The organism is Akkermansiaceae bacterium (genome assembly GCA_019634595.1).
In the GTDB taxonomy this organism is placed as follows: domain Bacteria; phylum Verrucomicrobiota; class Verrucomicrobiia; order Verrucomicrobiales; family Akkermansiaceae; genus Luteolibacter.
On the sequence record JAHCBC010000004.1, the window covers coordinates 1 to 230,686 of the forward strand.

182 protein-coding genes, 3 tRNA genes and 1 riboswitch (1 of these 186 cut by a window edge) are annotated in these 230,686 nt (G+C 60.6%); of the genes, 97 read left to right on the forward strand and 88 right to left on the reverse strand.

All coding sequences use genetic code 11. The features are described 5' to 3' along the window. The 7 genes from KF712_15220 to KF712_15250 all read left to right on the forward strand — a co-directional run. Positions 1-1,844, forward strand: a 1,844-nt coding sequence (locus tag KF712_15220; protein ID MBX3742337.1) for a glutamate synthase subunit alpha, incomplete at its 5' end; no start/stop codon positions are given. Positions 1,845-1,913: 69 nt separating this feature from the next. Continuing rightward, positions 1,914-3,635, forward strand: coding sequence for a 4-alpha-glucanotransferase (locus KF712_15225; protein ID MBX3742338.1), 1,722 nt, complete (start codon positions 1,914-1,916; stop codon positions 3,633-3,635). Positions 3,636-3,656: 21 nt separating this feature from the next. Then, positions 3,657-4,856, forward strand: coding sequence for a peptidylprolyl isomerase (locus tag KF712_15230; protein MBX3742339.1), 1,200 nt, complete (start codon positions 3,657-3,659; stop codon positions 4,854-4,856). A gap of 90 nt (positions 4,857-4,946) precedes the next feature. Next, entirely contained in the window at positions 4,947-5,261 is a 315-nt protein-coding gene (locus tag KF712_15235) for a twin-arginine translocase TatA/TatE family subunit (GenBank protein ID MBX3742340.1), read from the forward strand. A gap of 13 nt (positions 5,262-5,274) precedes the next feature. Then, positions 5,275-6,303, forward strand: a complete 1,029-nt coding sequence (locus tag KF712_15240; protein MBX3742341.1) for an endonuclease/exonuclease/phosphatase family protein — start codon at positions 5,275-5,277, stop codon at positions 6,301-6,303. A 236-nt stretch (positions 6,304-6,539) separates the two neighbouring features. Beyond that, positions 6,540-7,424, forward strand: coding sequence for a zinc ABC transporter substrate-binding protein (locus KF712_15245; protein MBX3742342.1), 885 nt, complete (start codon positions 6,540-6,542; stop codon positions 7,422-7,424). Between the two features lie 36 nt (positions 7,425-7,460). Beyond that, positions 7,461-8,339, forward strand: coding sequence for an EamA family transporter (locus KF712_15250; protein ID MBX3742343.1), 879 nt, complete (start codon positions 7,461-7,463; stop codon positions 8,337-8,339). Positions 8,340-8,346: 7 nt separating this feature from the next. On the opposite strand, the gene KF712_15255 is transcribed toward KF712_15250, so the two are convergent. From KF712_15255 to KF712_15270, 4 genes are all read right to left on the reverse strand, one after another. Next, positions 8,347-9,501, reverse strand: a complete 1,155-nt coding sequence (locus tag KF712_15255; GenBank protein ID MBX3742344.1) for a Gfo/Idh/MocA family oxidoreductase — start codon at positions 9,499-9,501, stop codon at positions 8,347-8,349. A 123-nt stretch (positions 9,502-9,624) separates the two neighbouring features. Beyond that, positions 9,625-10,707, reverse strand: coding sequence for a Gfo/Idh/MocA family oxidoreductase (locus KF712_15260; protein MBX3742345.1), 1,083 nt, complete (start codon positions 10,705-10,707; stop codon positions 9,625-9,627). A gap of 117 nt (positions 10,708-10,824) precedes the next feature. Further along, on the reverse strand, positions 10,825-11,865 hold the full coding sequence (locus tag KF712_15265; protein MBX3742346.1) for a sugar phosphate isomerase/epimerase: 1,041 nt from the start codon (positions 11,863-11,865) through the stop codon (positions 10,825-10,827). Between the two features lie 72 nt (positions 11,866-11,937). After that, positions 11,938-12,801, reverse strand: a complete 864-nt coding sequence (locus tag KF712_15270; protein MBX3742347.1) for an aminotransferase class IV — start codon at positions 12,799-12,801, stop codon at positions 11,938-11,940. A 58-nt stretch (positions 12,802-12,859) separates the two neighbouring features. On the opposite strand from KF712_15270, the gene KF712_15275 reads away from it, so the two are divergent. From KF712_15275 to KF712_15285, 3 genes are read left to right on the forward strand one after another with little or no spacing between them, the layout of a single operon-like run. Beyond that, complete coding sequence (locus KF712_15275) at positions 12,860-14,146, forward strand: hypothetical protein (GenBank protein ID MBX3742348.1); 1,287 nt, start codon at positions 12,860-12,862, stop codon at positions 14,144-14,146. Positions 14,147-14,158: 12 nt separating this feature from the next. Next, complete coding sequence (locus tag KF712_15280; GenBank protein ID MBX3742349.1) at positions 14,159-15,973, forward strand: NPCBM/NEW2 domain-containing protein; 1,815 nt, start codon at positions 14,159-14,161, stop codon at positions 15,971-15,973. Between the two features lie 46 nt (positions 15,974-16,019). After that, entirely contained in the window at positions 16,020-16,397 is a 378-nt protein-coding gene (locus KF712_15285; GenBank protein MBX3742350.1) for a hypothetical protein, read from the forward strand. Between the two features lie 378 nt (positions 16,398-16,775). On the opposite strand, the gene KF712_15290 is transcribed toward KF712_15285, so the two are convergent. After that, positions 16,776-18,305 (reverse strand): hypothetical protein, encoded by a 1,530-nt coding sequence (locus KF712_15290; protein MBX3742351.1) that lies wholly within the window; start codon positions 18,303-18,305, stop codon positions 16,776-16,778. 105 nt (positions 18,306-18,410) lie between these two features. On the opposite strand from KF712_15290, the gene dnaX reads away from it, so the two are divergent. Genes dnaX through polX form a run of 4 tightly spaced genes read left to right on the forward strand, consistent with a single transcriptional unit; the run spans position 18,411 to position 23,070 of the window. After that, on the forward strand, positions 18,411-19,931 hold the full coding sequence (gene dnaX, locus KF712_15295) for a DNA polymerase III subunit gamma/tau (protein MBX3742352.1): 1,521 nt from the start codon (positions 18,411-18,413) through the stop codon (positions 19,929-19,931). An 18-nt stretch (positions 19,932-19,949) separates the two neighbouring features. Beyond that, entirely contained in the window at positions 19,950-20,339 is a 390-nt protein-coding gene (locus KF712_15300; GenBank protein MBX3742353.1) for a YbaB/EbfC family nucleoid-associated protein, read from the forward strand. Then, positions 20,315-21,310 carry an endonuclease/exonuclease/phosphatase family protein gene (locus KF712_15305; protein ID MBX3742354.1) on the forward strand — a complete coding sequence of 332 codons (996 nt, stop codon included), beginning with the start codon at positions 20,315-20,317 and terminating at the stop codon, positions 21,308-21,310. Before KF712_15300 ends, KF712_15305 begins: the two co-directional genes overlap by 25 nt. Positions 21,311-21,324: 14 nt before the next feature. Beyond that, complete coding sequence (polX, locus tag KF712_15310; protein MBX3742355.1) at positions 21,325-23,070, forward strand: DNA polymerase/3'-5' exonuclease PolX; 1,746 nt, start codon at positions 21,325-21,327, stop codon at positions 23,068-23,070. Here the strand turns inward: polX and KF712_15315 are convergent, their stop codons facing one another. After that, positions 23,071-23,952 carry a hypothetical protein gene (locus KF712_15315; GenBank protein MBX3742356.1) on the reverse strand — a complete coding sequence of 294 codons (882 nt, stop codon included), beginning with the start codon at positions 23,950-23,952 and terminating at the stop codon, positions 23,071-23,073. It abuts the gene before it with no gap. A 239-nt stretch (positions 23,953-24,191) separates the two neighbouring features. Here KF712_15315 and ribH point away from each other — a divergent pair, with 239 nt between their 5' ends. The 3 genes from ribH to KF712_15330 all read left to right on the forward strand — a co-directional run bounded on the left by ribH (position 24,192) and on the right by KF712_15330 (position 27,004). Further along, positions 24,192-24,713 carry a 6,7-dimethyl-8-ribityllumazine synthase gene (gene ribH / locus KF712_15320; GenBank protein MBX3742357.1) on the forward strand — a complete coding sequence of 174 codons (522 nt, stop codon included), beginning with the start codon at positions 24,192-24,194 and terminating at the stop codon, positions 24,711-24,713. Next, entirely contained in the window at positions 24,706-25,599 is an 894-nt protein-coding gene (gene nusB, locus KF712_15325) for a transcription antitermination factor NusB (protein ID MBX3742358.1), read from the forward strand. The genes ribH and nusB overlap by 8 nt, the downstream gene beginning before the upstream one ends. A 70-nt stretch (positions 25,600-25,669) precedes the next feature. Then, positions 25,670-27,004, forward strand: coding sequence for an AI-2E family transporter (locus KF712_15330; GenBank protein ID MBX3742359.1), 1,335 nt, complete (start codon positions 25,670-25,672; stop codon positions 27,002-27,004). A 13-nt stretch (positions 27,005-27,017) separates the two neighbouring features. Here the strand turns inward: KF712_15330 and KF712_15335 are convergent, their stop codons facing one another. Continuing rightward, complete coding sequence (locus KF712_15335; protein MBX3742360.1) at positions 27,018-28,583, reverse strand: hypothetical protein; 1,566 nt, start codon at positions 28,581-28,583, stop codon at positions 27,018-27,020. Between the two features lie 181 nt (positions 28,584-28,764). On the opposite strand from KF712_15335, the gene KF712_15340 reads away from it, so the two are divergent. The 3 genes from KF712_15340 to KF712_15350 all read left to right on the forward strand — a co-directional run bounded on the left by KF712_15340 (position 28,765) and on the right by KF712_15350 (position 31,111). Continuing rightward, complete coding sequence (locus tag KF712_15340; protein MBX3742361.1) at positions 28,765-29,256, forward strand: hypothetical protein; 492 nt, start codon at positions 28,765-28,767, stop codon at positions 29,254-29,256. Positions 29,257-29,306: 50 nt separating this feature from the next. After that, positions 29,307-30,167: a formyltetrahydrofolate deformylase gene (gene purU / locus KF712_15345; GenBank protein ID MBX3742362.1), complete on the forward strand. Its 861-nt coding sequence runs from the start codon at positions 29,307-29,309 to the stop codon at positions 30,165-30,167. Between the two features lie 335 nt (positions 30,168-30,502). Then, positions 30,503-31,111 carry a hypothetical protein gene (locus KF712_15350; protein ID MBX3742363.1) on the forward strand — a complete coding sequence of 203 codons (609 nt, stop codon included), beginning with the start codon at positions 30,503-30,505 and terminating at the stop codon, positions 31,109-31,111. A 238-nt stretch (positions 31,112-31,349) separates the two neighbouring features. Here KF712_15350 and KF712_15355 read toward each other — a convergent pair whose 3' ends face one another. Both KF712_15355 and KF712_15360 read right to left on the reverse strand, forming a co-directional pair. Then, positions 31,350-31,697 (reverse strand): recombinase family protein, encoded by a 348-nt coding sequence (locus KF712_15355; protein MBX3742364.1) that lies wholly within the window; start codon positions 31,695-31,697, stop codon positions 31,350-31,352. A gap of 184 nt (positions 31,698-31,881) precedes the next feature. After that, positions 31,882-31,969, reverse strand: a tRNA-Ser gene (locus KF712_15360). A gap of 170 nt (positions 31,970-32,139) precedes the next feature. Between KF712_15360 and KF712_15365 the strand changes: the two genes are divergently transcribed. The 5 genes from KF712_15365 to KF712_15385 all read left to right on the forward strand — a co-directional run bounded on the left by KF712_15365 (position 32,140) and on the right by KF712_15385 (position 36,040). Beyond that, a complete protein-coding gene (locus tag KF712_15365) occupies positions 32,140-33,447 on the forward strand; it encodes an MFS transporter (protein ID MBX3742365.1) in 1,308 nt (435 codons plus the stop codon). A gap of 43 nt (positions 33,448-33,490) precedes the next feature. Next, complete coding sequence (gene rpiB / locus KF712_15370; GenBank protein ID MBX3742366.1) at positions 33,491-33,919, forward strand: ribose 5-phosphate isomerase B; 429 nt, start codon at positions 33,491-33,493, stop codon at positions 33,917-33,919. Further along, positions 33,912-34,352: a YiiD C-terminal domain-containing protein gene (locus tag KF712_15375; protein ID MBX3742367.1), complete on the forward strand. Its 441-nt coding sequence runs from the start codon at positions 33,912-33,914 to the stop codon at positions 34,350-34,352. The genes rpiB and KF712_15375 overlap by 8 nt, the downstream gene beginning before the upstream one ends. A 51-nt stretch (positions 34,353-34,403) precedes the next feature. Next, complete coding sequence (locus KF712_15380) at positions 34,404-35,186, forward strand: MBL fold metallo-hydrolase (GenBank protein ID MBX3742368.1); 783 nt, start codon at positions 34,404-34,406, stop codon at positions 35,184-35,186. Positions 35,187-35,269: 83 nt separating this feature from the next. Continuing rightward, a complete protein-coding gene (locus KF712_15385; GenBank protein MBX3742369.1) occupies positions 35,270-36,040 on the forward strand; it encodes a class I SAM-dependent methyltransferase in 771 nt (256 codons plus the stop codon). Between the two features lie 3 nt (positions 36,041-36,043). On the opposite strand, the gene KF712_15390 is transcribed toward KF712_15385, so the two are convergent. After that, the gene (locus KF712_15390; protein MBX3742370.1) at positions 36,044-36,781 is read right to left on the reverse strand and encodes a hypothetical protein; all 738 of its coding nucleotides are present in this window, start codon (positions 36,779-36,781) and stop codon (positions 36,044-36,046) included. Positions 36,782-36,795: 14 nt separating this feature from the next. Next, positions 36,796-37,176 carry an iron-sulfur cluster assembly accessory protein gene (locus tag KF712_15395; GenBank protein MBX3742371.1) on the reverse strand — a complete coding sequence of 127 codons (381 nt, stop codon included), beginning with the start codon at positions 37,174-37,176 and terminating at the stop codon, positions 36,796-36,798. Between the two features lie 260 nt (positions 37,177-37,436). On the opposite strand from KF712_15395, the gene rpoD reads away from it, so the two are divergent. The 5 genes from rpoD to KF712_15420 all read left to right on the forward strand — a co-directional run bounded on the left by rpoD (position 37,437) and on the right by KF712_15420 (position 48,088). Next, complete coding sequence (gene rpoD / locus KF712_15400) at positions 37,437-39,341, forward strand: RNA polymerase sigma factor RpoD (protein MBX3742372.1); 1,905 nt, start codon at positions 37,437-37,439, stop codon at positions 39,339-39,341. A 68-nt stretch (positions 39,342-39,409) separates the two neighbouring features. Beyond that, positions 39,410-40,171 carry a disulfide bond chaperone gene (locus KF712_15405; protein MBX3742373.1) on the forward strand — a complete coding sequence of 254 codons (762 nt, stop codon included), beginning with the start codon at positions 39,410-39,412 and terminating at the stop codon, positions 40,169-40,171. A gap of 3 nt (positions 40,172-40,174) precedes the next feature. Beyond that, positions 40,175-41,092, forward strand: coding sequence for a glucosyl-3-phosphoglycerate synthase (locus tag KF712_15410; GenBank protein ID MBX3742374.1), 918 nt, complete (start codon positions 40,175-40,177; stop codon positions 41,090-41,092). 166 nt (positions 41,093-41,258) lie between these two features. Continuing rightward, a complete protein-coding gene (locus tag KF712_15415; GenBank protein MBX3742375.1) occupies positions 41,259-44,939 on the forward strand; it encodes a hypothetical protein in 3,681 nt (1,226 codons plus the stop codon). Next, positions 44,936-48,088, forward strand: coding sequence for a hypothetical protein (locus KF712_15420; protein MBX3742376.1), 3,153 nt, complete (start codon positions 44,936-44,938; stop codon positions 48,086-48,088). The genes KF712_15415 and KF712_15420 overlap by 4 nt, the downstream gene beginning before the upstream one ends. A gap of 147 nt (positions 48,089-48,235) precedes the next feature. Here the strand turns inward: KF712_15420 and KF712_15425 are convergent, their stop codons facing one another. The 3 genes from KF712_15425 to KF712_15435 form a co-directional block, all read right to left on the reverse strand. Continuing rightward, a complete protein-coding gene (locus tag KF712_15425) occupies positions 48,236-50,725 on the reverse strand; it encodes a DNA translocase FtsK (GenBank protein ID MBX3742377.1) in 2,490 nt (829 codons plus the stop codon). Between the two features lie 380 nt (positions 50,726-51,105). Continuing rightward, entirely contained in the window at positions 51,106-53,766 is a 2,661-nt protein-coding gene (locus tag KF712_15430; protein MBX3742378.1) for a putative Ig domain-containing protein, read from the reverse strand. Between the two features lie 100 nt (positions 53,767-53,866). Next, a complete protein-coding gene (locus KF712_15435) occupies positions 53,867-54,652 on the reverse strand; it encodes an ATP-binding cassette domain-containing protein (protein ID MBX3742379.1) in 786 nt (261 codons plus the stop codon). Positions 54,653-54,750: 98 nt separating this feature from the next. On the opposite strand from KF712_15435, the gene KF712_15440 reads away from it, so the two are divergent. The 7 genes from KF712_15440 to KF712_15470 all read left to right on the forward strand — a co-directional run bounded on the left by KF712_15440 (position 54,751) and on the right by KF712_15470 (position 60,801). Continuing rightward, the gene (locus KF712_15440) at positions 54,751-55,731 is read left to right on the forward strand and encodes a LacI family DNA-binding transcriptional regulator (GenBank protein ID MBX3742380.1); all 981 of its coding nucleotides are present in this window, start codon (positions 54,751-54,753) and stop codon (positions 55,729-55,731) included. 22 nt (positions 55,732-55,753) lie between these two features. Continuing rightward, positions 55,754-56,569: a sugar phosphate isomerase/epimerase gene (locus KF712_15445; GenBank protein MBX3742381.1), complete on the forward strand. Its 816-nt coding sequence runs from the start codon at positions 55,754-55,756 to the stop codon at positions 56,567-56,569. A gap of 32 nt (positions 56,570-56,601) precedes the next feature. After that, the gene (locus KF712_15450; GenBank protein MBX3742382.1) at positions 56,602-57,744 is read left to right on the forward strand and encodes a Gfo/Idh/MocA family oxidoreductase; all 1,143 of its coding nucleotides are present in this window, start codon (positions 56,602-56,604) and stop codon (positions 57,742-57,744) included. Positions 57,745-57,818: 74 nt separating this feature from the next. Beyond that, on the forward strand, positions 57,819-58,076 hold the full coding sequence (locus KF712_15455; protein ID MBX3742383.1) for an addiction module protein: 258 nt from the start codon (positions 57,819-57,821) through the stop codon (positions 58,074-58,076). Beyond that, on the forward strand, positions 58,073-58,216 hold the full coding sequence (locus tag KF712_15460; protein ID MBX3742384.1) for a hypothetical protein: 144 nt from the start codon (positions 58,073-58,075) through the stop codon (positions 58,214-58,216). The genes KF712_15455 and KF712_15460 overlap by 4 nt, the downstream gene beginning before the upstream one ends. A 36-nt stretch (positions 58,217-58,252) precedes the next feature. After that, a complete protein-coding gene (locus KF712_15465; GenBank protein ID MBX3742385.1) occupies positions 58,253-58,525 on the forward strand; it encodes a hypothetical protein in 273 nt (90 codons plus the stop codon). Then, complete coding sequence (locus KF712_15470) at positions 58,495-60,801, forward strand: c-type cytochrome (GenBank protein MBX3742386.1); 2,307 nt, start codon at positions 58,495-58,497, stop codon at positions 60,799-60,801. Before KF712_15465 ends, KF712_15470 begins: the two co-directional genes overlap by 31 nt. A gap of 149 nt (positions 60,802-60,950) precedes the next feature. Here KF712_15470 and KF712_15475 read toward each other — a convergent pair whose 3' ends face one another. The 3 genes from KF712_15475 to KF712_15485 form a co-directional block, all read right to left on the reverse strand. Then, positions 60,951-63,428 carry a circularly permuted type 2 ATP-grasp protein gene (locus KF712_15475; GenBank protein MBX3742387.1) on the reverse strand — a complete coding sequence of 826 codons (2,478 nt, stop codon included), beginning with the start codon at positions 63,426-63,428 and terminating at the stop codon, positions 60,951-60,953. A 25-nt stretch (positions 63,429-63,453) separates the two neighbouring features. After that, on the reverse strand, positions 63,454-66,849 hold the full coding sequence (locus KF712_15480; protein ID MBX3742388.1) for a transglutaminase family protein: 3,396 nt from the start codon (positions 66,847-66,849) through the stop codon (positions 63,454-63,456). A 113-nt stretch (positions 66,850-66,962) separates the two neighbouring features. Continuing rightward, complete coding sequence (locus tag KF712_15485) at positions 66,963-67,259, reverse strand: KH domain-containing protein (GenBank protein MBX3742389.1); 297 nt, start codon at positions 67,257-67,259, stop codon at positions 66,963-66,965. A 149-nt stretch (positions 67,260-67,408) separates the two neighbouring features. Between KF712_15485 and leuB the strand changes: the two genes are divergently transcribed. Further along, positions 67,409-68,512, forward strand: a complete 1,104-nt coding sequence (gene leuB, locus KF712_15490) for a 3-isopropylmalate dehydrogenase (protein ID MBX3742390.1) — start codon at positions 67,409-67,411, stop codon at positions 68,510-68,512. An 82-nt stretch (positions 68,513-68,594) separates the two neighbouring features. On the opposite strand, the gene KF712_15495 is transcribed toward leuB, so the two are convergent. Continuing rightward, positions 68,595-69,317 carry a DNRLRE domain-containing protein gene (locus tag KF712_15495; GenBank protein MBX3742391.1) on the reverse strand — a complete coding sequence of 241 codons (723 nt, stop codon included), beginning with the start codon at positions 69,315-69,317 and terminating at the stop codon, positions 68,595-68,597. A gap of 144 nt (positions 69,318-69,461) precedes the next feature. After that, positions 69,462-69,926 (reverse strand): tetratricopeptide repeat protein, encoded by a 465-nt coding sequence (locus KF712_15500; protein ID MBX3742392.1) that lies wholly within the window; start codon positions 69,924-69,926, stop codon positions 69,462-69,464. Positions 69,927-70,143: 217 nt separating this feature from the next. Here KF712_15500 and hrpB point away from each other — a divergent pair, with 217 nt between their 5' ends. Beyond that, positions 70,144-72,726 carry an ATP-dependent helicase HrpB gene (gene hrpB, locus KF712_15505; GenBank protein MBX3742393.1) on the forward strand — a complete coding sequence of 861 codons (2,583 nt, stop codon included), beginning with the start codon at positions 70,144-70,146 and terminating at the stop codon, positions 72,724-72,726. On the opposite strand, the gene KF712_15510 is transcribed toward hrpB, so the two are convergent. The 3 genes from KF712_15510 to KF712_15520 all read right to left on the reverse strand — a co-directional run bounded on the left by KF712_15510 (position 72,727) and on the right by KF712_15520 (position 77,832). Then, entirely contained in the window at positions 72,727-75,015 is a 2,289-nt protein-coding gene (locus KF712_15510; GenBank protein ID MBX3742394.1) for a hypothetical protein, read from the reverse strand. Between the two features lie 95 nt (positions 75,016-75,110). Next, complete coding sequence (locus tag KF712_15515; protein ID MBX3742395.1) at positions 75,111-75,731, reverse strand: response regulator transcription factor; 621 nt, start codon at positions 75,729-75,731, stop codon at positions 75,111-75,113. 4 nt (positions 75,732-75,735) lie between these two features. Then, positions 75,736-77,832 carry a sensor histidine kinase gene (locus KF712_15520; protein MBX3742396.1) on the reverse strand — a complete coding sequence of 699 codons (2,097 nt, stop codon included), beginning with the start codon at positions 77,830-77,832 and terminating at the stop codon, positions 75,736-75,738. 120 nt (positions 77,833-77,952) lie between these two features. Between KF712_15520 and KF712_15525 the strand changes: the two genes are divergently transcribed. The 4 genes from KF712_15525 (at position 77,953) to KF712_15540 (ending at position 81,818) form a co-directional block, all read left to right on the forward strand. Further along, complete coding sequence (locus tag KF712_15525; protein MBX3742397.1) at positions 77,953-78,513, forward strand: hypothetical protein; 561 nt, start codon at positions 77,953-77,955, stop codon at positions 78,511-78,513. 14 nt (positions 78,514-78,527) lie between these two features. Further along, the gene (locus KF712_15530; GenBank protein ID MBX3742398.1) at positions 78,528-80,027 is read left to right on the forward strand and encodes a peptidase S10; all 1,500 of its coding nucleotides are present in this window, start codon (positions 78,528-78,530) and stop codon (positions 80,025-80,027) included. Positions 80,028-80,102: 75 nt separating this feature from the next. Then, the gene (locus KF712_15535; GenBank protein ID MBX3742399.1) at positions 80,103-80,486 is read left to right on the forward strand and encodes a DUF4870 domain-containing protein; all 384 of its coding nucleotides are present in this window, start codon (positions 80,103-80,105) and stop codon (positions 80,484-80,486) included. Positions 80,487-80,621: 135 nt separating this feature from the next. Continuing rightward, positions 80,622-81,818 (forward strand): alginate export family protein, encoded by a 1,197-nt coding sequence (locus KF712_15540; GenBank protein ID MBX3742400.1) that lies wholly within the window; start codon positions 80,622-80,624, stop codon positions 81,816-81,818. Positions 81,819-81,896: 78 nt separating this feature from the next. On the opposite strand, the gene KF712_15545 is transcribed toward KF712_15540, so the two are convergent. Continuing rightward, a complete protein-coding gene (locus KF712_15545) occupies positions 81,897-82,817 on the reverse strand; it encodes a LysR family transcriptional regulator (protein MBX3742401.1) in 921 nt (306 codons plus the stop codon). A 99-nt stretch (positions 82,818-82,916) separates the two neighbouring features. On the opposite strand from KF712_15545, the gene KF712_15550 reads away from it, so the two are divergent. The 12 genes from KF712_15550 (at position 82,917) to KF712_15605 (ending at position 99,293) form a co-directional block, all read left to right on the forward strand. Continuing rightward, positions 82,917-83,963: an ABC transporter substrate-binding protein gene (locus tag KF712_15550; protein ID MBX3742402.1), complete on the forward strand. Its 1,047-nt coding sequence runs from the start codon at positions 82,917-82,919 to the stop codon at positions 83,961-83,963. 98 nt (positions 83,964-84,061) lie between these two features. Further along, entirely contained in the window at positions 84,062-85,267 is a 1,206-nt protein-coding gene (locus tag KF712_15555) for a NarK/NasA family nitrate transporter (GenBank protein MBX3742403.1), read from the forward strand. Between the two features lie 28 nt (positions 85,268-85,295). Then, positions 85,296-86,927 carry a protein phosphatase 2C domain-containing protein gene (locus KF712_15560; protein MBX3742404.1) on the forward strand — a complete coding sequence of 544 codons (1,632 nt, stop codon included), beginning with the start codon at positions 85,296-85,298 and terminating at the stop codon, positions 86,925-86,927. Between the two features lie 207 nt (positions 86,928-87,134). Continuing rightward, on the forward strand, positions 87,135-88,421 hold the full coding sequence (locus KF712_15565) for an ABC transporter substrate-binding protein (protein ID MBX3742405.1): 1,287 nt from the start codon (positions 87,135-87,137) through the stop codon (positions 88,419-88,421). Between the two features lie 112 nt (positions 88,422-88,533). Further along, entirely contained in the window at positions 88,534-89,409 is an 876-nt protein-coding gene (gene ntrB, locus KF712_15570; GenBank protein MBX3742406.1) for a nitrate ABC transporter permease, read from the forward strand. Between the two features lie 20 nt (positions 89,410-89,429). Beyond that, positions 89,430-90,344, forward strand: a complete 915-nt coding sequence (locus KF712_15575) for an ABC transporter ATP-binding protein (protein ID MBX3742407.1) — start codon at positions 89,430-89,432, stop codon at positions 90,342-90,344. 12 nt (positions 90,345-90,356) lie between these two features. Then, positions 90,357-91,226, forward strand: a complete 870-nt coding sequence (locus KF712_15580; GenBank protein ID MBX3742408.1) for an ABC transporter ATP-binding protein — start codon at positions 90,357-90,359, stop codon at positions 91,224-91,226. Between the two features lie 120 nt (positions 91,227-91,346). Beyond that, positions 91,347-93,119 (forward strand): NirA family protein, encoded by a 1,773-nt coding sequence (locus tag KF712_15585; GenBank protein MBX3742409.1) that lies wholly within the window; start codon positions 91,347-91,349, stop codon positions 93,117-93,119. Positions 93,120-93,267: 148 nt separating this feature from the next. Further along, positions 93,268-93,849: a flavodoxin domain-containing protein gene (locus KF712_15590; protein MBX3742410.1), complete on the forward strand. Its 582-nt coding sequence runs from the start codon at positions 93,268-93,270 to the stop codon at positions 93,847-93,849. 21 nt (positions 93,850-93,870) lie between these two features. Continuing rightward, entirely contained in the window at positions 93,871-95,604 is a 1,734-nt protein-coding gene (locus tag KF712_15595; protein MBX3742411.1) for a dimethyl sulfoxide reductase anchor subunit, read from the forward strand. A gap of 215 nt (positions 95,605-95,819) precedes the next feature. Continuing rightward, positions 95,820-96,992 (forward strand): metallophosphoesterase, encoded by a 1,173-nt coding sequence (locus KF712_15600; protein ID MBX3742412.1) that lies wholly within the window; start codon positions 95,820-95,822, stop codon positions 96,990-96,992. 102 nt (positions 96,993-97,094) lie between these two features. Further along, the gene (locus tag KF712_15605) at positions 97,095-99,293 is read left to right on the forward strand and encodes a nitrate reductase (GenBank protein MBX3742413.1); all 2,199 of its coding nucleotides are present in this window, start codon (positions 97,095-97,097) and stop codon (positions 99,291-99,293) included. Positions 99,294-99,315: 22 nt separating this feature from the next. Here KF712_15605 and KF712_15610 read toward each other — a convergent pair whose 3' ends face one another. The 4 genes from KF712_15610 to KF712_15625 all read right to left on the reverse strand — a co-directional run bounded on the left by KF712_15610 (position 99,316) and on the right by KF712_15625 (position 102,790). Then, entirely contained in the window at positions 99,316-99,990 is a 675-nt protein-coding gene (locus KF712_15610; protein ID MBX3742414.1) for a hypothetical protein, read from the reverse strand. Between the two features lie 22 nt (positions 99,991-100,012). Continuing rightward, positions 100,013-100,095: transfer RNA gene (locus tag KF712_15615), tRNA-Leu, on the reverse strand. Positions 100,096-100,437: 342 nt separating this feature from the next. Beyond that, positions 100,438-101,244, reverse strand: a complete 807-nt coding sequence (locus KF712_15620) for a hypothetical protein (GenBank protein MBX3742415.1) — start codon at positions 101,242-101,244, stop codon at positions 100,438-100,440. Next, complete coding sequence (locus KF712_15625) at positions 101,213-102,790, reverse strand: S8 family serine peptidase (GenBank protein MBX3742416.1); 1,578 nt, start codon at positions 102,788-102,790, stop codon at positions 101,213-101,215. The genes KF712_15620 and KF712_15625 overlap by 32 nt, the downstream gene beginning before the upstream one ends. A 149-nt stretch (positions 102,791-102,939) precedes the next feature. On the opposite strand from KF712_15625, the gene KF712_15630 reads away from it, so the two are divergent. Beyond that, the gene (locus KF712_15630; GenBank protein ID MBX3742417.1) at positions 102,940-104,841 is read left to right on the forward strand and encodes a KUP/HAK/KT family potassium transporter; all 1,902 of its coding nucleotides are present in this window, start codon (positions 102,940-102,942) and stop codon (positions 104,839-104,841) included. 11 nt (positions 104,842-104,852) lie between these two features. Here the strand turns inward: KF712_15630 and KF712_15635 are convergent, their stop codons facing one another. The 5 genes from KF712_15635 to KF712_15655 all read right to left on the reverse strand — a co-directional run bounded on the left by KF712_15635 (position 104,853) and on the right by KF712_15655 (position 108,963). Further along, complete coding sequence (locus KF712_15635) at positions 104,853-105,566, reverse strand: sigma-70 family RNA polymerase sigma factor (protein MBX3742418.1); 714 nt, start codon at positions 105,564-105,566, stop codon at positions 104,853-104,855. Then, the gene (locus KF712_15640) at positions 105,559-106,047 is read right to left on the reverse strand and encodes a hypothetical protein (protein MBX3742419.1); all 489 of its coding nucleotides are present in this window, start codon (positions 106,045-106,047) and stop codon (positions 105,559-105,561) included. Before KF712_15640 ends, KF712_15635 begins: the two co-directional genes overlap by 8 nt. Then, on the reverse strand, positions 106,044-108,005 hold the full coding sequence (locus KF712_15645) for a protein kinase (protein ID MBX3742420.1): 1,962 nt from the start codon (positions 108,003-108,005) through the stop codon (positions 106,044-106,046). The genes KF712_15640 and KF712_15645 overlap by 4 nt, the downstream gene beginning before the upstream one ends. 435 nt (positions 108,006-108,440) lie before the next feature. Next, positions 108,441-108,785: a hypothetical protein gene (locus KF712_15650; protein ID MBX3742421.1), complete on the reverse strand. Its 345-nt coding sequence runs from the start codon at positions 108,783-108,785 to the stop codon at positions 108,441-108,443. Positions 108,786-108,886: 101 nt separating this feature from the next. Beyond that, positions 108,887-108,963, reverse strand: a tRNA-Pro gene (locus tag KF712_15655). A 208-nt stretch (positions 108,964-109,171) separates the two neighbouring features. Here KF712_15655 and KF712_15660 point away from each other — a divergent pair. The 4 genes from KF712_15660 to KF712_15675 all read left to right on the forward strand — a co-directional run bounded on the left by KF712_15660 (position 109,172) and on the right by KF712_15675 (position 114,964). Continuing rightward, a complete protein-coding gene (locus KF712_15660) occupies positions 109,172-109,372 on the forward strand; it encodes a hypothetical protein (GenBank protein MBX3742422.1) in 201 nt (66 codons plus the stop codon). 72 nt (positions 109,373-109,444) lie between these two features. Next, a riboswitch (TPP riboswitch) is annotated at positions 109,445-109,558 on the forward strand. Positions 109,559-109,637: 79 nt separating this feature from the next. Beyond that, complete coding sequence (gene thiC / locus KF712_15665; protein MBX3742423.1) at positions 109,638-111,638, forward strand: phosphomethylpyrimidine synthase ThiC; 2,001 nt, start codon at positions 109,638-109,640, stop codon at positions 111,636-111,638. 347 nt (positions 111,639-111,985) lie between these two features. Beyond that, positions 111,986-112,558, forward strand: coding sequence for a hypothetical protein (locus tag KF712_15670; protein ID MBX3742424.1), 573 nt, complete (start codon positions 111,986-111,988; stop codon positions 112,556-112,558). Positions 112,559-113,068: 510 nt separating this feature from the next. Next, on the forward strand, positions 113,069-114,964 hold the full coding sequence (locus KF712_15675) for a hypothetical protein (GenBank protein ID MBX3742425.1): 1,896 nt from the start codon (positions 113,069-113,071) through the stop codon (positions 114,962-114,964). A gap of 118 nt (positions 114,965-115,082) precedes the next feature. Here KF712_15675 and KF712_15680 read toward each other — a convergent pair whose 3' ends face one another. From KF712_15680 to KF712_15695, 4 genes are all read right to left on the reverse strand, one after another. Then, positions 115,083-115,622 (reverse strand): hypothetical protein, encoded by a 540-nt coding sequence (locus KF712_15680; GenBank protein ID MBX3742426.1) that lies wholly within the window; start codon positions 115,620-115,622, stop codon positions 115,083-115,085. 460 nt (positions 115,623-116,082) lie between these two features. Then, entirely contained in the window at positions 116,083-117,366 is a 1,284-nt protein-coding gene (locus KF712_15685; protein ID MBX3742427.1) for an NAD(P)/FAD-dependent oxidoreductase, read from the reverse strand. Between the two features lie 8 nt (positions 117,367-117,374). Further along, a complete protein-coding gene (locus KF712_15690; GenBank protein ID MBX3742428.1) occupies positions 117,375-118,838 on the reverse strand; it encodes a cation:proton antiporter in 1,464 nt (487 codons plus the stop codon). Next, positions 118,835-120,475: an NAD(P)/FAD-dependent oxidoreductase gene (locus KF712_15695; protein MBX3742429.1), complete on the reverse strand. Its 1,641-nt coding sequence runs from the start codon at positions 120,473-120,475 to the stop codon at positions 118,835-118,837. The genes KF712_15690 and KF712_15695 overlap by 4 nt, the downstream gene beginning before the upstream one ends. Positions 120,476-120,709: 234 nt before the next feature. Here KF712_15695 and lipA point away from each other — a divergent pair, with 234 nt between their 5' ends. The 7 genes from lipA to KF712_15730 all read left to right on the forward strand — a co-directional run bounded on the left by lipA (position 120,710) and on the right by KF712_15730 (position 130,588). Further along, positions 120,710-121,720, forward strand: coding sequence for a lipoyl synthase (lipA, locus tag KF712_15700; GenBank protein MBX3742430.1), 1,011 nt, complete (start codon positions 120,710-120,712; stop codon positions 121,718-121,720). Further along, positions 121,717-122,181 carry an EVE domain-containing protein gene (locus KF712_15705; protein ID MBX3742431.1) on the forward strand — a complete coding sequence of 155 codons (465 nt, stop codon included), beginning with the start codon at positions 121,717-121,719 and terminating at the stop codon, positions 122,179-122,181. Before lipA ends, KF712_15705 begins: the two co-directional genes overlap by 4 nt. A 75-nt stretch (positions 122,182-122,256) precedes the next feature. After that, positions 122,257-122,835, forward strand: coding sequence for an RNA polymerase sigma factor (locus tag KF712_15710; GenBank protein MBX3742432.1), 579 nt, complete (start codon positions 122,257-122,259; stop codon positions 122,833-122,835). 12 nt (positions 122,836-122,847) lie between these two features. After that, positions 122,848-123,510, forward strand: coding sequence for a hypothetical protein (locus tag KF712_15715; protein ID MBX3742433.1), 663 nt, complete (start codon positions 122,848-122,850; stop codon positions 123,508-123,510). A gap of 53 nt (positions 123,511-123,563) precedes the next feature. Beyond that, positions 123,564-124,547 carry a PDZ domain-containing protein gene (locus tag KF712_15720; protein ID MBX3742434.1) on the forward strand — a complete coding sequence of 328 codons (984 nt, stop codon included), beginning with the start codon at positions 123,564-123,566 and terminating at the stop codon, positions 124,545-124,547. A 332-nt stretch (positions 124,548-124,879) separates the two neighbouring features. Then, positions 124,880-128,737, forward strand: a complete 3,858-nt coding sequence (locus KF712_15725) for a hypothetical protein (protein MBX3742435.1) — start codon at positions 124,880-124,882, stop codon at positions 128,735-128,737. A gap of 531 nt (positions 128,738-129,268) precedes the next feature. Further along, the gene (locus KF712_15730; protein MBX3742436.1) at positions 129,269-130,588 is read left to right on the forward strand and encodes a site-specific integrase; all 1,320 of its coding nucleotides are present in this window, start codon (positions 129,269-129,271) and stop codon (positions 130,586-130,588) included. A 305-nt stretch (positions 130,589-130,893) separates the two neighbouring features. Here the strand turns inward: KF712_15730 and KF712_15735 are convergent, their stop codons facing one another. From KF712_15735 to KF712_15755, 5 genes are all read right to left on the reverse strand, one after another. After that, entirely contained in the window at positions 130,894-132,051 is a 1,158-nt protein-coding gene (locus KF712_15735; GenBank protein MBX3742437.1) for a hypothetical protein, read from the reverse strand. A 181-nt stretch (positions 132,052-132,232) separates the two neighbouring features. Then, a complete protein-coding gene (locus tag KF712_15740) occupies positions 132,233-135,424 on the reverse strand; it encodes a hypothetical protein (protein MBX3742438.1) in 3,192 nt (1,063 codons plus the stop codon). After that, positions 135,421-136,101, reverse strand: a complete 681-nt coding sequence (locus KF712_15745; protein ID MBX3742439.1) for a hypothetical protein — start codon at positions 136,099-136,101, stop codon at positions 135,421-135,423. The genes KF712_15740 and KF712_15745 overlap by 4 nt, the downstream gene beginning before the upstream one ends. Positions 136,102-136,110: 9 nt before the next feature. After that, entirely contained in the window at positions 136,111-137,466 is a 1,356-nt protein-coding gene (locus KF712_15750) for a hypothetical protein (GenBank protein MBX3742440.1), read from the reverse strand. Positions 137,467-137,508: 42 nt separating this feature from the next. Further along, entirely contained in the window at positions 137,509-138,024 is a 516-nt protein-coding gene (locus tag KF712_15755) for a hypothetical protein (GenBank protein MBX3742441.1), read from the reverse strand. Between the two features lie 170 nt (positions 138,025-138,194). Here KF712_15755 and KF712_15760 point away from each other — a divergent pair, with 170 nt between their 5' ends. After that, positions 138,195-140,849, forward strand: coding sequence for a hypothetical protein (locus KF712_15760; GenBank protein ID MBX3742442.1), 2,655 nt, complete (start codon positions 138,195-138,197; stop codon positions 140,847-140,849). Positions 140,850-140,869: 20 nt separating this feature from the next. Here the strand turns inward: KF712_15760 and KF712_15765 are convergent, their stop codons facing one another. From KF712_15765 to KF712_15810, 10 genes are all read right to left on the reverse strand, one after another. Continuing rightward, on the reverse strand, positions 140,870-141,562 hold the full coding sequence (locus KF712_15765) for a TrkA family potassium uptake protein (protein ID MBX3742443.1): 693 nt from the start codon (positions 141,560-141,562) through the stop codon (positions 140,870-140,872). Between the two features lie 9 nt (positions 141,563-141,571). After that, complete coding sequence (locus tag KF712_15770; GenBank protein MBX3742444.1) at positions 141,572-143,329, reverse strand: hypothetical protein; 1,758 nt, start codon at positions 143,327-143,329, stop codon at positions 141,572-141,574. A gap of 107 nt (positions 143,330-143,436) precedes the next feature. Beyond that, on the reverse strand, positions 143,437-143,976 hold the full coding sequence (locus KF712_15775) for a hypothetical protein (GenBank protein MBX3742445.1): 540 nt from the start codon (positions 143,974-143,976) through the stop codon (positions 143,437-143,439). A 75-nt stretch (positions 143,977-144,051) separates the two neighbouring features. Continuing rightward, a complete protein-coding gene (gene mnhG / locus KF712_15780) occupies positions 144,052-144,360 on the reverse strand; it encodes a monovalent cation/H(+) antiporter subunit G (GenBank protein ID MBX3742446.1) in 309 nt (102 codons plus the stop codon). Further along, positions 144,357-144,641: a hypothetical protein gene (locus KF712_15785; protein MBX3742447.1), complete on the reverse strand. Its 285-nt coding sequence runs from the start codon at positions 144,639-144,641 to the stop codon at positions 144,357-144,359. Before KF712_15785 ends, mnhG begins: the two co-directional genes overlap by 4 nt. Further along, positions 144,638-144,988: a Na+/H+ antiporter subunit E gene (locus KF712_15790; protein MBX3742448.1), complete on the reverse strand. Its 351-nt coding sequence runs from the start codon at positions 144,986-144,988 to the stop codon at positions 144,638-144,640. The genes KF712_15785 and KF712_15790 overlap by 4 nt, the downstream gene beginning before the upstream one ends. After that, positions 144,985-146,412: a hypothetical protein gene (locus KF712_15795; GenBank protein ID MBX3742449.1), complete on the reverse strand. Its 1,428-nt coding sequence runs from the start codon at positions 146,410-146,412 to the stop codon at positions 144,985-144,987. Before KF712_15795 ends, KF712_15790 begins: the two co-directional genes overlap by 4 nt. Before the next feature lie 43 nt (positions 146,413-146,455). Continuing rightward, positions 146,456-146,803 carry an NADH-quinone oxidoreductase subunit K gene (locus KF712_15800; protein ID MBX3742450.1) on the reverse strand — a complete coding sequence of 116 codons (348 nt, stop codon included), beginning with the start codon at positions 146,801-146,803 and terminating at the stop codon, positions 146,456-146,458. Positions 146,804-146,808: 5 nt separating this feature from the next. After that, positions 146,809-149,574 carry a DUF4040 domain-containing protein gene (locus KF712_15805; GenBank protein MBX3742451.1) on the reverse strand — a complete coding sequence of 922 codons (2,766 nt, stop codon included), beginning with the start codon at positions 149,572-149,574 and terminating at the stop codon, positions 146,809-146,811. Between the two features lie 47 nt (positions 149,575-149,621). Continuing rightward, positions 149,622-150,113, reverse strand: coding sequence for a hypothetical protein (locus KF712_15810; protein MBX3742452.1), 492 nt, complete (start codon positions 150,111-150,113; stop codon positions 149,622-149,624). A gap of 127 nt (positions 150,114-150,240) precedes the next feature. Here KF712_15810 and KF712_15815 point away from each other — a divergent pair, with 127 nt between their 5' ends. Next, the gene (locus tag KF712_15815) at positions 150,241-150,411 is read left to right on the forward strand and encodes a hypothetical protein (protein MBX3742453.1); all 171 of its coding nucleotides are present in this window, start codon (positions 150,241-150,243) and stop codon (positions 150,409-150,411) included. Between the two features lie 34 nt (positions 150,412-150,445). On the opposite strand, the gene KF712_15820 is transcribed toward KF712_15815, so the two are convergent. Continuing rightward, the gene (locus KF712_15820) at positions 150,446-151,075 is read right to left on the reverse strand and encodes a response regulator transcription factor (GenBank protein ID MBX3742454.1); all 630 of its coding nucleotides are present in this window, start codon (positions 151,073-151,075) and stop codon (positions 150,446-150,448) included. Beyond that, positions 151,053-153,248, reverse strand: coding sequence for a hypothetical protein (locus KF712_15825; protein ID MBX3742455.1), 2,196 nt, complete (start codon positions 153,246-153,248; stop codon positions 151,053-151,055). The genes KF712_15820 and KF712_15825 overlap by 23 nt, the downstream gene beginning before the upstream one ends. A 194-nt stretch (positions 153,249-153,442) precedes the next feature. On the opposite strand from KF712_15825, the gene KF712_15830 reads away from it, so the two are divergent. Continuing rightward, the gene (locus KF712_15830) at positions 153,443-158,116 is read left to right on the forward strand and encodes a hypothetical protein (protein ID MBX3742456.1); all 4,674 of its coding nucleotides are present in this window, start codon (positions 153,443-153,445) and stop codon (positions 158,114-158,116) included. Positions 158,117-158,528: 412 nt separating this feature from the next. Here the strand turns inward: KF712_15830 and KF712_15835 are convergent, their stop codons facing one another. From KF712_15835 to KF712_15845, 3 genes are all read right to left on the reverse strand, one after another. Beyond that, positions 158,529-158,684: a hypothetical protein gene (locus KF712_15835; protein MBX3742457.1), complete on the reverse strand. Its 156-nt coding sequence runs from the start codon at positions 158,682-158,684 to the stop codon at positions 158,529-158,531. Between the two features lie 113 nt (positions 158,685-158,797). Beyond that, a complete protein-coding gene (locus tag KF712_15840; GenBank protein MBX3742458.1) occupies positions 158,798-159,874 on the reverse strand; it encodes a hypothetical protein in 1,077 nt (358 codons plus the stop codon). A gap of 128 nt (positions 159,875-160,002) precedes the next feature. Continuing rightward, positions 160,003-161,217, reverse strand: coding sequence for an AAA family ATPase (locus tag KF712_15845; protein MBX3742459.1), 1,215 nt, complete (start codon positions 161,215-161,217; stop codon positions 160,003-160,005). An 11-nt stretch (positions 161,218-161,228) separates the two neighbouring features. Here KF712_15845 and KF712_15850 point away from each other — a divergent pair, with 11 nt between their 5' ends. Further along, entirely contained in the window at positions 161,229-161,981 is a 753-nt protein-coding gene (locus KF712_15850; protein ID MBX3742460.1) for a hypothetical protein, read from the forward strand. A gap of 115 nt (positions 161,982-162,096) precedes the next feature. Next, positions 162,097-162,291: a hypothetical protein gene (locus tag KF712_15855; GenBank protein ID MBX3742461.1), complete on the forward strand. Its 195-nt coding sequence runs from the start codon at positions 162,097-162,099 to the stop codon at positions 162,289-162,291. Positions 162,292-162,481: 190 nt separating this feature from the next. On the opposite strand, the gene KF712_15860 is transcribed toward KF712_15855, so the two are convergent. Together KF712_15860 and KF712_15865 are read right to left on the reverse strand one after the other, a co-directional pair. Beyond that, positions 162,482-164,605, reverse strand: coding sequence for an FAD-dependent oxidoreductase (locus KF712_15860; GenBank protein MBX3742462.1), 2,124 nt, complete (start codon positions 164,603-164,605; stop codon positions 162,482-162,484). Positions 164,606-164,768: 163 nt separating this feature from the next. Next, positions 164,769-165,644, reverse strand: coding sequence for a hypothetical protein (locus KF712_15865; protein ID MBX3742463.1), 876 nt, complete (start codon positions 165,642-165,644; stop codon positions 164,769-164,771). 408 nt (positions 165,645-166,052) lie between these two features. On the opposite strand from KF712_15865, the gene KF712_15870 reads away from it, so the two are divergent. From KF712_15870 to KF712_15895, 6 genes are read left to right on the forward strand one after another with little or no spacing between them, the layout of a single operon-like run. Continuing rightward, entirely contained in the window at positions 166,053-167,021 is a 969-nt protein-coding gene (locus KF712_15870; protein ID MBX3742464.1) for a bile acid:sodium symporter family protein, read from the forward strand. Beyond that, positions 167,018-168,109: an aminoglycoside phosphotransferase family protein gene (locus KF712_15875; protein ID MBX3742465.1), complete on the forward strand. Its 1,092-nt coding sequence runs from the start codon at positions 167,018-167,020 to the stop codon at positions 168,107-168,109. Before KF712_15870 ends, KF712_15875 begins: the two co-directional genes overlap by 4 nt. 11 nt (positions 168,110-168,120) lie before the next feature. After that, complete coding sequence (locus tag KF712_15880) at positions 168,121-168,840, forward strand: hypothetical protein (GenBank protein ID MBX3742466.1); 720 nt, start codon at positions 168,121-168,123, stop codon at positions 168,838-168,840. A gap of 20 nt (positions 168,841-168,860) precedes the next feature. Further along, positions 168,861-172,835: an exo-alpha-sialidase gene (locus tag KF712_15885; GenBank protein ID MBX3742467.1), complete on the forward strand. Its 3,975-nt coding sequence runs from the start codon at positions 168,861-168,863 to the stop codon at positions 172,833-172,835. A 52-nt stretch (positions 172,836-172,887) separates the two neighbouring features. Then, positions 172,888-174,576, forward strand: a complete 1,689-nt coding sequence (locus KF712_15890; protein MBX3742468.1) for a hypothetical protein — start codon at positions 172,888-172,890, stop codon at positions 174,574-174,576. A 5-nt stretch (positions 174,577-174,581) separates the two neighbouring features. Next, positions 174,582-175,352, forward strand: a complete 771-nt coding sequence (locus KF712_15895; GenBank protein ID MBX3742469.1) for a helix-turn-helix domain-containing protein — start codon at positions 174,582-174,584, stop codon at positions 175,350-175,352. Between the two features lie 5 nt (positions 175,353-175,357). Here the strand turns inward: KF712_15895 and KF712_15900 are convergent, their stop codons facing one another. Next, entirely contained in the window at positions 175,358-175,663 is a 306-nt protein-coding gene (locus KF712_15900; protein MBX3742470.1) for a hypothetical protein, read from the reverse strand. A 153-nt stretch (positions 175,664-175,816) separates the two neighbouring features. On the opposite strand from KF712_15900, the gene KF712_15905 reads away from it, so the two are divergent. The 5 genes from KF712_15905 (at position 175,817) to KF712_15925 (ending at position 181,342) form a co-directional block, all read left to right on the forward strand. Continuing rightward, on the forward strand, positions 175,817-178,675 hold the full coding sequence (locus KF712_15905; protein ID MBX3742471.1) for an autotransporter-associated beta strand repeat-containing protein: 2,859 nt from the start codon (positions 175,817-175,819) through the stop codon (positions 178,673-178,675). Positions 178,676-179,015: 340 nt separating this feature from the next. Continuing rightward, positions 179,016-179,393 (forward strand): helix-turn-helix domain-containing protein, encoded by a 378-nt coding sequence (locus KF712_15910; GenBank protein MBX3742472.1) that lies wholly within the window; start codon positions 179,016-179,018, stop codon positions 179,391-179,393. Continuing rightward, positions 179,387-179,740 carry an IS66 family insertion sequence element accessory protein TnpB gene (gene tnpB, locus KF712_15915; protein ID MBX3742473.1) on the forward strand — a complete coding sequence of 118 codons (354 nt, stop codon included), beginning with the start codon at positions 179,387-179,389 and terminating at the stop codon, positions 179,738-179,740. The genes KF712_15910 and tnpB overlap by 7 nt, the downstream gene beginning before the upstream one ends. Before the next feature lie 49 nt (positions 179,741-179,789). Next, entirely contained in the window at positions 179,790-180,314 is a 525-nt protein-coding gene (locus KF712_15920; protein ID MBX3742474.1) for a hypothetical protein, read from the forward strand. Further along, positions 180,230-181,342, forward strand: a complete 1,113-nt coding sequence (locus tag KF712_15925) for an IS66 family transposase (protein ID MBX3742475.1) — start codon at positions 180,230-180,232, stop codon at positions 181,340-181,342. The genes KF712_15920 and KF712_15925 overlap by 85 nt, the downstream gene beginning before the upstream one ends. A gap of 135 nt (positions 181,343-181,477) precedes the next feature. Here KF712_15925 and KF712_15930 read toward each other — a convergent pair whose 3' ends face one another. The 5 genes from KF712_15930 to KF712_15950 all read right to left on the reverse strand — a co-directional run bounded on the left by KF712_15930 (position 181,478) and on the right by KF712_15950 (position 188,032). Then, positions 181,478-181,849: an IS5 family transposase gene (locus KF712_15930; GenBank protein ID MBX3742476.1), complete on the reverse strand. Its 372-nt coding sequence runs from the start codon at positions 181,847-181,849 to the stop codon at positions 181,478-181,480. A 647-nt stretch (positions 181,850-182,496) separates the two neighbouring features. After that, on the reverse strand, positions 182,497-182,661 hold the full coding sequence (locus tag KF712_15935) for a hypothetical protein (GenBank protein ID MBX3742477.1): 165 nt from the start codon (positions 182,659-182,661) through the stop codon (positions 182,497-182,499). Further along, positions 182,645-183,535 (reverse strand): DUF1080 domain-containing protein, encoded by an 891-nt coding sequence (locus tag KF712_15940; GenBank protein MBX3742478.1) that lies wholly within the window; start codon positions 183,533-183,535, stop codon positions 182,645-182,647. The genes KF712_15935 and KF712_15940 overlap by 17 nt, the downstream gene beginning before the upstream one ends. 29 nt (positions 183,536-183,564) lie before the next feature. Then, the gene (locus KF712_15945) at positions 183,565-185,139 is read right to left on the reverse strand and encodes a twin-arginine translocation signal domain-containing protein (protein MBX3742479.1); all 1,575 of its coding nucleotides are present in this window, start codon (positions 185,137-185,139) and stop codon (positions 183,565-183,567) included. A gap of 28 nt (positions 185,140-185,167) precedes the next feature. Further along, complete coding sequence (locus KF712_15950; GenBank protein ID MBX3742480.1) at positions 185,168-188,032, reverse strand: c-type cytochrome; 2,865 nt, start codon at positions 188,030-188,032, stop codon at positions 185,168-185,170. A 711-nt stretch (positions 188,033-188,743) separates the two neighbouring features. Between KF712_15950 and KF712_15955 the strand changes: the two genes are divergently transcribed. The 3 genes from KF712_15955 to KF712_15965 all read left to right on the forward strand — a co-directional run bounded on the left by KF712_15955 (position 188,744) and on the right by KF712_15965 (position 193,380). Next, on the forward strand, positions 188,744-189,010 hold the full coding sequence (locus KF712_15955) for a transposase (GenBank protein MBX3742481.1): 267 nt from the start codon (positions 188,744-188,746) through the stop codon (positions 189,008-189,010). Between the two features lie 312 nt (positions 189,011-189,322). Then, positions 189,323-191,938 carry a PSD1 domain-containing protein gene (locus tag KF712_15960; GenBank protein MBX3742482.1) on the forward strand — a complete coding sequence of 872 codons (2,616 nt, stop codon included), beginning with the start codon at positions 189,323-189,325 and terminating at the stop codon, positions 191,936-191,938. Beyond that, entirely contained in the window at positions 191,935-193,380 is a 1,446-nt protein-coding gene (locus KF712_15965; protein MBX3742483.1) for a DUF1501 domain-containing protein, read from the forward strand. The genes KF712_15960 and KF712_15965 overlap by 4 nt, the downstream gene beginning before the upstream one ends. Before the next feature lie 46 nt (positions 193,381-193,426). On the opposite strand, the gene KF712_15970 is transcribed toward KF712_15965, so the two are convergent. From KF712_15970 to KF712_15985, 4 genes are all read right to left on the reverse strand, one after another. Beyond that, positions 193,427-195,361 (reverse strand): hypothetical protein, encoded by a 1,935-nt coding sequence (locus tag KF712_15970; GenBank protein ID MBX3742484.1) that lies wholly within the window; start codon positions 195,359-195,361, stop codon positions 193,427-193,429. Between the two features lie 222 nt (positions 195,362-195,583). Then, the gene (locus KF712_15975) at positions 195,584-196,489 is read right to left on the reverse strand and encodes a metallophosphoesterase (protein MBX3742485.1); all 906 of its coding nucleotides are present in this window, start codon (positions 196,487-196,489) and stop codon (positions 195,584-195,586) included. A gap of 139 nt (positions 196,490-196,628) precedes the next feature. After that, positions 196,629-196,736 carry a PEP-CTERM sorting domain-containing protein gene (locus KF712_15980; protein MBX3742486.1) on the reverse strand — a complete coding sequence of 36 codons (108 nt, stop codon included), beginning with the start codon at positions 196,734-196,736 and terminating at the stop codon, positions 196,629-196,631. 129 nt (positions 196,737-196,865) lie between these two features. Further along, positions 196,866-198,050: a hypothetical protein gene (locus KF712_15985; protein ID MBX3742487.1), complete on the reverse strand. Its 1,185-nt coding sequence runs from the start codon at positions 198,048-198,050 to the stop codon at positions 196,866-196,868. Positions 198,051-198,808: 758 nt separating this feature from the next. Between KF712_15985 and KF712_15990 the strand changes: the two genes are divergently transcribed. Next, entirely contained in the window at positions 198,809-199,936 is a 1,128-nt protein-coding gene (locus KF712_15990) for a prolyl oligopeptidase family serine peptidase (GenBank protein MBX3742488.1), read from the forward strand. Between the two features lie 231 nt (positions 199,937-200,167). Here the strand turns inward: KF712_15990 and KF712_15995 are convergent, their stop codons facing one another. The 15 genes from KF712_15995 to KF712_16065 all read right to left on the reverse strand — a co-directional run bounded on the left by KF712_15995 (position 200,168) and on the right by KF712_16065 (position 210,797). Then, positions 200,168-200,323 carry a hypothetical protein gene (locus tag KF712_15995; protein ID MBX3742489.1) on the reverse strand — a complete coding sequence of 52 codons (156 nt, stop codon included), beginning with the start codon at positions 200,321-200,323 and terminating at the stop codon, positions 200,168-200,170. Positions 200,324-200,438: 115 nt separating this feature from the next. Beyond that, positions 200,439-201,515 (reverse strand): WGR domain-containing protein, encoded by a 1,077-nt coding sequence (locus tag KF712_16000; protein ID MBX3742490.1) that lies wholly within the window; start codon positions 201,513-201,515, stop codon positions 200,439-200,441. A 128-nt stretch (positions 201,516-201,643) separates the two neighbouring features. Continuing rightward, positions 201,644-203,164, reverse strand: coding sequence for an AAA family ATPase (locus KF712_16005; GenBank protein ID MBX3742491.1), 1,521 nt, complete (start codon positions 203,162-203,164; stop codon positions 201,644-201,646). 86 nt (positions 203,165-203,250) lie between these two features. Further along, complete coding sequence (locus tag KF712_16010) at positions 203,251-203,481, reverse strand: hypothetical protein (GenBank protein ID MBX3742492.1); 231 nt, start codon at positions 203,479-203,481, stop codon at positions 203,251-203,253. Further along, the gene (locus tag KF712_16015) at positions 203,478-203,690 is read right to left on the reverse strand and encodes a DUF2997 domain-containing protein (GenBank protein ID MBX3742493.1); all 213 of its coding nucleotides are present in this window, start codon (positions 203,688-203,690) and stop codon (positions 203,478-203,480) included. The genes KF712_16010 and KF712_16015 overlap by 4 nt, the downstream gene beginning before the upstream one ends. Then, a complete protein-coding gene (locus tag KF712_16020; GenBank protein MBX3742494.1) occupies positions 203,687-204,070 on the reverse strand; it encodes a DUF1257 domain-containing protein in 384 nt (127 codons plus the stop codon). The genes KF712_16015 and KF712_16020 overlap by 4 nt, the downstream gene beginning before the upstream one ends. 170 nt (positions 204,071-204,240) lie before the next feature. After that, positions 204,241-205,251, reverse strand: coding sequence for a hypothetical protein (locus tag KF712_16025; GenBank protein MBX3742495.1), 1,011 nt, complete (start codon positions 205,249-205,251; stop codon positions 204,241-204,243). Positions 205,252-205,348: 97 nt separating this feature from the next. After that, positions 205,349-205,498, reverse strand: coding sequence for a hypothetical protein (locus KF712_16030; protein MBX3742496.1), 150 nt, complete (start codon positions 205,496-205,498; stop codon positions 205,349-205,351). Beyond that, positions 205,467-205,829 (reverse strand): hypothetical protein, encoded by a 363-nt coding sequence (locus KF712_16035; GenBank protein MBX3742497.1) that lies wholly within the window; start codon positions 205,827-205,829, stop codon positions 205,467-205,469. Before KF712_16035 ends, KF712_16030 begins: the two co-directional genes overlap by 32 nt. After that, entirely contained in the window at positions 205,826-206,677 is an 852-nt protein-coding gene (locus KF712_16040) for a PD-(D/E)XK nuclease family protein (GenBank protein ID MBX3742498.1), read from the reverse strand. The genes KF712_16035 and KF712_16040 overlap by 4 nt, the downstream gene beginning before the upstream one ends. After that, entirely contained in the window at positions 206,674-207,204 is a 531-nt protein-coding gene (locus KF712_16045) for a hypothetical protein (protein ID MBX3742499.1), read from the reverse strand. Before KF712_16045 ends, KF712_16040 begins: the two co-directional genes overlap by 4 nt. Positions 207,205-207,364: 160 nt before the next feature. Beyond that, positions 207,365-208,045, reverse strand: a complete 681-nt coding sequence (locus tag KF712_16050; GenBank protein ID MBX3742500.1) for a DUF4339 domain-containing protein — start codon at positions 208,043-208,045, stop codon at positions 207,365-207,367. 6 nt (positions 208,046-208,051) lie between these two features. After that, entirely contained in the window at positions 208,052-208,603 is a 552-nt protein-coding gene (locus KF712_16055) for a hypothetical protein (GenBank protein ID MBX3742501.1), read from the reverse strand. Positions 208,604-208,862: 259 nt separating this feature from the next. Continuing rightward, positions 208,863-209,702 carry a transposase gene (locus tag KF712_16060; protein MBX3742502.1) on the reverse strand — a complete coding sequence of 280 codons (840 nt, stop codon included), beginning with the start codon at positions 209,700-209,702 and terminating at the stop codon, positions 208,863-208,865. Between the two features lie 630 nt (positions 209,703-210,332). Beyond that, the gene (locus KF712_16065; protein ID MBX3742503.1) at positions 210,333-210,797 is read right to left on the reverse strand and encodes a helix-turn-helix transcriptional regulator; all 465 of its coding nucleotides are present in this window, start codon (positions 210,795-210,797) and stop codon (positions 210,333-210,335) included. Between the two features lie 337 nt (positions 210,798-211,134). On the opposite strand from KF712_16065, the gene KF712_16070 reads away from it, so the two are divergent. Together KF712_16070 and KF712_16075 are read left to right on the forward strand one after the other, a co-directional pair. Beyond that, positions 211,135-212,286, forward strand: coding sequence for an IS110 family transposase (locus tag KF712_16070; protein ID MBX3742504.1), 1,152 nt, complete (start codon positions 211,135-211,137; stop codon positions 212,284-212,286). A gap of 750 nt (positions 212,287-213,036) precedes the next feature. Further along, positions 213,037-213,234 carry a hypothetical protein gene (locus KF712_16075; protein MBX3742505.1) on the forward strand — a complete coding sequence of 66 codons (198 nt, stop codon included), beginning with the start codon at positions 213,037-213,039 and terminating at the stop codon, positions 213,232-213,234. 229 nt (positions 213,235-213,463) lie between these two features. Here KF712_16075 and KF712_16080 read toward each other — a convergent pair whose 3' ends face one another. After that, positions 213,464-213,616, reverse strand: coding sequence for a hypothetical protein (locus KF712_16080; GenBank protein ID MBX3742506.1), 153 nt, complete (start codon positions 213,614-213,616; stop codon positions 213,464-213,466). Positions 213,617-213,937: 321 nt separating this feature from the next. Between KF712_16080 and KF712_16085 the strand changes: the two genes are divergently transcribed. The 6 genes from KF712_16085 (at position 213,938) to KF712_16110 (ending at position 222,573) form a co-directional block, all read left to right on the forward strand. Further along, complete coding sequence (locus KF712_16085) at positions 213,938-215,059, forward strand: tyrosine-type recombinase/integrase (protein ID MBX3742507.1); 1,122 nt, start codon at positions 213,938-213,940, stop codon at positions 215,057-215,059. Between the two features lie 122 nt (positions 215,060-215,181). Then, positions 215,182-216,333 carry a hypothetical protein gene (locus KF712_16090; protein ID MBX3742508.1) on the forward strand — a complete coding sequence of 384 codons (1,152 nt, stop codon included), beginning with the start codon at positions 215,182-215,184 and terminating at the stop codon, positions 216,331-216,333. A 498-nt stretch (positions 216,334-216,831) separates the two neighbouring features. Continuing rightward, complete coding sequence (locus tag KF712_16095; GenBank protein ID MBX3742509.1) at positions 216,832-217,587, forward strand: hypothetical protein; 756 nt, start codon at positions 216,832-216,834, stop codon at positions 217,585-217,587. A gap of 55 nt (positions 217,588-217,642) precedes the next feature. Continuing rightward, positions 217,643-219,385, forward strand: coding sequence for a hypothetical protein (locus tag KF712_16100; GenBank protein ID MBX3742510.1), 1,743 nt, complete (start codon positions 217,643-217,645; stop codon positions 219,383-219,385). A 586-nt stretch (positions 219,386-219,971) separates the two neighbouring features. Further along, positions 219,972-220,991: a hypothetical protein gene (locus tag KF712_16105; GenBank protein MBX3742511.1), complete on the forward strand. Its 1,020-nt coding sequence runs from the start codon at positions 219,972-219,974 to the stop codon at positions 220,989-220,991. 223 nt (positions 220,992-221,214) lie between these two features. Then, entirely contained in the window at positions 221,215-222,573 is a 1,359-nt protein-coding gene (locus tag KF712_16110) for a hypothetical protein (protein MBX3742512.1), read from the forward strand. Here the strand turns inward: KF712_16110 and KF712_16115 are convergent. The 3 genes from KF712_16115 to KF712_16125 all read right to left on the reverse strand — a co-directional run bounded on the left by KF712_16115 (position 222,540) and on the right by KF712_16125 (position 228,015). Beyond that, the gene (locus KF712_16115) at positions 222,540-223,928 is read right to left on the reverse strand and encodes an IS4 family transposase (GenBank protein MBX3742513.1); all 1,389 of its coding nucleotides are present in this window, start codon (positions 223,926-223,928) and stop codon (positions 222,540-222,542) included. The genes KF712_16110 and KF712_16115 overlap by 34 nt on opposite strands. 97 nt (positions 223,929-224,025) lie before the next feature. After that, positions 224,026-225,330: a hypothetical protein gene (locus tag KF712_16120; protein ID MBX3742514.1), complete on the reverse strand. Its 1,305-nt coding sequence runs from the start codon at positions 225,328-225,330 to the stop codon at positions 224,026-224,028. A 72-nt stretch (positions 225,331-225,402) separates the two neighbouring features. Then, complete coding sequence (locus KF712_16125; GenBank protein ID MBX3742515.1) at positions 225,403-228,015, reverse strand: beta-galactosidase trimerization domain-containing protein; 2,613 nt, start codon at positions 228,013-228,015, stop codon at positions 225,403-225,405. A 115-nt stretch (positions 228,016-228,130) separates the two neighbouring features. Here KF712_16125 and KF712_16130 point away from each other — a divergent pair, with 115 nt between their 5' ends. Both KF712_16130 and KF712_16135 read left to right on the forward strand, forming a co-directional pair. Continuing rightward, entirely contained in the window at positions 228,131-228,604 is a 474-nt protein-coding gene (locus tag KF712_16130; GenBank protein MBX3742516.1) for a hypothetical protein, read from the forward strand. A 9-nt stretch (positions 228,605-228,613) separates the two neighbouring features. Then, complete coding sequence (locus KF712_16135; protein ID MBX3742517.1) at positions 228,614-228,979, forward strand: IS5 family transposase; 366 nt, start codon at positions 228,614-228,616, stop codon at positions 228,977-228,979. 792 nt (positions 228,980-229,771) lie between these two features. On the opposite strand, the gene KF712_16140 is transcribed toward KF712_16135, so the two are convergent. Then, on the reverse strand, positions 229,772-230,686 hold the 3' portion of the coding sequence (locus tag KF712_16140; protein ID MBX3742518.1) for a hypothetical protein. Its footprint extends 180 nt past the window's final position; 915 of the gene's 1,095 nt are visible here — the last part of the coding sequence; the start codon falls outside the window, past its right edge — the gene reads right to left on this strand; its stop codon occupies positions 229,772-229,774.

Consider the following 230,686-nt stretch of genomic DNA (forward strand, 5'->3'; position numbering starts at 1 on the left):
AGGTGGCGTCGGCACGCCCCGGCGTGTCCCCCTTCTACCTCGTCAACGCGGACGAACTGGAGATCAAGATGGCGCAGGGCGCAAAGCCCGGCGAAGGCGGCCAGCTTCCCGGCCACAAGGTGAACGCGCTGATCGCCCGCCTGCGGAACACACAGCCGGGGGTGCAGCTCATCTCGCCTCCTCCGCACCACGACATCTACTCCATCGAGGACCTCGCGCAGTTGATCCACGACCTGAAGGAAGTGAACCCACGCGCCCGGATCACCGTGAAGCTCGTCGCCGAGTCCGGCGTCGGCACGGTCGCCGCCGGTGTGGCGAAAGCCTCCGCCGACAACATCCTCATTTCCGGCCATGACGGCGGCACGGGAGCATCCCCGCTGTCCTCCACCAAACACGCCGGTTCCCCATGGGAACTCGGACTGGCAGAGGCCCAGCAGACGCTGCTGATCAACAACCTGCGCGAGCGGGTCACCCTCCGCACGGACGGTGGCATCCGCAACGGACGGGACGTGGTCATCGCCGCCATCCTCGGCGCGGAACAGTTCAACTTCGGCACCACCGCGATGATCGCGATGGGCTGCGTGTATGTCCGCAAGTGCCACCTCAACACCTGCCCTGTGGGTATCGCGACGACCGATCCGAAGTTCCGCGCCAAGTTCAAAGGCACCCCGGAGATGGTCATCAACTACTTCAACGGCGTGGCCCAGGAAGCCCGCGAGTGGATGGCCAAGATCGGCGTCCGCACGCTGGATGAGCTGATCGGCCGTCCGGAGTATCTCGCCCAGCGCGAGGTTCCAGGCCACCCGAAGGCGAACACGCTGGATCTCAGCGCGATCCTGAAGGACGTCGTGCCGGATCTCTCCGCCCAGACCGGCCGCCCGCTGGACCAGATCGCCCGTATCCGCACCCACGAGCGGAACGATGGTCTGACCAAGCCCGCGCTCGACCTGAAGATCATCGCCGACCTGGTGAAAAACCTCACCGGATCCGACCAACCGGCCGGGATCCCGGAATACGGCGCGGGTTCCACCCCGGCCGCCATCCTGGACGCCCTCAAGCTGCTGCCTGACCGCCCGCCGGTCCGGCTGGAGTATGACGTGGTCAACACGGACCGGAACATCGGCACCCGCCTTTCCGGCCGGATCGCCGAACTCCATGGCGACCGCAAGCTTCCCGAAGGCACCATCCACATCGTCTGCCGCGGCACCGCCGGCCAATCGTTCGGCACCTTCCTGGTCGCCGGCGTCAAGCTGGAGATCTTCGGTGAGGCGAACGACTACGTCGGCAAGGGCATGACCGCCGGTGAGATCGTCATCCGCGTGACGGAAGACGCCAGCTTCGATGCCGCCGCCAACGCGATCTGCGGCAACACCTGCCTCTACGGCGCGACCGGCGGACGCCTGTTCGCCAACGGCCGCGCGGGCGAGCGCTTCGCGGTCCGGAACTCCGGTGCCATCACGGTGGTCGAAGGCGTGGGCGACCACGGCTGCGAATACATGACCAACGGCACCGTCGTGATCCTGGGCAAGACCGGGAAAAACTTCGGCGCGGGCATGTCCGGCGGCGCCGCCTTCGTCTATGATGTGGACGGCAAGTTCTTCTCGCGGGTCAACTCCGAGATGGTCGTCGCCCTTCCGGTCACCCGTCCGCAGGACCTCGCCGAGGTGAAATCCCTCGTCGAGCAGCACGTCGCCGCCACCGGCAGCGCCCAGGGCAAGAAGCTCCTCGCCGCCTGGGAGGAAACCTCGCGCAAGCTGGTCCGGGTCATCGCCAAGGAACGTGCCGCGCTGGAAGCCGCCGAAGAGCAACACGAAGCCGCTTCCACTCCGGTCGGAGCGAAGTGACCTGCCATCATCCTTGAAAGCGGAGGAGCCACGGCGAGTGCTCCTCCGCTCCATTTCCAATAAAACCCCTTGGAAACGAATCGTCGCACCTCAGGCATCCTGCTTCCCGCCTTCTCAGCAAGGCGCGAGGGCGACTTCGGCGTGGGCGATACCCTGGCCCTCCGGCACTGGATCGACTGGTGCGCCGACCACCACGTCGGTTTCATCCAGCTCCTGCCGATCAACGAAAACGGACCGGACGAAAGCCCCTACAGCGCGATCTCATCCATCGCGCTCGACCCCATTTACCTCACCGTTTCGCCGGAAGAAGTCCCCGGACTGCGGAATTCTGATATTCTTGAAATTCAGGAAGAATTAACTGAATCGTTTGGGTATGTTGAAGTTCAATACAAATCAATCAGACGATTGAAGCGGCAGCTTCTGGAGATCGGATGGAGCCGACGGCAGGAATGGCCGGAATCCCTGTTGGGGGAGTTCACGGAGTTCCGGAATACGGAGAAGGCCTGGCTGGACGACTACTCGCTGTTCCGGTGGCTGATGGAGGTTCACGGCGATTCCCTGTCCTGGAATTTCTGGCCGACCGGTTGCCAGAGCCCGGAAGGGGCGCGCCGTTTCCTGGCTGCGGAACGGACCAAAGGTCCGGAGGCGGATGACAAACTGGGGTATTTCTCCTTCGTCCAGTGGCTCTGCTTCCGTCAATGGAAGGCACTCCGCCGTCACGCCGATGACCGCGGGGTGAAACTGATGGGCGACATTCCCATCGGCGTAAGCTGGCACTCCACGGACACCTTCTTCGACCGGAACCAGTTCCACCTGGATCTCTGCGGCGGATCCCCGCCGGAGCCGATGGTCCCGGACGACAAGTTTTTCCAACAGTGGGGGCAGAACTGGGGCATCCCCCTCTACCGCTGGGACCGCATGGAGAAGGACGGCTTTTCCTGGTGGAAGGCGCGGGTCGCCCGGATGACGGACATCTTCCGGATCTTCCGCATCGACCACATCCTCGGATTCTACCGCATCTATTCCTTTCCGTGGCCACCTTCCCGGAACCACGAGTTCATCGATGCCAGCATCGAGCAGGCCGCGGAGCTGACCGGTGGACGGCTCCCCCGCTGGTCACGGCGGCCGGATGACAGCCCGGAGAATGAGGAAGCGAACCGGCAGGACGGCGACCTCCGGCTGCGGAGCATCCTCACCGGAGCGGGCGATGCCGAGGTGATCGCGGAGGATCTCGGCTGGGTTCCCGGCTATGTCCGCCCCCACCTCACCGGCCTGGGTGTCGCCGGCTTCCGCATCCCCCACTGGGACAGCGACCACGGCCACGCGGTGACCGGTGACCGCTTCCCGGAGTGCAGCTTCGCCACCTACTCCACCCACGACCATGATCCGGTCAACACCATCTGGCGCTGGTGCCATGAGGCGATCCAGCGCAATCTCCACGAACCCAGCCACGACCACCAGCGGGATGCGGACCATGCGAGCCACACCCTCCGCCTGCTGTCGGAGTTCGCGGGCATCCCGATCCCGGCGAACGGGGTGTTTCCCCCGTTCACGGATGGCGTCCACTGGCGGCTCATCAAGGCTCTGTTCGCGTCGAATTCCCGCTATGCGGTCCTTTCCGTGACCGAACTGTTCGGGATCGAAGGCCGGATCAACCGCCCGGGCAGCCACGGCAGTGGCAACTGGAGGTTCCGCCTTCCATGGACCATCGGGGAGATCCGGAGGGATTCCAGGATGGGCGAGATCGGCAAAAAACTCGCCTCCATCATCGGGGTGACACGACGGGGATGATCTGCTTTGCTTCCCACGTCCATGAAGTGGTTCACCCTCACATCCGCCGCGTTTCTCCTCTGTTCCGCCGCCGCCAACGCACAGATCTACGCGGATTTCTCCACCAGCATGGGGAATTTCACCTGTGAGCTGAACTACACCATCGCACCGAAAACGGTGGCGAATTTCGTGGGCCTCGCCGAAGGCACCCGGAAATGGGTGTCCCCTTCAGGAGTGATCCAAGAGAACAAACCCTTCTACAACGGCCTGATCTTCCACCGGGTGGTCGCCAAGTTCATGAATCAGGCCGGTTGCCCGCTCGGCACGGGATCAGCCGGCCCTGGTTACTATTTCCCCGACGAAACCATCGGCGGCCCCGCTCACGCCCCCTATGTCATTTCAATGGCGAACGCCAGCGGCTACACCAACGGTTCCCAGTTCTTTGTCACCGTTCCCCGCAACGCCCCGCAAAATTTCGAGCATCTGGACGGCACCCACACCGTTTTCGGCGTGGTGACCTCCGGAAGGGACGTCGTGGACCAGATCAACGCCGTACCGGTCACTTCGTGGAAACCGAATACGCCCGTCGTCATCCAATCCGTCACGATTCGCAGGGTTGGCACCGCAGCCGCGGCATTCGATGTTCATGGGCAGAATCTTCCTGAAATCCAGCCAACTCCCTACGATTTGGAATTGAATCTCCCCTCCGTTGTGCGGGCGGTGCCGAGGATCCCACGCGACGGACGCGTTACCACCTCCACCTATGTCTCGGAAGATCTCCAAACCTGGGATCTCGCTTCACTGGATTACGCCGGCTTGGGCGGCCCCGGAAACACGCCGTTTCCGATCGCCGTGCCATACGGCTTCGGCCAATATCCGCAGAAGCAGTTCTACCGGTTCGTTGATGCCGTCAACAGCGATGCCATCATTCCCGCATCCCTTTCCGGAAAATCCCTCACGGTGACATGGCCGGGAAATTCCCTCGTTTTCACATTCAATGCAGCGGGCGATGGAGGAACCGTGATTTTCAATGACGAAGAGACGCCCAGGGACATCATTCACATTTACGAATCCCAGTCCCCCTATGATCTGATTGTCGAGGTCGATGGACTGGTCCCCCTCAAGATCAGTGGTTCGCTCACGGGTTCGACATCCACCTTGAATCTTGGCACACACAAGCTCAGCGGATTCACCGACTCCTGGTTCTTCGCGGGGCAAGGTTCCCTCTCCATTACAAAATAACCCCCGGAGGTTCAAATTCGCCCGAAAGAGTTTCCATCCGCGCCAGTATATTCCTTTGCAAGCCCGCGAACGGGCGCTTACGCTGAACCTATGAACGCAACACTCGCTTTCCTCGGCCCGATCGGCGGTCCTGAGATGATCATGATTTTCGTCGTGATCCTGCTGCTCTTCGGGGCAAAGAAGCTCCCCGAATTGGCACGCGGCATCGGCAAGAGCATGGGTGAATTCAAGAAAGCCCGTGAGGATTTCGAATACGAAATCACCCGTTCGGAAGCGGATGGCCGCCGTGCCGCCGCCGCGAAAACCGAAGGCAAGAGCAAGGAGGAACTCGAAGCCGAGATCGCCAAACTGAAAGCCGAAGCCTCCGTCAAGGAAGCTGCCGGCAAGGAGCCAAGGGACGTCTGACCCACCGGGAAACGTGACTTCCCGTTTCCTGAGGAACATTTTCACAGGCACCGCCAGCCGTTCGCTGCTGGCGGTTCTTCTTTTTGGGGCGGCGTCTTGTGACCGCAGCCAGACACCGGAATGGGGCGGCAACGCCGCTGGTGAGGTCCCCGCTGCGGTGGTCACACCCGATCCAGCGGCCGCGCAGCCTGCCAAGGAGGCATCCACACCTGCCCGGCGGCAGGATGTCCGCTTCATCGCCTACAACGTGAAGAACTGGCTGGTGATGAACCGCTACGTCAACGGCAAGGCGCTGGATTCCAAGCCGAAGCCCGATGACGAGAAGGCTGCGGTGATCTCCATCATGGCCCGCCAATCGCCGGATGTCATCGGGCTGTGCGAGATCGGCACCGCCGGGGATCTGGCGGAGATCCAGCAACTTCTGAAGGAAGCGGGCGTCGATCTCCCCCACTCCCATTTCACGGGTGGCGCGGACCCGGTGCGGCACCTCGGCCTCCTTTCGCGCTTCCCCATCTCCGCGACCGGGAAGCCGGAGAAGACGGAGTATCATCTGCAGAACAAGCTCTACTTCTGGAACCGCGGCGTGCTGGACGTGACGGTGGACATCCATGGACGGCCGTTCCGTTTCCTGGGCTGCCATCTCAAGTCGAAGCGGGAAGTCGAGGAAGGTGACGAGGAGGAGATGCGCCGGGCGGAGTCCCTGCTGCTGCGGAGCCACGTGGACTCGATTTTCGCGAAGAATCCGGACGAACGACTGGTGGTGTATGGCGACTTCAATGACACCCGCTCCAGCGTTTCCGGAAAGAACATCACCGGCAGCTACAATGACCCCGGCTACCTCACGGCCATCCCCGCGGAGGACTCCGCGGGCACCCGCTGGACCCACCACTGGGCGCTGCACGACATCTATTCCCGGATTGATTTCATCGCGGTGAGCAAGAGCCTCAAGCCCGGAACCGATTTCGCGAAGGCGAAGGTTCTGGATGACCCGGAATGGGCGAAAGCCTCCGACCACCGGGCGGTGCTGGCGGTGTTCCATTAGGGACCGCATTCCATGCGGTCCGGTGGGGAGAACCGCCATGATCCCGTGACTTCATCCTGTCTCAAAGTTGGAGGTTCGTTTGCGGGGCTGCGGTGATGCTACGGCATCGGAGGATTTCTTCCGCAGCCCTCCGCCTGACCGCATGGAATGCGGTCCCTGCCATCGTCGCCACGGCCAAGAAACACTATCGCAATCTACTTGCGAGAATACCCATCCTGCGCGAAACTGGCCCAGCCATGCGCCCGTTGCTCCTTTCCATCCTGTTTTCGCTCGCTTCGGTGACCGCCGCCGAACTCAAGGTGGCCGTCCTGCATCCACTGCTGGCGGACATCGCGAAAAGCGTCGGCGGTGAGCGGGTGGAGGTCGTGGACCTGATCGGCTCCACCGGGGATCCCCATCATTTCGAACCGAGCACCGAAAGCCTCACGCAATCCGAAGGGGCGAAGCTCTACCTCGTCGCGGGCATGGGCCTGGAGGGGTATCTGCCCAAGCTGAAAACCATCGTCGGCGGCAAGGCGACGGTGGTGGAGATCGGTGCCACGCTGCCCGCGCTGGAAGGCGAATGCGACCATGACCACGACGGCCATGACCATGACCACAAGCACGGGCTGGACCCCCACTGGTGGCATTCCATCGACCTTTTCCGCCGGGCCACCACCGTGGTGGCGGACTCCCTCGCCACGGCGGATCCGGCTGGAACGGAGGACTTCCGCAAGAACGCCACCGCCTACCGCGGCAAGCTGGATGAACTGGAACGCTGGACAAAGCGGGAGATCGCCAAGGTGCCGAAGGAGCGCCGCCATCTGGCCACCGCCCACGCCGCCTTCAACTATTTCTGCAAGGACTTCGGCTTCACCGCACATCCGGTGCAGGGCATCAACCGGGAGCAGATGCCCGGGCCGAAAGAACTGGCGAAGCTGATCTCCGAGCTGAAGGAACATCAGGTCGCCGCGATCTTTCCCGAAAAGGAGTCCAACCCCAAGATCCTCCAGACGCTGACCAAGGACACCGGCATCAAGCTGGCGGACCCTCTCATCGCGGATGGCGTGGGGGTTGCGAGCTATGAGGAAATGGTGAGGCACAACGTGTCCGCCATCGTCACCGCGCTGCGGCCCGAGTAATGGTCGTTCCCACGGACGGGTCGGTCCGGCCGCTTCGTGAAGCATTACGTCCAACTCCATCTGCTCGTCCTCCTGCTGGCGGCCACCGCGCTGCTGGGTGAGGTGATCTCACTGCCTGCGGTGGGCGTGGTGGTGTGGAGAACGGCGGTCGCTGCGGTGGGGGCCGCGGTCTGGGTGGCGCTCATCCGCCGCCTGTCATTGTGGCCGGGTGCCGGTGTTGTCGGTCCCCTTCTCGGTGTCGGCGTGATCGTCGGCGTGCACTGGATCAGTTTCTTCCAGGCGGTGAAGATGACGAACGTGTCCATCTGCCTCGCCGGACTCGCGGCGATGCCACTCTTCACCGCCCTCACGGAACCGTGGCTGGAGAAGCGCCGCGTGCGCCCTTTCGAGGTGTTGCTCGGGTTGCTGATCCTCGCGGGCGTGGGCACCATCGCGGGGGCGATCCAGCGGCAGGATCTGGCCGGGCTGGCGGTCGCGCTTTTCAGTGCCTTCCTCGCCGCCATCTTTCCGGTGTTGAACCGGCGGCTGGTGACCACCGGCGGTGATCCCCTGACCATGGTGATGTGGGAGATGCTCGGCGCGCTGTGCGTCGCGCTGGTGCTGCTGCCATTCATGACAGATGCCGGATCCCTTTTCGCATGGAAGGGGTCCGACTGGCTGTGGCTGCTGGCACTGGCGCTCGGCTGCACGGTGTTCGCCCACAGCTTCCACATCCGGCTGCTCAAAACCCTGAGCGCCTACACGGTGAACCTCGCCATCAGCTTCGAGCCGCTCTACGGCATCATCGCCGCCGCGCTGTTGTTCGGCGAATACAAGCAGCTCACGCCGATGTACTACGTGGGATTGGGGACGATCCTCATCGCGAACATCGCCCACCCGGTCTGCGTGCGGATGACACGCAAACCGGTGATGTAAATTTGGATCAGCGCAACTTCGTCCAGGCCGCGTTGGCGGCGGAGGATTTCACCGTCGCCTCGATGAAGGCGAGACCTTCCACGCCATCATCAACATTGGGGAAATCGTAAGTGCCCGGCTTGAACTCGCCCTTGAGCGAATCCCGGACCGCTTCGGTCACCGCGGCGTAGATGTTGGCGAAGCCCTCGATGAAGCCTTCCGGATGGCCGAAAGGAATGCGGGTGTTTTTCTGTGCCTCAGGGCCGTTGTAGCTGTTGCCACGACGCCAGACCTGGCGCGGGTGGTCGGCGAATTTCACGATCAGCTCGTTCGGGTGCTCCTGGTGCCACTCGACGGATGCCTCCGTGCCGTAGATGCGGACGTGCAGCGCGTTCTCGTCACCCGTGGAAATCTGCGAGGCGTAGAGGACACCGCGGACGCCGCCTTCATAGCGGAGCAGCACGCTGCCATCGTCATCCAGCACACGACCGGGAATGAAGGTGTTGAGATCCGCGGCCACTTCCTCCAGATGCAGTCCGCTGATGTAACGGGCGAGATTCTCCGCATGGATGCCGATGTCCGCCATGCAGTTCGAAACGCCGGCTTTCTTGGGATCCGCGCGCCAACTGCCGATCTTGGTGTTCTCTTGCTCCTTGAGGTTGGTGACCGCGTAGCCCTGCGGATACTCGGCCACGACCTTGAGCAGACGGCCCAGCTTGCCGGCCTTCACCATTGCCCGGGCTTCCTTCACCATCGGGTAGCCGGTGTAGTTGTGCGTGAGCGCGAAGACGAGGCCGGATTTCTCCACGATCGCTTTCAGCTCCTTCGCTTCCTCCAGCGACAACGTCATCGGCTTTTCGCACACTACATGGATGCCGTTCTCCAGGAACGTCTTTGCCACCGGAAAATGGAGGTTGTTGCTGGCGACGATGCTGACGAAGTCGATGCGGTCACCGAGGGGCTTCGCTCCCTCCGTCTTCGCCATTTCCTCATACGAGGAATAGACCCTGGACGGATCGAGGAAGAAGTCCTCGCCGGAGAGCTTCGACTTCTCCGGGTCGGAGGAAAAGTTTCCGGCAACCAGTTCGATCTGGCCGTCGAGGTTCGCGGCCATGCGGTGGACGGCACCGATGAAGGCGCCACGGCCGCCGCCGACCATGCCCATGCGGAGTTTGCGGTTCATGAAGGTAAGGTAGCGAATCCCGTGAGGGATTCGGTTGGGTGGATGTCAGTTGAAAAGAGGACGCCGTACCACCAGCACGGCGCCTCCCTGCCGAAGCTCTCACGAGCTTCGCTACGGGTGGTATCAGATCGCGACAGGAGCGCCGGTCTTCGCCGACTCGTAGATCGCGTCGATGATCTGCATCAGGCGCAGGGCCTGGACCGGCTCATTGAACGGCTCGGCCTTGCCTTCGATGGCTTCGATGAAGTTCTGGGCGGAGCCGCTGCGGCCCATGTCCTCGCAGGCAGGGGTGACGATGGTGCGGTTCACGCTGTTGCCGTTTTCCTGGACGTAGAGTTCGCAGGTGTCGATGGCGGTTTCATCCAGACCGTCACGGCCGAAGAGACGCTCCACCTTGCCGCCCGCCTTGGTGCCCTGGAACACGACGGAGACTTCCTCGCGCTTGATCATCTCCGCCCAGGAGACCTGAAGGGAAAGGACCTGGCCGGTCTTGAAGGTGACGAAGCCGTGTGCGGCGGCCTCCACATCGTTCACGCCGTCGGCGCGGTCAGGGATGCCCCAAGGACCCTTGAAGCCCTTGTCGGTGATGAAGGTGTCGAAGGTGTTGGCCAGCACGTGGGATGGCTCCGGATAGCCCATGAAATACATGGACAGGTCGATCATGTGGCAGAGGTCGATGACCGCGCCGCCACCGGAGAATGCCTTGCTGGTGAACCAGCCGCCGAAGCCGGGGATGCCGGTGCGGCGGATCCACTTCGCCTGGGCGGAGTTGATCGTGCCAACGGTGCCGTCCTCACAATACTTCTTCATCGCCTGCGACTCCGGACGGGCGCGGTTGTTGAAGTTGAACATCAGGCGCTTGCCGGAGGCTTCCGCGGCGGCGATGAGTTCCTTCATCTCCGTGGCATTGAGGGCGGGCGGCTTCTCGCAGAAGACATGCTTGCCGGCCTTCAGGCCCTGAAGGGCGAGCGGGGCGTGGAACTTGTTCGGGACGATGATGCTGATGGCGTCCAGTTCCGGACACTCCGCGAGCATCTTGTCGACGGAGTCGAACTGCTTCGCGATTCCCCAGGTCTGCGCGGCGCGCTCGGCCGCACCCGGCGCCGGGTCGGCGACGGCAATGATTTCAGCACCCGCGGCGCGGAAACCCGCGGCGTGGTATTTGAGCATTCCGCCCGCTCCGATGACTCCTACTTTGATGGACATGATGTGTTCTGTTAGATGGGTTGCTTGAAATGATCCGAACCGCGACTTCATGCGAATTGACGCGAATGGAAGAATCCCCATTCGCGTTCATTGGCGTTCATTCGCGGTTTCACCGAATTACTGGTTCTTGCGGTCGAAGGCCGCGTCGAAAATGACGTCGCTGCCGGGGAAGTCGAGGCCGCGGACGAAGGCACATGCCTCCGCACCGCCATGGACGCGGTCCATGCGGCCGTCCTCCCACTCGACGGAGAGAGGTCCGCGGTATTTGACGTCGTTGAGGGCGACGATGACGTCCTCGAAATCGACATCGCCACGGCCCGGGGAACGGAAGTCCCAGTAACGGCGCGGATCACCGAAGTCGGTGTGGCCGCCGAAGACGCCGACGGTGCCGTCACCGTGGCCCCACCATGCGTCCTTGATGTGGCAGTGGTAGATGCGGTCGCCGAACTCGCGGATGAAGCGGACGTAGTCCACACCCTGGTAGCCGAGGTGGGACGGGTCGAAGTTGAAGCCGAAGCGCTTGTGGTTGCCGACGGCTTCCAGCGCGCGGCGTGCGGACACGATGTCGAAGGCGATCTCGGTCGGGTGGACTTCCAGGCCGAAGTTGACGTTCGCTTTCTCGAAAGCCTCGAGGATGGGGCCGAAGCGCTTCGCGAAATCCTTGAAGCCCTTTTCGTAGTAGGCCTGGTTGGTCGGCGGGAAGGCGTAGATGGAGTGCCAGATGGAGGAACCGGTGAAACCATTGACCACGGCGGGGAAATCGAAGTCATCGCCCTTCGGCTTCGCGTCGATGAACTTGCGGCAGGCCTTGGCGGCGTTCGCCATGTGCTTGGCGGCGCGCTTGCGGACACCTTCCGGATCGCCATCGCCCCAGACGCTTTCCGGGAGGATGGACTTGTGGCGCTCATCGACGTTGTCGCAGATGGCCTGGCCGACGAGGTGGTTGGAGATCGCGTAGGAGGTCAGGCCGTGGTCGGCGAGCAGTTCCCACTTTTCCTTCACGTAGGATTTGCTGCCAAGGGCGGCTTCCACATCGAAGTGGTCACCCCAGCAGGCGAGTTCCAGGCCATCGTAGCCCATTTCATTGGCGAGAGCCGCGAGTTTCTCAAGCGGCAGATCTGCCCATTGACCGGTGAAGAGAGTGACAGGACGTGACATGGTAGATGGATTCGGGGTTTGCCCGGCTAGGTTGAGGGGAACGATTACGGTGGAGAAAGCAAAAACATGCGTTCAGCAGCGGCAAATTTCGTCCCGCCACGCGGCCCGGACGGAATCCGTCACCGGGGTGGCCGGAAATGCCCGTTGGCCCAGCCGGGAAACGGGCACCGGCCCGCGAATGGCGGAGGTGAGGAAAATTTCGTCCGCTTCCTCCAGATCCGTGCTCACGAGGGACGTTTCCACACAGGTGAGTCCCATCTTTCCTATCAGCGCGATGATGACGGAGCGCATTACCCCCGGCAGGCAGCCGCTGTCGAGCGATGGGGTCAGCACACGCCCTCCCCGGACGATGAAGACATTGGAAGTGCCCGCCTCGCAGAGCTGGCCTACGGTATTCAGGAAAAGCGTCTCGTCGAACCCGGCGGCGCGGGCATGGTCCAGCGCCAGGATGTTCTCCGCGTAGGACGCCGTTTTCAGCCCGGCCAGCGGCGATCTCTCATTTCGCCGCCAAGGTGAGAGGAGGACGGAGACGCTATCAGGCGGAGCGTCCACCGGAGTCGCGGTGATCCAGGTGAGGGCATCGGTACCGGCGTCCTTGGTGAAGACCGAGCCGGACCCGCCGGTCATCGTCAGGCGGAGCCTGCCCCTGCCCTGTGTCAGTCCGTTCCGCGCCAGCAGCTCCGCGCCGATGGCTTCCAGATCATTATCCGGGAACTTCCAGCCCAGCCGGCGGCAGCTTTCCTCCCACCGTTTCAGGTGCGCCGGGATGAATTTCGGCCTTCCATCCACGGCGAGCATGGTTTCAAAAATAGCCAGACCAAGAATGACTCCACGGTCCGTAGGAGGAAGCGTGAATTCCTCCGCCCCGATCCATCCGCCATTGCACCAGAAATCCGACATCAGGCGGACGATGATCCGTGTCTTGCTGACCTGCAAGGCCGCAGCATGGGCGCTATGCGCGCTCCCTGCCGCCGGTGCGGAGCCGCCTTTCCGGATCGAGGTGGTGGACCGGGAGAACGGCTGGCCGGTGCCGCTGGTGGAGCTGCGCACCACGCACCACCTTTCCTTCTTCACGGACAATGCGGGCCTCGCCGCCATCGATGAGCCTGACCTGCTCGGTCGGGAGATCTGGCTCGGCGTTTCCTCGGACGGCTATCAGGTGAAGCCGGACGGCTTTGGCAGCGCCGGGGTGCGGGTGCAGGTGGAACGCGGGAAGAAAGCCCGCATCGAGGTCGAGCGGACGATGGTCGCCAAGCGGCTGGGACGTCTGACGGGAGCGGGACTTTTCAACCATCTGGAGAAGCTCGGGGAGACCGCCCCCATCGCGGAGTCCGGGGTGATGGGCAGTGACTCCGTGTTGCTGAGCCGCTACCGCGACCGCCTTTTCTGGCTGTGGGGGGACACCAGCATTCCGGAGTATCCGCTGGGGAACTTCAACTCAACCGCCGCCACCTCCCCTCTCCTGCCGCTGGCGAAATTCCAGCCCCCGCTCGCACTCCGCTACGAGTATCTGAAGACCGATGGCAAGCTGCGGGGTGTCTCGCCGATGGATGGCCCCGGCCCGACATGGCTGGGGGCGATGACCAGCGTGAAGGACCGCAGCGGCAACGAGCGGCTGGTGGCCACCTACTCCAAGATCGAGAACCACCTCGACGAATATGACGTCGGGCTGTGCTCCTTCGACGATGAGCGGGGAATCTTCACTCCTGTGCGCCGGATCTGGAAGAAGGGCGATGGAAAGAAGCCGCTCATCCCGCGCGGGCATCCCTTTACCTGGAAAGCTCCGGACGGCGTTGACTGGCTGCTGTTCGGCGATCCCTTTCCGTCGCTGAAATGCCCCGCCACCTACGAAGGATGGAGCGATCCCGCGCAGTGGCAGGAGATCTCCGCGCCCGCCTCACCACGGGATGCCGCGGGCGCGGAAATCGCCCCCCATCGCGGCTCCGTGTGCTGGAACGCCCACCTGGGCCGCTGGGTCACCATCTTCACCCAGAACCACGGGAAGCCATCCGGCTTCGGGGAGATCTGGTATGCGGAGGCGGAGTCCCCGCTGGGGCCGTGGAGCACGGCGGTGAAGGTGCTGTCCCACCGGAACTACACTTTCTACAACCCGCGGATCCAGCACGAGCTGACCGCGCCGGACGCGCCCTTCATCCTGTTCGAAGGAACCTACACGGCGGAATTCGCAGACAAGGCGGCCGCCACACCGCGTTTCAACTACAACCAGATCCTCTACCGGCTGGACCTGGATGACCCGAAGCTGGCGGCCATCCGCAAGTAACCTGATTTCCCGATGACAAAACCCGCCCTCCTTCCCCTGCTGATCCTCCCGGTGATGCTGGCAGCAAACACCCCGCAGCAGCAAATTTCCGAGCAGGTCCCGCGCGCCGTCTCGATCCTCAACAACTGGCAGGCGCAGGATCCGGTGAAGGCGGAGAAGAAAGTCCACCTCGTCTATTGGTCGCCCGCCGACCGCCAGCCACCCACCGGCTATGTGGTGAGGCTGGCGGCGATCATGGAGGACATCCGCAGATTTTATGGCAGGGAAATGATCCGGCTCGGTTTCGGACCACGCAGCATCCAGTTCGACAAGGGACAGGATGGCAGGACCGTCATCCATGTGGTCAAAGGCGAGAAACCTTACGCTTCCTACGGCCCGGAATCCGGTGACGATATCCGCAAGGAATGCCTGCCCGCCCTCACCGCCGCCGGGCTGGATCCGGAGAAGGAAACCATCGTCATCTTCTGCAACATGGCGAACTGGACGCCTGCCACCCGCACGATCACCCAGAACAGCCCGTACTACGCCAGCGGCACGAACTGCAATGGCACCGCGTGGCAGGTGGACTCCCCCATCCTCAACCTCGATTTCCTCGGCAAGAAGGAGCCGCGCGTGAAGGACGGCCAGTATGGCGACATCTCCGTGGGCAAATACAACTCCATCTTCATCGGCGGCGTCTGCCATGAACTCGGACACGCGCTGGGACTCCCCCACAACTGCGAACGGACGGATGAAAAGGAAGCGTTCGGCACCGCGCTGATGGGTGCGGGCAACCGCACCTATGGGGACCAGTTGCGGGGTGAAGGGAAAGGTTCCTTCCTCACCCTCGCCCACGGTCTGAGGCTGGCGTCCCACCCGATTTTCTCCGGCTCCGCCAAAGGGATCGATACCCCGGCCAACGCCACGCCGACCGACATCCGGATCACCAACCATGGCAAAAGCTTCAGTTTTTCCGCAAAGGTGGTGGCGGATCCTCCGGCGTATGCGGTGGTCGGCTACATGGACCCGGCGGGTGGCGGTGACTACGACGCCACCACCTGCACCGCCGTGCCGGATGATGCGGGAAATTTCACGCTGGAGGCGGATGCCCTCGCCGCCGGGAAAGCCGGTGTCTTCCGCGTGGTGATCCTGCAGGCCAATGGCGCGGCAAGTTCCTTCGCTTCCCCGACGCCGCAGTTCACCTATCCCTACCGGGTGGAACAGGACGGCACCGTCGATACCTCATCCGCCGAAGCCTTCGCCGCCCTGCGGCCACTGCTGGCCGAGGTCGCCGGATCATCCACCATGGCGGCGAGGGATATTCTCCGCTCCATCGCGGCGAAGAAGCCCGATCCGAAACTTCTCGAAGCGGGCGGAGTCATCGCCGCCAATCTCGGCTTCCGTCCGGGAAAAGCTCCGTCAGCGGAACCGGACAGTCCATGCCGGCTTTCCGATGCGGCGATGATCGAGGCGACCGTTGGCTACGGTAAGGCGGATCCCAACCGGCTGCCGGGTGACCATCTCCTTTTTTCCTGCGGTGGCAGGCTTTTCTCACGCGGGCTGTATGCCCACGCCCCGGCGGTCCATCGCTGGGATCTTGGCGGGAAGTGGAAATCGTTGAAAGGGCACGCGGGTTTCCCCGATGGCACGGACGGAGGGTCGTGTGTCTTCGTCATCAAGGGCGATGGCAAGGAGCTGTGGAGGTCGGAAAAGACCAGCCCCGGCACCCTCCGCAGCTATGACCTGCCGGTGGCGGGGGTGAAGGAACTGCAGTTCATCGTGGAAGACGCCGGGGATGGGAACCGCTCCGACTGGGGCTGCTGGTTCGAGCCGGAGCTTTCCTTGTGAAAAGGCGCGGCTTGCCACCGGGGCGGGTTCCGTCTCCCCTTCCGGCATGCGCGCTCACATTCTCTTCACCGGCACCCTGATTCTGGCCGCCGGGATCTCCGGGATGTCCTTTCTGCCGAAGATGCCCGGCTTCGAGTTCCTGCGCGGAGGCCTGACCCTGGGCGGCGCGCTCCTCATCTGCGGTATCTTCACCATCAGGATGTACTGGCACGGCATCATCGGCGCGGGGATCATCTCACTCATCGGCACCGGCAAGGGATTGATGGGGATCAAGGCGGTGGCGGATTGGTTCGCCGGTGACAGGCCGCGGGGTGTCGCCCCGCTGCTGGAACTCGGCATCACCATCCTGTGCGTGATCTTGCTGCTGCGCGTGCTGAAGGCGCTGCAGGCGGAACGGACGCGGCGGATGCTAGAGGCGAATTGACAAAAGACAGCGCGTTATACAGCTTTGGCGCATGGCCAAGAAAGCTTTCGAAAAAGCGGAGAACGCAAAGGCTTTCATGAAACTGGCTGGCTGCGTGGACGGCCCGGAGAATCTTTCCCGAAGCAAAGGATTTTCCCGGCGATGACAAGCATCTTTGGCAGGGACCGCATTCCATGCGGTCATGCGGGGGACGGCGGCTGATGCCTTGCGATGATCGGTATCCGTCCGGCTTTCCCTCCGAGGAATCGGGGCGCTATGTTCAAAAGGATGGAATCTTGGGATGGAGGAACGTCCACTCAGCCTGACCGCATGGAATGCGGTCCCTGCCTCTGGAAAGGCGATCCGCAGCCATAACGATGGCTCGGAGATCAAAATGCCTTACTGCTCCGGCACAGCAGGCGGCGTCACGGGAGCCTCCGGTGCGGCAGGCGCACCCGGCACGGCGGGAGCGGATGGATCAGGAGTTGCTCCGGGAGCTGCGGGTGCTGGTTCCGGAGGAGCGGGCTTTGGCAACAGATCCTGCCATTCATGGAGCGAGTATCCATCGCCCACGCCGCCCATCTCGCCGAGCAGTTCGTGGCATTTCTGCCGCCATTTGACGTAGTCGGGTGGCTGGCGTTCCGCTTCACGGCTTCCGGAGAAGACGAGGTACGTCACGGTCAGATCGGACACGGGGCGGCTGTAGGGGGAGGACCTCGGGTTGATCTCACGGGCCATCCGCAGGGACGCCTCCCCGACCTTGAAGGTCGGTCCGCCGTCACCGACGATGGCAGGGTAGATTTTCTCACCGTGGACGACGACCGCATAGTCACCCACCCGCGGAGCGAACGGATCGCTGTTGCTGTTCGTCGTGATGATGCTCACGGGGATGACGATGAACGGATCATACTCCGCGATGAGGAAACTGCGCGCCTTCATGTCCGCGATCCCGCGTTTCAGCATCGCGATGCGGTCACGCAGCCAGGTCTTCCGGTCGGCGGTGGTCCCCTTTTCCTCCAGCTCCTTCTGGCCCGCGGCGATGCGGCGCTCGAAACCGGCGATCAGGGGATTCGGCGTGCGGGTTTTCTTCGGCCAGCCATAGCTGGTGTAGGGTTGGTAGTGGGTGGAATTGACGATCTCATCCGGCATCGTCGGGAGGCGGTCGCCATCGGAGCCGTCGGAGACAACATCCATCTCCGCCTGGAGGAAGAAGATCTTCCGGCCGGTGGGAGCCTGGAGGTGGAGCATGGTCTCACAGTCGTAGAGATTGTGCTTCGTCAGCAGCTCGTTGAGCGTGTTCGCGCTCTTGCGGATGCGGGTGGTCTTCTCGTCGTAGAGCCGGTAGAACCATGGGGAAACCTCCGCCTTCTCCACCAGTGCGGGCAGCCCCGGCAGGACTTTCGAGAGGGACTTGTTCGACGTCTCCAGCTCGGTGATCGTCTTGGCAGGGGTCGGTGCCTTGACGGAAAGGTGGTAGGAAGCCGTGTAGCTGGCGGCGTCCTTCCGCTCGACGGAAGCAATCCCGCCTTTCGTTACGGTCACCTCGGTCTTGAACGGGATGCCGGAGCGCAGTTCCCGCACATCCGTCACCGAACCCAGGGTCATGTCCGTGGGAGGCGGCTCCTCGGGCGCTTCCTTCGGCTTCTCCGCCTGGGCTTTTTTCAGGGCGGCGAGTTCCTTCTCCTGATTTTCCCGGAGTTCCTGCATCTCCGACTCATATCTTGCCCGGATCTGGCGTTCGATGTCGGTGGTGTCCGCCTTGACCAGCACCTGCTCCGGTTTCGACAACTCCTTCAGGGCTTGCTTCAAACGGCCCGGGATCGGGGTGAAAAGAAGGCCGAATCCACCGCACACCAGCACGAAAAACCCCGCGCCGAACCACGAGAATCCCTTCTTCCTGCGCTGATTGTGAAATCCTTGGTCATCCATTTCCCGGGACTCTAGCAGCCCTGCGTGGACCATCAACCCCGCGTTTTTTGACGGTGGTGAAAACTGAGCGATGACAAACCGGCGCGGCCACCTACACTCGCCCGCGTGAGCTATCAGGTCTTCGCCCGGAAATACCGGCCCAAAACTTTCGACGACGTCCTCGGACAGGACCATGTGGTGCGCACCCTGCGCAACGCCATCGCCCAGCAGCGGCTGGCCCACGCCTACCTTTTCGTCGGCCCCCGCGGCACCGGCAAGACCTCCACCGCCCGTATACTTGCCAAAGCCCTGAACTGCCCCGGCGGCCCGAAGGCGGATTTCGATCCGGATGACGACATCTGCGTGGAGATCGCCGAGGGGCGGTCGCTCGACGTGCTGGAGATCGACGGTGCTTCCAACAACGGTGTCGAGCAGGTGCGGGACCTGCGGGAGTCCGTCCGCTTCGCCCCGGCCCGCGGCCAGTTCAAGATCTACTACATCGACGAGGTCCACATGCTCTCGAACGCCGCGTTCAACGCGCTGCTCAAGACGCTGGAGGAACCCCCGCCGCACGTGAAGTTCATCTTCGCCACCACGGAGGCGAACAAGATCCTGCCGACGATCCTTTCCCGCTGCCAGCGGTTCGACCTGCGGCCGATCCCGACGGAAACGATCGCCCGCCACCTCCAGCACATCGCCGGCAAGGAAGGCATCACCCTGGATGAGACCGCCGCCTGGGCGATCGCCAAAGGGGCGGACGGCGGCATGCGCGACGCCCAGTCCATGCTGGACCAGCTCGTGGCATTCTGCGGCGACCACATCACCGAAGCGAACGTGCTGGATATCTTCGGCTTCACCTCACGGGAAAAGGTGGCGACCCTCACCTCCGCCCTGCTGGAACGGGCGACACCGGCCGCGCTTTCCCTCATCCAGAAGGAGGCCGAGAGTGGCAGGGAGCTTTCCCAACTCCTGGGTGAGCTGATCGGCTGTCTGCGTGCCCTGCTGGTGGCGAAGCTGGACCCCACGGCGGATGGCGACGGCATCCCCGCCGACCTCTGGACCAAGCTTGTAACGGCGGCGGAAGAGTATGCCCCCGACCGCATTCTGGCCGCCATCGACGTCTTCGCGGAGACGGAGGGCCGGATGAAGTGGGCGACGAACAAGCGCCTGCATTTCGAGCTGGGTGTCATCAAGGCGATCCAGTCGCTCGGTGAAGTGAGGATCGCGGATGTGATCAAGGTCCTGACCCGTGGGGCGGACTTCATCGGCCAGGCACCATCGCCTTCGCCAACCGCTGCCGCGCAGCCTTCCCAACCGGCCGAACCGGAACCGGAGGCCCCGCGTCCGTCCGTACCTGCGGTGGTCACTCCGGCGATACCCGCACCGGAGCCGGAGAAGCCCGCCACCGCTCCCGTGCGGAAGCCGGGGATGAACGCGATCAGCGCGCTGGACTCATTCATCGAGGCGGCACCGGAGGTCAGCGAACCCCCACCCGCTCCCGAGCCGCCTCCGTGGGAGGAGGCGAAACCAGCCGCGACCGAAGCGCCTCCGGCAGCCCCTGCCCCGCCCACGCTGGACAACAGCTTCTACGAGGACCCCCTCATCCAGTCAGCCCTTGAGAAATTCCAGGGCAAAGTGCTCAAGTAACCGTCACCAACACCACTCATGAACATCGCCAAACTGATGAAACAAGCCCAGCAGATGCAGGCAGGGCTCGCCGCAAAGCAGGAAGAACTTTCCGCCCGCACCGTCGAAGCCTCCGTCGGCGGCGGCAAGGTCAACGTCACCGCCACCTGCGCGGGTGACGTGCTTTCCATCAAGATCGACCCGTCCGTGGTGGATGCCTCCGATGTGGAGTTTCTGGAGGATCTGGTCCTCAAGGGAGTCCAGGAAGCCATCACCAAGGGCAAGGACACCGCGGCCGCGGAAATGAAGAAGCTCACCCGGCGGCATGGGCCTTCCCCGGCATGTAATCCCCCGGCGGAAGCCGCCCCCTGGCAGAAAGCCCATCCCCTTTCCCCACGGTCACCATGTCTCCCCTCCGCCGCCGGCTAGGATGGACCCTGGTGACCGTGTCGCTTTTCCTGCATCTTTTCACCATCGGCTGCTACTCGACGCAGCCGGACATGTTCGCCGCGTTCACCGTGATGCCGATCTGGCTGTGGGGAGCCATCGGACTGCTGATGTCAGCGGGTGCCTTCTATTTCATGCGGGCACCGCTTTCGCTGGTGCTGACCGGCATCTGGGCGCTCACGCTGCTCATCGGCTCCGACGAAGCGAGGGCGCTGGGGCACATCGGGAAACCCGCGCCGCAACCCGGCCCCGCCGCTCCATTCCAATCCCGCAAGGTCGTGCGGGTGCTGACGATCAACACCGGGAACTTCAACTTCGGTGATCCCACCGATGAAATCCTCGCGTGGGATCCGGACATCGTCCTCCTGCAACAGACGAACCCGGCCCACACGGCACGGATCGCCTCCCGGCTCTATCAGGGGAAGGGTGACTTCCGCACAAACATGTTCAACGGTGTGATCACCCGCTGGAAGATCCGCCGGGAGGACAAGAACCGCGTGATCCGCAGCCAGCAGATGGAGGTGGTGACACCGGATGGCTCCGCCCTCCAGGTGGTCAACATCCACCTGGCCACCGCCGCCACGGATCTCCGGTTGTGGAGACGCTCCGCCTGGCGGGAACACAGCCACAACCGGAAGCTGCGCCGTCAGGAAATGTCGGTGGCCCTCCAGATCCTCGGCCAGACCACGGACTTCCCGACAGTCCCCACGATCTTCGGGGGGGATTTCAACGCGCCCGCCACGGACGTCGTCCACCGCCAGCTTTCCCGGGATTTCATCGACGCGTTCTCCGAAACCGGCGTCGGCTGGGGGAATACCTTCCACCGCCGTTTCCCGATCCTGCGGATCGACCACATCTATTCCACCCGCCATCTCACTCCGGTCCGCTGCCGGGTGGTGGAAACAAGGCATTCCGACCACCGGTTCGTGGTGGCGGATTTCCTGATGCGCTGACCCTTGCCCCAATCATGCCCGTAACCCGCGAAAACCTGGCCGAAGTCCTCGAAGAGATCGCCTTGTTGCTCGAACTGAAGGGAGAGAATCCCTTCAAGGTCCGTGCCTACCGGCAGGGTGCCGAAACGGTCCGCGGATTTGACGGGGACATCGTGCAACGGGCCGCCGGCAACGAACTCACCGGCATCAAGGGCATTGGTGACGCCTTGCGCGACAAGCTGCATGAACTGGCCGCCACCGGCACCCTCCAGTTCCACCAGAAGCTCCGCGCGGAATTTCCGGCCGGATTGTTCGAACTGTTCGATCTCCAGGGGCTCGGCCCGAAAAAGATCAAAGTCCTCCACGAAACGCTCGGCGTCGGCTCCACCGCCGACCTGAAGGCGCTCTGCGAGAGCGGCACGGTGGCGAGGCTCCCCGGCTTCGGTGAGAAGACCCAGGCGAAGATCCTAGAAGCCATCACGCTGCGGAGTACCGTGGCGGATACTTTCCTGCTGGGATCCATCAATCCGCTGGTGGAGGAAATCCTTGAGCTGCTGCGCATGCATCCGGAGGTCACACGGGTGGCCGTGGCAGGATCGTTCCGCCGCGGGAAGGAGACGGTGCATGACATCGACTTCCTCGTGGCCACGAAGGAACCGGCACTGGTTTGCGAGGACTTCACCACGCTGCCGCAGATGGAGTCGATCATCGCCTGCGGGGACGCGAAGGCATCCATCCGCCTGAAAAACGGCATCCAGGCGGATCTGCGCGCGGTTTCCAACAAACAGTTCCCTTTCGCCCTCCAGTATTTCACCGGGTCCAAGGAACACAACGTGGCCATCCGTTCACTGGCCCTGAAGAAAGGGCTGTCCCTCAACGAATACGGCTTCACTCCGGTGGATGCCGGTGCCCCCGCCGCCATCCCGGAAGTGAACGAGGAAGGCGACATCTACCAGGCGCTGGGCCTCCAGTTCATCCCGCCGGAACTGCGGGAGAACCGCGGCGAGATCGAAGCGGCGGCGGAGCACACCCTTCCCCGCCTGATCCAACTGGAGAACCTCCGCGGCACCTTCCACAACCACACCACCGCTTCCGACGGGCACAACACGCTGGAGGAAATGGCGGAGGAAGCGATCGACCTGGGCCTGCAATACCTCGGCATCGCGGATCACTCGAAGTCCTCGTTCCAGGCGAACGGGCTGGATGAAATCCGCCTGCTGGAGCAGGTGGCGAGGATCAGGGAACTGAATGCGGGATGGGAACACTTCCGCCTGTTCTCCGGAACGGAGGTGGACATCCTCAAGGATGGGTCGCTGGACTTCGATGACACGATCCTCTCCCAACTGGACTACTGCGTGGCGTCGGTCCATTCGGTTTTCAACCTGGATGAGGAGGAGATGACCCGCCGGATCTGCCGCGCGATGGAGAACGAGCACGTGACCATGCTGGGCCATGTAACCGGCAGGCTCCTGCTCCGCCGTGACGAGTACAAGGTCAACCACGCGAAGATCATCGACTGTGCGGTGGCGACGCGGACCATCATCGAGCTGAACTGCAGCCCGAAGCGGATGGACATGGACTGGCGGTGGTGGCGGAAGGCCCGCGACCAGGGTGTGCTCTGCTCCATCAATCCGGACGCCCACTCCACCGCCCGCATCCACCACATCGGCCTTGGCGTACGGATGGCCCGCAAGGGGTGGCTGCGCCGGGAGGATGTGCTCAACACCCGTCCCGTGAAGGAAGTGGAGGCATTCCTTAAGACCCCGAAATCGAAGCGTTGATCACGGGGTGCGGCGGCGCATCAGCAGCCCGAGCAACCCGATGCCCGCCAGTCCCGCGGCGGCGGGTTCCGGGATGGGGGTGAAGTTGCTCGCGGTGAGCAGCACATCGTCGATGCTGTATTGGGCGAAGGTGGTCGTGAAGGCGTTCGCGATCGCGATCTGGTCGAAGGACGTGCGGAGGTTCGCGCTGTTGTCCACGGCGGTGATGGGTGTCCCACCGTCGAAGATGTAGGAAAGCGAGATCTGGGTCAGGCTCGTCCGGGTGATGGTCAGCGAAACCGAGTGCGCGGTGTTGTCAGCGGCGGCGATGCTGGGACCCGCGGCGCTCGTGGTCAGTGCGGTCCGGTCCGTCCCCCCGAGAATGGGGCTGGTGCCGCCCCCTTCATTGAACAGGGTGGCCGTGGTTGCGGGGGAACTCGCTGCACCCAGAACGGCGTAATATCCCTGGTCATTGTCCGAAACACCGGCACCGAAATTATCGGACACAACGGGGGTCCCATTGGAACTGAAAACCCCGAACCGGAAGGCCGAAGCATCCGTCGCCGGAGTGTTGGTGAACCGGAGCTTGAAGCTGAAGGTCAGGGTATCGCTGACATTCGTGAGCGAAATGGTCCCGCCCAGAGGGGACACCAAATGGTAGTTCGCCCCGGCGGTGACGGTGAGCGCCCTGCTTCCAAACACGGCGTCCTCCGTGATGGAAGCCGCCGGGCTTGTCACACCGTAATACGGGCTGCCGGGAGATGTATGAACCGTCCGGAATCCGGTTGGATGGGTTGCGATCTCAAATCCGTCGTTCAGCACCGTGAGGCCGGAAGAAACACCCGCCGAAGCGATGAATCCGATGACAGCGACCCCGGAAAAAAGGGAGGAATGGGTTTTCACTGGAACGATTTTTAGCAATCCCCCGGCGGAATTTCAATCTATTTCAAATGTGACATGGATCCTGCTATTGAACATTGATCGTGGTCGCGGAGATTGCGGTGATTCTTTCAAATTTCGGGTGGAGCTTCCCGAAATGAAGCTGCCTTGGTCCGCCCACGGCTCCCCCGATGCAGGGACCCTGGATGGAATCCCTCGTGCCGCCGGTTGACTTTTTCCGTCCTCCCCGGCATACCCCCGGAATGTCGTCCGCGTTGCCGCCAAAACCACGAGTGATCGGCCCCAGGGTGAGGGTCTGCATCGTCGCTGCGAAATATAATGAGACCTACACGGACGCCCTCGTGCAGAATGTGATCGAGGAACTCGGTGAGCTGGTGCCGAACGCCCGCGTCGATCTCATCCGCGTGCCGGGTGCCTTCGAGATCCCCGTCACCGTGGCCTCCGTCATCGAGCGTGAAGGACCGGCCTGCATCATCGCCCTCGGCGTGATCATCCGCGGCTCCACCCAGCACGCGGATCTGGTGGCCACCTCCGTCACCAACGGCCTCCAGCAACTGGCCATGGAATCGAAAAGGCCGATCATCCATGAAGTTCTGCTGGTCGATGACGAAAAACAGGCTTATGCCCGCTGCATCGGAGCGCAGCTCAACCGCGGCAAGGAAGCCGCGCGCGCCGCTGCCTCCATGATTGATATTTTCCAGGAACTCGACCGCTCGATGCCCCACCAGACACCCCGCACAAATCCCCGCGCCCGCAATGCCTAGCCGCCGCCAAATCCGCGAGGCGGTGGTGCAGTTCCTCTACTGTGCCGATCTTGAAGGCGGAGCCTCGCCCGCTTCCCTGCGCGAACCGTTCTGGGAATTCGTCACCGAGTCGGACCGCAAGGCCCTCCAGCTCTCGACCTTCCGCACCGTGCACCATCTCGCACACGGCCGCGAGGGGCGGTTGGCGGAATTCGTTGAACGCGTGGGACCGGCAAATGCCTTCCTTTCCGCATGGCCCCAGGCTGAGGCGTTGAAGACCGACCTCAACCGCATCGCCGAGCTGGAGTCGTCTTGGAGCACCCAGTTCGCCCGGCTGGAGCGTCTTCCAAAGGACGACAACGATTCCGCCGTGGCGGACAATTTCGCCAGGGCACTCTCCCTTCTTTTCAACATTGACCGTGATCTGGCCGTCACCCGCGCCCGTTACCTGACCGCGGTGGATGACTTTCCCTCGCTCCGCACGCAACTGGAAGCCATCACCGCCACCGTGCGCCGCCTCCAGCGGATCTCCGACCGTCTGCGGATGGTAGAGTATCCGGAAAAGTTTCCGGAGCAGGCCGACCTGAGCAAGCTGCGCGAGTCAAAGGCGGAGATCGCCGAACTCCGACTGCGAGCCGACGAGATCGTGGACTCACTTCTGGCGAAGAAGGAATCCATCGACGCGACGCTTGCCTCCGTGGTGGACAACTTCTCCCCGGAGCGGATCGATCCGGTGGACCGCGCCGTCCTCCGCCTCGCCACCTATGAGATCATCCATGCCGGCACGCCGCCGAAGGTCGCCATCAATGAAGGGATCGAGCTTGCGAAGAAGTTCGGCACCACGGATTCCCGCCGCTTTGTGAACGGTATCCTCGACCAGGTGGCGAAGCTGAATGCGGAGCGTTGAAAATACCGGGGATTTTCTCATTGGGAGGTTACGGGCGGAATGTTAGACACGGCGGGTAGATCACACCCGCATGCGCCACCCCACCCGCTTCCAACAACAGACCATCTGGAACGCCCTCACGGGGATCTCGATCCTCGTGCTGGGGGCGCTGCTCGTCGGACTGGTCTGGTTGTTGGGCGAGATTTTCGGCTTCCTCCAACCCGTGCTCATCCCGCTCATCGTCGCGGGCATCATCGCCTACCTGCTGGATCCGGTGGTCAGGTGGCTGGAGAAACGTGGCATCACCCGGCTCTGGTCCGTGGTGCTGGTTTTCCTCGGCATCCTCGTCGCGGCGACCTTGCTGGTGCTGGCGATTCTCCCGGGCATCCAGCGGGGCAGCGGCGCTCTCAGGGACTTCATCAAGCCGGATGTAAGATCCTCCGCACCTGCCTCACCTCAGCAGGAACCCGTGCCGGTGCTGCCCTCCACCGATGTGGATGATCCGGAGGCACCCACCACGGAACGCCAGTTGGGCTCCGCCCTCGCTTCATCCCTCCACGAACTGCGGACAAAGCACCGCTCCGGACCCATCGGATGGGCGTTGACCGAAACCACGGACGAAGGCGAGCCCATCACCTACCTGAAAGGCACACCTACCCCTGGGGATCTGGAGTTTTTCTGGCGGACCCGCGCCGGTCGCGTGCTGTTCAAGTACCAGGGGGAAATCATCCAGACCGGGAAAAACTGGATCACCACCGGGTCCACGAAGATCCTGGGATTCATCGGCCTGGTGCTGGGCATGATCATGGTGCCGGTGTATCTCTTCTTCTTCCTGAAGGACTCCGCCTCGATCCGCAGCCATTGGCACGACTACGTCCCGCTGAAAGCCTCCCGCTTCAAGACGGAGCTGGTTTCCACCCTCCAGGAGATCAACCGCTACCTCATCTCCTTCTTCCGCGGCCAGGTGCTGGTCGCCGCCATCGACGGCATCCTGGTAGGCATCGCACTCCAGATCTACGGGCTGCCGTATGGCTTCATGATCGGTGTGTTCATGGCCATCCTCGGGGTCATCCCCTACATCGGCAACATCATCTGCCTCATCCCCGCCTGCATCATCGCCTACCTCCACGGCCAGAACGCCGACCTGCCCTTTGACATGTCCCGCTGGGCCTACGTGGGCGGCGTGGTCGTCATCTTCGTGGTGGTCCAGCAGATCAACTCGCTGGTCACCGCCCCGAAGATCGTCGGAGACTCCGTCGGGCTTCATCCCCTGACGGTGATCTTCTCTATGCTGTTCTGGTCGCTCGTTCTCGGTGGCTTCGTCGGCGCGTTGCTCGCCGTGCCTCTCACCGCCGCGGTGAAGGTCCTGTTCAGGCGCTATATCTGGGAACGCCAGTTGAGGGACTACCCGGAAACCAGCTACTGAATGTTCCCCCCGTTCAGTTCCTGTCCTTGATGGAACGGACGGCGGATTCGATCAGTACGACCAGCTCCGGATCCGCCTTCGGCTTCGCGGCTTCGAGCACAGGGATGCTCGCCTGCCCTCCTATGCGTGCCAAAATGCGGGCGGCTGAATGGCGCAACGTGGGATCCAGTTCCGGAAAACGGGCCAGCACGCCTTTCTCCGCAGGTGGTCCGAATTCGATCATCTGTGGTTCCCAGTTCGTCGCATCCGCGATCCAGAGTTCCTCCATGACCGGCAGTGCCTCGGTGGCCTTCCCTTTCGCAAGCAGGGATGCCAGCGATCTCGGGATCCTTTTCTTCTCCGAGTGCATCTGATTCAGCCTCCTGAGCAGTTGCGGATTGGCCACGGAAGGATCCTCCGCCCACACTATCAGCGCTTTGCAGACCTCATCGAGGAAGTCCACCTGCGGCAGCGCCGCCAGAACCACCAACTGCCGGGTGATGTCCTCCCGGTAGATCTTCGGCTCGGCGTCCGCCAACCGCTCGACGGCGCGCTTCACCCGCGTCAGTTGGATGCTCTCCAGCTCGCGTTTGTTCAGGTCATAGAAAGCCGGGCTGCCCTTGTCGGTCAGCTTGTCGATCGGGCCTTCCAGAAAGACGGCAGGATCGACACGCACCTCCACCAACTGCAGATCCGGATGGATCTTCGGCTGCTGACCGATCCGGGCGGTGATGGCGGCGATTTCCTCGATGGATTTGTCCAGGCCCGTCAGCACCATCAGATAGTCCCGGTTGTCCCGCGGGTAGATCACGGAGGACGGGCTGGCGGCTGCCGTCCTGAGCATGTAGTCCCTCACGAAAAGGCGGTTGCTCTCGCTCATGTCCCGCAGCCAGATGCCATAGGCACGCAGGTTCGACCCGGACTCCGCGAGGCGGTGGATCTCCGTTTCCAGCGGCAGGATGCCGATCCGCTTCTTCAGTTGGTCGATGCCTTCATCCACGGGTGGTGTTCCGTCCTCCGGCGTGGCGGCGTCCCCCGTCGCCACTCTGGCAGGATCCTGCGGCGTGATGCTCCTCTTGGAGCGGAAAACGAATGGAACACTCAGGAGGATGGCTGCGGAAATCCCTCCGATTGCCAGACTCCGCATCCGGTTGCGGGGATTCGCGGCGACAATCAGCGCCAAACCGATGATACCCGCGGCAAGGGCGATCAGCACTTGGGACTCCACGGGGATATTCGTTGCGAACAGTTGAATCTGCAGGACAGCGGTTGCCGCCAGGATCAGCAACGCCCCGAGCCAGCCGAGGGTGAGCCGCAGGGGGCCGACCCGGCTGATGGGTGAAAAGTAGCCATGCTCGACGCCGCGGGGAACCGGAGTTGCGGCGTCCATGCCGATCTTCGGACCTTCCACCCTGGCGAAGCCTTCCAGGGCACGGTGATTACGTTCCCCCGGGTAGAATTTCGCGGTCTTCTGGATCACCTCATCGTTCACGTTGAAACGCTGCTCGCACGCCCCGCACTCGACCATACGCCCCATCAGATCTGCCCCCACCTTGAATTTCTGGCTGCACGAAGGGCAGCGGATCGTGAGGGGGTTCATGTCGGAAGCTGTCATTCGGAGGTAGGATTGATGGTGCGGTGTCTCATTGCAACCAAAGAGACGCACTACGCCTGCCACCACCCGGCCCGGAGTTCGTGATGGGAGGCTCAAGGAGCAGGAAATCATTAAGGTTTCTTAGTAATTGACACTTATTGAAATTTTTGGCTCCATACCCCGCGAAATGAATGCTCCCAGCCCATTTTCGCTTCCGCTGGCTCCCATCCCGGTGAGCCGCATGGAGAACGCCGGGGAACAACGTGTCTCCATCCCGGATGGTTTCGTTGACGATGAAATCATCGCTTCCCTTCTCAGCGCGCCCGGCGTCCAGAGGGTATCGCCCATGCACTCCGACATGGTTCTTTCCTCCGACGCTGATGACTTCGCCGGTTGGGCGGTCCAGCGCCACTCTCCTTTCCGGATCATCGCGGAACAGCAGGAACGTGCCGCTTTGCCTCCGGCGGTGGAGACGGAAAGCAGCGAGCCTGGCCTGGGACGTCCTCATCGCGGCGGGCACCGTTGGTGGATCGCCACGGCCACCGGCATCTCCTCCGCCCTCATCCTGTCGCTGCTTTTTTCAAACCTCGCCTCGCGCGGTGAGGGGAAATCCCTCTTCGCCAAGCTGGCGGAGCCGGTCGAGCACGTGCAGTCCTGGCTCGGCTCGCTGGCCCCCTGACGGGAGCATTGACCACCGGCGCTTCCGGAAACAAGGTTCCGGCCTTTCCCATGTCCCGCGCCGGTCTCATCCTCAAGCTTTCCTGTCCCGATCAACCCGGCATCGTCGCCAAAGTCGCGGGATATGTCGCGGGGCACCGGGGGAACCTGATCGAGTTCGCCCAGTTTTCCGACAAGCTGGGCGACAAATTCTTCGCCCGGCTGGAGATCGAGACCACGGACCTGGATGTGGATGTCCAGGACTTCATCGTCGGCTTCGGCACGCTGGGACGCTCCCTGCAGGCGGAGTGGCATTTCCGCCGCCTGCCCTACAGGATGCGGACCGCCGTCCTCGTCACCAAGACCGACCACTGCCTGAACGAGATCCTCTGGCGCACCGAACTTGGTGAACTGCCGGTGGAAATCACCTCCATCATCGGCAACCGCGACAACTGCCGCGGCATCGCGGAGAACGCGAAGATCCCCTTCCACCTGGTGGAGATGGATGGTGGAAACCGGGAGGCCGGCTTCCAGCGGATCCGCCGCATGATCGAGGAGCAGGATGTGGAACTCATCGTCCTCGCGCGTTTCATGCAGATCCTGCCGGACGATTTCTGCAAGGCCTTCGCCGGCCGCATCATCAACATCCACCACAGCTTTCTGCCCGCCTTCATCGGTGCGAATCCCTACCGCCAGGCCTACGAGCGCGGCGTGAAACTCATCGGCGCCACCTGCCACTACGTCACCGCGGATCTGGATGCGGGTCCCATCATCGAGCAGGAGGTGGACCGTGTGCAGCACTTCCATGGTCCGTCCGATCTCGCCCGGCTCGGCCGCCACTGCGAGCGGATCGCGCTGGCGAAAGGCATCCGCCTCCACGTCCATGACCGCACGATCATCGACGGCCACCGGGCGATTGTTTTCCCGGATTGAAAGCACACGCCCCACACACCAAGCCATGGCGTGTCAAAAATCCCGGAAGACGGAAAGCCAATGGGCTGAGTGTCCTTGGTAGTGGCGGAGAGGGTGGGAGAGCCTCGCTAATTTGAAGAATTTTGATTATCACGGGTTATAATTCGGCATCCGCTCCCAGGAGTGACAGGAGTGACAGCTTCAAGCCTGAAATCAGAATCGGAATCCGGGAGCCATTTGACACTCTTACCCAGCACTCTCCCGGAGGGAATCTTTGCTCAAGTCTTCTTCTTATTCTTACAATTCGGAGAAATCCGCCGCTAAATCCGTCAGATGCACCTAAAACCGAAAAATTCGTGGAATATCCGACAAAATCAGTAACTAAAAAGTTGCTGGATTTTTTCTCTCAAAAAACCGCATATCCCCTTGTTCGGTCAATAATGAAGATCATCCTACAAATCATCGGAGGTTCCTTTCTGATCTTCGCTACCATTGCGGGATTTAGTTCCGCGAAAGAGTGGATCATTCTGAACAATCTTTCCGGCTACCAGAAAGAAGTCCTCACCATAACAGACACCAGAGTAGTTCATCGAATTGGTGATGATGGAACGGATTATTATCTACTGGGTCATGGCGAGCGAGGTGAATGCGAATTCGCCATCTCCGCAAACAGGTATGAAACTCTTTCGTCAGCAACAGCAGCCGGACAGAAAGTCACCGTTTACAGGAATTCTTCTATGCCCTCCATTGCGTTCCAGAAAGAGAGCGCGAGCATAATTTTCGAAGAAGATTGGCGAGACCGGGCAGAAGTCGCAGTCAGTGCAAAGTCAACCATGTGGATTGCAGTGATTGCGACGGTGATCTCGATTTTTGCATTTGTCTCTGCGCAATATCTCTCCTCACGTCGAACCAAGACCGAACAAAGCGGTAGAGACAACCGGCTGAAGCCGGTGCCTCACCTTTGATGTTTAGTAATTCGATACTCATACTTCGCCGATATTTCCAGGACTCAGATCAGAGCCTCTTGAGAAGACGATGGACCGAAGTGCCATGCCACTTTTTGCCCTGAGGAGTTGCAATTCCCCGCTTACTCAGAGCCACAGCAATTTCTCAGAGCACTCTGAATACCTTCACTTTCAAGGGTTTCGATGATGGGCATCAGATTCTCCGCCTCATTCACGGCTTTGCTGTGGTTCGTCTCCGCTAACTTTGCTCCATGCGCTCCGAGGATAACGCCGCGAGAATCTGAACAGTAAGACGGTTGGCGGTGGGATTATCCACGGCAAGGAACTCGATTTTCGATTCCATCAGACCGGAAATGAAATGAAGGTTCCGGGCAAGGCGGTCCAGCTTGGCAATGATGAGGATTGCCTTCCGCTTTTTGCAAATGGCGAGGGCCGCGTTGAGTTGAGGGCGGTTCTTCCGCTTTCCGCTCTCTACTTCGACGAACTCTCCAAGGAGTTTCCAGCTTCCACTATTCAGGTATTCTCCACGGCGGCGTTTGGGGTCTCCAGGCCGAGGCCGCTTTGCTATTGTAGGAAATCGAAACACGTCTAACCACTAGCCGAGGGGGTGGGATTGATGCGCTTCGCACATCCAAGCGGAGTGGCTTCGCTTTCCATGAAGGTTCGCCAGCGCTCACATGGCTTTCGAACCCATAAGAGGCGCGGGCGCTTGTGCACTCGTCCCGACCTTTAACGCCAACACCCCAGCCCTGTGAACAGGACTGGGGTGTTGGCGGAGAGGGTGGGATTCGAACCCACGTTAGGTTTCCCTAAGCCGGTTTTCAAGACCGGAGCCATAAACCACTCGACCACCTCTCCTCTGGGTCGCGGCGGACCGCTGTGGCGAACTAGGTGCTGGAGGAGCACCCCGAAGTCAAGTGAGAAGCATCAGAGACAGGGCAAGACCCGGACGGCATCCACCGCCTGTGGGCGGATGTGGCGGACAAGATGATTTACTCCAAACAACGGTGATGGGATAGACTGCCACCGTGCCAGCCTCCTCCTGCCGCAGGAACATCCCGCTTTTCATCGCATTCCGCGTGTTCTTCAACGCGCGGTGGTACTACCCGGTGCTGGCGATCCTGTTCCTCGACCTGGGGTTGAGTGTCCAGCAGTACGCCCTGCTGAACGTCGCATGGGCGGCGGCCATCGTGGGGCTGGAGGTGCCATCCGGGGCGTTGGCCGACTATCTTGGAAGACGCCGGATGATCGTCATCGCCGCGATCCTGATGGTCATCGAGATGGCGGTGTTCGCCTTCGCGCCGCGCGGGAATCCCAGCCTGTTGTTCGGGCTGTTCCTGGCCAACCGGCTGCTCAGCGGCGCGGCGGAGGCCAGTGCCAGCGGCGCTGATGAGGCGCTGGCCTACGATTCGCTGACGGCGGACGGAAGGGAAAAGGAATGGCCGCAGGTGCTGGCGCGGGTGATGCGCTGGCAATCGGTCGCGTTCTTCATCACCCTGATGGCCGGTGCGGCGATCTACGATGAAGGCTTCATGCAGCGTCTGCTCGACGCCGCGGGCCTCCCGTGGGAGATCACCAAGGACACCGCCATGCGGCTGCCGCTGCTGTTCACGCTGGGAAATGCGGTCCTCGCACTGGCCGTCGCGCTTTCCATGAGGGAACCGGCAGCGGTGCCTTCGGAAGAAGCCACGCACGCCAGCCCGTGGAAAGCCACCCTCACCGCCGGACGGTGGATCTGGCTGACGCCCGCCGTCTTCGCCATCATCCTCACCGGCCTGTGCTTTGACAGCATCGTCCGCCTGTTCCTGACTTTCGAGGCGGGGTATTTCCGCATCATCGGCCTGCCGACGGCGGCCTTCGGCATCACCGCCGCGGCGCTTTCCCTGCTGGGTTTCGTCGTCCCGGCCATCGCCAAACGGATGGTGGAGCGGGGCAGCATGGCGCGGAACTTCGGCATCCTCGCCGTGGTGGTGTTCATCGGCCTGCTGGGATCCGCCTTTGTCACGCCGTGGTATGGCCTCATCTGGCTGGTGCCGCTGGGCATGGCCATGTCGTTCATCCAGTTCTTCGTCTCCCACTACCTCAATGAACTGGTGACGGATTCCCGGCGCAGGGCGACCATCCTGAGTTTCCGCGGGCTGGCGTTCAACCTCGGCTATGGCGCGGTGGGGCTGATGTTCGCCGGACTTACGAAAGGGATCAGCCAGGTCTCCGGAGCCGGAACGTCCGCCCACGCGGTGTTCTCCCGCGCGCTCGGCTGGCTGCCGTGGTATTTCATCGCCACGCTGGTCCTGCTGGCCGTGGCGGTAAGGATCCACGAACGCAAAGCCGCCTGAAAATACCATCGGCAGAACGCCGCGGATGGTGCAGGGTTTCCACATGAAAATCGCCATCGGTTCCGACCATGCAGGCTACCTTTACAAGGAGGAGATCATCGTCCACCTGCGCAAGGCCGGGCATGAGGTGACGGACTTCGGCACGGACTCCACCGTGTCCGTGGACTACCCGAAGTTCATCCGCCCGGTGGCGGAGGCGGTGGCCGCCGGGGAGTATGAGCGGGGAATCGTCCTCGGTGGTTCCGGCAACGGCGAGGCCATCGCCGCCAACCGGGTGAAGGGCATCCGCTGCGGCCTGTGCTGGAACCTGGAGTCCGCCAGGCTCACGCGCCTGCACAATGATGCCAACGTGCTGTCGATCGGCGAGCGCATGATGGACTCCAACACCGCACTGGCCGTCGTCGATGTGTTCCTGGCCACCGCTTTCGAGGGTGGCCGCCACCTTTCCCGCATCCGCCAACTGGATGAGTGACCTCCTCCACGCCACCGAAAGGTTCCTGCATGAGCAGATCCCGCTCACCCTTGCGATGGGTGTCCGGGTCGCGCGGTTCGATGAAGACGGACTGGTGCTCACGGCACCGCTGGAGCCGAACCACAACCACCTGGGCACGGCCTTCGGCGGCAGTCTCAGCGCCATCGCCACGCTGGCGGGATATGCGCTGCTGTGGCTGGAACTCGGCGACAGGGATTCCCATGTGGTCATCAAGGGCAGCTCGCTGAAATACCGCCATCCTGTCCGCGCCGGGATCCGCGCCGTCTGCCCGAGGATCGATCCGGAAACCCTGGCCGCCTTCCGCGGAAAGTTCGCCCGTACCGGGAAGGCAGGCATTTCCCTGCGGGTGTCCATCGTGGAGGATGGGGTGGAGTGCGTGGAGTTCGAGGGACTTTTCGTCGCCCTGCGTTGATCCGGCATCCGGCCCTTGATTCTTTCCCGGCGGCTCCCCATTTTTCCCGGCGTGATGCGTTTCGCGGTTCTAGGGAGTGGCAGTGGCGGAAATGCGACGGTGGTCGAGGCGGGCGGACTGCGCCTGCTGGTGGATGCCGGCCTGAGTGCGAAGCAACTGGTCACCCGCATGCGTGCGGTGGGCATCGATCCCGCGCAGCTCGATGGCGTCATGCTCACCCACGAACACGGCGACCACGTGCGCGGCCTGAAGGTGTTGCTGAAACAGTTCAATCTCCCCGTCTTCACCACTCCGTCCACCGCCCGCGTGGTGAAGGAGCAGGGCATCGAGGGAGGGACATGGAAATACTTCGAGGCTGGCCAGGCGTTCGAGCTGAAGGGGGTGGTGATCGACACCTTCGCCATCCAGCATGATGCGGTGGACCCCGTCGGTTTCGTATTCGGCCACGATGCGAAGAGGCTGGGCCTTGTTTCGGACGCCGGGTTCGTCACCCGCAGCATGACGGAACGGTTGCGGAACCTGCATGCTCTGTTCGTGGAGGCGAACTACGATGACGCCTTGCTGGAGGCCGATATGAAACGTCCGTGGGCCACCAAGCAGCGGATCAGCTCCCGCCACGGACATCTTTCCAACAAGCAGGTGGCGGAGCTGCTGGTGGAGATCGCCCACCCCCTGCTGTTGCGGATCGTACTGGGGCATTTGAGTTCGGACTGCAACAAGCCGGATGTGGCGATCCGTCATCTGCGTGCTTGTCTGGATGGACTCGGGCACACAACGATCGAGGTTCATTGTGCGGCTCAGGAGACGCCCTCGGATTGGTTTTTGCTCGGGTAAGGAGGGTGGACATTGCGGCAAGCCGCTATGTCCACCCTCCTTACTCCTTGCGATTCGTTGCTTGGCCCGCTACTCCTCGAAGGATGCGCCCTCTTGGTATTCTCATCGTGGTTCTCGGGATCACCGGAGGGGCCTTTTACTGGACTACTCGGGCTGCGGAAAAAGCGGCTCCTTCTCCCCCTCCCCAGCCCGCGCCCGAAGTCGCGGAAGCTCCCAAGCAGCCTCCCTATACCGAAGGAACCGCCTCTCCGGATGGAATCGGGAAATTTTTCCACGGCCGGGAAATTTCCCAGGTCATGGGCCATCCGGGGATCGGCTGGCTGGAACGTGACGAGCGGGAGCAAGAGGAAGCGCCCACCCGTGCGATCAAGGCGCTCGACCTTCCGAAGGACGCCGTCATCGCGGACATCGGTGCGGGGTCCGGCTACTATGCGTTCCGCATTTCACCGCAGGTGCCGCAGGGAAAGGTCATCGCCGTGGACATCCAGCCGGAGATGCTGACTTTCCTGAAGGACCGGGCGAAGCAGCTCTCCATCACCAACGTGGAGCCGCATCTCGGGGCGATCGATGACCTGAAGCTGCCGGATGCCTCGCTGGACGCGGCACTGCTGGTGGATGCCTACCACGAATTCTCCCACCCGGCGGAGATGCTGGCCTCCATCCACCGCGCGCTGAAACCCGGCGGCCGCGTGTTCCTGCTGGAGTTCCGGGCGGAGGATCCCCGAGTGCCGATCAAGCCGCTCCACAAGATGACGGAGGCACAGGCCCGGCTGGAATTTGAGACAGCGGGTTTCCGCTTCATCTCGAACCGCCGCCAACTCCCGTGGCAGCACTTCATCGTCTTTGAGAAGTGACCTTCACTTGAACATCGGGAATCCCGCCGCTGGCCGGAGTTCGGTGGGCGGCTCGATGTTGAACGAACTGGACTTGCCGATCTGGTATGGACCGTAGGCAATGGGGATCACGGTCAGCAGCAGCACTTCGTCGTCGTCCTTCCGCGCCTTGTCCACATGGACCACGGCGGCGCAGTTGGGGCTTTTGCTGACCTCCAGGATGTCTCCGGTTTTGAACTTCCCGGCCGCCGCTTCATCAACCGTCGGGAAGACATACTCTATGACGACCGGATAGGGCGAATCCGCGGTGAACTCGTCCGGCTTGACGAGCGCCTGGGCGCGGATGACCACCCCCGGACTGAAGAAGTCATTCTCGGTGAGCGCCCGCACTTCATCGATCTGGTATCTGCCCTCGATGTAGGTGAGGAGCAGCGGTTTCTCGAAATTGGTGAGGTAGTTCCGCATCAGCAGGCCGTTCACCCTCGCCCGTTCTTCCGGGCTGCCGCCGAAGAACCTCTTGTACAGCTCCTGCGGTCCCCGCGCGGTTCCATTCGGAACATCCAGCACCACATAGCGTTTCAGCTCAGGCACACGCTTGAGCTTCCGGAGGATCTCGTAGTTCCGGGGAACCTCGGGATTCCGGAAGATGTAGAGGCACACGAACCAACTGACCAACGCGAAGCACAGCGCGAGCAGATTCGCCAGCAGCCACCAGAAATAGGCCGGCTTTGGCGGAGGCGGAGCTTTGATGGTCCGGGGCACGGGCGGGGAGGGCGTCAGTTGCTGCCACAGGCCTCGCCGTCCGGCACGGCATGGGCGCCCGGCGGCTCACTGGCGATCTCAAAGGAAGTTCCGCAGCCGCAGGAACGGGCAGCCTGGGGATTGTTCACCTTGAAGCCCGCGTCGCTCAGGTCGTCGGAAAAGTCGATCTCACAGCCGTTCAGGCGTTCCACGCTGTCCGCGGCGACGATGACCCTCGCCGGACCGGACTCCACCACCAGGTCCCCTTCCTCCGGCATCCCCACGTTCATTTCATACTGCCAGCCCGCGCATCCCCCACGGCGCACGGCCAGCCTCAGTCCGGCTTCCGGCGAAGCCGCCTTGCGGGTGAGCAACGCCCCGAGTTCCGCCGCCGCTTTGTCAGTGAGAGTGATCATGGTCCGGCCCGAATCTGCCGTGGAACCAGAGGATTGGAAATGAAAACGTGGGCCGCCGGATGAAAAATCCCTCGCAAATCCGCCGGAGGTCCGCTTTGATGTTTCCCTGTCACGGTGCCTGTGCGTCCGAGATTGCGTGAAATTATTCCTTGACGCTCCCCGATGCCACCTTTTCATTCCGCCCCGCAAGCGCGCATGCCGGGTTTGCCCTATAATGGATGAGGTATATCCATTTTTCCAGACTCCCTGAGCTTTCCCATATGTCCAAACCAAAACCTTCTTCCAGCAAGCCGAGCGAAAAGCCAAAGCCGAAAGCAAAGGCAGCGCCGGCCGAGAAGACCAAGGTGAAAGCCGCCGCAGCACCTGCAAAGGCACAACCCGCCGCGAAAGCAGCCCCTGCCCCGGCGAAGAAGCCAGTCAAAGCCGCGCCGGCCGCTCCCGAACCGAAGGCATCCGCCAAGAAACCCGCGGCGGCCCCCGCCAAGGGAAAGAAGAAGGAAGAGGTCGTGGAAGCCGTCGAGCAGCCGAAGGTCGCCAAAAAGGACAACAAGCGCCGCATCGACACCCCTGAGATCCAGGAGAAGATCCGCGAACTCATCAAACTGGCCAAGGAGCAGGAATACCTGACCTACGACGACATCAACGAAGTCCTGCCGAACGACCTGGTCGATCCGGACGACGTCGAGGCGATCATGGACCGCCTGCGCAACATGGAGTTCGACATCATCGACGCCTCCGAGGTTGACCGCTACAAGGACAAGAAGCGCGACGAGGGTGGTGACGACGAGGAAGACAGCAAGACCGACCAGAAGCTCGACATCCTGGACGACCCCGTCCGGATGTACCTGAAGCAGATGGGCCAGGTCCCCCTCCTCACCCGTGAGCAGGAGGTCGAGATTTCCAAGCGAATCGAGGATGCGGAGATCGAGGTGGCCCGCCACCTGCACCTCTTCGGTTTCACCGCCGAGTCCTACCTGGAACTGGCCGACAAGCTCAACAAGGGGAAGGAGCGCTTCGACCGCGTGATCCTCGACAAGAAGATCGAGTCCCGGGAGCGCTACATGAAGGGCCTGCCGAAGCTGTGCGAACACCTGAAGCAGCTCCACCAGGAGAACGATGACATTTTCCGCCAGCTCTCCGTGAAGGCCCCCCGTGGCAAGAAGAAGCTGGAGGAGGACTTCGCAAAGAACCTCCAGACGCTCAACCGCCTCTACACCCGCTTCTACTACAAGCAGAAGGTCGTCGAGGATTTCTGCGAGCAGGTGGACGACTACATGCAGAAGTTCTGGAAATACGGCCGCAAGCTGGCGACCGATCCGGAGGACAAGGAATTCCAGACCAAGATGCGGGAGATCCAGCAACGCTCCTGGCACACCACCGAGTCCTTCGAAGCCGCGAACAAGCTCCTCAAGCATTGGCTCAAGGAAGCCCTCAAGGCGAAGACGGAGATGGTGGAGGCCAACCTGCGCCTCGTCATCTCCATCGCCAAGAAATACACCAACCGCGGCCTCTCCTTCCTCGACCTGATCCAGGAAGGCAACATGGGCCTGATGAAGGCGGTCGAAAAATTCGAATACCGCCGCGGCTACAAGTTCTCCACCTACGCCACGTGGTGGATCCGCCAGGCCATCACCCGCTCCATCGCGGACCAAGCCCGGACCATCCGGATCCCGGTCCACATGATCGAGACGATCAACAAGCTGATGCGCGTGCAGAAGCAGCTCGTCCAGGAGTATGGCCGCGAACCTTCCCCGGAGGAAATCGCCGAAGAAATCCACCTTCCCGTCGAGCGGGTCCGCGCCGTGCTCAAGATGGCGCAGCAGCCGATCTCGCTCCAAGCGCCCGTCGGTGACTCGGACGACACTTCCTTCGGTGACTTCATCGAGGACAAGGCCGCCGACAACCCGATGGAAGAAGCCGGTTTCTCGATGCTCAAGGACAAGATCAAGGACGTCCTTGACACCCTAACCGAGCGCGAGCGCGAAGTCCTCGAACAACGCTTCGGCCTCAAGGACGGCTACAGCCGCACGCTCGAGGAAGTCGGCCGCCAGTTCCAGGTGACCCGTGAACGGATCCGCCAGATCGAGGCGAAGGCCCTCCGGAAAATGCGCCACCCCACCCGGATCCGCAAGCTGGAAGGCTTCATCGAGCTTCCCGGAGCCTGAGGAGGAGGGACATCCGTGTCCCTCCCTGCCCCACCTCGTTGGGGTATGGGTCCCCGTCTTCTACCGTCATGGAAATCCAGGAAGAGTTCACGAAGATCGAGTCCATCTTCGTCCGCCACCGCAACGCCTTGCTGGTGCGCGGGCAGTTCACGCCGATCTATACGGACTACTACCTCCACCTCATGCAGCATGGCATCCGCCATGGCGAGGAGATCGACCAGATGCTCAAGGACGCGCTGGCGATCCTGACACTCCATCTCGTCGCACGGCCATGGGCGGAAACCATCGCCTGGACCGCGAACCTCCGCGCTCCGCGCATCAACCTGTTCGTCACCGGAGGCTCGGTCGCGGAAGCCATCACCGGCCGCGTCTTCACGGAGGACGTGCGGGAGCCGGACCGGAACCTGTTCTATGCGCAGACCACCACCATCCAGGGAGCGGAACCCCGTGTCTCCACCATGGAGGTGGAAGGGCGCGATCCCGTCGCCTGGCTTTCCCAATACTACGACCAGTCCGAACAACGCCCGGCCAGGGCCTTCCGGCTCGATGATGAGAACTTCGTCCTCATCGCCGCCCAGCCCGGCTGCGACCTGGAGTGGCTCGCCGGGCTGGATGAGGACGCCGTCGCCGTCATCGAACAGACGGAGGAACTGAACCCTCTGGAGAACCGCAGGTTCCGTTTCCACTGCGGCTGCACACTCGACAAGATCCTGCCGATCCTCGGGAGCTGGCGTGAACGTCCCGATGAACTGTTCGAGGGTTCCGATGAAATCACCCTCCAGTGTCCCCGCTGCGCGGCCAGATACGCCGTCACGCGGGACATGATCTGATCCATGATGGAAAGGAATTTCCATCACTCCGCCTTCACGGATGTCGGCCGTCTCGCGGATCTGAAAACGGCGCCGATCAGCGTGTGCATCCCCACGCTGGATGAAGAGGCCACCATCGGCGGGATCGTTTCCACCATCCGCCGGGAACTGATGGAGGCGGTGCCACTGGTGGACGAGCTGCTGGTGATCGACTCCGGCTCGACCGACCGCACGCGGGAGATGGCCACCGACGCAGGTGCAACCGTTCTTCCCTCCGCGGACATCGCCCCTGAACACGGGAGCCATCGCGGCAAGGGAGAGAATCTTTGGAAAGCGCTTCTCGCCGCAAAGGGGGAACTCATCTGCTATGTGGACGGGGACATCTCCAACTTCGGCACCCGCTTCGTCACCGGGCTGCTCGGCCCCCTGCTCACCGACCCGGAGATCCACTATGTGAAGGCCCACTATGAGAGGCCCCTGGCCAACGGCGGAGATTTCCACCGGACCGGCGGAGGCCGGGTTTCCGAAATACTCGTCCGGCCGTTGCTGTCACTGTTCTACCCGGAGCTGACATCGATCTTCCAACCGCTGTCCGGCGAGTACGCGGCGCGGCGTCCGCTGCTGGAGGAACTCCCCTTCCCCACTGGCTACGGGGTGGAGATCGCCCATCTCATCGATCTGTCCGGCATGGGAAAGATGGAAACGATCTCCCAGGTCGATCTCGACCAGCGCATCCACCGCAACCGCGGCGACGGGGAACTGGGCAGGATGTCCTTCTCCATTCTCCGGACCATCCTCCACCGGCTGGAGCGTGACGGAAAGCTCACCCTCCACCAGGCATTGGAAGAACTCCACCGCTCGTGGACGCACGATTCCGGAGAAGCCGTCGGACTCGATACACGGATCGCGGAACCGGAACGGCCTCCGATCATTTCGCTGTAAGCAGGGAGGGAGGACAGGAATGGGAGCGCAGCGGACATAGCGGCTTGCCGCAATGTCTTCCCCCCTTACTCCGTTGCAACGGGAACCCAAGGATGTATGACCCGCGGCGCATTCGCCTGAGACTTTAGCCTTCCTCCCCGGGCGAAGTCCGGCCATAACCCGGATCATGAGAAAAACCCTTGCATGTCTCATGCTGGCAGCCTCTTCCGTTCTCGCGGATGAGGATACTTTCCGGGAAAAATACGCGGATCCAGCCACGCGGATGGCCGCTCTGGAGGAGCTGATCCCCGGCAGCAGGGATGCCTATTTCCATACCGCGCTGGCGCACCAGCTCGCCGGCCGGGACACCGAATTCCAGCAGGTGATGACGGAGTGGAAAGCAGCAGCGGAGCGGAAGGAGCATCCCGTCTCCGCCCATGGCCATGACTTACTGGAAAACCGGCGGCTGCTGCTAGCCTATCAGCAGGATCCGGAGGCATCCATCGAAGGGTTGATCCGGAAGCTGGGGCTGAAGTTCGACCATGCCCGTCCTGACGCCGCGGCGGAGGCGGAGACGGTTCCCACCCGGCTGGACTCGGCGGCCATCTCGATGGAGGCATTCGAGGAAAAGGCGGCCAAATCCTCCCAGCCCTCCACCGCCTACCAACAATACACCGGCAAGCGCCTGCTCGACGAGCTGGCTGGCGCGGCGGACTTCGACGATGCGAAGGTCCGCTGGTTTCTGGAGAACATCCCCCACGCGGAGCATCCGGCGGTGACGCTGCTGGTGGAGCGCTCCCTTGCCTTTCCTGTACCAGTGAAATTCGGCAGCATGGACCTGCATGGCAGGTTGGTCTTCCAGCAACTGGACGCGCTGCTGAAGCTGCGGCCGGAACTGCTTTCGGATGAGGCGTTCAACACCGCCTATCTGGCGAAGATGCGTCCGGGTGCGGAGGTCGATTTCGACCGGGACCGGCAGGCGCACGCGGCGCACCTCCAGCGTTGCCGGGACCATGCACTGAAGCTGCCGCCCGCGCTGAACTCGCTGAAGGCGCATGTCCTCCACCACCATCTCCGGCTCCAGGCGGAGATGGGACATCTGCCGAAGGAGGACTTCCTCGCCTACCTCGCCCTGCCACGGCAGGAGAACGATCTTTTTCCGAAGGGGAAGCCGGACGTGCGGACCATCGTGCTCGCTTCCGGCTACGAAGAGACGACAGGATGCGCCGCCATTCCTGACGAGCGTCCGTTGCTTGACCTCTACCTGGATCATTTCCTAGGCGCGGATGATGATGCGGCGGCGGAGTTCGCTCCGTTCATCAAGACGGAAAAGCTGCGCGAGATGCAGGCCCGTGCGCGATTGCTGGCCGGTGCGGCCACAGGGGTCTGGGGTTCCGTGCTTTCGCCTGCGGATTTCAAGACGCTGAGCGAGGAAGCCTTCATCCGCTTCGCCCCCGGTGCGCCGGAGGTCATGGCTTCCGGCGAGCAGGCCGCGCTCACGCTGGATCTGAAAAACACGCCGGACCTGCGCATCCGCATCTATGAACTGGACCTGCCCGCACATCTCACACGGACGGGTGTGGAGCCGGAGGTGTCCATGGATCTGGAGGGGCTGGTTCCGCATCATGAGCGGAAGGTGGAGTATGGACACGGTCCGCTCCAGCGGCACCGGGAAACCATCGCGCTGCCGGAGCTGACAGGAGCGGGCGCATGGATCGTCGAGTTCGTGAGCGGGCAGGTTTCCGCGCGCTCGCTGGTGAGGAAGGGACAGCTCACCCCCTTCATCCAGCGGACCGGCACCGGCCAGACAGTGAGGGTGCTGGATGAGGCGGGCAACGCGGTGCCACAGGCATCCCTGAAGCTCGGAACCGAGACGTTTTCCACGGATGCGGCGGGCATCATCACCATCCCGGATGCTCCCAACCAACCGGTCACGGAAGGCGTGCTACAGGCGGGCAAGCTGGCCGCCGCCGTGACGCTGGAACCACACACGGAGAAACTGGATCTGGAGGCAGCCTTCCACCTGGAGCGCGAGCAACTGCTGGCGGACCGCGAGGCGAAGCTGCAACTGCGGGCGACCCTCACCAACCACGGCCATGGCATCGCCCTCGACCGGATCAAGGAACCGGCGCTGGTGATGAAGGCGGAGCTGCTCGGCGGCATCACCACGGAGCGCGTGGTGGCGCAGGATCTGAAGCTGGCCGCACGTATGGAGATCCCCTTCCAGGTGCCGGCGGATCTTCTCAAATTGACCTTCACGCTCCGGGGATCGGTCGAGCCGCTCACCGGCGGAGATACCGTGAAGCTCGAGGAGTCCTACAGCTACTCCCTGAACGGCGCGCTCTCCGGCGGCCAGATTCCCACCGCGTTCTTCTCCCCCATCCCCGGCGGTCACCGGCTGGAGATCCGCGGGCGGAACGGCGAGCCGCTGCCATCCCGGCGGGTGCGCCTCGACATCGCGCGGGAGGGGTTCAAGGTAGATGTGCAGGCGAACGTCCGCACAGACGCGAATGGCCGGATCGATCTCGGATCGCTGGAGGGCATCACGAAAGTCATCGCCACCGGCGACGGCATCGGGTCCACCAGCTATGAGCCTGCCAGGCGGAATCTCATCTCCCACCGGCATCTCCAGGTGGAGGCCGGGAAAGAGATCGTGTTCCCGCAGGAGTATCCCTCCAACGCACCGGACCGCTCGGTGCTGTCGTTGGTCGAGGTGTTGGATGACGAGCCGCTGCGCGACCATTTCGACAAACTGCGCACCGATGACGGCCGTGTCATCATCCGTGGCCTGACACCGGGGGACTACGTTTTCACCCAGAATGGAATGGAGTCCACCATCAAGGTTTCCGGCGGAACGCGGAAGGATGACCTGTTGGTTTCATCCGCCCGCATCCTGCCCGTGGAGGATGGTGCGCAGGCATTCATCCACTCCGCCACCGTGCGGGATGGACAGGTGGCCATCCACATCCGCGACCACACGCCGGAAACCAGCATCACGCTCAGCGGCAGCCTGTTTTCACACAGTGGCTGGCATCCCGGCGATGCCGCCGCCCCTTTCACCAATCCGCCGCCGGATGGCGTGGTGCCCGGCATCGCCACCTGTGGCTATCTGACGGACCGCGGGCTGGACGATGAGATCCGCTATATCTTCGACCGCCGGTCTAGGAAAGTGTTCCCCGGTGCCATGCTCCCCCGCCCCGGTCTGTTGCTGAACCGCTGGACGGAAAGGGATCTGGATCAGGACACGCGGCGCGGTGAGTCCGGGACGGGTGGCAGGGCATCCGGTGCCCCGCGCAAGTCGAAAGCGATCCCGTCCTATGAAGGTGACGATCCCCAGGCCTCCGGTTCCGCCTACCCGCCGATGATGGATTTCCTCGCCACGCCCGCGTCCGTGAGATTCAACGTGACGGCGGACGCCTCCGGCTGGATCCGCCTGCCGCTGGCGGACTTCGGCAAAGCGAGGTTCGTCAAAGTGCGGATCGTGGACCGCACGCACGATGAGGATTCCGTGATCCTGCCCATCCAGGATGCGGAGGTGCCGTTGCGCGACCGCCGGATCGCCCGGCCGCTCGATCCCACCGCGCACCATCTGGCAACCCGCAGCGCCGCCGTGCTGGCGAAAGACGCGGAGGCGAACATCGAGAACCTGCTGGACGCGGAGTGGCGTGCCTTCACCACCCTGGAGGAAGCCCACCAATACCTCTACGGCGCGACCAACGATGACCGCCTGCGCGAGTTCGCTTTCCCCGGACGGAGTGGCCGCAACTTGATGAAAGAAGAAAGCTGGAGCTGCTGTCCGCTCACGCCAGCCATGAGCTGCACCTGTTCCTTGCAAGAAAGGACAAGGCGTTCTTCGACAAGCATGTGAAGCCCGTCCTCGCGCAGAAGCCGGAAAAGGTCTTCATGGATGACCTGCTGCTGGAACTCGACCTGAAAGGCTACCTGCGCCCGTATGCATGGCAACGGCTGAACGCGGCGGAGAAAGCCCTGCTCGCCCGTGCCCTGCCGGATGCCCGCGAGCGGGTGGCGCGGGAGCTTTCCCTGCGCTGGCAACTGGAGGCCCCGTCCCCGGATGTGGAGACGCAGCTTTTCACGCAGACGCTGAAGGGAACGGATCTGGCGATGATCGACAGCCTGGGGCTGGCCCGGGCGGATGTGGCGGGCGACGGGGAAAGCGGCGGTGTTGCCTACATCACGCAGAAAATGAAGACGATCGTCATTCCGGAAATCGATTTCGAGAACGTGACGCTTGAGGAGGCGGTGGACTTCCTGCGCCAGAAGGCCGTGGAGTTGGATACGATGGAACTGGATCCTGCGAGGAAAGGGGTGAACTTCATCATCCGCCGCCCGCGGCCAAGCCAAGGGGACAAGGGCGCCGCTCCCCCGGATCTGGGGAGCATCGTCATCCCCCAGTTGCGCATTCGGAACGTGCCGCTCCAGACAGCGATCCAATACATCTGCGATGCCGGCAAGTTGAGGTTCATCATGGATGATTTCGCCGTCATCCTGACACCACAGAACGAAGTGGGAGAGGACCTCTTCATGCGCTCCTTCAACGTGTCGCCGGACTTTCTCCAGCAACTCGCAGGCCTGGCAGGGGGCGGCAGCCCGAACACCCCGATCAGGGAACTGCTCATCGCAAATGGCATCGCCTTCAGAGAAGGCTCGAGTGTGACCATGCGGAGGAACATCCTGGTTGTCCGAAACACGCCGAGCGAACTGGAAAAGATCGAAAATCTGACAGCGGTTATGGAATCATCCGCTGCAGGAGCAGAGATGGGTATGTATGGCCAAGCGATAGCCGGCCGTCTGCGTGAGGCAAAGGATAACGACGGGAATTTTTCACCCGGGGCACTTCCGCCTATCACTGATTCCTTCGCCCCTTCCTCTCCATCCGCCGCCGCTCCGGCGGATCCATTTGGGGGGAATGCCTACGGATCCGCATTGAGCGCACGCGCACCATCCCGCCTCTTCCCGGAGCGCACGCGGATGTGGCGGGAGTCGAACTATTTCCGCAACACGGCGGCGACGGATGAATCGCTGATCCCGTTGAACCGCTTCTGGATCGATCTGGCGGCGTGGGATGGCAACGGCGCGTTCCTTTCCGCCCATTTCAACGCCTGCACGCGGAATGCGAATGAGGCGCTCATGTGCCTGGCGCTTCTCGATCTGCCGTTCAAGGCGGAGCGTCCGGAGGTGACCGTGGACGGCGGTTCCATGCGGGTGAAGGCGCGCGAGCCGATGCTGCTGTTCTACAAGGACACGAAGCGCACGGAAAAAGTGGCGGAGGAATCCCCGCTGCTGGTCCGCCAGACCTACACCACGCTCGCGGAGCCGTTCCGCGACGTGGATGGCCGGAAGGTGGAGAACCCCGTCACGGGTGACTTCCGCCCGGGTGTGGCCTACCGCGCCTCCCTGGTGGTGACGAACCCTACCGGCACCGGCAGGCGCGTGGACCTGCTGGCACAGATCCCCGCCGGGGCCATCCCGCTGGGCGGGCATCCCCCCACCCTTTCCGCCACCAGCAATCTCAACCCGTATGGCGTGGTGATGAAGGAACTGCAGTTCTACTTCCCCGCGCCCGGGGAGTTCGCCACCTATCCACTGCATGTGAGCGAGGACGGGACGGTGCTGGCGCACTCGGAGGCCCGCACGCTGCATGTCACCGTGAACCCCGCGCCGCAGGACGGGGCCTCATGGCTGGCCATCGCCGCGGACGGCACGCCGGAGCAGGTGCTGGAGCGGTTGAAAACGGAGAACCTGAAAGCCATCGACCTCGACGCCATCCTGTGGCGCCTGCGGGACAAGGCGTTCTTCACCACCGTGGCGGGCATCCTCCGGGAACGGCTGCATTTCTCCCCTGACATCGCCACCTACGGGTTCCAGCACCGCGATGCCGCCGTGATCCGGGATTTCCTTGAGAACAGCTCTGTCGCCCACGCCGCAGGGGACTGGCTGGACAGCCCGTTGCTGGAGGTGCGCCCGCGCGTCCACAAGGGCTGGGAGACGTTCGAGTTCGATCCGCTGGTGAACGCCCGCATCCACCGCTTCGGCGACGAGTCCCGGCTGACCCATCCGGAGGCGAAGAAACACTACCACGCCTTCCTCGGTCAGCTCGCCTGGAAACCGTCCCTGGACTCCACTGACCTGCTCTCCCTCACGGCCTTCCTCTTCCTGCAGGACCGCATCGAAGAGGCGCTGGTGTTTTTCGACCGCATCGATCCCGCGGCACTGCCGGGACGCATCCACTATGACTACCTGAAATGCGTGGCGCTCTTCCACCGCGGGAATCCGGAGGAAGCGAAAGCCATCGCCGCCGCCACCCTTCCAACGCTGCCGCCCGGCATCTGGCGCGACCGCCATCAAACCGTGGTGAACCAGGTGGATGAGATCACCGCGCTGTCAAATGCTCCGGTGCCGAAGGAGGAAGCGGGTGGAACGACCGCGCCGCAGCTCGATCTGGCGCCGTCCGGGGATGGCAGGCTGGTCCTGCGCCACCGCTCGCTGGACAAGGCCGCGCTGCGTTTCTTCCGCGTGGATCTGGAGATCCTCTTTTCCAAGGATCCCTTCCTCCAGAGCGGTGACGGAGGCGATGCGGAACCCGGCATCCTGCCGAACTCCACGCTCGATGTGCCGCTCGCCGCCGGAACTACGGAGACCACCGTGGATCTTCCCGCAGCGATGAAGGGCGGCAACGTCCTCGTCTCCGCGGACTCCGGCAACACCCGCCTGCTGAAGGTGCTGGACTCCGGTGCGCTGGACATCCGCCGGCAGCCGCTGGAACGCACCATCCAGGTGCTGGACACCGCCGGTCACCCGCTGCCGAAAACGTATGTGAAGGTCTATGCGGAGACGGGGGATGGAGGGATCACCTTCCACAAGGACGGCTACACCGACCTGCGCGGACAGTTCGACTACCTGAGCCACACCGCCATCGACACCTCCACGATCAAGCGTGTCGCCATCCTGACCAGCCACCCGGACAAAGGCGCGAGGATCGGGATCTATGAGAGGTGAGTGGTTCCCATTGCAACCGGGTAAGGAGGGAGGACACTCCTGTCCTCCGGCGGCATTGGTGAATGAAATGTAAAAGATGAATCTACCGGAAAATGGCCTTTGCTATGGGTTCCCATTGCAGCCGGAGGACAGGAGTGTCCTCCCTCCTTACTTCAAAAACACCTCGCGGGGCTTCGCGCCTTCGCCTGGGCCGACGACGCCGCGCTGCTCCAGGATGTCCACCATCCGCGCGGCGCGGGTGTAGCCCAGCCGCAGGCGGCGCTGGAGGAGGGACGTGCTGGCCTTCTTTTCCTGCCGCACCACCTCGATGCACTTCATGATCAGTTCCTCGTCCGCGTCGGAGACGTCCTCCGCATCGTCGTCGTCGGAGGAGTTGATGGAGGCGTTGATGTCGATGTCGAACGTGGGGGAGCCTTGGGCCGCGCAGTGATCGACGATGCGCTCAACCTCGGCATCGGAGACGAAAGCTCCCTGGGAGCGCTCCAGCTTCGCGGATCCCGGCGGCAGGAACAGCATGTCCCCCTTGCCCACCAGCTTATCCGCGCCTTTGGTATCGAGGATGACGCGTGAGTCGAGCGCGGAGGAAACCTGGAAGGCGATCCGGCACGGGATGTTCGCCTTGATGATGCCGGTGACCACATCCGCCCGCGGCGTCTGAGTGGCGATGATGAGGTGGATGCCCGCCGCACGCGCCTTCTGGGCGATCCGTGCGATGCACATCTCGACATCCGCCGGGGCGGTCTGCATGAGGTCGGCAAGCTCGTCGATGAGCACCACGATGTAGGGGAAACGATCCGGGATCTGCTCCTCGGCGATCTCCAGTTCGTCGTCATCCGCTTCCGGGCCGAGGTCGCCTTCACCCATGGAGGCGACGATGGCGTCCAGTTCCTCGTCGCTGATGGTCGGTTCCTGCGGCTCCGGTTCTTCCTCCTCCTTCGGAGCCTCCGTCTTGTCGGGCCGCGGGCGGTTGTTGAAGCTGTCGAAGTTCCGCACTCCCTCCTTGGCGAAGATGCGGTAGCGCTTCTCCATCTCGTTCACCACCCACTTCAGCGCGGCGACGGTCTTCTTCGGATCCGTGACGACGGGGACGATGAGGTGCGGCAGCTTGTTGTACATCTGCATCTCGACCACCTTCGGGTCCACCATGATGAACCGCAGCTCATCCGGGCCGAACTTGAACAGCATGGAGGCGATGATGGAGTTGATGCAGACGGACTTTCCGGAACCGGTCGCCCCCGCCACCAGCAGGTGGGGCATCGCGGCCAGATCACCGATGACCGTCTTGCCATAGACATCCTTGCCGAGGGCCAGCGGGATCTTCTTCTTCGCGGAACGGAACTCCGGATCATGCAGCAGCTCGTGCAGCGGCACCGCGACCTTCTGGTTGTTCGCCAGCTCGATGCCGACGGTGTCCTTCCCCGGGATCGGGGCGAGGATATTGATGCGTTCCGCACGGGTGGCACGGGCGATGTCCGCCTCAAGCTGGGAAATGCGGGACACCCGCAGGCCGGTGGACGGATAGATCTCGTAGCGGGTGATCGTCGGCCCACGGGTGATGTCGCCCGGGCTGACCTCGATGCCGAATGCCTTGAGGGTCTCCACGATGGTCCGCTGGGTATCCAGCATCTCCTCGCGGTGGTCCTCCGTGGACTCCTCCATCTCCACCGCATCCAGCAGGTCGAAGCCGGGAAGCTCGTAGTCCTCGAATTCGTTGACGGAAAGGAATTGGTGCCCGGATGGCTTCTTCCGCTCGAAGGGCTTCGCCCCCGGTTGGATCGCCTCCACGCCCGCCCTGCGCTGGGAGGCGTCGATGATCTGCGGCGTGGGTGTTTCCCGCAGGCCCAGCATGGGTTGGGGATCCGGCTCCGGCACCTTCGCATCGGCGGCGGCCTTCGCGGTTTCACGGTCCTTGCGGCGCTGCTCGCGCTGGCGCTCCCGCTCCGCCAGCATCTCCGCTTCACGCGCGGCGATCTTTCCGGCTTCACCACGCTGCATCTGCCACTCCACATGGCGCTTCCTGAGCTGGTGGTAGCAGGCTTTGACAAAGCGGACCGGATGCTGGCCGGTCAGGAGCAGCAAGGAAACCAGATAGGCAGCGAGCGAAACAATGATGGTTCCCGCACGGGCGATCACCATGGAAAGGATGCCCACCGGCTTTCCGTCCTCCCCCACCCCGCCGAGCAACTTGCCGATGACCCCTCCCGGTCCGGGCAGATGGCAGCGGGCTGCCCATTCATCAAAGAAAATATCGGACGCTGCCAGGAACGCGGAGGCGGAGACCAGCAGCACCGCAAAACCCACGAGCGGGCGCGGCCACAGTTTCCCGTCGAACGCGACTTTCACGATGCCGAACCAGATCAACCCCACCGGCAACAGGTAGCTGGCCGCACCGAAAAGGATGATCTGGAAAAACCCGAGCAGCCCCCCGACCGGCCCGATGAGGTTGGTCCCGTCCCCGCCATTCTTGTCCGCGAAGGCTTCCAGGAACCACTTGGGAGGCAGGTCTGAGGGTGAGTAGGACACCAGCGCCAGCAGCAACAGCAGGCCCAGGAATATCAATACGATGCCCGTGATCTCGTTCGACCACTTGCTGGGTTCGGGCTGCTCGCCTCGCTTTTTGTTATCGCTGCTTCCCATCGGGGGTTTCTGCGGGGATCATCCCCCGATCCCCGGTTTCCCGCAAGATTGTTTTACCGGGGCTGGAAATCAGGAAAACCTAAGTGATTTACTGAGAATGGGCACGCGCTGGACCAGCGCACGCATCCACCCCATCCGTGCCTGGGTATGGGAACGCCGGCTGATCGCGGAGGTGATCGAAAGCGCCATGCGAGGGTCAGAGAAGATCGTCTGTGTTTTCATAGCGGTCGGGATTGCCGCACCTGCCTCGCTGGAAGCGTGCCAATGATCCGACATCCGCAGGCACAGGCACTTATCTAACAGGGCCGCCGCCGCAGGATGACATTCCGCACCGCGCGGGGCTCAAATTGCAACCATGCGGGCAGGTTACCGCCCACCGGTCACGGCTGGACCACCTTCACCCGGTAGAAGCGCTTGTCGCCAACCAGCGGCCCCGGATTCGGGTCCGGCACCGTGATGATGTCACCGGCCGGTCCGGAATTCACCACGGTGTGGTCCAACGCAGCATCCCACTGGCTGAGATTCGAGGTGAATTCCACCACATATTTCACGCCACGGGCCATGGCCTCTTTCGAACGGTAGAGGGAGACAACCGTGCGCGGACTGGTGGTCGAGTCAAAGTACGACACCGGGATCCCGGGAACGGGAGAGCCATCATAGACAGGAGCAGCCGGGACTTTCGGCAGGGGCCTCTGGCCGGGTTCCAGGCCGAAGGCGAACTCCAGCAGGTTCCCGTAGGCGTTCCCGTCCGCATCCTCCAGATGTCCTCCCGCGGTGCCCGCATAGGTTCTGCCCTTTTCCGCCAGCCACCTCTGGGTGGCGGTGAACGTCCCGCTGGCGGGCCGCACTTCCACCTTCAGCGTGATGGAATACTGGTCCACACCCCGCCGAGCGATGACCTCCAACTCGACCGTCCCCACCTGAGCGGCTTGGAATGACCCGCTGAACTGTCCGGTCGAGGGATTGAACGCAATGCCGCCCGGCAGTTCGGCATGGCCGACCCAATAGGTGTCCCAGGTGATGCCGGTTCCGGTTCCCGTCGCCTGATAGGTGAACGGCTGTCCGACAGTGGCCACCACCCGCTCCGCGCTGGTGATGAACAACGGGGCATCCACAGCCGCCGGGTTGATGACGAAGGTCACGGACAACGGCGTGCTGGCCCCGGTATGGTTCCGTGCAGTGAAGGTCACCGGAAAGGTCCCGCTCACCCTCGGCTTGCCCAGCAGCAACCCCGTCATAGGGTCCAACGTCAACCCCGCGGGCAGTTCCGTCGATTCCATGATCCCCGCCGACTTCGAAACCGCGAAGAAGAAATCCTCCCCCACGGTTCCGTCCGCCTCGGTCTCCCCGAACAGCAGCGGAACCGGCGGCACGTAGTCATCATCATCGATGGTCAGCGTCACCTCCGTCACACCATCCGCCACCGCTCCGGTGAAGTTGCCCAGCAGCACCTTCACCGTCTTTCCGGGATCCTGCGCGTAGTCGTTCAGCACGGGCAGGCGGACTGTCTTCTCCCCGACCTCACCCGCGGCCCAGCTCACCACGGTGGTCGTGCCTGCCTTGAAATCCTGCCCCTCGACGGCAGTGCCACCCGCTACCAACGTCGCACGCACGCTCGCCGCGCCGATGTTCCCCAAGGTTCGCCGGACTTTAAACTCCACGTAGCCCAGCGCCTCGGATCCCTGCCCGTATGGCGGGACCTCCACCCGGATGCGCCCCGGTCCCGGCTGGTTCCTCAGGATGTAGAATCCCTCCCCCCGCTGGTCCTGGTATTTGCACAGCACATCGAGGTTGGAGTTGATGGAAGACGTAAGAATCGGACCACCGGCATAATCATAACCCTGCTCCGATCCATCGAAGGGAGGATACAACTTGTAGGAAGGTCCCGTCTCATCCTGGAGGCGGGTGATCGCGTAGTTTGCCTCCGTACTGCTTCGTCGCCCGATCACCGGTTCCCCGCCATCGTTCAGGCCCAGCAGATGACCGTTCCGGGTCATGGCCGCACGGCTTGCCGGCATGAACACCGCACTCTGAACCGGCCGGAAGCCAGATAGGGTCCTAAGCTCATTGAACCGGTTCGACCATACCGCCGTGGCATGGGACATTCCGATGGCATTGCTCATCGCGCGGTAGGGTCCGTGTGCCAGCGGCGGCCCGCCCAATACCTGTGAGTAGGGATAGTCCGGAGTCGGCTGGTAGATCCCTGCCAGCGCGGGAATCCTGGTCTGACTGGCGGAGCTGAAGGTCGCGGACGAAACCGGCGCGTCATAGTAGAACATCAGTTCCGGAGCATTGAGATCCGAGACCCCACCGATGAGGTAGCCATCGCGGTCGAGGGCTTGGGGAGACCCCAGTGTCCTGAAAAAATTGGAATCAAACCAACGTCCTGAGTTTGCCGTCGATGTTCCCTTCCACATTACGGGTGGCGCATAGAAAAACGGCCAGTCGGAGGTGTAGCCCAGCACGGTCCCGTCGTCGGAGATGTCCGTCACTCCGGCGGAAAACTCCTCATTGCGCCCCACCTCTCCGTTGTAGTCGGCAAAGATATAACCGCCCAGCGTGGAGGCGGAGATCACCGGCTGCGGTAGCGTTTCCAGATCCGCGTCGATCCTGTATCTCACGATCCGGTGGATGTCCCTCGTCCCCCCACCCCACGCCGATATCGACTGGCGGGCGGGAGCGGCCAGATAAAACGTCCCTCCCGCCACATTGCTGATCCGCACGATCCCGGTGGAACTTCCCTCCGCTGGTGAAAGCGTCGCCGTCACCCCGCCCTGGGCCGGTGTGATCTTCCGCATCACCCCGTCCTTGAACACGAAAATTCCGCGTGCTTCCTCCACTCCCGAATACTGGTCCGTATAACGCGTCCACGTCCCGGCCACGACGCCAGAATCATTGAAATCATGGACCAGATACCTTTCCGTCAAAAGGGGCGGCATGAAAGAGGAGGACACCACATAGTTGGGCGGCGTCTGCGCCCCGGCGACCCCGGTGGTTACTAACAGGCAAACCACTGCGGAAATCATCCGATGAGTTTTCATGGCGGGGGCAAAGATATTGGAAACACCAGAATGGTGAGAAATAACACCGACTTGGTCGAGCATTTTGCAATACCTGCGCCGAAATGCGTAGCCGATTTTTTCAACCCGGCCTCACATCGCACCATCCCGCCGACCACTTCACCCGCAGCCCCACCTGATAAAGGTCGGTCAGATTTCCGGAGGTGAGCACCGATTTCTTCTCTTCGTCCGCGAACACACCGCCGTCCTTCAACAGCACCACACGGTTGATGCCCGGCGGGATCTCTCCCGGATGATGGGTGACCAACAACAGTGTTTTTCCAGCTTCCAACAGCTTGCAGAGCGTCGCGGTCAGTTGCATGGCCGCGGCGAAATCGAGGGCCGTTGAGGGTTCATCCAGCACCAGAACCTCCGGCTGGTGCACCAGCGAACGGGCGATGAGAAATCTCCGCCGCTCCCCTGAGGACAGCGCGCCGAACTCCCGCTTTGCCAGCGCACTGATGCCCATCAACTCCATCGCTTCCGACGCTCGTTCCTTCTCCGCCTTTGAAAACTTCATCCAACGCGTCTTGCCATACGCGCCGCGCAGCGAAGAAAGCACGGTATCCTCCGCGATCTCCTCGGGATGAAAGCGGGCGACCTCCTCCGGCATCACCACGCCGATCTTGTGCCGCAGGTCCTCCAGCGACCACAGATCCTCTCCGAACAAGCGGCAGACCGCGCCATTCCCCCACTCCGGCCGCAGTTCCCCGGTCAGCACTTTCAGCAGCGTGCTCTTTCCCGCACCATTCGGTCCCAGGATCGCCACACTCTCTCCTTCCCTCAGCACCAAGGAGAAATCCTTCAGCGCCCGGGTCTCCCCCCGCCAGACCGTCGCGTCCTGAATTTCAAGTATCGGATTGTGCATGGGCTGATCCCGCGTCATCAAACGTGCGTTGGCAAGCAGCCTTGCACTTCTTTGCTTGCCCTGAGGAGATTGCACGCAATAATCCACCCCGATCTGACATGGTAACCATCTATGACATCGCTGAAAAGGCCGGAGTTTCCGGTTCCACGGTTTCCCGCGCGCTCAATGGCTCGCGGCTCGTGAGCGATGAAGTGCGGGAGCGCATCCAGCACATCGCAAAGGATCTCGGCTTTGAGAAGCGGAACGTGCGCCGCCACCGCCAGCGCACCATCCTCAACATCCGCCTGGTCCTGCCGCACCATGATTCCCCGGAACGCGGGTTGTTCTATGATCTGACGCAACTCATCGACGGGCTGCGCAAAGGCTTCGCACCGACGGCGATCAACATCCTGAGCGACCTCGGGGGGCCATCCTTCGTCCCCTTCCCGCACAAGAAAGGCGGGGACACGGACGCCTTCATCTTCGCCTTCCACCTGCCCTCGGCGGAGGTGCTGCAGGCACTGCTGGAACGGAATATCCCCTTCGTCATCCTCAATCGCGCCACGCCCGGACTGCCATGCATTTCCTCCGATCACGGCGGCGGGATGGCGGAACTGGTGGAGCACCTGGGGAAAGCGCCCATCAAGCCGTGCCTCATCACCATCGACGGACTCAACGAGGTCTTCGTGGAACGGCGGGAGGGCCTGGCCACCACGCTGACCGCGAAAGGCATCCCGTTTTCCGATGCGGACATCTTCACATTCAAGAACACCGCCGCACTGACCGCGGAGGGACTGGCTCCCATCGCGGAGAAATATGACACGCTTTTCTGCATCAACGACATCGTCGGATCCGTGGTACTCTCCGAGCTGGCCCGGATGGGCATCCCCGTGCCGGAGCGTTGCCAGGTGACCGGCTTCGATGACTCCCCGCTGCGCCGCATCACCCGTCCGCTGCTGACCACCGTGGCGATGCCCGTCTTCGAGTTCGGCCGCCGCGCCGGACAGCGGCTCGCCGCCGAGGTCATCGAGGGCGCGGTGAACATCCCGCTCGAACGCCTCCACGGCTCCCTGCTCATCGGGGAGTCCACCCGCCGCTGAAGCCCGGCTTTCCATCAAACCCATGACACCCGACCAACTCGCCATCCACACGTTCACCACCAAGCCGTGGTCGATCGACGAGTGTATTGAGAACTACGCGCGGCACGGCTTCGGCGGGATCTCCATCTGGCGGGAAACCGTCGAAGGCGAGGATCTTGCCCGCGTTTCCCGCAAGCTGAAGGACAGCGGACTGAAGCCGATCTCCTATGTCCGCGGAGGCTTCTTCACCGGCACCACCGCGGAGGCCCGCCAGCAGGCCATCGACAACAACCTTCGTATCATCCGGGACTCGGAGACGCTCGGGCTGCCGATGATCGTGCTGGTCTGCGGAGCCACCCCCGGCCAGTCCCCCCGCGAGAACCTTTCACAGATCCAGGACAGCATCGCCGCCATTCTCCCTGCTGCGGAAAGCGCGGGCATCCGGCTGGCCATCGAGCCACTGCACCCGATGTATGCCGGCGACCGCTGCGCCGTCGCCACCATGGCGGACGCGAATGACCTGTGCGATGCGCTCAACCACCCGCTCCTCGGTGTGGCGGCGGACGTCTATCACATCTGGTGGGATTCGAAGTTGGAGCAGGAGATTTCCCGCTGCACCGCCGCCGACCGCCTCTTCGCCTTCCATGTCTGCGACTTCAAGGCCGACCTGGAGCATCCGTTGCTCGACCGCGAGCTGCCCGGCCAGGGGCTAGGCACCTGCGCCCGCGTGAACGACCTGGTGAAAGCAGCGGGCTTCACCGGCCTCACCGAGGTCGAGATTTTCTCCCGCAAATACTGGACCGAGAACCAGCACCAGTTCCTCGACAAGATCAAAGCCGCCTGTGCGCCTCTTCGCTGAAAACCGAACACTGAAACCTAGCAAACCTTCTTATGAAATCCATCGGCATCATCCTCAACGGCGTCACCGGACGCATGGGCACCAACCAGCACCTCGTGCGCTCCATCCTCGCCATCCGCCAGCAAGGCGGCCTCCGCATCGGCGATGAAACCTACATGCCGGAACCGGTCCTCACCGGCCGCAACGAATACAAGCTCGCGGAACTGGCGAAGAAGCACGGCGTGGAGAAATACACCACGGACCTGGACTCCGTGCTGGCGGATCCTTTCTATGAGATCTTCTTCGACGCATCCGGCACACCTTACCGCATCGGCTTCCTTGAGAAAGCCATCGCCGCGGGCAAGCACATCTACTGTGAGAAGCCCACCTCGGACTCCGCCTCGGAGGCGTTCCGCATCGCCGAGGTCGCTGAGAAGGCCGGCGTGAAGAACGGCACCGTGCAGGACAAGCTGTGGCTGCCGGGCCTCCGCAAATTCCAACTGCTGAAGGAGCAGGGCTTCTTCGGCGAAATCCTCTCCGTCCGCGGGGAGTTCGGTTACTGGGTCTTCACCGGCGACTACGAAGGCCAGCCCATCCAGCGTCCGAGCTGGAACTACCGCTCCGAGGACGGCGGCGGCATGATCGTGGACATGCACTGCCACTGGCGCTACGTCATCGACAACCTCTTCGGCAATGTGACCCGCGTCTTCTGCAAGGCGGCGACCCACATCCCGCAGCGCTTCGACGAACAGGGCAAGCCGTTCAAGTGCACCGCCGACGACTCCGCCTACGCGATCTTCGAAACGGACACCGGCATCACCTGCCAGTTCAACTCCTCATGGAACGTCCGCGTGCGCCGCGACGACCTCCTCACCATGCAGGTGGACGGCACCAAGGGATCCGCCATCGTCGGCCTGCGCAAGTGCTGGGCGCAGCATGAGAGCGTCACCCCGCGTCCGGTGTGGAACCCGGACATCGACAGCCCCATCAACTACTACGACCGCTGGACGGAAGTGCCGGACCAGATGAACTTCGAGAACGCGTTCAAGATCCAGTGGGAGCTGTTCCTCAAGCACGTCATCGCGGACGAGCCGTTCCGCTGGACGCTGCGCGAAGGCGCGAAGGGGGTTGAACTGGCCGAGCTGAGCTGGAAATCCCACGAGGAAGGCCGCTGGATCGATGTTCCGGTGCGCTGATCCGGCGTGAAATTCCCCGCTTGTCCCGGGGAAAAGCGCTGGAAAGAGCGCGGCACATGATTTACCCTCCACCCATGGCCGCGATCATTTCCTATGCCCAACTGGAGGATGAGGTGCTTCACCTTCCGCTTGAGGATCGTTCGCGGCTCGCCAACCGCTTGCTCGAAAGCCTCGACGAAGATGATGGCCTCGAACTGGGTCCGGAGTGGAATGAAGAACTTCAGCGGCGGGTGAAGAAGATCGACGGAGGCACGGCCCGGATGATTCCCGGCGGTGAGGTATCCGCCAACGTGAGGGCACGTCTGGAGGAAGTCCGCAACGAACGCCGATGATGCTGACATGGCACGAAGCCACCGAAGAGGAATACACTTCGGCCGCGATTTATTACGAACGGCAGGTGGAGGATTTGGGCGAACGCTTCATCGGACAAGTGGAAGCAACCGTGGCGCGGGTGATGTCGGCACCTTTGTGAACGCGTTGTCATGTTGACGGCTGTAGGAAGCTCCGGGTGGACCGCTTTCCCTATACGGTGATCTACAGGGTAACGGGCAATGAGGTGCAGATCCTTGCTGTCGCCCACGCGAAGCGCCTCCCCCCGGTTATTGGAGCGGGCGGACGAGCTGATGAAATCCGCCGCTTCCGTGATGGATGGGTGAATTTTATTTGGCACACCGAGTCCTTTCCGGTGGATTGCAGGCAACAATCGCCGCTTGCCCATCGTAAAAACCCGCTCACACTGTTCAGCAACCCATGCTCCGTTACATTTCCGCCGCTGCATTGATCCCGACCCTCGCCTTCGCGCAGAGCGGGGATAAGAAAGACCATGCCAACATGGACCCGGTGGTCCCGGCGGAACTCATCCCTCCGGCCCCGATCCTGCCGGTCGATCAGGCGCTGAAGGCGTTCAAGACCGCTCCCGGATTCGTCATCGAGGCATTCGCCGCGGAACCCACCGTCGATAAGCCGGTCGCGCTCGACTACGATGCCGCCGGACGCCTGTGGATCTGTGAGATGCAGGGCTACATGCCGGACATCGACGGCAATGGCGAGAACATCCCCCAAGGACGCATCGTTGTCGTCGAGGACACCAACCATGATGGCAAGGCGGACAAGCGCACCGTCTTCCTCGACAAGCTGAACCTGCCGCGTGCCGTCGCCGTTTTTCCGGATGGCATCCTTTTCACCGACAACGAGAATCTGCTGTGGATCAAGCGGGACGGCCTCAAGCCGGTGGGCGAAGCGGAGATCGCCGTGCCTGATTTCATCGAGGCGGGCAACGTGGAGCACAAGAGCAACGGCCTGATCCACGGCCTGGACAACTGGCTCTACAACGCGAAGTCGGGCAAGCGTGTCCGCCGCATCAATGGCAGGTGGGTGGTGGAGAACACCATCTTCCGCGGCCAGTGGGGCATCGCGAAGGATAACTACGGCCGCCTCTTCCACAACCACAACTCCGCCTTCCTCTTCGGTGACAACGTCGCGCCCAACCTGCTCCAGGGGAATCCCGGCGTCACCACCAAGATCGCCGAGTTCAGCGGCGTCGGGCCGAACGCGACCTGGCCGATCCGGGTGACACCCGGCGTCAACCGCGCCTACATCTCCAAGAAGAACGGCTACGGGTCCGACACCCTGAACCCTGAGACGCACAAGCTCATCAACTGCACCGCCGCCGCGGGTATGACCGTCTATCGCGGCAGCAACTTCCCGAAGGAGTGGGCGGACCGCGCGCTGGTCACCGAGTCCTGCGTCCAGCTCGTCAAGGCGATCGAGATCAAGGACGGTGGCAGCGGCAAGCTCACCGGCAGCCATCCCTACGAAAAGGAAGAGTGGCTGGCCTCCACCGACGAACGCTTCCGCCCGGTGAGCGCTTACAATGCTCCGGACGGCACTGTGATCATTGTGGATATGTATCACGGCATCATCCAGCACAAGACCTTCGTCACCTCCTATCTGCGCGAGCAATACGTGAGCCGCGGACTGGACGGCCCGGCCCACGGACAGGGCCGCCTCTACCGCGTCCGTTCGGAGAACGGCAAGCTGGAAGCCTACGAAGACCTTTCCAAGAAGACCGGTCCGGAGCTGGTCGCCTTGCTGGGCCATGCGAACGGCTGGCACCGCGATACCGCACAGCGCGTGCTGGTGGACCGCGGCGATGCTTCCGTTGCCCCGCAACTGGTGGCGGTCGTCGCGAAGAATGACAACCCGCTGGCCCGCATCCACGCGCTGTGGACGCTGGAAGGTCTGGGCAAACTCGATGCCGCCGTGATCGAGCCGCTGCTTTCCGCGAAGGATCCGAAGGTCGTCATCTCCGGACTGTGGGCTGCTTCCAAACTGCCTGACGCCGAGCTTGCGAAGCTCTCCCCCATCCTCCTGAAACTGGAGCCTGCCACCGAGGAGATGAAGCCTTACATCGCACGGGTTCTCGGGCCGCTGGCCACGTCTGCCGCCTGGGACAAGCTCACCGACATGATCGTGAAATCCGGCAAGAACCCGCTGGTGCTGGGAGCCGCGTTCTCCGGTCTCGACCACCACGAACTCAAGTTCAAGGCGGCTGCGGGCGACAAGATCAAGAACAAGGACTTCCTCGGCTGGCTGGACAAGGGTGCCTCCAACGCCCCTGCGAAGAAGGCTGCCGGCGAGCTGCTGACCGGTCCCGACAGGGAAGCATTCGTCCGCGGCAAGAAGCTCTACAACGGCGAGGCCGCCTGCTTCGGCTGCCACGGACTGGCCGGTGAAGGTGTGCCGAACCTCGGACCGCCACTCGATGCTTCCGAATGGGTAACCGGTGACGTCAGCATCTTCGGCAAGATCCTGCTCCACGGTCTGACCGGCCCGATCAAGGTCCATGGAAAGGTCTATGTCTCCCCTGCGGACATGCCCGGACTGTTCCAGAATCCCGCCATGACCGATGCCGCCCTCGCGGACATCGCCACCTACGTGCGTAACGAATGGTCGAACGCCGCCGCTCCGGTGAAGGCGGAGGAGTTCACCAAGATCCGTGAGGCGACCAAGGATCGCAACGGCAAGCCCTACACCGAAGCCGAGCTGAGGAAGTAAGGGATGCCCGCCTGAGGCCGGTAAGGAGGGTGGACATTGCGGCGGAGCCGCGATGTCCGCTGCGCTCCCCTGCCATTTGAGGGATAATTCCTCTTTTCAGGCTGATCGCCAATGCCGCCGAGGGACAGGAGTGTCCCTCCTCCTTACTCTCAATATACCCGTCGGACGGAGTGACTGAAGTAGTGTTGCGTCAGCAGGTCGGACAGATCCTCGAGCCTTCCGCTGAAGACTTCGAGTTCCTCCGTGGTCCGGGGGCCTGATTTACCGAACGGTTCGTCCAGCAAGGCGAGCCGTGCGACGATCTGCGGAAACAATCCACTGTTGGGGTCTCCGGGGAAGTTTCCGGACTCCGTCTGGAGGATCGCGGTCTGGTGGGCCACCGAACGCGGATTCGTCTGGTCCATGAACAGCAGCTCGCACACTGCATCCCAACGGGGCTTCGAGAAATGCCTGCGCCGGTAGGTCATCACGCTGTCGCAGATCTCCAGCACCGGCTCCAGGAAATGGGAGTCTTCCTCATCCTTCTCTCCGGCGGCTGCGACCTGCAACAACACCAGCGTTCCCAGAGCCCGCTCCAGACGGCGGCCTACCTCAAGGAACCTCCATCCCTGCCCCCGCGTCATGTTCTCCGCCTGCATGCCCGCAAAGGCGGAAAGATGGAGGATGAGCTGGTCCAGGGTCACCGAAAGCTCCCGTGCCTGCGGAGGTGTCGGAGGTGGATGGATGATGCCGTCCAACCGGTTGAAGAACCTCCACGTGTCATCGGACAGCCTGTCACGTGCGGCGGCGGCATTGGAAAGCAGCGCCCGCACCAGCGGCGGTATCCCGGTCCCGCTGTTGGTTCCATGCACCTGGTCGATCAAAGCTCCCAGCAAACCGAACGCTTTGGTCTTTTTCTTCGCGGGGGCCATCCCGACGGCATCGAGCAGATCCAGGCATGCCGCCAGTTGCTCGTGCTGGAGCCGACCGGCCTCTCCGACGAGGTGTTTCATGGTCACCCTCAGCAGGCGGGTGGCCAGCTCGATGCGCTCCGCATACCTGCCCACCCAGAACAGTTCCTCAGCGATGCGGCTGGGCACTTCCGCCGCGGCAGGATGGCGGCGGACCATGGTGGGGCTCTCCGGCTTCCCGGCCTTCGCCTTGCCGGGTTCCTCCGCACCTTCCAGGATCCACACATCCTTGGTGGAACCGGCGTGCACCGGCCAGAGCTGGGGCGCTTGGCCGGGCTTGCCCACCCTGCCCAGCCCACCTGGCAGCGTGACCGGAGTGCCGGAGGAATTCAGCGTGAACCCACGCACCACCACCGGCCTGGATGCCAGGCTGCGGCCGTCCAGGGACGGTGCCACGCTCGGCGTGACATCGAGCTGGGCGACGAAATCGTAAGGACGTTCCTCGATGATGGTGAGCCAGTGCTTCCGGGCGTTCGGGGACAGCGACGACCACCGCACCGGCAGCAACGGCTCGTCCAGCGAGGCGGAAAGCAGCACGTAGCGGCTGAAGTTCTCCAACACCTTCGCACGGACGTCCGCCTGGCCGAGCCACCACGTTTCCACGAACGGCAGCTTCAGATCCTCCCCCAGCCACTTGCGGCAGATCTGAGGGAGGAACGGCAGCAATGCGGGCGATGATGCCAGCCCCGCGCCCGGAGCATTCGCCAGCGCGAGATTCCCGCTCCGCCATGCCTCCACGATGCCGGGAACACCACCCCGGCCCATGGTCCAGAAATCCAGCGGATCGATCACGTCATCACCCAGCCGGTTGGCCACGCAGTCGATGCGCCGCAGCCCGCCGAGCGTCTTCAGATAGAGGCGCTTTTCCCGCACGGTGAGGTCCGCGGCCTCCACCAGCGGAAAGCCCAGCAAACGTGCCTTGTAGGCATGCTCGAAGTAGGATGGATGGCGGAACCCGGCGGTGAGGAACACCACGTTCGGCATCTCTCCGCGGGGCATGGACAGCTCCTGGAGGGTCGCCCTTTCCGCATCGAAAAATGGCTGCAGCCTCGCCACCCGCGCGCTTTCATAGGCGTCGGACAGGACATTGGAGGCCACGCTGCGGTTCTCCAGCACCTGACCCAGTCCCTGCGCTCCCTGGACCTGGTCGTTCAGCACCTTCCAGATCCCTCCGGGCATCCGCACCAGATCACTGGAAAAGCCGACGAGGAACTTCCCGCCCTGCGGCTGCACCCCGCGGATCTGAGGTTGGTAGGAGCGGTTGGAATGGATGAGATCCGGCGGTATCAAGCCCTCCGCCATCAATTTCTGCGGGCCGTAAAGGTCCGCAACCACCATCTCCAACAGACGCATGCGCTGGATCAGCCCGGCTGAAATCTTGTCCCATTCCTCCCGGCGGACCATCAACGGCAGCGGATCAATGACATAAGGCTGACCGGTTCCGCCAACGTCACTGTACACGTTGAAGGTGGTTCCCAGATCATCCAGCATCCGGTCGGCGGTGGCGCTGAGGTTGGCGCGGTCCGCAGAGGTCATCGCCTGGAGCTTTCCGGCGAAATCCTCCCAGCCGGGCCGTATCCCGCCATCCGGTGCTGTCATTTCATCCCACGCGGCATCCCCCGCTCCGCCTGTGGACGGAGGAGTGTTCGCCGGAACGGATCGACTGCGTTGGAGCATGGGCTGACGGAGGTCCTGAAACCGCTCACAGGCTTGCCGGAATCATCCTCAAGTCCAGCGTGAATGGGAAATCAGGGCTCTCCGGCACTTCCTTCGGGATGATTTTCCCACCCGTATGACCATGGCGGAAAAAGCGAGCGAGTCGCCTGGCTTCCGCCTCGAAGGCATTGACCGGGAAGGTGGTATGATTCCGCCCTCCGGGGTGCGCGACGTGGTAGGAGCAGCCGCCGAGCGAGCGGTCGTTCCAAGTATCGAGCAGATCGAACACGAGCGGCGCGTGAGGCGGGATGGACGGGTGGAGGCAGTTCGGCGGTTGCCAGGCGCGGTAGCGGACGGCGGCGACGAACTCCCCCTGCGTTCCGGTGGGGTGCAGCGGGATCTTGTATCCATTGCAGGCCATCACGTGGCGCTCTCCGGTCAGGCCGCGGACCAGCACCTGCATGCGCTCCAGGGAGCTGTCCACATAGCGGACCGTGCCTCCGGGGCTGCCATCTTCGCCGAGAACGTGCCATGGCTCGATGGCGTGGCGGAGTTCGACATCCACCCCGCCCTGCACGAAGTCCCCGATTTTCGGAAAACGGAACTCCAGGTGCGGGGCGAACCATTCGTCCTCGATGGCATAGCCACCCGCCCGCAGATGGGAGAGAACGTCCTTGAAGTCCTGCCAGATGAAATGCGGCATCATCCAGCGGTCGTGGATTTCGCTGTCCCAGCGGACCAGCGGCTTCTCGTAGGGATCTTTCCAGAACTTCGCGACCAGCGCGCGCAGCACCAGGTGCTGGGCGAGGCTCATCTGGGAATGCGGCGGCATTTCGAAGTTCCGCATCTCCAGCAGGCCCAGGCGGCCGGTGGCGCTGTCCGGGCTGTAGAGTTTGTCGATGCAGAACTCGGCGCGGTGCGTGTTCCCCGTCGAGTCGATGAGCAGGTTCCGGAACGCACGGTCCACCTGCCACGGCAGCGGCGTCACGCCTTCCAATGTCTTGAACGCGATCTCCAGCTCATGGATCGAGTCGTTCCGGGCCTCGTCGATGCGCGGTGCCTGCGAGGTCGGCCCCACGAACATGCCGGAGAACAGGAAGCTCAGCGACGGATGGTGGTTCCAGAAGGTCACCATGCTCCGCAGCAGGTCCGGACGGCGGAGCAGCGGGCTGTCCGAGGGCGTCTCACCACCGATGATGATGTGGTTGCCGCCACCGGTACCGCTGTGGCGGCCATCCAGCATGAACTTCTCCGTGCCCAGACGGCAGAGGTGCGCCTCATCATAGAGCGTCTTCGTGTTGAAGACCAGCTCATCCCATGATGCGGAGGGCTGGAGATTCACCTCCATCACCCCCGGGTCCGGGGTCACGCCCACTTTCTGGATGCGCGGGTCATAGGACGGCGGCGTGCCTTCCAGGATGATGGGCGTGCCCAGCTTGCCGGCGGTGTGCTCCAGCACGGCGATGAGATTGAGGAAATCCTCCGTCTTCTCCACCGGCGGCAGGAATACGTGCAGGCGGCCATGACGGGCCTCGAAGCAGATCGCCTTGCGGATGACCCAGGAAGCGGACTGCTGGTCGTCGGGACGCTGCTCCCATGGCCGATGCTTCGGTAATGGCGGCAGTTCGCCCTGCTTTGTTCCGAGAGCGGCATCCAGTCCGCCGTCCGGATAAACGGGAGGCGACGGGAATGAAGGAATGGGGTCCGCCGATTTCCGCGATTGGTGGAGCACCGTCGTTTCGCGGTGGGTGGAAAGCTTCGGCAGATCGCGGGTGGGATCTTCCGGGATAAAATACGGGAACTCCTTCTCACTCACCCATGGCAGGGAGTCGAGCGGCAGGCGGTAGCCGACAGGTGAATCCCCCGGCAGCAGGTAGAGTGTCTCGTCACGGAGGAACCATGGTCCGCTCACCCAGCGTTTGCCCTCCGGGGTGTCCGTGTTTTCCAACGGCAGCACCCACCCGACGATCTCATCCAGCCCCTTGTTGAAAACACGGGCAAGGCGCTCCCGCTCCAGCTTGTCCTTCAGGTTCGACTTCAGCGGATCGACATTGGTCGGGAGCCTGCGCTCCTTCCACAGGTAGTAGAACGCGTCCTCATAGGCCGGGATCAGCCAGTTGGGATCCGCACCCAGCGCCAGTGCCAGTTCGGTGCCGAAGTGCTTCGCGGTGTCCTCATTGAAGCCGTAGTCCTTCGACTCATCCGCGATCAGGCTGCCGTCCTCCCAGATCGGCTCGCCGTCTTTCCGCCAGTAGCAGGACAGCGCCCAGCGCGGCAGTTGCTCGCCCGGATACCACTTGCCCTGTCCGTAGAAGAGGAGACCACCGGGGGCGAAATGCCCGCGCAGCCGCTTGATTAGTTGGTCCGCCAGGATGCGCTTCGTCGGCCCCAGCGCGGCGTTGTTCCACTCATCGCCATCGAAGTCATCGACGGAGATGAAAGTCGGTTCACCGCCCATGGTCAGGCGCACATCCATCTTGTCCAGATCCCGGTCGATGGCCCGCCCGCTTTCCAGGATACGCGCCCACTGTTCCTCGCGGTAGGGCAGCGTGGTGCGCGGGGATTCGTAGATCCGCGTGACGGACATCTCGTGTTCCATCGTGGACTCCACCGGCGCGGTGCCGCCGGTGACGGGAGCCGCGCTGGATGGCTCCGGTGAACAGGCCAGCGGCAGGTGCCCTTCCCCGGCCAGAAGGCCGGAGGTGGGATCAAGGCCGATCCAGCCCGCACCGGGCAGATACACCTCCGTCCACGCATGCAGGTCGGTGAAATCCACTTCCGCACCACTGGGGCCGTCCAGAGACTTCACATCCGCCTTGAGCTGGATCAGGTAGCCGGAAACGAAGCGCGCGGCGAGGCCGAGGTGGCGCAGGATCTGCACCAGCAGCCACGCGGAGTCCCGGCAGGATCCGGACTCGATCTCCAGCGTCTGCTCCGGTGCCTGCACGCCCGGCTCCATCCGGATGTTGTAGTTGATGTCGCTCTGCAGGTCCGCGTTGATCGCCACCAGCAGGTCGATGGTGCTTTCCTTCCGCCCCCGGTATTTCGCGATCCGTGCGGCCAGCAGCGGCCCGGGTTCCTCGACTTTGAGGAACGGGGCCAGCTCCGTTTTGACACCCGCATCGTATTTGAAGGGGAACTTCTCCGCCTCCGGCTCCAGGAAGAAATCGAACGGATTCTGGACGGACATCTCCACCACCAGATCCACCTCGATGTCCAGCCGGTCGCGCGGCTCCATGAACACCAGCCGCGCCAGGTAGTTCCCCTGCGGATCCTGCTGCCAGTTGATGAACGGAGCCTCCGGCCCTACTTTGAAGCTGTAAGAAAGGATCCGTGAGCGGCAGTGCGGTGCCGGCCTCAGCCGGACGACATGGGGTCCGTGCTCCACCGGCTTGTCATATTCATAGCTGGTGCGGTGGTGCAGGGCGACATGGATGGACATAAAGTGAAGGGCGCTGGAGCGATTGAAATACGCATAAATCCATAGCATCCGGCATGCCAGAGCAAGCGTGCAACCCCACCGGGTTCAGAAACTTTCGTCACCGGGGACGGTCCTCAATGATGGTCCCCGCGGGCGAGAAGCTCCGCTTCCTCCTCATGGGAATGGATCTGCAGGTTCACCTGGACTCCTTCCTTTTCCGCGGCCGCCTTCAGCACGCTGCGGATCGCCGAGGCGGTGAAGCCGTTCCGCCCGATCAGCATCGCCACATCCGCCTGGGCCAGAACCAGTTTGAAGCGCAGCTTCTTCGGCCCCAGCTCCGCCACCTTCAGTTGAGCCTGGCTGGGATCATCGATCAGCTTGATGGCGACGAACTGGAGGAAATTCCGCAATCTCTCGGTGACAGCCTGCATGGTTCCCTATCATGTACCTGCTTTCCTTCCGCCGCAAGCATTCGACCGGCACTTTGTCCCGAACCTTCCGGTCTGGCAGCGAATCTTTTGCATGGATCCGCTACACTGCCTTGCATCCCGGCGCATCCCTCCCTCATCTTCGCGCCCGCATGTCCCGCAATCACCGCATCACCATCCTCGCCGGAGACGGCATCGGTCCGGAAGTCATGGACCAGGCCGTCCGCGTCCTCGAAGCCGTCGAAGCCAAGTTCAACTTCACCATCACCCGCACCGCGCATCTGGTGGGCGGCGCCGCGATCGATGCGACCGGCCACCCGCTGCCTCCGGAGACGGTGGAAGCCTCCGAGAACGCCCAGGCAATCCTCTTCGGCTCCGTCGGTGGTCCTAAATGGGAAAACCTCCCTCCGGACATCCAGCCGGAGCGCGGCGCGCTGCTGCCCCTGCGGAAGCACTTCGGTCTTTTCGCCAACCTCCGCCCCGGCGTCTGCCTCCCCGCCCTCACCCACGCCTCCCCGGTGAAGCAGGAACTCATCGCCGATGGCTTCGACGTCCTCTGTGTCCGCGAACTCACCGGCGGCATCTACTTCGGCGCGCCGAAGGGCCGCCATGAGAAGGACGGCGAGCCGGTCGCCCTGGACACCATGATCTACCACAAGAGCGAGATCCAGCGCATCGCCCGCGTGGCCTTCACCGCCGCCATGGGCCGCAAGAAGCGCCTCCTTTCCGTGGACAAGGCCAACGTCCTGGCCTCCTCCGTCCTGTGGCGCGAGACGGTCGTCGAGATCGCCAAAGAATTCCCGGAAGTCGAGCTTTCCCACATGTATGTCGATAACGCCGCCATGCAGCTCATCAAGCGCCCCGGCTCCTTCGACGTGCTGGTGACCGAGAACCTCTTCGGTGACATCCTCTCGGATGAGATGGCGATGATCTCCGGCTCCCTCGGCATGCTGCCTTCCGCCTCCCTCGGCAAGCAGCGCGAGGACGGCCTCTACTTCGGCCTCTACGAGCCATCCGGCGGTTCCGCACCGGACATCGCAGGCCAAGGCATCGCCAACCCCATCGCGCAGATCCTCTCGCTCGCCATGCTGCTCCGTTTCTCCCTCGGTGAGATCGAAGCCGCGGAAGCGATCGAGGCCGCCGTGGCGAAGACCATCGCCGACGGTTTCCGCACCGGTGACATCTTCACCGGCGGCGCGGGCGAGAACAAGGTCGGCACCGCAGGTATGGCGGACGCCATCCTGGCCCGCCTTTGAAGCTGCCGGGGATCATTCCTTTGGACAAAAAAGGCGCTCCATGGCTGGAGCGCCTTTTCTTTTATGAACCTTGGCCGCGGACTCAACGCCGACGCCGGAGAAAGAAGCCCATGGCTCCGGTAATCCCGAGCAGAGCAGCGGATGGCTCTGGAATGGTGTAGTTGATGACCAACGCCGGACGAGCCGCCGTGGTCGACGAAACATCCGAGTGCTGGAAGAAAATCTGGCGGCCGGTCACGGATTCGTCGGTGAGCTTCATCAGCAACGAGAGTTCCGATCCGGAATTCAGGACCCTCTGGGCTGCAGCGACGAAATCCGAACTGGAAGCGAAGCTATAGCCGACACCCACGTTCGCGCTCGGCGTGACGTTGATGGTGGAGAGAACAGTGGTTGAGAAATCACCGCCTGCGGTTCCCCACACAGTGCCGGTGGCCGAGTTGTTCCAAGTGACCGTACCGCCTGCAAAGGAGGTGGTCAGTTCATGGAGTGAAAAGCTGACTGCGGTGCTCGGAGAGTCGTTGGTGGAGCCCTGAACGAAAAGGCTGATCGAATCGATGGTGGCTCCGGCAGGAATGTCCGCGAGCGAATAGCTCATGACCGTGCGGATCAGCGCTCCGTTGGCACCGGTGAGCCTGCCCGCGATCGCCCTCGTATCCGTGCTATAATTGTTGTTCGGGCTGTCCGCGCGGATGGTGGTGGAAACACTGGTATAGCCTGTGGTCGGGCTCACCCCCTCGCGGAGGGTGATCGTCGCGGAAGAGGCAATGCCAGCTGTTGCAGCCGACAAAATGGAGATCGAAAACAAGTAACCCGGACGCATACGCGCCCGACCATCCGGCATCATCCCCCATTTTCAAGAGAAACCATGAATTTGCGCATTTTGAAAGCAACTTGCTGCAAGGCAACGATCACCTCCTGCGTTTCATGAGCAAAAGGAGTCCCAATGATCCTATTCCTGCTGGTTCAGTCTTTCCCGTTCCAATTCAAGCTGGAGATTACGGACTGAATTGAAATGGCCCGGATCTATCTCCAAGGCCCGCCGGCAAAGGGGAATCGCTGCTTCAGGTCCGCCCAAATGGCTTTCTGTCAAAGCGAGGGCCGAAACGATATCAGCGGTTTCCCGTTGCCCGAGTGCCTTGCGCAAGGATTCCCCAGCCAGCAAGAACTCGCCCCGGTGCATATGGTCCAAGGCGAATTGATGATGAATCTCCATCAGATCGTCCGGTGTGAAATAGGTGGGAAGTCCACGGACATAGCACTCTTCACAGATCATGATCTCTCCCACCGATGTCTCCGCAAGAGCACTCGCTTTCTCGCTCCGATTCACCAGAAGCTGATCATCATCCGGTGCGATCCAGACCTCCGGCGTAGCTTCCCCGATGATGCTTTTGCAAAGACCGCATTTGCCGCTCATCACGTTCGTTCGTTGTATCAAGCCGTTGGGATCTTCCCTGATTCCGGATCTGGAGAATAACCCATGGTCACATCACCGCACGATTTCCTCTATCCGAATCTCCATAAAGTCGCTCGCTTGAAAAGCACCACTTCAGGCCTTCCCCCCTGAAATTCATCCCGCCGATCTCCCGACGTTAGGGATTGGACGTTTGCCTCCCGCCGCGCATGCTCCGCCCGTGCAGTTGCCCGTCTTCGAAATCGCCGATGCCCTCAAGGCCGCCATCGGTCCGGAAAAATCCCGTATCCTCCTGAAAGCCCCCACCGGTTCCGGGAAATCCACCTCCGTTCCCGGCATGGTCGCGGAGGCCGTGCCTGCGGGCAGGATCATCGTCATCGAGCCACGGCGGATGGCGGCACGTCTGCTCGCCACCTGGGTGGCCAAGCAGCGGAACACGCCCGTGGGCCACGAGACCGGCTATGCGGTGCGTTTTGACACGAAGTACCGCAATGACACCCGCATTCTCTACATGACGGATGGTGTCTTCCAGCGTTGGATCCAGGATGAGCCGGACCTTCCGGGAGTGGCCGCTGTCATTTTCGATGAGTTCCACGAACGCAGGCTGGCGGTGGACATTTCCCTCGCCCGTTGCCTGGATCTCCAGGACGGCGTGCGCCCGGACCTGAAGGTCATCGTCATGTCCGCCACGCTGGAGACGGGGAACCTCGCGGAATACATGACCCCCGTCACGTCCCTGGAGGCCGGTGGCCGCACCTACCCGGTGGAGGTGAAATACCGCCCCGACCGGCCGCCGCAGAACAACCGCACCGGCGGCCCGCCCCGCGAGGTCCCCATCTGGGAGCGCATGGTGAAGGTCTGCATGGAGGCGATGACCATGGACGATGCCGGGAACATCCTGATGTTCCTGCCCGGCACCCATGAGATCAGAAAAACCATCGAGCTGCTGGAATCCGGCTCCGCCACCCGTGGGTGGGACGTCTTTCCCCTCTACTCCGCCCTGCCTCCGGCGGCGCAGGAGGCGGCCATCGCCCCGGGGCCGAAGCCGAAGATCATCGTCGCCACCAACGTGGCGGAAACCTCCCTCACCATCGCTGGTGTCCGCACGGTGATCGACTCCGGCTTCGCCCGCATCGCCTCGTTCGAGGCCCGTCGTGGCATCAACACCCTGCTCATCCGGAAGATCGCCCGTGCCGCAGCGGAGCAACGTGCGGGACGTGCGGGCCGGACCGCCCCCGGACGTTGCTTCCGCCTATGGTCGGAGGCGGACCACGCGAAGCGCGCGGAATTCGAATCCCCCGAAGTCCACCGCGTGGAACTCGCGGAGGCATTCCTGTTGCTGAAAGCCTCTGGTGTGGACGACCTGCGGGGCTTCCGCTGGCTGGATGCGCCGACCGCCGAATCCCACGACCGCGCCGAGCGGCTGCTCCATGATCTTTCCGCCACGGACACCACCGGCCACCTGACGGATGAGGGCCGCAAGATGGCATCGCTGCCACTCGAACCCCGCTTTGCCCGCCTGCTGCTCGCCGGGATGGAGCACGGCTGTGTCGCGGAGACCGCCTTCATCGCCTCCGCCGTCCAGGGGGAAGGCATCTTCACCAACAAGCGTGGTGGCGTTTCCCGGAAAGACTTCATCTATCCGGATGACGATACCGACTTCGCCGGGGAATGCCGTGCCTTTGACGCCGCCGCGGGAATGAACTTCGACCCGCAGCGGTGCGGACAGCTCGGCATCCTCGCCCGCGGTGCACGGGAAACCGCACAGTCGCTCGACCGCCTGCTATCGCTGGCGAAGAACTTCGGCTGGCCGGTGGCACGCATCGACTTCCAGAAGAACCATGAGGCGATCGGCAAGGCGATGCTCGCCGCCTTCAGCGATCAACTCGCCATCCGCTTCTCGCAGGGAACGCTCGCCTGCCGGCTGGTGGGCAACCGTCGGGGCAAGCTCGACGAGGAATCCTGCGTGAAAAACGCGCCCGCCTTCGTCGCGGCTGAGATCACGGAAGTGGAGGCCCGCGAAGTGATCACCCACCTGAAGCGGGCCACTGCCATCGACCCCGCTTGGCTGGCGGAGCTTTTCCCGGAAGACCTTTCGGAGACGGACGGAGCCGCCTATGACGAAACCCGCAGGCGGGTCGTTTCGCGGAAGCAGACCGTCTTCCGCGATCTGGTGCTGGAGTCGAAGGAATCCGACCACAACGTGAACCTCGACAAGGCCGCCGAAATCCTCGCGGCACGCGTCCTCTCCGGCGAGCTGATCCTGAAAAACTGGGATGACCAGGTGGAACAATGGACCACCCGCCTGAAGTTCCTTTCCTCCACCCTGCCCGAACTCGGCATGCCGACGTGGACGGATGAGGACAAGGCCGACGCCATCGCGCAGATCTGCCACGGCCACGTCGCTTACAAGGACATCAAGGAGGCGAATCCGTGGCCCGTCCTGAAGGAATGGCTCAGCCATGCCCAACGCATGGCCCTGGACTCCTACTGCCCGGAGCGCATCACCCTGCCGAACGGCCAGAGCGCGAAGGTCACCTACCAGCCGGGAAAAGATCCGTTCATCTCCGTGCGCGTCTCCCATCTCTTCGGCGTCTGGGAAACCCCCACCATCTGCAATGGCCGCATGCCCCTGCTGGTCCACATCCTGACCCCCGGCCAGAAGCCATGGAACATGACGAAGGATCTGAAGAACTTCTGGTCCAGCGGCTACTTCCAGATGAAGAAGGATGTGGCGGGACGCTACCCCCGCCATCCTTGGCCGGATGACCCGAAGACCTACGTGCCGCAGCCGCGGAAGTGATCACCACCGGTAGCGGGCGATGCCATAGGGACCAAGGTCGAGTTTCGCTTTCCCTCCGGAAATCCTCGGACCACTCCCACCGGAGGCGTCTTTCATGACCCCGCCGCCGGTTCCTCCGGGAACATCGATCGTCACGCTCACCGCTTCCGGGGTTTCATTGACCGCAATGAGGTGCCGGCCCGCCGCATCCGCCAGTAACAGGCCGTGGACCTTGCCATCTTCCGAGGAGAACTCCCGGCGGTGCTCGCCCAACAGCAAGGGGGCAAGCTCCTTGATTTCAGCCGTCAGGGCCTTCATCGGCTCATGCAGTTCCGGGTGATACTTCAGCCCCTTCTTCTGCTCCGCGCCGTCATCCCAAGGATACCACAGGATGCCACGCGCACCCTTCACGATGCTCAGGAAAGCCATCGCCCGCAGTTGCTCCGGCGTCTCACCGCCGAACGACTGGTTCACCAGCCATACCGGGCGGTTGCCCTTCGTCGCATCGCACGCCCGCTTCGTCCAGTCCGTCACCTGCGTCAGCATCGGATTCGGCAGCGGATAGGGATCGACGGAAAAGATGTCCCCCAGCGATTCCTGCTGGTGGAAGAGGTGGGGCAGGAAGGAAAGCATGAACGTCGGGTGGTTCGGGTCTCCGGTCCGGAACTGGTCCCTCACCTTCTCGCAGAACAGGAAATCCGGCTCCTGTGGTTCATCGAAGACATACCATGCCAGCAGCGCGGGATGATCCGCGAACTGCTTGATCAACTGCGGGATCTCATGCGAACGGCGGCGGATGTTCCCCATTTCGAGGATCACCTTGATCTTGTTCTCCTGCGCTGCGTTGAGCACATCCCTCGCATGGTCGAAGCCCCATTCCCAACCCTGGATGGTGTTGAAGCCGAGGGCCGCCATGGTCGCCATCTCCTTGTGGTCCATATGATAGATGCCGATGGGAAAGAACGGTTCACCCTCAACCAGCAAGGTCAGGTCATCATCCACGACGACCTGGTTCGCGGTCTTCGCCAGCACCTTGAAAGGAGCCTCCGAGCTGCCGACGAGGCCGGCCGCACTCCTCAGCTCCGCCTTCACCACATATCCGCCCGGCGGCAGCTCCCCCAGTTTCACCGGCACCGCGAACTCCATGGAAGCGGGATTCATTTCGACGGACGGAGCCGCCTGGGAGCCGGATTCCGACTGGATTTTCAGCAGCAGCTTCGCGCCGGAAAGCCCTTCCTGGTCCCGGGCGATCTTCACCCGGAAATCCACTGTTTCCGTCCTGCGCTGCTGGGAAAGGAGTCCCCGGTAACGTGGAGGCAGCACCGTGAGGAGCGGCGGAAACTCCACCTGCCGGTCCACGAGCACGCCCACGCCTTCCTTGGTGCGCACCTGGACCAGCACACGGGCCGCTCCACGCACGGAGGCACGGAAGGGCAGTTTCAGATCCAGCGCGCCACTGAGGTTCCCGTGGCTGCGGAACTTCAATGCCTCCCCGCTGGCGGGAGTGATCTCCATTTCCAGCGCAACCGGCCCGGTGAGTCCGGACACGGCTTTCAGGGAAATCCCGGCCTCACCCGGTCCGACGGCGAAGGTCGGCCTGACGTCCTCATCGAAGCCCAGGCCCGGCAAGGAGAAGGCGGTGGCGGCCAATCCCAGCCGCTGGAGCTCCAGGTTCGCGCGGATGTTCTCGAAGGTCTCCGCATTCCCCTGCCTCTGGTTGCTGACATAGACGATGCCCTTTCCGAGGCGCGTCATCGCCGTCGATGGTTTCCCGTTTCCCGTCCTCAGTCCGACTTCCCAACCGAGGGATTCATCCAGCTCCAGATCGCCCCACGCCGTCACCTCCTCGTTCGGCAGACTGGAGTTCGGCAGGAAATACAGCGGATGCGGCGGGGTGGAGAGGATCGGCTTCTGCTTCGGCCACTGCCTGCTGTCCCGGCCGTTGCCGTAGGCCTTCAGCTTCGGATCGACCTTTTCCAGCCACGCGGTCGCCGCCGGATAGTTCGCCTCCGGGATGACGATGGCCCCTCCCTCCGCCACGAAGGCTTTGATCTTCTCCGCCTGCGCCACGAATGCAGTGCCATCACCGAAGAACAACGGCGCTCCGGCGATCATATCGAACTCGCCCAGCCGGCCCGCAAGTTCCGCGAACTGGGAGTAGGAGAACATCTCCTTCTTCCAGCCCAGCCGGTCCACCACCAGATCATACTCGTTCGCATGGACGATGCCATCGAGCGTCTTCTGGTCCGTGTGCATCACCGCGACGCGGAAAGGTTCCGCCGCACCCATCCATTGGATGGCCGCAGCCATCCATATCCCGAAAGTCATCCGCCATTTCATGAAGCTCAAATCCTAAAGCAACCGGGAGCGTCCGCCAGTACACGGACGATTAGCTCCACCTCCCTTCACCATCCGCGCAGGATGCCCCGGTTCAGTCCGGCGGAAACCGCTTCCGTCCGTGTCGCCGCGCCCAGCTTGGTGAAAATCCGCCGCAGATGCTGCTTGGTCCCGTTCTCGCTGAATCCAAAGATACCGGCAATCTCCTTGTTGCTCAGCCCCCGCGCCACCAGTTCCAGCACCTCCACCTGCCGGGTGGAAAGCTCCGGCTCCTCCCTGGACACTTCGGCGCTCCTGAGAATGTCTTCGGGGAACCAGGTTCTGCCTTCGTTCACCGCGCGGATCGCCCGCAACAGATCGGGCAGTTTGGTTTCCTTCAGCAGGTATCCGGCGACACCCGCATCGAATGCCCGGCGGATGTCCGCCTCCAGATCATAGGTGGTGAGGATGATGATGCGGGCGGCGGGATGGCTCCGGAGGATCGTTCGCGCCACTTCATCACCCGGCATGTCCGGCATGCGGAGGTCCAGCAGCAGAACGTCCGGCCGTTGGGCGGAATGGACGGCCAGCGCCTCCCTTCCATTCTCCGCGGTCGCCACCACCTCGATGTCCGGACAATCCTCCAGCATCGCCTTCAATCCCATCAGAACGATGGAATGGTCGTCGGCAAGCATGAGGCGGATGGGCATATGGTCACAGGGTGTCCATGGACTCCGGGATCGATGTGGATGGAATCCCCACATGGATACTCGTTCCCGCCGGAGAACTTTCGAGATTCATCTCCCCTTTCAGCAGGCCGACCCTCGATTTCATGGAATACAGTCCGAAATGCCCCTCTCCCGGTCCTGGGGACTCCGCCGGGTCGAAGCCATGTCCGTCATCACGGATCTCCACGGAAATCCATTCCCCGTCCACATCAACCCTGATGTGGATGACGGATCCACCGCTGTGACGGACCGCGTTGGTGGTTCCTTCCTGGATCAAACGGAAAAGGTGCGCCCTCACGCGGGACGGAATGTCATTCACGGCGTCCGCCGCGGCAAGCACCACGGCAGGCCCTCCCTCCACGGTGACAGCTTCCGTCAATTTCTCCAGGGCCGCCTTGAGTCCCAGCTTCTCCAGAGAACCGGGGGTGAGATCCCACACGGCGCGGCGCAGATCCTCCCTGCCATGTTCGAGCAACTTTTTCACCAGCCGCAGGCGGTTTTCCTCCCGCTCGTCCGGAGGCAGATTCCTGGTCGCCGCCTCAAGCTGGAACGCGGCGGCGGAAAGCACCTGGGAAACGCCATCGTGCAGCTCCATCGCCAGTCGGGAACGCTCACCGGTGATCAGCTCGTTCTCCCGGCGGAAGTGCATCTCCCGCGCCAGAAGCTCCGTCCGCACCCGCACCTTTCTCCGCAGGACCATGCCCCAGCCCAGCAGACCGGCCACGGAGACGCCCGCCCCCGCGAACACCGCCCCCAGACGCCATGGCGTCCACCATGACGGCACGGTGCGCACCCGGATGCCCCCCGCATCCGGCAGCAGGATCTCGAAGTCCTCCAGCTTCCTCCCGGCCTCCCATCCATACAACAGCCTGCAAATTCCCGACACCTCCACGTAGGCCCCGGCCTCCACCCCCTCCGGCAATGACTGCGACCGTGGCAGCACGCAACGGAATATCCCGTGATCCGACTCCACGGAAATCGCATGATCCCTCTCCCGGTGGCCGGTCTCCACCACCACGCCGCCAAGCGAAAGGTACCGCGCATCCCGCTCCATGCCCGCATCTCCTGCCATCTCCCTGCGCTGCACGGGTTCCGGGGCGGGAAGAGATCCCGGTTGTGGATCGGAGAAGACCGCCTGCTCCATCAACAGGCCATCCTCGTACAAGGTGGGGATGCCCGCGACCTCCACCCTTTCTCCCGGCTTCAGTTTCAACCCGGAGGGCGGGGAGATGCGGATCGCATGGTTCTCCTTCTGCACCACCACCAGCCGGTCCTGCCATGCCAGCGTGACCACGCCTGCGATCTTCCGCCGCCTCTCCAGAAACGGATCGTGGCCCTGGGCCAGCAGCACGGACACCGGAGTTTCAGGGATACCTGACAGTTCCGCAGCCGCCCGGAACAGCACCTCCAGACCTTCCACATGGTCAGCGATCACCAGGGCCGCCACCTGCGGCGTCCCTGAAACCTTCCGCTCCATCACCATCCCGCGGATGCGGATCAGGTCATCCGCCCCCACCACCGGAGCCGTCGCTCCGTCCGGCAGCCATACCCTGACGGAGATCCTCCGGTTCGCCGGACCGAATCCCATCACGAGATGCCTGCCGTCCTTTCCCTCCTCCACGCCGCAGTCACGCACCACGGCGTTGAACTCCACATATCGGTCCTCGTATTTCCCATCCGCAACTTCACCCGCCTCCAGCAACACGGGGGCGGGCAGCGGGGACTCTCCGGTGGGTCTCACCGCATCCGCCTTCACCCGGGGCGAGTAGTCGCCCATGAAAGTGAAACCCCGCACCCTCACCTGCGTGCCGACGGCCAGCCCTTCGAGCAGCCCCGGCTTCGCTTTCTGCGGCAGTTCCACGAAAACATTTCCGGTGGCATCCTGGACCACGAAGCCTTTCTTCCCCCCACCTGTCCGGCACACCACCACTCCGCCCAGGTCCACCCGCCAGAACTTCCCCGCCTCCACCGGCGACATGGAACGTACCGCGGAACAGGTCACGAACGTCTCGCGCGCACCCGCGCCACCCGCCAGCAGGAACACCAGCAGGAAGATCGTCAGATATGCGCCCCTTGTCAGCATGGCTTGTCTCGGCTCCCCAACCCGGCCGGATCCGGCCCATGGGGACCCGGCGACTTTTCCTGAGTTCTTCGGTTGATCGCCAGACGAAAACAAAAGAATCTCCGTGCACTCCATCTCCGCATGTGGCGCCTCATTTTCATCATTTCCATCCTGCCCATCATCGCCGCCATCGTCGCCCGCTGGTACTTCGGCCTCCGTGTGCTCTCGAAGGATGGGAGGCTCCCGTGCACGGTGGACCCCATCCGCTGGCAGGTCTATCTGGGGGACAAGCCACCTCTGGAAACACCCTCCGCACCGGCGATGGAGCTGGGCAAGGTGCTCCGGCTGGCGGCCCTTGAGGATTGGAAAACCAGGGAGCCGAAGAAAGCAGCCTCCCGGGAAAGCGCGCGCAAGTTCGGCCTCGCCGTGCCTCCGCTGGCCCTCGTCATCGCGGTCTTCGCGCTGCTGGTGGCGAAGATCCCGTTCCTCGGCGCGGTGGCCATCCTTTTCGCCTCCACCGCCCTTTCCGCCGCCTTCGGCCTCCTCAGTCTGGGCGGCGAGCTGCGCGCCATCGCCGTGACCACGAGGAAACTCCGCGAATCCCGTTCCTTCATGCGCCGTGACGATGAAGAGGCGGTCGCCAGTTGTGCCGTCGCCCACGCATGGTCGGAATCCATCCCACCCATCCTCCGCATTTTCTGACATCCATCCGCCTTATGAAACCCACGCTTTTCCTGCTTCTGCTCACCTCGCTCTCGTTCGCCCAGACGGAAGCGGAGAAAAAGAAAGAGGAGCCCGCACCGAAGGAGACTCCCGCAAAGGTTTCCGCGAAAGATCCCGTCACCCGGGAAGATGTCGTCACCATCGGCGGCAAGCGGATTCCCTACCGGGCCACCACCGGAAAGCTGCAGCTCAAGAAAGATGACGGCACACCCCGCGCCTCCATCTTCCACGTCACCTATGAACGGACGGATGTGAAGGATGCCGCGGCGCGCCCGGTCGTCTTCTGCTTCAATGGCGGTCCCGGTTCCTCCGCCGTCTGGCTCCACCTCGGCGGCATCGGCCCGCGCCGCGTGGAACTGCCGGGGGACGGCACCGCCGCGCCCGTCCCTCCGGTGAAGGTCATCGGGAATGAGTTCAGCATTCTGGACGTGGCGGATCTCGTGTTCATCGATCCGGTGACGACGGGATACAGCCGCGCGGAGAAGGACACGAAGGACAAGGAGTTCCACGGCGTGGATGAGGACGTCCAGTCCGTGGGCGACTTCATCCGCCGCTGGATCACCGAACACGGCCGCTGGGCATCCCCAAAATACCTGCTGGGCGAATCCTACGGCGGTGTCCGCGCTGCGGGCCTGTCCGAACACCTCCAGTCCCGCTATGGCATGTCCCTCAATGGCGTGATCATGCTTTCCACCTTGCTCGATTTCCGCACCATCCGCTCGTCCCAAGGAGATGATCTTTCCTACTCCGTCTTCCTCCCGGCGTTCACCGGTACTGCCCACCATCACGGCAAGATCAGCGGGGACCGTGACCAACTGATCGCGGAAAGCTCCCGCTTCGCCTTTGACGAATATGCGGCGGCCCTGCTCAAGGGAACGGCTCTTGATGAAGGCGCGGCGAAAGCCATCGCGGAAAAGCTCGCCTCGTTGACAGGCATCCCCGCGAAGGTGTGGAGCGACAAGAAACTGCGCATCAGCCCGTCCGGGTTCCGCAGCGAGCTGCTCCGCGCGGAGCGGAAGATCGTCGGCCGCTTCGACGCCCGTGTGGCATGGGACGGCGCTGACATCACCGCCGCGTGGGCGGATCAGGATCCTTCCTACTCGCTCGCCTACGGAGCGTTCTCCACGGGCATGCTGGCATATCTCGGCAATGACCTGGGATGGAAGGAAGACCAGCCCTATGAGATCCTCACCTCCAAGGTCCAGCCGTGGAGATGGGGTGCGGACAACGAGGTTCTCAACCTCAGCGGAAAGCTGGTGGACGCCATCCGGGACAATCCGCACCTCCGGGTCCTGGTCATGTGCGGCCGGACCGATCTGGCGACCCCGCCGGAAGGCATGGCTTACTCCGTGCGCCAGATGCTGGACCTGCCGGAACCCCTGCGGAAAAATTTCTCCTTCACCCACTATGATGCGGGACACATGTTCTATCTGAATCCACCCGATCTGGTGAAATGCCGGGCGGATCTCGTCAAATTCCTCGAATCCCGCTGAGCCGTGGAAAGCCAACCTGAGACTCCCTCCGCTGCGCCGGCACCGCCTCCTTTCCCGCAGGCGGGTCCACCGGCCATGCCCATACAGATCCACCCCCATGGATATGGTTACGCGCCACCCACCACCGTGGATGAGCGGAACATGGCCATGTTGTGCCACCTGCTTTCCATCCTCACCGGCTTCATCGGGCCGCTGATCCTCTGGCTGGTGAAAAAGGATGAGTCCCCCTTCATCAACCATCACGGGCGCGAGGCGCTGAATTTCCAGATCACGGTTTTCCTCGCCTATCTCGTCCTCTTCGGACTGACGCTGGTATTGATGTTCGTCTTCATCGGGGTGTTCCTCGTCCCCTTTCTGTTCGCACTTCCGTTGCTGGCCCTCGTTGCGGAAATCATGGCGTGCATGGCGGCCAACCGCGGTGAGTGGCACCGCTATCCGTGCTGCCTCCGCCTGTTCTGAGTGACCGGCGCCAGCAGGTGCGGCATGCCCGCCATTCATGTCCGCAGGGAATATCCTTCACGGACTTTCCCTCGTTCCGGAGTTGGCATGGCAGGCGTTCCGCTTCGTGGGGTGGTGATTTCCATGCACCACTCCATGAAAGACAAATTCGCACTGCTTCTGCTCGCCACTCCCCTCCTCCACGCAGGGACACCCGCAACACCGCCGGTGGAAACCGTGAAAGAGGAACCCTGGATCAAACCATTGGTCGACATCCGCGCCCGCTATGAATTCGGCGACACGGATGGACTCGATCCCTCCCACGCCTTCACCATCCGCGAACGCCTGGGTTTCAAGACGAAGGCCATCGCCGGGTTCAGCGCCCTCATCGAAGGTGAGTTCACCCAGGCCATCGTCGATGACTACACCAGCGGCGACGCGGGGGCGGACCCCATCACGCCCGGCAACACCGTCATCAGCGACCCTGAGTCCAATGAACTCAACCAGGCCTATCTCCAGTATTCGCAATTCGAAACGACCGTCCGCCTCGGACGCCAGAGGATCATCTACGACAACTCCGCCTTCATCGGCAACGTCGGCTGGCGCCAGAACGAACAGACCTTCGACGCCCTCTCGGTCACCAGCACCTGGCTCGACGGACTGACGTTCAACTACGCGTATGCCAACCGGGTGAACCGCATCTTCGGTTCCGAAGCCATCGGCACCAATCAGGATGTGACCGGGGAGATCCACCTGCTCAACCTGTCCTACACCGGCATCAAGGGAGTCACCCTCGGGGCTTATGGATACTTCATGGACTTCGACGCGCCCGATGGCTGGGACAATGACACCTTCGGCGTGAGCGCGAAGGGAACTCTGGGCGGCCTCCTTCTTTACGGGGAGTTCGCCTGGCAGAATGAAGCGGGAGCGGCCAATGACGATGATGCACTCTACGCCCACGTCACCGCCACCAAGACTTTCGGCAAGCAATCCGTGACGCTGGGGGTCGAGCATCTCGGTGCCGGCTTCCAGACACCACTCGCCACCGTGCACGCCTTCAATGGATTCGCGGATGTGCTCATCGGCCAACGGATCAACGGCACGCTGCCCGGCCTCACGGATGTCTATGTTTCCCACACCACCCCCATCTTATGGGGTGTTAAATGGACGAACACCCTGCACGCCTACGGCGACAACGAGGTGTCCACCGCACTCGGATGGGAATACAACTCCGTGCTGGCGAAGAAGTTCAACGACAACTTCAGCGCCATCATCGAGATCGCCCACTTCGAAAGCGAAAGCGCACTGCCCACCACCACCCGGGCATCGCTCGGTGTGACCTACACATTCTGATCGGATAACTGGTGGCTGACTTATTGGGGGAGCAGGGTGCGGTCATGCGCACCCTGCTCATCGCCGTTTCCACGGTCATCATTTGGAAAGGTTCGTGTGCATGGCAGCGAAGGCCATCTCACACAGGCCGATGAAAGCCTCTTCGACCAGGCTGGGTTCACGGTTCGAGGAGTGGAAGACACCCCATTCCCGTTCGATCCCCGGCTCCGGAATCTCCACCGCCCTCAAGGTTCCGTCCTCGATCTCGCGGGCTGCGATCCATGGAGCGACGATGCCAACCCCCACCCCGAGCCGTGCCATCTCCTTGATGGCGGCCATGTCACCGAGCACGAGCGGCTTCTTCCCGCGTCCGCCTTTTTTCTCAAACCATTCCTCGATGAGCCTGTGGGTTTCCGTGGCCTTCGCGTAGATGATGAACTGCTGTTCGGTCAGTGTCGCCAGCACGGCGTCGGTGTCATTCACCCATGGATGGAACGGAGACACCACGAATGCCAGACGGTCCGTGAACATATGCCGGTAACCATCCTCGCCGCGGCCACGCGGTTTCAAGCCGATGACCAGATCCAGCTCCACATCGGACAGGCGATCCAGCAACACGGTGGTGTCCCCCGCCTCGATCACCGGTTCACACCTGGGAAAACAATCGCGGAACTCACGGAGAACACTTGGCACCAGGAACGTGCAGAGGCTGTGTGGCGCACCGATCCGGATGCGGGTCTGCCCCCACTTCCTCAAGCCGTCCAGGTCACGGCTCGCCTGATCGAGTTCGAAGATCACACGCTTGCAGCGCTTCAGCAACAACTCCCCCTCCACGGTCAGCGTCACCCTCTTTCCACTGCGGTCCAGCAGCTTGCACATGAGCTGTTCCTCCAGCGTTCTCAGGGAGTGGCTGACGGCCGACTGCGTCACAAAAAGCCGTCTCGCCGCAAGGGTGAAACTCCCCTCCTCAACCACCGCCACAAAGGCCCTCAACTGTCGCAGATCCGGAACCCAGTCCATAAAAATTCGATGAATCGGACTCATCACGAATCCGGCGGTAAATCAGCAGCGCTTATGCCAAATCCCGGAAATTGGCACTGATTCCGCTTATCCATGGATATGAACTCCGCCACCCGGCACTCCACGCCCCGAGCGACCGCCATCCGGCTGGGATATGTCCCCCTCAGTGACTGCGCCCCCATCGCGGTGGCGAAGGAAACAGGTATCTTCGAACGCAACGGCCTGAACGTCCAGTTATCCCGGGAACTGGGCTGGGCATCGGTCCGCGACAAGATCTTCTACGGGAATCTCGATGCTTCCCAATCCATCGCCGGACTGGCATTCGCACTGGGACTGGGATTCTCCAGCCTGAAATGCGAGGTCGCGGTGCCGATGATCCTCAATCTCCACGGCAATGCCATCACGCTCTCCCGTGATCTCCCTCCGGACATCATCGGCCACGGCGAAGGCCTCCGCTCCTACATCACCCATTCCTGGAAAAAAAACCGTCCGCTGACCCTGGCGGCCACCCACCGGTGTTCCTCCCACCACATCCTGCTCCAGAGCTGGCTGAAGCGGCACGGCATCAACCCGAACGAAGATGCCGAGATCATCTTCCTCCCTCCATCCCTGATGCCACGCCAACTCAAGGCCGGCCACATCGACGGCTACTGCGTGGGTGAGCCATGGAACTCCGAGTCCATCCTTTCCGGCATCGGTTGGTCCCCGGCCACCTCCTCGGATCTCTCCCACGGACACCCGGAAAAGGTGCTGCTCCTTTCCGGGAACTTCCTCCGGGAGAACCATGATGAATCCCTCCTGCTGGTAAGTTCCCTGCTGGAGGCATGCGCCCTCTGCCAGGATCCCTATTTCCGCCCGGAACTCGTCCGCATTCTCGCCCGGAAGAACTATACCGGCGCATCCCCGCAGGTCCTGGAGAACAGCCTCTGCGGCAACTTCGACTCGGGCATCGGCACCTCGGAAACGAGCTCGTTCCACCTCTTCTCCGGTGACAGCGTCAACTGCCCCACCGTGGACAAGGCCTCATGGATCCTGGCGGGCCTGCGCGCCACGGGCGCCTTTTCGGAAGGGACCAGTGGTTCCATTTCCCGCATCTACCGCGAAGACCTCTATCACGCCGCGGCCCTGTTGCCCAGGCCGGCATGAATGAGCCGCACTCATGCGGACCATGATGCGGAAATGAACCGGAGGCATGCCACTCCGGAAGAATGGTCCGGCCATTGCTGAATCCAACGGCAGCACCCATGAAACTCAGCGATCTGAAATCCTCCGGGCACTGGCCGACCCTGCTCACGGCATTCCTCTACTTCGATTTCTCCTTCATGGTCTGGACGCTCCTCGGCGCCCTCGGACCGCAAATCGCTGAAACCCTCGGACTCACCGCGGGCCAGAAAGGCATGATGGTCGCGGTGCCGATCCTTGGCGGCGCGGTCCTCCGCCTCGCGCTCGGCCTGCTGGTGGACCGCATCGGCGCGAAGACCACCGGCATCATCGCGCAGCTTGTCGTGATGGCGGCGCTTGCCGGAGGTTGGATCATCGGATTGAAGAACTTCGAGGCCACTCTGGTGTTCGGGTTCGTCCTCGGTGTGGCGGGCGCTTCCTTCGCGGTGGCATTGCCACAGGCGGGGCGCTGGTATCCACCGAACATGCAGGGAGTCGTCCTCGGACTTGCAGGGGCGGGGAATGTCGGCGTGGTGCTGGACAGTCTCATCGCACCGCGTCTGGCATCCGTCTATGGCTGGCAGGCGGTGTTCGGCTTCGCGCTCATTCCCGCGGTCATCACCTTCGCGGTCTATGCCTTCTTTTCAAAGGATGCTCCCGGAGCAGTGGTGAAAAAGAAGCTCTCCGACTACGTCCGCCTGCTGAAGGAAAAGGACGCCCATTGGTTCTGCTTCTACTACACGGTTTCCTTCGGCGGCTTCGTCGGTCTGGCCAGCTACTACAACCTCTACTTCCGTTCGGAATTCGGACTCTCCGCCGTCCATGCCGGTGACTTCGCCGCCGCCTGCACCTTCGTGGGCGCCCTCGCCCGCCCCATCGGTGGCGCGATCTCCGACCGCATCGGCGGCATCCGCTCCATGATCGTCCTCTACTGCGTGGCGGGCGGACTCCTGCTGGTGGGCGCCGGCATCCACTCCTTCTGGCCGAACCTGGTCATCTTCCTGGGTGTCAGCGCGGCGCTCGGCATGTGCAACGGCTCCATCTTCCAACTCCTCCCGCAACGCTTCGGGAAGGACATGGGAGTGATGACCGGCCTGGTCGGCTGCGGCGGCGGCATCGGCGGATTCTACCTCGCCAGTTCGCTCGGGCTTTCCAAGCAGGCATTCGGATCCTGTTCGGCCGGCTTCGTCGCCTTCTCCCTCCTCTGCTTCGTGGCGGTCACCGGCCTGGTCCTGGTGAAAACCCGCTGGCGCACCACCTGGGGGACATTGACCAACGCCCGGATCTGACTTTCACTGGCACCATCCACGCCATCGCTTGAAGGTCCGCCATACGTCGCACGCCCTGCCCCGGGACGAAGGGCATCCCTCCTCGGATGCCGTCGCCGTCACGGAATGGGGCGAAGGCTTTCTGGCCGCCCTTGCGGATGGTGCGGGCACGGATCCCGCCGCCAGGGAGGCCGCACGGAAGGCGGTCTCCATGGTCTCCGCCCACTACCGGACCCACCCGCTCGTTTGGACACCCGGCAAGGCGCTGCGCGAAACCGTGCGGTTGATCAACCGCACGCTCTGGAACGAATCCCACGCAAGGTTCGACCGTCCGGAGATGGTCTGCACCCTGGTGGTCGCGCTGTATGACCAGGGTTTCCTCACCTGCATGGGCATCGGGGATTCCCGCATCTATCTTCTGCGTGATGGTGCCATCACCCCGCTCACCACGGATGACATCGAGCCGGATGCCCCGCTGCGGTTGACCCGCGCACTGGGCGCGGTGGAGACGTTGAACCCCACCACCACAAAGATGAACCTGCAGGAGGGCGACTCCCTCCTCCTTTGCTCCGACGGCATCCACCATCACCTCACCGATGGGGAGATCTCCGCCGCCATATCGAGCCACGGCTCGGCGCGCCTGCTGGCGAAACAGGCGAACGAAGTCTCTCCGGATGAGTCCCGCGACGACTGCGCGGCCATCCATGTTGTGGTGGAGTCGCTCGGCTGGACGGCACGCCGGGAGGACCAGCAACTGCCCATCCCGGATCAACTTGCCGCCGGCCAGAAGCACGATGGATGGACGCTCATCCGCTCCTTCGGCGCCAACGACCGCTGCTGGCTCGCGGAGCGCGAGGGATGCCGTCAGGTGATGAAATTCGCTCCGCGTGAAGGAAACGATGATCTCCAGATCAAGCAGGCCTTCCTCAAGGAAACCTGGAACGCCATCCGTTTCGCGGCGGACACTCCGTTCGTGAAGACGTGGGAGAACCCTTCCCGCACGTCCCTCCATTACATCATGGAGTTCGTGGACGCGCCGGGTTTGGAATCCCTGCTCCGTCAGAGGAGACTGCAGGTTGATGAGGCGGTGCAACTCGGACGCTTTCTGGCCGGTTCCTCCATGCTCCTGCTCCGCCAGGATCTCGTCCACGGCGACATCAAGCCGGAGAACATCCTCATCGGCTCCGCCTACGATTCGGTTTTCTTCAAGCTCATCGATCTGGGTTCAAGCTGTGAGATCTTCTCCCGCACTTCCCGGGCTGGCACCGCCACTTATCTGGCGCCGGAGCGTTTCAGCAATGCGCCTGTCACGGAACGGACGGAGATCTTTTCCATCGGTGTGACCCTCTACCAGGCATTGACCGGGCAACCGCCATTCGGTGCCATCGAGCGCTTCCAGACCCCCGCATTCCGGGAACCCAGGCCCCCCTCATCGCTGAACCCGATGATCCCCCCATGGCTGGACGCCGTCATCCTCCGCGCCTGCTCCATCCGCGCGGAGCGCAGGCACCAGCATTTCAGCGAACTGGCATTCGAACTGGCCAACCCGGGAAAAGTCCGGCCATGGCACCCTGCGGACTCCGCCCTGATTCACCGCCATCCGGTGCTTTTCTGGAAGGTTTCCGCCATCCTGTTTGCGGCGCTTTCATTGTTCCTGGCAGTCCGTCTCCTATCCTCCTGAGCGGAAACCGGGGCATTTCCCGCGAGCCATGAGGGGAATGCATATCAGGCACCGCCGCAAAATGAATCCAATCGATTCAAGGCCGATTTTCATGAGGTGACTTCAGCGAATCCATGAAAACGCCGCTCATGCATTCATGGCACAAGTTGGCACGCTGGCCCTCCACACGCTTTACCACGTCAGGACGCCCACACGTCCTGACAAACCATGAATCCAATCCGCCCTTATTCCCGCCGCGACTTCCTGGCCAGCTCCGCGAAGACCACCGCCCTCGGACTCCTTGCCTCCGGCCTTCCAGCCGGATGGGTGGGGGCCCAGACCGCAAGCGATGCCCCGGAAGCCCCTGATGTGAACTTCGGCATCATCGCCCTCACCGACTGCTCGCCCATCGTCATCGCCCATGAGAAAGGCCTCTTCGCCAAGTACGGCATCCGCAGTAAAGTGACCAAGGGCGCCAGTTGGGCCGCCATCCGCGACTCCCTGGCCAACGGGGACATCCAGGCGACCCACATGCTCATCGGCATGCCCATCGCCTCCACCATGGGTCTCGGCGGCGCGCCGAAGAAGCCGATGGTCATCCCATGGCTGCTCAACCGCAACGGCCAGTCCATCACCCTGGCGAATTCGCTGAAAGGAAAAGTCGCCGCCGACCCCAAGGCGCTCAAACCCTTCGTGGACAAGGCGAAAGCGGATGGCCACCCGATGACCTTCGCCATGACCTTTCCGCCCGGCACCCATGCGATGTGGATCCGCTACTGGCTGGCCGCCGGCGGCATCAACCCGGGCGATGCGGGTGGAGGTGGAGCGGACATTTCCCTCATCACCATCCCGCCGCCGCAGATGGTCGCGAACATGAAGGTCGGCAAGATGGACGGCTTCTGTGTCGGCGAACCTTGGAACGCGAAGACCATCACGGATGACATCGGCTTCACCGCCATCAACACCCAGCAGATCTGGAAGGATCATCCGGAAAAGGTCTGCGCGTTCACGGAGGAGTTCGCGGCGAAGAACCCGAAGACGGTGAAGGCCGTCCTCAAGGCGCTGCACGAGGCATCCGTGTGGCTCGACAAGATGGACAACCGGGTGGAGCAGGCGAAGATCGTCAGCGCCCCCACCTACATCAACTGCCCGCCGGAACAGATCCTCCAGCGCCTGCAGGGCAAATATGACATGGGTGACGGACGGAAGTTCCGGGACCCGGACTACATGATCTTCAGCGACAGGAACTGCAACTATCCGCAGCCGAAGTATGCCAAGTGGTGGCTCACCCAGCTCCGCCGCTGGAGCTTCACCGATGGCGCGCCGGACTATGAGGCCGTTACCAGACAGGTGATGCGGGGCGACATCTATGAGGAAGCGATGAAGGAGATCGGCTACTCCCATGGCGGACTCAACAACGATGCCGAGACCCTTTTCGACGGCAGCAAGTTCGACCCGGCCGGTGATCTCGATGCCTACGCCAAGTCGTTCTCCGTCACCACGCTGAAAGGCTGAGAAAGGAGGGGGACACTTCCGTCCCCCTCCCGCAACCGGAAACCACGACAAATCCGATCTTCATCCACAACGCCAATGCCGCCGAGGGACAAGAGTGTCCCTCCTCCTTACTATGAAACGCTTCAAACTGGACACCATCGTTCTTCCGCTCATCGCGCTCCTCATCTGCCTCGGCGGATGGTCGCTCATCGCGGGGAAATCCACCACGACCACCTCCGTGGACGACTGGGGTGACAAGGTCACCAAAACCGAACGCCACGGCATCTCAGCCGACCTGCCCTCACCCGTGGAAACCTGGCAGGCCAGCAAGCCCTACATCGTGGAGCCATTCGCCAAACGCGGCGAGCTGGACCAGGGAATCCTCCGCTTCACCTGGCTTTCGCTGAAGCTAGTCGCCCAAGGTTACTTCCTAGCGCTGCTGATCGGCACGCCCATCGGCTTCCTGCTCGGTCTCTCGAAACGCTTCACCAAAGCCTTCGACCCCATCATCCAGATCCTCCGCCCCGTTTCCCCGCTCGCCTGGCTGCCGCTCGGCATGGTGCTCTTCAGCGGCATGAAGATCCTCGGCTCCGACGGACGGGTGAGTTTCGGCACATCGGATGCGGCGGCGCTTTTCACCATCGCCATCTGCGCGATGTGGCCGACGGTCCTCAACACCGCCGTCGGTGTCCGTGCGGTTCCGCAGGACTACCTGAACGTGGCGAAGGTGCTGAAGCTGTCGCGGACGAAGACGCTGTTCAAGATCCTCATCCCCTCCGCACTGCCCTACATGTTCACCGGTTTCCGCCTGTCGCTGGGCATCGCGTGGCTGGTCATCGTGGCGGTGGAGATGCTGATCGGAAAGCCAGGCGTCGGCGGCTTCCTCTGGCAGCAATACAACGCGAACTCCTTCGCCCACATCATCCTCTCGATCCTCACCATCGGCCTCATCGGGTTCATCCTGGATCGCGCCATGAGCCTCATCGAGGGGCGCTTCCGCACCGCCTGAGAAAGCCAGTTTCCCCAACCATCATGACACCCATCCTCGAACTCAAAGGCATCAACAAGTCCTTCGGTGGAGCAAACGTCCTGTCGGATGTGAACCTCACCGTCAACGAAGGCGACTTCGTCTCGGTCATCGGCTACTCCGGCACCGGGAAGTCCACCCTCATCAACGTCATCGCGGGTCTGCTCAAACCGGACACCGGCGAAGCGAAGATGGATGGCCAGTCGATCACTGGCCCCGGTCCAGAGCGCGGCATCGTGTTCCAGAACTACTCGCTGCTGCCTTGGCTGACCGTCTCCGAAAACATCCGCCTCGCGGTGGACCAGCTTTATCCGCAGATGACACCCGCCGAGCGCGCCGCCCATGTCCGCAAGCACGTGGAGATGGTGAAGCTGGGCCATGCCGCCGACAAGTATCCGAAGGAGCTGTCCGGAGGCATGCGCCAGCGGGTTTCCGTCGCGCGCACGCTCGCCGCGAACCCGCGGATCCTCCTGCTCGACGAACCGCTCTCCGCGCTCGATGCCCTCACCCGCGCCACCCTGCAGGATGAGATCGCGGAAATCTGGCAGAGCAACAGGACGACCGTCATCTGGATCACCAATGATCCGGACGAGGCATTGCTGGTGGCGGACCGTGTCATTCCGCTGATCCCTTCCGCCGGGGGTGCAACGCTCTCCGCAGAGATCCCGGTGAACCTGCCCCGCCCCCGCGACCGGCGGGAACTACTGAAGCAGGACGTCTTCAAATCGCTGAAGCTCCAGCTCATCAACACCCTGCTGGACGCGCGGAAAAACAGCGCACCCGTGCTGACGAAGAAACTCTCCCCGCCGGACATCCTGCCGGAAGACCTCGGGGTGAAGCGCAACCACGGCCTGGGCGGCAGAAAGACGCCCCGCCGCCGCTCCCAGCTCAACCGCGAGGAAATTCCAATCTCCTGACCCTCCAGCCAAATGACTCCCATCCTCGAACTCTTCCAACTCTCGAAATCCTATCCCGCTCCGGGCGGAAAGGACGCGGTCATCGTGAAGGAATTCAACCTCAACCTGGAGGCAGGTGAATTCGTCACGATCATCGGCCACTCCGGCTGCGGGAAATCGACCGTCCTCTCCATGGTCGCCGGCCTGACCTCCGCCTCCGGCGGCGCGATGATCCTCGGCGGCCGGGAAACCAATGAAGCCGGTCCTGACCGCGGAGTGGTCTTCCAGTCACCCTGCCTGCTGCCGTGGATGACCGCCTTCGACAACGTGATGCTGGGCGTGAACCAGGTCTATTTCACCGCGCCAAAGGTGGAACGGAAGGAACTGGCGGAATACTACCTCTCAGTCGTCGGCTTGGGGAATGCCATGGACAAGTATCCGGGCGAGCTGTCCCAGGGGATGCGCCAGCGGGTGGGCATCGCCCGTGCCTTCGCCCTGCAACCGAAGATGTTGCTGCTGGACGAGCCCTTCGGCATGCTCGACTCACTCACGAAAATGGAACTCCAGGAGGTGCTTCTGGAACTCTGGAGAAGGAACAAGCTCACCACCCTGATGGTCACCCATGATGTGGATGAGGCGATCTTCCTTTCCGACCGGGTGGTGATGATGACCGACGGACCGGAGGCTGAGGTCGGTGACATCCTGCACATCCCCTTCGAGCGCCCTCGCAACCGGGCCGCCATCCTCGCAGATCCCCGCTACGCGGACTACCGCAACCACTTGCTCGACTTCCTCAACAACCGCTCCCACATCCGCCCGAGCAAGCTGGCAGGGGCGCAGGCGCTCGAAACCCAGCCGATGCGGGCTGCGGCGGCGGGAGGTCTCGCCACCCAGCCGCACTGAGCGGCAGTCATGAACACAATTCATCAGATCCATGATCCGGAAGATGCGTCATTCATACCTATCCATGCGGCATCCGCATGCCAAGTGCTTTCCTGAGATCAAGCCAACCACCGGCACACCATGGTCAATCTCGAAAATACCGGCTTCACCGAAGACCAAACCAACTATCTGACCGGCTTTGTCTCCGGTCTGCTCCAGGCACGCAGCCTGCCGCTGCCTTTCCTCGGCCAGGACGCCTCCAGCCGCTTCACCCACCAGCCTGAGGAGGCGGACGAAACCGTCCATGGCACGCCCATCGACGACCTGTGCAAGGAAGAACGCATCAAGCATGAGAAGCACGGCCTCGACTGCTACGACACCATCCTGGCCAACGCGGCCACCAACGCGTTTCCGAAGGACGGGGACATCTTCCGCTACAAGTTCCACGGGCTGTTCTTCGTCACCCCCGCACAGGAGTCGCTCATGCTCCGCTGCCGCATCGCCGGTGGCGCCCTGAGCAGCCACCAGTTCCGCGGGCTGGCGGAGATCGCCGAGGACTGGGGTCCGGGCCACATCGACCTCACCACCCGCGCGAACGTCCAGGTCCGCGAGATCATGCCGAAGGACGCGCCCGATGTGCTGAACAAGCTCATCGACCTGGGTCTGACATCCCAAGGCTCCGGAGCGGACAACATCCGGAACATCACCGCCACGCCGACGACCGGCTTCGATCCGGACGAACTCATGGACGTGATGCCCTATGCGAAGGCGATGCACCACTACATCCTGAAGAACCGCGACCTCTACGGGCTGCCCAGGAAGTTCAACATTTCCTATGATTCCGGCGGGCGCGTTTCGGTCTGTGCGGATACGAATGACATCGGCTTCTACGCCGTGCGCGTCGCTCCGGGCGAACATGCGGTGGAGCCGGGCATCTACTTCCGCATGCAGCTCTGCGGCATCACCGGGCACCAGCAGTTCGCCACAGACTGCGGAGTGCTGCTGACTCCCGCGGAGAGCCTGCCGGTCGCCGCCGCGCTGATCCGCGTGTTCATCGAGAACGGCGACCGCACCAACCGCAAGAAGGCCCGGCTCAAGTATCTCGTCGATGAATGGGGGATCCCGAAGACCCTCAACGAAATCTCGAAGAAGCTCACCTTTCCGCTCCGCTTCCTGCCACTGGAGCAATGCGAGCCATCCCTGCCGAAATCCAAGCACGGCCACCTGGGCATCCACTCCCAGACGGACGGGAAGAACTATCTGGGCGTCCTCACGCCGGTGGGCCGGATCACGGTTCCTCAGATGCACGCCCTGGCGGACATCGCCGATAAGTATGGCCGGGGAGAGATCCGTCTCACCGTCTGGCAGAACCTCATCATCCCCGGCATCCGGGACGAGGATATCCCTGCGGCCACCGCCGCGGTACTGGCCACCGGATTCGACTACCGGAACAACCCCGTCACCGGCGGACTCATCGCCTGCACGGGCAGCCGGGGCTGCAAGTATGCCGCCGCCGATACGAAGGGAAACGCGATCGCGCTGGGCGACCATCTCGCCGGCACCGTCTCCCTCGACGTGCCGGTGAACATCCACCTCACCGGCTGCCAGCATTCCTGCGCCCAACACTACATCGGCGACATCGGCATGATGGGTGCGCGGGTGAAGATGGAAGATGGCTCGACCGTGGATGGCTACAACATCGTCCTCGGCGGAGGTGTGGATGACACCCAGGCCATCGCCCGGGAAATCTGGAAATCCATCCCGTTTGCGGACATCCCGCCGCTCGTCGAACAACTCCTGGTTGCCTACCTGCGTGAGCGGGAACCTGATGAGTCCTTCGCCGAATTCACCAACCGCCACACCCCGGACGAACTCCGGGATCTTTCCCGCCCCGACAAGATCGCCGCGGCGTAAAGGCAGGGACGTTTCTCCGAAACGTCCGGCAGAGGAGATCCCGTCCTACGCTTCCGCACCATACTTCATTCGCTTCCTCCAAAAGTTTCACCTCCCGTTTGATCAACCGCCACCCACCGGACGTTTCGGAGAAACGTCCCTGCCCCATATGCTCACCATCCCCGACAACGCCCCTTTCACCGGCACCCAGAAGATGTGGCTGAAGGGCTTTCTCGCCGGCATCGCCGCAGGCCTTCCACAGGGAGGTGCCTCCGCACCTCCGGTTGCGGAAGCCGTGAAGTCCGGACTGCCCGTCACCATCCTCTGGGGATCCCAGACCGGCACCGCGGAGTCCTATGCCAAGAAGCTGGCCAAAGCGCTGACCGCGCAGGGCCACTCCCCCACCATCCTGGACATGGCGGATGCCAGCGTGGACCTGCTTTCCTCCGTGAAGCACCTGGCCATCCTCACCTCCACCTATGGCGACGGGGAACCACCGGACAATGCCCTCACGCTGCACACCGCCCTGCACGCGGAGTCCCTTTCCCTTGCGGATCTCAGTTTCACCGTCTTCGCCCTCGGTGACAGCAACTACCCGGAATTCTGCAAATGCGGCCATGATTTCCAGAACCGGCTCACGGCGCTCGGGGCAAAGCCACTGCTTCCGATCATGACATCGGATGTCGATCACGACCTGCCTTTCAAGGAGTGGTCCGCCAGCCTGCTCTCATCACTGGTGGCGGCTCACTGATCACCCGGCACCTCCTCCTCCGTGCACCAGACCATCCAGCGCATCCCGGCCATCAGGCGTGCGAAAGCCATGCCGAAGGTGGAGGCACCGCAGGAGTTCACGCTCATCGACCGGTTGCTGGCGGAGCAAAAGCAACTCCAGACGCCGGTGGCGAAATTTTCCGAAGTCCATCACCGGAAGAATCCGGATCTGGCGGACCACTACCGCTCGCTGATCCCGCTCACAAAACCGGGTGTGGGTGAGCAATACGCCTTCGAGGTTTCCCTGGACCGCTGCACCGGCTGCAAGGCCTGCGTGTCCGCCTGCCACTCCATGAACGGACTGGATGACGATGAGGCATGGCGGGACATCGGCATGCTCCACGGCGGGGAGCGGAACCGAACATGGCAGCAGACCATCACCACCGCCTGCCACCACTGCGCCGATCCCGGATGCCTGGGCGGGTGCCCGGTGGGTGCCTACGAAAAGGAAAAGGACACCGGCATCGTCCGCCATCTGGATGACCAGTGCATCGGCTGTTCCTACTGCATCCTGAAGTGCCCATATGATGTGCCGAAGTACTCGAAGAAAAGGGGCATCGTCCGCAAGTGCGACATGTGCCACCAACGGCTGGCGGAAGGCGAGGCACCGGCCTGCGTCCAGGCATGCCCCACCGAGGCCATCCGGATCGTCACTGTCCAGGTAGCGAATCTCGTGAGAGATTCGGCGGCGAAGGCTCCCCACAGTTCTTCCGGCTCCCAGTCCACCACCAGGGTTCTCCCTGCCGAATCTCTCACGAGATTCGCTACCTCCCCGATCCTCAACGACGCGAGCATCACCCGTCCCACCACCCGCTACGTGGGACGTGAGATCCCTGACTCCGCCCTCGCGGCAGACCGCGAAACGCTCACTCCCCAGCACGCCCATTGGCCGCTGGTCATCATGCTCACCCTCACCCAGGTCGGGCTCGGCTTGCTGGCGGGACCTCTTCTCGGGCTGGGTGCTGCGACCGGACCTGTCATCAGCGGAGAATCGCTGGGAGCGCTGGTCTTCAGACCGGCCGCTTCTTCCTTCGTCCTTCTCGCCGCACTCGCCATCTTCTTCACCGGCATGGGAGCCAGCGTACTCCACTTGGGCCAGCCACTGAAAGCGTGGCGCTTTTTCCTCGGATTGCGGACCTCATGGTTGTCGCGGGAGATTCTGGCGTTCTCCATGTTCGCGCCCATTCCGGTCATGCTCGCGGCGCTGCATTTCTCCCCGGACTTTCCTTTCAAGTCCCTCATCCACCAGGTCACGGCTGGGTCCACATTTCCTGTGGGACTCGCCGCCGTCTTCACCAGCGTGATGATCTACGTGGACACCCACCGGAGTTCGTGGAGATTCCCCATCACCGCCACCCGCTTCTTCGGAACGGTGCTGGTGTTCGCCGCACTCTCCCTGCAACTCGCGGAACCTTCCCCCCTCCACGCCGTCGCCGCCCTCGCCGCCATCCTCCTCAAGCTGATCCCGGAAGCGCGGCTGCTGCGGTGCGCGGAAGATCCCGACGCTCCCTGGTCCGCCGACCGCCACACCGCCCTGCTCCAGCTCCAGCCGCTGGGTCCGTTCCTCCGCGCCCGCCACCTCCTGGCCATCACCGCCGCTTTCGTGATGTTCATCAACCCATGGGCCGCCCTTCCCATCCTGATCCTGTCGGAAATCCTGGAACGGCAGCTTTTCTTCCAGTCGGTTTATGCGCCGAAGATGCCCGGAAACTTCGGGCCGGGAGGGCATCATTGAAGAATCTGCGTAGCGGAACGGCTCCGCCGTTACGGCAGGGGGAATGGGTGCCATCACTCAGCCCTAATGTTCCGTGAATACCCTCCTCTGAATACGGAGCTGTGGGAAAGATGGCGTTTCCCCAACCGTCGTGACGAAGTCACGACGCTACTTCCATACTTTCTATCCATGGACAGAAGGAGTTCCTTCGCTAGATTCAGCGGCAATCCACCGCTGTGTCCCCAGTCCTCGTCATACTCCTGCTGATCCCACTCATCTCCATGGGGTGGTTGTTCTGGGCGCTGCGGCGTCTGCGCCGTCTGGAGGCTCATCCCGCGATCACCACCTTGCTGGCTGTCAGCGTGATCGGCATCCTCTGCTGTTTCATCTGGATCGTCCTGGCGAGGCAGGAAGTCGCACCGAAAGTCCCCGGCGGGCCGTATTCCCTGGTCTTGCTGTGGGGACTGTTCGCCCTGCCGCTCATCGCCCTGCCGAGCATGATCGGCTGGGCATTCTTTTCGATCTTCCGGGCCATCATCCAGAGGGGAAAGACGGCGGAGATGGCCGCTCCCACGACGGACCCCACCCGCCGCCGGGTACTGGGTGCCGTGGCTGTCAGCCTGCCCGTCGTCGCCACTTTCGGCACCGCCGCCATCAGCATCCCGCAGCGGACCCGTTTCCGCGTCCGTGACATCACGGTTCCCATCAAGGATCTGCCCACCGACCTGCACGGACTCCGCATCGCCCACCTCAGCGATACCCACGTGGGCAAGTTCACCCAAGGAAAGCTCCTCCATGAACTGGCGGATGCCACCAACCGGCTGAAGGCGGATCTGGTCCTGATGACCGGCGACCTCATCGACCAGTCCATCAACGATCTGCCCGAGGCGCTCGACATGATGGCCCGCATCGATCCCCGCTCGGGCCTCTACCTGATCGAGGGCAACCATGATCTTTTCCAAGGTCCGGAGAAATTCGGGAAAGGTGTCCTTGATCGTGGTTTCAATCTCCTCCGCGACGAAAACGCGGTGGTGACTACCAAAGGCCACCCGGTCGAACTGCTGGGCATCCGCTGGCACGGGCGGAACAACCCCATTGATGGGCACGTGGATGAAGTTTCCAACAACCGGAATCCGGAGGCGCTGCCCATCCTCCTCGCCCACCATCCGCACGCCTTCGACCGCGCCGCGGAACTGGGCATTCCGCTCACTCTGGCCGGACATACCCATGGCGGCCAACTGATGGTCACGCCGGAGATCGGCCCGGGGCCGATGCTCTACAAATACTGGTCCGGCCTCTACCAGAAACCCGGAGCCAGCCTGGTGGTCAGCAACGGTGCCGGAAACTGGTTCCCGCTGCGGTCCGCCGCCCCTGCGGAGATCGTCCACATCAAGCTCATCAGGGCCTGATCCGGAGGGACATCACTCCCGTTCATCATGGGAATGAACCGCTTTTCGGCCGGAGGGGAAGCCCGCCATGTCCCTAGCACGCTTTCTGCTGGGTGAGAGGAAGTGCTGACGCGTCTTCTCAAACGCCACACCGGCCCCCTCACCCGGGATCTGGTGCTTGAACCGGGGAATTTCGGACTCGGGAAAGTCCCCGCCCGCCTGAAGCCCGCCTCCACCACGACTTCCATCTGCGGCTACTGCGCCACCGGCTGCCAGTTGAAACTCCATCTGGATGAGAACGGCCGCGCGATCAACCTGAGTCCCCAGGCCCACTACCCGGTCAATCTCGGCATGGCCTGTCCGAAGGGCTGGCAGGCACTTGATCCGCTCGACTCCCCGGACCGCGCGACCACCCCCCTCCTGCGGGATGCCTCCGGCAAGCTGCGGGAAACCGACTGGCCCACCGCCCTCGCCACTTTCACGGAACGCTTCAAGGCCATCAAGGAACAGCACGGGCGGGAATCCGTGGCCTTCCTCTCCACCGGCCAGATCCCCTTCGAGGAGATGGCCTTCCTCGGCTGCCTGTTCAAGTTCGGGATGGGATTCCTCCATTGCGACGCGAACACCCGCCAGTGCATGGCCACGGCGGTCACCGCCTACAAGCAGTCGTTCGGGTTTGACGCACCGCCCGCGACCTACGCCGATTTCGAGGAATCCGACGTCATCGTGCTGGTGGGGGCGAATCTCTGCATCGCCCACCCGATCCTGTGGCAGCGGGTCATGCGCAACCGCCGCTCCCCGGAGATCATCGTGATCGACCCCCGTGCCACCGAGACGGCCCAGGCCGCCACCCGCCACGTTTCCCTCAAACCGAAGGGGGATCTGGCCCTCCTTTACTCGCTCGCCCACTGCATCCTGCGGGACGGACGGACGGATCCCGTATCGATTGCCAATACGGAGGGCATCCATGAGTTCAGGCAGTTCGTGGCGGATTTCCCGCCCCATGCGGTGGCGGAGAAAACGGGCCTGACGGTGGAGCAAATCGAGTCGCTGGCCCGGACGGTTTCAGAACCCGGCAAGCGGGTTTCCTGGTGGTGGACCATGGGGGTCAACCAATCCCATGAAGGCGTCCGCACCGCCCAGGCGATGATCAATCTCTGCCTGATCACGGGGAACATCGGCAAGCCGGGCACCGGTGCGAACTCCATCACCGGCCAATGCAACGCGATGGGTTCGCGGCTTTTTTCCAACACGACCTCCATGGTCGGCGGCCATGATTTCAGCGATCCGGAACACCGGGCGAAGATCGCCTCCCTCCTGGAGATACCCCTCGAAAACATCCCCGGCGAGTACTCCCTCGCCTACGACCAGATCCTCGCCGCCGCCGAGGAAGGGAAGATCAAGGGCCTCTGGATCATCGCCACGAATCCCTTCCACTCCTGGATCGATTCCGGTCGGCTGGCCCGGCTCCGGGAGAAGCTGGACTTTCTGGTGGTCCAGGACATGTACCACACCACCGAAAGCGCGAAGGAGGCGGACCTGCTCCTGCCCGCCGCTTCATGGGGGGAAAAGGCCGGCTGCTTCATCAACTCCGAACGCCGGATCGGAACGATCAAACCATTCCGCCAGGCACCCGGTCAGGCGCTTTCGGACTTCCGCATTTTCCGTCTGATCGCCGATGCATGGGGCTGCGGCGGGCTGTTCTCCCGCTGGACGGATCCGGAATCCGTCTTCAAAATCCTGCGGGATCTCACCAAAGACCGCCCGTGCGACATCACGGGAATCGAGGGATATTCCCACCTCGACGAACACGGCGGCATCCAGTGGCCGTTCCCGTCCGGCGGAAACTCCCGCCCGGTGCGCGAGCGGAGGCTGTTTGAAGACGGTCTTTTCCACACCCCTAGCGGCAAGGCCAAGCTTCTGTTCACCGCCCCCGCCCCCCTTCCGGAGCCGCCGGATTCGCAATTCCCTTTCCTCCTACTCACCGGACGCGGAACCAGCAGCCAATGGCACACCCAGTCCCGGACCGGAAAATCCGACATCCTGCGGAAACTCTACCCGAGCGAGGTGTACGTGGAAATCCACCCTGACGATGCCCGGAAATACCGCCTGAAAAACCACGATCCCGTGATGGTGGAATCCCGGCGGGGATTGATTGAAACACGTGTCTATGTCGCACCCACCGTCCAATGCGGCCACCTGTTCATCCCCATGCACTACCCGGAGGTGAACCAACTGACTCACCCTACATTCGATCCCCACTCACGCCAGCCCAACTACAAGGCCTGTGCGGTGCGGTTGCGCCGACCGAAACAAAATTGATTGAATCAAGCGATTCAATCAATCATCGCCGCCGGGTCCAGGTATCGTTCCCATATTTGGCCTCCACCTTTAGGTGGATCACTTCGAATGGAGGATCGAAATCGGTCTGTTCCCATTGGGGGGACAATGCAGTCGCCAATCGGATTGAACGGTCGATTGAATCATCGGCTTCACAACGCCCCGCCACAGAGCCTTGGTGGAGCAGTCCGTGTTTCGTTCTCCGCTGTCCGGCACCGGCCACCTTGTTTCCAACACCATCCACCACATCGAATGCGACCGGCTTCTCGAAACACACCCCGCCCAATCCAGCATCGCTTGAAGCAGGAACAACCAGATTGAATCGATTACTTAAAACAAGAGAAAGCTTCTCATGGATCAGCCGATAGCTCTCCGTAGCCATGATCCGGAATAATTTCTCCGTTTCCGGAATTACCAAAGAATAGGTCCAATCATTTTGATGATCAACGATTCCTCCGCCGGTTGAACGCCGAACCAAGCCTATATCCGGAAGATTTTCAATCGCTTGATTCAAGCAACAAAAGCATCCAAAGCTCCCCCACGCTCCGCTCCAGTCATAGACACGCAAAACCGGATCAGCAATCGTTTCAAGCAACCATTCATCCACCGCCATATTCTCCGGGCCCGACCGGGGAAACGGATCCAACCACAGCTTCAAACGATCCAACAAAGAACTCATCCGGAAGGGTATCTGGGAAAAATGCTGCCGGGGGGACTCGAACCCCCACGATCTTGCAATCAGCAGATTTTAAGTCTGCGGCGTCTACCATTCCGCCACGACAGCGTGTGTGCCCCGGCCCGTGTGGAGCCGATCTCAGCGCGCCCGGTCTATCGCCCCTCCAATGGGGTGGCAAGGTGATTTCCGGAGAACCCTGGTGCCATGGATGGGCGGGGGACCGTCGCACAGGAGCTTTCGGAGAAAGCTCTTCCTTTCCGGCCATGCGCGGCACCTCACCTCGTCTCCCTTTCCTGAAAATTTTTCCGGAATCTTGATTCTTGATAGAAAGCGCCCGGACCCGGGGTATTGGTCCATGTCGCGAGACAAGGCGGCCCGCGTGAGATACTTCCTGGTTTTGGGTTTTTCCAGGATGGTGATCAGGCGGGCCGCTTCTCTTTTTCCTGAAGATCACCAGCAACCGATGGCGGCGGATACCGTCAGCAGGGTCGCCTCCCCCTTGCCCACCTTGCTCTTTCCCACCAGTGCCTGGGGAAACACGGCTTCCAGACACGGTGCCAGGATGGGGTCGGTCCGGCCGTCTCCGGCGAGGAACTCTTTGTCGGAAACCGCCACGCGTCCCTCGCAGCGGCGCCCGCCCCACGGGTCGAGGTAGATGACCGGGAACGAGTCCGCGTCTTTCTCCAGTTTCCGGGGAATGGAAATGACGGTCACAAAATGGGCTTCGACCACCACCCAACCGCCCTTCCGCTTCACGAACCTGCGGATGCCGACCACCGGGGGCATTCCCTTCGCCAAGGATTTTTCCAACCTGCCATGCACCCGCTCCAGCAAATCCGCGTGGGATTCCTCCGGTTTCAGGACCATGATTTCGTATTCGAGATCCGGGAGGAAAGGTCCCTTGACCATCTCGTTGGCCATGTCACAGAGGTCCGCTATATTGACGCCGGACTTCGACCAGCGGGGACGCCCGCCGAGGGACTTCGATGGCCGCATGCCGACATCCGTAATGATTTTCCGCAGCCGCTGGCGGTCATCCCCCCCTTCCACCGCATCCGCGGCTTTCCGCCATCCATCACTGCCGAAGCGGAAGGCGGAGAGCAGGGCCGCCGGTCCGCAGGCGTTGCCGGCGATGGCGAGCTGGTTGACCGGCACGGCACCGGGATGCGGAGCCTCCCGCATCGGCTGGGCCGACAGGCTCCCAGCGGACAGAAGGAAGGCCAGGCTACCAGCCCGGAGACGGTGTGTGAGTTTCAACCCGGATATTGTTACCCGGCCGGGCATCCTGCTGGCCACCGGAAATTGTGACGGTGGTTTCGAAATTGGCGCTTCCACCCTGGTTCCGGCCAATCGGCACGGAGAAAGTCTGGATCGCACCGACTTTGAGGGATGTCGCGTTGAAATAACTGGTGCCGCCCGGCCCCTTCACCGTGACCGCCGTGTTGACCAACGGCTCGGTGCCCCGGTTCTGGATGGTCACCTGCATTTGGTCCGGGAGGGAGGGGTCCACCCAATAGGAAGCGAAGGCAGCATCGTAGATGCCGGCGGTTCCGGATGCCAATGCCCGTGCGAAGTTCGGTGATCCATTGCCAGCGCTCAAATCGTACCCCGGTTGCCCCGTCTCATCCAGATTCCGCAGGATGATGTCCCACGCCTGGAGGTTGGTGACCTTCATCTGTTGCATGACTCCGCCGATCATCCCGGCCACGATCGGTCCGCTGAAGGATGTCCCGCTGACAGCCGCCGCGCCATCCCCCGTCCACGCTGCATTCAGACCATAGCCGGGAGCCACCAAGTCGATGCCCACGCCCGTGTTCGAAAAAGCCAGCACCTTCCCCGCCTTGTCCACCGCCCCGACACCGATCACCCCTTCATAGGCCGCTGGCATCAACACCTGCCCGGACCCGGAATTGCCGGTGGGTGCGACGATCAGCACGCCCGCCTCCCGCGCCATCGCCACCACGCTCCTCAACAGCGCGCTGTCCCCGGTGCTGCCGAGGGAGATGTTGATGATGACCGCCCCGGCATCCATCGCCGCCAAGATCCCCCCGGCGATCCTGAAGCTGTCCGAGTAGCCGTTTTCATCCGCCACCTGGAGCGAGATGACCGTGGAACCCGGGGCAACACCCGGCAAGAGCGAGGTATTCCCCAGAATCATCGACGCCACCGCCGTTCCATGACCATTCGGATCTCCGGCCGCCCCGATGGGGATGACCTGGCCTCCGAACGCCGGGTGTGCGCTCACCCCGGTGTCCAGCACCGCGATCCGCACCCCCTGCCCCCATGATGAATGATCTCCCGTGATGCCCAGCCATTCGAGGAGTCCATTCCCCATGGGCACGGCACCCGGCTGCGCGGCGACGGATTCGCTTTCCGGAAAGGTGGCGGAAAAGATCAGCCCGATCTCCTCACTCCCATCCAGCAACGCGGCGAGATCATCGTAGTTCAGGAAACCGATCCGCAGAGCGGACAACCGGTCCAGCCGTCCCATCACTTTCACCTTGCCAGCAGCGCGCGCGATGAACGCCTCCATCGCGGCCCGGTTCGCGAACACGAGAGTGCGCTGCCCGACGAGCGCTCCGGCCTCCTGCGCCTCGCGGTCGGCCTGGAAGGCGGGCCTCGTTCCTTTGCGGAAGTCCGGATCCGGATTGATCATCTCATGCGGCAGTCTCGGGCTGGAGGATTTCCCATTCTCCACGGCCTGCACGTTCTTCTTGGGCGGGATCGCTGTACGCGCCACCAGATAGCCTCCCACCGCCGTCAGCAGGAAGCCGGTCACAAAGATCAGAGGACGCCAGCGCATCACCAGCATTGAACCCCGGATCCGGTGGGAAGGCATCAAAAAGTTTCCGGAATGCACCGCCCGCAAACATCCGTTTGATCCGTTTTTTACTTTCCGGAACGGCTGGGAAACGCTTTCTAATCCGTCCGCGGGAACTCATCCCGCGCACGATGAATGCGTCTCCCGGCGGTCGCGCCGCGAATCCACGGATCGCCGGTGCGGCTTTGGCCGCCCTTGGCATTGTCTTCGGCGACATCGGCACCAGCCCGCTTTACGCGTTCCGTGAGTGTTTCGCCGGTCCTCATGCCCACGCGGTGGCGATGACCCCGCACAACCTGACGGGGGCCGCCTCGCTGGTGGTATGGTCGCTGTTGCTGGTGGTTTCGGTGAAGTATCTCTTCATCATCCTACGGCTGGACAACAAGGGGGAAGGCGGAATCCTGTCCCTTTCCGCGTTGATCCGGTCCGCTTCCCGGCGGCTGGGAGGAGCCGATCCAAAGACGGTTCTCCTGCTGGGGCTGGCGGGTGCCGCCCTCATCTATGCCGACGGCATGCTCACCCCCGCGATCTCCGTCCTATCCGCCGTGGAGGGTCTCACCGTTAGCGCACCCACGCTCCAGCATTGGGTGATCCCCATTTCAGTCACGCTGCTGGCCGGAGTTTTCGCCATCCAGAAGAAGGGTACTGAGATCGTTGGCAAGCTGTTCGGCCCGGTGGTGTTGCTGTGGTTCGTCGTTCTCGGTCTGCTCGGCATCCGGATGATCCTCACCCACCCGCAGGTCTTGTCCGCACTGAGTCCGTTGGAGGGCTTCTCATTCCTCTTACGGGAATGGAGACACTCCCTGCCGTTGCTGGCCGCCGTCTTCCTCGCCGTGACCGGGGGGGAGGCCCTGTATGCGGATCTGGGGCATTTCGGAAAACGCCCGATCCGGGTGGCCTGGTTCAGCGTGGTGCTTCCCGGGCTGGTGCTCAACTACCTCGGCCAGGCCGCACTGCTGGTGGAGGATCCCAGCGCCATCCGCAGCCCGTTCTTCCTGATGGCTCCGGAGATGCTCCGCTTCCCGCTGACGCTGCTCGCCACCGGAGCCGCCATCATCGCCAGCCAGGCGCTTATTTCAGGGGCATTCTCGCTGACCACCCAGGCGGTCCAGCTCGGCGTGCTGCCACGTTTCCGCATTCTCCACACCTCGGACGAGGAAGTGGGCCAAGTCTATGTCCCGGCGATCAACTGGTTCCTCGCCGTGGCCTGCATCATCCTGGTCGTGGAGTTCGGTTCCTCGTCCGCCCTCGCCGGGGCCTACGGCATCGCCATCGCGTTGACGATGACCATCACGTCGCTGTTGTTCTTCTCCGCGGCGCGGGCGGTGTGGGGTTGGTCGCTGGCAAAGGCCGGCCTGTTCACCCTCGCCTTCCTGACGGTGGATGGAGCGTTCCTGCTGGCAAACGCCTCGAAGATCGTCCACGGGGGCTGGCTGCCACTGGTCATCGCCTCCAGCTTCATGGGCCTCATGCTGATCTGGATCCGCGGCCGCCGCCTGCTGTTCGCACGCATCCAGCGGGACTCCCTGCCCGTTGACATGCTGCTGCGGGATCTGGGGAAAGGAAAGATCCACCGGGTTTCCGGCACCGCCATCTACATGACCGGAGGCGGCAACATCGTCCCCGGTGCGATGCTCCACAACCTGAAGCACAACCAGGTGCTGCACGAACGGATCGTCCTCCTCCACGTGGTGACCATGGATCAACCCTATGCTCCGCCGGAGGAGTCGCTCACCCATGCGGAGCTGGGACACGGCCTCCACCGGGTGGTTCTGCGCTTCGGCTTCGCCGATGAGCCGGATGTCCCGACGGCGCTGAAGAAATACCTTCCGGAGTCGATCCGCTTCCAGCCCGGGAAGGCGACCTACTTCCTCGGCAGGGAAACTTACGGGGTGGGGAAAAAAGCGAACCTCCTCGACCGCATCCGCCTTTCGATCTTCGCCACCATGGCCCGGAACGCCTCCCCTGCCACCGCCTACTTCAAGCTCCCGCCGGGGCGGGTGGTGGAGCTGGGTGCCCAGCTCACCCTCTGACACGGACGTGTCTATCCGAACGCGCTCATCAGGGCTGACAACTCTTCTTCGGCCATCGCTGGATCGGCGAGGGTCGATGAGATCTCCTGCCTGAGCAATTCCCGGTAGCGTTTGCGGAGGCGGTGGACCCTCACGCGGACGGCGCCGGCTTCCATGTCCAGCAGACGGGCGGCGTCCTCATAGGGCATCCCGCCTTTCGCTTCCGTGAGGTAGCATTTCAGCACGCCGAATTCCTCCGCCCTGCCGGAGCGGGAAAATTCATCGCCCAACAGCGAGAGGACGCGGGCGAGCAGGGTGAGCGCCCACTCCCGGTCAAAATCCTGTTCGGGGGTTCTCCCATCACCGCAGGCGATGGCGAAGCGGGAGTCCGCGCTCTCCCAGTCCAATGAGAGATGGATGAGGCCGCCGCCGCGTTTCAGGGCCTGCTCCCTGTCGCGTGCGTTCGACAGATAGTTTTTGACGGTGGCCAGGAGAAAGGCGCGGAACTTTCCCTGTGCCTGATCGAGCTGCCCGAATGCCCCACGATCCAGCAATCCGGCGAAGAACGACTGGGTGAGGTCCTCGGCATCTTCCTTTGACCGGCCATGGCGGCGGATGAAGGAGTAGATGGGGAACCAGTAGGTTTCGCACAGCGCGGCGAGGGCCTTCTCCGCTTCCACGGAACCATGACGGCCCGCATTCATGACCATGGTCCACCGGGTGGTGGCAAAGCGCCCGTCACTCATGCCGTGGTATCCTTTCCTCCAAGGCGGCGATGAATTCCGCAGGTCGATCCGGAGAAACGACGATGGTTTTCCGTCCGATCTTCAGCGCCACCATATCCCGCGTGTTGGTGGCGAAGACACGGAACATCCCGTGCTTCCGGTTCCAGAACCAACCGGTGAAGGAGAAAAGCCCGCCGTTGCCGCAAAGCCTCAGACAGCCCTTCATGATCTCCGGTTCGCGTTCCGCGGCCGCCAGTCCGGCGAGTGGAATGTCCGTTTCCCATAACAGCCGCCGCACCATGAGCTCACCCGGGATGATGCGGTAGCCCCGCACCATGAACGGCAGTGCGGTGAACGGGAGAAGGAGCGGCAGCCAGAAGCGGAGGAAACCATGGTGGCCCCGCTGCCATGAGTGGATGGCGACGCCCAGGCAGATGAGGGTGGCTGCGGTCGAGATGAGGATCAGCGGGCGGCCCCAGTTTGCTTTGAAGGAGCGGTTCATCGGATGAAGTAGCCCATGGGTTTCCAGACGCCGTTTTCCTTTGCCATGGTCACGGTTTCGACGGCTTTCTTCTTGTTCCCGAAATCGCTCTCGAACTGCCAGATCCGGTATTCACCATCCGGCATGCCGGGCAGGACCGTCCGTTCGTCCATTTTCTTCGGCATGCGGGTGATCAGCGCTCCCAGCGGCTCACGGAAGGTTTTCATGGTGAGTTGCCATTGCTCCACCGTTGCGGACTCCCGTGCGACCGGGAAGAGATCGGCGTAGCTTCCCTCATATTGGCGGGCGTCGATCATCGCCAGCCATGACAGGAGCCCCTCGTCCGGCTGAGGAGAGGTCGCTTCTCCGGATGATTCCACGACGACCGGTTGGCTCACGGCCTGCTCCGGTGGAGGTGATGCGGGTTTCCGCCCTTCCTTCCTGGAAACGAACTGGGTGAAAAGGAACGCGAACATGAATGTCGGCACGGCGACCAGCACAGTGGTGAGAATGCCCCGCTTCCGCTCCTGACGCCTCATTTCCCTCCCCAGCGTGAGATTCCGCTGCACCCACATGGGAACGCCGAAGCCGACGAGGAAAACGAAGGCCATGAGCGCCGTGAGGATCCAGCCGACATGGTTGATCATGGCAGGTCCCCATGGGTGGAAAAATGCCCGTGCCTCCGGATCATTCGCATTCGACCCCAGCGGGTGGACTCCGAAGGCGCTTCCGGCGAAGCTGTAGTAACCGAGCGCCGCTCCCCCAACCGCGACCGGTGCCACTGCCATGCCGCCAAGCGCACCGACAAGCCCGACGGACAAGCCACCGAAGGCTAAAAGACCTGTGGCAAATCCTCCGAATGAGATGACACCCGTCGTCATCCCTCCCATGGCGACGACGCCGAAGGCCGTTCCACCGATGGCGAGCACACCCCGCGCCCTGCTGCCGATGGCGACGATCCCTTTCGCGATCCTTTCCTGCCCCGTTTCCGGATCCGGCCCGGAGGTGACGTGCAGCAGCGGCAGTCCGAAAAGCGTCGCTTCCGAACGGTAGTCGAGGTTCCAGGGATTCCCAGCCGCTGTTGGCTGGGTCATGGATGGATGCAACCCTTCCACCTGTGTCTTCATGATGCTGGCCTGCTGGAAGCGCAGTTCCGGCTTCGCCTGGAGCGCGCGCAGAACCACTTCATCCAGCCGGACATCGAGCCTGACCTTCGTGGACGGGGCCTCCAGGGCCTTGTCCGGAAGCTGCCCCGTGAGCATCTGGTAGAACACCACGCCGAGCGCATAGATGTCCGCCCGGTGGTCCACTTCACCCGGAGAGGAAAGCTGCTCCGGCGCCATGTTGGAGGGGGTGCCCATCACTTTCCCGATCTCCGTGAGATGGAGCGCCCCGCCAGCGGTGGATGCGGCGGGTGTTTCATCCGTGGATTCCGCGAGCTTCGCCAGGCCGAAGTCAGCCACCTTCACGCGGCCCAGCCGGTCGAGCAGGATGTTCTCCGGCTTGATGTCCCGGTGGATGATGCCGTGGTCGTGCGCGTATTGGAGGGCGTCACAGATCTGCGGGACGATGGCCAACGCCTCGCGCGGGGAGATGCGTCCGTGTTCCAGCAGGTCGCGCAGGCTCGCTCCGTCCACGTATTCCATCAGAATGAAATGAAGACCCCCGGCCTGTCCAAACTCGTGCAACGTGACGATGCCCGGATGGTTCAGCTTCGCCAGTGCCTTCGCCTCGCGGGCGAAACGGTCCGAAAAGCCGGGCCGTCCTCCAATCTCCGGCGGCAGGATCTTCAGGGCGACCGTACGGTCCAGCTCCAACTGCCGCACCTCATACACCGCCCCCATGCCTCCGCGACCGATGAGACGCTGGATGGAGAACCGGGGGAACAGTGAAGCGAGTTCGGCGATGGTGGGCGGATCGAACGTGCCTTTCCCTCCCTCCGTATGGGTGTCGCCCGCGCCCTGTATGAGGAGATCCACCGGGTCGAACCCCGCGAGCGGATCATCAGGCCGGGGATCCCCCCCTGGTTGCTGTTGTGGATTTGGTGCCATACTCTCCACAAAAGAAAGTCCACGGATTCGTTACGGGGTTTCACGAAAAAAAGAGCGGGCAGGGTGAAAATTTCACCGGATCTCCCGTTAGACCGAGTCTCCCATCAGGTGGCATGTCCCCTGCGGAACCACGGGTGAACCCCAACCCATCAGATCCATGAAACCGAAGAAACCCGATCCACAGGAAAGCCCATCCCCAGCACCCAGTTCCCCCGCAAATGGCGCTCCCAAGCGGCGGCGTACTGCACAAGACGTCCGCGCTGACAACGTGAGGACGAATCTGGGTGACGATGAAGCCACCATCCTTGGTCGCTGAGGATGATGCGCATTGCCGGATGGGGAGGCACTTCGCCCCCTATCCTGCTAGCGGGCGGCTTCGAGATCCGCCTCCTTTTGTCGGATCGTGCGGGACAGTTCATCGCGCCGGTGCCCGGCGTCCCGCAGTTGGTCGCGTGCGTCCATCCACTTTGTCCGTGCCTCCGGGATCACCGCCGCATACTCCGGTTCCTCCGGGCGGCTGGCATGCTTTTCAAAGGTGGCGACATCCTCTTTCAGGCTGGTGATCGTCAGTTCCAGAGAAGCCATCTCGGCCTTTGCAAACGCGATCTCCCGCTCCGCGGCGCTCCGTTTCGCGGCAGCCTGCGGATCGCCACAGGAGGAAAAGGTAAGCGACAGCAACCCGAGAGCGGTGGACCGGAAGATGGTCATCCGCCGATCCCATCCACAGCCCGTCCGCATGTCGATTACGGATCAGGGGAAATTTCCGCAGCGCGGGGACAAAAAAGCCCTCCAAAAGGAGGGCTGATAAGTGGTCGGGGCGGCCAGATTCGAACTGACGACATCCTGCTCCCAAAGCAGGCGCTCTACCAGGCTGAGCTACGCCCCGCGACCGGGCGCGCACCGTTGCTGATTCGGGCAACCAGATCAAGAAATACTTACACGGATTTGAAATTTCTGGCGCGGCTCCTTTCCCAGCCGTTTCCATCGGAGCACCGCCACTCCATTTTCCTCCGTGATACAGGAGTCCTGTCCCGAAGCACCATCCGTTGGAATTGGAATTCCTCCGGCAATCATGGCAGAACCTCCCGCTACCGATGAAACCGACCATCCTCGCGATCATGGTCATCCTGTCGGGCGGTTGCCTCCAGCTACCGCCCTCCACCGGAGAGAGTATCCGGAAACCTTTTCTGGATGCCATCTCCCGCCCTCACCGGATCGAGGCCTACCAACGGCAGGGCAAAAGCCCGGAGGAAGCCGAACGCCTGGCGGAGCGGGATGAAATGGGGAACAAATGAGCGGAGTTTCTGGGCCGCCGTCCCCCTCCACGGCTTTCTTGACAGAAAGAACATCGTCCGCCAGCGTTTCCCCACATACGACAGGGGTGCTCCTCGATCATGGAGCCGAGATTTTCCGGTGCGCGGAATAGACCCTCCGAACCTGACGCGGGTCACGCCGCCGTAGGAAGTCGAGCCCAACCACTCCTCTCTCTCCGGCCACGTTTCCCGCAAACGTGGCCTTTTTCTTTCTCTCAACTCCCAACCACCAACTCTCCACTTCCAGATGATCTCCACCGACGAATCCACCGGCACTCCGGCTCCTGACGCATCCGCCGTGAAACACGACGCCTCCCGCGCCCCCCTGCCCCGCTCCACCCGTGTCTATGTCCAGGGTGAGCTATTCCCGGAGGTGCAGGTGCCGATGCGTGAGATCTCCCTTTCCGACACGAAGTCCTTCAACGGCAAGATCGAGCCGAACGCGCCGGTCCGCGTCTATGATTGTTCCGGCCCCTGGGGCGACCCCGCCTTCACCGGCACCGTCGAGGAAGGCCTGCCCGCCCTGCGCCGCGAGTGGATCCTGAAGCGCGGCGACGTCGAAGCCTACGAGGGCCGCCCGGTGAAGCCGCAGGACAACGGCTACCTCACGGAAAAGCACGTCGAGTTCGCCTCGAAGTCGGAGCGCGCCAACAAGTTCGTCGAGTTCCCCGGCCTCACCGCCGACCGCCGCCAGCCGCTGCGTGCCACCGGCAAGGCCGTCACCCAGCTCGCCTACGCCCGCGCCGGCATCATCACTCCGGAGATGGAATACGTCGCCATCCGGGAAAACATGCGCCGCGCCCAGATCGCGGACATGAAGGATGACATCCTCCGCAACCACCTGGACAAGCAGCACGCCGGTTCCCACCAATCGCCCGACAGCCCCTACACTCCCGGCATTTTCGGACGATTCCCGCAGCGCATCCCGGCGGAGATTACCCCGGAGTTCGTCCGCAGTGAGGTCGCCGCGGGCCGCGCGATCATCCCGCTCAATGTGAACCACCCGGAATGCGAGCCGATGGCCATCGGCCGGAATTTCCTGGTGAAGATCAACGCCAACATCGGGAACTCCGCCGTCGCCTCCTCGATCGAGGAAGAGGTGGAGAAAATGCGCTGGGCCACGAAGTGGGGCGCGGACACCGTGATGGACCTTTCCACCGGCAAGAACATCCACGCCACCCGCGAGTGGATCCTGAGGAACTCCCCCGTCCCCATCGGCACCGTGCCCATCTATCAGGCGCTGGAAAAGGTGAACGGAAAGGCGGAGGACCTCACCTGGGAACTCTACCGTGATACCCTCATCGAGCAGGCGGAGCAGGGCGTGGACTACTTCACCATCCACGCCGGTGTGCTGCTGCGCTTCGTCCCGCTCACCGCCAGCCGCATGACCGGCATCGTTTCCCGTGGCGGGTCCATCATGGCGAAGTGGTGCCTGGCCCACCACAAGGAGAACTTCCTCTACACCCATTGGGATGAGATATGCGACATCTGCGCCGCCTATGACGTTTCCTTCTCCATCGGCGATGGCCTCCGCCCCGGCTCCATCGCGGATGCGAATGACAAGGCCCAGTTCGGCGAACTCCAGGTCCAGGGCGAACTCACCGAGCGCGCCTGGGCGAAGGGCTGCCAGGTCATGAACGAAGGCCCCGGCCACGTGCCCATGCACATGATCGAGGAAAACATGGCCAAGCAGCTCGAGTGGTGCCACGAGGCTCCCTTCTACACCCTCGGACCGCTCACCACGGACATCGCCCCTGGCTATGACCACATCACCAGCGGCATCGGCGCCGCCATGATCGGCTGGTACGGCTGCGCCATGCTCTGCTACGTCACGCCGAAGGAACACCTCGGCCTGCCGAACAAGGACGACGTCAAGGTTGGCGTCATCACCTACAAGCTCGCCGCCCACGCCGCGGACCTCGCCAAAGGCCACCCCGGCGCCCAATACCGCGACAACGCCCTCAGCAAGGCCCGCTTCGAGTTCCGCTGGGAGGACCAGTTCAACCTCGGCCTCGATCCCGAAACCGCCCGCGAGTTCCACGACGAAACCCTCCCCCAGGACGGCGCGAAAACCGCCCACTTCTGCTCCATGTGCGGCCCGCACTTCTGCTCCATGAAGATCTCCGACGACGTGCGGAAATACGCCGCCGAACAGGGCCTCAGCGAGGAAGAAGCCCTCAAGGCCGGAATGGATGAAAAGAGCAAGGAGTTCGCCGAGGCGGGAGCGGAGGTGTACGTCCGAGCTTAGCCAATGAAGGGGCGGGTAGATGCGCCCTTCTTTCTCTCTTATCAGTCTGTCTGCTCCGACGATTCACCTCATCAAGGCGACAACTTGAAATTACCTTGAGCGATGCCTGTTAGCTTATTTTAAAGTTGCAAACTGCAACAAAAGATCGCTATTACAGACACACAGATGGACAACATAATTTCTGCGCTGGCCGGGCTCCTATTCGGATCAGGAATTACGTACGCGATCACAGTCAAAGTTCTATCCAAAAAGATTGCCTCATCTAGGGGACGCATAACAGAGCAATCAAGGATCACTGCAGGTGGCGATGTAGCCGGAGGTGACATCAACAAGTCCACCAATAAAAGGTGAGTTCGAATCGGGTAGATCAGCGGAACATCACCGCGGCGGGCAATGTTGCAGGAGGAAACATCGACAATTCGATCACGATCAATGCTCCTCCCTCCCGAAGCAACCCACTAGCGGCAATCCTCGCCAGTTACGATGAGGAAATCCGATCAGGAACGTCTTTCGACCAGATCATTGATAAGCTACAGCACTGGCATGAGCCAGATGACCCCACAACGGCAGTTATAGGCGTAAAAGAAAAGCTATTGGGAGGAGACCGAGAAGATTTAATACACTTCGCGATCCGAGCAAAGGAACTATTCACAAAGTGCCTCGCACGACACCAGAATTCAAAGGCAGCACAAGAAATTTTCGCGCACCTCCTGGCTATGATCTGGCAAAAGTTCAATTCACTTATTCGCCCTCGGATCCTTGAGGGCCGCTCAAAAGAAGAAATTGATCAACTAATCCAGACCGAGCTAATTGATGCCATCGAGAATCTATTAGGATCAAACCCGCTTCGCATCGATCAATCGGAAATTTCCGGCATGATCTATTTCCTAACTGGCAACTGCCATTTAAAATGGTCTTAACATGTTATTATACAATCCCGCACAAGATTGCTACCATAACATATTTCGAATCCTCCAAATTTTAGAGGAAAACAGAAATCACGCATTCACTCCAAATCAGTTGCGGATCATTGATTTTTATCTCTTATTTCCCGGAGAAGTTTCGAAACTCAAATACCCCCAAGCATTGGTTCATTACAGAGCAGAGTTCAAAAAGTTAGCAAATTCTTACTCTCGACTGGAGAACCCAATGCGAACTTTCAATCAGATTGAAATCATTCATAACATTGCAATCCACTCCTTACTTTCAAAAGGATTGATTAACACCGACCTTTTCAAAAATCACAATTTAATCAAAAGGTCAAATGAAGCGATACCTCAAGATCTCTCCAATCAAATCAGAGATCGAGCACTGGAATTGGGAAACCTTCTGACATTCCTCGCTCACGAACTGCCAACACTAACTTTTGGAGGTCCCGGAGGACTTAAACATAGATCCGGCCTGATGGAGTATAAATACGATCTTCTGCAATGAACCCCTTTCTTCCCAATGTGCGACTAAATCGCCTGGTAATCTCCCACAAAGGAGTTGCCGCGTATGATCAGAAATTCCACAAAGGAGTAAATATAATTCGAGGGGATAATGCCCACGGAAAATCTACGATTGCCGACTTTATTTTTTACGTCCTCGGAGGCGACCATAACACATGGAAAGAACACGCATTAGAATGCGACACTGTAAGCGCCGAAATATCTATAAATGATGTCGTTATTTCCCTGAGAAGATTCATCAGTGAAGATTCTCGACAACCTCTGCAATTGTTCTGGGGCAGCTTCGAAGCTGCCTCGAAAAACCCAATATCCGGCTGGGAGTCTTTCCCATATTCCCGGATGGGCAGCAAAGAGAGTTTCTCCCAAAAGCTATTCCAATTACTTAACCTTCCGGAAGTTCGTGGAGCCGACGGAAATTCTATAACTTTACATCAAATTCTTCGATTGATCTATGTTGATCAAATTTCTCCTTATGATTCTCTCCTGAGGCCCGAAGGCTTCGATTCTTCATTGAAACGCGAAGCCATTGGCGATTTGATGCTCGGCATTTATGAGAAATCGATTCATGACGATCAACTCAATTTACAGCAGTCATTGAAGGACTTAGAGACCGCCAAGAACGAAATTAAGGCACTGAAACATGTCTTCTCAGAACTCGAAGTAGATATAGATTTCAAAAAAGTCTCAAATGAACGCGACAAAACAATTTCAGATATTGAAGCTGCTAACAGTGAAATTTTACTAATAAACAACGAAAACCACTTCAAATCCATCAAATCAAGCAATCCAGAAGTATCCAAAAAGCTGCTGGAACTTCGAAAATTTCAAGCACTTACCACAGAAAAACTATTTTCGCTCAATCTAGAAATAGAAGATTCGAAACTCTTTATAAAAGACATCGAAGCAAAGATTACCTCCATTCAGGACTCAATCAATACCAGAAGAAGCCTTGGATACATAACATTGGATTTTTGCCCTGTTTGCCTTACCCCGATTGATCAACATACTCAAAATGGTGATTGCTGTCTGTGCAAGAGTAAATCTAGCGCTAGTGAAGTTGATTCAAGATCACTTCGAATGTTATCGGAATTAGAGATGCAGAGAAAGGAATCGACTGAAATTCTTAGTGCCAAGATAACGGAATTCGACCGATTGTCGCGCGACGCAAAAACCAACCTCAGTCTTCTTCAGCAAGCCCAAAAAGAGCAAGATGCGAACCTAAAATTGGCGAAAACTTCGCGAGATAGCAGATTGGACGATCTATTTCAGAAAAGAGGCGAACTAACAGAGAAGGTTAGGTCGTTAGAGCAAGCCACAAAATCTATTCGAATATTGAAAGATTTCGAAAATCGAGAAAAGGAGATCCAAAGTCAAACGGAGAACTATCGCCACGCTATTGCTCAAAACAAAAGAAAGCGTGAGTCGCGGGCTGCTATAGTCAATCAGATGATCAGTGATATTGCCCTCAAAATCCTCAAGACCGATGATGTGGAGGAACGGTTTACCTCAGCGGAAAATGTGACCCTCGACTGGAAAAATAATACCTTTTATATTGATGGTCGGAATAATTTCTCGGCGAGCTCCGTAGTTTACGCAAGAAACGCTGTTCATTTTGCGATCCTATTCGCATCCTTGCGCTTGGAATTCATGAGATACCCCAGATTTATTCTATGTGACTGCATAGAGGACAAAGGGATGATTCCTGCGCGAAGCGGGCGTTTTCAAAAAGCAATCGTAGAGTTATCGAGAGAGTCGGTTATTGATCATCAGATAATATTTACTACATCCATGATTGATCCATCCTTGGAAGGAAGCAAACTGTGCATTGGTGACAATTATAAGGATGGATTGAAAACGCTTATCCTTATTTTTTAGATTTGCTGATTTCGCATCGGCATTTTCTTGGCTACCTACTACTATCACTTGATAGCAAGGCTAAGCTCGACGTATTGCTTAGACCCACTCTAAAGCTTGGCGGCTTTTCTCAGATGCATTATTGCGGCTGGCCCACCGGCATAATTTCCGGCTCGCTTGCCTTGCTTGGCAACATCGGCTTCGGGCCGAAGCGGAGGTAGAGCAGGACGACGGCAGTGTAATAGACGATGCCGTAGGCGACGAAGGTGCCGACTCCGCCGGTGTGAGGGATCACGGGGAAGATGACGGATGAGGAATTGACCATCATTTGCAGGATCAGCACCGCGATGCCGCTCCTGGTGTGGTGATAGACGAAGGAGCACATGGCGGCGATGCCGAGCATGCTGACGAGGAGCGCCAAGGGCGGCAGATCGGGGAACACGCCGACATTGAGCAGCACCATCGGCATCCACCAGAGGGTCCAGACGACGCCGACGATCTGGCTGCCGATGAAGGGGGTGGAACAGGCGGGGAGCTTGCGGATGGCGTAGCTGACCCAGACGATCTCACCGACGAAAGAGCCGACGAAGATCGTGACCGCCACGGCGGGCATGAGAATGACCGAGAGGTCAGGCCTGAGGATGGAGAACGGTGCGTGGGCGAAGGCTACCTTCCCCATCAGGGTGAGAGTGCACATCGAGGCGGCCCAAGTGAAGGCGGGCAGATACCACCAAGGGGAGAAATGCGCCAGCGGAGCAGTGGCCGCGGAAGATCAAATACGACACGAAACTCGCTGCCGATGAGGAAGATCGTTCCCAACGTGGATCCGGACGGGAGGAATCTTCCGAAGTAAAAGAGCTTGTGCGGGAGGATGCCCGTGTGGAGATGGCTGACCGAATGACCAGTCATGGGGATAGAGGAAGATGTTGGCGGCCACTGGATCTTCGAGATGGACTCGTATGAGGAGTCTCTGGGCCGGGAACGACGGGTGACTGCCGAACCGAGCGAGTTTATTGAGCTGCGGTCGATTTTTGAGTTGTCCGGGGAGTGAGCGGCTAGCTGGACGCCAAAGCTCTGAAGAACATCGGCGGGACGCCGATGCCACGGCCTGCTGCGGGACGCAGCAGCCACGGGCGATCCTAGGCGCCGATCCGGTAGTTCGCCGGATCGAATCCGCGCGGGTTCTTGCAGAGGAAGCCGAGCAGTTTCCGGCTGTAGGGCTTTTCCGTATAGGCTCCGCAGCACATGGAGGCGAAGTGGCGGTCGATGTGACGGTTGACCACCTTGAACAACGGACCGAAGACGCTGTTGGCGAATCGCTCACCGGTGGCGTAGGCGGCCATCATTTCGCCGTTGTAGAATTTTTCGATGAGTTCCTGCCAGGAAACGAGGCGGTGCCTCATCTCGTCCTCATAGGTCCGGAGCATGGCATCCCAGTCGTTGGGACCGTCCGGGTTGATGAGATCGGCCAGGCACTCGCCGCTGCGGAGGGCGATCCACATGCCGGGGGACAGCATGGGATCGACGAAACCGAAGGCATCCCCCACCGCCGCCCAGCCGGGGCCGAAGGAGCGGTCGCTGATGAGTTGGTAGTTCGAGTAAATGGGGACGCCGGAGATGCGCTGGCGGTCCTTTCCGGCGGCGGAGAGGATGGGATCTTTTTCGATCGCCGTCTCCAGCCGTTCCTCCGGCGTGGAGCCGAACCCGCGGAGCGTCTCCCCGGGGACCACCACGCCCACCGACATGCAGTCGCGCAGGGGGATCTGCCAGCTCCAACCGCCATAGACGGTGCGGGAAATGATGATCTGCCCCGGAGGGCCGGGGTGATGCCAACCGGTGAAGTGGGCGAAATGGGCGGCGTCTTTCCGAGGACCCGTTTTCACGGGGATCTTCAGCAACCTGGCGATGGTGCGGCGGCGTCCCGTCGCGTCCACGATAAGGTCCGGCTGCTTGCCTTCCCATTCGGGAACCTGTGCCAGCGTTTCGTCATCGAACATAACCTCGCGTCCTGAGCCTTCCGGAGCCAGGATGATGCCCGCCTCCTTTTCGACCCAGCGGGCCTTGCTGCGCCGTGCGCGGTTTTCGATGATCTGATCGAATTGCGGGCGTGGAAGATTGTAGGAATAGGCGGGCAGGATGCCCTCGATGGAGCGGAAGCTGAGCTGGATGGGACTCTCGCTGCCGAAGGCGAAGGTGGCGCCCGGCTTGTGCTGGGCGATGGCGGCCACCTCATCCTCGATGCCGAGCCTCCGCATGACGGGAACCAGCGCGGGGATGCCGGATTCCCCGACGATCATCTCCGGACGCTTGCCGCCGTTGAAGAGGGTGACATCCGCGCCCTTGTCGGCGAGCAGCGCGGTGAGGATGGAACCGGAAGGACCGCTGCCGACGACAGCGATGCGGGGACGGCTGGTATTGCTCATGGATGAAATCAAACGGGATGCGCCTTGCCTGCACCGGCAGGTTGGTCTTCACGGACCTTGATCTTGCCGAACCAGGTGAGGAGCGGGCCGGTCATGGCGGTGGTGACCAGAGCCATGATAACCAGCATGGCGAAGATGCGTGGCGAAAGGATACCCAGGTCGTAACCGATGTTCAGCGCGATGAGTTCCATCAGGCCGCGGGTGTTCATGAGCGCGCCGAGCTGGAGGGAGTCCCGCCAGTTCATGCCGGTGAAACGGGCGGCGAAGGCACTGCCGCCGAGCTTCCCAAGGGTGGCCACACCGATGATGGCGAGGCAAATCATCCAGCCGCTGAAGTCATTGAGCAGGCCGATCTGCGTGCGCAGGCCGGTGAAGGCGAAGAACAGCGGCAGCAGCAGCACGGTGCTGAAATTCTCGATGCGCAGGCTGAGTTTTTCGCGGAAGCCTTCCTTGTCCGGGACGATGGCACCGGCGAGGAACGCTCCGAAAAGCGCATGGATGCCCATGGCTTCCGTGCAGAGGGCGGAGGCCAGCACCAGGACGACGATGATGGCCAGCGTGCGGCGGGAAGGTGCTGCCTTCTCGATTTCGGCGGAGCCGATGATCTTCGGCAGCAACAGGCGCACGCCCCACACCATGGCGACAATGAAGATGACGACGAGGCCGAGATTCAGCGCGGAGCCGACCAGGCTGGTGGATCCGGCGATGGCGACGACGAAGGCCAAGGCGCTCCATGCGGTCACATCGTCCACTGCGGCGCAGGTGACGGCGGTGTGGCCGAGATAGGTGTTCGTCATCTTCCGCTCCTGCAGGATGCGGGCCAGCACCGGGAAGGCGGTGATGCTCATGGAAATGCCCATGAAGAGCGCGAAGGAAAGGAAGTTGGTCCCCGGCTGGGCGAGACTGGAGAAAAGGAAGTAGGCCAGCAGCACGCCCAGCAGATACGGGATGGCGATGCTGGCGTGGCTGACGACCACGGCGGTGTGCGCCTTGTTCCGCACATGCCGCATGTCCAGTTCCATGCCCACGGCGAACATGAACAGGCAGACGCCGATCTGGCTGAGAAGCTTCAGCGTGCCGAGCGAATCCGGAGGGAAGACGAAGGCGAACGACTCCGGGGACACCCAACCGAAAAGGGATGGTCCGAGGAGGATGCCGGCCATCATTTCCCCGATGACCGACGGCTGGCCGAACCGGGCGAACAGACCACCCATCAACCGCGACGCTGAGATGATGACGAGCAGTTGGATGAAAAGGTGGCTGAGTGGATGGGCGAAGTTCGCCCGCAGGGTGGAGAACATGCTTTCCACGGCACCGGTTTCGGCTGCTGCCGCGGCCGGAGCATGCACGGTGGCCGCCGACCCATCCGCCGGAACCGGCAGCGGCAGGGAGTGCCCCATTTTCAGCACGGCGAGGATGCCACCTCCCACGATGAGGAGCACCAACAAATAGAAGATGGTGGTGCGTCTCATGAAGGATCCGCGACGGTGGATGCGCTGGACGGGATGGCGGATTCCGCGGAGGAGGCGGAAGCCTTCGGAGCGAAGAACGAAAGCGGATCGTTATCCTTCTCGGTCGGCGTGCGGCCCCAGCTTTTCCAACCTTCCTTCAGCTCCAGCACGGCCCAGTCTTTCAGCAGGCCGAAGAGGCGGAACATGTCCTTCCGCTCCAGGGTGAAGCCGGGAATGAGGCAGCGGTTGCCCTTATTCGTCCGGCCGAGCAGGCCGAGGCGGCGGCGGCGCTTGGCGATGGTGGCGAAGCGCCGGTTGTAGCAGCTCATCAGCGCGGAGAACACCTTTCCGCTGGGCGGCGAGTAAGGCGGGCTGTAGAGCGCGGTGGCTCCCTCCGCGAAGGGCGGCTGGACCACGCCCCAATAGTAAAGGCTGAGGTCCAGGCGGAAGGCCAAGCTCATGAGATCCCACTCCGCCATGTAGTGGTACTTGTCCTTATAGACGCTGTCGAACCACCGGCGGTGGCAGATGGAGAAGTCCCGGTTGTGCTTTGGCACCAGGGTCTTCATGCACCCGCCGTTGCGCTGCTGGGTGATGAGGTTGGCCGCGCTGCTGGTGGAGAAGGAAATCCAGTCCATGCCCGGACTGTAGAAGGGATCCATGAAAGCGGCGGCATCACCGACGAGGACGAAGCCATCCCCGGAAAAGGTGGTGCTGTAGTAGGCCAGGTTCCGCCGCCAGTGGACGTCCTCTTCATCGTACTCCGCGTCCTTCAGGATCTCCGCGGCCACAGGGTGCTTCATGAGGAAAGCCTTCAGTCTGTCGGCGACACTGCCGCCCTCCTCCCACGGGACGATGCGCTGGTCGAAGACGACCCCCACGCTGGTGTCGCCACCTTTGAGCGGAATCCACCAGCTCCACCAGCCGTCGCCGATGATGTGGTTGGTGGCGGTGCCGCGGACGCTGTGGACGGATTTCGACCATTCGGGATATTTGGCGGAAAGCTCCAGACCGTCCCAGTCCTTCAGCCCCTTCCAGCGGGACCATGCGGCGGCGGTGGGGTGCTCCGTATTGCGCACCCACCAGCCGTTTTTCCGCGCGAGCAGGGCCGCCACTCCGGTGGCATCCACCACCCAGCGGGCCTTCACGGTGCGGGTCTCACCTTGATATTTGAACTCCACGGTCTGCTGGCCGCCATCGTTCAGTTCCACGTTACGGATCACCGCCGGGCGGATGACCTGAGCACCCGCCTCCGCGGCGCGGCGCAGCACTTCCTCGTCAAAGGTGGAGCGGTCGAGCTGGTAGGAAGGAAGCCTCACCTGGTAGAGCGCGCCGAGTTCACTGGCCTCGTCGAGTTGCTTCACATCGTCGCTTTTGAACCAGAAGCGCAGCCCCTGTTTCACGATGTGGTTCTCGTTCAGATATTTCGTCAGCCCCAGGACACGGCCCATGAAGTAGGCACTGACCTCCACGGTCGCCTCCCCCACCCGCCGGGTCAGACGTTCCGTGCGCTCGATGACCAGCACGCGGATGCCCGGGTTCCGTCGCATGAGGAGGGTGGCCGTGGCACCACCGGACAATGCACCGCCGAGGACGACGACATCGTATTCCCCCTGGATCGGTTCCTGAGAGGTGGGGGTGGCTGGAGGCTCGTTCATCATCATGGGAAAAGTGGCGTGTGGGGTATCCGCCGGTGTCTCCCCGGCGGCGGCGCATCTTAGGCACAGAACGGTGGAAAATTTCCAGCCATGATTTGTCTTCCGCGGGGGATCTTCAGGCCCTCCACCCAGACAACTGCAAGGAACTGTTCCGCCGCGATGGAGATGACCTTTGAAGGACGGAAAAATTCGCCTTTCCCCCGGTGGTATCCCCCCTTACCCTACCGCCGAAACATGTCTGCCTGCGGCCCGAAAATGAAGATGGACCCGGCCCTCCACCGGGACAAGAAACCATCCTGGATCAAGGTCCGCCTGCCGAACAATCCGGCATTCTGGTCCACCAAATCCCTGATCACCGACCTGAAACTGGTCACCGTCTGCGAGGAGGCCCAGTGCCCGAACCGCTGGGAGTGCTGGGGACAGGGAACGGCGACTTTCATGATCGCCGGGGACAAATGCACCCGCGCCTGCGGCTTCTGTGCTGTGAAAACCGCCCGCCCGGACGCTCTGGAGAGTGACGAACCCGCCCGCGTGGCCGAGGCCACCCGCCGGATGAACCTCCGCCACGTGGTCATCACCGCCGTCGCCCGGGACGATCTCAAGGACGGCGGCGCGGAGCATTTCCAGCAGACCATCGAGGCGATCCGCCAGACCAATCCCGGCATCATCATCGAGGTGCTGGTCCCGGACTTCAATGACCGCGACTGGGCGCTGTCCATGGTGATGGATGCCCGCCCGCACATCTTCAACCACAACCTGGAGACGGTCGAGCGGCTCACCCCTCTGGTCCGTTCCCGCGCCAAATACGCCCGCAGCCTGACCGTCCTGAAAAAAGCGAAGGCCATGGTGAACGGCAATGTGGCCACCAAGAGCGGCATCATGCTGGGCCTGGGCGAACGCCGGGATGAGGTGCTCCGCGCCCTGGACGACCTCCTCGAACACGACGTTACGGTGCTCACGCTGGGGCAGTATCTCCGCCCGACGCCGAAGCACCTGCCGGTGGTGGAATACATCACCCCGGATGCCTTCGACGAACTGAAGGAGATCGCCCTCGCAAAAGGTTTCCGCCACGTCGCCAGCGGCCCGCTGGTCCGCAGTTCCTACCATGCCGCGGATTTCCGCCCGGAACTGGACGTGCTGGAGGCCATCGAAATGGACGTCCGCGCCAGCAAGGGACTGGAACTCGGACCGGAGCATCTTCCCCTTCCCGCGCCACGGGAAGGACTCGTCAAGGCCATCGCATGAAACACTGGCTGATCAAATCCGAGCCGGATGTGTTCGGCATCGACGAACTGGAACGGGTGAAAAAGGAGCCGTGGAACGGCGTGCGCAATTATCAGGCACGCAATTATATGTGGAAAGAGATGCAGGTCGGTGACCTCGCGCTTTTCTACCACTCCAACGCCACTCCTCCCGGCGTCGCCGGAGTCGCACGCGTGGCGTCAGAGCCCTACCCGGACAGCACCCAGTTCGACGCGAAAAGCGAATACCACGACCCTAAATCGAATCCCGATAATCCCCGCTGGTGGTTGGTGGACTTTGAGTTTGTGGCGAAGTTCGATGAACTGCTGCCCTTGGAAACCTTGAAAACGGACAAAATCCTCCAGGAGATGGTCGTCTGCCAGAAGGGCACCCGCCTTTCCATCACGCCGGTGGAGAAGCCGCATTTCACGCGGGTGCTGAAACTCGCCGGTTGCAAGATCTGAGTTCCTGCGGGTCATTTCCACGTCCCGGAGACAAATTCTCCGCGCGACGACGCTTTTATGGAAACGCCCGCTCCCATGGCCAGAACATCCGCTGTCCCAGAAACCTCCCCCGCCGCTTCCGCATGGCGTGAGTGGCTGGCTGAGAACGGCCCCAGGCTGCTGCTCTTTTCCCGCCAGCAGACCCGTTCCCTGGAGGACGCCCAGGATGTTTTCCAGGATGCGCTGGTGAAGCTTGTCGAGAAACTGCGCTCCGGCGAGTTCGTCGGCGGGCAGGAGTCCTGGATGCCCTATCTTTACACGGCCATCCGCCGTCTGGCGATCGACCTCAGCCGCAAGGATGACCGCCGCAAGCGCCGCGAAGACAATGTGGGCGTGGAAATCGAAGAGGATTCCAAGGAGGCCTTCCATCCATGGTTCGAAGGCGGTGCCTCGGACGATGAAACCCGTGTCCAGCTCGAGGACGGACTGAAGGAACTGCCTCCCAAGTTCGCCGAGGTCATCACCATGAAAATATGGGGCGAGCGGACCTTTGCGGAAATCGGCGAAACTCTCGGCATTTCCCAAAACACGGCGGCCTCCCGGTATCGCTATGGTCTCGAAGCATTGAAAAAACATCTCGGCGGCGCCCGCAGACGCGGCGACCTTTCCATCTGACATATCCCATCCATGGCATCTGATCCCATATCTTCCGACACCAAGGAGCTTGAGAAGGCGCTGCGCGGTCTCGCCCCCACCGCCCTCGATCAGGATTTCCTGGCACGCCTCGAAACGGCCGCGGATGACCGGCTCACCCTATCGACCGGCGCGGAACTCCGTCTGGAGAAGGAACTCCGTGGTCATGTCCCTGCCGCACTCCCCGCCGGTTTCCTGGCGGAACTCGAGAAAATTGTCGCGGATGTCCCCTTCCCGATGGATGAAAAAATCGTCCTCTTCCCGAAGACCGCCCCCCTCCAGCCGGCCGCACGGAAAGGCAACCGTCCCATGTGGGCCGCCGCTGCCGCCGTGGCGCTCATCGGGGCCGCCACCGCCCTGTTCATGCCGGACCGCGCACCTTCCGCGAATGGAATCTCCGCGAGGCAATCCGCCTCCAGCGCTGCCGCTCCTTCCCTCGCGCAGCAGCCGTCATCCAACTACACGCCCTACATCATGAACACCGGCTTTTCCGATGCGAAGGATGAAGGCGTCGCATGGCATCAATCCGGCACACCCCACCGGGTCCTCAAGCTAACCTACATCGACAAGGTGACCCTCAGGAACGCCGAGGGCAAAACCGTGGTCGTCGAACAACCGCGCACCGAATACATCTTCGTCCCGGAAAAGATGGACTGAAGGCCGCGGAAAAAGACATATTTCCATAACTACTACGCTTACCGTATGTAAATATGAAAACGATCCATCACAAGATGATCATCCCCGCGGGCCTCGGCCTGTTCGCCATCCTCCCCGCTCCGGCCATCGAGCCACCGAAGGATGATGCACCCCCTCCCCCATCGGTGAAGTCACCGGCTTCCACACCGGCAACAGGAGATGACCCCGAAGTCCAGGCACGCCCCCGCGTGATCCCACCCGCCCCATCGTCCGCTTTCATCGGCATCATCAGCGACGACATTCCGGAGATGCTCTCCGCCCACATCGGCCTGCGGGCCGGCGAGGGTGTCCTGATCCGCGACCTCGCCCCTGGCGGCCCCGCGGAAAAGGCCGGTTTTGCCAAATATGACGTCATCACCCACGTGGGAGGAAAAACCGTCGGCTCCCCCGCGGATCTCTCCAGGGAGATCTCCGCCGGAAAGCCGGGCGATGAGGTTTCCATCGATTTCATCCACCAGGGAGCGAAGACAACGAAAACTGTCACGCTCGAAAACCGTCCGGAAGGCTCCGGCACCGTGGTGGAGCCGCGGCAGCTCGGCCACCTCGACCTGGACAACATGCCGGACGGCCAAGCCGACCGCATCCGCGAGATGATCGACCGCCAGCTCAAAGGGATGATGCGGGATTCCGGGCAACTCCGTAACTTCAGGGAACGACGCGGAGATGCCCTCCGGCGGGACAGCGATCCGGGACGCGAGCCACAGAAGAACGGCTTCCGCGGCTTCCAGTTCAAGTCGGACGCCACATTCCGCTTCATGGACAACGATGGCAGCATCGAGATGAAGTCCAGCGATGGCAAAAAGGACATCACCGTCCGGGATCACGAGGGAAAGGAAGTCTGGTCCGGTCCTTGGGATACGGATGACGACAAGTCCGCCGCACCGAAGGATGTCCGGGAGCGGATCGAGAAGTTCAAGTTCGACGACAATTTCCGTGGCGGTGGTTTCCGCTTCCGGATGGGCGGAGGTGACCGGGAAGATCCACGCGACATCCGCTGATCAGGATTTCATGGGAGGCATAGATCGCACCCGTACCGGCTCCGTCCGGTGCGGGTGTTGATTTTTTGAGGCCGGACCGGTTGATTTTCCGGAATTTTTCCCGGAACCGCCACTGCTCGATCTCCACCACTGGATTCGTGAAATCCACATTCGGTTGAAATGCGGTTGGAGGCTGGTAGCCGTCACTACCAAACCCGAAGAGGGAACGGGTGGACGCCTGTGAATGGCTTCCCCCAATTCCCGGTGCCCGTGCACCTCATGCCGGATCTCCGGCTTTCATACGCATCCATGCGCTGACAGCCAGTGGATCCGGACACCCAAAAGCCAATCCCATGCCAGCGTATTCCTCCTCACCATCGCCACGCCCCGCCGGAAAGTCCCTCGCACTTTTGCTGGCATTGCTGCTCTCCGGCAATCTGTCATCAACCGCACAATACGAGTTCACACCCGCCGCTCCGCAGTGGCACCCGACGGAGATCCTCAACTGGAGTCCGGAGACCGATCCCAACGCACCCTACAACCGCAGCGTGGTGCCGCTGGCCACGCGCTTCACCGCGCCGAAAGCATCCGAGAACGCGGCGCTGAACTCCCTGTGGAATGTGAACTCCCACGCACGGCCGGGAGAGGCGCGGGTGCAGTCCATCACCACCTTCAACACCATCCCCGTTGCCAGTCCGAGCGGCTTCCGCACCTACCGGCTGTTCGCACCGAGCATGTGGCAGTACACGGATGACATGGTTTTCTGGGGTTCCTCCGACCGTGACACAAAGACGATCCTGACTCCCACCGCCCACACGATCGATGCCGCACACCGCAACGGCGTGCGCATCTATGGCAAGATTTTCTACGGCTGGAATGGCTCTCCGGACAACGCGGCACTGCAGCGCATCCGCGATCTCCTTGTGAAGGATGGAAACACCTTCCCCGTGGCGGACAAACTGATCGAGGCGGCGGTCTATTACGGATTCGACGGCTGGTTCATCAACCAGGAGAACTACCAGACGACGGCGACAGACGCACAAAACATGCGTGATTTCATCCAGTACTTCCGCGTGAAAGCGGCGTCCGTTGGAGCATCCCATCTGCGCTTCGTGTGGTATGACGCGATGGCGGAGAACGGCTCCCGCAGTTTCCAGAACGCCTATACGACCTCCAACGACGGTTACCTGAGAACGCCGACCGGCGAGCGTGTCTCCGACGCGATGTTCCTGAATTTCTGGTGGTACAACAATGCGAACGGGCTTCCGAACTCACGCTCGCTCGCACTCAGCCAGGGAGTCAGCCCGTATGATCTGTATGCGGGTATCTGGACGGAGAACTACCGCAAGCTGGGCGTCACCCCGGACCCCAATGGCGCGAATGAACTCAACATCACCTGGAGCTATCTGTTCCCGGAAGGCCAGCCGCACAACACCTCCGTGGGCATCTACGGTGGTGAGACCCCTTTCTTCAAAGGAATGCTCAATGATGGTGGCCCCACCCGGGTCAACCAGCAGGAGGAACTTTACTGGTCCGGCCCGAATGGCGACCCGACGAACACCGGCACCACGGCCACCTATCCCAACTGGAACGGCTTCGCCCACTACATCCCGGCGAACTCGGCGGTCACCACCCTGCCCTTTGTCACCAACTTCAACGCCGGCCAGGGCGTCCGCTACCATATTGATGGCACGCCCTCGATGGCGGGCCAATGGACCAATCTCAGCGTGCAGGACCTGCTTCCCACATGGCGCTGGATCGTGACCACAGCCACGGAAGGCACGAAATCGATCACTCCGAGCATCGACTATGCCGAAGCCTTCTATGGAGGCAGCTCGCTGAAAGTCACCGGTTCCCTCACCGCCGGGGCCCCCCAGGAGGTGAAGCTCTACCAGACAAAGCTCAACGTGGAGTCCAACACGACCCTGCGTTTCATCCACAAGAGCACCGCGATCAGCGACGCGATGATCGAGATCGGCCTCGCGTTCGAGGACGAGCCGACGACCATGATCTACTCGCCCCCCGGCCTCGCCACGGGGAGCGGGTGGACGACGACGGAATTTCCGCTCGGTGCCCATGCCGGGAAGAAGATCGTGCTGATCACCGCGCGTTACTCCAGCCCCAGCGCCGTTGCCAGCTACACATCGAACCTTGGACGCCTCCAGATCAGCAATGGGGCGACCTCCACCCCGGTGGCGCCATCCGCGCTCGCGCTGGAAGGCCAGGCGCTGAATCCGGATGAGGGAACCTCCACCCAACTGCGGCTGAAGTGGGCGCACTCCCCCACTCCGGTGCTGGTCTATAACGTCTACTACCGCAGGAGCCTCGATGCCGCATCGGCCAGCGAGCGGACATGGATCGGTGCCACGGCGAACAACCATTTCTTCGCGCAGGACGTGCGCCGCATCCGCGAGGAAAACGCCGGCTTCATCGAGATCGAGGCGATTGCGCCGGACTATGGCGTATCACCGGCCATCAACGTGCCTTTCACCTTCGAGGCACTGCCGAACCTGGATCACCCGGTCATCGCCAGCTACCCCATCACGCTGCCCATCCTGGCCAGCACGGAGAAAACGAACAACATCAACGCCTTTGACTACCTCCCCAGCACCACCATCGAGCCGGGAGGCGCGGACAATGCGTGGGTTGGACTCGATCTCGGCACCGCCCGGCAGATCACCGCGGTCCGTTTCATCCCGCGGGATGACAACAGCGAGCGTATGGTCGGTGGCGTGTTCCAGGGTTCCAACAGCCCGACGTTCACCTCTCCGGTGCGGCTGGCCCAAATCAACGTCCGTCCGGTGAAGGGTGCTGAAGCGATGCTCGCCGTCACCAACCCCGGCACCTTCCGCTATGTGCGCTACCTTTCGCCGAATGGCGGCTACGCGAATGTGGCCGAACTCAAGTTCTACGCCGCGGGGCCATCGCTCCCCACCGCGCCGCCGGCAAACGTGCAGGGACGGATTTCCGGAACGAATGCCGTCGTCTATTGGAATCCGCCCTATGCCGGATACGCCACGGGATACAACTTGAAGCGCTCCACCACCGATGGAGGTCCCTACACCACCATCGCCAGCAACATCACGGAACCGACCTTCCGCGACACCGGCCTGACCAACAATGCCACCTACTACTACGTGGTCAGTACGATCAGCGGAAAGGGAGAGAGCCAGGACTCAGCCCAGTTGATCCTCAACCCTCCCGCTGCCCAGAAGCTGCCGGGCACGCTCATCAGCGGCGGAGTCACCGCCAATGGGACGAATGTTCTGGGGAATATCGTCGATAACAAACTCAACACCTATTTCCAGGCAACCGCCATCAGCGGCTGGGTGGGACTTGATCTTGGATCCCCGCAAGCGATCAATTGCATCCGCGTCGCTCCGATGAACGGCAACACGAGCCCCATGCTGGCAGGATGCGTACAGGGAGCCAACGATGCCAGCTTCTCTGACGCGGTGACCTTCGCCATGTTCAACTCAGGACCGAACTCCAACATCCTGACATCGATCGCCACCAACCCTTCCACCGGGACTTACCGCTATGTCCGCTACCTCTCCTCCGATCTCCGCACCCCGACGATCGCCGAGTTGGAATTCTACGGCGGCACCCTCCCGGGAGCACCTGCCGGCATCACAGCCAATGCCCGTGACACGGGAGCCACGCTGACATGGGAATCCGTTTCCGGAGCTACCCGCTACAAGGTGAAACGCTCCACCAATCCCGGCGGACCCTACGTCACGGTGGATAGCAACGTCACCGGACTCAACTTCGCGGACACCGGACTCACCGCCGGGAACACCTACCACTACGTTGTCTCCGCGATGAACGCCATCGGTGAAGGAAGCAACTCCGCGGAAGCGTCCGCCGCCGACCGATATGCGAAATGGCTGACCGAGTCCGGCCTGCCGGGCAACGTGGGATTCAACCAGGACTCAAATGGTCTGCCCACCGGGGTGAGATACATGAATCCCGACGGTCTGCGGGTTTCCGCAAGCGCGGCACAGGCACCTTTCTCCACCGTCATCCGCCGTGATCCGAACGTGACTCCCACCCTGTGGTCGTCCCCTGATCTCGTTGTCTGGACGGAGGTCACCTTCGTGGACTCCGCCGACCAGACCAACGTCGCTCCGGGATTCCGCCGCATCGTGGCGCAGGTGACTCCCGCCTCCGGAGAGACGAAATGGTTCTACCGGATGAAATTCTCCCGCTGATCCGCAGGTCAACGGAAGCCGCCAACCTTCGGCACCAACACCGGGTTGCGCGGCTTTCGGGACTTTGTTGTTCCACGGGCAACTGTCGAACATCCGCATGCTCCTGTTCCGCGAGATCGACGACCGTAGTTTGCTGAGCATGATTCAGATCCTCCAAGTGCCGGAGCCAATCGCCTCGGTCCTGCTCTGCGGAGCGTGGTTGATCTTCGGATTTCCCTGCAGGCGCTGATCTGTAATAAGCGCACACCAAGAGCACCGGCCCTGAATCCGGACACGAAAAAGGCCACCTTTGCAGGTGGCCTAATTCATTGCTTCCCAACGGATGGTGCTCGAAAGAGGACTCGAACCTCCACGGGTCTCCCCACTAGATCCTTAGTCTCGTTAAAATGCGTTCCGCATAAACCTACATGAACCTCTATAGACCATATTAACCCCTATTTTACAATCTGTTACGAAATTTTTAGTTTGCATATCGGTTCGTAAAGAATCACACCGAGACGAAAAAAATGGCCGAAGAATGGCCGAATCGACATGCTCCTTCCTTCTCTCCAATCGGGCGTCCGCTCTACGAAAAAACAACCCCGCTCGGCATCGAAAAACACGGCTGCGTACTGGGGCAAAAAAATCTTCCTTGAACAGAAACCCGGATGGTCATCCTCCCACTACTTCGTCCGCATTCAGGCTCATGGTGATCGCCGCAAGCTCAAGTTGAAGTCCACCGTCAAGGAGGATGCGGCCCGCGAGGCGGCTGCGCTCTGGACTGACATTTCAGCCAATGGATGGCCTGTAGCTGACGACGACGCAGATCCGGCAGCGACGCCTGAAGCGGATTCCATCAGCCAGCCCTTACAGATCACGATTGGCTCATGGATCCAATTCGTCAGCACCGTCTCGGATACGAGGCCGGAAACGGTTTCCAAATACGCCGAATCACTGAGAACAATCGTCGGTGAGATACTTGGACTTGAACGCCGCCGGTCTGCTACCACCAAAGCTGCCATACTAAATGTCGATGTTGACATTCTTACGAAAAGCGCGGTGCAGAAGTGGGTCGATCAACGACTTGCGCGGGCAAAGCTCCTGGATCCGGTTCGACAACGCCGTGCTCACAACACCATCCGGGCCCTTCTGAGAAATGCCCGCGGCCTTTTCACCAACGAACTTCTGGAGTTGGATTCCGCGCCGTCACTGGACATTTCTCCACCTCCGTTCCACGGGATCAAGCCTCCTTCAAAAGCCGGGTCTTCATACGTCAGCCGTTTTAGCGCACAAGCCCTTCTTGCCAAGGCGAAGGAGGAACTCGCGTTTCCTCCGACCGAAGGAGCCTGTGAGGATGAAGTTCTCCGCTTTGAGCAATGGAAGATCCTCTACCTCGCTCTCGTCGCCGGATTGCGCTACAATGAGATTGACCGGCTGATGGTGCAGGACATTTCCAAGGAAGAAGGAAAGATCAATGTCCGCCTTCACCAGGACTTCATTCCGAAGACCACCGCCTCCGAAGGGCAAGTTCTCGTCAGCGAGGACGCCCGGAAGGTCATTGCCACGATGCTCGATCATACGGAAAAAGGCTGGTTTCTCAAAGCCAACCGCTCAAACCGGACGCCGAGGTATCGGGCGGGCCTCAGTCATGACGCGACTGTGTCATGGCTGCGTTCCTATGCAGAAAACGGAGTTTTTCCCTTCAGAGACGTTCCCAAGCCCATACACGAGCTGCGGAAGGAGGCCGGCACCTTGGTGAACAGCCAACATGGCTTGGTCGAGGCGAAGACCTTTCTCCGCCACGGCTCAATCACAACAACGGCCGCTTATTACGTGGGAACCAAGGGCTCCATTACCACAGGGCTGTCATAATTTGACGGTGAGTCTCCAGCAGGAGACTACCGCACGATCCCTCTCCGTCGCCACTGCTAGCAGGTGGAGAAACTCAACCACGCCACCGCACGGAAGATCGTCCGCAGGATCCAGGCGAAGCAGCTCATCTCCTTCAGCGGCTCAGGCCGCGCCTTCGATCAGTAACCGCATCGCCGTCGGCGAGTAGTTTGCCGGGCAGGAAGGTGTATTGGCCTTTCCACGAGGAGAAGGTTGGCGTGGAGGTCGCTCCGGAGTTTCCGCCATCAGTTCTCGGTATCATCCTGATCTCAAATCTATCCAGCGAATCACTCATCTCTCCAACACACAAATCGGTAGAACCTCTTCAACGGTGTGTTCGAAAGCGAGTGCAACGCATCGAAGCGGACCTCCTTCTCAAATACGAAATTCGGAAAACTCCCGCGCGATATTGTCTCGTAGGTCGCATCCGACGACCACGCCGAATCATACCACGTCTTCAGATCGTCCGACCACTCGGCCACGATGTGGACTCCGTACCCGGGATTCAGAGGCAGCGGGGTCTTCTTAAAAATATGATTCGTTAAGATCACTTCATACTCCGCCGCCTGCGGACCGACGAAGCCCACCCTCGCTCGCTTCGAGGCTCCCGCGGGCTCCAACCGGATGAATGGCTTCGGGTGGAGAGCAGCATTCGTATCCACCCCTCCCAACGCCGCTTCGACCACCGCCGAGTAGCCGTCCCCGTCCGTATCCGCCAGATCGGTCGGGCGAAATACAATCTGCTGCTGCGCGGGGCCGAACTCGCCATTGGTCGCATACGGATACGCCCGGCACGGAGTCACATCCGCCGAGGTGATGTTCGCATCACCTTCCGCCACGATCACCTCGTCCTTCCACACGCCGTTCAATCGGCGGGCCATCCGCTGGCTCCTCGGCCAACCCTCCGTCACAGGGCGGGAGTAAAACAAATGCAACGCCCCGTTTCTCGTGGCCACCATCTGCTGGGGCACGGCATCGACATGCTGGGTGTTCAACAGCGGCAGGATCCCCGGATCGGTCACCCACGTCGTCCCCACCCTTCTCATGATCCGAAAGCCTTCCAGATGCGGAGCCGACCACACCACCGTAGCCTCTCCCGATGGGTCCACCGCCAGCGCCGCCGAGTAGTAATGCGGCATGGTATTCCCCTCATCCGTGATGATGAGCGGATTTCCATGCAGCTTCACATGCGACGACCACACCCCTTCCGGCGAGCGCCACCGGTACCACAGCGCGACCTCCTGCGGGAGAATTCCATAGTAAGGATTGTCGTTGGAGAAAAAATCCCCCGAGGACCAGATGACGTGAAGCGACCCATCCGCACCGAACCGCCAGTCAAATCCTGACTCCAGCCAGTTCATCGAGATCGGATCGACGCCATTCCCGCTCTCCGCCTCGATCAGCCAATGTGCGGTCGTGTCCGTGTATTTGATGAGAACCCACAACTTTCCGTCTGGAGCCCGACGTGAATTGATCGACACACTGTTCGGGAAGTGATTCACCGGATCCGCAGGACGCGGACGATTGAAGACCTCCCATTGATACGCGCCCGCAGTCCCTGCCAGCAGACAAACAGTCATCCAAATTAGCATGTATTTCATAAAATTCCCGTTCTAACAGTTCACCTCAAATCGGACACGAAAAGGGACTCGGAGCACCCAGCAGACTTAGGGTATTATCCGCCACGCCGAGACCATCCGCCACCTTGCCCGCACGCGCTGCCGTCGCCACATGCTTTGCCGTGACCACCGCGAATCGCTCCGCCGCCTTGCCCGCGATCTTCCCTGCGGAGGAGAAAACACCCAGCGCGATGTTCTTCGCGACCTCGCACATCATTCCGGCGATCACCTTTCTCACGGCCTCGTCCATCTGGCTATTGTCCGCAGTCAGAACGGTGATCGACACCGCCGCGTAAAGCCGAGCCAGCCGCTGCCCGTAGGCGGCCACAATGCTGAGCGCCACGCCACCCGGACCGGACAAAACCCCAGCCTGTCCGACCGCAGCGACCATCAGGTTTAGACCCGCGATCAGTTGGTCGATCTCCGCAAGACGCTGCTGAATCTGCTCCTCATGGCTCCCCCCGCCACTGCCGTCTTCCAGAACCCCCAGCACCGCGCCGGTCGTTCGTGAAATCCTCCACACCACCAGATCGCGACCATCCGCCGGTGCGATGTAGATCGATCCGCCGCTCGCTTCCTCGCTCCGCAGTCGCCCGGTCAGATTCGTCCATCTCGCTTTGAGTTCCGGGGCGAGATCCAGATTCCCAAACGGCCTCTGATCGATCTTCACCAGCTCCCTGCCCTCGGTCACAGCAAACGTGCTTCTCGAAAACAACGCCCCCTCCGCCAGCGACAGCGGCAGCAAATACCGGAACGCATGCTTCAGCATCACCTCCCGCTCCACCGCATGCACATGCGCGTCCTCCAGCGGCAGGAGGTCCACCCGCCGCACCACCCGGTCGCTTTCCATCACCGCGTGGCAGGAATACAAAACCGTCCGCAGCCCCAGCACCGATACCGAATGCTCCGTGCTCGATCCCGGATGACTCCGCCCCAGTAGCGACAACAACTCCCCCGGCATCACCGGCAGCCCCTGCGCCAGCCTTTCATCCATGACATGCAGGCCCGCACCGTCCGACACCAGGTGATCCAGATCCTCCTGCGCCAGCTTCACGCTCAGGAAATCATCCAGCAGCACCGACAAGCCCGGAGCCCCGCTTTCAAACGCCAGCAAATGCGTCCCGAAAAGCGCGCCCCGCACCGCGTTCAGATGCTCCGGCAGCACCTCGCCCGTGCCATCGTGCCCGGCCAGCACGCGCGTCACCTTCCGCGAATTCACCCGCACGCTCAGCCGCAACGAGGCAAGTTGCCGAGGCATCGCGCCCTGCTCCGGCGGCGTGTAAGTCGCCTCGCTCGCGACCGGTCCCGTCACCAGTTTCACTACATGATCACCCGGATCCAGCGTCGGCGCCGTGTAGCGCAGTCGCGTCGGCTGATCGCGAATCCAGTCCTTCAGCAGCGTGGCGATCGCTTCCCGCGATGCCTCCACCTCCCCGGTGATCACTGGAAATGCCAGCCCGCCCGTCGCCTTTGCCATCCGGTCGAAAATATTCTCCGGCTGGCTCGCCCTCGTCGCCTCCAGCTTCCCGTTCACATCCAGCACGATCGCCGGCGGCCCTGATTTCAAAGTCGCGAGCATCCGCTCATCCGGCTGCTTGCCATCCAGATCCCCATCCGTCGCATACACGATCAGCGTGTGTGCCTCCGCCGCCGCCTTCGCCAGCTCCTCCCACAGACTCGATCCGGTATTTCTCAAAACCAGATCCGCCTCCGGATGCGCGCCCAGCACCGACTGCTTCAGGTGCGCCACCAGCTCGGTGATGCCCGGCCTGCCACCGCGATATTCCTCCGGCATGGAAAGCGAGCTGTCCGTCAGCACCAGCACGCGTGGAACCGATTGGTTCGAGCGCAAAACAAACGGCAGCGCCCCGCTCCCACCCTCCGTCACCGAGAAAACGGAAGCCACCAATCCCTCGACCAAACGCCCCGCCGCATCGCGCGGGAAAACCTTCAACTCCACCTCCGGGAAACGGCTCGCGTCCACTTCCAACTCCACCGTCGCCACGGACGAAGCATCCGCACCCTCGCCTTCCTTTTCGGAAACCATCACGCCGTTTACCTTCACCGCGCCGCCTTCCTCCACACGGATCACATCCCCCTGCGCCGTCACCGCATCACCCATCACCGGCGCGGGCAAAGGCTCCTCCTCTGTTCCGTCGAAACCCTGCACCGAAAGAAACGGCACAAAAGTCTGCACATCCGCGAATCTCGACGCCGCCATCGCGGCCAATCCACCGGGAATGTGAAACGACACCCGCACCTGCCGCCCGGCGATCTCCGCTCCCGTCCACCTTCCCGCCGCCAGTGGAAACACCTTCGCGGGATCGTGGCTCAATGTCGCCTCCAGCACCACCTCCACCTCTAGGCCGTTCTTCTGACTGCCCCGCATCTGCTCCAGCCGGACACCCTGCGGCAACGCGCCATAACCGCCATCCGGCCGGATCGGATCTGCGAAAATCTCCGCGCCATCCGCCGCCGTCACTTTCACCATCGGCAGCAAATGCACCGGCCTGGGATCATAGGCATTCCGCCCGATCCGGTCCTTCTCGTCACCGATCACTGCCAGCAATTCTTTCCTGACCTCATCGCTGGTCTTGTATCCGTCATCCACGCTCTGCGCAGGCCGCTTCGCCATCGCCGGATCTCCCAGCACCTCCCGCCACAGCCGGAACTGCTCATCCGTAAACGGTGGATCAAACTCCGGATCATGATCGCGGAAAAACATCCCCGCGGTCTCCTCCCGCGACGGCAGGCTGGTGAAAACAATCTCCGTCTTCAACCCGGTCTTCCGCAGCAAATGCGCCAGCAGCTCCGCCTTGTCCGCCGCCGTCCCGGCCCCCGCCCGCAAAGTCGCCCGCGCTCCCACCAGCGAGACAGCCCCGAACGAATGCCGCGCCCCTTCATCGGACATCAGACGGATCTCATCCCGCACGAACCGCTGGATCGACGCCGCGTCTCCGGCCTCCACCAGCCTTTTCGCCCTGCCGACCGTGTGATCCGGGCTCATCCGCAGCACTTCGCGGAACTCTCGCCACACTCCGTAAATATCCAGCCCCTCCGGATTCGCCACCGGACCATCCCCGCCGCACCGCCTCAGCGAAAGCCCGCCCGCCCCCAGCACCAAAGCGCCAAGGCCGGTGCGTTTGAGAAAGCCGCGGCGGTCAATTCCTTTACGAGGAGGTAAATCGGATCTGTTCATTTCTTCTCTTTGAAAATCTCTAACACCAAGGCCACGCCACTTTTTAAATGACCCGCCACCTTCCGATCTGGCGTGCCACGCCTGGAATAAACGAGCCGATCCGGTTCCACCACGAGACGGCCCATCAGGAGATTGACCGCAGTTCTCGACATCGTGTCATCACGCGCCTGCGGAGCCAGGCTTTTCCTGAACTCCAGCCACTGCCTCCGGAATTCCCCATCGATCAATCGCAGTGCTTCCGCAGCATTGTCCGTGCTCAGCTGGAACACGCGATCAAAGGCGTCATCTCCCGTCACCACCACCGGCATCTTGGCTTCAGAAGATCCGTAAAGAGCCTCTGGCAAGATCGGTTCCAACATTAGGCCAACAGGAAATTGCTCACGCGATTCCAATGCCAGATGAGTCCGCGCTTTCAGCATCCTTTTCCGTTTTTTCGGATTGTTTCCCGGCAATCCGGTTAGAAAGACCATCGCAGGCATCCCGTTCATTTCGCCGCGCATGAGGGCGACTTCTTCCGGGCGTGCGGGATTCCTTGGTTTCGTCTCTTCTTCCGCTAACCGCATGCCCAATTCATCCGCCGCTTCCTGGTGCCCTTTGCCAAAGCGCTTTCTGATAAAATAGGAAGCGATCATCCCCAGGACGATCAGTAAAATGATAGCGATCTGATCATTGCTCATGGAGTCATTCTAATTCAGGGGAACGATCTTCTTGTCCGTCTGCCCCGCTGGCAGCGGATCGGGAAAAGCCAGAGCCTTGCCATCGATCGAAATCTCCAGCCGGTAGCTGCCCGCCGTCATTTTGTTCTTGTTCGTGATCAACAGGATGAGGCTGCCATCGGCCTCCGCCGTGTAGGCGATCCGCGCGGGTTCACCGGGAGCCGGAGTGTGACGCGGGCCGTTACCACCGAGCCAATGGTTCTTTTTGCTCAGGATTTCCGGCGTCACGCCCGTGCTGCTCAGGGTCACTTCCAAAGCCTGGCCGGACTTGAGATTGACCTGATAGTTATCGCAGAAATATTCCCCGGCGTAGAGGTAGTCGCCTTCGGCAAAAGCACCGCTGAGAGCAGTGGATCCGCTGGGATCGCTCGGCGCGGCCGCGGAGCTGTCGATACACTGCATCCAGGCGTTGATGAACTCCTCCACGTTCGTCACATCGTTCTCCCGATCTCCCCGCACCAGATTCGCCAATCCCTGAATCAGCTTCGTCAGAGCCTCCTGCTTCATCTCCTTCTTGGGCCATGTCTGCCGGTCGTCGGACTGCGTTCCCTTGTTGTGCCGCACCTCCTCCACCTTCTCGCCATCGATCTTCATCGCCCATGCCGTCGCATCCTCCGCATGTTGCAGGTTTCCCTCATCATCCAGAATCTCCACCAGCAACCCATCCGCTGCGTGCGCCGTGAACCGCCACGCGCCATGCCCGCCTTCGGAGTAAACCAGCACCAGCCCCCTGACCGATCCGCCCTCCCTCTTCAGCGTTAGCGCCGCGCTCCGCTCGTCTTCGAAGCCGACCTCCACGACGTCCACTCCATCCATGCCGCCATCAGGCTGGATCGCGGATTCGAGCAAGCGTACCACATCATAGCTTCTCCCCTCGTGACCCTTCTCCGCCCGGATCGCCGTCAGTTGCCACGGGCGCTCGCCCTCGACACGCTCCACCCCGATCCAGATCTCCCGCGGCTGGCCGAAGTTCTTGAACGTCACGATCACCCGCCCCGCCACCCGGCCGCTCGGCATCTCGCTGATCTCCGCCTCGTGGATCTTGAATTCGCTCAACTCGAAATCCTGACCATCCACCAACACATCAAACCCCAACCCCGCCGGATCATCCTTCGTTTTCTCAAGATACTCCGCCACCACACCGCCGAAATTTTTATGCAGATACCCGCCCGCCGCACTCGGCAACGCCTCCTTCGTCAGTGGTGCAGGGATCACATCCTTCCCCCCCGTCTGATACGGCGCATACAACGCCGCCGCCAGCTTCTCCGCCGATTGGAAATGCTCCGCATCACTCGCAACTGCCGATGCGACCAACGCCCAACTCACAGTGAAATATGAAATATATGTCTTCATAAAAATCATCTCCTTTCAACGAAGCTTCCCCGTGATCTCCCGCCCGATCTCGATGGCCTCTTTCCTCCATCTCCCGCCTCGCTCCTCGTCTTTGTGCGCCGCCACCACATCGGTCATCGAATCATTCCGATACGTCACCAGGCAAAACGACCGCTCTGCATCCACCTTCACCACCAGTCCGATGTCACGCTCGTTCGCCCACGTCGCCGACTGCCCTAGCCCCGGCACCTCCTCACTATTTCCTTCCGGCACCTTGTATCCCCGATACGACAGCAACCACGTGCGCTTCGCCGGTTCCCCCGGCTGGTCGCAGTTGAGTATCACCTGATTCTCATCGGAAAAATGCACCGTCACATTGGTAGCTCCGAGCTTCTGCTCCAGCAGCTCCTGCAGAACCTCGCCCGGGCCTTCCGCAGTCCGCACATCTCCGGCCTTTGCCCCGCCATCGCCCGCATCCCGCTGCTCCCCACACGAAACCAGCCCCACCAGCGTCACCAATCCCCAAACCGCACCTGTTAGTCGCATTTTCATATCAAAATTCCCACATAGGGGCGGATCATTGAATCCTCCTCCACCATTCGTTGTCTTCCGGAACTGTTTTCCGGAACGACTCTCCCCGCCGGGGTATTTTATCCGATGATCCTTGCCCTGTATCACTGGAGTCCGGCAGCATATGGCTGATGAATCAGGCCCGTTTGGAAATGTCCTACTTTCGGACGGGAGACTCGTGGACACTCGAAAAAGTCACATTCTGCCCACGCGACGGCGATCCCGCCATCGAGTCCATTCGTGCCGACCGCTACGGTCGCGCCGGTCGCCCCTTTGCCTGGACCAAGGCGATGCGTGCGCTCTGCCTGCTCCTCCTCCGCTACAAGGTGGACCCGCGGAACTCCGACTGCATGGACGGCAATAAAAACTCACCCGTCCAGACACTCTATCACCTCCTCGACCACCCCGAGCGCAGCGCGGCTGCCATACCGTTCACCACCGCCGAGGGCGTCTGCCACCTGAAAGCCATCCTCTCCTGCCTCAACGCCGGCATCGGCCCCGACGGACTGCCGCACAAGCGGATCGCCATCGAAAAAGACCGCCTCCCCGTTGAGAATCTCGTCATTCTCGCCAACTCACAACCCGCCGGAGACGACCTGATCCGGCACCTCATCGCGGATCTATCAAAGGCATGGCCATCCTTCGCCGCCTCCGCCACGCCGGTCGCCCCCCAAGTCGAGCTTGGCCGCTTCCCCAATAGCAAAGACGCGCTCGTCGGCCGCACCGCCGAGCTCGCCGAACTCGACTCCCGCACCCGTTCCCACCGCCTCATCGTCCTCGAAGCCCCCGGCGGCTCCGGCAAAACCTCGTTAGTCGTCACCTGGCTCAATCGCCTGCTCGAATCGGAAACCCACCCGTTTCCCCGGATTTTCGGCTGGTCGTTCTCGGAACAAAGCCGAGCCGCCGACCACACCATGGCCGCCGACGAATGCTTCGGCGAGCTCATCCGCTTCCTCGGCGACCCGTCCCCACCCGGCCAGAGCGCCTACCAACGCGGCCGAACCGCCGCCAAGGCCCTCATCGGAAAATCCGCGCTCGTCATCCTCGACGGAGTCGAAACCCTCCAGATCACCACCGGCCCCTCCACCGGCCATCCGCACGATCCCGCCCTAAAAGGTTTCCTCCACGAAATGGCCACCGCAGGAGCCGGATGCTGCATCCTCTGCACCCGCCTCACTCTCCCCGTCCTCGGCCCGGACACCCACCTCCCGCTCGGCCCCCTCGCTCACGCCGCTCGCATCGGCCTCCTGAAAAATCACGGCATCACCGGCTCACAAGCCGACCTCCGGCGGCTCGGCGACCTCAGCCAAGGCCACCCGCTCACCCTCTCCCTCATCGGCATCTACCTCAGCAAAGCTCACGGCGGCAGTGCCCGCTGCCTGGCCGAAGACCCCATCGTCCTCCACGAAGACGGCGGCCCCGGCTCCCACGCCCGCCTCCTCATGGCCGAACATACCGAACGGCTGAAAGGCACCGCCCACGAAACCCTCATCCACCTCCTCAGCCTCTTCGACCGCAAGGTCACCCTCGACGAGCTTTCCGACCTCATCTTTCACACCCCGGGCCTCTCCTTCGGCACCGCCGTCATCGCCTCCCTCCCCCAGCTCCGCGCCATCGCCGCCGACCTCGCCTCCAGCGGACTCCTCACCGCAGGAACCGCCTCACTCGAGTGCCACCCCCTCGTCGCCCGCTACTTCCGCGACCGCTTCAAAGCCACCCAACCTGCCAACTACCGCTCCGCCCACTCCCGCCTCTACGAGAAAATCATCTCGGATCCCTCCATCCACCACCACCCGGAAAACGCCGCCCAATACGAAGCCCTCCTCCGCTCCTTCTTCCACGGCCGCGAAGCCGGACGCATGGCCGAATGCTGGAGGGAAATTGCCTGGAAGCGCATCATGCGCTCCGGCCGCGAATACCACCTCACCGCCCACCTCGGCGAATTCCACCTCTGCCTCCGCGCCTGGGCCTCCTTCTGGGAAACCCCCTTCGAAAAACTCCACCCCGACCTCCCCCCCGAAGCCCACCCCATCGTCCAGGCCTCCGCCGGCTTCAGCCTCTTCATGGTCGAGCGCATGGAAGAAAGCGAACGCGTCATCCGCCGCGCCCTCAAGCGCTCCCTCCTCTCCACCCGCCCCCACCACGCCCTCCAGGCCTCCGTCGTCCTCGGCTACATCCGCATCCGCCAGCGCCGCTACGCCGACGCCCGGAAGGCCCTCGCCCCCGCCGCCGGACTCGCCCGCCTCGTCGGCGACCGCGACGCACCCGACCACGTCCTCCTCGCCCCCATCTGTCATCTCGCTCTCGTCCACACCCTTGAAGGACGCCTCCATCGCGCACGAAATCTCTTCCAATACGCCCTGAAACGCTACCGCTCCGGCCAGCACCCGGAACTCCCTCCGCAGTTGCTATCCACCTACTGGGAATTCCTCATCCGGACCAACGACCTTGTCACCCTGGGGAAAAGCCTAGCCGGAAACGCCGAACAACTCCGCTCCATCCCGCTCCTCGAACAAATCGGAATCGTCCCCCTCTATCGCGCCAAATCCGCCATCGCCCAATATCACTCCCGCGCCGATCCATCCCTCCTGACCTCCATCGACCTCCACACCCACGAAGCCTGCGAACAAAGCTCGCTCAACGGCTGGAAAGTTTTCCACACCGACAACCTCCTCACCCGCGCCCGTGCCCTCGAACTCCTCGGGAAATGCGACGCTGCCCTCTCCACCCGCCGCGAAGCCCGCGACCTCGCCCGCTCGCTCGGGTTCTCCGATAGCGAATCAACCGCCCGCGACCTCCTGCACTGATCCAGCGTGAACGCCTGCGGTCATGGATGATGGTCCCTGACCATCTTCCGCAGATTTTTCCCCAGCCCGAACAAGACCAAAACATCGTCTTCCTCGAACGGTCGGTCCGGCCGGGGGATGCCGAGAACCTTGCTGATGGGTTGGCGGACGGAACTGAGCGCGGCGGCTCCGCGGGACTTCCCGATGGTGACGAGATTCAGATCATATCTGGATCGCAGCTCCGCGTCCTGCAGGGTCTTACCCAACAGCGACGGAGGAGCCATGATCTGGGCGATCTCGTAGCCACCTCCCAGATCCAGGCTGTCGATCAGATCCGGAGTTTTGAGCGAGCGTGCCAACCACGCGGCTGCCATCGCTTCCGGAATCATCAGTTCATCGATCTTGAGCAGCTTCAAGAGCCTTCCGTGGAGCGGGTTGATGATCCTGCTGATAATCCTTTTCGCTCCGAGTTGCTGAAGATTGGCTGCGATGGAGAGGGAAGCCTCGAAATCCTCACCGATGGCAAGGATTACCGCGTCACAAGCATCAACCGGGATCTCATGGAACGCGGCGATGTCCGTGCAGTCTGCCCGGACGATGTATTCGATCTCATCCTTGAGCGCATGAATGTGGGCTGGATCATTGTCGACGGCCACGATTTCATGTCCGTCACGCCCGAGTTGGCGTGCAAGCTGAGTGCCGAAATTGCCGAGGCCGATGATGCAGAATTTCATAGGTGATTGTCAGATGAGGAGGATGTTTTCGCCGGGCTTGCCGGAGGCGGGCCGCTGGTCCGGCCGGATGAGTGTCGCCAATACCGTGAGCAGACCGATTCTGCCGACGAACATGTTGAGGATGATGAGGCACTTGCTCCCCTCCGTGAGCGAAGGGGTGAGATCGATCGAAAGCCCGACCGTGGCGAAAGCGCTGACGAGTTCGAAAAGCAGACGTGTTTCCGAATGTCCGGATCCTCTTTCCAGGTGCTGCAGGAACACGAAATTCACAGCGAGCCACAGGATCGCTAGAAACACCAGTCCGAGTGCGCGCGAGCCGGTCTCCGCGGGAATGGTTCTGTTGAACACCACCATCCCCCGGGAGCTTCCGCGGAGCTGCAACCACAGGTGACCCAGCGCGACGACGACCGTCGTGGTCCGCAGCCCGCCGGCCGTTCCACCGGGGGAACCTCCGATCAGCATCAGGACGATGGTCACCTGGATTGTGAGGACACTGATACCTGACATGGGCACCACGTTGAATCCCGCCGTCCGCGCCGTCACCGAATGAAAGAAGGCGGCCAGGACGCGCCCGCCGTTTTCCGGTCCGTTCCAGAGCAGATACTCCGTGACCAGAATCATCACCGCTCCGCCGGTGATCAGCACGGCGGTGACAGCAAGCACCAGCCTGGACTGGACTCTCAGGCGGTACTTCATGCGCTCTTTGTTTTTCCATCTCCGGAACTTCGCCACGGTCCACTGGGTGAGGTCCTCGTTGGTCAATGCGCCCAACCCGCCTACGATGATCAGCGCCATGATGCCCACTTGGCAGAGAACATTGTCCCGCACCAATGAATCCGCCAAGCCGTCAGGCAGCGTGGAGAAGCCCGCATTGCAGAACGCTGAAACCGAGTGGAAGATGGCTTGGAACAACCGGTCTCCCGGATCCGCGATCGCCCCCAACGAGGAATAGAGCACCGCTGCTCCCACGCCCTCGCACACAAAGGTCATGATCACGATAAATGCGAGGGTGTGGCCTACCCTCGCAAGACGGTTTTCCTGAAGCATCCGGCCAAGCAAGAGCCGGTCATGCATGGAGAGACCTTCGAACAGAACGACCGCAGCGAAAAAAGTCAGGGTCATGATGCCAAGGCCACCCACCTGGATCAGGAACAGGATGACAAGCTGTCCGGTGAATGAAAAGTAAGTCGCCGTGTTCTGAACGGCCAACCCGGTCACGCAGACGGCGCTGGTGCTGGTGAATGCGGCGTCAAGCCACGAGCAGCTCTCTCCGGCCACCGTGCACCGGGGCATTTTCAGCAAGAGCGTGCCTGCCACGATGATGAGGAAGAAAGATGCGATCAGAACCAATCCAGGATGGAATGCGCGCGCCGTGAACCTGCCCTGATAGTGGATCAACGAGGCCAGGCCGGAGGCAAGCACCACGATCTGGATGAAGAGGTGATTTCCTACGCTCCAGCCCCCATGCCGGGAGAGAAACAGCAAGATGATCCCCGCCAGCACGATCCCCGCCAAACCCACATGGTAGGCCAGGCGGCGCTTTTCGGCGTGTGAGTGGCGCATCTGGCGGAACACCCAGCCCCGCTCGACCGCGAACGCAATGCCTGTAAAAACAGTCAGCCAATGCTGCCAGTCAGTGACCTCACCCGTCCAACCGACGATGCCCAACAAGCAAATGGACGAGGCAAGGGCGAACAGAGGATGCAGCCATTTCCTGCAAATCTTCACCGAAGCCGGTGTTTCGTCCTGCCCATCGAATTCGTCCATGTAGCAGAACCCTAGCCAAGGGACACGCGGCTGCACAAGACGAGTTCAGCTCCAGCGTCCCCCTGTCGGAACCTGCCTCCCGCCGCAGTGCAAAAGCTCGAAGCCCATCACTTTTTCCCCTCCTGTTGAATGGCCGCGTTAATTTCCGTGAGACGGGCGGCGAGATCTTTGGTGGCAGGGTGGGAGGCGATGACTTCCCTTTCCCGCTGGAAGTAAGCGGTGCTTGCTGCGGTATTGGCAGCAATCAACTCCGCCAATTCGGGGATTTTGGAGGCTTGTTCGTCGCGGCGAGTCCGGAGTTCGGAATTTTTCTCCTGAGCGGCTTGCTTTGCCGCCGCATCGTTGGCTGCCACGGCTTTCGCCATCGAATCGAAGACTTGTTTGATTTCCGCGTTGAGGGTGCTGAGTCCAGGATGTGCTTCCATCCCTTCGTTCAGGGCCTTGTTCGCAGCAAGGGAAGCACGTTGTAGTTCCGCAAGTGCGGGGTCGATCTTGGTGGCATCGGGCACGGCTTTTCGGATCGCCCTGTTGATTTCACGACGTTCGGTCTTGAGATCTTCCAATGTTTCCGCTCCGACAGCAACGGCTGCAAGTGATAGCAGGAGGCAGACCGTAATTGCCTTTTTTCTCATGACCAGTGGATTCATCGTATGAGTTTGGCTAAACGCGGGCGGTTTTGTCATGACTTTTCTTTGCTTCGACTTTCCTTCAAGCCCGCCTCCCTACGTGGGATCCTGATCGCCTGGAGAAATCTGTTTGGGTGACGATTTCACCGATCTGGACAGCAGATGGGCGGCCACCGGCAAGGTGATGAACAGGAACGCAAGTGCCAACGCCGCCTTGAACCACGCGGAAGCGGTTCCCAGCACCGAAGCGGCGGCGAGCAGGGTGAATCCAAATCCGAAGGTACTGGCCTTGGTTGCTGCATGAACCCTGGCATAGAAGTCGGAAAACCGGAATACCCCGAGAGCCGCGACCAACGCGAAAAAACCCCCTATCAGGATAAAAGCGGAAGCAAGCATCGTCATCATTCGGGATCTTTCGGTTCGTCGGTTTCGCGCTGGAGATACCTGCCCAAGGCCACGGTCCCGAAGAAGGCGATCACGGAGAAGACCACTACCACATCGAGGATCGCCTCATCGCCGGTGCGGATGGCATGCGAAACCATCAGCACCGCTGCCAACAAGCCGAGAAGGTCGATCGCGACCATGCGGTCCGCGGCGGTTGGTCCCGCCGCCATCCGGAAGACGCACAAAGCCAGCGAGACGAACAGCATCCCGTCGAAAAGGTTGAGAACGAGATCTGGGATCATGGTCGCGGTTTTCCCAAGGCTTGGTGGATCAGCGTCTCCAGCTCACTCCGTGTCCGGTCCGGGGAGGTCATGTAAAGCGCGTGGACGAGCAGGACTCCGGAGGCATCCTCTAGATCAATCGTCAGCGTTCCCGGTGTCATCGAAATCAGGCAGGCTGCCTCCCATTGTTGGATCGGATCATATCCCTTTACCGACACTTCGACGAATCCAGGAGTAAAGCGGGGATTCCTACGGAAAGCGTCCACCGCCACACGTAGGTTGGAGAGGGTCATCTCCCGCAAGTAGATCGGCAGGAACCGGACCAATGCTGGGACTCTCAATATCGTTCTTTTCCAGAGATAGCTCATGGAGCTGACGGGTTGGTTAGTTGTCGGGCGGCAATATCCGCGAGTTCGAACAGCAAGGACGGATGGATGCTGATTGCGATCGTGGCGGCGGCGAGAATACCCATCGGAAGAATGTGGGCGATGCCGACGGTTCTAACTTCTCCGGCGTCAACCGGTCGGTCTTTCCAAAATGCCTCCGCCCAGATCTTCGTCATCGAAAACAGCGTGAGGATACCCACCGCCAGGGCCACCGCCCCGGCAAACCATGCTTGGGAATGGAAAAGTTCCTTCAACAGGGCCAGCTTGGCCCAGAACCCCGAAAACGGAGGGATGCCCCCCAGCGACAGTGCGGGGATCAGAAACAGCACCGCCAGCCAGGGAGCTTTCCTGTAGAGTCCTCCAGTTTTCTTCAGGTCTTCCCCTCCACCCAACCGGTCGATCACCGAGGCGGCGAAGAACAAGTTCGATTTCACGATGATGTGATGGATGATGTAGAAGATCGTGGCGGAAATCGCACCAGCGGTGCCCAGAGCCAACCCCAGGGTCATGTAGCCGATCTGGCTGATGATGTGGAATGACAGAATACGCCGCGTGTGGAATTGGCTGGCGGCCCCCAGCACCCCCACGACCATTGTAAGCAAAGAAGCCCACCACAGGATCGGCAGGATGAATTCACGCTCCGTGACGAACGCAGCCCCGAATGTTCTGATCAGCGCGTAGACCCCGACCTTTGTGAGCAGTCCCGCGAACACCGCCGATACGGTGTGCCGAGGGGTGTGGTACGATGAGGGAAGCCAAGCATAAAGGGGAAACATCCCCGCCTTCACGGCGAAAGCGAGCATGAGCAGCACCGCCGACAGCCGGATCCCCGCCTGCGAACCTAGGCCCTGCGAGATCCTGGTGGCTATGTCGCCGAAATTCAGTGTCCCCAAGGTAGCATATAAAACTCCGGCCCCGATCAGGAAAACCAGCGAAGCGACGATATTGAGCACCACATATTTCACCGCCCCCTCGATCTGGCCTTTGCCTCCGCCCAAAGCGAGCAACGCGAAGGAAGAGAGAAGCATCACCTCGAACCAGACGTAGAGATTGAAAAGGTCATTGGTGAGAAATGAACCGCACACCCCGAAGAGCAGGAACTGGTAGAGCGGCTGATACCCCCTCCTCTCATCACCTGCAGGCACTTCCCCGATGCCATGAACGGCACCACAAAATCCGATGATTCCGGTGATCGCGATCATCAGCGCGGACAGCATGTCCGCCTGAAGTCGGATACCGACGGGCGCGGTCCACCCCCCGACATCCAGTCGGACTGCGCCCTCACCTTTCACAGCAGCGACAAGCATACAACCAGCCACGGCCAGCAGTCCAGTGGCGATGACGGATACCGCGCGTTGCGCACGTCCCCTCCCCATCAACAGGATCTGGACGATGGCGGCGGCCATCGGAATCAGCAAACAGAGATACAATGGAAACGGATGCATCATTTCAGACGTCGGTTTCCACGAGACGGTCCAGATCGTCCGTCTTGAGATCGTGATGGGCTTTCTTCAGCAACACGATGGCGAAGGCGATCACCCCGAAGCCAATGACGATGGCGGTGAGGATGAGCGCCTGTGGCAGCGGATCCGGAGTGCCCGCCGGTGGACGGGTGGCTCCCTCTCTGACAATCGCTGAAACTCCCGGCCCCAACCCGGGCAGCACCAGAATAACGAGGTTCGCCGCCTGACTCAAAAAAAGCACGCCAATGAGCATGCGGGTGAAATTCCTGCGCAGCATGAGGTAGAACCCGCAGGTAAAAAGGAACCCGGTGAGAAGAATGATGATGGTTTCCATGAACTTTATGATTTTGCCAAAGGCTTGGGATTTTCCGAACGGATCAATCTCGTCAGGATGAGCAGGGAGACCCCCACCACGACCAGATACACCCCACAGTCGAACAGGAACGGAGTGCCGAATTTCGTCTTGCCCACAAATGGCAGCCACAGGCTTCCGATCCATACACCCTGCATGAACGGCAACCGGGAAAACAAGGATGGCAGGACGCTTGCCAGTGCAGCCGCCACCCCTCCCGCGATGAACAGCAGAGGGGTTCTGGCTCCGTGGACAGGCCTGTCAGCTTGAGCCAAGCGTTTCAACACCAATCCGGCCCCCGCCACCAGACCACCGATGAACCCACCTCCGGGCTCGTTGTGTCCTCGGAAAAGCAGCAGCACCGACATGAAGATCAACAGCGGGGTCATCCAGGTGACAGCCGTTCGGAACAGGGGTGTCGCCACCGCCAGCTCCGCTTCCGCATTGCGGCGTCCGCTGCCAAGCAGCAATCCCGCGACCCCGATTGAAGCGATGGCCAGCACGCAGATTTCGCCCAACGTATCCAGCGCCCGGAAGTCCACCAGAATCACGTTCACCACATTCCTGCCGAAAGCTTCCGGATAGCTGCGTTCCGACATTTCGGCAGAAACCCTGAGTTCGTCCGGCATCGGGCTGGTCCTCACGGCAAGCAAGGCTACGGTGATTGCCAGTCCCCCGGCCAGCGCGATGATGAAGTCCCATCTTCTCCGCCTCACGGAGGAGCGGGCGACAGACTGGATCGGCGGCAGTTGCCGTATCACCAACGCGAAAAGCACCAGCGTGAGTGTCTCCACTAGCACCTGCGTGAGAGCCAGGTCCGGAGCACCAACGAGAGCGAATACAAGTGCCACTCCGTAGCCCACCCCACCCATGGCCAAAACCGCCATCACTGTTGATCTGGACCGGATCGCAACGACACCGGCAAACACCATCAACACCGCGACACCGAGCGGCAACAACCTCACCGGGCCGCTTTGGGGGAAGCCAGCCCAAGCGCTGCCCCACAATGCCGCAGTTATCAGGGATGAGAGACAAAGAATCACCACTACCAGATAAAGGCGGAGATTGCCGTGCTGAAAAAACCGCGTGATGGATCCGGCCGCTCCGATCGTCGAATGGACGCCGTGATCAAACAGCTCCGAAGCCTTCAGAGGAATGCGTTGGAGACCCAGGCCGATGACCGCCCTCACCTTGTCCCGGAACACGTAAAGAAACACCCCTGCCACGACCGTAACACCGCTGATCGCCAACAGCAGGCTGAACCCATGCCACAGTTTTAGACCTGATTCCACCGGATGGCCTACGATGTCCCGGACCGCGGGATCGACAAGGCCCCTCCCGAGAAGACCGGGAAAAAGCCCGACGACCGCCCCTGCCACCGCGAGCAGCAACGGACCGATCAGCAGGGCGGACTTGCGCGCCTTCGGATTGACTTCAGGCATCTCGCCACGCTTTCTGAATGGAGAAATTCCCACCTTCAGAGCTACCGCGACATTCACCGCATTCGCCGCGAAACCCAAGGTGGTGAGCAAAATCGCAAAATGGGTCGCCTGGAGTTCCGCCTCATAGAGAAGCTCCTTGCCAATGAACCCAATGAATGGCGGAAGCCCTGACATTGAGAATGCGGCCAATGCGGCGGCGAAAGAAAGCATGGGAAGCGGTTTCCCCAGCCCTTGCAGCAACGTGATGTTCCGGGTGCCTGTCGCCTTGTCCACAACACCAGCGATCATGAACAACGGAGCCTTGTAGAGAGCGTGAACAACCAAAAATACCATGGCTGCTTTGATCGCCAACTCGGTCCCCATCCCCAGCAACATGACGAGCGTTCCAAGCGCGCTCATCGTCGAATAGGCCAGCAGCCGCTTCAGATCCGTCTGGGCGAGCGCGAACAACCCGCCTGCCAGCATGGTCACCACGCCCACGAAAGTGAGGGTGTCATGCCATAGCACCGTCCCACCCAGAATGGGGAAAAACTTCGCCAACAGGAATACCCCTGCCTTCACCATCGTCGCTGAGTGAAGGTAGGCGCTCACCGGTGTCGGAGCTGCCATCGCGTCAGGCAGCCAGAAATGGAAAGGCACTTGGGCGGACTTGGTGAAGGCTCCCAGCGCTATAAGAGCGAAGATCCCGGTGTAATAGGGGCTGCTGCGGACCAGCTCCCCCCTTTCCTGTAGCTCTGCGAGGCTGAATGACCCTCCCACCGAAGCCACCAGAAGGATGCCCGCGAGTAGCGCAAGGCCACCCGTACCTGTCACAAGCAGCGCACGGAGCGCCGCTTTTCTGGCAGCCTCCTCCTGGTGGGAAAGCCCGATCAGCAGGTAGCTGGCGATACTGGTCAATTCCCAGAAAACAAACAGCACCAGAAGATTGTCGGAGGATGCTACCCCCAGCATCGCCAACATGAACAACTGGACAAAAACGAAGAACGACGGCGATTGGATCGAGCCTTTGAGGTAACCTCCCCCGTAAATCAGAATCAGCGACCCAATTCCTGTCACGAGCATCGAGAGCAACAAACCGGGGCCATCCATCCTGAAGCCTAATGAAACGTCCATCTGCGGGACCCAGTGCCCCGTCCATTCTGGAAGATCTCCTGCTGCTATAGGTGCTGCCTGCATGGCCAGCCACACGAACATCGCTGCTGGGACAATCGCGGACAACCATCCGGCGGCAACCGAATGCCTCGCGGCAAGCCAGGGCCATGTAACTGCCCCGGCGACAATCGCCATCATACCAACAAGGTACCATTCCATACAAGCGGCAGATTAAAACAGAGTTGGCGCTGAAATCAGGTCTCCCTTCATTGGCCTCTAGGTCCAGTTCCGCCAGTGATTTCCGAAAGGGCGGGTGGAATGGAAGGTTTCTTCAAAACTACGATCAAGGAGCTGACGACCCATGTTCCCAAGCCGCCAAGCAGAAATGCGTCCTTGCCGGAAACATGGCCGTCACGGCACACGAACCAGACCAGCCACGCGCCAACCGTCGCATTGATCAGACACTGCCACAAAAACTGGTTCCGGATCAGCCGATGTCCGTATGCCATTGCAGCGGCATAGAAAAAAAAGACTGCTATGGCAGACGGGACACCGGACTCCGTCCACAAGTAAGAGCAGACGAACCCGATAACCAGCAACGAAGCAACGAACGCCAGCGCCCCCAAGGTCCTTGATTTAAGTATGCAAATCGAGCTGGAGGGAGCTTTGCGAGCGATCGACTCGCGAATCAGAAAGATACCGCTGACTACAGTCAGAATCGCGGCGGGAGCCAAAAGGAGATGGTCTAAGGGGTTCATGATAGCACAGCACAGCCATCAGTGGCGACCCTACCACCGGAACACTATCATCGCCGTGAGGGCGAAGAAACCCGAGGCACTTGATCATTGGAGAAGGAACCCGTCAACATAAACCACCCAATCGGTATTGGCGACCATCCGTGCTCACCACGAAGCCGGCCACAGTCTCCTCCTGAACCAGATCAACGTCATCAACCCGGAACTCGTCCGCTGCAACCAACGGATCTATCTCACGAATCTTCCTGTCGAATCCCACCCTCGCTTCGCACGCAGTTCACTCCCGGAACCGCAGACCTGATTGCCCGCCGCCCTACACTCTCACGCCAGAGAGATCAAAGACCGAGTCGCGTAGCGTGCCAGCTCGCCTCGGCGCGAGTGGAAATGCCAAGCTTTCGATAGATCGACTTGATATGGGAAGCCACGGTCGATTCAGCGATTCCGAGATTCTCCGCCACATCGGCATTGCGGAATCCTCGTGCGATGAGCGAGAGAGTCTGCTTCTCACGCTCACTCAACCCGGAATCGTCGTCCTCCACTGGACCGGTCATGCGGAAATGTTCCATGATCCGGCGTGCGATCGACGGAGAAAGAGCGGGTATGCCCTCGTGGAGCTGGACCAATTGACGGCTCAACTGATCGGCAGGCTGCTGCTTGAGAAGATACCCTTGCGCACCGGCCGACAGAGCCGAGATTATGTGGGAATTGTCCCCGACGACGGTGGTGATCACGCAGAGCGTGGAAGGGGAGACCTCGCGGAGAGATCGCAACACATCAAGGCCGGAACCGTCGGGCAGCCCCAGGTCGATGAGCGCGAGGTCGAAAACGGTTCTGTTCCAAAGCTCCCGCGCGGCGTCCACCGTCGCCGCCTCTTGGATGGTACATTCGCTGAAAGCAATCCTCACCACTCCGGCGAGCCAATGTCGCGTCTCCGCCACGTCTTCAACGATCAGTATCTGCTTCATAGCGTCCTTGTTTCACTCCGGGAAAAGGGATTTGTATGGAAAGCCGTGTACCCTGATCCGGTCTAATGATTTCCAGGGAACCGCCGAGCCGCGCCAGCCGTGCCCGCATGTTCGACAGTCCACTGCCACGCGTGGCAGCGGAGGCTTGGCAGCCGTCTCCGTCGTCTTCGATTCGGAGTTGCAGGGAGCCGTCCCCGCTGGATACTTTAACCAAAGTCTGCCGGGCCCCGGAATGGCGAATCACATTGCTGACCGCCTCCCGTAAGATCGAGCGTAGTGCGTGGACGGTGGAAGAGTCCAGCATCGTGTGGTCGCAGCCGCTTCCCTCCCAGCGTAGTTCAATTTCCGCCGCGGTGAGACGCTCGGCGGACTCCATCCGCAGCTCGGCGAAAGCCTCATCCAATGTCAGTGCTTCCGCCGGGGAGTCGTTGATCACCGCCCGGAGATCCTCCAGTGTCTCGCGAATCCTGACATCTTTCCGCTCCGTGGTGTCGCTGTGCAGCGCGGCGAGGAGCTGCGCCCCGATGTTGTCGTGGATGTCGCGGGCGATCCGGCTCCGTTCCTCCGCCACGCCGGATTCATAGGCGGACCTACTGGCGATGGCGTGTTCCAGACTTCTCACCAGCTCACCGGCGAGGGTGGCGTCCTTGGGTGAAAACAGGCGCCGTCCCCCTGAGGCGAATTTGAGCCTGAGGCAGGGCAGTCCCCCCGCGGCTGGCACGGACATGGAAAGCCCGTCATCCCCGACCGCCACCGCAGGCCGTCCCAGTTCCTCCGCTTCCATACCCAGAGGCGAAAAGATCTCCTCCAGCAGCCTCCGCCAGCGGTCGTCGCGCGCGTCTTCCGACGGGGCCAGGGCGACGTCCATCACACGCCCGAACCACTCCGCCGGGTGGGTATCCTGCGTCCCCCGCATGCGCTGCCACATCCATGTCCGCAACGGGAGCCAGACAACGCCGCAGACCAGCAGCGTCAGGCTCAGCGACATGCCCGGTGACATCCGCAGGCCCAGCAGGAACAGCATGTCCAAGACGACCAGCAGCAGTACCGTCAGCGTCCACACCGCGATGCGCCGCCACCAGACACCCAGCTCGAACAAGCGGTAGCGCAGGATGCCGAAGGCCAGCCCGCCATACACCAGCAGGAAAAGCAGGAACGCATACCCCTGCAGCGGGGAGGTATCCACACCGAACAACTGTGGCAGCAGGATGAACAGGACGAACACGCTGGTTCCCAACATCCACGACAGCAGGAACCATTGGAGCGCCGCCCGCTCGACGGGCGTGCGGCTGGTCCGGAACCAGTGGATGCCTGCGAGGATGAAGGTCATGCACACACCCACCACCACCAGGAAACGCCGGGCAAAGGTCATCGACTCGAAAGTCCCCACTTGCTGGGCCACGAACCAGCCCACAAACAGCGCCACCACCAGCACCCCCGCCCACTTGGGGCCGAGCGGTCGCGGGTAGTGCAGCAGCAGCGCGATGAAGCTGGCGATGAACAGGCTGCCGCCGAAGAAATTCAGATCCCCCGCCCAATGGAACAAGGTGCCATCCAGGGCCAGCTCCCGCGTGCTGTAGATGGCCGCCGCAGGGGAAAACAAAAGGGTCGCCGCACCGCTCAGCAACAGGTAGCGGGCCGCAGCGTCCTTCGGACGGAAGGCGAACACCGTGGCGGATACCAGCCACGCCACCAGCCCCACCACCAGTTGCACCCAGAAAACCGCAGGAAAGGAGGTGAACGGCCTCCCCCGGTGATCGGGAACCAAGGTCTCCACCCCGCCGTCCGCTGTCGTCAGGCGGACCTCCCCGGACTCCAGGATTTCCGCCAACCGATCCTGCCGGGAAAGAAACTCCCGGTATGTCTGGTAGTCGCCCATGCTCCCATCCGGCTCGATCACTAGGTCCAAGGCCTTCAGTTCGATTCCGCGGTCATTCCCGGCAATCGCACGGATTCTGGCACCCTCCGGGATGCCGGCGGCCGGACCGGTGCTTTCCACTACGACCACTCCCCCTTCCGCCGCCGGCAGCAGGGACAGGCCCAGCCATGGTTGCGCATGCGCCAGCAGGAGCACCACCCCCATCACCGCCAACCCCACCGCCACCGCCGCGGACATCACGGCCGCCGGAGGCAGCCCATCGGAACGGAGGGACGGAGGGGGAGGCGAAGTCATGTCTGGATGTTATGGAAATCGATCGGGAGTATCCCAGCGTGCTGGGGATATGAACATCCTCCGTTCAGGGGATTCCGCGCCAGGGCCGGATGTGTATCATTCCGGACCAGTAAACAACAACCGGAAACGGACATTCCGCCTCCCGCACCATGATCCCGGCATGGCTATGGAGACGCTCCACCACCTGACCAGCCATGCATCGCCACCCCACTTCCCCCTTGTCATCCGTCCGCCTGGCATTGACCGCCTTCCTGCTGTTCGCGCTGGGTAGCCCTTCATTCGGCCAGGCCGCCTATCAGGGCACCTACATCGGCTACTCCTATATCCGTCTTGAAGGAGCCGTCACCCAGCCGGAAACCGCCAACGGCACCGTCATTGCTGAAGTCGCCAACGACGGATCCATCACTCTCCAGGGCGGGGGAATCACCGGCACTGTCGATTCCGCCGGCACCATCAACTGGGTGCAGCCGAACGGCCTTTACCTCACCGACGGAAACATCTCCGGCGGCACGCTCCACGGCAGTGGCTCCACCACCAACGGCCTCACCACCACCCACACCCGCATCGAGCTGAAAACTGGCGGTTATGACGTGAATGCCTCGCTCGATGGCTATCTCAAGGTCATCCACCCGGCCAATGCCCTCCACAACACCGTCTCCATCATCCACGATGGCAGCCGTTTCGTGGTGCTCGGCAAGAATGGCGCGGTCCACTTTTCGGAAGACGACGGTCTCACCTGGCAGAGCCATCACACCGGCAGCGTCCACCCCATGAGGGCGCTCGCCTACGGTTCCGGCACCTACGTCGCCGTTGGCGAGAACAACACGCTGCTCACCAGCACGGACCTGGAGACCTGGGTGCCCCGCGCCTCCGGCATCGGCCAGATCTACAACCTCCACATCAGCACCGTCACCTTCTTCAACGGCCGCTTCTACATCGGCAACATCGGCGGCGGCGTCACCCGTTCCACGGATGCCACCGGAGCTTCCTGGGAAGCCCCCATTTATGAGGCGAATCTCATCGGGCCACTTGCCAATCCCATCCTCCGCGCGATGGGCAGCCGCCTCTATCTCGTCGCCAAGCCCTACGGCCAGAACCGTTTCAAAATCCACCATTCCACCAATGGCAGCACCTTCACCGAGGCCGCCTCGGATACCAGCACGATCTCTTCCTTCACCAATACGAATCCGGACCACGTGACCTACGGCAACGGTGTCTATCTGGTGAACGCCTACAGCTACAGCTCCACCTCCACGGATGGCGTGAACTTCACCGCCCGGGCGAATCCCGACGCGTTCGATTTCGTCGGCTTCGATGGCGCGCGCTTCATCGCCCGCACGCCCGGCGGCACCAACGCGAAATTCTACCACTCCGTCGATGGCGTGAACTGGACGGAGGGAACCCGCGACTCGCTCACCAACGCCAATGGTGTCGCTTACCACGGCTCGGTGCGCATCACCACCGGATCGAACTACCTGACCCGCCGCTCCATCGATGGACTCGCCTGGACAGCCATCACCTCCAGTGACATCTCCGGGGATTTCCCGCTCAATTCGAATGACCTCCGCGTCACCTACGGCAACGGCATCCACATCCTCCACGGGATCAACACCTACCTGCCGAATCTCAGCTTCGTCACCCGGGACGGGGTGAACTGGACGCCGGCTCCCACGAAATCGTCCATCGCGTTCGCCAACGGCATCTTCCTCAGCGGGGACCAGATCTCGCTCGACGGGATCTTATGGCACACGGCGAACCTCGGGCTCACTCCGCCGGAATCCGTCCTCCGCACCGCCTCGGACGGCAGCACGCTTCTCGCCGTCGTCAGCCAGGGCCGCGTCCTCACCTCCACCGATGGCTTCATCTGGCAGCATGCGAACCCCGGCAGCCCGGCACCCGGGAACGCGCACACCATCGTCGGCGGAAACGGCCAGTGGATCGCCCTCGGCACCGGCGGAGGCTACCACCGTTCGCTCGACAACGGGGTGACATGGACCAGCGGCAGCCTCGGCAACGCCACCCTCAACGCCGCCGCCTACGGCAATGGCCGCTGGGTCGTCGTCGCGGGCAATGGCCGCATCTACACCGGGGACAATCCCGGCTCGCTCGGGTCCACCGGTCCCACCCTCACGCAGGGCGGCGGCTATGACAGCGTCGTTTTCCTTGATGGGAACTTCTTCGTCCGGCGGGACAACTTCGGCACCTACTTCGTGTCGGACGGTCTGCCCGGCAGCACTTGGGAAGAGAAATACTTCAGCGGCACCGTCCGCTTCAACAGCCTGTCCGCCGGTCCGGATTTCGCCCTCATCGCCGGAGGCAACAGCACCGTGATCCGAGCGGAGAGAAACCAGGTCGGCCATCCGGTGCTCACCTCCCATCCACCGGCCAGCGTCACCCTCACCCAGGATGCGGTCCTCCAGCTCGGCGCCAGCGTCATCGGGAATCCGGACCTGAGCTACCGCTGGTTCCGCAACGGCCTGCCGCTGGAGAATGGCGGGCGCGTTTCCGGGGCGGATACGCCGGACCTCACCCTCACCGGCATCCGTGGCAGTGATGCCGGGCAATACCACCTCCTCATCACCAACTCCCTCGGCTCCGTGGTCACGCAGGCCACCGGCGTGTCCGTCAACCTAAAGCCGCTTGTCGTCACCCCGCCCCTCAGCCTGACGAAAAAACCTGGTGCGGACGCCACTTTCACCGTGCAGGGCAGTCCCGATACCACCGCCATCCAGTGGTTCCACAACGGGCAGCCCATCTCCGGAGCAACTTCAGCAACCCTCACCATCCCCGGCGTCACCAACGACAACGCCGGCCTCTACCAGGCACGCCTCACCAACATCCACGGAGATATTCTCAGCACACCCGCATCACTTTCCATCGCCCACGTCGCCTCTGGCCTCTCTGTGGACACCGTTTATAACGCCAGTGTTCCAGCCCTGAATTTATCCTTCACCCGAAGTTATCTGGGATACAGCGCGAATGGCATCGAGATCCGGAAAATCCACGAATATCCCGACGGAAAAATCCTCGTCGGAGGCCAGTTCTCATACCTGAGCGATACCCGCCACGGCCTCATGCGTCTCAATGCCGACGGCACCCTCGACACATCCTTCACCTTCCCGCTCCTGCGCGAATCTGTATCAAACTTCTTCTACAACGCCTCCGTCGAAGACTTCGGTTTCCTCTCTGACGGCCGCATCGTCGTCGTCCTCAGTGCCGCCGTGAACTACGGTCAATCCTCCTCCCTTCCCATCTCCACCCGGATCCTTCTCCTCGATGCGAATGGAAATCCGGATTTCTCCTTCAACATTCCATTCCCCGCGAACGCCCAGGTCGGTTCCCTTGCCATCGACTCCCAGGACAGCATCGTCCTGGCAGGCTACCGGTTCTCCGGCACGGGCAACAACATGGTCAACATAGCCCGCTACCAGGCCAACGGAACACCCGACGCCTCCTTCGACGGAAAACTTGTCACCACCGGCATTTCCAATTTCATCCAACGGGGAGTGGAGCTTCTTCCCGACGGCAAACTGGTCGCCGTCGGCCAGAACAACAGCAGCCGCCTCACCACCACCCGGCTCACCTCCTCCGGAACCCAGGACCCAACCTTCACCAAGGCCGACCTCGGCACCGGTTCCATCGGAGTCAAGGAACTGAAACTTCTCGATGATGGACGTTTCCTTATTTCCGGTGGCATCGGCATCGTCACCATCAACAGCGTCCAGAGCCCCCGCAGGCAGGTTGCCCTATTTCATGCCGACGGAACTCTGGAGCCGACGGTGAACTCCGCCACGAATCCCGCCCACACTTACTTCGGCACGATCTATTCCAGCGAAATCCTTCCCGACAACAGCCTCCTGTTTGGCGGAAGCTATTCCTACTACGACAACCCCGATTACCTCCCCGAAGGCCTGCTCAAGAATCTCGCCCAGTTCGAAGCCTCCGGCACCGCTCTGATGATGGAGAGCCAGCAACTGGAGGCCGACTTCGCCCCCTCGCAACATCCGTTCTCGCTTCTTCAGGCCAACCCTTCCCACTCCCGGATCTATGCCGGACGTTGGATCACCACCACCAGCTTCCCGAACGCCCCGCGCATTCTCCGTCTCACCACCGGTTCCGGCCCGCTTCCCGGAGCACCCGCGCTCGCCATCACCCACCAAACCCAGGGCGCGTACGCCGAGCCGGGAGACTCCGTCACCTTCGCCGTCTCTGCCATCGGCGGAGACCTCTCCTTCCAATGGAGAAAGAATGGCGAACCCATTCCCGGAAAAACCGACTCCTCCCTCACCATCTTCCCCGTCGGCGTGACCGATGACGCGAACTACACCGTGGCCGTGACGGATGGCACCACCACCGTTTTTTCCGCCGCCATGACCCTGACTCTCCCGGGCGCGGCCTCCACAACGACATTCTCCTCTTGGAAAAGCCAATACACCTTCCCTCCCGGCGAAGACGGCTTCAATGACGACCCTGCCGGCGACGGTGTCGCCAACGGCCTCAAATACCTCTTCGGCCTTGATCCCAACCAGTCCGTGGTCCTCCAGACCGAAGTGCTCCATCCATCCGGAAATCCGCGGCAGACCGCCGCGCAGATCACCGCCCTCAATACCGCCGACGGATTGCCATCACCGGGCATCGAGGACGGAAAAACCTATCAACTCGTTTCCTTCCGCCTCCCCGCCGATATGAAAGGCCTATCCTTTGAGGTGCAACCAACCACCAACCTCATCTTCGGAAACGGCAGCGCCCAGGTCCATCCGCTCGGTGCCCCCCTCGCCGAGGGCGATGCCCTCATCCACTCCTTCTATCTCACCCCTGCCACGGAAGACACCTCCCAGCTCTTCTGGAGATTGCTCATCCACGAGTAGCTCACAGTTTTCGGTTCTTCCCGCGATTTAGTGGGCTGCTTCCGGTCGCAGGTCCAGCCGGGGCCGGTTAGGGTCGGGGCACAGAGCAGTCTTTATCGGCGCATTACACGGTGCTGTGGGGTATCGATTTGACGAGGAGCTGTAGCTCGAACCACTCGCGCATTCAGAAGATGTCATCCTTCATTTCCTGCCAGCCGCCGTGACCGACAATCCTCCCAATCATGCCCTCCATTCCGTCCGTGATGAACAACTCATCCGCCAGCGCACTGACAAAACTCGATGCCACCAATGAGCCGCCACGAGCCAGATGAGGAGAACGACGCAGAAACAAGCCCGACCCGCAGCAAAAAAGGATCCTCCGTTCAACGACCCTGCCGGCCACCATGAAGGTGACCGGCAGGGCGCAGGAGCATCACCTTCCGATGTCTCCGTCTCCGCCGCAATAGGTGCAGCGGACCTGCCCCCTCCATCCGGTGCCGTTGCAGAACGAGCATTTGACGGAGAAGGCTGCGGCAATGCCGACGGCGACGAGGGTGGCAAGGGTGATGACAATGGCTGTCTTCTTCATGGTTCGTTGTTTCGTTTGGTTTGGATCGGGCCTGCCCCGATCAAGATTTGCTGCGAGCGAGCGCGGTATGGCTTGCATGCAAAAGGGCCTTCAGAGCCCTCCGGCATTTCCCCTCACGCCGCTTCTTCCCCAGCGGTGGGCTTGTATTTGAGCTGTGCCGTGACGCATTCGCTCAACCCAATGTCGTCCCTGCGTCCGAGATAGACCGGCTGATAGACCGAGCCGCTTTCACGGAAGGCATACAGGAACCTCACTTCCACCACCGTTCCCGTCTCCGGGATGGCTTGGTTCGGAGGAATGGTCACGTTCCCGGCGGAAACGATGTCACCTTTCCTGTCGATCAACCCGAGGCCCACGCTCCGCTTCTTCGGATGCACCGCTCCGACGATAAACGATGCGGTGGCGTGGAACTTCATCTTGAGCTGATCGCCGCCCCTGGCGGGACGGCCGCCAACGTATGCCGCGCGGGTGTCTTTGAAGACGATCCCCTCCGCATTCTGCTTCTTCAACTGGTGGTACAGGGTGCGCTTGTTGTCGGAAAGGAGGGCGGTCGACACCATGGCGATGCCGCCGCTGGTGTCGATCCAACGGAGCATGTAGGTCAGCCGGTCGATGTACGGAATGCCCCGGAGATCCTTTCCCCTGAACTCCAGCAGGTCGAAGGCATGGAACCGGTCCCCGATGGCCTCGCCGTCGATCAGGAAATCGAACGGGATCTCCAGCGCGGCTTCCGCGATGAAAGCAGGAACCGGAATGAACAGGCCACGCCGATTGATACCCGTGACGATGATGCCGGTCCTGCGGACCAGCATCCGGCGTCCATCGAGCTTTTCCTGCGCGCACCAGCGGGAGTCACGGAGAAGGCCCTCAACTTCGGATTCATCGACCGGATTGAGAAGCTGACAGCGGATACCGCTGTCCTCTCCCTCCCGTTCGACGGAGACATGACCGCCGGTGGATTCCCCAACCCGGTAGCCTTTGGCGAGCTTCTGTTTCACCAGCCCGTCGAAGATTCTCACGGCTTCTTCAGCGGAAACGGATTTCGGGGTTTTGACTCCGGTCTGCAGGGTGCTTCCCCGACGGCCGTTGGCAAAGCGGACGATGCATCCGTCGTCCTTCGGTTCGATGAAGACTTCATACACTTTGTCGGATGAGCCTTCGGTATAGTACAATGTGGTGTGTTGGTTCATGGTTTGGTGGGAAAATGGAAAGGCCGCCACGAACTTCTTTTCAGAACGTGGCGACCTTGTGTTGCCCCGGCCGCGCTTGGATGGAGCGTCGGGCGGCCGGGCTTGCCTCATGCGGCACCTCGCCGAAATCAGTTTTCCTCGAAGCGGCGGCGGGACCGTTTCTTCGGAACGGGATCGTCGCCTCCTGCTTCCCTTGCCCGACCTCTCGCCCAATCACGGAGACGGGCGATCTCGGTATCCATCTGATGGATGATCGGACGGGTATCGAGCGCGGCCCGTGCCACATCGCGCAGCTTGGGCGTCCGGTTCTCCGAAAAAGCAGTGAACATCGCTTCGATGAACACCGCCTCGATCTCCGCGCCGGTGAATTGTTCGGTCACCCTGGCGAGTTCAACGGTGTCGAAATCGGTCGGCTTGCGCCAATGCTTTTTCACGACGACCTGCCAGATCATTCCGCGTTCGGTCGCCGTCGGGATGTCCACGAAGAACATCTCGTCGAAGCGGCCCTTGCGGACGAATTCCGGCGGAAGTTTTGTCACATCGTTCGCCGTGGCGACCACGAAGACCGGTTTCTCCTTCTCCTGCATCCATGAAAGGAAGCTGCCGAAGACCCGGGCGGTGGTACCGCCATCGGTGCTGCCGCTGCTTTTCGTTCCGGAGAATCCCTTCTCGATCTCGTCGATCCACAGCACGCACGGAGCGATGGCCTCCGCAGTCTGGATGACGGAACGGAGGTTCGCCTCGCTCTGGCCGATGATCCCGCCAAAGACCTTCCCCATGTCGAGCCGGAGCAGCGGGATACCGAACGCGGTGGCGGTCGCCTTCGCCGTCAGGCTCTTGCCGGTACCGGGGATCCCGACGATGAGCAGGCCCTTCGGTGCGGGGAGACCGAATTCCTTCGCCTCGGTGCTGAACGCGAGCTTCCGCATTTCGAGCCATTGCTTGAGGTCGTCCAGTCCGCCGATGGCATCGAGCGAGGGTTTGGTTTCGATGACTTCCACCAAACCGTTGCGCTTGAGCGTGCGGGCTTTTTCGCGGGAGATGACCGCAGGATCAAGCTTGCCGCTTTCGACAACGGACAAGGCGAAGACGTTCTCAGCTTCGATGGTCGTAAGGCCGAGCGCGGCATGGAGGATTTCCTCGCGTTCCGCTTCCTCCGGACTGGCGAGCTTGGCGGATTCGACAATGCCGTTGAGGACGGTTCCAAGTTCGGATGGCCCCGGGAGCTCGAAGTCGATGCGAGTGATCTCATGATCCAGTTCGGCGGGAAGCCGCAGGCGGCAGCCGAGCAGGATCAACGCGTGGCCGTTTGCCTTGGCGAGCTTCCCGTCCGCTGAGCACAAGGGAGGTCAAATTGTGGAACGAACTCGAAAAAAGGGTGAAGGCGGGCGAGTCTTCGGGAATCGACAAGGCCGAGGCCCTGCACCGGATTTACAGTGAGAATGGGGGCCGGCTCTGGAAATCCGGGTTCCACTCCTTCGATCAATACTGCGAGGACCGCTGGGGCTACCAGAAAGCCCATGCTTACCGGGTGGTGAAGTTTGGCGGTTTCATCAAGGATCTGAAGGAAAGCCATCCTGGTCTCCCTCTGCCATCCTCGGAGAGCCAAGTCCGCAAGGTGCTGACCCTGCCTCCCGGGAGGGCGATTGATTGCTGGGTCACCATCGCTACCGCGATCAAGAATGGCACGCGGATGACAGGGGACGCCATCGACAGCTTCGTCCAGAAGCATAGACCCTCCGATAGCCGAGAGCAGACTCCCATGAAGGACACCCTGCTGAAGCTCGTCAGGGGATATGAGAAGAACTGGGAGCGCTTCAAGGGCCACCCGGTGTACGAGCGCATCAAACCTCATTTGGAAGCGATCGAGAACGAGGTGCAGGAGATCCCCTCACTCAAGCACGCGCAGGACTACGCGCTGGAGGAGTCGATCATGAAGAACTTCGTGGACGCGCTGCTGCGTCCGCCCGTCACCGATGAGGAGTGGAACAGGCACATCGCCTGGCTGCTGGAGGGCCGCATCACGCTGGTGCCTTCCTCGTTGGACGACTCCGTCAAGCAATACGCGATCACCGAGCGGGGCCGCGTCCTCCTCGCCACCCTCTGAACCGATTTCCGTGAATGGCCAAGCAACGAACAGGCAAGCCGGGCTGGGGCAAGACCCCGAAGGTCCGCTCCGATGCCAAGCTGAAGAACCTTCCGGAGGAAGCCCAGGAGGAGATGTGGCTGATGATGCATCCGGTGGATCCGGTGGGGAGCCGGAATGGGAGACGGCGGGCGCGATGGTGCAGGAGACGACGCTGAGCCTGAGTACCGGTACTGCCAAGGTGAAGCTGGGGACGCCGCAGCGGGTGAGGACGGACAACCTGATCGAGCGGTTCAGCCGGTCCGCGACGGGGACGATCGTGGAGCTGTGAGCGGGGAGCCTTGCAGGGGGTGTGCAAGGGTCATGCACGGGGATTGCCAGAGGCGGGTGGAAATGGGCGTTTTTCTAAAGTGTCCGGGGAAATTTCTAAAGTGTGGCGGCGGCTTACCACGTCCGGATGTGCCGAATCTTGTCTCATGGTTGGGGAAGACGCCCCCGACGCTTCAACAGGTTCATCTGATTCACTCCATGGGAATGAGCCGAACCGCGTCGGCGATGACCGGCCCGTCTGCTTCATCGTTGCTGATCTCAACGATCACGACCCCGGCACCCTCCAATGAGACAATCGTCACCGGGGTCCAGATCTCTTCCACCGTTCCAGCTCGCTTTTGGTTCACCAGGAAATTCTTCCCGTTGACCCGAATTGACGTCTTTGAAGAACGTGCTCCTTTTGGAACGCCGCTGATCTGAACCTGATATTTTCCCGCACGATCTGATTTCAATCGATAGATTGCCTTCGCCGGTGCCTTGTGATCCGCCGGCAGGAAGAGGTATCCATCATTCACCCCCGCTTTCAGCCGCCCCCGCAGCCATCCGCCCATCATTTCCGCATCGCTGTCATCGGCGATGATACCATTGAATTTCTTCGCCGGCAGACTTAACGCCGATCCTTCCGACTTCAGAATCTGGTCATCCGCAATCAAGCGTTCTTTGAGTTTGGGGTAATCGATCCGTTGCAGTGCTTTTCCTTCCCGAATCGCCTGCATCGCCGCCGTTGCACCGCTTTGGCCTAAAATCATGAAAACGGGCTCCATCCGGATACTGCCGAAAGCAATGTGGCTGGAACTCAAAGCGATCGGCACCACCAGATTCGAGCATTCGCTCTCTTTCGGCACGATTGACCGGTAGCTGACGGAGTAGGGTTTTACACGAACCTGAACGTCACCTTCGTTTCTGGCATGGCCTTCCGCGGTAACGTATCGCTGGGTGTGGTGGGAATCCATGTTATATGCCGCCATCCCGATGGAGTCGCCAACTTCCTTCACATGTTGGCAGTGGTCCTGGGTCATGACCAGGTCGGAGATCATCCTCCGTCCTTCGCGCACGTAAAGCTGCTCTTGCCAGCCTCCACCCTCCGTGAATTCATCCTTTGTCATTCCCCATTTCGAAACCACCGCGCGCACCTCTTCCGGCACGCGGGGATGGTTCGCCAAAGTCCACATCAGCCCCTGTTGATAGAGAAGATGCGCGGCCTTCAGTTCATTCCTCTTTTCGTACGAGCCCTGGGGCCATTCGTAATTCATGCCGATGAAATCGGTCGAGAAACCGCGCCCATTGTTCGTATCCGTCTTTCGGTTGGGCATCGTCGAGTTGATCCAAGGCACACCCTTGTAGCCGGCCTCGTAGTTGCGGAACAACAGCTCGTACCAATCCTCCCGGTAGCCGTCCGGCTTTCTGAACGGGATCCGGTTCTTCTCATGATCCGTCAGACACATCCGGAAACAGAACGCCTGGATCCGGTGGTCGCTTGAAAGTTCCTCACCGGGCCCTTTCGGATCGATCCCATGGAGCAGTCCTCCTGAAGGATCACGCGGCTTCACGTACGGATCCACTCCCTCCACCAACTGGTGGGACCTCGCATGCCCCGCCTGCACTCCATTTAGCGTCTCCCCGTAAATCGCCTTACCTTCTCGCCCTATTGTGAACGAAACCCCGGCCGAGGCCATCAGGTCACCCTCATACGTCGCATCCATGAACATTTTTCCCGAGAATGTCTTTCCGGATTCCATGACGATCGCCTTGATCCGATTTCCTTCTTTTAGCACGCCCTTTGCCACAGCGCCTGGCTTCGCCACCCAATAACCATCGCCTCTATCCGCCGCTTTGCCTTCTTCCGTCCGATCCAAACGTTCACCAAAAACGATCTCAATGTCATGTTCGCTCACCCAATTCTCATAGACGGAAAGTGCGGCACCCGGCTCGAAGACCCAGAGCGCATCATCATTCCGCCGTGCCCGGTTCAGGGAAAGGGCGTAGAACTCCTCCTTCTTCATCCACTTCCACACTTCAGGACGATCGTAGTATGATCGCACATCCTGGTAAAAGCGTCGCGCCAGCCCGCCGATTACTTGCTTATTCCCTACATCCGTCTGCCCGAGCCCTCCTGTCGTCAGTCCGCCGATTCTCATGGAAGGCTCAATGACGATCACGCTGCCTCCCATTTTCTTTACCTGAACCGCCGCCGCGATACCTGCCGAGCTCCCTCCATACACAACGAGGTCGACCGATTCGGCCAAACAAACCGAACCTACGGCCATCACTGCACCAAACACACCAATCGAAAATCTCATAAATCCTACTTTCATGATCAACAACTCTACTTCATCTCTATTTATTCATCTTCTGGAAGTTTCCTACCCCGCTTATCGAGCCAGCTCTTTTTGTGGCCCGGGAAAGGTAGGCATCTAAACTATTTTATAATTCCCTTCACCCCAGGGGGACAGGAATGGACAAAATGTTCGTTCCGCATCAATGTGCTCCCATAACGTCGCCCACTTCCGATGTGCGCTTTCGTCGCGCCATGAGAACTGTCATTCCCGCAAGTCCTAGCAAAACACCAGATGGCTCTGGGATCGAGTCGACGACGAAATTATCGATCGACGTCACAATTCCAGACCCCGATCTCAATCGGACGCCTACCTGCCCTGCACCCATTATGGCATTTTCGGCATGGATGAACTCGACGGAATTGCCCACCTGCAAATTGGTCGTGGGATCCCACATTGAACTTACAAATTTCACCTGACCGTTCAGGTCCAACACATCCAGTCGAAATGTATACCATGAGTCCAGGGTCGTAGCACTTGTCGGAGCGATGATCGTCGAGTTGAGAAGCGAAGTTCCGAGAGTATCGGTACCTTGGCTGTCGGGCCCCCAAATTCTGACGTCGACACTTCCAGTGCCATTGCTAGCAGTCGAGGTCCTGAACAGCACGAGGTAACCGGCGGTCAGATCATTGTTCGCCTTCACATAGAATCCCATTCCTGCCCCGGTGTTCCGGCTGTTGATTCGGTAGTCCGTCTGAATTCTGAAATTGACGAATTCGTCCAACGATGCCCCACCCGCAATCCCACCGGAACCATTCACACCGCCCGTCGAATGGCTGTTGTAGATTGCATAAGCCGACGTGCTTTGGCCGTCATCTTTTGTCAAATACCCCCCGGCGCGCCAAGTCAGATCCTTCTCGGACGATGAGATCCAGAAATTATTATCGTAATCGGCGGCGCTATTAAATCCGATGTTTACCAAAGCACCTTCCACTATTGAACAAGCGGCGAGTGGAGACAAGATACCCGATGTGAAGGCGAGCTTCTTCGAAAACCGACTCAAGGGGAATGCGATCATAAATGGTTTGGGTTGATTTCAAACTAGCCCACGGTTCCTGACTCTGATGGGCCGATAGCAATGCGGACAGGTCACGTTCACCTCATTGCTTCACTGATGCTCGTCGGCAATCCCCAACGTCCAGCCCTCAACAATTTGATCGCACAGGAACAGTTTGATGATCGATTCCAGACAAAGCCTTTGGAATCAGGAAGAAACCAGCATGTCGAGGAACTGCTCCTTAACGGTGGAAAAGTTGAGAGCGGAAGGCGATCGAAGTCAACTCAGCGCCACACGCAAACGACGCCGAAAGGAACTAAAATGTCCTAAACCGATCATTGAACTGTTCCGACAACTTCAAATCATCCTTTCCGGTCAAAGTACACTTGCGGCTCCCCAGCGAGGTTCTAGAGATCACGGACCAACCACATGCGCTCTCTTCTAACCCGCTTCACCGACCTATATCCCGTCTGGGTTATTGCTTTTGCAATCATCGGACTAGTAAAACCTGAGGCCCTGACGTGGTTCAGTGGCCCGTGGGTTGTCTGGGCTCTGAGCGTCGTCATGCTAGGCATGGGTTTCACCCTCACCATCGATGACTTCCGCCGCATCTTCAGGATGCCCGGCAGCGTCGCCATGGGACTGGTGGCCCACTACACCATCATGCCGCTTTCGGCTTGGTGCATCGCCCATTTCCTGAAACTCGATTCAGGGTTTGCTGTTGGCCTGATTCTCGTCGCCAGTTGTCCCTCTGGGACCGCCTCGAATGTCATTTGCTACCTCGCAAGGGCGAATGTCGCTCTCGCGGTGATCATCACGCTCGCCTCGACCCTCGTCGCCTTCGCCACCACGCCGCTCTGGTGCAAGGCGCTCGCCGGCCAATACGTGCCTGTCGACGCCGTTCAGCTCAGCCTTTCCACCCTGCGGATCGCCGTCATCCCGGTTCTCATCGGCGTCCTGTGCAACTGGAAATTCCCCGTCGCCACCGCAAAGATCAAACCCGTCGGACCGCTCATTTCCGTCGTGGCCCTCATGTTCATCACCGGCAGCATCGTCGGCCAAAACGCGCAGGCCGTCATCGAAAACGTCGGCAAGCTGGCCATCGCGGCCATCCTCCTCCACACCCTCGGTTTCGGCATCGGCTACGTCGTCGCGAAAATCATCCGCTATCCCGAAGACATCGCCCGCACGATCTCGATCGAAGTCGGCATGCAGAACGGCGGACTCGCCGCCGTCCTCGCCAAACAGAACTTCCCGCTCCAGCCGCTCGCCGCGGTTCCGGCGGTCTTCAGCGCCATCACCCAGACGCTGCTCGGCAGCCTCCTGGCCACCTACTGGAGAAAGCGCCCTGTCAAATCGGATCCGGCCCCAGAAGCTTCCATTGCAGATCAACCATGAACTCTATCAGTTCGACATCGACCCGTCCTCTTCGCGCGAGCACCTACTACTGGAAGTGCGACCGTCCTGCCGCCTTTCACGGCACGTCTGGTACCCACGATCATGCATTTCTCGCCCACGCGGTGAAATCCATCGTCGAGAGTCACTTCGGCGCACCCGCTCACATTGCTCCCGGCCCAGGGCAGGGGAACCACGTCACTTTCACCGCGGCATGCGGGGATCTCCCCCTTTTCATCCGCATCGATGACAGCCCGGAAAGCGACGACTACCTCGCCATTGAATCTCAAGTCCAGGAAAGCGTTCGGACCCTCGGCATCCGGACACCGGAGATTCTCGTTGTGGATGCCTCACGGGCAAAAGTTCCCTTCGCATGGCAAATCATGCGAAGGATTGATGCACCCGACATCAACCGGCACTTCAAGGATCGTACACTCGACCTCCGCGCCGCCTCCGAAGCTATCGGCTCCGCCATAGCCAGTTGGCAGTTCCTCCATCCTGAAGGATACGGCCCCTTTAGATCCGGCCAACGTCAACTCAAAGGATGGCACGCCAACTACAGCGATTACTTCTTTCTCCACTTTGAGCGCCATCTTCACTTCCTTCAGGAAAACGACTTTCTTTCTCATCCCGAAGCTTCCGCCATCCGTCAGGAAATGCTCAACCACCAGGCTCTTCTGGATCTTCCTGAAGGGTGCCTTGTCCATAAAGACCTCGCTTTCTGGAACATCTTGGGCACACCTGATGAAATCCTCGCTTTCATCGATTGGGACGACGCGATCTCTGGTGACCCGATGGACGACTTCTCCTTGCTCGCCTGTTTCCACGGCGCGACCGTCCTTGAGCCCGCCCTCGGGGCCTACCAGATGCAACGCGCGCTTCCAATCAATCATCGGCGACGCTTTTGGCTCCACCTCCTACGCAACATGCTAGTCAAGTCCGTCATCCGTGTCGGTGCCGGCTACTTTGATCGCGGAAGCGGATTCTTCCTGATCAACGACGGCATCGATCTGAAAACCTTCACCCGGCAGCGCCTCCACCAAGCCATTGCGGGACTGCGGGACGACCTTCCAATTTCTTCTCTCAAATAACCTGACCCATCATGATCGGCTCCTGGCTATCCATCGGCTCCCCTGTAATCGCTGAAATCGCCGCACTCTCCGGTTTCGATTGGCTGCTCTTCGACCTTGAACACGGCAACGAGACTGAAGCTGCCATTCCCTCCCAACTGCGCGCAATTTCAGATACATCTGCCAAGGCCATCGTTCGCGTTGGCGCTCCGTATTCCGACCTCATCGCACGGGTTCTCGATTGGGGGGCGGATGGCATCATGGCTCCGCGGATCAACACCGCAGCGGAGGCCGGAGCCCTCGTCCAGTTCGCTCACTACGCTCCACGTGGCCGCCGTGGGTTTTCCCGGAGCTCACGAAAGTATGGCTACGGACTTTGCCCCCCCTCTTCGCACAACGAGATTTCCGCCCCGTTGATCATGCCCCAGATCGAGACCATCGAAGGGGTGCTCAATGCTTCCGAAATAGCCGCCGTTCCAGGTATCGACGTGCTGTTCGTGGGCCCTGCGGATTTGCAATTCGATCTTCAGGCCCGCCCGGAACTCGCGGACTTCACCTATGCCGAAAGCCTCGTCCGTGTGAATGAAGCGGCCCGCTTGCACGGTAAATCCACCGGCATTCTGGTACGCGATCACGCCCAATACCAACATCACCTCTCACTCGGATTCACCCACATCGCCATCGATTCCGATCTGGCGATCCTCCGCAACAGCTACCAGCAGATCCTTTCACTGGCAAACAACCATCGATGAAACCTTTCAAGACTCGAACCATGATGCGACACCTCCTACCCATTCTCCTTCTCCTTTCCACCGGATCCGTTTTCGCTGAAAGCCCCGTGCCGCAAAGTATCCTTGATCTCACCCTCGAGCCCGCGGAGATCAACTTCAACCCTGGCCCCGAATATTCCGAAGATCAACAGGACTACACCATGGTCATCGGCATGGACCGCACGCCGAAAGGGAGATTGTGGGCAGCATGGGTCGGGGGTGGTGACAATCCGCTCGCCTATTTCCTCGTCGCCTCATCCGATGACGATGGGAAGACTTGGTCCCACCCGCGCATGGTCATCCGTCCGGGGCGCACCGTCACCGGCCTCAACCGCAGCGTGATCGTCGGCAACCTGTGGACCGATCCCAATGGAAAACTCTGGCTCTTCTACGACCAGTCCCTCGAACAATTCGATGGCCGCGCCGGTGTTTGGGCCGTCACTTGCGAAAATCCCGACGATGACAAACCCGTCTGGTCCGCACCGCGCCGGATCTGGCACGGCATGTCATTGAACAAGCCCACCGTCCTCAGCAACGGCGACTGGCTCCTGCCCATCTCCCTCTGGGACCGCAGCACCGTCAAACCTGTCTTTGGCAACGCCTACTCGGAACTCGACGACCAGCGCATGGCCCACTGGTTCGCCTCATCCGACCAAGGCAAAACCTGGACCCGCCGCGGCGGCGTCCGTTTCCCCAATCCCCGCTTCGACGAGCACATGGTCGTCGAACTCAAGGACGGCCGCCTCTGGATGCTCGCCCGCACCACCGACGGCATCGCCGAATCCTACTCCAGCGATATGGGTAAAACCTGGACCGAACCAGTTCAGTCGACCATTAAAAACCCGAGCGCCCGGTTCTTCTTCCGCCGCCTTGAGTCCGGCAACATCCTCCTCGTCAAAAACGGACCTCTCGACAAAAAAACCGAGCGCGTCCAGATGACCGCCTATCTCTCCGACGATGAAGGCAAGACCTGGAAAGGCGGCCTCGTCATCGACGAACGCAAAGGCGTCTCTTACCCCGACGGCTTCCAGGCACCCGACGGCCGCATCCACATCATCCACGACCGCGAACGCTCAAAGCACCGGGAAATCCTCTTCGCCAGATTCACCGAAGCCGACATCCTGGCCGGAAAATTCGTCACCGAAGGCTCCCGGGGAAAAATGCCCGTCTTCAAAGGCCGCGGCCCCCGGAAAGGCGTTTACCTCCCCAACAACGGCATCCAGCTTCCCGACCAATGGCCGCCGCGGGATCTTGATCCGAATTCCACCGAACCCATGCCGGTTCCCTACCTCGAAAAGGAAAACATCCCCGCCGTCATCCCCATCAACAACGGCCGCCAGCTCTTCGTCGACGACTTCCTCGTCGACGGGACGGATCTCACCCGCACCTTCCACCGCGCGGAAAAATTCCGGGGCAACCCCGTCTTCAAGCCCGAGACCAAGCACGAGCTCGAACCCACCGGCATCGAAGGCGAAGATCAGGCCGTCACCTATCTCGGCCATGGCGGCGTGTTCTACAATCCGGACAAAAAACACTTCGAGATGTTCTACACCGCCAGTTGGCGCGGCGGCCTCGCCCTCGCCACCAGCAAGGACCTCATTCACTGGGAGCGTCCCGACCTCGGCCTCTATGGGGACAACATCATTCTCCCTCCCGGCCCCGACTTCGCCGGAAAGGACAACGCCATCTGGCTCGACCTCGCCGCCAAGGATCCGAACCAGCGCTACAAAGCCATCATCCAGCGGGGGAAAAGCCACACGCTCCACACCTCGCCCAACGGACTCGTCTGGTCCCAGGGGGTCTACGCGGGTGAGTCGGGCGATTACTGCTCCTTCTTCCACAACCCTTTCCGCAACGTCTGGGTCCAGAGCATCAAACGCAACAACGACCGAGGCCGCGCCCGCTACTATCACGAGCACCGCGACTTCCTTTCCTCCGCCGACCGCGACAAGTCCGTCTATTGGACCAACGCCGACAAGCTCGATCCACCGGACCCCGAAGTCGGGAACAATCCGCAGCTCTACAGCCTCAACGCCGTCGCCTACGAAAGCATCCTCCTCGGCGAGCACTACATCCTCCTCGGACCGTGGAACCGCATCTGCGAAGCGGGCAAGTTCCCGAAAATCACCGAACTCCACCTCGGCTTCAGCCGCGACGGCTTCCACTGGTCCCGTCCCGCCGACCGCAGGCCCTTCATCGCCGCCACCCGCGAGGACGGACATCCCGACCGCGGCTACATCCACGGCACCAACGGCGTCATGCTCGTCCACGAGGATAAACTGTGGTTCCCGTACTGCGCCTACTCCGGCCTCGCGCCCAACGGCCACCGCGGCATGTATACCGGCGCCACCATCGGCATGGCCACCCTCCGCCGCGACGGCTTCGCGTCGATGGACGCGGGGGAAAAACCGGGCGTCCTCACCACCCGTCCCGTCGCCTTCAACGGCCGCAACCTTTTCGTCAACGTCGACAACCCCGGAGGCGAACTCCGGGTCGAGATCCTCGATGAAAAAGGCGAGCCCATCGCCCCCTTCACCAGGGAGAACTCCGTCGCCATCCAGGCCGACTCCACCCTCACGGAAGTCACCTGGAAAGGCGCGTCCGATCTCGAATCCGTCCGCGGCAAGCCGGTCAGGTTCCGTTTCCACCTCACCCGCGGCAGCCTCTACGCCTTCTGGGTCAGCGCCGACGCGAAGGGCGCCAGCGGCGGCCATCTCGGAGCCGGCGGCCCGGCCTACGACGGCGTGATCGACACCAAGGGTAAAGACGCCATCGCCCCGGATGCCACCTCCGGATACCGCACCGACGCCCTCGAAGCCCCCGACGTCCACACCGCTCCCGTTCCCGAGCGTTACCTCGACGAAAACCGCATGTTTCTTTGCGGTCCCGGCATCGCCGCGTCGAAGGGCGGCCGCCTCTGGGTCACCTTCAAAACCGGAGACATCGGTGAGGACGAGGACAACTGCACCGTCGTCATCACCAGCGGCGACCAGGGAAAAACCTGGAGCAAACCCGTCCTCGCCATCGACATCGACGGACCCCTGCGCACCAACGACCCCGGCATCTGGACCGATCCCCATGGCAACGTCACCCTCATGTTCGGGCAGGTCTTCGGCTACTGGGACGGCCGCGGCGGCTTCTGGACCATGACCGCGGAAAACGGAGACGATGAAAACACCCAATGGAGCCGGCCCCGGCGCCTCAGCGACGGCTACCTCAAGAACAAGCCTTTCATCACCCGCTCCGGCGACTGGCTCTACCCCATCGAGCACATGGGACCGAAAGCCTGGCGCGGCCGCTACGCCGAAGGCGCGCCCATGCGTTCCGACTTCGTTCATCCCCTCCCGGAACTCGACCACGCGAACGTCTTTGTATCTCGGGATCAGGGGAAAACCATCAGCTATCTCTCGCAGGCCGTCATTCCCGCAGAACAACGGACTTTCCAGGAACACATGATCGTCGAAAAGAAAGACGGCAGACTGTGGATGCTCGGACGCATCAACGACGGCATCGGCGAGTCGTTCTCCAAAGACCAGGGTAAAACCTGGACCACCATGACCCCCGCCGAAGGAATCAAAGGGCCCAGCTCCCGCATCTTCTTCCAGCGCCTGAAATCCGGAAACATCCTTCTCATCAAAAACGGCGATAAGATCCAGGAGAAACCCCATCTCCGCACCCACCTTACTGCTTATCTTTCCGAAGACGACGGAGCCACATGGCCTCACAAGCTCGTCCTGGACGAGCGCCGAACATCGTACCCGGATGCCGCCGAAGACAAGGACGGATACATCAACATCGTCCACGACTACGGACGTTACAGCGAAAAGGAGGTCATTTTCCATCGTATCACCGAAGCCGACATCAAGGCAGGAAAGCTCACCGACCCGCAAAGCGTAACGAAAATCGTTGCAAACAAAGCAACCCACGAAACCCTCAAACCAGAATCCTACAATGAATGGAAATCAGACTTTGAATAGCAGACCAACACTGATTGCCTCACCCCAAATAATGATCACCCGAATTCTGAAAGTGGGTGCCCTGCTCGGCTTCCTGTCCAACATTGCCACGGCGGTGCCGGTCAGCCTTGCCGACTACGCAGCCCACAAAGACGGCGAGGACTGGGCACCTGCCATTCGCAAAGCCCTCGCGGCCTCCCCCGAAATCCACATCCCCGAGGGGCGGTATATGATCTCCGAGGTGAAGCTCGCTGATGGGATGACCATCAGGGGATCCGGCAACGAAACTGTCCTGGTTCCACTCGGAACCCGGCTTTTCGACATCAACGGAAGTGTGGGAAAGGAAATTCCGATCACCAAAGACATCGCCGATTTCTCGGATACCATCGAACTCAAGAACAAGGAGGGACTGGCACCGGGTGACGACATCCTCATTCGGGGCCAACGCAACTCGATGATCCGAGAAGGCACCGCCGGCGTGAACTACAGCACGGACTGGGTGCTCGGTCGCACCCGGAAATCCAGTTGCTTCTACGGTGAATTCGACACTGTCAAATCCATCGAAGGATTGGAACTCACCACCGGCAACAAGCGGCTTTTTCCGGATTATTTCAAGGACGACACCCGCGAACCTCCTTCTCTTGGAAAGGACTTCATCCAGAGGAAATCGACCACCGTCAGCAAATTGTCCCTCGTAAAAAACGTCACCCTGCGGGACTTCAAAATCGAGGGGACAAAGAAGTGCTGCATGCCTTTCCGAGTCCGTTACGCAAAAGACTGCTTGCTGGAAAATATCACTTTCAGCACGAATGTTGAATCCTTCAAAAAGGATGGCGACCCGGATCTGTCCGTAGTGTACGCCATCTATGTCCGGGACACCACCGTCCGCAATTTCACCGTCGAACTCTCTCCGGAGCTTCTCGCCATCCTCAATGCGAAAGAAAAGGCATACGTAAACTTCTCCAACTACAATCTCTTCAAAATCATCAGCAGCACCCGCAGCGGACTGGAGAATTGCACGGCCAACGGCGGCACCCACCCTTTCAATATCACTCGAAGTGCTTCTGTTGAAAGTGGTGGTGGGATCCCCTCGATTGACTGCTTCATCCGGAACTGCGTGGCATCGAACTGCATTTGGTCCGGTCTGAAAGTCCAGCAAGGATGTTTCAACACCAAGGTCACCGGCAACACCGTGACTGCAAGCGCGCAAGGCATCATCATATGCGGGCGTAACACCACGGTCACGAACAACAATGTTTCCACACAGCATCCCTATTCCACCGATTTTTATTACACACACGTTCGACGGGGCGGCACCTTTGGTATAGCCGTCATTGAGGGATATTCTTGTGGTACGGTTATCAAAGACAACGTAATCAGCGGATTCTACTCGGGTATCGCCATGGTTGATGGCTACGAAAGCAAGAACATCTTTGAAGAAGGAAATATCGTCATCGAAAACAACACCGTCGACAAGGCGATCCGTGGATTCTCGCTCTACAAGAACAACCACGGCAAAAAGCTCGGAACAAAAAATCTCAACGTTCGAATCGCTGGTAACTCATTCACGTGCACCGAGAGCACCGAGAATCGCGAAACTGCAGGCATCTATCTGCCTTCCTTCTCCGCCGGCTTCAACATCAGCGGCAATACATTCGTGAACTTCAAGGATGGGGTTTCGTTGTCCAATGGGACGGACCTGATCAATATCACCGACAATACCTTCAGAAACTGCCAGACTGAGATCACGCGCACAAAATAATGACCGTGGCTGAATTCGACAATCTAGAGTATCTCCATGATCTCTGCCGACTCCGCTCAACGTTGGAGGCGTTTGCCGCGGCCCGATTGCACAACCACCCCTCGTATGAGGACATCCAGGGCAACTTCCGCATCCACTTGGCCACGATGAAACAGCATGCGTTCCAAGGGAATTACGGGGCATTCCACGAAGAAGACATGCGCCTGCATCGCACCCTTGTCGCGAGCGTTGGTATTCCCACTCTTCTCTCTGGTTGGGAATACGTCGTCGCCGATCTCGAGGCGTGGATCCGGCATGTGAAGAAAGCCTATTGGCCGAGTCTTATGACTCTTTACCGTGAGCATGAAATTCTCATTGAAGCATGGGGGGCCGCGGAATCCTGGGTTGCAGAACAAGCCACCCATCACCACCTAGAGGCTGGGTGGTTCCGCGTCGCCAGCGCCCAAGGAAAGGTCAAGCAGGACATCCACCCTGTGGACAAAGCGACCTCCTTCATCTGTACTCATTACGCTAGCGACATCGATGTAGAATGGCTCGCACAAAACGTTAGCTTCGTCAGCGCGAGCCATCTCACCCGTCTATTCCGCGAGCAGCAAGGCATATCCCCTTATGCATTCCTCAAGCAAGTCCGCATGGAGCGCGCTGCAGAACTTTTGCGTAGCACCTCCGATTCCATTGCCCTCATTTCTCGGAGGGTAGGCTATAAAACATCCTCCCATTTCGCCCGGGATTTCTTGAAGACCTTCCAAACTAATCCTCGTGCTTTCCGGAAATAACTCGTTCATCCTCCGCTTCGACTGATATGTTCATCAACGAGGGCTTTGACGACAACAATGTCAATGAACTGCTTTTTGAGGTTCTCAGCGGAGCCTCGAAGATTGACTCCGATCAATTTGCTTTCCCTTGATTGCCCAAATTCACTGGATGCCACAAACACCGGACAACCGAACAGGTTAAAGGTTGAAGCAGGACTTTCACCCGCGTGATTGCTACCTTCACAGACGTACCGGCCCTCAATACCTAAAGAAGCTTGGTGCGCTTTTGCATGAAATCGGAGTGGCACGTCCACTGTTGTTGATTGCCACATATCGCGGAAACCTAAAACCTACCACACATTCATTCACAACGGATTCCAAGACGAAGTCGTCCTGCGGAAACAGTTTTTTGAAATTGACTCGGCGGATGCCCGGTGTCTCATGTTTTGAATTTCATCCCCATCAGCTTCTTCTCGTTTCCCCTCATGAAACCCTACCGTCGCTCCATTTTCGCCCTCGCCACGTTCTCACTTTCTTTTCAGGCGGCTCTCCAGGCGGCGGATTACACCTACTCCGGCACCACGACCAATACAATTGGCACCCCCTATCTCTGGTCGGAGGGAACCGGTTGGGACGCCGTTGCGGTAAGCAACATCGATACGATTCTCAATTTCCAGGGTACCCTCGCCGCCGGGGCCACGCTTTTCAGCAGAAACGACGGGGGGACATTCCTCCTAAACCGTCTCAACTTTGCCCACATCGGCCCCGAAACCGGAACGGCACCGACCTTCACCCTCTTCGGGGATCCGCTGGAATTCAGGACCAGCAGCGGAAGCATCACCCCTACCCTGGTTTTCAACACCACCGGCACTGTCAAGCCGCTGGTCACCATCCAGAATGACCTGATTCTGGGAAACAACATCGCTGTCGCTACGGAAACCGGAAACAGGGGCACCCTCTCCGGCATCATCAGCGGCAGCGGCGCTCTCACCAAAAGCGGAGCCGGCACCCTCGTCCTCACCGGGGCCAACACCTACACCGGCCTCACCACCGTCAATGGAGGCAGCCTCGCCATCCAGCATAACAGCGCCCTGGGAACCACGGCGGGAGCAACTGCAATCGGTAACGATGGCCGGCTGCAACTACAGGGCGGGATCACCGTGACCGGTGAAGCGCTCACCATCAACAGGACCTCTGATGCAGGCTCAGGTGTGTTCCAACTGCAAAACGTGAGTGGCAACAATATCTGGACGGGGGGCATCACTTTAAACGGTGACTATATCACCCGGATCGAGTCGTCGGCAGGCAGGCTCACCCTCAGGGGAAACATCGACATGGGGAGTGGTACTACTGGTCAGGTGGTCTTGCAGGGAGCAGGTGCCGGGGAGGTTTCGGGCAATATCAGCGGCACACGTCCTCTTACCAAGAGTACCGCGGGCGATGGAACATGGGTTTTGAGCGGAACGAACACCTATACCGGCGCGACCACCATCAGCAATGGCACTCTCCAGTTCGCCAAACAGATCGCTCTTTATAACAACAACAACGCGGACTGGACCGACACCAAGATCTCCGTGGGCTCCGGCGCCACCCTCGCCCTAAACGTCGGCGGTGCCGGCGAGTTCACCTCCGCCGATGTCGATACCCTCAAAGCGCTCGGCACCGCCACCGGCGGCCTCCGGAGCGGCTCACGGCTCGGGCTAGATACCACCAACGCCGTCGGTGGCAAGTTCACCTACGCCTCCATCATCGGCAACACCAACGCCGGAGCCAACGTCATCGGCCTGACCAAGCTGGGAGCCGGAACCCTCGAACTTTCCGGAAACAACACCTACTCCGGCACCACCGTCGTCAATGGTGGCATTCTCAAGATCCGGCACGCCAACGCCCTCGGAACCACCGCCGCCGGCACCACCCTGTCCAATGCAACCACGCTCCAGTTGCAAGGAGGCATCACCGTCACCGGAGAAACCCTGACCGTGACGAATGCCAGCGACACCATTTTCCTCGAAAGCCAATTCGTGGAAGCCGAAGACGGCGCGGGCAAAAACCTCAACACTTGGGCCGGAAACATCAACCTCACCACCGGCACCAACTCCCGGATTTTCGCCTCCACCGGCAGGCTCCTCATCACCGGAAACATCGCCATCACTGCCACCAGCCCTGGCCAGCTCGTCCTCCAGGGATTGGCAGGCGGGGAAATCTCCGGCGTGATCAGCGGCAACGCCCCTCTCGTCAAAAGCAGCAATGACGCGGGAACCTGGATCCTGAGTGGTACGAACACCTACACCGGCGCGACCACCATCAGCAAGGGCACCCTCCAACTCGGCAACGGTGGAACGACCGGCTCCCTTGCCTCCACGTCGATCAGCGTCGGCAACACCGACAGCAACTTCACGGTCAACCGCAGCAACAAGGCCGAGCAGGGTGTCGATTTCGGCTCCACGATCTCCGGGGTCGGCTCCTTCACCCAGGCCGGCACCGGCACCACCATCCTGAAAACGGCCACCTACACCGGCGCGACCAACATCAACGCAGGAACCCTCCAGTTCGCCCAACAGACCGCTCTTTATAACAACAACAACGCGAACTGGACCGCCGCCAAGATCACCGTGAATTCCGGAGCCACCCTCGCCCTCAATGTCGGCGGCACAGGCGAGTTCACTTCCGCCAATGTCGATGCCATTAAAACGCTCGGCACCGCCACCGGCGGCTTCCGCAACGGCTCACGGCTCGGGCTTGACACCACCAACGCCACCGGTGGCATCTTCACCTACGCCACCGCCATCGGCAACACCAACGCCGGAGCGAACTCCATCGGCCTGACCAAGCTCGGGACCGGAACCCTTGAACTCTCCGCCGTCAACACCTACACCGGCAGCACCATCATCACCGCCGGAACCTTCAACGTCACCACCATAGGCGCCTTGAACGGCGGCGGCTCCATCATCGTGGAAAGCAACGCCACCCTCAACCTCGCCGGAACCTACCGGTTCAACATCGGGGCGAACGGGCAGAACAACAACATCACCGGCACGGGCACCGCGAACCTCACCGGCATTTTCAACCTCGACCTCACTTCCGCCGCCCTCGCCGAAGGAAACGGATGGTCCCTGGTCGGGGTCAACCAACTCGACTCCATCAACTGGACCGGCCTGCAAGTCGACAGCACCGCCGGCTCCTTTACGAAAACGGGCGATCTCTGGACGCGGATCGACGGAAGTAACATCTGGACCTTCAACCAAACCAACGGCCTTCTTTCCCTCACCATTCCCGAGGCAAGCCAGTCCCTGCTCCTCCTCCTCGGCCTCTCCGGTATCGCCGCCCGCCGCCGCCGGATGTAACCGGTCCATGACCGTACGTGACTTCAAGGAGGACAGAACTGCGGCCGCCTCGCCTGAAATGACACGCGGCTCTTTCCAAGTCACGCGCGGTCATCGATCCCTCCTCCCTTTCGTCTTCCGGCAAGCGGCGACGCTTCTTGTGAATATACCTTCAGGAAAGCGGCGGAGAGTCCCGTCACACGCCCCAGGAACGCCGGATTCCTCGGAGATTGCCCTTGTTCGAAGATCCTAAAGACTTGTTTGACCGTAAGCGCTCCACCGAGCACCGGGTTCCTACGAATTCGTAGAGGTCGTAGATTGGCCATCTATGACCCTTGCCAATTCTGATAACCCGGGCGGTTTGATCCGCTCGGATCGCCGTGGCCGACTCCTCATTCGTGCCGAGCAGCGGGCCGCCATCCTCCAGGCGTTTGACGCCGGTTCGCTCTCGGCCATGGCGTTCTGCCGGCAGCACGGACTATCCTATTCCACCTTCGCCACCTGGATCCAGAAGAGGCGCAGGGAAAGCACCGCTTCCACACCCGAGGTCCGCGCTCCGGCACCTGCCAGCCCTTCCTTCGCCGAAGTCCAGCTGGAGCAGCCCGCCATCTTCACGCAGCCCCATCATCCGATCAAACTCAACCTGCCTTCCGGAGCCAGCGTTGAAATCGGCGATCCTTCGCAGATGCCGCTGGTTATCGAACTGCTGCGCCACCTTTCCCCCTCCCACCCATGCTGACGCTCTCCGGCAGCCTGCGCGTGTTCCTCGCGCTCGAACCCTGCGACATGCGCAAGAGCTTCGACAGCCTCCATGCGCTGGTCATCAGCCATCTGGGCGAAGATCCGCGTGGAGGCGCGGTCTTCGCCTTCACCAACCGCAGCCGCACCCTCATCAAGCTGCTCCACTGGGATGGAACCGGCCTGTGGGTCCATGCAAAGCGTTTGGAAAAAGGCACCTTCTCCTGGCCGAAGCCATCCGGGGAAGGGCAGACAAAGCTCAAGCTCGCACCGGAAGTGCTGGCTATGCTCACCGATGGCATCGACCTGAAGGGAGCGAGGATGCGTCCGTGGTATGAGCGGGAGTGATCCATCCTTGCCATCACTACGCCATTCATCGTAGCTGATGGTCATCAGGATGACGCCCGAACGCGAACAACAGCTGCTGGAACGCATCGCCCATCTTGAGCGCGAGAACGAACTGCTGCGCCGCAAACTCGACCTGGTGCTGCGGAAACTCTTCGGCAAGAGCAGCGAGACGCTCGACCCCGCTCAGCTCGAACTCCTGCTGAGCGGCGGAGACGGCGCGCCGCCGGGAAAATCTCCGGTCTCCCTGGACGCGGGCGCACCGGAGGAGGCCGCATCAATCGCCGCAAGCTTTGAGCCGCCTGCCCGCAAACCGAAGCGGCAGCGGCTGCCGGAGCATCTCCCCATCGTCGAAGAGGTGCTTCTGCCCGAGCCCGTCAAAGCCTGCCCGGATGCCTGCCCGGATGCCTGCCCGGATGCCTGGCGCAGGATCGGCGAGGAACACAGCGACCGGCTCGACTACCAGCCGGGAAGATCTTCATCCACCGGCTGGTGCGGCCCGTTTTCGTCCGGGTGGCGGACCGTGATGCGGCTCCCGTCACCGCCAAGCTTCCGCCACGCCTGCAGGACGGGCTGACCGCCACTCCCGCGCTCATCGCCCACACCCTCGTCTCCAAGTACTGCGACCATCTGCCGTTTTACCGGCAGGAGAAGATCCTCGCCAGCCGCCACGGTGTGCCCATCGGCCGCAACACTCTCTGTAGTTGGGCGGAACTCGCTGCCTTCTGGCTCCAGCCGCTCTACCAGCACATCCATCGGGACCTGCTCGCCGGGAGCTACCTCCAGGCCGACGAGACTCCCGTCAAATACCTCGCCCCCGGCACTGGCAAAACAGGCCAGGGCTACCTCTGGACCCTGCACCGCCCCGGCGGTGGCGATGTCCTCTACCAATGGCATGCCAGCCGTGGCAGCGCTTGCCTGGGTGATCTGCTCGGCGGCTTCCGAGGCATCCTCCAGAGCGATGGCTATCAAGCCTACAATGTCCACGCCGGGAAGCATCCCGGCATCACCCAAGCCGCCTGCTGGGCGCACGTGAGAAGGAAATTCCACGAAGCCCTGCAAACCGGCCAGCACCTTGCAGCGGGACCGCTCAGGGCTATCGCCCGGCTTTACCTCATCGAGAAGGATCTGCGCCAGAGCCGTGCCGGACCGGAACAGCGCACCCACCTCCGGCAACAGGAAAGCCAGCCCATCATCGAACGCCTGCGGGAGGATCTCCTCCGCCTCCGTTCGGATGCATCCGTGTTGCCGAAAAGCCCGCTGGGCCGAGCTATCGACTATGCCCTGACACTGTGGCCGAAGCTTCTGACCTTCCTCACCCATGGGGAGGTCGAGATCGACACCAATCTCACGGAGAACGCCATCCGTCCGACAGCGGTGGGCAAGAAGAACTGGCTCTTCGTCGGAGGCGAAGGCACCGGGCAGACCAGCGCGATCCTCTACACGTTGCTCGAAAGCGCGAAACGCCACGGCCACGAACCCTATGCCTACCTGCGGGATGTGCTCGAACGCCTGCCCGCGATGAAGTGTTCGGAGATCGATCTTGTTCTTCCCCGGAACTGGAAGCCAGCCGGCGAACCGGCTATCGTGAACAAAGTGGCCTGAACCTTCAACGGGTGCTGCGCGGAGCGTTTACTGTGAGGAGATCGGGAGCACTGGTGATGTCAGCCGCCTGACCCGGGGTGAGAAGGAATCTCAACGGACGTCCCTCACTATCGGCCACCAGATGGATCTTGGTGGTCAGTCCTCCGCGGGAACGCCCCACAGCCTGGTTGGAGCCCCCCCTTTTCCTGTGACGGCCTGCTGGTGGGCCTTCACAATGGTGGAATCGAGCATCAGATAGGCATTGTCCCGGTCTTTGACGAGCGATGCGAAGACTTTCTCCCAAATCTCCGCCTTGGCCCAGCGGGTGAAGCGTTTGTGGACGGTCTTCCATTGGCCGTACCGTTCGGGCAGATCGCTCCAACGGGCACCGCTCCGCAGGACCCAAAGCACTCCGTTGACGAAGTTACGGTTGTCCGACGCCGTCCTTCCCGGATCGCTCAACTTTCCGGGCAACAAATCCCGGATCTGCACCCACTGTGTTTCACTCAGTTCATAGCGCTTCGCCATGGCGGGTTTGAATCAAACTTCCAGAAATCGTACAAGTCTGAATGTCGATTCAGCCTAGGGGCTGGAATCCATCCACGAGAAGAAATGGAAAGCACTGATCCCGGATACGAATCAGTTGGTGGCGGGATCTTCAAAACGGATTGTCGGAGTGCGCCCCATCCGGTGAGTGCTGTGAGAGACATCCCATAGCAACTGTATCAAAGGCCCCAGTAGACCATGGCAAAAATGGATAGAGCAACCTTCCTCTGATGAAGAAATTTCCAGAAAGATTGCGGTGAGGAGGCAAAGATTTTCTATGACCATCCACCATCTGTGGAGTTCGCCGCGGAATCCATCTCCAACGCCATAAAGCACGCGTAGTCGTCCCTCATCACGCTGGAACTCCGCGAAACGGACGGGCAACTCATACGTCGGGATATCAACCAGCTTTGATCCTTCACTAACAGCCTGTTGAAGAACCGGTGCTTTTATCCCTCCACTTGATCAGGCTGCCATCGGCAGGTGATTCCCGGAGTTCCAGAATTCCGGTATGCGAATCGGTCTGATGACCGTCCATTTCATGGTGATCCGCGAAATGACCTGCCAGAAAACCTCTCCCGCACCCGCCAGCCACTACTTCGGCGTGCCGTACCCGGTCAGTTTCCGCATCAGCAGCAACAGATCAGAGGTCCGTCCTTGGAGGCATCGGCATAGGCGGGGCGGCACAGATCGCGGACGCCTTGGGTGAAGCCGATCTTTTCCAAGGTCGCATCGAGCTTGCGGTAGAAGCCAGCAATATAACGGGATGCACCACCGTCACTCCCCCTTGGCACTCAGAGGAAGTAACTCCCAGCGGCGCACTTCATAATCCGCATACTCCGACTTGATGGCGATGTATCCGGATCGGGGATGGACCTTGGTCGCCTCGTTGACCAGTTCACCATTGAGCAGCACACGGATGGTGTCACCCATGCAGATGACATCCATCCGGTTCCAGTCGCCGGTGGGTTTTTCCAAATCCTTCGCTCCACGGTACCCCTTTTTGTCCGTCCAACCGGGATCACGGTCTTTCCAGCCGATCCGGGTCACGACTCGTCCCTCGAAAGGTAATGCCCTGGACTCCCCGGCTGGGTTCCACAGCGGGGTACCAATCCGATCCGGGGTGATCGTGAGGGTGGCTTTTGTGGCCGACTGAACCCCGGTTTCATCCTTCGGAGCAAGGAGCAGGATATTCCCTGTCCCCCCTTCAATCATCTGGACTTCGGTGCAGCTCGGCCAGGTTCCTGAAAGCGCCGTGTCCGGACCAAAGGCATGGAGCAACAACCCACCATCGCGGGCGCGATCCACACGCGGGCCATGGGTTCCCTCCCCCCATCGGTACTCGATGACCAAATGGTAGTCCTGGTACTGCTGCGTGGTTCTCAGGAACCCGAGTCCCTGGCCGTTGATTTTCAAAGTTCCACCTTCCGCGAATCTCCAAACCTTGTCCGGATCAGCATCCACCGACTTCTTGGGATGGAGCTGGGAGACGCGGTCCTTGCCGGAGAGTACCTCCAGAAGATTCACCTTTTCCCGCGGTGTGATCGGCTCTGGATCACCCAGTTTCGCGGATGCCGACTGGAGCAACGTCACTGGAGCTGAGAAGAGCGCCATTCGGAGAATCCCACCGAAGGTCAGGCTGGAGGAGAGATACTGTGAGTGGTTCATGAGAAAGCAGGTTGGGAATGCGCGGAACCTCATGCGAGGGCGCGGTTCAGCAAGTTGGCGGTGATTTTCTGGACCCGTTCATCCGGGCCATGAGGCCGGGACCAATGCGACCAAGGCAACATATGGCCGGGGGGCGAACTCAACCCCTGGCACCAGAAAATGGTGGATGCATTGAAAACGAAATTTCCTTTCGGTCCGGGGTAAATCGTCGCGGTCCATTCCGCAGGGTTCACCCCGCCCTGCAGCGCGGTCCCTGCGGCAACGACCTCCAACCCCTTGATGTCAGATGGTGGATCGCCGTGAAATTCCCAACCGACCAGACCGGGGATGCGATCACCTTTCTTCATCCCCGTGTCCTTGAAGATCCAGTGCTCCGGCTTTTCGCAAATCCAGTCCCCGCCTCCGTTGACAGGCTGGCTGTTGCGGCTGCCCATCAGGTATCCTTCATCGGGACCGCGTTCGGGATAGGGGCCATAGTTCGCCCTTCGGTTCTCCGCCCACCGGTAATCGCCGCCGTAGGGTCCGCCACGGAAAATGATGCGGTTCTCCCGACCATCGAAGCCCGCCCGCATGGGAGTAACCCAGCAAACTGAATTCCCAGAAAAGAACAGGATGTTCACCCCCGCATCCCGTAGGGCAATGACACTCTCGTAGGCGCGGATGTCCCAATACTCATCGTGCCCGACACTCAGTAATGCCTTTGCTTTGAGAGCGCGGTCGGGCGTGAGCAGGTCACAGTTGGAGCAATAGGTGACGTCGTATCCCTCCTGCTCCAGCCAGTAGGCCATGGGGAACTCGAAACAAAGCCACTCTCCCGAGCCCAAGGATTGGGGGTTCTCGTAAATCTGTGCATACTTGGCGTAAGGGCGGTCAAAACTCACGTCCGCATGAGGTCCCTGAACTCCGGAGGGATGGGTGTAGAGCGAGTAGTTGTCCGGCCAGCGGTTGTAGGCCTGCCACGTATTGTCACTGCACTGGAACAGGATGTCTGCGGGGCGGTCATCCTTGACGATGAAAACCACGTAACTCTGCCAATAGTCCTGGCTCAACCTTTCCGGAACCGTAGTCAGCCTTCCCAAATAGACACCACTGATCCAATCTTCGGGGATGCTCAGGGAATGGGATGGTTTCCATTGGCATTCATGGAGGTTTTTCGGACCCATCTTAGGCTTCGGTTGCTCTGCCCCATCCAGGGGACCCACGGTCGCCATCAGGCGCGCCCCTTTACCGCCGTAGTAGCCGGTCCGGAATATCTCGAGCGTGAATTGCTTCGCTTCCGTACTGACGAAAATATCCAGCTTCTCGCCCGCCTTCACCGATTGGCGGGAGCAATATCCTTCGATCACCGGGGAGCGGAATCCACGGGTGGAATCCAGCTTAACCCGTGTGAGCTGCCAATCTCGGGTGCCCTCCCTGGCATTTTCCTCGACAATGCGGTTGCTGCGGGAAGCGCTTCCTCCCGTGGCGGCACCTGAAGCCTGAGGAGCCACGCTCCCGGCGGCCAGTGCGGCGGCAGCCGAACCTTTGATGAATTTCCTTCGGCTCAGATCCTGTAATGGAGCGCCCGGAATTTCGGACGAGGCGGGATTGTTCGGTTCTTTCATAGGTCGTGTGTCAGATTGGCAACAGGATTCAAAGGCTCTTCAACCAGGCAACCAGGTCGATCAACTCCCGTTCGGTCAGGGTTTGATCCAGACCTGTCGGCATGAGGCTGTCGGTCATGGTCGTATCACTGACGATCTGGTCATGCCGCAGGGAGAATTCGTTCCCCCCCATATCAGCCACCAACAGCCCTTCCGCAGTATGGCTTTTGACGAGGCCCATGATGCTCCGTCCATCAGCCGTTTCGAAGATGCGCGTCTCGAAATCCCGGGCCAAGGTGTTGTTTGGAAAGATAATGCTTTCTAGCAAATCGCGCTCCGTGCGGATGGAGCCGATGGTGCTGAGATCGGGACCTACGTTCCGACCCTCATCCGCGATCTTGTGGCAGACAATGCAGGATCCTTTGCCACTCTGGAAGATCCGCCGGCCTGCTTCGGTATTCCCCTCGGCCGCGGCTTTGTCGGCAAACTCCCCCAAACGCCGTCGCTTTGCCTCCACCGCGGCATTGCTCCGCGACAAAGCAGGCCGGAGGATCGTCTCAAAGATTGCCGGTTCCTTGCCCGTGAGAGCATTCCGATAAACGCTCTCCTGCTGGCTGGCGATCAACGGATTTTCCGCCATCGCGGACGCGAGGAGCCGGGCGCCGTCGTCATTCTTCGTGCGCGCCAGCAGTGGGATCAGTTCCTTGAGCAACATGGGATCTGCCGTCCGGAGCCATCCAGCGATGGCGGGGTACCGTTCCTCTCCGGGCTGTCCGGCTACCACCATCTGCCCCGCCTGCAGGCGCGCTGCGGGTGTGGAGGCGACATTTCCCACAACGTCTGCGAGAACGCTGAACGTGGCATCGTCCAACTTGAGTCCCTTGATGGAGGACAATGCTCGCAGCCTGAGCGATTCAGGATGGCGATCGTCGGATGAAACACGTCGCACGGCTTCATCAAAGCGATTGCCCGGCAATCGCTTGATGGCATCCAACAACAGGGGAAGATCTCCGGCTGCCGCCTGGTCCAAGCGCTGATTGAGCAACGGTACCCACTCTTCCGGCAGAGCAGCAAGCCGGCTCTGGGAAAGAATGCGCAGGGACGTTTCCCGAACTTCACGGGACTGATGTTCCAGCATATCCGCTATCACCTGCTGGGCAGTCTCGTTCCCCAACCATGACGACAGCAACTGTTGCAGGGTGGAGAGCCTTGTGACACCGACGGATTTTCCGTTTCCCAACCAACCTCGCAGGAGAGGCAGCACACGATCCGGTCCATCCTCGGCTTGGACTGCAATCCTTGCGGCTAGCCCGGCCAGTTCAGCGTTGGGAGAATCAAGATGCTTCGTTGCCAGCTTCAGATGAAGGTCCGATCCCGGTTGGGTCTGGTGAAGCACGTGCCACAGGCGGCGCATCAACAAATCATCCTTAGCACCGGAGACATCCTCTTCAGTCACCATCTTGGTGGAGATCCCAGCGTGGAGAACCGCATGTTCCAGCGCGGGATCGAGCGTTCCAGCCATCAGCCTTACCAACGCGCCCTTGATCTCAGGCGTGACAGCCCCCCTTTTGGCCAGGCTTTCGCACGCCGCACGGCGTTCGAATCCTGACTCCGAACCCAGAGCACGAACGAACTCATCCACACTCCCCGATGCCACGCTCGAGTAGGGCTGCAAAAATGCCGGATCCAGCCGGGTCTCCTGCTTTTTCCCACTACGACGGACCCGATAGATGCCCCCAAGCACGTCGGTTTTAGCCATCAGTGAAGATGGGCAGCCGATCCTGAACCAACCGCCGGTGTCCAGCACCACCAGCGAACCGTCCGCATCCTCCAGCACATCCGTCGGATGAACATCCGGATGATCAATTTTGAGAAACTCATTCTCCTCCGCCTTCCAGGAAGATCCATCCGGGGTCAGCTCCATTCTCATGACACGCCCGGTATTGAAATGCGTGACCATATACTGGAGCGCCCGCTTGTCTCGTGCGGACCAACCGGAACGGCGCCAGAAGGTACTACCGCTAACCGCCACGTGCCCGAAGTCATGGATGATCGGGAGATTCTCAAGTGTCCGCGGCAAACCTTCGATGGCTTTCGCTTGATCCGGTCGCGCGTAGACCCCGCCATACAGCCAATGCATGATGGTATCGCGGCGTGGGTTGATGCCATACAGGTTGATCACACCGATGACGTCACCATTCGGGGTGAAATCCACCCTCACCGGATTGTCTCCCGCACCCAGCGAATGCCAGGAAACGTCAGAGCCGTCCGGCAGGCAGGACCAGATCCCGCTGGCCAGTCCTTCATTTACGAGGGTGCCATCACGATCCACTACCTTGTGACCTTTCCGGCCATGGCACCAATACAGCCGCCCATTGGGATGAAGCCAGGGTCCATGAACATCCGCCGCATTTCCCGTGTGATTGAATCCCCCCACCAGGAGGACCCGCTCATCTGCGACTCCATCACCATCCTTGTCGGTCAGCTTCCATAGACCCGGCGCACTGCAGACATAGAGGGAGCCGTTCAGCCACAGTGCCCCTTGGGGGAACACCATCTTATCCGCGAATACTGTGCTCTTGTCGTAGACGCCATCTCCATCCAGGTCCTCAAGGGTCAGAATGCGGTTCGGCGGATTTCCCTCAAGCTGATCCCTGTTCCAGTTTACGCCCACAGCATCCCCGACAAACAACCGCCCCCGGCCGTCGATGCATCCCATGATGGGATGCCTTACCAATGGTGGCCCCGCAGCAACCTGAAGCTCGAAGCCCTCGGGCAGTTCCGCCCTTCCTGGCAATTTCCAGACCTTGTCATTCCTGGTTACTACCACCGGACGGGACGCATCTTCGGGAATGACTGCCTGTTGGGCGGACAAGGTGCCCAGCGACACCACTAGGAGCAGGTTCGCGAACATCACTTCCGCCAGTTTCTTCCCTCCCCTGCTGCTTCGGAATCTCACAAAGGCGGCACCGCCTCTCTCCGGAGTATCCGAGAATGAACAGCGGTGGGAGTGTGGCAGGTGTTTCAAAATATTCCGGAAGATGGCGTTCTGAGGGCGGTAGAATCAAATTCATGATCACCAGTTTGACCACTACGGGCACCCGCGTTCTCACGTCATATTTAAATCGGTCAAAATAGACCGGTTTTTCATCTCAACGAGAACTAAAGACGGATAATTTCCGAAGGCTTCATATTCGGAGAATGGCGCCTTTCCTGAAACGCGAATCGGCAGATAAGCCGGGGTGACTTCCTGCCGATCTGCTTTCGAATCGATGTGTGTGTCCGCTCACCGGGGAACGGTTCGCGCTGAAATGGATACACTGTCCCAAAACCGGACGTTCAGATATTCCGTGATCACGGCAGAGTGGTGTACCATCAGGCAGGCTCCATGAGACTGATGACCCGATTCATGGTCATCCAGCTCCACGGATCAAAATGTGCAATGACCGTCGTTATCCCAAAGAGAAAGCCCCCTCATCCGAGCTATCTGGCCACGGACGCCCACCATCTTGCTCCGAATCAACGTGATTACTGCGATATCATCACCCCCGGTGAACTGATCCAGCCCCCGATTTGAGGACGCTTTCCGATGAGAGTTTTGCAGGGTAGCCTGCAAAACAAAAACATGAAAAAGAGACACAGCGCGGAGCAAATCATCCGCATCCTTGGAGAAATCGAGAACAGCGGCCTGAAGGTGTCCGATGCTTGCCGTCCGCACAACATCAGCGAGCAGACCTACTTCCGCTGGAAGAAGAAATACGGCGGAATGGACGTCAGCGAGGCCACCCGGCTCAAGGCCTTGGAAGAGGAGAACTCACGGCTCAAGCGGCTGGTGGCCGACCTGTCGTTGGACAACCAGATCCTCAAGGAAGTGAACTCAAAAAAGTGGTGAGCCCCGTGAAGAAGAAAATGGTCATTGATGCGGTTGTCGGTGCGGGGCGTTGCGGTGTGGCGAGAGCCTGCCGGTTGTTCGGGTTCGCCCGGTCGGCGCTTTACCGGCGCGGAGTTAGCGATCCGGTCAAAGCGGCACAGGAAGGCATGGTGGCTGAGACTTCGCGCGCTTTTCCTTCGCTCGGCTAGGATGGGAGGCAACGGAGATCCCGTCTGACCAACCGCTTCGGCGTTTTGATTCAATGAGGCAACAGGATAGCCCGATAATCCACGGTGAAAGGTACGATTTCAACCGACGTAACTTAAGAAGTTTATGCTGCGCCCCATCGGCTTCATTTTCACGCTACTGCCTCTCTCTGTTGTAGCGGAGGAACCCTTACTCACCTTCGAGAAGGACGTACGCCCAATTCTCAAGGCACATTGTATCCATTGTCACGGCGAAGAGGAAGATCCGGATGGTGATGTGGATCTGCGGTTGCGACGGTTCATGGAAGAGGTGACCATGGAGGCCGGAGGCCAGTTACTCGTTCCGGGTCACCCGGAACACAGCGGGCTCGTCAGCATCATCCGTAGCGGCGAAATGCCCAAAAAGGCAAAAAAGCTGCCTGACGAAGAGCTGGCAGTGATCGAAAAATGGATCAAGCAAGGCGCGACCACCGCACGACCTGAACCTGAAAGCCTTCCTCCGGGGTCAGTCATTTCCGAAGAAGACCGCGCCTGGTGGTCATTCCAGCCGGTACGTCCTCCTGCGGTTCCGCAGGTCGCCAGCGACCGTGTCCGCACCCCGATCGATGCGTTTCTCATCGCCGAAATGCGGTCACACGGAATGGATTACGCTCCGGAAGCGGACCGACCGACCCTGATCCGGCGGCTGACGCTCGATCTTACCGGAGTCCCTCCGACACCAGAGGATGTCGCCGCATTTGTCGCTGATTCACGCCCCGACGCCTACGAACAGCTCGTGGACCGCTTGCTGGCCAGCAAATCCTACGGCGAGCGCTGGGCCCGCCATTGGCTGGATGTCGTGGGCTATGCGGACTCCAACGGCTATGCAGAGGCGGATTCGGTCCGCCCCCATGCCTGGCACTACCGCGACTATGTGATCCGTGCGTTCAATGACGACAAACCGTGGAACGAGTTCATCCAGGAACAACTGGCCGGGGATGAGATGGCCGGAGCCACCCACGCCAGCTTCCAGCAGGCCGTGCTTGATCCCAAGAAGCGCGACCAACTGACCGGCACAGGATTTTTGCGGATGGCACCTGATGGAACGGGAGACAAGATTGATGATCCGAAACTGGCCCGTAACCAGGTGATCGCTGAACAGATCAAGATCACAACTTCTTCCCTGCTCGGTTTGACGGTCGCTTGCGCGCAGTGCCACGACCACCGGTATGACCCCATCACCCATGAGGACTATTTCAGGCTGCGCGCGATCTTCGATCCCGCCTATGACTGGGAACAGTGGCGGACACCCGCACAGCGACAATACTCTCTCTACACACCTGAGGAATCCGCAAAGGCAGCGGAGATCGAGAAGCAGGCAAAGGCCATCGATGACGAGGCCGCCGCAATGAGCAAAAAGTTCCTGGATGAGATCTTCGAGGTGGAAATCCTCAAGTTGCCCGAGGAAGAACGCGCCCCCTTCCGTGAGGCACGTGCCACTCCGGCGGACAAGCGGAATGACGCCCAGAAGGCGCTCATCAAAAAATATCCTTCGGCGCTGGCGACCTATTCCCTCGATCTTTACGATAAGAAGAAGCAGAACCTGGTGGATGCCAAAAAGGCGGAAGCGACGAAGCTGAGAGGCACGAAGCCCAAGGAAAATTTCCTGATGGCCATGACGGAGGTGAAGGGCCGGGTGCCGGTTTCCAAGCTTTTCAACCGAGGGGATCACGATCAGCCGAAACAGGAACTGTCACCTGGAGAAATTGGGGTCCTTTCCAGCCCGGAGATCGAACCATTCAAGCCCGCGGTGATCGAGTCCGGATCAAGCGGCCGCAGGTTGACCTACGCACAATGGCTCACCAATGGCCGGCATCCGCTCGTGGCCCGCGCCTTGGTGAACCGATTCTGGATGCACCACCTTGGACGTGGCATCGTCAATACACCCGGAGATTTCGGACGCCAGGGCGACCTACCTTCCCATCCCGCGCTGTTGGATTGGCTGGCGGATTCCTTCGTCAAAAACGGGTGGAAGCTCAAGCCCCTGCACCGGGTGATTTTGCTTAGCTCGGCCTATCGCCAGTCATCGGTGAATCCGGTGTCCATGGAGAAAGACCGGGACAACCGCTACTATGCCCGCTTCCAGGTCAAACGGCTCGATGCGGAGACCCTCCGGGACAGCGTTCTCGCGACAACGGGCAAGCTGAACGTGAATTCCTTCGGCCCACCGAGCAACATCGGCCGTGATCCAGCCGGCCGGATCGTGCTGGGGATCGACAAAGGCGACATCAACAACTTCAAGGTGGAGAGTGGTGGCGAGGACGACTTCCGGCGGTCCATCTATGTGCAGGTCCGACGCAGCAAACCTGTCACGGTCCTGGAGACATTCGACGCTCCTTCCATGGTACCGAACTGTGAAGTTCGCAGCCAGAGCACCGTCGCTCCGCAGTCCCTCCTGATGATGAACGACGTGTTCATCCTAGAGAACTCACGACGACTTGCGGAAAGGTTGGAGGCGAAAGCCCCCGGCAACATCCGCGGGCAACTGGAACAGGCCTGGGAGCTCCTTTTCCTCGGCAAGCCGACAGAAGAAGAACTGCAGAAGTGCGAAGTCTATCTCAAGGACCAGTCCGTGGCCCTCGCGGAGTATCATCAGAAGAACCCGCCGAAAAAGGACGCCCCTCAGTCCAACGCTTCTTTGGAAGCCATGGCCAGTCTCTGCCAGATCCTCTATAGCTCAAACCGCTTCCTCTACATCGAATGAATCGATTCCACCTCACCCGCCGCCATTTCCTTCAGTCCGGCAGCTTCAACCTGGGATCTCTGGCGCTCGCATCGCTATTGAAGGACGCAGGACTTCTCGCAGCTCCAGTGAAGCCCACACTCCCTGGGGAGGAGGCCTATGATTTATTGCCAAAGAAGGGTCATTTCGAGCCTCGGGCGAAGGCCATGATCTCTTTGTTCATGATGGGAGGACCTTCCCAGATGGATCTCTTCGATCCCAAACCGACCCTGACCAAATACGATGGTCAGAAGTTCCCCGGCGAGATCAAGTACGACAACCTCGCGGAAGCATCTTCCAAATGCTTCGGCTCTCCATGGAAGTTCCAGAAGCACGGCCAATGCGGAATGGAGATCAGCGAGCTGCTCCCGCACCTGAGCAAGGTCGTCGATGACATCACCCTCATCCGCTCCATGACATCCGGGGTGAACAATCATGCCCAGGCACTCTATGCGATGAATGCCGGCGGAATCACCGCCGGACGCCCCGCTCTCGGCTCATGGCTCACCTATGGCCTCGGTTGCGAAACCCAGGACCTGCCGGCCTATGTGGTGTTGTCACACCCGAATGGCCTCCCGACCTTCCACGGGGATCACTACACCAACGGCTGGCTCCCCGCCCTGTTCCAGGGAACCGTCATCCGCCCGAAGGAACCTAGGATCCTCAATCTTGATCCACCCCCGTCGCTGGCCGGCCAGGCCCAGATGCGCCAGCTCGATCTCCTCAAATCATTCAACGAACAGCACCTCGCCCAGCACCCGGGCGAACTTGACCTCCAGGCCCGCATCGCGAGCTACGAACTGGCGGCCAAAATGCAAACGTCGGCCAAGGAGGCCCTCGATATTTCCAACGAGCCTGAGCACATCAAAAAACTATACGGGATCGATGACCCGGTCACCCGCGACTACGGCACCCGCTGCCTGATCGCCCGTCGCCTGGTCGAACGCGGGGTCCGTTACGTCCAGGTGCTCAACGAGGGGCAGTCGTGGGATCACCACGGTGCCATCATCGGAGGGCTACCGAAGAACTGCGCCGCGACGGACAAGCCGAGCGCCGCACTCCTCATCGACCTGAAGCAACGCGGTCTGCTCGACAGCACCGTGGTCCACTGGGGCGGCGAGATGGGCCGCCTACCGGTTCTCCAGAATGATGCAGGCCGCGAAAAGTGGGGACGGGACCACAATACCCATGGGTTCAGCATGTGGGTCGCAGGAGGCGGATTCAAAGGTGGCTACGTCCATGGCCAGACAGATGAATTCGGTCACAATGCGGTGGTGGATGAAGTCAAACACCACGATTGGCACGCCACGTTGCTCCACACCTTCGGCATCGACCACTCCCAGCTTTCCTACAAGCGGAACGGTGTCGCCGCCTCCCTCACGGATAACCGTGGAGCCAAGGTGGTGAAGGAACTCTTCGCGTGATCGCCAGGCCGGGCCGGTGACTCCAGACAGCGCCAGGCTACCTTCCTCACGGGTTCATCCCGTCCTTGCTGCCCCATGGATCCGCATTGAGCAGGAGCTTGGGCTTCAGTGCGGCATAAACGTCGGGGAGGTCCATCCAACGGAGTATGCCCGGAACCATCATGGCGTCCGGCCAACGGTAGTCCGGATCATCCACCAAGGTTTCGTAGGACGTAAGGGCGTGCTTGAGGGTGACGTGCTTGACCGCATCCTGGTTAAGGGCAGCGAATGCCACTGGCAGTGCACCCCAGCCAGATCCCACAAGATGGATTTCCTGATGTCCCTGTGCGATGAGCCAGCGGATGACCGATAGGAGATCACCAGTGCGCTGACCGATCAGCGGCCGGCCAAGCATGAGCGAATGGGCCGCATAAAAGTAATGACTGCCGTAAGGTCGCTCGAACTGGTTGGCGCCACAGGTATCCGGCTGGGTATCTCCGATCCCCCGAAGATCGCATGCATAGAAAACCGCATCGCCCGCTTCTCCCGCCATCTTCTTCAACCAATCTTGACTCCGTAGCTCCGCGTCCGCGGAGCGATGTGATACGTAAAGAACCGCCTTCGGTATCCCGGGAGCCGGTCGTGAAATGAACCCGGCCTCCTCCGTGAGACGGATACACGGGATCTCGATCCCCTCCTCCGTCCGGATCATGTAGCAGGTATTTCCCTTCGCCGGATACTGGCGGTTTCCGCGACTCCTCAAGATCCGGTAGGAAGGAATTTGGTTATGATTCTCCGGAGTGAGAGCGAGTAGGGAGTTCAACCGGGTGACCAGCTCCCTCGGCGAAGCAAACGCCGGGCGCTTGCGCTTCAATTCCGCATGGATGCCAGCGTTGATCTTCAGAAGCGGGGAGGATCCGAGATTGCGCACATCACCTTCAGGTGCAGTCCATAGATCCTCGTCTTTTTCAAGTGTCAGGGCAGGCTCCCTCTCGATCGCCTGTCGTCCCGAGGCCTTGTGGAAAAACCGGTACATCGCCTCGCGGAGTGGCTGGCTCATCGTATGGGGATCCGGACCGATATAGAGCTGGAGGTTCTCCGGCTTGCCCAGGGCTGCGTAGAGTTTCTTCAGACGTTCGTAGGCGGCGACAGTTCCCCTCACATCGAAAAAGTCCTTCTCCTGGGCCAACAGGATCACCGGCTTCGGTGCCATGGCCGCGATGCAGTCGCTGTGGTCGAGCCTGAGCTTGAGAAAGCCCGGAGGACACTGTTCGGTATCCGCCGGCAGCTCGTTCTCCGCGTTGTGGCGGAGAGTCGTGATGAAGCAGGCGGGCGCCGCCATCGTCCAGCGGTCGTCCAGTGCCATCATCCAGGCGGTCTGGGTTCCACCTCCGGATAGGCCGGTCACTCCCAGGTGGAGAGGATCCACTTCCGGACGGGTGAGCAGATAGTCCAGTGCCCTGCTTCCATCCCAGGCGAACCAGGTTCCAAGAAACTCCCCGGTAAGGCACAGCGGATTCCCCAACTGGATATGTTCCCCTGTGGTCCCCTGCATTTTGGTCTCCGCCCAGCCAGTCGGCCACTGCATGCGCTCTCCCTGGCCGATGGGGTCGATGATCAGGCAGATATAACCCAGCCTCGCGAGTGCCTGTGCATAGCTTTGGTAGAAGTCCCTCGCCTTTCCATTCGATGAATGTCCACACAACCCGACGATGCCGGGCCGTCGATCCCCTGCGGAGAGGTTGGACGGGATATAAAGATTCCCGCTGACCAGATATCCAGGGCGGCTTTCGAACACCAGGTTCTCGACCCGGTAACCGTCACGCTCCAGAACACGGGTTATTTTGGCATTGAGTGGCGTCGTCTCCGGAAATGGCCCGAATGACTCCCGCAAACGACGTCTGACATCCTGCACATACCGTTCGGCATCTTCCCGGGATTTCCAGTCGTTGACCTCAGGTTCCTGACGGACCACCTGATCCATCAGCCAATCCTGCATCATCGCTGGAAAACGGTTGAACGGTGCCAACTGGGAGGCGGGGGCCTGTGCCATTAGACGGGCGGGGGCCAAGGCAGCTCCCAGACCGATCAGGCCGATTTGCTGCAGCAGATCCCTGCGCCGCAGAGATGACGGGTGGGTGGAATTCGATACAGAGTTCATGGTCGCGCGAATGATGAAGGCGAGGAAATGCAGGAAAAAAAGAGGTCTGCGGCAGCAATTCCCTCAGGACCATTTCAGGATCTGCCGTGACCCTGAGAGCGGATGTCCCTTGTCGAGGCTGTGCAGCGTGAGCTCGACCCGGTCCGTGTGGAACTCCGCATCCACCCAACCGTTCGGCAGGCCCTCTTTGAAGACGTAGGCAGTGGGAGGCAGGTTCACCAGTTGCTTGCCATCCTTCTCCACGATCTCCCAGCGATGGCTGTGGCCGAAGAACGCCGCTTTCAACTGAGGGTACTTTTTCATCACGGCGAACAGGGCTTCGGAATCGGTGAGCGCGTTCTTCGGATCGTCGAAGCGGACATTATGATGGAAAAGCAGCACGGCAGGCTTCGCGGCGTCCGCCACCAGCTCCTTTTCCAGCCACGCCATCTGGGCCGCTCCCAGTTCACCCGGCGTGTGGTTCGTCCTGGTTAGTGTGTCCAGGAGGAACAAGTTGACGTTCACCAGGGAGATCTTGCTCGCCACATGAGGGGCCAGTTCCAGCCCCTGCGGTTGATACTTGCCGAGGATGTTAGTGCAATGCTCCCGGTGGTCGTGATTCCCCATCAAGAGATGGCGGGGAACCCCGGTCTCGTCCAATGGCTGGAGAAGGCGCTTCATCTCCCGGTAGTCTCCTTCCTGCCCATCGTTGACGGCGATATCACCGGTGATACAAAGCGCCTTGGCCTTTCGTTCACCCATGCTCGCTTTGACCTCAGCGACCACCCGGTTCAGGTTATCCGCCATTTTGACACCCCGCAGCACACGTTCCGGATCCGCCGCGATGTGGGTATCGGAAAGGAGGATCACCCTGTCGCTGTCACCGGCTGCCTGCGCACCCGCCCAAGTCTGGTAACTGAACCCAAAGCCAGCGATCACTACTGACTTGGTCAAAAAGGAGCGGCGGCTGATGGGTGACGTGACAGGCATGGTGTTGATGGGTTCGATTCAAAAATCCGGATGGATTTCTTGAACGTCCCCCAGCCGCCTTAACTTTCGGGTTTCTGTTCACCTCACCGCATCAGGGGGACTCTGCCCTCAGCTAAAAATTCGGCAGGCCGCCGTATGATCAGCGGCGACGACGGATTACCAACCCTCCCGCAGCAAGCGCCGTGAGTAGGATCGACGTCGCTTCGGGGATGAGGGTTCCGGGAACGACTTCCCCATTTCCGAGCATGACCGCGTCATAGATCCCCGGAGCACGCCCGGTAGGATCGACGAAGGTGATGCGACCGCGCTGCTCTGAAGTGAGTACGTCGCGTCTTCCTCAAAATACCAAAGTGATGTCGTCCTATACGCGAGAGGATCATTGTTTCCACCGCAGCTTCGCAAAATCCAGGAAATGAATCCAATCGATCAAGGTCAGGTCATGAACTCCCGGCCTGACGTGGTAACCAACGCGACCTCCATGATCGGGTTTCCCCAGTTCGGGAAATTCTGTCCGGGTGACCGATTCAAATCCATATAGCCTGAATACGGGCGCAGCTTCCACGCAAGCGCGGAACTCGGAACGCGGATCCGCAGGAAGGTCCTCAATCGCGCTTGCGACATAGACCGCACGAGGGGCCATCAATGCGATCAACTGATGCTGATCAACTGGCAGATCATTCTCGCGATGGTTGAATGTTTTGTATTTCGCACATAGCCAGTATGGAAACTTTCGGTTGATTCGTGCGATGCGCTCGCCCACTCCGTCGCGGGCGAGCGCGGCTCCCGTGATGCCAGGGTTATTGGAGATGACGATGGAGAATCGCGGATCTTCGGCACCGGCCCACAGCGCGGTTTTACCGCCACGGGAATGACCAACAATGGCTATCTTCGTGACATCGATCCGACTTTCGGATTCCAACCCATCGAGCACGCGTGACGCTCCCCACGCCCAGGCGGCGATACTCCCCCATGCATTAGGCGCCGGAGGATCGCCGTCATAGGCAGCCCGGATACCTTCGGTGTACCCATCCGGCCTGTCGGGATCCAAATCCTCATAGTGGAAGCCGACCGCCGCATAGCCTCGGCCGATGATCTCCCGAACGGGAAAGAATTCATTGGGATTTGCCGGATCCAGAAGTTTGGGATCCCGGTTATTGATGAGGAGAAAACACGGGACCGGCTTGGAGCGGTCATTCGGCAGAACGACTACCGGATGAATCTTACGCTCGCCCCTGGAAGTATTGAATGTAATCTCGATAAATTTGCAGGTGGCGCGGCCTTCAAGTGCATCTGGAATTTCCCGAATCACTGTTGATCGAAAATTGGCGGGTTTTCCTATTGGCATGACCCCGTAAATGTTGTCCCGGAAAAGCTGGAGCGTTTCGGTGCGCAGGACTTTTTCCCATTGGTCCTTATTCTCGATGAGCGTTCCGTTCGCTTGCCTGAGTGGATCAGGGAGAGCGAATTGCCCTTTCGCAAGAGTGGAAATCAATGAAAAAGCCAAACAGGACGCACAGACGATCACCCTTCGGAATGAGCGCTGTAACTGCATTTTGTTCATGCGGGTTTGAATCATGATAGAGAGATCCGGGCAATCGAAACATGGCACCCGACTTTGCCAGTATCGACGATGCCTCGAGGTGTTTCCCGGTACCGACAAGGTGAAAGCATCATCGTTGGCTTATCCGACCATCTTAAAATGCGAATCAGCCTTACGTTTATCCAGCACATCTGCCTACTTTCCCATCATTTCGACCACCTTTCGGAAAATCTGAGGAGCCAATTCCGTTTCTGAGCTTCAGACGTCCAAACATCCAAGTTACCAATCGCTCCCTACTCCGCGTGTCCGACACCAAGGGAAAAGGACAGCAACACCGGTCCGTTTTGCTGAAATGCCCAACATCCCCTCCTCTATTTCTGCTGCTTGTTCAGCCTCCTCAGTCTCGCTCATGCGAACGACACCAAGCAGGCCCTGCGCATCTTGCGTGACGAATGACCTCCGCGAACTCATCTTAAAACCCGCATTGACCATTTCACGTCCTGTTTTGTGTTCGCACCCTTTGGTCGATGCCGTCTTCATGCTGACGGAACGCGGCATCGTGGCACCTCGCCAACTACTCGCTTGAGTCGATCCCGAAACTCGATCTGAGAATCATCGCAGACCGAAAAGTGAGAACCGTTGAATCAGCCGTCCATGGGAAGCTGCCTTACAGGCAAAGCGATACAATCGAAGTCACCCTCCCCATGGACAACAATGATTTTCTAATGTTGTGGTTTGAGTAGTAACCGCCGTCGACCTCACCAACCAATCCGGAACAGATGCATATCCGACTCTTGATCATTTTTCACTGTCTCTTGACCGATGCCAGATGCGATCGAACTCCCTGGGAAATTCTGCAACCCTACGCCAGCGCGCCAGCCTCCTTCGTCCCTGATCCATCACCATGGCGCACTCCTTTTCGTTTCGATGATGGTCGCGAAGTCACCACCGCCGCCGATTGGCAACAACGGCGCGAAGAAATACGCTCCGATTGGCACCAACTCATGGGCAAATGGCCTCCTCTGATCACCAAGCCGAAGATCGCAATTCTGGAGAGCAAGTCGCTTCCTTCCTTTCGCCGTGACCGGATTCGGTTCCGCTGGACTCCATTGCTCGAAACCGAAGCTTGGCTGCTTGTGCCCCATGGCGCCAAGAACGCTCCCGCCGTCCTTACCGTATTTTACGAACCTGATACCGCCGTCGGAATCAACGGCAAACCCCATCGCGATTTTGCCCTGCAACTCGCCAACAAAGGTTTTGTCTGTCTCTCCATCGGGACGCGCGAAACCACCGCCGACAAGACGTATTCTCTTTATCACCCCGACATTGATTCCGCCGCAATCCAACCGCTCTCATTGCTAGCGTACGCCGCAGCGAACGCATGGTACGTGCTTGCTGCGCAACCAGAGGTCGATGCCAGCCGCATCGGGATTACCGGGCATTCCTACGGAGGAAAATGGGCCATGTTCGCCTCCTGTCTATTTGATAAATTCGCCTGTGCCGCCTGGTCCGACTGTGGCATTGTCTTCGACGATAACCGTCCCAGCATCAACTATTGGGAGCCTTGGTATCTTGGCTGGCATCCCCGCCCCTGGCGCAAACGCGGTCTCGTGACGCCAGCAAATCCCTCTTTCGGTCTCTATCCGGAACTGCGCAAATCAGGCCGGGATCTCCACGAGCTTCATGTCCTGATGCCCCCTCGCCCATTTCTTGTCTCCGGAGGTAGCGAGGATCCACCCGAAAGATGGCATGTCCTGGAACATTCCAAGCGGATCAATCACCTCCTTGGTCACCAAGACCGTGTCTTCATGTCCAACCGTCCCGCCCACTCCCCTGATGCCGAATCCAACCGGGTCCTCATCGCGTTCTTCGAGCACTTCCTCCAATCTCCCGTTCAGCCAAAGTGAAAGTGGACGTGCGATCAATGTCCGCGAAGAAATGCACGACAAGGGAAATTCCACCAACCTACATTTCCAACCACCACGACGCATTCATGAAATTTCATGCCTTACCTGCGTCACCACAGCACAACCAAAAGGATGAATGAACGAAGACGCGTGATCCTGAGCAAAAAGAATGCCATTCACACCCCTTACCCCGCCGGTCACCATGAAGGTGACCGGCAGGGCGTAGGATCATCACTTCCCGATGTCCCCGTCGCCGCCGCAATAGGTGCAGCGGACCTGTCCTCTCCATCCGGTGCCGTTGCAGAACGAGCATTTGACGGAGAAGGCCGCGGCGATGCCGACGGCAACGAGGATTACAAGTGTAATGACAATGGCTGTCTTCTTCATGGTTCGTTGTTTCGTTTGGTTTGGATCGGGCCTGTCCCGATCAAGATTTGCTGCGAGCGAGAGCGGTATGGCGTGCATGCCGAAGGGCATTCAGAGAACCCTCCGGAATTTCCCTTCACGCTGCTGCTTCCCCAGCGGTGGGCTTGTATTTGAGCTGCGCCGTGACGCATTCGCTCAACCCAATGTCGTCCCTGCGTCCGAGATAGACCGGCTGATAGACCGAGCCGCTTTCACGGAAGGCATACAGGAACCTCACTTCCACCACCGTTCCCGTTTCCGGGATAGCGTGGTTCTGAGGAATAGTCACGTTCCCGGCGGAAACAATGTCACCTTTCCTGTCGATCAATCCGAGGCCCACGCTCCGCTTCTTCGGATGCACCGCTCCGACGATGAACGACGCAGTGGCGTGGAACTTCACCTTGAGCTGGCTGCCGCCGCTGGCGGGACGGCCGCCAACGTATGCCGCGTGGATGTCCTTGAAGACGATCCCCTCCGCATTCCGCTTCTTCAACTGGTGGTACAGGGTGCGCTTGTTGTCGGAGAGGAGGGCGGTCGATACCATGGCGACGCCGCCGCTGGTGTCGATCCAACGGAACATGTAGGTCAGCCGGTCGATATACGGGACAGGGCGTAGATCCTCGTTGCGGAACTCCAGCAGATCGAAAGCGTGGAGCCTGTCCCCGATGGCCTCGCCGTCGATCAGGAAATCGAACGGGATCTCCAGCGCGGCTTCCGCGATGAAAGCAGGAACAGGAATGAACAGGCCCCGCCGGTTGATCCCGGTGACGGTGGTGCCGGTCTTGCGGACCAGCATCCGGCGTCCATCGAGCTTTTCCTGCGCGCACCAGCGTGAGTCACGGAGAAGGCCCTCAACTTCGGACTCATCGACCGGATTGAGAAGCTGACAGCGGATGCCGCTGTCCTCCCCCTCACACCCGGCAGAAACCTGGCCGCCGGTGGATTCCCCAACCCGGTAGCCCTTGGCGAGCTTCTGCTTCACCAGCCCGTCGAAGATCTTCCCGGCCTCTTTGGAGGAAACAGGTTTCGATGTTTTGACCCCGGTTTGCAGGGTGGTTCCCCGGCGTCCATAGGCAAAGCGGACGATGCATCCGTCGTCCTTCGGTTCGATGAAGACTTCATAGACTTTGTCGGATGAGCCTTCCTGATAGTACAATTTGGTGTGTTGGTTCATGGTTTGGTGGGAAAATGGAAAGGCCGCCACGCTGCCAGTGAAGGAACGTGACGGCCTGTGTTGCCCCGACCGCGCTTGGATGGAGCGTCGGGCGGCCGGGCTTGCCTCGGGCAGTGCCTTGCCGGAATTCAGTTGTCCTCGAAGCGGCGGCGGGACCGTTTCTTCGGAACGGGATCATCGCCGCCGGCTTCCCTTGCCCGTCCTCTCGCCCAGTCGCGGAGACGAACGATCTCGGTGTCCATCTGGTGGATGATCGGACGGGTATCAACAGCTGCGCGCGCCACATCGCGAAGCTTGGGTGTCCGGTTCTCGGAGAAGGCCGTGAACATGGCCTCGATGAACACCGCCTCGATCTCGGCACCTGTGAACTGCTCGGTCACCCGTGCGAGCTCCACGCAGTCGAAGTCCGTCGGCTTGCGCCAATGCTTCTTCACGACGACCTGCCAGATCATTCCGCGCTCGGCCGCAGTCGGGATGTCCACGAAGAACATCTCATCGAAGCGACCCTTGCGGACGAACTCGGGCGGGAGCTTGGAAACATCGTTCGCCGTGGCGACGACGAACACGGACTTCTCCTTTTCCTGCATCCAGCACAGAAAGGTGCCGAACAACCGGGCGGAGGTACCGCCATCGGTGCTGCCGCCGCTCTTCGTGCCCGAGAAGCCTTTCTCGATCTCGTCGATCCACAGCACGCATGGCGCGATAGCCTCGGCGGTCTGGATGACGGAACGCAGGTTCGCTTCACTTTGGCCGATGATCCCGCCGAACACCTTGCCCATGTCGAGGCGGAGCAAGGGGATGCCGAACGCGGTGGCGGTTGCCTTCGCCGTCAGGCTCTTGCCCGTGCCGGGGATACCAACGATGAGCAGGCCTTTCGGTGCCGGGAGACCGAACTCCTTCGCTTCGGTGCTAAACGCGTGCTTCCGCGTTTCGAGCCACTGCTTCAGGTTGTCCAGTCCCCCTATGGCATCGAGCGAGGGTTTGGTTTCGATGACTTCGATCAGACCGTTCCGCTTGAGGGTGCGGGCCTTTTCACGGGAGATGACGGCGGGATCAAGCTTGCCGCTTTCGACAACGGACAAGGCGAAGACGTTCTCCGCTTCGATGGTCGTTAGGCCGAGTGCCGCGTGGAGGATCTCCTCGCGCTCGTCTTCCTGCGGGCTGGTAAGCTTAGCCGACTCGACGATTCCATTGAGGACGGAGCCGAGTTCGGAGGGTCCCGGGAGCGCGAAGTCGATGCGAGTGATTTCGTGGTCCAGTTCTGCGGGAAGCCGCAGGCGGCAGCCGAGCAGTATCAGCGCGTGACCGTTGGCCTTGGCGAGCCGAAGTAGATCTTTCAACCGGCGGACCAGCATCGGATCGGTCTGCTCCAGATGGAGCTGGAGATCCCGCATCACGATGACATGGCGCGGGCTTTCACCGGCGAACTTCGGTCCAATCAACTGGAGGGCCTCCAGAGGATCAGAACAGGGTTGTGCCCGGCGTTCGTTGGTGTCCACCAAACCTTCCGAAGAAGACCAGGCAGAAAGGTTGCGTCCGAGCTTGGCACAGGTGGCGGCGATTTCCGCCTCCGCCCGCGCTTCCTCAGCGGTGATGACAGCGAGTCCGGCATATCCGGCTCGCAGGTAGGGAATGAGCTGTTGTTGCATGGATGGTTTCTTTCGTTGGTAGAAATGAGAAAGCCCCATTCTCCGAATGGAGACTGGGGCTGATGGGGACGTCGGCCCGTAGTGGGTCAGCCGAGGTGTTCACGCTCCCATTGGAGGCAGGCCTCACGGGAAGGATCTCGGTGGACGATTTCACCCGTATCCGCCATCAGGACTTCCCATTGCTGGGTTTCATCGTGGAAGCGGACGTCGGTGAGGCGTTTGATCTCGAGGGTTCCCAACGAGCGCAGGTCGATCGCCTCCGTGTAGAGGCAGGCGACCTTGCCTGTGGGATCGAATCGGAGGATGGAGGAACTCATGGTTCCTCGCCTCCGTTGCCGAGTTGCTGGCGGAGCGGATGGCTGGCTACCTGTCGGACGAACTCGGGTTTCAGGGTGCGGGCGGTCCGGGAACCAAGGGCCTCCTCGATCGCGTTGGTGGCGTCGGTGCAGCTCTTGCCCTGAAAGCCCTCCGCCTCGACCGTGATACCGCCGGTAGGCGAGACCTTGACCAGGATGCGGCGGCTCACAGGGAACCTCCTTCTAGTGCGAGAAGGATGGTACCATCCTCCGTCACTTGTCGTGAGGTGCGCAGGCCACGCATGCGGGCCTCCCGCAGCGTCTTGTGGACTCCATAGGATTGCAGGAGCCGGCCAAAGCCCGCTCCGACTTCCGTTTCGACATGGCCTGCCCACCAGTCGGCGGAGAAGCCATAGCGACCGCCTTCGACGGGATCGACTGCGATGTCATACGGACCCTTGAGTTGGATGACATGATCCGCCTTGCGGACCGCCCCGGCATAACCGCGGCAGGTGGTGTCCGGGATGAGCTTGAGGTCCATCTCGACGCAAGCGTCGTTGAGGGCCTCCAGATCGCGAACTTCGGTTTTGATGGTGGTGAAGTGAGACATGATGGTTTGTTTGGATTCAGGTTGGGTAGTGGGATTGGTGAAATTAAGGCTGATAGGTGGGCGTTGGCGGACGGGGTGATGGTGATGACGTGCGGGGTGTGGAAATGGGAACGGGCGGCCCGACAAATCGGACCGCCCGCTAGGGGTGGGGTGTCGAATTCGGGTGCGCGTCATCCCGCCTCGGCGAAGCGACGCACACCCAACTGGCCGAAGCGGTTGAGCACATCGCCCGCGTCGCCACGGGCCAGCCGGACGGCGGATTCACGCAGTCGGTCGAGACCGGCTGTAAGGTCGCGCATCGCTCCGCCGCTGTTGCGGTAGTCCTCCGCGCTCCGCGTAAGCAGATCGCGGCGGAACTTCTCCAAGGTAGACTCAAGCTCACGGTCACCCGCGAAGTTGAGGGAGCGGAAGTCGTCGATGAACCCGGACAACCGGTTCAGGGTCCGTTGGTGGACGCCGTTCTCCGATCCCTCGATGGTGGCGAGGACTTCGGAGGCGAGCTTGGCGGTTTCCTGGCGCAGGGCCGTGACGCTTTCACGGATGAATTCATCAAGGTCGCCATGGAGCTTCCGGGATGCTTCGTCGGCAATGCGCCGACGATCCTCCGCTACTTCCATCTGTTCGACACCTTCCACCACCTCCAGGCGGATGCTGTCGGGAGCGGCCACCTGGAACATCCTCGTCTCGAAGACAAAGCGGTTGGCGATGGATCCTGCCGGTGGGAACGATTGCTCGATGGTATGAAACAAGCGTTCCGAGCCACGGAACTGGATGGATGCCTCCCGCCACTCGGCCAAGGCACGATCCCGCAACGGGGTGTAGTCCGCGACGAAAGCCAGTGTTTCGTCACGAAACTCCTCCCGCAGCTTGGCCAGTTTCTCCACCACCTCGGCGAGGCGTGGATTGGGGACGAAACGGGCGATGCCTCCGAGGAACGGGAAGCTCGCCGCCTCGACCAAGGCATGTGCCCGTGATTCGATGAGGGCAAAGCGTGACAACGCCTCGCGGGGAATGAGCCGCTTGTGGCCGAGCTGGATCAGTCGGTCACTCACGGTGGATGGATCGAGCCCGAGGTCCTCGGGCGCGAGCTTCTTGCACCCCCGCCAGTAACGGACGGAGGTGGAGACGAGGACTCCCCGGCGGCAGATGGCGTCGAGGAGCGGTTGGTTCTGTGGATTCATGGTTCTGTTCAGGGGTTGGGTTGGAAATGAAAACGCCCGCCGCGGTTTGGAACCGGGCGGGCGTCGGGGATTCGGCATGATGCCGGAGGGATGGACATTAGTGACGCCGGACCTGGAGCCACATGAGTGCGGCCACCGCGATCAGGATCACCGCCCATGAATGGGACTGGATCATTTCCAGCAGCAGGCCTGCGGCACCCAGCACCAGTACGACCTCAACGGCGATACGGATACTCGTCGGGTTCATCTTCGTCGGGGTGATGCCGGTCGATTACTCGGCGGCGGTAGCCGGGATCGTGGTTCCGGCTGTCTGCCAGTTTCGGGTAGCTGTCGCCGGAGGAAGAACCTCCCCCACCATTGAACAGCCAGATCAACGAGCCTCCGGCCAACAGGCAGAAGGCGACAACGCGGACGGTTTTCCACCGCGAATCCGACACTTTCAGATCCGCATGGATGGCTTCCACCCGCCGATCGACCTCACGGCGGATACGGGCTTCCTCCCGGTTCACGCCCTCCTCCTTGCAAGAAGAAAGCAACAGCAGCGGCAGCAGAAGCAGGATGTGGAGAAGGCTCTTCATGCAGCCCTCCTTTCCACCCGCTCGTGCGGCAGCCAGGCCGCACATTCACGGCGGTACTGGCACCAGGAACAATGCATCCCCGGCTGCGGATGGAAACGATCCTCCACGATGCCGGTGACGGCGGTTTCGAGAAGGGCGGTCACCCGCTTCTTCCGATGTTCGTCGGCAGGTGGGGATTTCACCCGGATCACCTGCGGCGTCTTCGTCTTCACGAGGAACACCAGATCCAACGACGGCGGACTCTCGCCCGTGGCCGCTTCCATGAGGAGCTGGTAGGACACCAACTGGATCTCGTGCTCAAAGGCCGCATGCCCGATGTCGGGTTTTGCCGCGGCGGATTTGAAGTCGATGGGGATCAGGTTCTCCTCGACCAGATCCATCGCGCCGGTGAGCGGGACGGACAGGCCGGGGATTTCCTCGGTCAACTTCACTTCGACGGCGCGGGGCTTTCCTTTCAGAACTTCCGGGCTGTCGAGGTAGGCGGCGACGATCCGCAAGCCATCGGTGCGGGACTTCTCCCGCTCCGCGGCATCGTCGAAGCTTACCGGACCTTCCTCACGTTCGAGACGGACGAAAGCCTGTTCGTAGGCAGTGGCGACGGTTGCCGGGGAATCGTCTCCACCCCGCCAGCGGGCGAGATGGAACGCTTGCAAGGCGGCGTGGACCGCCTTGCCTAGGTGCAGGTTCTTTGGCGTCGGTTTCTTCAGGCAGGCCACCCGTTCGAAGTAGAAGCGGAGGGAACATGCCAAGTAGGACTTGGCCGCCGTCGGACTGATGTGGTCCGGGAGCGTCCCGGCATAGGTGGCGAGGCCGGTCTCGAACCGCCCTGTGGATGACGGAGCGATCATGCGGCATTCCTCCTTCCCGAATAAGCCGAACCGTTGGAGCGGCGTCGCCCAGAGGGTGGGCTTCCGCCGCCTCCATGGGTATCGAGCAACTCGTCGATCAGCCCGGAAGCCTCCATCTTGTTGAGGGTTTTGACACCCTTGCCGAAGCGTTCGTTGGCGAGCGCTTCGATGGAGGCTTTGTCGAGATGGTGCTCATCGACGATCTTCAGGATGAGTTCCCGCTGTTTGTCGGAGCATTTCCACGCCGGGCCGCGTTGCCAGTTTGCGGGAGCCTTGCCGTTGGCCGGCGGGCTTCCGTTCACACGGGGCGGAGTTTCCTCCATCCCGTAGTCCGCGGGTGGAACAAATCCCGTGGTGAGGATCTGCTCGTCCACGTTCTGCTGAAGCATTTGGTAAAGGCGCTCGGACTCGCCGGGGATGTCGTCGGTAGCCACCAATTCGGTCTCAACGGAGACGCTGAACTGATGGGACGAGAACCCGGGGAGGCCGAGACGCTTGGAATAATTCGCGATCAATTTGATGGCCATGATGATGGGGGTTGATGGTTGGAACGAGAAAGGCCCGGCGGAATGCCGGGCCTTCGTGGTAGTTCGGAATCCATGGATTCCGCCTCATGGCGGACTCACGGAAACCGGCGCAACAACATGCGCTTCTTCAACTTCATATAACGCAGGATAGGGCGGGATTTCAGCCTGTCCGTAATCCATCCAAGTAAAGATTGATTTCTTTCTGGATGAGCCACAACGGGATAGCCGCCGAAAGCACCGCCGGAATGATAGGAATACCGGTGGCGAATCCCATGATGCATGAAACCAATGCCGAGATCGTTACCAGAACGCCTAATGATCCGCTTCTTCCCGCAAGATTCACTTCCTTTGAAATCCCCTGCAATTTCCACGCGAGGATGATCTGATAAATCATTCCAAAGAGCGATAAAGTCACAATCGACAGGAAAAGCAGCAACCACACATTGATCCTGCTTCTCCCCGTGATCCGTTCGATTTCCCAAGTCTGTCTTGGCAACAAATACAATCCATAGAGACCAAAAGTCACACCTGTCAGAAACCAGATGTTCCAAAACTTCCGAGGAACGATATTTTCAGGTGATCCCACCGAAGAAACCGCGGGGACCATTCCCTGATAGGCAGCGGTTCCGATAAGATGGTTGGACGGAAACCCGACTTGGTGACCGGCTGCCGGCACAGGCGGGCGCATACCCAGAAAACCGTGCAAAGGCATCCAGTCCGGCATTCCTTCATGCCAAACGAAGTCGGCCAGTTGCAGCATTCCCATCTCGTAAAGAGAGTCAATCTGCTCCTTCGTGTAAGGGCCGGTTTCATTGCCGCTCCGCGCGATATAGATTTCCATGGCTTTTCACTCGCTTTCCATCGCGGACGAAAGGCCCAAACCAATCGCCAGCCCTATTCCTTCGGCCACATCGTTGTTGGTGATTCCGTTGGTTGCCAATACCTCGCTTCCAACAAGGCGTCCGAGTTCAGCGTCATAGACAGAATACAATTTCGTATATCCGTCTTTGGTGACCGGCCCTTCCCAGAACACGGAGTAGCGGATCCCCATCCCGCCGATATCCTCCAAACGATTGGTTCGAATGCCGTTCTTCCATTTCACATCAACCGCATGAAGCTCTATCCTTGTGGCCCTGCCAACCGGATGAAATGCCTCAAAGATCTCCTGCTTGGAATCGGAAAGGACACTTCGCCACCTGCTTTCCAACATTCGTTCAACCGGTGGAGCCGAAGACTGGCGGATCGGCCCCGATTCTCTGCTCGCAGGCTCCCATGAGGTGCCATCATCGCCTCCCGTAAATGCGCCCAATAGAACAAGACCCATGATGACCAACCCGGCACAAATGGCACCACCCTTCCATAGCCAGTCATAGCCGCCCCGGGCGTTCCGGGGTGTCACCTGGTAGTACGGAGACGGTGGCCGGGAAGATGCTACGTGGTAGCTCTGAAACGCTGGCGGCGGTGGTCTGACCGGCAAGGGAGGGGGTTGTCCTGTCATGGTTGGGGATGATTTGAAGGGACCTCGAATCTAAAAATTGTCTGATTTCCCGTACATTGTCCGGCATTCCGGACAATATCAAGCTGTTTTCCCGCTAGATGGACAGGGGCATGGAAGCCCCACGGAACATTGTCGGCCCTCAGGTCATCACCATCCGCAATCAACTCGGATGGTCGCAGTCCAAGCTCTCTGCCGTCTGCCAGCTCCAGGGCTGGGACGTCAGCCGGGGCGTCATCGCCCGGATTGAGGGACAGGTGAAATGGGTCTGCGACACGGAGTTGCTGTCATTGGCCAAAGCGTTGAAAGTTTCCGTTCCCGAATTATTCCCCAAGAAGGACTGGCGTGCCTTCAAGCCCAAGAATTGACGCAGTTCATCAGCAAACCTGATGGATGCTTCCGGTTCCGATTGGATTAGACCCATTGCCCATTGGCGCCAATTTAAGGGGATGAAGTTGCGCCCTTTCTGTTTAAGGGTATCACGTTTTCTTTTGCAGCGGCAGAAGTGCCTTGGATCGAAAGGGATCGATGAGAACAAAGTCCGGAACAACTTGAGGCGACCGGATAGCCATCCGAACAATTTCTCCCCGCTGATCTCCATACCGGGATTCTCCTGCATGATGAGACGTTTGGATCGGACCACCAAGGATGAGAAAATCATAGCCGCCAGTACCATGGCGTGAAGATGGGTCTGACTTGTGATCCTCTGGAGGGCTTTGCGCATATGCAGGGATTGCTTCCATCCTCGGAAATGGATCTCAATCTCCCAGCGTTGCCGGTAGAGCGTGATCAGCTCCCCGGCAGTGCATAGCTCAGCCGGAATGTTGGTCACCAGGATGTTCCAATCTTCTCTGGCCAGCGCCTGTTTGCTGGCCCGTGTGCCGTTCCTCTTCCGCTTGTCCTTCTTCTGCCGGCGGCGGCGGGCCGCCACCTCCGGACTGGCACGCACTGCGATGAGCCTGGCCGGATGGCCGTGTTTGGTTAGCGTGACCGCCAGCTCCATGGAGTTGCGCTTCGCTGGGAGGTGGCCTCTGGGTAATGGTAACGCTCGATTAAGCCGACGGGCGTAGCAGAGTCTTTCTGTCTGGAATCGAAACCAGTGGAACTCGTTCTACACTCGGCGGATCTAGAGGTCAGACCTCAGTGATTCCACGTCGCAAATGCACGAAAAATTCACCTCACGATTTGTTTTATCGCCGAAGGAAAAAGCCAACAAAACTTAAGGCATTTTTGATACTTCGCTGATAATCAGTCGGTTATTGTGTAGTGTTAGTTTTTAATCGCTGTTTCACAACTTGCGGATAAATATATAATATACTCATTATTAATAATTTAACGCGTCCTGTTAGTTTTGCAATTCCGCACTAACCGGTCAGAAATGACCTAAATCCGTAGTGTGAGTCCGCCATACACCCCACTTATGAGAACGGAATTAGTGGAATTTGCCGGGGCTCTGTCGGGAAGTACACCCGGTCCCCACCCCGCGATATGCATTTAAAACAGCGGATGCTCTATTGCAGAATCCCCTTGCATAATAGGGATCTAACAGGGTGATGCATGGCACACTTGGAGTTCCAACGCCGCTCTCTTCTCGAAAATCGACGAAGATAATTGGCGTTTCGGGCAAGTAAATCTACTTCGCTTTCCGACCCTTTTTCGCTAATTTCAGCAATTCCCCCAACAGGGCGTAAGAACCCTTGGCAGCTTCTGCAGCGAGAATTTCTTCGATTTCTTTGAGCACTAATCTTCGCAAGTCAGAATTCGAAGTCTCCGGGAGCACCTGCACTTGGTGGAAAGCACTTTGTACCTGCCCTTCGACCGCCAGTAACGCCATTTCATGGGTATAGATGCCACCGCCTTTCGCCACAATCGAACCTTCCGCGGGTGACAGAATCCATTGTCGGTCCACTCCAATGATGGTCTCAATCAGCTTCGCTATCCGAGGAGTTATCGGTCGAGTTCCCTTTTCCAAGCGCCGAACGAAAGCATCAGACCGTCCCAACAGTTCTCCGAAACCTTTTTGGGTTGAAAATTCTGCCAGTGAAGGATGCGAACCAAAGAAATCGCGGATCTGTACAAGGGAATTCACACCAGCCATGGCGGAAATAAAGCCTTCGATTAACAGTTAGTCAACCACATAAACATCCTAAAGTCCGCTCCAGTTGGTTTTTGTCGTTGCGGTCAGCATCAATTAGGTTAGCGTGTGGTCATGTCGTCTTCATCACCACCTCCATCGTTTCTCAGTCGCCGCTCCCTCGCCCTGCGCTGGGGTATTTCGGTCCCAACCGTCAAACGCCGTGAAAAACAGTCCGATTTCCCGTCCGCAATCCGCGTGTCCCCAAGGAGCATCCGGTTTCGGATGTGCGATGTCCTCGAGTATGAGGAGAAGCACGGCATCAAATGAACCCCGGTTTTCAAACTCATCCCCCTGAACAATGCTCCCTCCTCTCATTCCAGGTCATCCTTCAGAACCACAGATCACTCACTGGATCGGGCTCGATGTCCACAAACGAACAACTACCGTCGCTTGGGCGGATTCCGCAGGGAACTGCCAGAAGTTCTGTACCTGCGAATCATCCAACACTGAAATCGAACGGACCATCCTGAGGTTCAGCCAGACCCACGGTGCCAGCGTAGGACATATTGCCGTCGTCTATGAGATTGGGTCCAACGGATTCTCCCTCGCCCGCCACCTCCGTTCCAAGGGAATTGCAGTAATGGTTTCATCCTCCCGCCAGCCGCTCCAGCGCTCCGGGAAAAAGAATGATACCCACGATGCCCTGACCCTGGCCGGATACCTCAGGGCGGGATTCATCAAGCCGGTGTATGTTCCAGAAGAGCAGGACGAACAGATCCGGACTCTTTGCCGCCACCGCACGGGTACCGCCACAGCCATCGCCGATTTGAAACGGCAGTTGAAATCATTGCTGCAACGATATGATGCTCCCAACTCCGCCGCCGCCATCGCTGGCAGATCCGCGAACCTTCCGCCAACCGGCAACCGTCCGACCCCGCCCACCCAGATTGTCATCGACGACCTTTCCGAACGCATCACCAGCGGACAGGTGCGCCTCCGGAACTTGGAGAAGCACCTCACCTGCCTTCTGGAAACCTGGCCCCGCCGGAAAGAGGTCGAGGCGATCATGGGCCTGAGGGGATTCGATATCACCGGTGCCATGATCATTGTCTCGGAAATCGGAGATTTCACGCGATTCAGCCATCCCAAGCACCTGGCCAGCTATCTGGGCCTCGTCCCCGCTGAAAATAGCAGCGGAACCAAGCGACGACAGGGACCAATCACCAAATGCGGCAAATCCCATGTGCGCTGGATACTTGTCCAGGCAGCCAGGATCTACCGCACCGACAAGAAGATCAGCGGCCGTCTGCTTAGAAGGCAGAAGCATCTTCCCCGCGAACTCAAGGAATTCTCATGGAAGGCACAAGATAGGTTGTGCACCCGTTACCAAGCGCTGCTGCGACGATCAAAGCCCTCCCGCGAAGTCGACGTCGCCGTCGGAAGGGAACTGAGCAGGGTCATCTGGGAACTCATCGTAAAAGTCCTTCCAGCGGTCCCCGCCCCTGACTAATAAGCTCCACTCCACCAACCCCACCATCAAAAATGATCCGTGGCGGGCTGAAATACCGTGGCCAGGCCGGCTACCCGTAAACGCTTGAGAGTCGATGGCTCGCCGCCACGATGTGCTCGGGACACATGATCTGGGAAACGGCCTCCAATGGAAAAACATGCGGTTCAGCCCGCGGATATCAGCCTGCTCGTCCGAGTCCGGACAGCGAAAAAACACGAACTGAGTATTTCGGTCCGCCCCGGTTCATAGCGATTCCGCCATCGGATTTCCCCAGGATTCCCGGAGGTGGCACTACGCACCCATCCCCAATCCGACAACATATCAGCGTTTGGATCTGTTGACGCCGACGGCGGCACCGACGACGCGATCTTCCCTTGCAGCATGTCCGTTCACCATGTAGAAATGCATTGTCCAGCCAGACTCAACGCACAATGCGGACGAGTAGGGATAGGATAAAAAATAATGGATAAGACCGCCAAACCGAGGCGCTGTCCTAGAACAGCCCTTCTGTTGGCCCGACTGCTGGAGATCCTGCGGAAACGCCAGAATCTCCAATAGGATAAAATGGAAATCGGAGACGGTGCCGCCGCGATCCATCGGGAAAACAGAAGTGGAGCGGAGGGTGAGATTGCCTGAAGTCCGGAGACGGCGATGCCCTGGTGGGCATCATCACCCGATCACCCTTGATCCCGGACCTCGGCATGATAAACCAGTCCCCCGTACTCCAGGCACCGAGCACGGGGGATCCTTATGGAGATTGTATCGAATGGCGCGTGCGACGTCCACGGTGCAGAAGGTGCCGTCGCCGAGCAGGACGTCGTTTTCATGGACATGATCGAGCAGACGCGGGGCGGAGGTGGTGTCGTGCGCGGTGTGCGGGCAGGTGACGAAGCCCTCCCGGCCGCCATGGATGAGGTTATGCACGTCGGCGATGCCCGATGGCTTTGAGACGTGCCCGTGCCAGAGGTCGCAAGGGCGGGCGTGGCGGTCCAGGGAGGTGTTGATTCTGGCGAGGATGGCGGCAAGGAAGTCGATGCGGATGCGCTTGCGGGCCTAGCGGAAGCCGCTGCTGTCTCCCGTGGGCACAAGGCAGCCCCGCGGGCCTCGACCATGCTTGGATGAGGCTCAGGGCCTTGGAGCAGGAGGCGTTGGCCTCGAGGGTCGGGGCGAGCCAGGCCTAGAAGACGGGAATGTGGCCGAAGTGGCGGTTGCGGGCTGTCGGGTCGATCTCGTGCAGCAGGAAGCCGGGAAGGAAGGGTTCGAAGAGCAGGGCGTAACTGCGGATGTGAAAGATTACGAACTGGGAGAGCAGAGGTTCACTTCGGATCATACGCGCCCGCGAAAAGTGGCCGAAAAATGGCCGAAAGCCTCCTCCCGGACACGAAAAAGGCCACCTTTTCAGGTGGCCTATCTCATTGCTTCCCAACGGATGGTGCTCGAAAGAGGACTCGAACCTCCACGGGTCTCCCCACTAGATCCTTAGTGGAATGAGGTTCATTTAAAGGATTGATGCTCAGTTCATAAAAATACACAATGTACATCATGGACCGGATGTTCTCGACTTTTAAGTGCGATAAATACACAAAATTCCGGGGTGCCGAGGACTCCAAAATTCCAAGTAAGCAACACCACGCGTGGGTGGCTTCTTCACGTGCCTGCGAGCATTTCTGACACAGGGAAGCTGCAGCGCCGTTATTTCAAAACGAGGGACGCAGCCCTCGCCGAGGCCTCGGCGTTGCGGAGTAACTACAAGGCGCATGGAGAGAACGCGACCGTCCTGCCGCCGCGTATTGCTGACCAAGCGCTGACTGCGGTAAAGTTGCTACAAGGCACGGGGGGTAGCCTCGTCGATGCCGCACGCGCATTCCGCAAAGTGTGGGAAGCCAAGAAGAGCAGCCAGCAGTTTGGGAAAGCGGTGGAGACCTATCTCTCCGTACGCGAGGATCTGCGAAAGAGCACCCTCGACAGCTACAAATACACTCTGGAGAAAGTCGCGAAACCGCTCAACGAGCGGATCCTAGCCGATCTCAAAACATCGGATTTTGAAGAACTACTCAAGAACAAGGGGCCAACAGCCGTCCGGATGCATCGTGCAAATCTCCGGGCTTTCTGGCGCTGGGCAGCAAAGGCACCACGGGAATGGTGCGATACCGGAGTTCTGGAGGCGCTGGAGGTTGGACGCACCTCCGATGACTCGGATATTCAGATTCTCAAACCCGGTGACGCAGAAGCACTGCTTCGTGCTGCCGAAGCGGAGGGTGCAGGAGCAGCTGCGGCATACGCTATCGCGATCTTTGGTGGCGTCCGCATGGCGGAACTGGAAAGGCTGACTTGGGCAAATGTCCACCGGGAGCACATTGAAATCGGCAGGGATGTCGCCAAGAAACATAGTCGGCGTCTGGTTCCGCTCTGCGCAGTCCTGAAAGCTTGGTTGAAATCCTGCCGACAGGACGCAGAACCCGATCAACTCATTGTGCCAGCCAACTGGCCGGATGTATCGAAATCCGTCCGGCGACGAGCTGGCTGGAATGTTGCGGCACGCCTGCTAAAAAACCCGCCGGAACCGACACGGGGGCCGTGGCCGGCGAACGCATGCCGCCATACCTGCGCCAGCGTTCAGGTTGCGATAGGCACTCCTCTTGAAAAACTGATCTTCGCGTTCGGACATAGCGGTGGTCACGACATGCTCAGAAAGCACTATGTATCACGTCTGACCCCGAGAGACGCGCGCAAGATCCTATCGATCAGACCAGCAACAATCAAAACCGCATGAACCCCGCAGTAACGATGGATCCGAGGATCGGCCTCCGCCGCGCCATTGGCGCATACCGCCCGGCAAATCGATGAGTAGAGCGCGCACATGCCTGCCAAAGCGCCAACTTCAACATCCTAGCCATGAGCACCATACGCCCCCTAAAGCCTTGGAGTGAAGCAGCCGCCAGGCTGATTCGCGCCGTGAGGGTCGCTTCCCTTGAGGAGCTGAGGAGCCCCATCGAAAAGGAGCTCGGCCTCAACAATGAGGAAATCCTCCCAGACCTGTCCGATCACGTCAATGACTTGAAACTACTCGCCATGCTTGGGTATCCGGGCGCAATCCGGTCGCTGGTCTCCGTCGCCAGGGGCATTTCGACCTTCCTCGCAACGCTGCCACCGCACGCCGAAGAGTGTACTGGCGATGCCAGCAACAGTGTGCCGGCGCATGACAACTCACCCAAAACGCAGAAAGATCAGTGGTCAGAGATCAATCAAGCTGCCGCCGATCTCTATGATTTGGTCATAGAACACTACGATTCCTGCAAAGCCGAATTTCACGAGGTCCAGACACGGCTGCCTGAGTCCCGCTTTTCATTCCCATTGGAGATTTTGCTTGGAAGAAGCGAACCGCTCGATCCGCCTTTAGCACTAGTGGCAGATTTTTGCGACAGATTGCTTCAGCGGCGGTTCGATTCCGAGATCAAAAGGCAAATGAAAACACAAGTTACAGGAGCTTGGGATTGGCCGGTGCTCGTCTCGGCTCAGGATTACAAGGGCAACCGAAGACTGAAGGACTGTTTCCCCAAACTGAACATCGGCGAATCGATACCCATCAACATTTTCTCAGGCACGGTAACCGGAACCCCAAAAGAACTTGCGATGAGCATTTTCATAGAGCTTGAAAGGGAACGGACCGCGCCTCGCTCGAAGTCGCATATCGAGGAGTTCAGGCGCGACGAGGAGAACAACGTCCCCGCACCACTCAAAGAGATGATCAAGCAAGCAGGCCGTAACGGAGCCGCACCCCAATACTATTCCGGGGCCGCTCGATCGATATGGGACATTCGTAACATCTGGATCAGGAAAGCCGCGCTACTTCCTGAACTATGCGCCGAAACAGTCTCACAATGGGTGGACGCTGCATATGCCAGAGCTGTTTCGGTCTGTGGTGGCGACCTGGAAAAATACGAGTGGATTGATTGCATTAGCGACAAAATTAGGAGCGTGGGTTCGGTGGATGCCGCATTGAGACGCGTAATTACTGAAGGATTTCGAGTGATCGCCAAGGACTAAACTGAACACTAAAATTCGGGCAAGAGCGGATACACATCGGTCGGGACTGTTACCAGCCGGGTTAGCCGACCGCATCACAAGGTTTTCTGCGTCAAGAAAAAAACCTGACGAAAGCGACGGGGCAAACCCTCAGGGTGTCTCCGGGACACCTCTCCGGCATGCTCCTATGTTCTTCTCATGCGCAAGCAGCAGAACATACGGAACACACAGCACTCGGACAGTCTCGAAGCCGGGGGGAAACCTATCATGGAACACGTCAATGCCGATTCTATCGGAGCAACCTATGGCGTGTCCGGGCGCTACGTATTGAAATTGGCAGCAGAGGGACGGATCCCGTGTCTGCGGATCGGGAAAAAATGTGTCCGATTTGATCCCCAAGCCGTGGCATCAGCTCTGGAGGAGTCCCGCATCACGATCACCAACCCTAACGAGAAACCATCTTAGCCACACCTCCGGTCGGAGGCGTGGCTACGCAACGAACCTCCCCGGGTCGTTAAAATGAAAACAACAACACCCTGCCTCCCCGAGGACGACAACGACGGCCATCACTTCAGTGACGGGGAAACCAGTCATCAGCTTGGCGAACAAAAAAACGACGGCACCGAGCTGACGGTGCCGTCTGTGGAAGGGAGCCGCGTCGACGAAAACCAGCCCGCAACCGCAGTGGATGATACCAGAACTCCCGAGGCCGTCACGCCCAAACAACGTGATATTTTCGATGATTTGGCCGCCTTTGGCCGCCCGATCGACGAAATCGTCCCTTCGGAGAAACTGTTGACCTCACTGTCAGTTCGTAAGCCTAAACGTGATGAGTGGGTCCGAGTTCACCCTACGATTCACGTCCGTGCCTACATCTACGAGGCACGCGATGAAAATGCGCATTACATCGTGATGCCAGCAGTGGTGGAACTGTTGCTGGACGTGGTCCGCTATGTGCAGCTGAGTCTGGCGGTGAACTACTCCGGTGGCACTTTCGTCTGGCCGGTTTCGGTGCCGACCGAGCGCAAACCTCATCGCGCTCACATCACCGCGTTCGCCGGTGCAGAGAGGGCCATGCGCGAATGGATCCGCATCTCGTGGGGCAGAGAGGAATACGAGATCTATCGCCGTTCGTCCGCCAAGACCGAACCGGTATGGCCGGACGAGATCACCAGCGCCAGCGAGATGCTCCGTTTCGCGGCGAAGGCAGGCGGGGTCGAAATCATCGACTCGCTGGACCACCCGGTCGTGCGTGCGCTCCAAGGCCGTGACTAACGAGGAATACCTGCCGACCCGCCACGATGGCGGGGTCGGCAATCCTACAACGATCATGAATACCTACTTCATTGATTTCGAGTTCCTCAGTCTCTCAGGAAGTAATCCACGCCCCTGGTGTGTCGCCTACCACTGTCTGGAAACTGAAGAAGAGGGCGTCGTCTGGCTGGACGGTCGGAATGTCCCCAGTCCCTTTCCGGTCGATTTCCGTATGATCGCCCACTATGCACTAGCGGAGTTGGGATGTTTTCTCGCGCTCGGATGGGGACTACCAAGGGAGGTCATCGACACCCTGCCGGAGGCAAGGGTCGCTCGTGGACAAGTCCCCAACGCCGGCGGTTCCTGGGGTCTGCTTGCTGTTGCACGCCAACTCGGCATTGCCACAATGAGTTCCGACCACAAGGAGGACATGCGTCAGCTAGCCATGGGGGACGAGATTCCTGAAACCAGTCGCGAGGATCTGATGCGCTACTGCCTGGACGATGTCCGCACTGGTCTTGCCATATGGCAGGCACTCGCGCCCCGGGTGAACATTGGCGAGGCCGTCGTTCGCGGACGCTACCTAAAGACCCTCGCATACGTCGAACGCCGCGGTATCCCAGCCGATGCCGACATGGTGGAGCGTCTCACCCAATCGATGCCTGAGTTACGCGAGGCCGCATGGGCTGAAGTTCGCAGAGCATATCCCGGAGTGATTGGTTCCGATGGCCATTTTTCCTCCAAGGCCTGGTTGGAGTGGTGCGCCCATGTCGGTATTTCATGGCCTCGCCTCAAAGGAGGGGCTCCGGCTCTCGATGCCGACACCTTCAAAAGGATGTCCGACCGCTACCCCGCAGTCCAGACCATGGCATACGCCCGCAAACTCCGGGGACAAGGCCGCAAGTTCGAGTTCCCTCTCGGAGATGATTGGCGATTGCGTTGCATGTTGTCACCGTTCGGGTCGGATACGGGCCGGAACCAACCATCCAACAGTCGCTTCATCTTCGGTGCGAGCGCATGGATGCGGTCAGTGATCATGGCTCAAGTCGGCACGGTGTTGGCATACATCGATTACTCCGCTCAGGAAGTTGGCCTTGCTGCCGCGCTTTCGCGCGATGGGGCTCTCATGAAGGACTACCTAAGTGGCGACCCCTACATGGCATTTGCGATCCGCGCAGGTGCTGCACCGGAGGGAGCGACGAAGAAGAGTCACCCGACAGAGCGCGCGACCTACAAGACAGCAGCGCTGGCGATACAGTATGGCATTGGCGACGAAGCACTGGCTCAGAACTTAGGTATCTCGATAGCAGCGGCACGCCGCTTGATTACAGCTCACCAGATGGCTTACCCCACCTACTGGCGTTGGCGCACCGCGATTGTAGACGAGGTCATGTGCGGCGGGACTCTCGCGACACGCCATGGTTGGACCCGGAAGGCGAAGCCCAAGGACAGCGCCAACTCCATAGCCAATTTTCCCGTGCAGGCTGCTGGTGGTGAGATTCTGCGCATCGCTGTGATTGCTTTGGAGGAGGCAGGACATCGAGTCGTCGCTCCGGTTCACGATGCTCTGCTTGTGGAGTTAAAGCTTGATCGTTGGCAGGACCAACTGTCGGAGGTGCGCCTTTTGATGGAGAAGGCTGCCTTGGTCGTCACGGGTGGGCTCAGGATCCCCACCGACGTCGAACTGGTTTCACCGTTGGAGAACTACATTGATGGTCGAGGTGCCGATTTTTGGGGGATCGCAGGCCGGGTGATCGGAAGAGCACCATCCCAGTTACCCGAAGGCGAACGCCTGAAGTTGCCCAAGTCGCAGAGCTGAGATTCAGAATCCCACATCTGAGTATTCCTATTCTCTTATCTTTATACCTATAAGCTATGGATAAGCTCCAGTCAGTAAACCTACCATCCCGTTCGGCACCGAAATCTCCATCCTGGGTTACCGAGCGGGATGCTCTTCGCCTTCTTGGCGACCGGAAGACCCGAACCATCCTCGCCATCTATCACGCTCGCCGTAGTGCCAAGAGGTCCGAGTTCTTTGTCCACCCCGACATCGCCAAGAGTTGGAGGCTCTCTCCCACCGACCTGAATTGGGCACTCCAACGTCTCGAAGGAGACCTTATCGAAACTACCAGCAGCAAGAGTGGTAAATATCGGAAGCTGCGACTTTTGCCGCACTTCGAGCAATCCGTTAGCTCGGTAGATACCCCACTCACTTCCTCCCTATACTCCGATGAAGAGCGCGTTGAGGTTGATCCTGATGATGTCATGGCGAAAGTTGCGACGATGCGATGATCCCCCCCTCAGGATTACCCCCCGCAGCGGCTCCACGCCCGGCTGCCGCCTCACCAGGGGGCTCTCACAGGGCGTGTGATCAACAGTGGCCCCCCAACTCGAATTCCACCCCCATGTCCAACTCCACATCTACTTCCACTATGGAAACGAAGAACAACACCACGTCGCCTGACACTTCAGCGCCGTCGGGGCCATCCCTCGAACTTGGAATTTCAACCAGCCTCCCTTTTGATCCGGATTTCCTCACGAAACCCGTGTCCTACGCCCGGAAGGCCGGTGTAGCTCTGGTAGCCGCCCCAGCCCTCAGCACAAACCTCGCCCCTGATCGCAAAACCAAGGAAAAGATCCTGAGGCACAAGGCGAACATCCATCTCGTCGACTTCGGCGCAATCAGGCTGTTTGCCCGCATCGACGGCTCCGGTGACCGAATGACCGTCAAAACCATCGACATCGCCGTAGAGCTGCTGCTCTACGGCGACTCCGATCACCCTCTTGCCCACGATGATGTGGCACAAGCCCTCACCCGGGTTCAGCGGGAGATCGCCCCACTCCTTGCCCATGAGAATGACCGCAACCACATCGTTCCGGGACTAGCCAAGCGCAGCGAGGCACGCGCCGCGTGGCGCCACATAATGAGCACGGTTACTTACATGCACACCCCGCTCCATGAATGTTACAACGTCGCCCACCCTGACACCGGTGCCGCAGGAGGAGCCACGCGCAAACTGAAGAAACTGGGTGAGAAGGGCGATAATATGATCATCACCTTCGAATCGGTCAAGGTGCCTGTCCACAGCGAAGACACCGGATCGATCGGGGACGTCCCCGGTATCCGGGTCGCCGTATCACTCAGAGGAACTGAAATGATTCGACGATACCGGGAAAGTGGAGGAACAGCTAGGATCGGCGAGAACTTTCGTCTAACGCGGTTCGCTCCGTCGGCCCCTGCTGCGGTTCACGAGGCCATCATGAGTGAATTGGAAGGAGTCCACGTCGCGCCATCGAACTCTTCTGAGACCGGCCATCACACCCGCCAAAGCCATCGCATTTATTTCGGTGATCACACCCATCTCTGCCGAGGTGCTAAAAAGCTCCTATCTGGAAATCGACAACACAAAGAGAAAGAAGCGTAACCAGATCAACAAAGAGATTCCGGAAGAACTGGAGCGCATCAATCCCGTCTCACTGTCGTCCCGGTTAACCCCGGAATTCCAAGCATCAGCCCCGCTCCAAATGCCATCCGGTCCGTATCGGGACATCGATACCAGGATCGCTGCAATTTACGCCTGATCCCCCACTGGGCGGATCGGATTTCCTACCCGCCATCCGCGAACAATCTTTCCCACACCTCCAGTCATGAACTTTTCAAAACCACTCTCCGACACCCTCACCCAGTTCAACGCAGCCGCTCTGGCCGACGGTAACCTTCCCGCCGGAATCAACATCCTCGCTGCCATGTGCTGTACGCTCTGCGGCATTCTGCCACGCGGTGCCGGCTTCAGGGCACCCGGCGGCGACATCTTGCCTGTCGGGCTCGACTTCCTGATGCTCGATGGCCTCTCCAGTTCCCTCACCGACGCCAAGGTGTTTCGCCAGATGGCCGACATGCAATCCGCCCTTACCGCCAACGTGGCAAAGGGAAACACATACGAAGCTCATCACGGTATCGGAATGACCATGCACGGAACCCCAATCTACGCCGCTCCATCCAACGATAACGCGATGACCAATCTGGAAAGCACCTTGAACGGGTTTGGCTCGAGGTCCGGCGACAGCTCACCATTTGAAGCTCTGCTTTTTCCCACTTCCGAGGCCATGAAGAGTGATTTAAAAACAAACTCCATGGTGTTCGCCCGACTGGATTCAAATTCCCCTCCGTTTGAAAAGTATCCTTCCACGCATCTCTCTCAACCCTTTATCCGGGCGTTTCTCGACACGGGGACTGGCCAGAGACGGTTTCTCCAGCAGCTCAAATCACTCGCCCAGTGCGGTGTAGGCGGCTTGGCGCTGCATTCCCGGATTGCCTTGTCGGCTACTCCTACTGTTTTCAGAGATCTGCTTACGAACGGTGCCGCAGACTTCCTGATGAAAAGCCTCTGGATTTACGATCATCCTCGATCAGCGCCACAACAGAACCCTATCCCCAATAGCAGCTACTCTATTACGCAGGCGTTCGACGCCGCCCTTCGCAAAGCATGGTCGCAGCGACTGGACCATCGACTTCAAACGCCTCCTGCCATCATCTGCGAATGGAGGAAGAATCAGGGAGTGTGGGTGAGCTACCTAGCGAAGCAGGAGAATCGCTTCCCGGGGATCAGCGCAACGGCGTATACGTTGTTCAGCACCTTGCTTTTTGGACTGTGCAGATTGAGCAACAAGGAGACTGGATCCGCGAGTCCAGCGGGAGCATTCGATATGGCAAAGCACCTGATCGAACGGATGATTGCCCTTCGGGAACATCTGGTCCAAAGTGAGGAGCGGTCACGATTGCGGACAATTGCCATTAGGCTCCTCCCGAAGCTCGACGGTCGCCCGTACACGGCCCGAGATCTTGTCAGGAAATCCAACCGCTTGCCCATCGACGATTGCCGACGTGCGCTCCAACTGCTCTCACAGGAGCGCATTGTTGTACGCGTCGGCGAGGAACAGTGGAAACTGGCGCTTCCGGTCGAGGACGGGCTTCAGAAGATCAGGACATCAATCATTGAGGTCTGAGACGAATGGCACGGGATTAAGCCGGTTTTCTGTATGGATTGCGGTGGTGGATTTCCCCGTATTCGGAGCGGTGGCGGGTTAGGAACGGAGAGGGTTTGGGCCTCCGTTTCACCGCCCTCGGTTCTTTCCTGAAGGGGCGGATGTAGATCCTCTTCGTCGCGCAGGTTGCCACCAGGGCATCCATCGCCGCCGCCCGTTTGAGCGGACGGCCCGCGTGCTCCCGGAAGCTCTCGTGGCTGGCCGCCACCAGATCCAGCGTCCCCCTTGAAACTCATGTGCCGGGTCGGTTCCCCGGCACGGTCCGCCGCCCGCTGCATGACGCTGCGGATGAGGTTGAAGGCGATCACCCCCATCAGCAGCGTCTTCTGCGCCATCTCCGGAGTGTTCACGTCGAACCGCTCCATGCCCATCGTGGTCTTCAGGTCACGGAGCTTCAGTTCGATGTCCCAGCGCCGGGCGTAGAGGTCGGCCAGTTCCATGCCGCAATGCCTCGAGGGATCGGTCAGGGTGGTGACGACGATGAGTTCGCCTTTCTCCCCGGCCCGGTTTTCGTAGCGCACCTTGATGAGCCGCAGTTCCATCGATGCGGGCAATGCCTCCCACTCCGCAGGGGAAAGCCCGCTGCCCGGAGGTCGTTGGGGGCGCGTCCAGGTGACGATGCGCTCGTAGGCGGAGATCCGTTTCCCTTCCCTCCAGTCGAGCGACTTGGCCCGCGCCTGGTGGAGACGCATGAGGGCATGGGCCCCGCGTCCCTGGCAGCGGGCGATGAGTTCGTAGGAGCAGAACGCCCGGTCCGCCAGCAGCAGGTCTCCCGCATGCAGGTGGGCGATGAGTCCGCCGGCCGCCCTGCTGTCGTGCCGGGTATGCGGGCAGGCAACCACCTGCTCCCAGCCGCCGTGGCAGAGGTTCACCAGACCTACGATGCCCATGGTAGGAAAGCCGCAGCCCGGCTTCTGCCCGGACGGCTGGGGATAGGCCCGCTGGTTGGCTGCGGTGTCCCGCAGCTGGACCGAGCTGCCGTCCATGGCCACCAGATTGAAGCCCTGCCAGCGGTCCGCACCGGAGATGCGGGCGCCGAGGTGGTCGCGGATGCGCCGGTGGATGGCATGAAGGAAGCGGATGTCCACCCGGAGCCGCGCCTTGCAGTAGCTGGAGGTGTCCGACGACGGCACGGACAGGCCGCAGGTGCGGCACCAGCTCTGGATGAAGCCGACGGCCCGCTGGCAGGAGGCGTTGGCTTCCAGGATCTGGGCCAGCCACGCCCAGAACACAGGGATGTGGCCGAAGCTGCGCTGGCGGAGGGTGGGGTCCGCGGATTCGAGGAAGTCCCCGGGCAGGACGGGTTGTTTGGTCACGCTCTCAAACCGTACCGGATCCGGCTTTCCGTCCATTGGTTTCCAATGAAATGTGGCTTAATCCCGTGCCATTCGGGTCTGTCCCCTTATCCTATCGCTATTTCAGCCAGCGATCGAGCCAATCAAACGCTTCCTTCTGCATCGTGGGATCGAACTTGTGATGGCCGTCATGGAAGCGCGATCGATAGCGGTCCGCGGCCCCCGCTTTCGTGTAGACCTCCCGCAGGATCGAGTCGGCTTTCTTCATCTCCTCCAACGTGAAGAGCTGGTCCTGGCTGTTGTTGAGAGCCATGATCGGGACGGGCACCCGCAGGCCGAAGATTTCGGGAAACTCGAGATAATTGGGCAGGAGCGGCGCGTAGGTCATCCAGGTGTGGGTGTAGGCTTTCCGGATCAGAAAATCGTCCCAGGTCGACATGAAGCCGACGCAGACCGCGCATTGGATCCTATCATCCAAGCCCGTCAGATACACGGTCCTCAATCCGCCTCCTGAGAGCCCGCCGCATCCGATCTTGCCGGCGATCACATCGGGCCTTGCCGAAAGCACCTCCAAGGCGGCGCTATCTTCCGCCAGGGTGACGCCGGGCCATGTCGTCCCCGCGCAGAACAGCGACTTTGACATGACATTTTCATGCTCCGCCGCCCATTCGTTGTAGCTGGCGATGTTGTTGCTCTCCTCCGGATTAGCGTCGGACTTGCCGGCGACATTGAGAGGACCCCATGGAATCCCTTCCACGTCCTCGTAGTGGACACGTCTGCTCCCAAACGCGAACGTGTCATGCACCAGCACGACATATCCTTTTCGGGCGATCTCGTTGGCCCATGCCGTTCCGCCATAATATTTCTTCTGATGTTCGACCAGAAGGGGATGCACGTCCGCGGAGGTGCGGGTGATCTTTCTGGCCCCGAAGTACTTGTTCCCTCCGTGATCGTGAAGAGCGAGGATGCCGGGCAGGGGCTTGGTGGCACCTTCCGGTTTGAGCAGCACCGCGTTGATGCGTCGCCCATGAGGCAGTTGCCAACTCAATTCCTCCACGGCCAATCCATCGTAGGTGTAGGCTTTATCCACCCGCACTTGCGGGTTGGAACCCAGGTCCGGAGATGCGATCAATTCGTGGGCTTTCGATTGCGCGTCCTTTCGCCATGAGATCGGATCGGTCTGATTGGCATTCCGGAATGACAGCGAGGGAGGTGAGGGGCGGAGCGTGGACGCCCACGAACCATAGCGACCGATGATGCTTTTGCTGATTTGAGTGGCGGATTCCGATTGGGCTTGGACCTGATGAACGGGAAAAAGCGAGGCGGCGCCGAAGTAGGCAGGCAGTCCTGTTAGCATTCCTGTGGAGCGCTTCAGGAAGTGACGGCGGCTATGGCATTGGCCGGGTTCTGGATCCTCGTTCATGGCTGGGGAAAGTCCGATTATTGATCGACGGCGTTGGGCAAGCCGGTTGTCGATCGTGGATGATGGGACAAATCATCCTTCGAATGAAAGCACGATTGCTTCATTCTGCTTCCATTGGCGGCCGAACTCCGCGCCGTCGCCGAGCGCTTCGCCCGTGCGTTCATCCCGGACCTTTTGGATGGAGCGCGTGAACCGGAGCTTGATCGGAAGGGTGTCCGCCTTGAGTCCGGCGGAATTCCCGCCGCCGAGGGATGTTCCACGGATCTCCGGATTCGAACAAACGTAGAGAATCGTCCGCGACGCTTTTCCGTCATCCGCGGGTTGCTTCCAATAGGTGATTTCATAGCCATGAACCGTTTCTTCCGTCTCGGTGATGCGAACCCACGGCCTAACCCCGGCGGCCGTGACGTGCTTCATGAAAACACCGCGCTTCTTCGCCATCTCAAATCCTGCTTCGCGATGGGCGTTGTACCATTGCGGGGAGAGGTTCATCAGGATTGCCTTGCCACGGCCCGCGGGGGCGACGTGATCTACCTCCATTGCGCGCACTGCCTTATAAAATCCGCTGGCGTCCTTCACGCAGTCGTTCTTGTTGGTCAGAAAGCCTTCGTAGTCCTTCCAGGAGAAATTCGCATCCTGATCCACTTCGACCCAATACTTTGCGCCGAAGATATCCTTCGCCGATAAAGTCGATGGATGCTTCACCCCGAACATCGCGTCAAGCGCGCCACCATCCTTGCGTCCCCGGCCGTGCTGATCCCAGAGTCCGGGAAGGTAATCGGCGATGACGGTTCCCCCGCGTTCACAGAAGGCCTTGATCGCCAGTGCCTCTGAATCGGACAGACAGAGAACCCCCGGCAGGATGAGAACCTTATACTCGGCCGGCACTCCGTTCTGGATCACATCGACGTAGTTGATAAAGTTGTATTGCAGTCCCGTGTCGCGGAGCATGTTTTCCCAGGCGCGGCGGACATGGGCTCCGCTGCTCAAGCGCTCGTCGGAGTTGCGCTGCCTCCAGGTTTTGCCGTGAGGCTCCGCATCAAGAATCCAGCCGAGCTGGATAGACGCGTGGCTGTAATAAATGGCGACGCCGTCATGACGCCATTCAGCACCGGCCATCAGCGGGCCGATCTTCCTGTCGGCCTCGAGATAGGACGGAGCGACTTCGGCGTGCCAGGACTTCGGCGTCTTTCCATCGAACCACTTTTCCACCCAGCCAATGTGGCCGCGGTTGCCATGCGCCAGATAATACCATGTCTGCCAGATGGTGTCGTCGGTATCCCGATGGAAATGGGTCGTGACGGTCGGCAGGGCGTTGCGTGGATTGAACGAGCGGATGATCGCCTGCGACGATCCGTTGTTATAACTTTCGATGAACTGAATTTTCCGCATGAGCTTGGCGTAGTCGTAGCCGCCGAATGCATTCGGGGCCTGTCCTCCGACGAAGCCGCAGGGTGTCGCCGGATCCAACTCGTTGGAGAACCGCACCAACCGTCCCAACAGGTTCGCCCAATACGTGTCACTGAAACTCCATTGATCCATCAGCGGACTCGCGTCGAAATCGGCGATGCTCCAGTTCGGGAGCTGCGTCCGGATGTCATCGTAGCTCACCCACTTCTCGCGCTTGGGAGCATCGGGACCGTAGACTTCCCTCAACCACCGGGGATAGGCAGCGGGATCATCGGTGATCTGCCACATCGCGGGGCGCACGAAATGGCCCCACGAAGGCTCGTCATCCAAAGCGTAGGCCGCGCGGTGAGGGGAGTCTTTGACGGCGCCGATATGACGTTTCATGATCTCCTTGAGCTCGGCTTCCGCGCCTGCATTCAAAGGCACGTTCCGTGTTCCCGTCCCCTGCAACTGGTCCAAATGCGGCTTCACCTTGTCGCCATCCCACAGATGCAGGATGCCCTTGCCCGCCGCGTGATCCAGATAGAACCGGAGATCATGTTTGCTGATCCAATCGAGCCGTTCCTTCTTCGTGGATTCGGAAAGCAAGTGGCCTTGGTCAACCAGAGTGCCGCTGTAGCCATGGGCGCGGCTCCATTCGCCGGAGGCATCGTCATAGCCGATGTGCCATTGGTAGGTCCACGGCATGTAGGTCCAGGAAGGCCAGGCTTTGAGCGCACACTCCTTGTCCTGCTTCACGGATCGGAAATCCTCGGATGTCCGGACATACGTTTCGTAATGGTCCGCTGCTTCGGAACGATCCATCAGAGACAGAGAGCAGCATGCCACGAGCGGCCATGCTTTCAGGGCGTTTCGCTTTCTTTTCAATGCCAATGAGGCAAAGGCGATCATTCCCAGTAGTCCGGAGGATGGCTCGGGGACGGCGGTGACCAGGAAGTTGCCGGGTGATGAGGCGCGGGGAGTAGCACGGGTTTCCACCGAAATGGAATAGATATTTCCAGCCTGAGGCGAGAAAGCCACGAATGCGGAGCCCGCCGCATCGGTCGTGGCAATGCTGCCGTCCGCCTTGAAGCGCGTCGACGACAGCCACGCCGCACCCGTTGTGCCGCCGAGACTGTTGGTGCTGACATCAAGGCCGGTGCCTCCGAGGTTGGTGGCGGAGGTACCGGAGAAACTGTGCTGATAGATCACGTTGGCGGACTGCGCCACGGGCATCGCGACGATCGAGGGAATGATGTAGATCCATTTCCGAGGGAAGATTGAAAGCAGTGACAAGGGTTGTTTGTTTGGGTTGTTGGGGGTTGGGAGAGTTTTCGATGCGGCTGGCATCTTCCGTTTCTTTGTGCCACCTTTCATTGGGACTGTACATCTAGATTGCATGGATAGTTGCATGAAGAATGCGATTGCGTGCAGGATCCTTTCCTGTGCAAACCTCTTTGGCCGTCCCTCGTGGGGAATCGCAGCCATCAAACAGAGTTGGAACGTCGACAGCGACTTGGATTTGATAAAAAAATTGGGGCAAGTAGATGGTAGTTTTACACTTCCGCTTAAATTACTGGCAGCCGAATCTTACGCGAAAGTCGGAAAAAAAGAGATTCTGCTCCAGATTCTGTCAACGGAATGCACTCTTTCAAGGGTTGATGGGTTAAGTGAGATGAGTTTATACAACGAAATTCGATGCATTCATCGTTCGGGAATGACCCGGGAAGCACTCAACCAAGCAGTATACGGCAAGCGATGGCATATCGAATCCTTCATCGGCGGGATGAAGCGTCTGTGTGGATCAGCCCTGACCGCACGTCTCGACATTACCCAACGCCACGAAACCTTGCTTCGACTCCTTGCCTACACCCTCTACCGGTAGAGGCATCAAATCTCACAGAATGGTTTCAACACACCAAGGTTCCTTCTCATTCCTGGGCAGGCGGCCGACATCAGCAGCGCACCCGAACTGCTTGCAGGCATGAAAGCCAAGGCGGTCATCGCGGACAAAGGCTATGACAGCCGGGCGCTGCGTGATCTGGTGCGCGCCAAACGGATGCGTGTGGTGATCCCTTCAAAGGTCAACCGCAAGCGCGCCATCCGCTACGACAAAGAGATCTACAAGCAGCGGAATCTGGTGGAAAGATGCTTCAACAAGCTCAAACACTTCAGGCGCATCGCCACACGGTTCGACCGTCTTGATTGTCATTTCATGGGCGCACTTCACCTCGCAGCAGCCATGATCTGGTTGAAATGAATGTCGATTCAGCCTAGGCTTGATCGATCAAAGTCCAGGGCAACTACGTTTGAAAGTTCCAATGATCTAGGATTGCACCAAACAGACGTTTGGATTTTTGATCCAGATGGCCACCCCTACTTCAGGACTGACTCCAGGAAAAACCCCAATCGACCTTCGCTCCGGACTCCCGAAGGTCTCGAGATGTTCGATGTCATCGAGGATCCGCGCAGCGGCAACGCCATCCGATGTTTTCGTCGGCGTCACGATCTGCCCTTATGAACCTCCGACATGTCCGGAGTTCCGTCAAAGCGGGCATCCCGTCAAAACCTTCACCAGGATCCAGAGGTGATCCGGTAGAGGTCTAAATTGGTGGGTTATTGTGGCATTACAGGACCTCGAGCCAGCGAACCAAAGGCTAGGAAAAAAGGTCCTCGCGCGAGAGAGAGTTCCCTCCAACTTTCATCACTGCAATCACCGCACCCACTGCGTGTCACCGCAATCCTGCTCATTCCTACGAGATTTCACATTATTATCACCGCACGCCTGATTCCTATTGGGGATAACGACAAAGTCCAGCCGGGGGAGAGTCCCGAACGTCGTGCTGCGACGAGGAGCGCTGACATAGATCAGCGTCTGTCAAGAACCGGAATCCAGCTGGCAGAACACAGTACCTGATCCAGATCGCCGTCGGACAACCCTCTCAAAAGAGGAGAACTTGGAACTCCTATGTCTTGAAGTCCATCGATCCGCACAGTCACACGGAAATGTTCACGATCCACTGAGGATCAACGTGCCACCCTATGATCGGATCTACTGAACTTCTGAAGAACCCAACAATTCGACTTCCTCCACAGGTATCCCAACCTTGTCTTCCGTGAGGTAGTGATCAGCCTTCCCGGGAGCATGCATGATAGCGATCACAACAACCGGTCGGTCACTATCCTTGTTCTTCCACGAGGCCTTCCGCGGGACTTGGAAATTCTGAATGCTGCTGCCGTCAGCGAACATCCGTTTGGCTTCCATAGCAGGTAATTGTACAAGATCCTCACGTACGGGTGCGGGCCTCTTGCTTTCTGACGGATGAGATTCAGGGGACTTTGGAGTTGATATCGCATCGCACAGTTCCTCGGCCATGTCGAATTCCTGCGACAGAGTGAGAGGCTGTCTTGTACGAGATTTTCTGCCGCTCGACACCAACTTCACCAATTGATTGAGACTCGCCGACTTTACATTGGCTCCCCCTACCTTCAGCATCAAGCTGGCATTCATGTGCATTGCGTCCTCCAACTGGCACGCCGCGTCGCCATTTTCCATCAGCGCCCTGATGAAGTCATTGCCCCGCAAGCCGCTCAGATACTGCACGAGTTCGATATCCAGATAATCGTACCCCGCCCTCAAAAGCAGATCGCCAGACGACGTTCTAGCAAAATAGTCCTCATCCAGGGTTGCAAGCCGTCCGTCGGGATAAACGATATTCGCCAGGTAGAGCGTCTCATCGCAGCGGTCGAGAACATTGAAGTAGAGCGTTTCGAACGCTTCCACCACCTCCTTCCGTAAGCCCATTTTTTCTCCCACTATCTGAAGATGATTATCGGGATCTTCGGAAAGCCCGGCGATGATCATCGCTTTCAGAACCGCTGATTCCGGACCGGAGTATAAGCGAAATGCTTCATGTAGGACAGGATTGGCGAACCGACCGGGAGCCAAGAATTCATGATACGCTGA

Excerpts from the sequence above, each read along its gene's own strand:
- KF712_15970 (MBX3742484.1), bottom strand. The coding sequence starts at position 195,361 with ATGATGCAGGATTGGCTGATGGATCAGGTGGTCCGTCAGGAACCTGAG.
- KF712_15625 (MBX3742416.1), bottom strand. The coding sequence starts at position 102,790 with ATGCGCTGGCGTCCTCTGATCTTTGTGACCGGCTTCCTGCTGACGGCG.
- KF712_15335 (MBX3742360.1), bottom strand. The coding sequence starts at position 28,583 with ATGAACCCCCTCACGATCCGCTGCCCTTCGTGCAGCCAGAAATTCAAG.
- KF712_15415 (MBX3742375.1), top strand. The coding sequence starts at position 41,259 with ATGAGAAAAACCCTTGCATGTCTCATGCTGGCAGCCTCTTCCGTTCTC.
- KF712_15300 (MBX3742353.1), top strand. The coding sequence starts at position 19,950 with ATGAACATCGCCAAACTGATGAAACAAGCCCAGCAGATGCAGGCAGGG.
- KF712_16020 (MBX3742494.1), bottom strand. The coding sequence starts at position 204,070 with ATGTCTCACTTCACCACCATCAAAACCGAAGTTCGCGATCTGGAGGCC.
- tnpB (MBX3742473.1), top strand. The coding sequence starts at position 179,387 with ATGCTGACGCTCTCCGGCAGCCTGCGCGTGTTCCTCGCGCTCGAACCC.
- KF712_15455 (MBX3742383.1), top strand. The coding sequence starts at position 57,819 with ATGGCCGCGATCATTTCCTATGCCCAACTGGAGGATGAGGTGCTTCAC.
- KF712_16070 (MBX3742504.1), top strand. The coding sequence starts at position 211,135 with ATGCTCCCTCCTCTCATTCCAGGTCATCCTTCAGAACCACAGATCACT.
- KF712_15435 (MBX3742379.1), bottom strand. The coding sequence starts at position 54,652 with ATGCACAATCCGATACTTGAAATTCAGGACGCGACGGTCTGGCGGGGG.
- KF712_15405 (MBX3742373.1), top strand. The coding sequence starts at position 39,410 with ATGGAAATCCAGGAAGAGTTCACGAAGATCGAGTCCATCTTCGTCCGC.
- KF712_15255 (MBX3742344.1), bottom strand. The coding sequence starts at position 9,501 with ATGAACCGCAAACTCCGCATGGGCATGGTCGGCGGCGGCCGTGGCGCC.
- KF712_15530 (MBX3742398.1), top strand. The coding sequence starts at position 78,528 with ATGAAACCCACGCTTTTCCTGCTTCTGCTCACCTCGCTCTCGTTCGCC.
- KF712_16025 (MBX3742495.1), bottom strand. The coding sequence starts at position 205,251 with ATGAATCCACAGAACCAACCGCTCCTCGACGCCATCTGCCGCCGGGGA.
- KF712_15920 (MBX3742474.1), top strand. The coding sequence starts at position 179,790 with ATGACGCCCGAACGCGAACAACAGCTGCTGGAACGCATCGCCCATCTT.
- KF712_15840 (MBX3742458.1), bottom strand. The coding sequence starts at position 159,874 with ATGAACCAACACACCACATTGTACTATACCGAAGGCTCATCCGACAAA.
- KF712_15755 (MBX3742441.1), bottom strand. The coding sequence starts at position 138,024 with ATGAAAATGCGACTAACAGGTGCGGTTTGGGGATTGGTGACGCTGGTG.
- KF712_15965 (MBX3742483.1), top strand. The coding sequence starts at position 191,935 with ATGAATCGATTCCACCTCACCCGCCGCCATTTCCTTCAGTCCGGCAGC.
- KF712_15820 (MBX3742454.1), bottom strand. The coding sequence starts at position 151,075 with ATGAAGCAGATACTGATCGTTGAAGACGTGGCGGAGACGCGACATTGG.
- KF712_15770 (MBX3742444.1), bottom strand. The coding sequence starts at position 143,329 with ATGGACGAATTCGATGGGCAGGACGAAACACCGGCTTCGGTGAAGATT.
- KF712_16110 (MBX3742512.1), top strand. The coding sequence starts at position 221,215 with ATGAACTTTTCAAAACCACTCTCCGACACCCTCACCCAGTTCAACGCA.
- KF712_15945 (MBX3742479.1), bottom strand. The coding sequence starts at position 185,139 with ATGAAAGAACCGAACAATCCCGCCTCGTCCGAAATTCCGGGCGCTCCA.
- KF712_15565 (MBX3742405.1), top strand. The coding sequence starts at position 87,135 with ATGAATCCAATCCGCCCTTATTCCCGCCGCGACTTCCTGGCCAGCTCC.
- KF712_15330 (MBX3742359.1), top strand. The coding sequence starts at position 25,670 with ATGCGCCACCCCACCCGCTTCCAACAACAGACCATCTGGAACGCCCTC.
- KF712_15545 (MBX3742401.1), bottom strand. The coding sequence starts at position 82,817 with ATGGACTGGGTTCCGGATCTGCGACAGTTGAGGGCCTTTGTGGCGGTG.
- mnhG (MBX3742446.1), bottom strand. The coding sequence starts at position 144,360 with ATGATGACGATGCTTGCTTCCGCTTTTATCCTGATAGGGGGTTTTTTC.
- KF712_16005 (MBX3742491.1), bottom strand. The coding sequence starts at position 203,164 with ATGCAACAACAGCTCATTCCCTACCTGCGAGCCGGATATGCCGGACTC.
- rpiB (MBX3742366.1), top strand. The coding sequence starts at position 33,491 with ATGAAAATCGCCATCGGTTCCGACCATGCAGGCTACCTTTACAAGGAG.
- KF712_15475 (MBX3742387.1), bottom strand. The coding sequence starts at position 63,428 with ATGCTCCAACGCAGTCGATCCGTTCCGGCGAACACTCCTCCGTCCACA.
- KF712_15865 (MBX3742463.1), bottom strand. The coding sequence starts at position 165,644 with ATGATCGCATTCCCCTTGAGTCGGTTTTCGAAGAAGCTCGCCTTCACA.
- KF712_16100 (MBX3742510.1), top strand. The coding sequence starts at position 217,643 with ATGAATACCTACTTCATTGATTTCGAGTTCCTCAGTCTCTCAGGAAGT.
- KF712_15540 (MBX3742400.1), top strand. The coding sequence starts at position 80,622 with ATGAAAGACAAATTCGCACTGCTTCTGCTCGCCACTCCCCTCCTCCAC.
- KF712_16040 (MBX3742498.1), bottom strand. The coding sequence starts at position 206,677 with ATGATCGCTCCGTCATCCACAGGGCGGTTCGAGACCGGCCTCGCCACC.
- KF712_15520 (MBX3742396.1), bottom strand. The coding sequence starts at position 77,832 with ATGCTGACAAGGGGCGCATATCTGACGATCTTCCTGCTGGTGTTCCTG.
- KF712_15960 (MBX3742482.1), top strand. The coding sequence starts at position 189,323 with ATGCTGCGCCCCATCGGCTTCATTTTCACGCTACTGCCTCTCTCTGTT.
- KF712_15785 (MBX3742447.1), bottom strand. The coding sequence starts at position 144,641 with ATGATCCCAGATCTCGTTCTCAACCTTTTCGACGGGATGCTGTTCGTC.
- KF712_15885 (MBX3742467.1), top strand. The coding sequence starts at position 168,861 with ATGATGCGACACCTCCTACCCATTCTCCTTCTCCTTTCCACCGGATCC.
- KF712_15410 (MBX3742374.1), top strand. The coding sequence starts at position 40,175 with ATGATGGAAAGGAATTTCCATCACTCCGCCTTCACGGATGTCGGCCGT.
- KF712_15805 (MBX3742451.1), bottom strand. The coding sequence starts at position 149,574 with ATGGAATGGTACCTTGTTGGTATGATGGCGATTGTCGCCGGGGCAGTT.
- KF712_15425 (MBX3742377.1), bottom strand. The coding sequence starts at position 50,725 with ATGGGAAGCAGCGATAACAAAAAGCGAGGCGAGCAGCCCGAACCCAGC.
- KF712_15445 (MBX3742381.1), top strand. The coding sequence starts at position 55,754 with ATGACACCCGACCAACTCGCCATCCACACGTTCACCACCAAGCCGTGG.
- KF712_15675 (MBX3742425.1), top strand. The coding sequence starts at position 113,069 with ATGAACCCCTTTCTTCCCAATGTGCGACTAAATCGCCTGGTAATCTCC.
- KF712_15340 (MBX3742361.1), top strand. The coding sequence starts at position 28,765 with ATGAATGCTCCCAGCCCATTTTCGCTTCCGCTGGCTCCCATCCCGGTG.
- KF712_15585 (MBX3742409.1), top strand. The coding sequence starts at position 91,347 with ATGGTCAATCTCGAAAATACCGGCTTCACCGAAGACCAAACCAACTAT.
- KF712_15260 (MBX3742345.1), bottom strand. The coding sequence starts at position 10,707 with ATGTCCATCAAAGTAGGAGTCATCGGAGCGGGCGGAATGCTCAAATAC.
- KF712_15290 (MBX3742351.1), bottom strand. The coding sequence starts at position 18,305 with ATGGATGACCAAGGATTTCACAATCAGCGCAGGAAGAAGGGATTCTCG.
- KF712_15835 (MBX3742457.1), bottom strand. The coding sequence starts at position 158,684 with ATGAAGAAGACAGCCATTGTCATCACCCTTGCCACCCTCGTCGCCGTC.
- KF712_15800 (MBX3742450.1), bottom strand. The coding sequence starts at position 146,803 with ATGGAAACCATCATCATTCTTCTCACCGGGTTCCTTTTTACCTGCGGG.
- KF712_15660 (MBX3742422.1), top strand. The coding sequence starts at position 109,172 with ATGAAACCGACCATCCTCGCGATCATGGTCATCCTGTCGGGCGGTTGC.
- KF712_15245 (MBX3742342.1), top strand. The coding sequence starts at position 6,540 with ATGCGCCCGTTGCTCCTTTCCATCCTGTTTTCGCTCGCTTCGGTGACC.
- KF712_16030 (MBX3742496.1), bottom strand. The coding sequence starts at position 205,498 with ATGAACCCGACGAGTATCCGTATCGCCGTTGAGGTCGTACTGGTGCTG.
- KF712_15760 (MBX3742442.1), top strand. The coding sequence starts at position 138,195 with ATGTCCTACTTTCGGACGGGAGACTCGTGGACACTCGAAAAAGTCACA.
- KF712_15525 (MBX3742397.1), top strand. The coding sequence starts at position 77,953 with ATGTGGCGCCTCATTTTCATCATTTCCATCCTGCCCATCATCGCCGCC.
- KF712_15975 (MBX3742485.1), bottom strand. The coding sequence starts at position 196,489 with ATGCCTGTCACGTCACCCATCAGCCGCCGCTCCTTTTTGACCAAGTCA.
- lipA (MBX3742430.1), top strand. The coding sequence starts at position 120,710 with ATGTCTGCCTGCGGCCCGAAAATGAAGATGGACCCGGCCCTCCACCGG.
- KF712_15705 (MBX3742431.1), top strand. The coding sequence starts at position 121,717 with ATGAAACACTGGCTGATCAAATCCGAGCCGGATGTGTTCGGCATCGAC.
- KF712_15690 (MBX3742428.1), bottom strand. The coding sequence starts at position 118,838 with ATGAGACGCACCACCATCTTCTATTTGTTGGTGCTCCTCATCGTGGGA.
- KF712_15500 (MBX3742392.1), bottom strand. The coding sequence starts at position 69,926 with ATGAGCGGCAAATGCGGTCTTTGCAAAAGCATCATCGGGGAAGCTACG.
- KF712_15775 (MBX3742445.1), bottom strand. The coding sequence starts at position 143,976 with ATGAATCCACTGGTCATGAGAAAAAAGGCAATTACGGTCTGCCTCCTG.
- KF712_15880 (MBX3742466.1), top strand. The coding sequence starts at position 168,121 with ATGATCGGCTCCTGGCTATCCATCGGCTCCCCTGTAATCGCTGAAATC.
- KF712_15940 (MBX3742478.1), bottom strand. The coding sequence starts at position 183,535 with ATGAACCACTCACAGTATCTCTCCTCCAGCCTGACCTTCGGTGGGATT.
- KF712_15720 (MBX3742434.1), top strand. The coding sequence starts at position 123,564 with ATGAAAACGATCCATCACAAGATGATCATCCCCGCGGGCCTCGGCCTG.
- thiC (MBX3742423.1), top strand. The coding sequence starts at position 109,638 with ATGATCTCCACCGACGAATCCACCGGCACTCCGGCTCCTGACGCATCC.
- KF712_15470 (MBX3742386.1), top strand. The coding sequence starts at position 58,495 with ATGCTCCGTTACATTTCCGCCGCTGCATTGATCCCGACCCTCGCCTTC.
- KF712_15955 (MBX3742481.1), top strand. The coding sequence starts at position 188,744 with ATGAAAAAGAGACACAGCGCGGAGCAAATCATCCGCATCCTTGGAGAA.
- KF712_15610 (MBX3742414.1), bottom strand. The coding sequence starts at position 99,990 with ATGAGTTCTTTGTTGGATCGTTTGAAGCTGTGGTTGGATCCGTTTCCC.
- KF712_16000 (MBX3742490.1), bottom strand. The coding sequence starts at position 201,515 with ATGAACCAACACACCAAATTGTACTATCAGGAAGGCTCATCCGACAAA.
- KF712_15715 (MBX3742433.1), top strand. The coding sequence starts at position 122,848 with ATGGCATCTGATCCCATATCTTCCGACACCAAGGAGCTTGAGAAGGCG.
- KF712_15305 (MBX3742354.1), top strand. The coding sequence starts at position 20,315 with ATGTCTCCCCTCCGCCGCCGGCTAGGATGGACCCTGGTGACCGTGTCG.
- KF712_16095 (MBX3742509.1), top strand. The coding sequence starts at position 216,832 with ATGAAAACAACAACACCCTGCCTCCCCGAGGACGACAACGACGGCCAT.
- KF712_15550 (MBX3742402.1), top strand. The coding sequence starts at position 82,917 with ATGAACTCCGCCACCCGGCACTCCACGCCCCGAGCGACCGCCATCCGG.
- KF712_15580 (MBX3742408.1), top strand. The coding sequence starts at position 90,357 with ATGACTCCCATCCTCGAACTCTTCCAACTCTCGAAATCCTATCCCGCT.
- KF712_15745 (MBX3742439.1), bottom strand. The coding sequence starts at position 136,101 with ATGAGCAATGATCAGATCGCTATCATTTTACTGATCGTCCTGGGGATG.
- KF712_15990 (MBX3742488.1), top strand. The coding sequence starts at position 198,809 with ATGCATATCCGACTCTTGATCATTTTTCACTGTCTCTTGACCGATGCC.
- KF712_15230 (MBX3742339.1), top strand. The coding sequence starts at position 3,657 with ATGAAGTGGTTCACCCTCACATCCGCCGCGTTTCTCCTCTGTTCCGCC.
- KF712_15640 (MBX3742419.1), bottom strand. The coding sequence starts at position 106,047 with ATGAACCGCTCCTTCAAAGCAAACTGGGGCCGCCCGCTGATCCTCATC.
- KF712_15980 (MBX3742486.1), bottom strand. The coding sequence starts at position 196,736 with ATGCTCGGAAATGGGGAAGTCGTTCCCGGAACCCTCATCCCCGAAGCG.
- KF712_15860 (MBX3742462.1), bottom strand. The coding sequence starts at position 164,605 with ATGAAAGTAGGATTTATGAGATTTTCGATTGGTGTGTTTGGTGCAGTG.
- leuB (MBX3742390.1), top strand. The coding sequence starts at position 67,409 with ATGTCCCGCAATCACCGCATCACCATCCTCGCCGGAGACGGCATCGGT.
- KF712_15265 (MBX3742346.1), bottom strand. The coding sequence starts at position 11,865 with ATGTCACGTCCTGTCACTCTCTTCACCGGTCAATGGGCAGATCTGCCG.
- KF712_15695 (MBX3742429.1), bottom strand. The coding sequence starts at position 120,475 with ATGAACGAGCCTCCAGCCACCCCCACCTCTCAGGAACCGATCCAGGGG.
- KF712_15535 (MBX3742399.1), top strand. The coding sequence starts at position 80,103 with ATGCCCATACAGATCCACCCCCATGGATATGGTTACGCGCCACCCACC.
- KF712_15740 (MBX3742438.1), bottom strand. The coding sequence starts at position 135,424 with ATGAACAGATCCGATTTACCTCCTCGTAAAGGAATTGACCGCCGCGGC.
- KF712_16075 (MBX3742505.1), top strand. The coding sequence starts at position 213,037 with ATGGAGATTGTATCGAATGGCGCGTGCGACGTCCACGGTGCAGAAGGT.
- KF712_15385 (MBX3742369.1), top strand. The coding sequence starts at position 35,270 with ATGCGCCCTCTTGGTATTCTCATCGTGGTTCTCGGGATCACCGGAGGG.
- KF712_15725 (MBX3742435.1), top strand. The coding sequence starts at position 124,880 with ATGCCAGCGTATTCCTCCTCACCATCGCCACGCCCCGCCGGAAAGTCC.
- KF712_15510 (MBX3742394.1), bottom strand. The coding sequence starts at position 75,015 with ATGGCTGCGGCCATCCAATGGATGGGTGCGGCGGAACCTTTCCGCGTC.
- KF712_15375 (MBX3742367.1), top strand. The coding sequence starts at position 33,912 with ATGAGTGACCTCCTCCACGCCACCGAAAGGTTCCTGCATGAGCAGATC.
- KF712_15995 (MBX3742489.1), bottom strand. The coding sequence starts at position 200,323 with ATGAAGAAGACAGCCATTGTCATTACACTTGTAATCCTCGTTGCCGTC.
- KF712_15555 (MBX3742403.1), top strand. The coding sequence starts at position 84,062 with ATGAAACTCAGCGATCTGAAATCCTCCGGGCACTGGCCGACCCTGCTC.
- KF712_15710 (MBX3742432.1), top strand. The coding sequence starts at position 122,257 with ATGGCCAGAACATCCGCTGTCCCAGAAACCTCCCCCGCCGCTTCCGCA.
- KF712_16010 (MBX3742492.1), bottom strand. The coding sequence starts at position 203,481 with ATGAGTTCCTCCATCCTCCGATTCGATCCCACAGGCAAGGTCGCCTGC.
- KF712_15830 (MBX3742456.1), top strand. The coding sequence starts at position 153,443 with ATGCATCGCCACCCCACTTCCCCCTTGTCATCCGTCCGCCTGGCATTG.
- KF712_15280 (MBX3742349.1), top strand. The coding sequence starts at position 14,159 with ATGACAAAACCCGCCCTCCTTCCCCTGCTGATCCTCCCGGTGATGCTG.
- KF712_15795 (MBX3742449.1), bottom strand. The coding sequence starts at position 146,412 with ATGGCCGCCGCCATCGTCCAGATCCTGTTGATGGGGAGGGGACGTGCG.
- KF712_15870 (MBX3742464.1), top strand. The coding sequence starts at position 166,053 with ATGCGCTCTCTTCTAACCCGCTTCACCGACCTATATCCCGTCTGGGTT.
- KF712_15930 (MBX3742476.1), bottom strand. The coding sequence starts at position 181,849 with ATGGCGAAGCGCTATGAACTGAGTGAAACACAGTGGGTGCAGATCCGG.
- KF712_15790 (MBX3742448.1), bottom strand. The coding sequence starts at position 144,988 with ATGAGCTATCTCTGGAAAAGAACGATATTGAGAGTCCCAGCATTGGTC.
- KF712_16045 (MBX3742499.1), bottom strand. The coding sequence starts at position 207,204 with ATGGCCATCAAATTGATCGCGAATTATTCCAAGCGTCTCGGCCTCCCC.
- KF712_16120 (MBX3742514.1), bottom strand. The coding sequence starts at position 225,330 with ATGAACGAGGATCCAGAACCCGGCCAATGCCATAGCCGCCGTCACTTC.
- KF712_15635 (MBX3742418.1), bottom strand. The coding sequence starts at position 105,566 with ATGAGTGACGGGCGCTTTGCCACCACCCGGTGGACCATGGTCATGAAT.
- KF712_15650 (MBX3742421.1), bottom strand. The coding sequence starts at position 108,785 with ATGACCATCTTCCGGTCCACCGCTCTCGGGTTGCTGTCGCTTACCTTT.
- KF712_15685 (MBX3742427.1), bottom strand. The coding sequence starts at position 117,366 with ATGAGCAATACCAGCCGTCCCCGCATCGCTGTCGTCGGCAGCGGTCCT.
- KF712_16065 (MBX3742503.1), bottom strand. The coding sequence starts at position 210,797 with ATGGCTGGTGTGAATTCCCTTGTACAGATCCGCGATTTCTTTGGTTCG.
- KF712_16080 (MBX3742506.1), bottom strand. The coding sequence starts at position 213,616 with ATGATCCGAAGTGAACCTCTGCTCTCCCAGTTCGTAATCTTTCACATC.
- KF712_15630 (MBX3742417.1), top strand. The coding sequence starts at position 102,940 with ATGAATGCGTCTCCCGGCGGTCGCGCCGCGAATCCACGGATCGCCGGT.
- KF712_15730 (MBX3742436.1), top strand. The coding sequence starts at position 129,269 with ATGCTCCTTCCTTCTCTCCAATCGGGCGTCCGCTCTACGAAAAAACAA.
- KF712_15905 (MBX3742471.1), top strand. The coding sequence starts at position 175,817 with ATGAAACCCTACCGTCGCTCCATTTTCGCCCTCGCCACGTTCTCACTT.
- KF712_15515 (MBX3742395.1), bottom strand. The coding sequence starts at position 75,731 with ATGCCCATCCGCCTCATGCTTGCCGACGACCATTCCATCGTTCTGATG.
- KF712_15395 (MBX3742371.1), bottom strand. The coding sequence starts at position 37,176 with ATGATCACTCTCACTGACAAAGCGGCGGCGGAACTCGGGGCGTTGCTC.
- KF712_15440 (MBX3742380.1), top strand. The coding sequence starts at position 54,751 with ATGGTAACCATCTATGACATCGCTGAAAAGGCCGGAGTTTCCGGTTCC.
- polX (MBX3742355.1), top strand. The coding sequence starts at position 21,325 with ATGCCCGTAACCCGCGAAAACCTGGCCGAAGTCCTCGAAGAGATCGCC.
- KF712_15285 (MBX3742350.1), top strand. The coding sequence starts at position 16,020 with ATGCGCGCTCACATTCTCTTCACCGGCACCCTGATTCTGGCCGCCGGG.
- KF712_16090 (MBX3742508.1), top strand. The coding sequence starts at position 215,182 with ATGAGCACCATACGCCCCCTAAAGCCTTGGAGTGAAGCAGCCGCCAGG.
- rpoD (MBX3742372.1), top strand. The coding sequence starts at position 37,437 with ATGTCCAAACCAAAACCTTCTTCCAGCAAGCCGAGCGAAAAGCCAAAG.
- KF712_15235 (MBX3742340.1), top strand. The coding sequence starts at position 4,947 with ATGAACGCAACACTCGCTTTCCTCGGCCCGATCGGCGGTCCTGAGATG.
- KF712_15875 (MBX3742465.1), top strand. The coding sequence starts at position 167,018 with ATGAACTCTATCAGTTCGACATCGACCCGTCCTCTTCGCGCGAGCACC.
- KF712_15900 (MBX3742470.1), bottom strand. The coding sequence starts at position 175,663 with ATGTGGCAATCAACAACAGTGGACGTGCCACTCCGATTTCATGCAAAA.
- KF712_15485 (MBX3742389.1), bottom strand. The coding sequence starts at position 67,259 with ATGCAGGCTGTCACCGAGAGATTGCGGAATTTCCTCCAGTTCGTCGCC.
- ntrB (MBX3742406.1), top strand. The coding sequence starts at position 88,534 with ATGAAACGCTTCAAACTGGACACCATCGTTCTTCCGCTCATCGCGCTC.
- KF712_15985 (MBX3742487.1), bottom strand. The coding sequence starts at position 198,050 with ATGAACAAAATGCAGTTACAGCGCTCATTCCGAAGGGTGATCGTCTGT.
- KF712_15825 (MBX3742455.1), bottom strand. The coding sequence starts at position 153,248 with ATGACTTCGCCTCCCCCTCCGTCCCTCCGTTCCGATGGGCTGCCTCCG.
- KF712_15430 (MBX3742378.1), bottom strand. The coding sequence starts at position 53,766 with ATGAAAACTCATCGGATGATTTCCGCAGTGGTTTGCCTGTTAGTAACC.
- KF712_15460 (MBX3742384.1), top strand. The coding sequence starts at position 58,073 with ATGATGCTGACATGGCACGAAGCCACCGAAGAGGAATACACTTCGGCC.
- ribH (MBX3742357.1), top strand. The coding sequence starts at position 24,192 with ATGTCGTCCGCGTTGCCGCCAAAACCACGAGTGATCGGCCCCAGGGTG.
- KF712_15480 (MBX3742388.1), bottom strand. The coding sequence starts at position 66,849 with ATGTCCATCCATGTCGCCCTGCACCACCGCACCAGCTATGAATATGAC.
- KF712_16050 (MBX3742500.1), bottom strand. The coding sequence starts at position 208,045 with ATGGAAATCTATATCGCGCGGAGCGGCAATGAAACCGGCCCTTACACG.
- KF712_16105 (MBX3742511.1), top strand. The coding sequence starts at position 219,972 with ATGTCCAACTCCACATCTACTTCCACTATGGAAACGAAGAACAACACC.
- KF712_15765 (MBX3742443.1), bottom strand. The coding sequence starts at position 141,562 with ATGAAATTCTGCATCATCGGCCTCGGCAATTTCGGCACTCAGCTTGCA.
- KF712_15450 (MBX3742382.1), top strand. The coding sequence starts at position 56,602 with ATGAAATCCATCGGCATCATCCTCAACGGCGTCACCGGACGCATGGGC.
- KF712_15950 (MBX3742480.1), bottom strand. The coding sequence starts at position 188,032 with ATGTTCGCGAACCTGCTCCTAGTGGTGTCGCTGGGCACCTTGTCCGCC.
- KF712_15680 (MBX3742426.1), bottom strand. The coding sequence starts at position 115,622 with ATGGGGAAGGTAGCCTTCGCCCACGCACCGTTCTCCATCCTCAGGCCT.
- KF712_15590 (MBX3742410.1), top strand. The coding sequence starts at position 93,268 with ATGCTCACCATCCCCGACAACGCCCCTTTCACCGGCACCCAGAAGATG.
- purU (MBX3742362.1), top strand. The coding sequence starts at position 29,307 with ATGTCCCGCGCCGGTCTCATCCTCAAGCTTTCCTGTCCCGATCAACCC.
- KF712_16035 (MBX3742497.1), bottom strand. The coding sequence starts at position 205,829 with ATGAAGAGCCTTCTCCACATCCTGCTTCTGCTGCCGCTGCTGTTGCTT.
- KF712_15810 (MBX3742452.1), bottom strand. The coding sequence starts at position 150,113 with ATGAACCCCTTAGACCATCTCCTTTTGGCTCCCGCCGCGATTCTGACT.
- KF712_16060 (MBX3742502.1), bottom strand. The coding sequence starts at position 209,702 with ATGGAGCTGGCGGTCACGCTAACCAAACACGGCCATCCGGCCAGGCTC.
- KF712_16130 (MBX3742516.1), top strand. The coding sequence starts at position 228,131 with ATGAAGAATGCGATTGCGTGCAGGATCCTTTCCTGTGCAAACCTCTTT.
- nusB (MBX3742358.1), top strand. The coding sequence starts at position 24,706 with ATGCCTAGCCGCCGCCAAATCCGCGAGGCGGTGGTGCAGTTCCTCTAC.